Source organism: Pseudomonas sp. TNT2022 ID1044 (assembly GCF_028656895.1).
In the GTDB taxonomy this organism is placed as follows: domain Bacteria; phylum Pseudomonadota; class Gammaproteobacteria; order Pseudomonadales; family Pseudomonadaceae; genus Aquipseudomonas; species Aquipseudomonas reinekei.
This window is the reverse complement of the sequence record NZ_JAMDHB010000028.1, coordinates 1-192,377: the sequence shown is the minus strand read 5'-3', so window position 1 is coordinate 192,377 and position 192,377 is coordinate 1. Positions and strand designations below refer to the sequence as shown.

Annotated in this window: 176 protein-coding genes and 4 pseudogenes; 96 read left to right on the top strand and 84 right to left on the bottom strand. The window is 58.2% G+C overall.

Features of this window, described 5'->3' with window-relative positions; translation table 11 throughout:
- The 3 genes and pseudogenes from M5G20_RS28280 to M5G20_RS28270 form a co-directional block, all read left to right on the top strand.
- The coding region (locus tag M5G20_RS28280; RefSeq protein ID WP_273921897.1) for a hypothetical protein at positions 1-299 on the top strand (299 nt) is incomplete at its 5' end.
- On the top strand, positions 296-1,687 hold the full coding sequence (locus M5G20_RS28275) for a nucleotide-binding domain-containing protein (protein WP_273921896.1): 1,392 nt from the start codon (positions 296-298) through the stop codon (positions 1,685-1,687). The genes M5G20_RS28280 and M5G20_RS28275, both read left to right, overlap by 4 nt.
- 17 nt (positions 1,688-1,704) lie before the next feature.
- Positions 1,705-2,147: pseudogene (locus tag M5G20_RS28270) on the top strand (histidinol phosphatase); the annotation flags it as partial.
- A 69-nt stretch (positions 2,148-2,216) separates the two neighbouring features.
- Here M5G20_RS28270 and M5G20_RS28265 read toward each other — a convergent pair.
- Positions 2,217-2,876, bottom strand: a complete 660-nt coding sequence (locus tag M5G20_RS28265; RefSeq protein WP_273921895.1) for a DUF1330 domain-containing protein — start codon at positions 2,874-2,876, stop codon at positions 2,217-2,219.
- 382 nt (positions 2,877-3,258) lie between these two features.
- Between M5G20_RS28265 and M5G20_RS28260 the strand changes: the two genes are divergently transcribed.
- On the top strand, positions 3,259-4,044 hold the full coding sequence (locus M5G20_RS28260) for a CHAD domain-containing protein (protein ID WP_273921894.1): 786 nt from the start codon (positions 3,259-3,261) through the stop codon (positions 4,042-4,044).
- Positions 4,045-4,576: 532 nt separating this feature from the next.
- Here the strand turns inward: M5G20_RS28260 and M5G20_RS28255 are convergent.
- The 7 genes from M5G20_RS28255 to M5G20_RS28230 form a co-directional block, all read right to left on the bottom strand.
- Positions 4,577-5,554 (bottom strand): hypothetical protein, encoded by a 978-nt coding sequence (locus tag M5G20_RS28255; RefSeq protein WP_273921893.1) that lies wholly within the window; start codon positions 5,552-5,554, stop codon positions 4,577-4,579.
- Between the two features lie 104 nt (positions 5,555-5,658).
- Complete coding sequence (locus tag M5G20_RS28250) at positions 5,659-5,856, bottom strand: AbrB/MazE/SpoVT family DNA-binding domain-containing protein (protein WP_273921892.1); 198 nt, start codon at positions 5,854-5,856, stop codon at positions 5,659-5,661.
- Positions 5,857-5,870: 14 nt separating this feature from the next.
- The gene (locus tag M5G20_RS28245; RefSeq protein ID WP_273921891.1) at positions 5,871-6,815 is read right to left on the bottom strand and encodes a hypothetical protein; all 945 of its coding nucleotides are present in this window, start codon (positions 6,813-6,815) and stop codon (positions 5,871-5,873) included.
- 518 nt (positions 6,816-7,333) lie between these two features.
- On the bottom strand, positions 7,334-8,446 hold the full coding sequence (locus M5G20_RS30395) for a TniQ family protein (RefSeq protein ID WP_443218330.1): 1,113 nt from the start codon (positions 8,444-8,446) through the stop codon (positions 7,334-7,336).
- Between the two features lie 81 nt (positions 8,447-8,527).
- Entirely contained in the window at positions 8,528-9,289 is a 762-nt protein-coding gene (locus tag M5G20_RS28240; protein ID WP_273921890.1) for a TniB family NTP-binding protein, read from the bottom strand.
- Positions 9,289-11,208 (bottom strand): Mu transposase C-terminal domain-containing protein, encoded by a 1,920-nt coding sequence (locus M5G20_RS28235; RefSeq protein WP_273921889.1) that lies wholly within the window; start codon positions 11,206-11,208, stop codon positions 9,289-9,291. Before M5G20_RS28235 ends, M5G20_RS28240 begins: the two co-directional genes overlap by 1 nt.
- Entirely contained in the window at positions 11,205-11,795 is a 591-nt protein-coding gene (locus M5G20_RS28230; protein WP_273921888.1) for a TnsA endonuclease N-terminal domain-containing protein, read from the bottom strand. Before M5G20_RS28230 ends, M5G20_RS28235 begins: the two co-directional genes overlap by 4 nt.
- Before the next feature lie 193 nt (positions 11,796-11,988).
- Here M5G20_RS28230 and M5G20_RS28225 point away from each other — a divergent pair.
- Positions 11,989-12,639, top strand: a pseudogene (locus M5G20_RS28225) (ATP-binding protein); the annotation flags it as partial.
- A 100-nt stretch (positions 12,640-12,739) separates the two neighbouring features.
- On the opposite strand, the gene M5G20_RS28220 reads toward M5G20_RS28225, so the two are convergent.
- Positions 12,740-14,716, bottom strand: coding sequence for a methyl-accepting chemotaxis protein (locus tag M5G20_RS28220; protein ID WP_273921887.1), 1,977 nt, complete (start codon positions 14,714-14,716; stop codon positions 12,740-12,742).
- 185 nt (positions 14,717-14,901) lie between these two features.
- Positions 14,902-15,822 (bottom strand): LysR substrate-binding domain-containing protein, encoded by a 921-nt coding sequence (locus M5G20_RS28215; protein WP_273921886.1) that lies wholly within the window; start codon positions 15,820-15,822, stop codon positions 14,902-14,904.
- A gap of 158 nt (positions 15,823-15,980) precedes the next feature.
- On the opposite strand from M5G20_RS28215, the gene M5G20_RS28210 reads away from it, so the two are divergent.
- Complete coding sequence (locus M5G20_RS28210; protein ID WP_273921885.1) at positions 15,981-17,375, top strand: NorM family multidrug efflux MATE transporter; 1,395 nt, start codon at positions 15,981-15,983, stop codon at positions 17,373-17,375.
- 111 nt (positions 17,376-17,486) lie between these two features.
- On the opposite strand, the gene M5G20_RS28205 is transcribed toward M5G20_RS28210, so the two are convergent.
- Complete coding sequence (locus tag M5G20_RS28205) at positions 17,487-19,160, bottom strand: putative bifunctional diguanylate cyclase/phosphodiesterase (protein ID WP_273921884.1); 1,674 nt, start codon at positions 19,158-19,160, stop codon at positions 17,487-17,489.
- 263 nt (positions 19,161-19,423) lie between these two features.
- On the opposite strand from M5G20_RS28205, the gene rep reads away from it, so the two are divergent.
- Entirely contained in the window at positions 19,424-21,433 is a 2,010-nt protein-coding gene (gene rep / locus M5G20_RS28200) for a DNA helicase Rep (protein WP_007989511.1), read from the top strand.
- 57 nt (positions 21,434-21,490) lie between these two features.
- Complete coding sequence (locus M5G20_RS28195) at positions 21,491-22,063, top strand: xanthine phosphoribosyltransferase (RefSeq protein WP_273921883.1); 573 nt, start codon at positions 21,491-21,493, stop codon at positions 22,061-22,063.
- 130 nt (positions 22,064-22,193) lie between these two features.
- Here the strand turns inward: M5G20_RS28195 and M5G20_RS28190 are convergent, their stop codons facing one another.
- The 6 genes from M5G20_RS28190 to dadA all read right to left on the bottom strand — a co-directional run bounded on the left by M5G20_RS28190 (position 22,194) and on the right by dadA (position 28,323).
- A complete protein-coding gene (locus M5G20_RS28190) occupies positions 22,194-24,116 on the bottom strand; it encodes an acetyl-CoA hydrolase/transferase C-terminal domain-containing protein (RefSeq protein WP_273921882.1) in 1,923 nt (640 codons plus the stop codon).
- 139 nt (positions 24,117-24,255) lie between these two features.
- Positions 24,256-24,666, bottom strand: a complete 411-nt coding sequence (locus tag M5G20_RS28185; protein WP_273921899.1) for a c-type cytochrome — start codon at positions 24,664-24,666, stop codon at positions 24,256-24,258.
- Between the two features lie 182 nt (positions 24,667-24,848).
- The gene (locus tag M5G20_RS28180; RefSeq protein ID WP_007947433.1) at positions 24,849-25,397 is read right to left on the bottom strand and encodes a cupin domain-containing protein; all 549 of its coding nucleotides are present in this window, start codon (positions 25,395-25,397) and stop codon (positions 24,849-24,851) included.
- 126 nt (positions 25,398-25,523) lie between these two features.
- Positions 25,524-26,597 carry an alanine racemase gene (gene alr, locus M5G20_RS28175; protein ID WP_273921898.1) on the bottom strand — a complete coding sequence of 358 codons (1,074 nt, stop codon included), beginning with the start codon at positions 26,595-26,597 and terminating at the stop codon, positions 25,524-25,526.
- Between the two features lie 96 nt (positions 26,598-26,693).
- Positions 26,694-27,047, bottom strand: a complete 354-nt coding sequence (locus tag M5G20_RS28170; RefSeq protein WP_273921881.1) for a RidA family protein — start codon at positions 27,045-27,047, stop codon at positions 26,694-26,696.
- Complete coding sequence (gene dadA / locus M5G20_RS28165; RefSeq protein WP_273921880.1) at positions 27,019-28,323, bottom strand: D-amino acid dehydrogenase; 1,305 nt, start codon at positions 28,321-28,323, stop codon at positions 27,019-27,021. Before dadA ends, M5G20_RS28170 begins: the two co-directional genes overlap by 29 nt.
- 157 nt (positions 28,324-28,480) lie before the next feature.
- On the opposite strand from dadA, the gene M5G20_RS28160 reads away from it, so the two are divergent.
- Positions 28,481-28,969 (top strand): Lrp/AsnC ligand binding domain-containing protein, encoded by a 489-nt coding sequence (locus M5G20_RS28160; RefSeq protein WP_003206849.1) that lies wholly within the window; start codon positions 28,481-28,483, stop codon positions 28,967-28,969.
- Between the two features lie 128 nt (positions 28,970-29,097).
- Here M5G20_RS28160 and M5G20_RS28155 read toward each other — a convergent pair whose 3' ends face one another.
- Complete coding sequence (locus M5G20_RS28155; protein ID WP_273921879.1) at positions 29,098-29,451, bottom strand: YkgJ family cysteine cluster protein; 354 nt, start codon at positions 29,449-29,451, stop codon at positions 29,098-29,100.
- Between the two features lie 147 nt (positions 29,452-29,598).
- Here M5G20_RS28155 and M5G20_RS28150 point away from each other — a divergent pair, with 147 nt between their 5' ends.
- Positions 29,599-30,891 carry an NAD(P)/FAD-dependent oxidoreductase gene (locus tag M5G20_RS28150; protein WP_273921878.1) on the top strand — a complete coding sequence of 431 codons (1,293 nt, stop codon included), beginning with the start codon at positions 29,599-29,601 and terminating at the stop codon, positions 30,889-30,891.
- A gap of 19 nt (positions 30,892-30,910) precedes the next feature.
- Here M5G20_RS28150 and M5G20_RS28145 read toward each other — a convergent pair whose 3' ends face one another.
- The gene (locus tag M5G20_RS28145) at positions 30,911-31,156 is read right to left on the bottom strand and encodes a DUF1127 domain-containing protein (protein ID WP_273921877.1); all 246 of its coding nucleotides are present in this window, start codon (positions 31,154-31,156) and stop codon (positions 30,911-30,913) included.
- A gap of 179 nt (positions 31,157-31,335) precedes the next feature.
- Between M5G20_RS28145 and M5G20_RS28140 the strand changes: the two genes are divergently transcribed.
- Together M5G20_RS28140 and M5G20_RS28135 are read left to right on the top strand one after the other, a co-directional pair.
- The gene (locus tag M5G20_RS28140; RefSeq protein ID WP_273921876.1) at positions 31,336-32,769 is read left to right on the top strand and encodes an aminotransferase-like domain-containing protein; all 1,434 of its coding nucleotides are present in this window, start codon (positions 31,336-31,338) and stop codon (positions 32,767-32,769) included.
- A gap of 57 nt (positions 32,770-32,826) precedes the next feature.
- The gene (locus M5G20_RS28135) at positions 32,827-34,395 is read left to right on the top strand and encodes a phospholipase D family protein (protein WP_273921875.1); all 1,569 of its coding nucleotides are present in this window, start codon (positions 32,827-32,829) and stop codon (positions 34,393-34,395) included.
- Here the strand turns inward: M5G20_RS28135 and M5G20_RS28130 are convergent.
- Together M5G20_RS28130 and M5G20_RS28125 are read right to left on the bottom strand one after the other, a co-directional pair.
- Positions 34,392-35,537, bottom strand: a complete 1,146-nt coding sequence (locus M5G20_RS28130) for an MFS transporter (protein WP_273921874.1) — start codon at positions 35,535-35,537, stop codon at positions 34,392-34,394. The genes M5G20_RS28135 and M5G20_RS28130 overlap by 4 nt on opposite strands.
- A 192-nt stretch (positions 35,538-35,729) precedes the next feature.
- Positions 35,730-37,223, bottom strand: a complete 1,494-nt coding sequence (locus M5G20_RS28125) for an aldehyde dehydrogenase (protein WP_273921873.1) — start codon at positions 37,221-37,223, stop codon at positions 35,730-35,732.
- Between the two features lie 236 nt (positions 37,224-37,459).
- On the opposite strand from M5G20_RS28125, the gene M5G20_RS28120 reads away from it, so the two are divergent.
- Positions 37,460-37,822, top strand: coding sequence for a cupin domain-containing protein (locus M5G20_RS28120; RefSeq protein ID WP_273921872.1), 363 nt, complete (start codon positions 37,460-37,462; stop codon positions 37,820-37,822).
- Positions 37,823-37,971: 149 nt separating this feature from the next.
- Here M5G20_RS28120 and rpmG read toward each other — a convergent pair whose 3' ends face one another.
- Both rpmG and rpmB read right to left on the bottom strand, forming a co-directional pair.
- The gene (gene rpmG / locus M5G20_RS28115; RefSeq protein WP_007894709.1) at positions 37,972-38,127 is read right to left on the bottom strand and encodes a 50S ribosomal protein L33; all 156 of its coding nucleotides are present in this window, start codon (positions 38,125-38,127) and stop codon (positions 37,972-37,974) included.
- Between the two features lie 11 nt (positions 38,128-38,138).
- Entirely contained in the window at positions 38,139-38,372 is a 234-nt protein-coding gene (gene rpmB / locus M5G20_RS28110) for a 50S ribosomal protein L28 (protein WP_034147715.1), read from the bottom strand.
- A 445-nt stretch (positions 38,373-38,817) separates the two neighbouring features.
- Between rpmB and M5G20_RS28105 the strand changes: the two genes are divergently transcribed.
- On the top strand, positions 38,818-40,404 hold the full coding sequence (locus M5G20_RS28105; protein WP_273921871.1) for an ABC transporter substrate-binding protein: 1,587 nt from the start codon (positions 38,818-38,820) through the stop codon (positions 40,402-40,404).
- A 65-nt stretch (positions 40,405-40,469) separates the two neighbouring features.
- Here the strand turns inward: M5G20_RS28105 and radC are convergent, their stop codons facing one another.
- A complete protein-coding gene (gene radC / locus M5G20_RS28100; protein ID WP_273921870.1) occupies positions 40,470-41,144 on the bottom strand; it encodes a RadC family protein in 675 nt (224 codons plus the stop codon).
- A 135-nt stretch (positions 41,145-41,279) separates the two neighbouring features.
- Between radC and coaBC the strand changes: the two genes are divergently transcribed.
- The 4 genes and pseudogenes from coaBC to argB all read left to right on the top strand — a co-directional run bounded on the left by coaBC (position 41,280) and on the right by argB (position 45,577).
- Positions 41,280-42,488 carry a bifunctional phosphopantothenoylcysteine decarboxylase/phosphopantothenate--cysteine ligase CoaBC gene (gene coaBC / locus M5G20_RS28095; RefSeq protein WP_150734016.1) on the top strand — a complete coding sequence of 403 codons (1,209 nt, stop codon included), beginning with the start codon at positions 41,280-41,282 and terminating at the stop codon, positions 42,486-42,488.
- A 5-nt stretch (positions 42,489-42,493) separates the two neighbouring features.
- The gene (dut, locus tag M5G20_RS28090; RefSeq protein WP_273921869.1) at positions 42,494-42,949 is read left to right on the top strand and encodes a dUTP diphosphatase; all 456 of its coding nucleotides are present in this window, start codon (positions 42,494-42,496) and stop codon (positions 42,947-42,949) included.
- A 328-nt stretch (positions 42,950-43,277) separates the two neighbouring features.
- Positions 43,278-44,654 (top strand): annotated as a pseudogene (locus M5G20_RS28085) (phosphomannomutase/phosphoglucomutase); the annotation flags it as partial.
- A gap of 17 nt (positions 44,655-44,671) precedes the next feature.
- Entirely contained in the window at positions 44,672-45,577 is a 906-nt protein-coding gene (argB, locus tag M5G20_RS28080; RefSeq protein ID WP_046030681.1) for an acetylglutamate kinase, read from the top strand.
- A 147-nt stretch (positions 45,578-45,724) separates the two neighbouring features.
- Here the strand turns inward: argB and pyrE are convergent, their stop codons facing one another.
- Positions 45,725-46,369 (bottom strand): orotate phosphoribosyltransferase, encoded by a 645-nt coding sequence (pyrE, locus tag M5G20_RS28075; protein ID WP_034147724.1) that lies wholly within the window; start codon positions 46,367-46,369, stop codon positions 45,725-45,727.
- Positions 46,370-46,451: 82 nt separating this feature from the next.
- Between pyrE and M5G20_RS28070 the strand changes: the two genes are divergently transcribed.
- A complete protein-coding gene (locus tag M5G20_RS28070) occupies positions 46,452-47,231 on the top strand; it encodes an exodeoxyribonuclease III (RefSeq protein ID WP_053163881.1) in 780 nt (259 codons plus the stop codon).
- A gap of 102 nt (positions 47,232-47,333) precedes the next feature.
- On the opposite strand, the gene gltS is transcribed toward M5G20_RS28070, so the two are convergent.
- The 3 genes from gltS to rph all read right to left on the bottom strand — a co-directional run bounded on the left by gltS (position 47,334) and on the right by rph (position 49,987).
- The gene (gene gltS / locus M5G20_RS28065; protein WP_273921868.1) at positions 47,334-48,542 is read right to left on the bottom strand and encodes a sodium/glutamate symporter; all 1,209 of its coding nucleotides are present in this window, start codon (positions 48,540-48,542) and stop codon (positions 47,334-47,336) included.
- 325 nt (positions 48,543-48,867) lie between these two features.
- Positions 48,868-49,236: a DUF4870 domain-containing protein gene (locus M5G20_RS28060; RefSeq protein WP_075946866.1), complete on the bottom strand. Its 369-nt coding sequence runs from the start codon at positions 49,234-49,236 to the stop codon at positions 48,868-48,870.
- A 28-nt stretch (positions 49,237-49,264) separates the two neighbouring features.
- Positions 49,265-49,987 carry a ribonuclease PH gene (rph, locus tag M5G20_RS28055; protein WP_273921867.1) on the bottom strand — a complete coding sequence of 241 codons (723 nt, stop codon included), beginning with the start codon at positions 49,985-49,987 and terminating at the stop codon, positions 49,265-49,267.
- A gap of 267 nt (positions 49,988-50,254) precedes the next feature.
- Between rph and M5G20_RS28050 the strand changes: the two genes are divergently transcribed.
- The 6 genes from M5G20_RS28050 to M5G20_RS28025 all read left to right on the top strand — a co-directional run bounded on the left by M5G20_RS28050 (position 50,255) and on the right by M5G20_RS28025 (position 55,559).
- Entirely contained in the window at positions 50,255-51,118 is an 864-nt protein-coding gene (locus M5G20_RS28050) for a YicC/YloC family endoribonuclease (protein ID WP_273921866.1), read from the top strand.
- A gap of 11 nt (positions 51,119-51,129) precedes the next feature.
- Positions 51,130-51,750, top strand: a complete 621-nt coding sequence (gene gmk, locus M5G20_RS28045) for a guanylate kinase (protein ID WP_007975181.1) — start codon at positions 51,130-51,132, stop codon at positions 51,748-51,750.
- A gap of 167 nt (positions 51,751-51,917) precedes the next feature.
- Entirely contained in the window at positions 51,918-52,181 is a 264-nt protein-coding gene (gene rpoZ / locus M5G20_RS28040) for a DNA-directed RNA polymerase subunit omega (RefSeq protein WP_003177259.1), read from the top strand.
- Positions 52,182-52,238: 57 nt separating this feature from the next.
- Positions 52,239-54,344, top strand: a complete 2,106-nt coding sequence (spoT, locus tag M5G20_RS28035) for a bifunctional GTP diphosphokinase/guanosine-3',5'-bis pyrophosphate 3'-pyrophosphohydrolase (protein WP_075946868.1) — start codon at positions 52,239-52,241, stop codon at positions 54,342-54,344.
- A gap of 25 nt (positions 54,345-54,369) precedes the next feature.
- Entirely contained in the window at positions 54,370-54,750 is a 381-nt protein-coding gene (locus M5G20_RS28030) for a RidA family protein (RefSeq protein ID WP_003229509.1), read from the top strand.
- 68 nt (positions 54,751-54,818) lie between these two features.
- Positions 54,819-55,559 carry a hypothetical protein gene (locus M5G20_RS28025; protein ID WP_273921865.1) on the top strand — a complete coding sequence of 247 codons (741 nt, stop codon included), beginning with the start codon at positions 54,819-54,821 and terminating at the stop codon, positions 55,557-55,559.
- 133 nt (positions 55,560-55,692) lie between these two features.
- Here M5G20_RS28025 and M5G20_RS28020 read toward each other — a convergent pair whose 3' ends face one another.
- Positions 55,693-56,550, bottom strand: a complete 858-nt coding sequence (locus tag M5G20_RS28020) for an SDR family oxidoreductase (RefSeq protein ID WP_273921864.1) — start codon at positions 56,548-56,550, stop codon at positions 55,693-55,695.
- A gap of 189 nt (positions 56,551-56,739) precedes the next feature.
- On the opposite strand from M5G20_RS28020, the gene exbB reads away from it, so the two are divergent.
- The 10 genes from exbB (at position 56,740) to M5G20_RS27970 (ending at position 66,745) form a co-directional block, all read left to right on the top strand.
- On the top strand, positions 56,740-57,714 hold the full coding sequence (gene exbB, locus M5G20_RS28015; RefSeq protein WP_273921863.1) for a tonB-system energizer ExbB: 975 nt from the start codon (positions 56,740-56,742) through the stop codon (positions 57,712-57,714).
- Positions 57,715-57,720: 6 nt separating this feature from the next.
- Positions 57,721-58,149 carry a TonB system transport protein ExbD gene (gene exbD / locus M5G20_RS28010; protein WP_273921862.1) on the top strand — a complete coding sequence of 143 codons (429 nt, stop codon included), beginning with the start codon at positions 57,721-57,723 and terminating at the stop codon, positions 58,147-58,149.
- Positions 58,146-58,895: an energy transducer TonB family protein gene (locus tag M5G20_RS28005; protein WP_273921861.1), complete on the top strand. Its 750-nt coding sequence runs from the start codon at positions 58,146-58,148 to the stop codon at positions 58,893-58,895. The genes exbD and M5G20_RS28005 overlap by 4 nt, the downstream gene beginning before the upstream one ends.
- A gap of 195 nt (positions 58,896-59,090) precedes the next feature.
- Positions 59,091-60,020 carry a hydrogen peroxide-inducible genes activator gene (locus tag M5G20_RS28000; RefSeq protein WP_075946874.1) on the top strand — a complete coding sequence of 310 codons (930 nt, stop codon included), beginning with the start codon at positions 59,091-59,093 and terminating at the stop codon, positions 60,018-60,020.
- Between the two features lie 9 nt (positions 60,021-60,029).
- Positions 60,030-62,105 carry an ATP-dependent DNA helicase RecG gene (gene recG, locus M5G20_RS27995; protein ID WP_273921860.1) on the top strand — a complete coding sequence of 692 codons (2,076 nt, stop codon included), beginning with the start codon at positions 60,030-60,032 and terminating at the stop codon, positions 62,103-62,105.
- 78 nt (positions 62,106-62,183) lie between these two features.
- Complete coding sequence (locus M5G20_RS27990; protein WP_273921859.1) at positions 62,184-63,584, top strand: aminoacyl-tRNA deacylase and HDOD domain-containing protein; 1,401 nt, start codon at positions 62,184-62,186, stop codon at positions 63,582-63,584.
- A gap of 125 nt (positions 63,585-63,709) precedes the next feature.
- The gene (locus M5G20_RS27985; RefSeq protein ID WP_273921858.1) at positions 63,710-63,967 is read left to right on the top strand and encodes a hypothetical protein; all 258 of its coding nucleotides are present in this window, start codon (positions 63,710-63,712) and stop codon (positions 63,965-63,967) included.
- Positions 63,964-64,728 (top strand): Fic/DOC family protein, encoded by a 765-nt coding sequence (locus M5G20_RS27980; RefSeq protein ID WP_273921857.1) that lies wholly within the window; start codon positions 63,964-63,966, stop codon positions 64,726-64,728. The genes M5G20_RS27985 and M5G20_RS27980 overlap by 4 nt, the downstream gene beginning before the upstream one ends.
- 215 nt (positions 64,729-64,943) lie before the next feature.
- Entirely contained in the window at positions 64,944-65,777 is an 834-nt protein-coding gene (locus M5G20_RS27975; protein ID WP_273921856.1) for an oxidoreductase, read from the top strand.
- Between the two features lie 26 nt (positions 65,778-65,803).
- Entirely contained in the window at positions 65,804-66,745 is a 942-nt protein-coding gene (locus M5G20_RS27970; RefSeq protein ID WP_273921855.1) for an AraC family transcriptional regulator, read from the top strand.
- Positions 66,746-66,969: 224 nt separating this feature from the next.
- On the opposite strand, the gene M5G20_RS27965 is transcribed toward M5G20_RS27970, so the two are convergent.
- Both M5G20_RS27965 and M5G20_RS27960 read right to left on the bottom strand, forming a co-directional pair.
- Positions 66,970-67,785, bottom strand: coding sequence for a hypothetical protein (locus M5G20_RS27965; protein ID WP_273921854.1), 816 nt, complete (start codon positions 67,783-67,785; stop codon positions 66,970-66,972).
- Positions 67,786-68,147: 362 nt separating this feature from the next.
- Complete coding sequence (locus tag M5G20_RS27960; RefSeq protein ID WP_273921853.1) at positions 68,148-68,522, bottom strand: DUF6124 family protein; 375 nt, start codon at positions 68,520-68,522, stop codon at positions 68,148-68,150.
- A gap of 495 nt (positions 68,523-69,017) precedes the next feature.
- On the opposite strand from M5G20_RS27960, the gene M5G20_RS27955 reads away from it, so the two are divergent.
- The 4 genes and pseudogenes from M5G20_RS27955 to M5G20_RS27940 all read left to right on the top strand — a co-directional run bounded on the left by M5G20_RS27955 (position 69,018) and on the right by M5G20_RS27940 (position 70,718).
- Positions 69,018-69,413 carry a DUF6124 family protein gene (locus M5G20_RS27955; RefSeq protein WP_273921852.1) on the top strand — a complete coding sequence of 132 codons (396 nt, stop codon included), beginning with the start codon at positions 69,018-69,020 and terminating at the stop codon, positions 69,411-69,413.
- A gap of 242 nt (positions 69,414-69,655) precedes the next feature.
- Positions 69,656-69,907 carry a hypothetical protein gene (locus M5G20_RS27950; protein ID WP_337994307.1) on the top strand — a complete coding sequence of 84 codons (252 nt, stop codon included), beginning with the start codon at positions 69,656-69,658 and terminating at the stop codon, positions 69,905-69,907.
- A pseudogene (locus tag M5G20_RS27945) lies at positions 69,903-70,085 on the top strand (polymorphic toxin type 15 domain-containing protein); the annotation flags it as partial. The gene M5G20_RS27950 and the pseudogene M5G20_RS27945, both read left to right, overlap by 5 nt.
- Positions 70,086-70,100: 15 nt before the next feature.
- Positions 70,101-70,718 carry a GAD-like domain-containing protein gene (locus M5G20_RS27940; RefSeq protein WP_273921850.1) on the top strand — a complete coding sequence of 206 codons (618 nt, stop codon included), beginning with the start codon at positions 70,101-70,103 and terminating at the stop codon, positions 70,716-70,718.
- Between the two features lie 326 nt (positions 70,719-71,044).
- On the opposite strand, the gene M5G20_RS27935 is transcribed toward M5G20_RS27940, so the two are convergent.
- From M5G20_RS27935 to tssA, 17 genes are all read right to left on the bottom strand, one after another.
- A complete protein-coding gene (locus tag M5G20_RS27935; RefSeq protein WP_273921849.1) occupies positions 71,045-71,422 on the bottom strand; it encodes a helicase in 378 nt (125 codons plus the stop codon).
- Positions 71,423-71,540: 118 nt separating this feature from the next.
- Positions 71,541-72,551 carry a serine/threonine-protein kinase gene (locus M5G20_RS27930; RefSeq protein WP_273921848.1) on the bottom strand — a complete coding sequence of 337 codons (1,011 nt, stop codon included), beginning with the start codon at positions 72,549-72,551 and terminating at the stop codon, positions 71,541-71,543.
- Positions 72,548-73,276 carry a PP2C family protein-serine/threonine phosphatase gene (locus M5G20_RS27925; protein WP_273921847.1) on the bottom strand — a complete coding sequence of 243 codons (729 nt, stop codon included), beginning with the start codon at positions 73,274-73,276 and terminating at the stop codon, positions 72,548-72,550. The genes M5G20_RS27930 and M5G20_RS27925 overlap by 4 nt, the downstream gene beginning before the upstream one ends.
- On the bottom strand, positions 73,276-76,776 hold the full coding sequence (tssM, locus tag M5G20_RS27920) for a type VI secretion system membrane subunit TssM (RefSeq protein ID WP_273921846.1): 3,501 nt from the start codon (positions 76,774-76,776) through the stop codon (positions 73,276-73,278). The genes M5G20_RS27925 and tssM overlap by 1 nt, the downstream gene beginning before the upstream one ends.
- On the bottom strand, positions 76,776-77,669 hold the full coding sequence (icmH, locus tag M5G20_RS27915; RefSeq protein WP_273921845.1) for a type IVB secretion system protein IcmH/DotU: 894 nt from the start codon (positions 77,667-77,669) through the stop codon (positions 76,776-76,778). The genes tssM and icmH overlap by 1 nt, the downstream gene beginning before the upstream one ends.
- A gap of 5 nt (positions 77,670-77,674) precedes the next feature.
- Positions 77,675-79,006, bottom strand: a complete 1,332-nt coding sequence (gene tssK / locus M5G20_RS27910; RefSeq protein ID WP_273921844.1) for a type VI secretion system baseplate subunit TssK — start codon at positions 79,004-79,006, stop codon at positions 77,675-77,677.
- Between the two features lie 2 nt (positions 79,007-79,008).
- Positions 79,009-79,509, bottom strand: coding sequence for a type VI secretion system lipoprotein TssJ (gene tssJ / locus M5G20_RS27905; protein WP_273921843.1), 501 nt, complete (start codon positions 79,507-79,509; stop codon positions 79,009-79,011).
- The gene (gene tagH, locus M5G20_RS27900; protein ID WP_273921842.1) at positions 79,506-80,699 is read right to left on the bottom strand and encodes a type VI secretion system-associated FHA domain protein TagH; all 1,194 of its coding nucleotides are present in this window, start codon (positions 80,697-80,699) and stop codon (positions 79,506-79,508) included. The genes tssJ and tagH overlap by 4 nt, the downstream gene beginning before the upstream one ends.
- A 20-nt stretch (positions 80,700-80,719) precedes the next feature.
- Positions 80,720-80,860, bottom strand: a complete 141-nt coding sequence (locus tag M5G20_RS27895) for a type VI secretion protein (protein ID WP_150702357.1) — start codon at positions 80,858-80,860, stop codon at positions 80,720-80,722.
- Between the two features lie 60 nt (positions 80,861-80,920).
- A complete protein-coding gene (locus tag M5G20_RS27890; RefSeq protein ID WP_273921841.1) occupies positions 80,921-82,438 on the bottom strand; it encodes a sigma 54-interacting transcriptional regulator in 1,518 nt (505 codons plus the stop codon).
- A gap of 10 nt (positions 82,439-82,448) precedes the next feature.
- On the bottom strand, positions 82,449-85,073 hold the full coding sequence (gene tssH / locus M5G20_RS27885; RefSeq protein WP_273921840.1) for a type VI secretion system ATPase TssH: 2,625 nt from the start codon (positions 85,071-85,073) through the stop codon (positions 82,449-82,451).
- Positions 85,074-85,085: 12 nt separating this feature from the next.
- Entirely contained in the window at positions 85,086-86,093 is a 1,008-nt protein-coding gene (gene tssG / locus M5G20_RS27880; RefSeq protein WP_273921839.1) for a type VI secretion system baseplate subunit TssG, read from the bottom strand.
- A complete protein-coding gene (gene tssF, locus M5G20_RS27875) occupies positions 86,057-87,844 on the bottom strand; it encodes a type VI secretion system baseplate subunit TssF (RefSeq protein ID WP_273921838.1) in 1,788 nt (595 codons plus the stop codon). The genes tssG and tssF overlap by 37 nt, the downstream gene beginning before the upstream one ends.
- Positions 87,845-87,859: 15 nt before the next feature.
- Complete coding sequence (tssE, locus tag M5G20_RS27870; RefSeq protein WP_273921837.1) at positions 87,860-88,270, bottom strand: type VI secretion system baseplate subunit TssE; 411 nt, start codon at positions 88,268-88,270, stop codon at positions 87,860-87,862.
- Positions 88,271-88,283: 13 nt separating this feature from the next.
- Positions 88,284-89,759 (bottom strand): type VI secretion system contractile sheath large subunit, encoded by a 1,476-nt coding sequence (gene tssC, locus M5G20_RS27865; protein ID WP_273921836.1) that lies wholly within the window; start codon positions 89,757-89,759, stop codon positions 88,284-88,286.
- 26 nt (positions 89,760-89,785) lie between these two features.
- Positions 89,786-90,286, bottom strand: coding sequence for a type VI secretion system contractile sheath small subunit (tssB, locus tag M5G20_RS27860; protein ID WP_273921835.1), 501 nt, complete (start codon positions 90,284-90,286; stop codon positions 89,786-89,788).
- A 32-nt stretch (positions 90,287-90,318) separates the two neighbouring features.
- Positions 90,319-91,875: a type VI secretion system protein TssA gene (gene tssA / locus M5G20_RS27855; protein WP_273921834.1), complete on the bottom strand. Its 1,557-nt coding sequence runs from the start codon at positions 91,873-91,875 to the stop codon at positions 90,319-90,321.
- Positions 91,876-92,403: 528 nt separating this feature from the next.
- On the opposite strand from tssA, the gene M5G20_RS27850 reads away from it, so the two are divergent.
- From M5G20_RS27850 to M5G20_RS27835, 4 genes are read left to right on the top strand one after another with little or no spacing between them, the layout of a single operon-like run.
- Positions 92,404-93,750, top strand: a complete 1,347-nt coding sequence (locus M5G20_RS27850) for a DUF6861 domain-containing protein (protein WP_273921833.1) — start codon at positions 92,404-92,406, stop codon at positions 93,748-93,750.
- A gap of 15 nt (positions 93,751-93,765) precedes the next feature.
- Positions 93,766-94,383, top strand: coding sequence for a GAD-like domain-containing protein (locus M5G20_RS27845; protein ID WP_273921832.1), 618 nt, complete (start codon positions 93,766-93,768; stop codon positions 94,381-94,383).
- A gap of 36 nt (positions 94,384-94,419) precedes the next feature.
- Positions 94,420-95,037 (top strand): GAD-like domain-containing protein, encoded by a 618-nt coding sequence (locus M5G20_RS27840; protein ID WP_273921831.1) that lies wholly within the window; start codon positions 94,420-94,422, stop codon positions 95,035-95,037.
- A gap of 49 nt (positions 95,038-95,086) precedes the next feature.
- On the top strand, positions 95,087-95,704 hold the full coding sequence (locus tag M5G20_RS27835; protein WP_273921830.1) for a GAD-like domain-containing protein: 618 nt from the start codon (positions 95,087-95,089) through the stop codon (positions 95,702-95,704).
- 74 nt (positions 95,705-95,778) lie between these two features.
- Here the strand turns inward: M5G20_RS27835 and M5G20_RS27830 are convergent, their stop codons facing one another.
- From M5G20_RS27830 to M5G20_RS27820, 3 genes are read right to left on the bottom strand one after another with little or no spacing between them, the layout of a single operon-like run.
- Positions 95,779-96,552 (bottom strand): MetQ/NlpA family ABC transporter substrate-binding protein, encoded by a 774-nt coding sequence (locus M5G20_RS27830; protein WP_273921829.1) that lies wholly within the window; start codon positions 96,550-96,552, stop codon positions 95,779-95,781.
- Between the two features lie 60 nt (positions 96,553-96,612).
- Positions 96,613-97,287, bottom strand: a complete 675-nt coding sequence (locus tag M5G20_RS27825; RefSeq protein WP_273921828.1) for a methionine ABC transporter permease — start codon at positions 97,285-97,287, stop codon at positions 96,613-96,615.
- Complete coding sequence (locus M5G20_RS27820) at positions 97,287-98,294, bottom strand: methionine ABC transporter ATP-binding protein (protein ID WP_273921827.1); 1,008 nt, start codon at positions 98,292-98,294, stop codon at positions 97,287-97,289. The genes M5G20_RS27825 and M5G20_RS27820 overlap by 1 nt, the downstream gene beginning before the upstream one ends.
- Positions 98,295-98,481: 187 nt before the next feature.
- Here M5G20_RS27820 and katE point away from each other — a divergent pair, with 187 nt between their 5' ends.
- Entirely contained in the window at positions 98,482-100,641 is a 2,160-nt protein-coding gene (katE, locus tag M5G20_RS27815) for a catalase HPII (RefSeq protein WP_273921826.1), read from the top strand.
- A 40-nt stretch (positions 100,642-100,681) separates the two neighbouring features.
- On the opposite strand, the gene M5G20_RS27810 is transcribed toward katE, so the two are convergent.
- Genes M5G20_RS27810 through zur form a run of 4 tightly spaced genes read right to left on the bottom strand, consistent with a single transcriptional unit; the run spans position 100,682 to position 103,484 of the window.
- Complete coding sequence (locus M5G20_RS27810) at positions 100,682-101,398, bottom strand: PA5502 family lipoprotein (RefSeq protein ID WP_273921825.1); 717 nt, start codon at positions 101,396-101,398, stop codon at positions 100,682-100,684.
- A gap of 37 nt (positions 101,399-101,435) precedes the next feature.
- Entirely contained in the window at positions 101,436-102,224 is a 789-nt protein-coding gene (gene znuB, locus M5G20_RS27805) for a zinc ABC transporter permease subunit ZnuB (protein WP_150733989.1), read from the bottom strand.
- Positions 102,217-103,002 (bottom strand): zinc ABC transporter ATP-binding protein ZnuC, encoded by a 786-nt coding sequence (znuC, locus tag M5G20_RS27800; protein ID WP_273921824.1) that lies wholly within the window; start codon positions 103,000-103,002, stop codon positions 102,217-102,219. The genes znuB and znuC overlap by 8 nt, the downstream gene beginning before the upstream one ends.
- A complete protein-coding gene (gene zur, locus M5G20_RS27795; RefSeq protein WP_273921823.1) occupies positions 103,002-103,484 on the bottom strand; it encodes a zinc uptake transcriptional repressor Zur in 483 nt (160 codons plus the stop codon). Before zur ends, znuC begins: the two co-directional genes overlap by 1 nt.
- A gap of 66 nt (positions 103,485-103,550) precedes the next feature.
- On the opposite strand from zur, the gene M5G20_RS27790 reads away from it, so the two are divergent.
- Positions 103,551-104,471, top strand: a complete 921-nt coding sequence (locus M5G20_RS27790; RefSeq protein ID WP_273921822.1) for a zinc ABC transporter substrate-binding protein — start codon at positions 103,551-103,553, stop codon at positions 104,469-104,471.
- Positions 104,472-104,518: 47 nt separating this feature from the next.
- Here M5G20_RS27790 and M5G20_RS27785 read toward each other — a convergent pair whose 3' ends face one another.
- A complete protein-coding gene (locus M5G20_RS27785) occupies positions 104,519-105,472 on the bottom strand; it encodes a homoserine kinase (RefSeq protein WP_273921821.1) in 954 nt (317 codons plus the stop codon).
- A gap of 57 nt (positions 105,473-105,529) precedes the next feature.
- The gene (locus M5G20_RS27780) at positions 105,530-105,820 is read right to left on the bottom strand and encodes a DUF2782 domain-containing protein (protein ID WP_150733986.1); all 291 of its coding nucleotides are present in this window, start codon (positions 105,818-105,820) and stop codon (positions 105,530-105,532) included.
- 74 nt (positions 105,821-105,894) lie between these two features.
- Between M5G20_RS27780 and polA the strand changes: the two genes are divergently transcribed.
- Positions 105,895-108,699 carry a DNA polymerase I gene (polA, locus tag M5G20_RS27775; RefSeq protein WP_273921820.1) on the top strand — a complete coding sequence of 935 codons (2,805 nt, stop codon included), beginning with the start codon at positions 105,895-105,897 and terminating at the stop codon, positions 108,697-108,699.
- A 323-nt stretch (positions 108,700-109,022) separates the two neighbouring features.
- Here polA and yihA read toward each other — a convergent pair whose 3' ends face one another.
- On the bottom strand, positions 109,023-109,667 hold the full coding sequence (gene yihA / locus M5G20_RS27770; RefSeq protein ID WP_273921819.1) for a ribosome biogenesis GTP-binding protein YihA/YsxC: 645 nt from the start codon (positions 109,665-109,667) through the stop codon (positions 109,023-109,025).
- A gap of 191 nt (positions 109,668-109,858) precedes the next feature.
- On the opposite strand from yihA, the gene M5G20_RS27765 reads away from it, so the two are divergent.
- The 7 genes from M5G20_RS27765 (at position 109,859) to M5G20_RS27735 (ending at position 117,167) form a co-directional block, all read left to right on the top strand.
- Positions 109,859-110,149, top strand: coding sequence for a c-type cytochrome (locus M5G20_RS27765; RefSeq protein WP_046818664.1), 291 nt, complete (start codon positions 109,859-109,861; stop codon positions 110,147-110,149).
- A gap of 46 nt (positions 110,150-110,195) precedes the next feature.
- The gene (locus tag M5G20_RS27760) at positions 110,196-110,825 is read left to right on the top strand and encodes a c-type cytochrome (RefSeq protein WP_273921818.1); all 630 of its coding nucleotides are present in this window, start codon (positions 110,196-110,198) and stop codon (positions 110,823-110,825) included.
- Positions 110,826-111,025: 200 nt separating this feature from the next.
- Positions 111,026-111,667, top strand: a complete 642-nt coding sequence (locus M5G20_RS27755; protein ID WP_150733981.1) for a thiol:disulfide interchange protein DsbA/DsbL — start codon at positions 111,026-111,028, stop codon at positions 111,665-111,667.
- 14 nt (positions 111,668-111,681) lie between these two features.
- Positions 111,682-112,560 (top strand): endonuclease/exonuclease/phosphatase family protein, encoded by an 879-nt coding sequence (locus tag M5G20_RS27750; RefSeq protein WP_075946899.1) that lies wholly within the window; start codon positions 111,682-111,684, stop codon positions 112,558-112,560.
- The gene (locus M5G20_RS27745; RefSeq protein ID WP_273921817.1) at positions 112,557-114,593 is read left to right on the top strand and encodes a diguanylate cyclase; all 2,037 of its coding nucleotides are present in this window, start codon (positions 112,557-112,559) and stop codon (positions 114,591-114,593) included. The genes M5G20_RS27750 and M5G20_RS27745 overlap by 4 nt, the downstream gene beginning before the upstream one ends.
- Before the next feature lie 104 nt (positions 114,594-114,697).
- Entirely contained in the window at positions 114,698-115,477 is a 780-nt protein-coding gene (locus tag M5G20_RS27740; protein ID WP_273921816.1) for an N-acetylmuramoyl-L-alanine amidase, read from the top strand.
- Between the two features lie 76 nt (positions 115,478-115,553).
- The gene (locus M5G20_RS27735; protein ID WP_273921815.1) at positions 115,554-117,167 is read left to right on the top strand and encodes an EAL domain-containing protein; all 1,614 of its coding nucleotides are present in this window, start codon (positions 115,554-115,556) and stop codon (positions 117,165-117,167) included.
- 3 nt (positions 117,168-117,170) lie between these two features.
- On the opposite strand, the gene M5G20_RS27730 is transcribed toward M5G20_RS27735, so the two are convergent.
- Both M5G20_RS27730 and algB read right to left on the bottom strand, forming a co-directional pair.
- Positions 117,171-118,961 (bottom strand): ATP-binding protein, encoded by a 1,791-nt coding sequence (locus tag M5G20_RS27730; RefSeq protein ID WP_273921814.1) that lies wholly within the window; start codon positions 118,959-118,961, stop codon positions 117,171-117,173.
- Between the two features lie 10 nt (positions 118,962-118,971).
- A complete protein-coding gene (gene algB / locus M5G20_RS27725; protein WP_273921813.1) occupies positions 118,972-120,318 on the bottom strand; it encodes a sigma-54-dependent response regulator transcription factor AlgB in 1,347 nt (448 codons plus the stop codon).
- Positions 120,319-120,697: 379 nt separating this feature from the next.
- Between algB and M5G20_RS27720 the strand changes: the two genes are divergently transcribed.
- The 5 genes from M5G20_RS27720 (at position 120,698) to M5G20_RS27700 (ending at position 125,150) form a co-directional block, all read left to right on the top strand.
- Positions 120,698-120,985, top strand: coding sequence for a hypothetical protein (locus M5G20_RS27720; RefSeq protein WP_273921812.1), 288 nt, complete (start codon positions 120,698-120,700; stop codon positions 120,983-120,985).
- A 69-nt stretch (positions 120,986-121,054) separates the two neighbouring features.
- Positions 121,055-121,219, top strand: coding sequence for a DUF1328 domain-containing protein (locus M5G20_RS27715; protein WP_003170804.1), 165 nt, complete (start codon positions 121,055-121,057; stop codon positions 121,217-121,219).
- Positions 121,220-121,221: 2 nt separating this feature from the next.
- Positions 121,222-121,686 (top strand): inhibitor of vertebrate lysozyme family protein, encoded by a 465-nt coding sequence (locus M5G20_RS27710; protein ID WP_273921811.1) that lies wholly within the window; start codon positions 121,222-121,224, stop codon positions 121,684-121,686.
- 712 nt (positions 121,687-122,398) lie between these two features.
- A complete protein-coding gene (gltP, locus tag M5G20_RS27705; protein ID WP_075946908.1) occupies positions 122,399-123,730 on the top strand; it encodes a glutamate/aspartate:proton symporter GltP in 1,332 nt (443 codons plus the stop codon).
- Between the two features lie 190 nt (positions 123,731-123,920).
- Entirely contained in the window at positions 123,921-125,150 is a 1,230-nt protein-coding gene (locus M5G20_RS27700) for a nucleoside recognition domain-containing protein (RefSeq protein WP_273921810.1), read from the top strand.
- Positions 125,151-125,238: 88 nt separating this feature from the next.
- Here the strand turns inward: M5G20_RS27700 and M5G20_RS27695 are convergent, their stop codons facing one another.
- From M5G20_RS27695 to M5G20_RS27650, 10 genes are all read right to left on the bottom strand, one after another.
- Positions 125,239-125,865, bottom strand: a complete 627-nt coding sequence (locus M5G20_RS27695; RefSeq protein WP_273921809.1) for an ABC-type transport auxiliary lipoprotein family protein — start codon at positions 125,863-125,865, stop codon at positions 125,239-125,241.
- A complete protein-coding gene (locus M5G20_RS27690; RefSeq protein ID WP_273921808.1) occupies positions 125,862-126,800 on the bottom strand; it encodes an MlaD family protein in 939 nt (312 codons plus the stop codon). The genes M5G20_RS27695 and M5G20_RS27690 overlap by 4 nt, the downstream gene beginning before the upstream one ends.
- Position 126,801: 1 nt before the next feature.
- On the bottom strand, positions 126,802-127,605 hold the full coding sequence (locus tag M5G20_RS27685) for an ABC transporter ATP-binding protein (RefSeq protein ID WP_273921807.1): 804 nt from the start codon (positions 127,603-127,605) through the stop codon (positions 126,802-126,804).
- Positions 127,602-128,750 carry an ABC transporter permease gene (locus M5G20_RS27680; protein ID WP_273921806.1) on the bottom strand — a complete coding sequence of 383 codons (1,149 nt, stop codon included), beginning with the start codon at positions 128,748-128,750 and terminating at the stop codon, positions 127,602-127,604. Before M5G20_RS27680 ends, M5G20_RS27685 begins: the two co-directional genes overlap by 4 nt.
- A gap of 54 nt (positions 128,751-128,804) precedes the next feature.
- A complete protein-coding gene (locus M5G20_RS27675) occupies positions 128,805-129,833 on the bottom strand; it encodes a DUF5924 family protein (RefSeq protein ID WP_273921805.1) in 1,029 nt (342 codons plus the stop codon).
- A 116-nt stretch (positions 129,834-129,949) separates the two neighbouring features.
- Positions 129,950-131,344, bottom strand: coding sequence for a M16 family metallopeptidase (locus tag M5G20_RS27670; RefSeq protein WP_273921804.1), 1,395 nt, complete (start codon positions 131,342-131,344; stop codon positions 129,950-129,952).
- Between the two features lie 56 nt (positions 131,345-131,400).
- Positions 131,401-133,059 carry a Na/Pi cotransporter family protein gene (locus M5G20_RS27665; protein ID WP_273921803.1) on the bottom strand — a complete coding sequence of 553 codons (1,659 nt, stop codon included), beginning with the start codon at positions 133,057-133,059 and terminating at the stop codon, positions 131,401-131,403.
- A gap of 251 nt (positions 133,060-133,310) precedes the next feature.
- Complete coding sequence (locus M5G20_RS27660; protein ID WP_273921802.1) at positions 133,311-134,078, bottom strand: TerC family protein; 768 nt, start codon at positions 134,076-134,078, stop codon at positions 133,311-133,313.
- Between the two features lie 85 nt (positions 134,079-134,163).
- Entirely contained in the window at positions 134,164-135,471 is a 1,308-nt protein-coding gene (locus M5G20_RS27655; protein WP_273921801.1) for a CitMHS family transporter, read from the bottom strand.
- A 376-nt stretch (positions 135,472-135,847) separates the two neighbouring features.
- A complete protein-coding gene (locus M5G20_RS27650; protein ID WP_273921800.1) occupies positions 135,848-136,174 on the bottom strand; it encodes a DOPA 4,5-dioxygenase family protein in 327 nt (108 codons plus the stop codon).
- A gap of 85 nt (positions 136,175-136,259) precedes the next feature.
- On the opposite strand from M5G20_RS27650, the gene M5G20_RS27645 reads away from it, so the two are divergent.
- The gene (locus M5G20_RS27645) at positions 136,260-136,919 is read left to right on the top strand and encodes an NAD(P)-dependent oxidoreductase (RefSeq protein ID WP_273921799.1); all 660 of its coding nucleotides are present in this window, start codon (positions 136,260-136,262) and stop codon (positions 136,917-136,919) included.
- Between the two features lie 24 nt (positions 136,920-136,943).
- On the opposite strand, the gene M5G20_RS27640 is transcribed toward M5G20_RS27645, so the two are convergent.
- Positions 136,944-137,894, bottom strand: a complete 951-nt coding sequence (locus tag M5G20_RS27640; RefSeq protein WP_273921798.1) for a choline sulfate utilization transcriptional regulator — start codon at positions 137,892-137,894, stop codon at positions 136,944-136,946.
- Positions 137,895-138,008: 114 nt separating this feature from the next.
- Between M5G20_RS27640 and betC the strand changes: the two genes are divergently transcribed.
- From betC to M5G20_RS27625, 3 genes are all read left to right on the top strand, one after another.
- Complete coding sequence (gene betC, locus M5G20_RS27635; protein WP_273921797.1) at positions 138,009-139,523, top strand: choline-sulfatase; 1,515 nt, start codon at positions 138,009-138,011, stop codon at positions 139,521-139,523.
- A 16-nt stretch (positions 139,524-139,539) separates the two neighbouring features.
- Positions 139,540-140,457: a choline ABC transporter substrate-binding protein gene (gene choX / locus M5G20_RS27630; RefSeq protein WP_273921796.1), complete on the top strand. Its 918-nt coding sequence runs from the start codon at positions 139,540-139,542 to the stop codon at positions 140,455-140,457.
- A 215-nt stretch (positions 140,458-140,672) separates the two neighbouring features.
- Positions 140,673-142,241, top strand: coding sequence for a SulP family inorganic anion transporter (locus M5G20_RS27625; protein WP_273921795.1), 1,569 nt, complete (start codon positions 140,673-140,675; stop codon positions 142,239-142,241).
- A 62-nt stretch (positions 142,242-142,303) separates the two neighbouring features.
- On the opposite strand, the gene aroE is transcribed toward M5G20_RS27625, so the two are convergent.
- Both aroE and hemF read right to left on the bottom strand, forming a co-directional pair.
- Positions 142,304-143,125, bottom strand: a complete 822-nt coding sequence (gene aroE, locus M5G20_RS27620; RefSeq protein WP_273921794.1) for a shikimate dehydrogenase — start codon at positions 143,123-143,125, stop codon at positions 142,304-142,306.
- Between the two features lie 13 nt (positions 143,126-143,138).
- A complete protein-coding gene (gene hemF / locus M5G20_RS27615; RefSeq protein ID WP_273921793.1) occupies positions 143,139-144,053 on the bottom strand; it encodes an oxygen-dependent coproporphyrinogen oxidase in 915 nt (304 codons plus the stop codon).
- A gap of 163 nt (positions 144,054-144,216) precedes the next feature.
- On the opposite strand from hemF, the gene M5G20_RS27610 reads away from it, so the two are divergent.
- Positions 144,217-145,194 carry an NADPH:quinone reductase gene (locus tag M5G20_RS27610; protein ID WP_273921792.1) on the top strand — a complete coding sequence of 326 codons (978 nt, stop codon included), beginning with the start codon at positions 144,217-144,219 and terminating at the stop codon, positions 145,192-145,194.
- Between the two features lie 131 nt (positions 145,195-145,325).
- On the opposite strand, the gene M5G20_RS27605 is transcribed toward M5G20_RS27610, so the two are convergent.
- From M5G20_RS27605 to M5G20_RS27595, 3 genes are all read right to left on the bottom strand, one after another.
- Positions 145,326-145,883: an L-threonylcarbamoyladenylate synthase gene (locus M5G20_RS27605; protein ID WP_273921791.1), complete on the bottom strand. Its 558-nt coding sequence runs from the start codon at positions 145,881-145,883 to the stop codon at positions 145,326-145,328.
- A 54-nt stretch (positions 145,884-145,937) separates the two neighbouring features.
- A complete protein-coding gene (dprA, locus tag M5G20_RS27600; protein ID WP_273921790.1) occupies positions 145,938-147,044 on the bottom strand; it encodes a DNA-processing protein DprA in 1,107 nt (368 codons plus the stop codon).
- An 81-nt stretch (positions 147,045-147,125) separates the two neighbouring features.
- Positions 147,126-148,151: a LysM peptidoglycan-binding domain-containing protein gene (locus tag M5G20_RS27595; RefSeq protein ID WP_273921789.1), complete on the bottom strand. Its 1,026-nt coding sequence runs from the start codon at positions 148,149-148,151 to the stop codon at positions 147,126-147,128.
- 171 nt (positions 148,152-148,322) lie between these two features.
- On the opposite strand from M5G20_RS27595, the gene def reads away from it, so the two are divergent.
- The 5 genes from def (at position 148,323) to M5G20_RS27570 (ending at position 152,995) form a co-directional block, all read left to right on the top strand.
- Complete coding sequence (def, locus tag M5G20_RS27590) at positions 148,323-148,829, top strand: peptide deformylase (RefSeq protein ID WP_075946931.1); 507 nt, start codon at positions 148,323-148,325, stop codon at positions 148,827-148,829.
- Positions 148,830-148,898: 69 nt separating this feature from the next.
- A complete protein-coding gene (fmt, locus tag M5G20_RS27585; protein ID WP_273921788.1) occupies positions 148,899-149,858 on the top strand; it encodes a methionyl-tRNA formyltransferase in 960 nt (319 codons plus the stop codon).
- Positions 149,855-151,165: a 16S rRNA (cytosine(967)-C(5))-methyltransferase RsmB gene (gene rsmB / locus M5G20_RS27580; RefSeq protein ID WP_273921787.1), complete on the top strand. Its 1,311-nt coding sequence runs from the start codon at positions 149,855-149,857 to the stop codon at positions 151,163-151,165. Before fmt ends, rsmB begins: the two co-directional genes overlap by 4 nt.
- 21 nt (positions 151,166-151,186) lie before the next feature.
- A complete protein-coding gene (trkA, locus tag M5G20_RS27575) occupies positions 151,187-152,563 on the top strand; it encodes a Trk system potassium transporter TrkA (protein ID WP_075946934.1) in 1,377 nt (458 codons plus the stop codon).
- 138 nt (positions 152,564-152,701) lie between these two features.
- Positions 152,702-152,995, top strand: coding sequence for a tetratricopeptide repeat protein (locus M5G20_RS27570; protein ID WP_191635241.1), 294 nt, complete (start codon positions 152,702-152,704; stop codon positions 152,993-152,995).
- On the opposite strand, the gene M5G20_RS27565 is transcribed toward M5G20_RS27570, so the two are convergent.
- The 3 genes from M5G20_RS27565 to tag all read right to left on the bottom strand — a co-directional run bounded on the left by M5G20_RS27565 (position 152,996) and on the right by tag (position 154,793).
- Entirely contained in the window at positions 152,996-153,235 is a 240-nt protein-coding gene (locus M5G20_RS27565; protein WP_075946936.1) for a PilZ domain-containing protein, read from the bottom strand.
- 72 nt (positions 153,236-153,307) lie between these two features.
- Positions 153,308-154,195, bottom strand: a complete 888-nt coding sequence (locus M5G20_RS27560; RefSeq protein WP_273921786.1) for a lysophospholipid acyltransferase — start codon at positions 154,193-154,195, stop codon at positions 153,308-153,310.
- A gap of 40 nt (positions 154,196-154,235) precedes the next feature.
- Entirely contained in the window at positions 154,236-154,793 is a 558-nt protein-coding gene (gene tag, locus M5G20_RS27555; RefSeq protein ID WP_273921785.1) for a DNA-3-methyladenine glycosylase I, read from the bottom strand.
- 81 nt (positions 154,794-154,874) lie between these two features.
- On the opposite strand from tag, the gene glyQ reads away from it, so the two are divergent.
- The 4 genes from glyQ (at position 154,875) to M5G20_RS27535 (ending at position 159,287) form a co-directional block, all read left to right on the top strand.
- Positions 154,875-155,828, top strand: a complete 954-nt coding sequence (glyQ, locus tag M5G20_RS27550) for a glycine--tRNA ligase subunit alpha (RefSeq protein WP_003187265.1) — start codon at positions 154,875-154,877, stop codon at positions 155,826-155,828.
- Positions 155,825-157,879: a glycine--tRNA ligase subunit beta gene (glyS, locus tag M5G20_RS27545; protein ID WP_150733947.1), complete on the top strand. Its 2,055-nt coding sequence runs from the start codon at positions 155,825-155,827 to the stop codon at positions 157,877-157,879. Before glyQ ends, glyS begins: the two co-directional genes overlap by 4 nt.
- A 4-nt stretch (positions 157,880-157,883) precedes the next feature.
- Positions 157,884-158,423, top strand: a complete 540-nt coding sequence (gene gmhB, locus M5G20_RS27540; RefSeq protein WP_191635240.1) for a D-glycero-beta-D-manno-heptose 1,7-bisphosphate 7-phosphatase — start codon at positions 157,884-157,886, stop codon at positions 158,421-158,423.
- An 84-nt stretch (positions 158,424-158,507) separates the two neighbouring features.
- A complete protein-coding gene (locus tag M5G20_RS27535) occupies positions 158,508-159,287 on the top strand; it encodes a lysophospholipid acyltransferase family protein (RefSeq protein ID WP_273921784.1) in 780 nt (259 codons plus the stop codon).
- A 183-nt stretch (positions 159,288-159,470) separates the two neighbouring features.
- On the opposite strand, the gene M5G20_RS27530 is transcribed toward M5G20_RS27535, so the two are convergent.
- Positions 159,471-161,003: a sensor histidine kinase gene (locus M5G20_RS27530; RefSeq protein WP_273921783.1), complete on the bottom strand. Its 1,533-nt coding sequence runs from the start codon at positions 161,001-161,003 to the stop codon at positions 159,471-159,473.
- 130 nt (positions 161,004-161,133) lie between these two features.
- Here M5G20_RS27530 and M5G20_RS27525 point away from each other — a divergent pair, with 130 nt between their 5' ends.
- A complete protein-coding gene (locus M5G20_RS27525; RefSeq protein WP_273921782.1) occupies positions 161,134-161,850 on the top strand; it encodes a response regulator transcription factor in 717 nt (238 codons plus the stop codon).
- 60 nt (positions 161,851-161,910) lie between these two features.
- Here M5G20_RS27525 and gyrB read toward each other — a convergent pair whose 3' ends face one another.
- Genes gyrB through dnaA form a run of 4 tightly spaced genes read right to left on the bottom strand, consistent with a single transcriptional unit; the run spans position 161,911 to position 168,118 of the window.
- Entirely contained in the window at positions 161,911-164,328 is a 2,418-nt protein-coding gene (gene gyrB, locus M5G20_RS27520; protein ID WP_056854376.1) for a DNA topoisomerase (ATP-hydrolyzing) subunit B, read from the bottom strand.
- 5 nt (positions 164,329-164,333) lie between these two features.
- The gene (gene recF, locus M5G20_RS27515; RefSeq protein WP_150702283.1) at positions 164,334-165,437 is read right to left on the bottom strand and encodes a DNA replication/repair protein RecF; all 1,104 of its coding nucleotides are present in this window, start codon (positions 165,435-165,437) and stop codon (positions 164,334-164,336) included.
- Between the two features lie 20 nt (positions 165,438-165,457).
- Positions 165,458-166,561, bottom strand: a complete 1,104-nt coding sequence (gene dnaN / locus M5G20_RS27510; protein WP_075946944.1) for a DNA polymerase III subunit beta — start codon at positions 166,559-166,561, stop codon at positions 165,458-165,460.
- 39 nt (positions 166,562-166,600) lie between these two features.
- The gene (dnaA, locus tag M5G20_RS27505) at positions 166,601-168,118 is read right to left on the bottom strand and encodes a chromosomal replication initiator protein DnaA (RefSeq protein WP_273921781.1); all 1,518 of its coding nucleotides are present in this window, start codon (positions 168,116-168,118) and stop codon (positions 166,601-166,603) included.
- 566 nt (positions 168,119-168,684) lie between these two features.
- Here dnaA and rpmH point away from each other — a divergent pair.
- From rpmH to M5G20_RS27390, 23 genes are all read left to right on the top strand, one after another.
- Complete coding sequence (rpmH, locus tag M5G20_RS27500) at positions 168,685-168,819, top strand: 50S ribosomal protein L34 (protein WP_003213577.1); 135 nt, start codon at positions 168,685-168,687, stop codon at positions 168,817-168,819.
- A gap of 16 nt (positions 168,820-168,835) precedes the next feature.
- Positions 168,836-169,237: a ribonuclease P protein component gene (rnpA, locus tag M5G20_RS27495; protein WP_197677877.1), complete on the top strand. Its 402-nt coding sequence runs from the start codon at positions 168,836-168,838 to the stop codon at positions 169,235-169,237.
- Positions 169,230-169,475, top strand: coding sequence for a membrane protein insertion efficiency factor YidD (gene yidD, locus M5G20_RS27490; protein WP_010207715.1), 246 nt, complete (start codon positions 169,230-169,232; stop codon positions 169,473-169,475). Before rnpA ends, yidD begins: the two co-directional genes overlap by 8 nt.
- A gap of 2 nt (positions 169,476-169,477) precedes the next feature.
- Complete coding sequence (gene yidC, locus M5G20_RS27485; RefSeq protein ID WP_273921780.1) at positions 169,478-171,160, top strand: membrane protein insertase YidC; 1,683 nt, start codon at positions 169,478-169,480, stop codon at positions 171,158-171,160.
- A 79-nt stretch (positions 171,161-171,239) separates the two neighbouring features.
- Positions 171,240-172,610, top strand: coding sequence for a tRNA uridine-5-carboxymethylaminomethyl(34) synthesis GTPase MnmE (mnmE, locus tag M5G20_RS27480; protein ID WP_273921779.1), 1,371 nt, complete (start codon positions 171,240-171,242; stop codon positions 172,608-172,610).
- 551 nt (positions 172,611-173,161) lie between these two features.
- On the top strand, positions 173,162-175,060 hold the full coding sequence (gene mnmG, locus M5G20_RS27475) for a tRNA uridine-5-carboxymethylaminomethyl(34) synthesis enzyme MnmG (RefSeq protein ID WP_273921778.1): 1,899 nt from the start codon (positions 173,162-173,164) through the stop codon (positions 175,058-175,060).
- Positions 175,057-175,701, top strand: coding sequence for a 16S rRNA (guanine(527)-N(7))-methyltransferase RsmG (rsmG, locus tag M5G20_RS27470; protein WP_273921777.1), 645 nt, complete (start codon positions 175,057-175,059; stop codon positions 175,699-175,701). The genes mnmG and rsmG overlap by 4 nt, the downstream gene beginning before the upstream one ends.
- Positions 175,702-175,719: 18 nt before the next feature.
- Positions 175,720-176,517: a ParA family protein gene (locus M5G20_RS27465; protein WP_075946951.1), complete on the top strand. Its 798-nt coding sequence runs from the start codon at positions 175,720-175,722 to the stop codon at positions 176,515-176,517.
- A gap of 9 nt (positions 176,518-176,526) precedes the next feature.
- The gene (locus tag M5G20_RS27460; RefSeq protein WP_075946952.1) at positions 176,527-177,399 is read left to right on the top strand and encodes a ParB/RepB/Spo0J family partition protein; all 873 of its coding nucleotides are present in this window, start codon (positions 176,527-176,529) and stop codon (positions 177,397-177,399) included.
- A gap of 148 nt (positions 177,400-177,547) precedes the next feature.
- Positions 177,548-177,955, top strand: a complete 408-nt coding sequence (locus M5G20_RS27455; protein WP_008064605.1) for a F0F1 ATP synthase subunit I — start codon at positions 177,548-177,550, stop codon at positions 177,953-177,955.
- 16 nt (positions 177,956-177,971) lie between these two features.
- Positions 177,972-178,841, top strand: a complete 870-nt coding sequence (atpB, locus tag M5G20_RS27450) for a F0F1 ATP synthase subunit A (RefSeq protein WP_150735903.1) — start codon at positions 177,972-177,974, stop codon at positions 178,839-178,841.
- Between the two features lie 133 nt (positions 178,842-178,974).
- Positions 178,975-179,232 (top strand): F0F1 ATP synthase subunit C, encoded by a 258-nt coding sequence (gene atpE / locus M5G20_RS27445; protein WP_003097235.1) that lies wholly within the window; start codon positions 178,975-178,977, stop codon positions 179,230-179,232.
- 58 nt (positions 179,233-179,290) lie between these two features.
- Positions 179,291-179,761: a F0F1 ATP synthase subunit B gene (locus M5G20_RS27440; RefSeq protein WP_047535495.1), complete on the top strand. Its 471-nt coding sequence runs from the start codon at positions 179,291-179,293 to the stop codon at positions 179,759-179,761.
- 12 nt (positions 179,762-179,773) lie between these two features.
- Positions 179,774-180,310 (top strand): F0F1 ATP synthase subunit delta, encoded by a 537-nt coding sequence (locus tag M5G20_RS27435; protein WP_060540275.1) that lies wholly within the window; start codon positions 179,774-179,776, stop codon positions 180,308-180,310.
- A 21-nt stretch (positions 180,311-180,331) separates the two neighbouring features.
- Entirely contained in the window at positions 180,332-181,876 is a 1,545-nt protein-coding gene (atpA, locus tag M5G20_RS27430) for a F0F1 ATP synthase subunit alpha (protein WP_030132553.1), read from the top strand.
- Between the two features lie 50 nt (positions 181,877-181,926).
- Entirely contained in the window at positions 181,927-182,787 is an 861-nt protein-coding gene (atpG, locus tag M5G20_RS27425) for a F0F1 ATP synthase subunit gamma (protein WP_095052279.1), read from the top strand.
- A gap of 27 nt (positions 182,788-182,814) precedes the next feature.
- Positions 182,815-184,194 (top strand): F0F1 ATP synthase subunit beta, encoded by a 1,380-nt coding sequence (gene atpD, locus M5G20_RS27420; RefSeq protein ID WP_075946956.1) that lies wholly within the window; start codon positions 182,815-182,817, stop codon positions 184,192-184,194.
- Between the two features lie 45 nt (positions 184,195-184,239).
- Entirely contained in the window at positions 184,240-184,665 is a 426-nt protein-coding gene (locus tag M5G20_RS27415) for a F0F1 ATP synthase subunit epsilon (protein WP_075946957.1), read from the top strand.
- 114 nt (positions 184,666-184,779) lie between these two features.
- Positions 184,780-186,147, top strand: coding sequence for a bifunctional UDP-N-acetylglucosamine diphosphorylase/glucosamine-1-phosphate N-acetyltransferase GlmU (glmU, locus tag M5G20_RS27410; RefSeq protein ID WP_273921776.1), 1,368 nt, complete (start codon positions 184,780-184,782; stop codon positions 186,145-186,147).
- 204 nt (positions 186,148-186,351) lie between these two features.
- Complete coding sequence (locus M5G20_RS27405) at positions 186,352-187,128, top strand: DeoR/GlpR family DNA-binding transcription regulator (protein ID WP_273921775.1); 777 nt, start codon at positions 186,352-186,354, stop codon at positions 187,126-187,128.
- Position 187,129: 1 nt separating this feature from the next.
- Positions 187,130-188,962, top strand: a complete 1,833-nt coding sequence (glmS, locus tag M5G20_RS27400) for a glutamine--fructose-6-phosphate transaminase (isomerizing) (RefSeq protein ID WP_273921774.1) — start codon at positions 187,130-187,132, stop codon at positions 188,960-188,962.
- A gap of 284 nt (positions 188,963-189,246) precedes the next feature.
- Positions 189,247-190,101, top strand: coding sequence for a TnsA endonuclease N-terminal domain-containing protein (locus tag M5G20_RS27395; protein WP_019821338.1), 855 nt, complete (start codon positions 189,247-189,249; stop codon positions 190,099-190,101).
- Positions 190,098-192,278, top strand: a complete 2,181-nt coding sequence (locus M5G20_RS27390) for a Mu transposase C-terminal domain-containing protein (RefSeq protein ID WP_273921773.1) — start codon at positions 190,098-190,100, stop codon at positions 192,276-192,278. The genes M5G20_RS27395 and M5G20_RS27390 overlap by 4 nt, the downstream gene beginning before the upstream one ends.
- Positions 192,279-192,377: the final 99 nt, after the last annotated feature.

The following is a 192,377-nucleotide window of genomic DNA, read 5'->3' as shown; positions in this document are numbered from 1 at the left end:
GGGAGTTGGTGTCCGGTTTTGTAGGGGCAAGTCCAGTGGATGACTCGCTGATTTTCTATGGAGACATCTCTGCCACCAAAGGCGGAAGCGGGGGGTATCACGGAAAGATATCTGCGCTGAATGCAGAAGATTTGATCAAGGATCTTTCTCAGCAGATATTCACAGTATCCAAGATTTTGTCGGGCAAATTTCAGGCTATCAAGGCACTGATGCTGGTGTTGATCTGGTCAAATTTCGTGCCCGTCGCATTGCTTCTTTTGATGGGACTTTTAGATGCTGCCTTGGGGATCGCCAAATGATGGAAGGTATCGGTAAGGAAGCCTTTCGAAGCTTAGTGAAGGATGCGCGAGCGAAGCGCAGCGTCACGAAGGCGGCTCTAGAGTCGTATCCAGTGAATGAAAGGTTCGAGGGCTACGCCGCGGATGCGATGCTCGACAGCGTAAACGGCGCAGAGCGTTTCCCTTTAGGGGGCGTGGACACCGAATACTCAATTCAGGAGCAGATTCGGCCTGCTTTCGGCAAGCAAGCTGTAAACACGTCTCCTATCGGCGCGCACCCCGATTTCCGGCATCTGGCGGGGACATCGATGACTGATCGTCATCACGTATGCTCCCTATTTCTGGACATCAAAAACTCAACCAGACTGTCGTTTTTGTACGACCTGGATGACGTGTACTGGATCAAAAACCTCATCCTACGAGTGGCCTCGGAAACCGTGCGCGCGATGGACGGGCACGTTCACCGCTTCATGGGGGACGCGTTGCTGGCATTTTTTGGCAGCAAAAGCGTTCTACGGGACGATAGCGTAGTGAATGCCATTAACTGTACCTCGGCCCTTCAGGCGACGATGGAGCGCACTATCATCCCTGTGCTTGGCGAGGAAGGGTTTGACGCCCGGGAGATCGGCTTCCGTGTAGGTCTTGATTATGGCGGCGATCACCAAGTGTTGTGGAGCTCATACGGGTTCTCCAGTGTCTTCGAGGTCACAGCAACGTCTTTCTATGTGGACGTAGCAGCCAAGCTGCAAAGTATGGCCAGAAAAAATGCGGTCATGCTGGGCTCGAACATCCTTGAAGTCATGGATTTCCCCGAGTTCTTTGTCCAGAAAAAGCGCGTTCTGGAAAACAAGGAATGGAAGGACATTGACACCCTAAATAAGACGTATACCGATCGCCAAGGTGTTCAGCACAAATACAGGGTTCGTGAGCTGAAAGGCGAAGTCTATCGGGACTTGCTGCCGTTCCCTGCGGAATTCAAAGCGAAGTTCCCGGGGTCCAAGGTGGTGAGCTGTGACGGGATTGAGTTCAAGTGCTATACGAAGGGGGACAATGCCAGTCACTTTTATCCATCCGTGTCTCGGGTCCTAGAGAAAGAGCAGGGCCTGGACTTTCGAGTGACTATCGATAAACGCGTCTACGGCAACGCGTCCTTCCCGTTGAAGGTGGTGTTCACTAAGCGAAACCACGGTGCGGAGGCTCAGAAGGATGAGTCGGAAGGGGAATTCCCAGTGCTCGATGAGGAAGTGATCGTCGAGCAAAAGTCTTGGTATCAGGCTTTCTTCGCCGGACGCACCGTGAGTGCTAGCGAGGGAACTCGCTATAGAGGTCTCCATACCATGGAAGTCAAAGTCTATGATGCGAATCAGTCGGTAATTTTCCGGGACTTCATCGGTATATATATCCGCTAGTAGAGGCGCTCTGAGCTCGGTTATTCGATGCCGTTGCCCTGTGACACACACCTTGGCTGTCGGCCCTGAGTCCTTGGTCGGACACTGATGATGTTATCGTCCACCAGGCCTTGGCCGGCATCGACGCCACGCACCTGCTCAAGCACATTTGGCGCAGTCTGTCCTGGGGTGAACGACAATGTGCACGCATCGTCCGAGCGCTCGCCTGGCGCCCGGAAACCCTACTGCACTAAGAGCCGACCAATAACCTGGATATCCACCATCAGATGGCAATCCTGCAGATGGTGGTTCAGGCGCTGACCTGTAATCGATTGGCCATCCTCGAAGAGGGTCGGTTGATAGCACTCGGCAAACCGCTTGACGTGCTGACACGACGCCGCATGACGCATTCGGTGTGCAGGCGCACTACCTAACAGACCCCTTCGATGGCGTGCAGATTTTGCGTTTCCGCTCCACCTGATAATGCTGGTTGAATAACGAAATTCTCGACAACTAACGCAATACTAAACTTGTCGAATTTTCCGTCATTTTATTTTCCAGCAACTTTGCTCCGCACACCTTCTGCGAAACCCTTCACCGTAAAGCCTTCGGGAAGATGGTCAACGAAAATAATATCCGATATTGAATTATTTGTACGAAGTGGAAGTATTGACTGATACTTAGTGGACTTATACCAGTCTGTCGCAGCTTTGTGGTTTGGGAACTCCATCAGGACCACATAACCTGGCCAACTTCCTTCGACCACTTCCACAGGTCCTTGGGCAAGCCACTTTCCACCAAATGGAGCAACAGTTGCCTCCACTTTCTCTAAGTAGTCCAAACTTTGGGAGTTGGGAACTCCCCCAGGAATACGTAGATGATTAATTAGGTATGTTTTAGGCGCTTCGACTTGCGACGATGACTTCGGCGCCGCTTGCTCATGAGCATCTTGTGCCGAGGCCTGTATAGAAACCGTAGCCGCCACGCATGCTGATGCGATCGCTAAGGCGCGAAGCCATTTAATTTGAAGTGTTAAACTTTTCTGTCGCTCATGCTTGGACATAAAACTCTCCTGAATTGGTTTTATAAAGAGGAATATCTTTATTCTTGGGCATATCGGTTTTTGCGCGCTAAATATATTGAAATACTTGATGAAAAAAAAGCTATTGCATCCATATGCGGAATCAATGGAAAAATTACGCTTATTCACCTTTATTTCGTTTGTTGTTAATGTGGACTTAACCCTGACAGGACAACTCATCTCAAAACCAACTGAAGCTGCACATCCAAAATGCCCCTTCTGCAAAATAGCTTTAATATTAACGTAATAACAGTGTCAACTTTGGCTCATAAAGAGTGACGACGATAGCCACCTGAATCAATGGCAGGACAGGGAGTGAGATTGAAGGCGAGGATGCCAGGTCGAACGCAGTACCTAGACGCAATCGCTTTAGAGGCGATTGACTCAAATCTGAAACAGAAATGTAGGCTACAGTGAGCAAACAATGCAGCTGATGAGCCGTACGGACGTGCAATAAAACATCAGTCGCTGATAGCCCTCTCTGGATATCTAAACAAAGGGGTTCGACTGAATGACGTTTGTGGATAAGTTCGCAGCCGAAATCATTAGCCTACACGTCGCCCTTTACCATGCACGAGCACGCCTGGAGGCTCGCACGGATAGCGAAGCACTGCACGATTTGAGGATTGCCGTCCGGCGTATTAGAAGCTTATTAAGGCCGTTCCGCGCAATAGACGAAATGGCAGAACTGAACGACGCAGCAGCACAGGTTGGTAGGCACACGACACCCGCGCGCGATCTGGAAGTCATCGTTCAGGAACTGGAGGAACAAGGATTTCCAAAGCTGGCGCAGGTCAGAAGGTCTCGATTGAACTCCAGCTATGACGCTATCCTAGCCGGTATGCCACTGAAACAGCTGATGGCGGCATTGGATGCTTGGCCAGCTGGGTTTCGTGCGGTCGAGCTTGATGGCAGGTTGGAGCACATCCAGCATCAGATTCGGAAAGCATTGCGTAAACAAGTCGATCGTCTGCATACCGCTATAGAAGACGTGCAATTTGATCGACACGAACTGCGCATCTTGGTCAAACGCACCCGCTATGTGACGGAAGCTTTTCCGGGCCTGTCACCCTTGTCGAAAAGCGAAGCGAGCCTGCTCAAAGCACTTCAATCCGCCCTGGGCGACTGGCATGACCACTACCAGTGGTGCCAAAAGGCCCTAGTTGAGAAAGACCTTTCTCCTCTTCAATCGGTCTGGTCAGAGTGCGCAGCGTCTGCACTTCAAAAGGCAGAGGTTCAGTTGTCTGAAGTAGCGAAACAGTTGCCAAAATCATCGGGCAAAAAACGCCCAAAGTAGCGGCAAAAGAATGAGTGCATGGGTAGCGCGAATTTTGCTGTCGGCGATTGCAATTTGATGACCGTACATGGGTGTGACGCTTTGGAGCTGGGACAGCTAAGGCAGTTCGACTACTAGCCTATCTAGAGCCATTGGGTAGGGATGAGACGCATTTATTCGGTCCTTCAATTTTTTCACGAACGCTTCGGCTTCTGCATAGCTACGAAATTTAACGCAGCACGCATTCATCCAAACAATCCAGTCATCCGACGTGCGTCCTCGCTCGACTTTTATCAGCATCACTAGAATTCCTTCCTGTGGTGACTCAGCCCCGTTGAACCTAGATAAAATTTCTGAACCTGCCATGTGCCCCTTCGCTCTGCGAATAGAAAGCCTAGCAGTGACGTGAAAAACTGTTGGATCCACGGGCATTTTCGAGCGGATACGTTCAGCCGTTTGATATTTGCTACGACTGTCTGAACGTCGGTCAAGCGCGGACAGTGGGGCTAGGTCTGTCAGAGCTAAAAGCAAACGCTCGAATAAGTTAAGAAATTTAGGGGGCAGGTGTTTCGGTTACTTGTTCTTCACTTAGTGGCTCACTAGACATGTCAGCTAAAATGTATGGTAGATGCAGTCCAACAAAAACAAGAAATGAGAACGCTTTGAGACTATTCAACTCATTCCCATAATCCGAAACCTCGCCGTGCATGACTTGATGGCGGTTCAATGCCGAAAATTCTTGTCCCGATGCATTAGCTGCCTTAGTCCTTTGCCTCGAGGATTTGAACAGGTCTTGCGAATGAAGATTAAGTATCGGGTGCACCAAATCAAGTGATCGTGCATTATCTGATAGCTTTTCCTGTAGCCATTTCGCAGCTCTTAATTGATCTTTGTTCCTTTCTGCTTTCTGCAACGCGGATTCTGTCTCAGTAACCTCTGAAAGTACCCCATCTGCTTGAGCAATTAGAACTGGGATTGCTAGTAGGTAACCGCTTGGCGTTCCTGTTTTATGTGCCTCAATAGCGGCATTTATTGCTGGCATCCTACTAGGGTATTTACTCATCAAGGCAGACGAATAAGCATCCAAATTGTCTCTGTGGTACTGAGCCAAAAAATCATCTAACTCAATCGCCGAAAGCTCGTCGACCCCGTCAACTAACGAGATCACATCTGCAAGCGAACCATTCCAACCGAAGAACCAGCCTTGTTCAGCAGCCTTATTCATCGCGTTTTTTGAACGCGAAGGAAGACTTTCGATCTTTGCATGAACTTCATGCCAATCTATCTTGGAAAGAGCTTCCAGCACTGGCGCTGCCTGAATCATAATCCTTTCAAGCACGCTGTCGATTTGTCTCAAAAAGCGTTGAAATGCTGGAGTCTGTACAGCAGACGCAAGTTTTACAGCAGCTTCTTGGGCGACTTTATGGGCTTCTATGAGGCCAGCAAAAAGTGGACTGGTCTGTTCATCTGGCGTAGATCCGCTGGGCTTGCGATCAATAACCTCAGAGTTTTTGTCATTTTCTTCTGCCATACAACCCTCGTTTCGACACTATGTTTTCGGAAAGTGGGGATCTTAACCGGGGGGGATTAGGTTGACTGCAATTCGAAGCAAAACACTAAAACCAATAGCTAGGGCTATTCACCTCGAGATTTTGGGTTTGCATCGCGGATCGGTTTCAACACGATCACACCATCAACCAGCTCGACACTCAGTTGATCGCCGATTCCAAGCCCCATAACCGTCAGCACCTCATCAGGCAGATCGACGATGACATCCCCGCTGTTGTCTCCGGGATCCTGGCATTTAACCGTCCAGCTCTGTAATTGTTTCATGTGGGCTTTCCTCCTTATTCGAGAGGTCGATAAGCCTGAAAATCCATTGCGCCTGCATCATCCGGCACAGGAACCCAGTATTCCTTACCACCAAGCTGAACCTGAAATCCTTCTTGGTCATCCATCGATACACGGTCGTATAGAAGCGATTTCTTGTTGATGCTGGTCAGACCGTGGAAAAACATCAGCGCTACTTTGATCCAGCCGCGTTCGAACGTCTCACCAGAGCCGCCACCGCTGAGCATGGCCATGAGTTCATGTTCAAGCTTTTCCCTTTTGACACGAGCCAAGGTTCTTTTGCTAACAGTCACGTCCAAGTCCAGACCAAGAGTACGATTCAAATAACCAATGAACCCTTGTGCTGCAGCTTTTTGACCAGGGGTTTTGGAAAGGTAGTGCCGAACTGATTCCTGGGTCGGCAGCTCGTCGAGTGACGATGACGCTTCGCCAAGAACCCCCACTGCGGCTCTCAACGAAAGGCGCACCGAGCGGAGAGTCGTCGTGCCCTCAGCCACTTTCATCATCAAAAACGCATGATATTTGCCAAACGCTGACGACACGGTCCCATTGGGCACAGAACGAAGTAGCTCCTCAATCCTTCGTTTCTCGGAATGGGTTTCCCGCATCAGTGGATCAGCTTCCACCCTATAGGCTTCTTTAAGCCACAGCATCGGAGTTTTCATTCTCCGAATGCCATCCGCATGGAAGTGCTCAAGCAAGGAAAAGTAGGACGGGATCCCACTCGGCTGACTCGTTAAAAAATCAAAAAAAGGCATGTAATTGAGAAGTTTCAAAAATGCTTGATGAGCACCAAGACGGCCCTCCAGCCATTGACCAAACTCGATAAACAGCCGGCGAGTATGTTGAAGCTCGAACGTTTCCACATTCACCTTCAAACGCCGCTCGAATGCCTTTTTCCAGGAGCATGCCTCGCATTGTTTTCCGCGCCCCGCCGGCATTGGCTCCTGACAGGTTTCACAGTGAATTTCACCCTGCTCCGTACAAGCACGGCACAAGCCAACGCCATTCTCACCAGGAATGAGAACACGATGTCGTCGACAATTGGGACAGGTAGCGAAACCCTTCCTGGCACATGAAGGACAACACCTGACATTCGGATCGATCTTGAGTACCCGGGTCAATCGAGTACTCGGCACTCCGCATACTTCACAAGGCTCAGGTTCCTTGTAGTAGTGGGCGCAGCTGTTACATGCAGGGCCAAACGGAGTGATCATCCCAACCGGGCGGCCGACTCTGGAGCAACGGACACAAGGTGCGAGCAGTTCACACTTCCTACACTTGGGCTGTTTTTCATCAATGTGAAGGCGCGCAAAGTTGCCGCACCCGGAGCAAATTCTTCTCTTGAAAAGCCGTGGATAGCACGTCGCACAGTAGCGACGCCCACCGTGTACCTTCTTCGCCTTCTCCATAGGCCTCTGACACTGGTCACAGGCAAGTGGCAGTGTTTTAACGACCGTCATCGTTTGGTTTTCCTAAGCAATCTGTGCCATTGCATCAGCACGCTTTTTCCGGAGCGAGGAGCATCAGCATGATGATGAATATCGCCTTTGCTCCGGCGGCCCTGCAGTCCTACGATAATCGACATGACCCAAGCAGGTGGATTGCCCGCAGGGAGTGGCATTAACGAGGGCGCTATTGAGAATTCGGAGCAGGCCTGAGCAAGACTTTCAGGGCCTGCCTGTATCATCTTCCAAGTATCTGCTAACAGGTGAGCTCTATCCATCGGCGTAAGGTACTGAAACGGCAAGCCAGTGGACGGGCGCGTGAGTGCCTCAAAATCCACGTTCAAACGCTGGAAAAACTGTTTTGAACTCGAGCTACGCGCTCTTGCAGCCGAACGCAGAATGCCAAGCATCCACCGGCAAAGATAAAACCAGTCAGGCACTCCCAGACGCTCATCACCGTAAAACTGGGTCTCTCCAGCGAGCAAGCGATCGGCAGCGTACTGGAGACACATAGCGTCACTGGATATGGTCCTACCCATAGCCGACTTAAGCTCAAATCGGCACCGATGGCAGCGGCCAAGATCTTCCTCGGGCGGTGTCAGTAGATGAGGACACAATGGCGAGCCACAGCACTGACATCTGTCCAAGAGTGTCAGTTGATGGATTGGACATATCGAATGCCAAGCCAGTCTGCTCTGGATTTCATAATACGGCTGACGTTCTACAAAGCACTGTGGGCAGTACTGGAGCCCACCACTGCGTCGTCGATTTCGAAGCCCCAGGCAGAGAATCCAAGGCGTAATCGCATTGGGAAAATCACCTTGCTCGGATAGAGCAGAACGAATGGATGCCAGGGTTGAGGAATTTAGGACCTCAACAGGCATGCCAGCGAATACTCCCAAATCAGTTGCTTGCGATTTACTCAAACCTTTATCGGGATCTGTGCACCAGAATCTAACGCCTGGCCACAGGGAACCTGTCAACGTCAAAGGATCACATCCTTGCGCCAGTGCGCACCTCACCAGCCAGGACGAGATGATTTCATCCGGCAGCAAGGTAGGCACCAGGGGCCAAGTCGCATTTACAGGATTCGCTCCCGCGAACCATTGGTAGGCCGCATCCATTGATTTTTCTCAAGCAGGCGGCGGTCAATCAGCTCAGAGCCAGTTTGAATGGCCTCTTTCGCGCACTCCTGCAACAGGTATTCAACGTTGCCGGTTATCCCCCTCCGAGATCACATGAATCAGCGTAGCGAGATCAGGAGAGAACAGTCTGGATGGCTTCTTCAGGGGCAGCACCGATTCGAAGCTTTTCAGGAAACGTTGAAAGTCGGGATTCACTTCCCAGTTTGGCAAGGAAAGAACCTCGAATCGGCTCGAATACTGAGGATCAAGGCGTAGGAGCTGAAGGGCCACGCGAGTTCCCACCAGTACAAGTGGAATTTGCAGAATGTTCGCGAGCATTTTCAGCTCATTCATAACATCGGCTTTTTTGGTGGGTGATCCGTTGTTGACGGTGTGAATCTCATCGATGATGAGCATTCGCGTCCTTGCCTCACGAATAAGATGGATCGCCTGGTGACGCAATTTTGCTAAGGGAGCTGCAGGATTGTGAGGGGCCCAAAAATTATCGAGGATGGCGTTGTAAAGCTCACGCTCATCGGGCTTGTGGATTTCGGCGTACACCACTGGCCGGACGCTCACACCGTCATCACTGATGTAAGGCTCCCCACATAGCTTCTTGAAGCGGTGGATCACCGTAGTCTTGCCGCTGTTGGAAGCACCTACCACCAGCACATTGGGCATCCGTGGACGAGGAGGCTTGAGCAGCAGGCCATTGAGCAAGTCTAGGAGTTTGTTACCAGCCGGGTAATCGACCCAGCGGGCCTCCTCCATGAACTTGATACGCTCAAGATCAGACAAATCCATCACTGAGCGGAACTGCGGAGCGATATGCGAGTATTCCATCACCATACCTCTCCAAAAGACTCCACGTCGTCTGCAGACAACAGGCCTTGATTAGCAACTTGAGGCACTACCGGAGCAGTAGGCTCTTCACGGTGTTTAGGCGAAGCAGGAGTGACGCCCTTGGCGTTGTTGGTGCGCTTCTGCACCTTCTTCCGCGCCTGCTTGGTGCGTGCAGCTGACTCCGCTTCCTGCTCTTTGTTCTCCTGCAACAATCGCTCAATCAGCTCGTGATCAATGGCCTCCATACCCTCCTTCCTCGCTTTCTTCTTGGCGGCGACATATTCCGCCACTGTTGTCCCGGAGAAGAGTGAGCGAGTGATGGGGACCTCAAAATACTCTTTGACCGCAGGGTCATAGAACCAAATACGATTGATGTCCCGAGGGTCACGACGGAAGATGAATTTGCGGGCTTTCCCCGTTTTCGCATCCGTCGCCCCGATCCATGGCCTCAGCGCTTCTGTGAAATACATTGCATCCATCTCCACACCGTAGGGGTGGATAACTCGGCGTGTAGAAGGCAGGAAATCCAGCTGAAAGGTCCATGGGTCTGCCACCCTGGGTGGCAAAGGGATCAAGGATGGCTGCTCTTTATCCCCGAAGAACCCAATGTTCCACTTGCGGATAGGAGCCATCGAAATCTCCTCGTGGTAAGTGTTGTTGTACTTGATGATGTTCCTGACAAGTCGCTCTTCGTATTCGGCGAATGTGTAGATGGATTTTTTATCGGAGTCGTAACCTTTGCGCTCAGTCGGGTTACTGAAAGTGGTGCCTTTGTCCTTTTTGTTCATCAAGGAAAAGGTGCCCATCAGGCGTTCGATATGCCCGCCCCAATGGGGTTTCTTTTTAGGGCGAAACTCACGTTTGATATCGTGATTGATGCAAGACTGAATCAAACTATGAGCCCTGAAGTCCGGGCCATTGTCGCTATGCACGGTTACAGGCTTGCCCCATACAGGCCATTCGGCGTCAACGCCGTGCAAGCTAAGCCACCCTTCCTTCGGCAAAACTGAATGCACTAGACACATGGCAACCGATACCGCTGAAGGGGCATCCATAGAAAGAAAATAGCCAGTGACCATCCGCGAGTAGACGCAGATCGCCAAGGTGAGCCAGGGGCGCCCGATGGGCTTACGATGGATATCGTCAACGACGATCATGTCCGCTGGTGTGTGGTCGATCTGCACAATCTGCAGCGGATACTCAGAAGCCAAAATGCCTGGTCGAGCTGTGTATTTGTTGTTCGCGAGCTCTTGGTAACCACGTCTTCGCAGAACGACCTTATCGGGGACTTTTTTGATCCTCGCCCGCACGGTGGAACCATTCGGTGGCGTCAACTTACGCTTCTTGCACCGACTGACCACTTCAGCAATGGTGGCGGTTATGGTGTATCGCTGATCAGAAAGAAAAAATTCATCGATGACTTCAGAGATGACTTTTTCAACCTCATCGGAAGTGCGTTGCCGTCCCTTGGACCAGCCACGCTTGAAAGGTATGAGTGCAGTAACCTCTCCGTACTCTTTGTACCTTTTCAGCCATCGATAGACTGTGACCGTATCGACGCCAGCTTCCTTGGCCCTCTTTTCAACAACGCCCTTGTTTTGCCCTTCGTTATTCAGGAGGGGAGCAATCACAGAAAAGCGCATTTGCGCGGTTGCCCACTCCTCAGTACCGATGTCCTCTAAATCGTGGTCGATATAGAGACCTTTGACCTTCTCGGCGAGTACCGGTTTGAGCTCCGCAATTCGCAGGACTTTTGCGTGGCCGCTTTCAACGTTGATGGCAAGGATGGACTGGAAGTCCAGGACCTGGGTTATCCGAAATACTTCCTTTTGGTAAGCGACCAATTGCCCTACGACGATGCTGATAAATGACCGATCAATCTTTAGCCCCTGAGGGCTTGATTCCATTTCGTCGCTCACGCTGTCACCCATAGCTCAAGGAACTCGTCAAAGGGCTGATCGACATCGCAATCGAGTTGGCGAGTGGCGATCAGGTGGAAAAGATGGGAAGCCCCCTGGTGCTCAAAACCGGTGAAGTGTCGGGCGAGTAGATAGTGAAAGGGAGCTGTACCCATTTCCGCCACAGTTCGAATAACCGCATCGGAATCTTCTTCCGAATAATCCGCGCGCTTGAAGCGCTCGATGTACTGGATGTTTTGAAGCGGCAATCCCCTGATTCGCGACTCGTCGTAGATGTGAAACCCCCACCCCTGCTCCGAAGCATAACGCCACGCAGCCTTCCACTTGGGCAACCAGCTTCGCCAGTTATCTCGCCACTCCTCCTCCAGCTTGACCTCCACCAGCATTGGGCGAATCCCCGAACGCTCGGTGAAATAAACCAAGAAATCCGGCGTGTAGGTGTACGACCGCCCATTCGATGAGACGAAATCCAGCTTCACTGGTTGCGAGGCGACGGCTACTACTGACTGGTCGAAATCCATGCGACGGAGGAAGTCGCGCTCAAGCAGAGATTCATAGGAAACCGCTTCTCCGCGAAAAGCGAACACCCCAGAGAGGCTTCGTCGCGTTGGTTTAATACGGCGAGCAGTGGAAAACGGAGGATGGTTGCAGCTATTTCTATCCATATGACGGCCAGTTGCACCTATTGGTAGGATTTTGTTGCACCTATTAGCTCAAAATCATACGACAAAATGCGGGCTGTAGCGGGTCATAACTGCATCTATTTCCCCATGTCACAGCGGCTCGAAACCGCAACCCGGCGAAATCACGCTCGCCCATCACGGGGTGTTATTCCTTGATGAGCTTCCTGAGTTCGAGCGCAAAGTGCTGGAAGTGCTGAGGGAACCCCTGGAATCCGGCCATATCGTGATTTCCCGCGCGAAGGATCGCGTGCGTTTTCCGGCGCGCTTTCAATTGGTCGCGGCGATGAATCCTTGCCCCTGCGGTTTTCTCGGCGAACCCAGCGGTCGTTGCACCTGCACGCCAGACATGGTGCAGCGCTATCGCAACAAACTCTCCGGCCCCTTGCTGGATCGCATCGATTTGCACCTGACCGTGGCGCGCGAGGCCACGGCGTTGAATCCAGTCATCAAACCGGGAGAGGACAGTGCCAGCGCGGCGTTACGCGTGGCCGAAGCCAGGGAACGCCAGCAGAAGCGTCAGGGATGTGCCAATGCTTTTCTCGATTTGCCGGGTTTGCGCCGCTACTGCACGTTATCCACAGCCGATGAGCATTGGCTGGAAACCGCTTGTGAGCGGCTGACCCTTTCGCTGCGTTCTGCGCATCGGTTGTTGAAGGTAGCGCGGACGCTGGCTGATCTGGAGCAAGTTGAGGGGATCAGCCGCGAGCATCTGGCGGAAGCATTGCAGTATCGGCCGGCGACGCAGTGAACGCTTATACCGCGCCGCTCCCACAGAGATCCACGCCTTGCAGCCGACCGGGATCAAATGTGGGAGCGAGCCTGCTCGCGAAAGCTATTTCAAAAGCACCTCAACGAAACCGGTCGACCTCAGAACGCAAATCCGCCGCCAGTTTCTCCAGTTCTTTGGCCGTCACCGCCAGGTTGGACACCACCTCACGCTGTTCACTGTTGGCCAGGGCAATGCTCTGCAGGTTGCTGCTGAGCAAGGTCGCGGTGCTGCTCTGCTCCTGAGTCGCGGTGGTGATCGCCGCAAACTGTTGACCGGCCGAGCGACTTTGTTCGTCGATCCGCGCCAGTGCCGAAGCAACATTGGCGTTGCGCGACAAGCCTTCCTGCATCAGCAGGTTACCCTGCTCCATGGTGCTGATGGCGTTGCCGGTTTCCTGCTGGATGCTCTGGATCATGCCGGAGATTTCGTCAGTCGCCTGGCGGGTACGTGACGCCAGATTGCGCACTTCATCGGCCACCACGGCGAAGCCACGACCCTGCTCGCCGGCGCGGGCGGCTTCGATCGCGGCGTTCAGCGCCAACAGGTTGGTCTGTTCGGCAATCGAGGTAATCACGCCGACGATGCCGCCGATTTCCTGGGAGCGTTGTCCCAGGGTGTTGATCACCGTCGCGGTGCTGTTCAACGCCCCGGCGATTTGTTCCAGCGACGAGGACGCTTCGTCCATCGACGTGCGACCGATCTGGGTTTGCTGGGCGTTTTCCTGCGCCAGACGCTGGGTGCTGCCCATGTTGTCGGCGATGTTCAGGGACGTGGCACTGAACTCTTCCACCGCACCGGCCATGCTGGTGATCTCGCCCGACTGCTGCTCCATGCCTTCATAAGCGCCACCGGACAAACCGGACAAGGCCTGGGCACGGTTGTTGACCTCCATCGACGCGTTGCGGATGTGCTCAACCATGGTCGAGAGCGCTTGACTCATCTGATTGAAAGCGCGGGCCAGTTGGCCGATTTCGTCGTTGCTTGTCACGCTCAGGCGCACGCTCAGGTCACCCGCGCCCAAGGCCTCGGCCTGACGTACCAGATCACCCAGCGGCGCGAGTTTGCTGCGCAGCAACCAGACCGCCGAACCCACCGCGATCAACATCGCCAGCAGGCTGCCGATGGCCAACTGGATGCCGACGCTCCAGGTCACGGCGCTGATTTCGGTTTTTGGCATGCTCGCCACCACCGACCACGGACCGTCCTCGAATGGCACAGCAATGCTGTAGAAGTCTTGCGACGAGTCGTTCCAGAAATCGCCCTTGCCCGGGGTCTTCGCGAGCGCCACGACGGCCGGGACCGCTTGATCCAGCGCCTGCACACCCGCAATCGGCACCAGCCATTTGTTTTGCTCATCCAGCAACGCCAGAGAGCCGGTCTGGCCGATACGGAAGCGCTTGAGGTTTTCGAACTGGGCATTCTGCGCGTCGGTGTAATCGAAGCCCACGAACAGCACGGCGATCACCTTGCCGCTGCTATCGCGCACAGGGGTGTATTGCGTCATGTAGAAGCGTTCGAAGAGCAAGGCGCGCCCAACGTAGCTCTGCCCCGCCATCAGCCGCGCATAGGCCGGGTGGGCGTGATCAAGCAGCGTGCCGATCGCGCGATTGCCATCCTGCTTGGTCAGGGATGTGCTGACCCGAATGAAGTCTTCCCCGCTGCGCACAAACACCGTGGCCACACCGGCGGTCATCTGCTTGAAGTCGTCCACTTCCTTGAAATTATTGTTCAGCACTTCGCTGCCCAGATGCAGACCCGGCGTCTGCGTACCCGCGACGGCCACCGGTTCATCCGGGTGCACGCTCAGGCCGGCGCTGAAACGCTTTTCGAACAGACCCGCCAGGCGCTGGGTACTTTCACGCAGGGTGCCGTGAAAGGTGCTCAACTGATCGGCCAACAACCGGGCCTCACTGGCCAGGTGTTCTTCGCGAGTGGCCAGGTTGGCCGTGTCCAGCGAACGCAGGGCGAACAAGGTACTGCCGGTGATGACAATCGCCAGTATCACGGCAAGCGCAAGACCAAGCTGTGAAGCGATCCGGGCACGAGGTTGAGACATGACAGCTCCTGGCCGAGCGAACGGATCATCCTGATCGCGACGCATGCTCAGCAAAAATTCTAGTAATGGGGGTAGCGTCGAACCTGCACGAAGGTCCTACGAGGAGATTTTCGGCGGCAAACGGCAATACTTGAGCAATGAGTTAGGATATGGCGCAAGGCCGCTACTTCAGGGGCTTCATCGTTTCAGCTCAAGTGCACGACTTCAGGCAGCTCCATGGCCCGGACTTCGCCTTGCAGAAAGTCGCTGAGACGGCGCATGCGCTCGCCGCCGGGGCGGGTTTTCGGCCAGACCAGGTAGTATTTCTCCCCACTGGCAACGGCAGTCGGCCACGGCAGGCTCAAACGACCCTGGGCCACATCTTCCGCCACCATCAACAAGTCGCCCATGGACACACCGTAGCCTCGAGCGGCGGCGATCATGCCCAGCTCCAGCGTATCGAACACCTGCCCGCCCTTGAGCGACACCTGCTCGGCCAGGCCCATGCGCTCCAGCCAATTACGCCAGTCGCGACGATCAGGCGTCGGGTGCAGCAGTTCGGTGTTGACCAGGCGCGCCACATCCCAGGGCTGATCGTTCAACAGATTGGGCGCGCCTACCGGGATCAACTCCTCGGGGAACAGGTAACTCGCCTCCCAGTCCGGCGGGAAATGGCCATTGCTGAGCAACACTGCACAGTCGAATGGCTCGTCGTTGAAGTCCACCGAATCGACATCCATCCAGGCACTGGTTAATTGCACCTCGTTGCCCGGTTGCAAATGGCGGAAGCGGCTGAGGCGCGCCAGCAACCAGCGCATGGTCAGGGTCGACGGGGCTTTCATGCGCAGGATGTCGTCTTCGGCGCGCAAGGTGTTGCAGGCGCGTTCAAGGGCAGTAAAGCCTTCGCGGATACCCGGCAACAGCAAACGGGCGGACTCGGTCAGTTGCAGGTTGCGGCCACTGCGATGAAACAAGCGGCAGGCAAAATGCTCTTCGAGGGTACGAATATGCCGACTGACCGCACTTTGGGTAATCGACAGCTCTTCCGCTGCGCGGGTAAACGAACTATGCCGCGCCGCCGCTTCGAATGCGCGCAGGGCATACAAGGGAGGAAGACGACGTGACATTCGGAAAGCTCCTATAGCGGGGTTCCGCCACCCTAGCAGAAACTCTCCAGCATGAGTTTGAATCATGCCACCCATCCTTTTTATCCCTTTGTGCAAACTCCGCGAAGCGCCGAGAATCGACGCTTTCCTGTTCTCTCTGACATTCGAGCGTGATGACCATGCAGCATCCAGCGCGTATTGAACTCTGGGCCATCCTGCGGTTGGCGGGGCCGCTGATTGCCTCGCAGTTGGCGCACATGTTGATGGTCCTCACCGACACCCTGATGATGGCGCGCCTGAGCCCCGAGGCACTGGCCGGCGGCGGGCTCGGTGCGGCGTCCTATTCGTTCGTGTCGATTTTCTGCATAGGCGTGATCGCGGCGGTCGGCACCCTGGTGGCGATCCGTCAGGGCGCGGGCGATATTCTCGGCGCGGCCCGCCTGACCCAGGCCGGGGTGTGGCTGGCCTGGTTGATGGCGCTGGGTGCCGGGTTGCTGCTGTGGAACCTCAAACCGGTGCTGTTGCTGTTCGGCCAGACCGACAGCAACGTCCAGGCGGCCGGGCAGTTCCTGATCTTTTTGCCCTTCGCCCTGCCCGGCTACCTGAGCTTCATGGCCTTGCGCGGTTTCACCAGCGCCATTGGCCGCGCGACGCCGGTGATGGTCATCAGCCTGGGCGGCACGGTGGCCAACTTCCTGCTCAATTACGCGTTGATCACCGGCATGTTCGGCCTGCCGAAACTCGGTCTGATGGGCATCGGCCTGGTCACCGCGATTGTCGCCAATCTCATGGCTCTGGCACTGGCGTGGCACATTCGCCGGCATCCGGCTTACGACGCCTATCCGTTGCGCCAGGGGTTACTGCGACTCAACCGGCAGTACCTGAAAGAACTGTGGCGCCTGGGCCTGCCGATTGGCGGCACCTATGCCGTGGAGGTCGGGCTGTTTGCGTTCGCGGCGCTGTGCATGGGCACCATGGGCAGCACGCAACTGGCGGCGCATCAGATCGCCCTGCAAATCGTCTCGGTGGCGTTCATGGTCCCTGCGGGGATGTCCTATGCGATCACCATGCGCATCGGCCAGCATTACGGCGCCGGGCAATTACTCGATGCGCGACTGGCCGGTCGGGTCGGCATCGCCTTCGGTGCCGCGGCGATGCTGTGCTTTGCGATGGTGTTCTGGTTGCTGCCGCATCAGTTGATCGGCCTGTTCCTGGATCACAACGACCCGGCGTTTCGCGACGTCATCAACCTGGCCGTGAGTCTGTTGGCGGTGGCGGCATGGTTCGAGTTGTTCGACGGCACGCAAACCATCGCCATGGGCTGTATTCGCGGGCTCAAGGACGCCAAGACCACCTTCCTGGTCGGCCTGGGTTGCTATTGGCTGATCGGCGCACCGGCGGCGTGGTGGATGGCCTTTCATCTGAATTGGGGGGCGACGGGAGTCTGGTGGGGTCTGGCGTTGGGCCTGGCTTGTGCGGCGGTCAGTTTGACACTGGCGTTTGAGTGGAAGATGAAGCGGATGATTCGGCGGGAGCCGGTGGCAGAACGTTTCGACGCCATCCAGGCCGAATGAGAATCCTGTAGGAGCTGGCTTGCCAGCGAACGCGGTTTGTCATTCAACACATTTGTCGACTGACCCACCGCCATCGCTGGCAAGCCAGCTCCTACACGGGTGTGGTGCTGGTTAGACCACGATTTCCAGCGGCGCCTGCTGGTTGCTGCCAAATGTCAGGTATTCCACCAACTCGGCCAACGCCAGCGGCTTGCTGATCAGATAGCCCTGCACCTGATCGCAATCAAACCCGCGCAACAAATCCAGTTGCTCCGGCGTTTCCACGCCTTCGGCGACGACTTCAAGGTTGAGGTTGTGCGCCAGGTTGATCATCGCGTGGACCAGTTTGCGGTTCTCTTCGCGCTGTTCCATGCCACCGACAAAGCTCTTGTCGATCTTCAGCAAGGTGATCGGCAGGCTATTGAGGTGCACGAACGACGAGAACCCGGTGCCGAAGTCGTCGAGGGAAAAACGCACACCCAGACGCCCGAGGGCATCCATGGTTTGCTTCACCAGATCGCTGCGGCGCATGACCGCGGTTTCGGTCAATTCGAATTCCAGCCACTGCGCCTCGACGCCGCGCTCGGCAATCAACCGGCTCAGGGTCGACAGCAACTGGCTGTCCTGAAACTGGCGGAACGATAGGTTGATCGCCATGTGCAACGGCGGCAAGCCCAGCTCCAGCAGCGCCTGCATGTCACGCAGGGCACGGGAAATCACCCAGTAGCCCAGCGGCACGATCAAACCGCTTTGCTCGGCCAGCGGCACGAATTCACTCGGCGGCAGCAAACCGCGCTCAGCGTGGCGCCAGCGCACGAGGGCTTCGAGACCGACGATTTGCCCGTCCGCAAGGTTCAGGCGTGGCTGGTAATGCAGCTCCAGCTCATCGCGGCGCAACGCTCGGCGCAGCTCGGTTTCGAGATCGGCGATGCTGCGGGCATTACGATTGATGCGCTCGTTGAAGATATGAAAAGTGCAGCCTTGTGTGCTCTTGGCCTGCTGCATGGCGATGTGCGCGTGCCACATCAACGGGTCGGCACCGGCCTGGGCGCGAGCGTGGGCGATGCCCAGGCTGGAGCCGATCAACAGGCTTTCGCCATCGACCCAATAGGGCTCGGCCAGCGCTTCGGTGATGCGTTCGGCCATCCATTCGGCGCGCTGCGGGGCGCGGCGGGTATCGATCAGCAGGGCGAACTCATCGCTGCCCAGTCGCGCCAGCTGATCACCGGCTTCGAGCTGGCTTTTGAGCCGGGCGACCACTTGCAGGATCAACCGGTCACCCGCCTGATGGCCGAGGGCGTCGTTGGCATGGCGGAAGTTATCGAGGTCGAGGTGCCCAAGGGCCAGGCCGCGACCGTCGTGTTCCGCCAGTCGCGCCGCCAACAGGGTCTGAAAACCCTGTCGGTTGGCGATGCCGGTCAACGGGTCTTGCTCGGCCAGGCGTTGCAGAGTGTTTTCCAGCACACCGCGCTCACGCACATGGCGCAGGCAACGGCGCAGCATGCCGGGGTCGAGATGGTCGCGGACCAGCCAGTCGCTGACGCCGTCGGGCGGTGTGAGCGGTTCGTGTTCAAGCAGCAACACCGTTGGCAGACTGCAACGGCCCGGCGCCGGCTGAAGTGCCGGGATCGTCAATAACACCGCACTGCGGTTGTCATCGAACAGACTGCTGACCGACTCCCAACTCGGCGCGCTGATGAGCACGGTCGAGCTCCCCATCGGAGCCAGACACTCGCGCAACAACGCTGCCCACGCTGGCTCTTCGGCCAGTAGCAGCAAACGCAAGGGTTCGACAGGCGTAGACAAGCTAGCTCCCTAGACTCTGCAAAGATGTAGGCGACGGGCATTATGCCGTGCCGATAACTAATGACAATGACATCAGCTATCAAACAAGGCCTTTGTATCCGGAATTACGTACATTAGACGCAAATTCGTTGCGCATCCTGCGTGAAAGTAACAAAACCGGCAAATAGAGATCGCGTTGTGCGTCACAAGTCGGAGAGAGCAGCACAAATCGCTGAGCCTGTTAAAATGCCGGCCCATTTCGTGACTGACTCCTGAATTTACCTATGTCCCGACTCAATCCCCGGCAGCAAGAAGCCGTGAGCTACGTCGGCGGCCCTCTTTTGGTGCTCGCCGGTGCAGGCTCCGGCAAGACCAGCGTGATCACGCGCAAGATTGCGCACCTGATCCAGAACTGCGGCATCCGCGCCCAGTACATCGTCGCCATGACCTTTACCAACAAGGCCGCCCGCGAGATGAAGGAACGGGTCGGCACCCTGCTGCGCGCCGGTGAAGGTCGTGGCCTGACGGTCTGCACCTTCCACAACCTGGGCCTGAACATCATCCGCAAGGAACACGTGCGGCTGGGCTACAAACCGGGCTTCTCGATCTTCGACGAGACCGACGTCAAGGCCCTGATGACCGACATCATGCAGAAGGAATACTCGGGCGACGACGGCGTCGACGAGATCAAGAACATGATCGGCGCCTGGAAAAACGACCTGATCCTGCCGGCCCAGGCCCTGGAAAACGCCCGCAACCCCAAGGAACAGACCGCCGCCATCGTCTACACCCACTACCAGCGCACGCTCAAGGCGTTCAACGCAGTGGACTTCGACGACCTGATCCTGCTGCCGGTGAAGCTGTTCGAAGAACACGCCGACATCCTGGAAAAGTGGCAGAACAAGGTGCGCTACCTGCTGGTGGACGAATACCAGGACACCAACGCCAGCCAATACCTGCTGGTGAAAATGCTGATCGGCAAGCGCAACCAGTTCACCGTGGTGGGAGACGACGACCAGTCGATCTACGCCTGGCGCGGCGCCCGCCCGGAAAACCTGATGCTGCTCAAGGACGACTACCCGTCCTTGAAAGTGGTGATGCTGGAGCAGAACTATCGCTCCACCAGCCGCATCCTGCGCTGCGCCAACGTGCTGATTTCGAACAACCCGCACGAATTCGAAAAGCAGCTGTGGAGTGAAATGGGCCACGGCGACGAGATCCGCGTGATCCGCTGCCGCAACGAAGACGCCGAAGCCGAGCGCGTGGCCATGGAAATCCTCAGCCTGCACTTGCGCACCGACCGGCCGTACAGCGATTTCGCGATCCTCTATCGCGGCAACTACCAGGCCAAGCTGATCGAGCTGAAACTGCAGCATCACCAGGTGCCGTATCGCCTGTCCGGCGGCAACAGCTTCTTCGGGCGCCAGGAAGTGAAAGACCTGATGGCCTACTTCCGCCTGATCGTGAACCCGGACGACGACAACGCCTTCCTGCGGGTAATCAACGTGCCGCGCCGGGAAATCGGCTCCACCACCCTCGAGAAACTGGGCAACTACGCCACCGAGCGAAAAATCTCGATGTACGCCGCTACCGACGAAATCGGCCTGGGTGAACATCTGGACAGCCGCTTCACCGATCGCCTGTCGCGCTTCAAGCGCTTCATGGACCGGGTACGCGAGCAGTGCGCCGGTGAAGACCCGATCTCGGCCCTGCGCAGCATGGTCATGGACATCGACTACGAGAACTGGCTGCGCACCAACAGCTCCAGCGACAAGGCCGCCGACTACCGCATGGGTAACGTCTGGTTCCTGATCGAGGCGTTGAAAAACACCCTGGAGAAGGACGAAGAAGGCGAGATGACCGTCGAAGACGCCATCGGCAAACTCGTCCTGCGCGACATGCTGGAGCGTCAGCAGGAAGAGGAAGACGGTGCCGAAGGCGTGCAGATGATGACCTTGCACGCGTCCAAGGGCCTGGAATTCCCCTACGTGTTCATCATGGGCATGGAAGAGGAAATCCTCCCGCACCGCTCCAGCATCGAAGCCGACACCATCGAAGAAGAACGCCGGCTGGCCTACGTGGGCATTACCCGCGCGCGTCAGACCCTGGCCTTCACCTTCGCGGCCAAGCGCAAGCAGTACGGCGAGATCATCGATTGCGCGCCGAGCCGCTTCCTCGATGAGCTGCCGCCGGACGACCTGGCCTGGGAAGGCAACGACGACACGCCGACCGAAGTCAAAGCCGTGCGCGGAAACAACGCATTGGCAGATATACGCGCGATGTTAAAGCGCTAGAATTGACCACTTTTTTAAAACCTTAGGGCGTACAACGCGCCAACAGAGGACAGCTTCATGGAAGCCCTGCACCAGAAAATCCGCGAACAAGGCATCGTGCTTTCCGACCAGGTCCTGAAGGTCGACGCCTTCCTGAACCACCAGATCGACCCGGCCCTGATGAAGCTGATCGGCGACGAATTCGCCACGCTGTTCATGGACTCGGGCATCACCAAGATCGTCACCATCGAAGCCTCGGGCATCGCTCCGGCGATCATGACCGGCCTGAACCTCGGCGTGCCGGTGATTTTCGCCCGCAAGCAACAGTCCCTGACCCTGACTGAAAACCTGCTGTCGGCGACCGTTTACTCGTTCACCAAGAAGACCGAAAGCACTGTGGCCATCTCCCCGCGTCACCTGACCAGCAGCGACCGCGTGCTGATCATTGATGACTTTTTGGCCAATGGGAAAGCGTCCCAGGCGCTGATCTCGATCATCAAACAGGCTGGCGCGACAGTTGCCGGCCTGGGCATCGTGATCGAGAAGTCGTTCCAGGGTGGCCGTGCGGAGCTGGATTCGCAGGGTTATCGCGTTGAATCGCTGGCACGCGTCAAGTCGCTGGCTGGGGGCGTCGTGACCTTCATCGACTAACGCCGCCACACCGTAAACCCCTGTGGGAGCTAGCCTGCTAGCGATGGCGTCGTGTCAGTCACCACCTTCATGACCGACAGGCTGAAATCGCTAGCAGGCTAGCTCCCACAGTTGGTTTTTGGGTGGGCAGTTATTGCGCAGTGGCCTTGAGGCCGGTGAGCAGCAAACGCTGATACAGATCTTCTTTCAGCCCTTTAGGACTCGTCAGCCGCATCCGCTCCAGATGCTCAGGAAAGGCCGAAGGTTCCGGCGCATCCAGCGCAGCCTTGCCCAATTCCAGCACTTCGCTCAGCTTGAACTTGCTCTTCAACCAGTTCAGCGCCCGCAACACATCCCGCTCCACGTCGGTGAAATCACAGCCCAACGGATATTCCGGAAACAGCTGCGCGTGCCGCGCCTGAATCGCCTGCAAACGCTCGGGGCGGTTGTCGGTGAAGCGCGGATCGAGACGGAAATCCTTCGGTAGCTTGCCAACCTTTTGCGCCTGTTCGATCAGCCCTGGCTGAAAGCGTGAGTCACTGATATTGAGCAAGGCTTCGATCACCGCCGCATCGGTCTTGCCACGAAGATCGGCGATGCCGTATTCGGTGACCACGATGTCGCGCAGGTGCCGCGGGATCGTGCAGTGGCCGTACTCCCAGACGATATTGGAACTGACCTCGCCGCCCGACTCGCGCCAGCTGCGCAGCAGCAACACCGAGCGTGCGCCTTGCAGCGCATGGCCCTGCACCACAAAGTTGTACTGCCCACCGACGCCGCTGAGCACGCGGCCGTCTTCCAGTTGATCCGCCACCGCAGCGCCCAACAGGGTCACGGTGAACGCCGTGTTGATGAACCGCGCATCAAGGCGCTGCAGGCGCTTGAGCTCTTCCTGGCCATACAACTCGTTGATGTAGCTGATGCGGGTCATGTTGAATTCGAGCCGCTTGCTCTGCGGCAACGCTCGCAAGCGCTCATAGAAACTGCGCGGCCCGAGAAAGAAACCGCCATGCACCGAGATGCCGTCGGTTTGCGCCGCCTCGTCGAGGGTGCCGGCATTCGCCTGCTGCTGGGTGGGCACGTCTGGATAGACCTTGCGTCGCACGATGCCGGCGTCGGCCAGCACCAGCAGACCGTTGACGAACATTTCGCTGCAACCGTAAAGGCCTCTGGCGAACGGTTCAATACCGCCTTCGCGCTCGATCAGTTGCGCCCACTGGCTGAGGTTCACGTCCGCCAGCAAAGCTTTATAACCGTCATTGTCGGCTTGCCGCGCCAGCAACGCCGCCGTCAGCGCGTCGCCCATGGAACCGATGCCGATCTGCAACGTGCCGCCATCGCGCACCAGTGTACTGGCATGCAGGCCGATGAAATGGTCCTGGAAGCCCACCGGCATGTTCGGCGTGGAGAACAGGGTGGTGTTGTCCTTCTCGTCGATCAACAGGTCGAAGGTATCAATGCCGACTTCCGCATCACCGGGCATGTAAGGCAAATCATCGTGCGCCTGGCCAACCATCAGGATGGTCTCACCGGCCGCCCGGCGTTTGGCGATCATCGGCAACAGGTCGAGGGTGATGTCCGGGTTGCAGCTGAGACTCAAGCGGTCGGGATGATCCGCATGGCTGGCAACCATCTGCGCCACCAGGTTCAATCCGGCGGCATTGATGTCTCGGGCCGCGTGGCTGTAATTGCTGCTGACGTAGTCCTGCTGCGCCGACGCACTGTTGAGCAGGCTGCCAGGCTGCATGAAAAACTGCTGGATGTGGATGTTGGCGGGCAGATTGTCGTGCTGCAGGCCGGCGAGAAAATCCAGCTCCGGGTAATCACCAAAAACCCGTTCGACAAAGGGTTCGAGAAAGCGCTTTTGCAGCCCGTCACCCAACGCAGGACGGCCGAGGCACAGGGCGGTGTAGATCGTCAGCTGACGGTCGGGCAAATGCGCGATGCGTTGATACAACGCGTTGACGAAGTGGTTGGGTTTGCCCAGCCCCAAGGGCAGGCCCATGTGAATATGCGCCGGCAATCGTGCCAGCACATCCTCGACCGCTTGCTCGATAGAACACAGCTGCACCATCCGATCCTCCCTTCCATTCCATGACGTGGGGTTGGACCGAGCTTGCCGGGTCTTTGCTGCAATAACCAGCCTCGGGCGGCAAATAGCGGGCACAAAAAAGCCGCTCGAAAGCGGCTTTTTCGCGAAAGAGACAGGCGTGTTACAGGCCGGACATCTCTTTGATTGCGCCCTTCAGCTCTTCATCGGTGCAATCGGCGCAGGTGCCTTTCGGCGGCATTGCGTTGATACCGGTAATGGCTTTGGCCAGGATGCCGTCGAGGCCGCCCTGGTGGTCGGCACGTTCTTTCCAGGCCGCCTTGTCGCCGATTTTCGGCGCGCCCAACAGGCCGGTGCCGTGGCAAGCGTTGCAGTGCTTGGCAATCACATCTTTAGGCGCCTTCGCGCCACCACCGCTGGACGCAGCGGCGACTTCCATGCCCTTGCACTCTTTACCTTGAACACAAACCTGGCCGACTGGCTCAAGGCGTTTGGCAATTTCGTCGTTCGTCGCAGCTTGAGCGCTGACAGCCCAGAGGGCCAATACGGTTGCTGGTACGGCCAGCATTTTCATAATTAGGTTCACGCGTTCACCCTCAATGGTGGCTAGTCACGCCTACGGCCACGGTTCGCAGGCGGGCGCAAGTATAGCGGTAACCCCGCGACACTGAAACAACCCCAAAGTCGAAGGGGTCTTATTGTGCAACGGTAAAACGTCTCGGGTGCCTCGGCCGTGCTGGCAGGGCGCCTCTTTTGTTAAAAATTTGCCGGTGTTGCTGCGCTGATTAGTCGCGCCGGTGCATCGAACGGATTACGGAAACGATGCGGCTTGGTACTTTCAAAGTAGTAGCTATCGCCGGCTTCGAGCACAAAAGTTTCCAGCCCGACCACCAGTTCCAGCCGCCCTTCCACCAAAATGCCGGTCTCCTCACCCTCGTGGGTGAGCATCTCGTCACCGGTGTCGGCGCCTGGCGGGTAAATTTCATTGAGGAACGCGATAGCCCGGCTCGGGTGCGCCCGGCCGACCAGTTTCATGGTCACTGCGCCATCGGAAATATCGATCAGCTCGTTGGCTTTGTAGACGATCTGAGTCGGTTTTTCCTGCAGGATTTCTTCGGAAAAGAACTCGACCATGGACATGGGAATCCCGCCCAACACTTTCCTCAGCGAACTGATCGAGGGGCTGACGCTATTCTTCTCGATCATCGAAATCGTGCTGTTGGTGACGCCCGCGCGTTTGGCGAGTTCACGCTGGGAAAGACCTTTGAGCTTGCGGATCGATTGCAGTCGTTCACCGACGTCCAAGCTTGCGCCTCCAGGATTCAGGTTGTTGGAATAGTGAGCGTTATCATGGCGACAGCGTTCAGTATTTACAACACTTTGGCCTGAATCCTGTTCGGCGAGGCGACTTCCGGCCTCCCTCGTTCTGCGCTAGCTGCCGGAATAGAGCAGTGGCACCCGACGCAGGTTGCAGAAGATCTGGTAAGGAATCGTGCCAGCGGCCATGGCCACATCACTGGCGAGGATGTTTTTGCCCCACAATTCGACCGTTGACCCCAGGCCTGCTTGCGGGATATCGGTCAAATCAACGCACAGCATGTCCATCGACACTCGGCCAATCAACTGGCTGCGTTGTCCGGCGACCAGCACCGGCGTACCGGTCGGGGCATGGCGTGGATAGCCATCGGCGTACCCCATCGCCACCACCCCGACGCGCATCGGCTTGGGGGTGACGAACTTCGCACCATAACCAATCGGCTCGCCCGCCGGCAGTTCACGCACGCAGATCACTTTCGACTCAAGGGTCATCACCGGTTGCAGCCGCGAGGCCATGGCGTTGGACGCCTCGAAAGGCGTGGCGCCGTAGAGCATGATGCCCGGACGCACCCAGTCACTCGGGATCTGCGGCCAGCCCAGCACTGCCGGCGAGTTACGCAAACTGACTTCGGCGGACAAGCCCTGACGCGCCGCCTCGAACACCGCCACCTGCTCGGCACTGGTCTGACTGTTCAATTCATCGGCCCGGGCAAAGTGGCTCATCAGTACGATCTTCGCCACGTTGCCGCTGGCCAGCAGCCGTTGATAGCCTGCCTGATAATCCTTAGGGTGCAGCCCCACCCGGTGCATGCCCGAATCGAGCTTGAGCCAGACGGTGATCGGCTTGCTCAACGCGGCCTTTTCGATCGCCTCGAGCTGCCACAGCGAATGCACCACGCACCAGAAATTGTGCTCGACGATCAGCGGCAACTCATCGGCTTCAAAAAAGCCTTCCAGCAACAACACCGGTGCACGGATGCCCGCAGCACGCAGCTCCAGGGCCTCTTCGATACAGGCCACGGCAAAGCCGTCCGCCTCGGCTTCCAGTGCCTGGGCGCAACGCACAGCGCCATGGCCATAGGCATCGGCCTTAATCACCGCAAGGGCTTTGGCCCCGGTGATTTCACGGGCGATCTGGAAGTTGTGACGCAGGGCTTGAAGGTCGATCAGGGCACGGGCAGGGCGCATGGCGGCAGACTTCTGGTCGGTCGTATGGAAGAAAAACCGGCGCTGACTGACGGCGTAAACCGCCAGCAGCACCGGAAGAGGGATCTTTACTACGGTCTACGGCAACGCGGCGACGATCGAAATCTCGACCAGGATGCTTGGCTTGGCCATTTTCGCTTCGACGGTGGCACGGGCCGGGGCGGCGCCCTTTGGCAGCCACTGATCCCAAACCGAGTTCATCCCGGCAAAGTGCGCATCGATGTCGTTCAGGTAAATCGTTGCCGACAGCAGATGGTGCTTGTCAGTGCCGGCCAGATCGAGCAGACGCTCGATGTTGGCCAGTACATCGCGGGTCTGTTGTTCGATCCCGGCGTCGAAGTCGACGCCAACCTGACCGGCCAGATACACCGTGCCGTTGTGGGTGACGATCTGACTCATGCGCTCATTGGTGAGCTGGCGCTGGACTGACATGCTTTGCAGACTCCTGGGTTTTGCTGCCATAACGGGAAATATCGAGGCCTTCGGCGCTGATCTGTGGTTTTTTCCTGGCCATCAGATCAGCCAGCAACCGACCCGAGCCGCAGGCCATGGTCCAGCCGAGTGTGCCGTGACCGGTGTTCAGGAACAGGTTCTTGAACGGGGTGGCGCCAACGATCGGCGTGCCATCGGGGGTGGTCGGACGCAGGCCTGTCCAGAAACTGGCCTCGGCCAGGTTGCCGCCCTGAGGATAAAGGTCGTTGACGATCATCTCCAGGGTTTCACGCCGACGCGGGTTCAGCGACAGGTCAAAACCGGCGATCTCCGCCATGCCGCCGACGCGAATGCGGTTGTCGAACCGGGTGATCGCGACCTTGTAGGTCTCGTCGAGAATGGTCGACGTCGGTGCCATCGCCGGGTTGGTGATCGGCACGGTCAGCGAGTAGCCCTTGAGCGGGTACACCGGCGCCTTGATCCCCAGCGGCTTGAGCAGTTGCGGCGAGTAGCTGCCGAGCGCCAGCACGTAGCGGTCGGCGGTCTCCAGCTTGCCGTCGATCCATACGCCATTGATGCGGTCACCGGCGAAGTCGAGACGCTGGATGTCCTGGCCGAAACGGAATTGCACACCGAGGTTCGCGGCCATTTCCGCCAGCTTGGTGGTAAACATCTGGCAGTCGCCAGTCTGGTCGTTCGGCAGGCGCAGGGCACCGGCGAGGATGTCGGTGACACTGGCCAGGGCCGGCTCAACGCGGGCGATGCCTTCGCGGTCGAGCAGTTCGAACGGCACGCCGGACTCTTTCAGCACGGCGATGTCTTTCGCAGCGCCGTCCAGTTGAGCCTGGGTGCGAAACAGTTGGGTGGTACCCAAACTGCGGCCTTCATAGGCAATACCGGTTTCGGCACGCAGTTCGTCGAGGCAGTCGCGGCTGTACTCGGACAGGCGGACCATGCGCTCCTTGTTCACCGCGTAACGGCTGGCGGTGCAGTTGCGCAGCATCTGCGCCATCCACAGGTATTGATCGATATCTGCAGTGGCCTTGATCGCCAGGGGTGCATGGCGCTGCAGCAGCCATTTGATGGCTTTGAGCGGCACGCCCGGCGCGGCCCACGGCGAGGCATAACCCGGCGATACCTGGCCGGCGTTGGCGAAACTGGTCTCCATGGCAGCAGCCGGCTGCCGGTCGACCACCACCACTTCAAACCCGGCACGCGCCAGATAGTAAGCACTGGTGGTACCGATGACGCCGCTACCCAAGACCATAACGCGCATTTTCATTTCCCTCATCGCGGCGAACCGCTGACGTTTGTTGTTCAGAGCTTCAGATGTGCGCAGTGTAAAAAAGATTTGCCAGTGCTTTTCACTATATAAGCGCCTATATTTGGCGACAATTCTCGGCAAAAACCCTTTTCACGGAGGCGCATCCCCTATGCGTACCAATACTCAGACCAAACGGGAACTGGACAAGATCGACCGCAACATCTTGCGGATTCTGCAAGCGGACGGGCGTATCTCTTTTACCGAACTGGGGGAAAAGGTCGGGCTCTCGACCACGCCCTGTACCGAGCGAGTCCGGCGGCTGGAGCGCGAAGGGATCATCATGGGCTACAACGCGCGGCTCAATCCGCAGCATTTGAAGGGTAGTTTGCTGGTGTTCGTCGAGATCAGCCTCGATTACAAATCCGGCGATACGTTCGAAGAGTTCAGACGCGCCGTGCTCAAGCTGCCCCACGTGCTGGAGTGCCATTTGGTGTCAGGGGATTTCGACTACCTGGTGAAGGCGCGGATTTCCGAGATGGCCTCGTACCGCAAACTGCTGGGCGACATCTTGCTCAAGCTGCCGCATGTGCGCGAATCCAAGAGTTATATCGTGATGGAAGAGGTGAAAGAGAGCCTGAATTTGCCGATTCCGGACTGACATTTGTGGTGCTGCTATCGCCAGCAGGCTGGCTCCCACAGGTTAGGTGGTGAACAAAAATCTGTGGTTCACCTGCATGCCCTGTGGGAGCGAGCCTGCTAGCGATGCGGAAAACTCGGTTCGAGGATCTAAACCAACACCTGCCGGTGGGAAGCCATGTATTCGAATATCTGCTTCTCGACTCTTGGATGAATCAGCTCCACCGGCCCGCGCCCATTGGGGCACGGCAAGGTCTTGGTGGTGCCGAACAAGCGGCAAATCAGCGGGCGTTCGTCATACACCGTGCAACCATTCGGCCCCAGATGCACACAGTTGAGCTCATCCATGGCCGCATCCTGCTCGGCCCGGGTCTTGCGCGGCAGGCGCGACATTTCTTCCGGCGAGGTGGTCACAGGGCCACAGCAGTCATGGCAGCCGGGCACGCACTCGAACGAGGGGATCTGTTGACGCAGCGTGCGGATTTTCTGGCTGTTGCAACTCATTGAAGCCTTGACCGAAAGTGGAATAGAACCGGATTCTGACGCAAAAGCCTTGATCCAGACAGCGCCAACCGACCAATGTTGCCCGTCCGGGAAGGTCCGGCTTATGCTCCGTCAAATTTTCTAAACATAGCAATCAGGATGACGCGCATGAATGCCCGTGCCCAGCACACTGCCTCCTATTACGCTGCCAGCAGCCTGCCGCAACCGGATTATCCGGCGCTCACAGCTGAAATAGTGGCCGATGTGTGCGTGGTCGGCGGTGGGTTTTCAGGGTTGAACACGGCGCTGGAACTGGCCGGGCGCGGCCTCGGCGTGGTGCTGCTCGAAGCCCGCAAAATCGGCTGGGGTGCCAGTGGACGCAATGGCGGGCAGTTGATCCGCGGCGTCGGCCACGGCCTCGATCAGTTCACCAACGTGATCGGCGCCGACGGCGTGCGGCAGATGAAACTCATGGGCCTGGAGGCCGTGGAAATCGTCCGCCAGCGAATCGAGCAATTTCAGATTCCCTGCGACCTGACCTGGGGCTATTGCGACCTGGCCAACAAACCCCGCGACCTCGAAGGTTTCGCCGAAGATGCCGAAGAACTGCGCAGCCTCGGTTATCGCTATGAAACCCGCCTGCTGCAACCTGAAGAGATGCACACGGTGGTGGGCTCCGATCGCTATGTGGGCGGCCTGATCGACATGGGTTCCGGGCATCTGCACCCACTCAACCTGGCGCTCGGCGAAGCGGCCGCTGCGCAGCGACTCGGTGTGCAATTGTTCGAGCAGTCCGCCGTTACCCGCATCGACCACGGCCCCGAGGTCAAGGTGCATACCGCCCAAGGCTCAGTCCGCGCCAAGACACTGGTACTCGGTTGCAATGCCTATCTCAGCGACCTCAACCCGGAACTCAGCGGTAAGGTGCTGCCCGCCGGTAGCTACATCATCGCCACTGAACCCCTGAGTGAAGAATTGGCTCACGCCCTGTTGCCACAAAACATGGCGGTCTGTGATCAGCGGGTGGCACTGGATTACTACCGACTCTCGGCGGACCGCCGCTTGCTGTTTGGCGGCGCCTGCCATTACTCCGGACGGGACCCGAAAGACATCGCGGCCTACATGCGGCCGAAAATGCTGGAGGTTTTTCCACGCCTGGGTGATGTGAAGATCGATTATCAATGGGGCGGCATGATCGGCATCGGCGCCAACCGCCTGCCACAAATCGGCCGGCTCAAGGACCAGCCGAACGTGTATTACGCCCAGGCTTATTCCGGTCACGGCGTGAATGCCACGCACCTGGCGGGCAAGCTCCTGGCCGAGGCCATCAGTGGTCAGCACAGCGGTGGATTTGATCTGTTTGCCAAGGTGCCACATATCACCTTCCCGGGCGGCAAGCATTTGCGCTCGCCGTTGTTGGCGCTGGGGATGTTGTGGCATCGGCTCAAAGAGTTGGCCTGATCACACCATCCCCTTCACCTTATAGACGCCAGAAGGGCTTAAGCCCTTCCTCCCGCGCCTGCTCCGGCGTCAACCCGATGTCCTTGAGCTGTTCAGGCGTCAGGCTCAGCAACGCTTTGCGCGTGTGCAGGCGTTGCCAGAACAGATCCCAGCGACTCAGGCCGGACGGCGCGTTGCGCATCAGCGCATTGCGTGCCTGGTCCTTTTGCCCTGTCTCCAGTTCCTGACTGTGTAACGTCAGCCGCACATCGCTCAAACCATTCATTTTGAATGCTCCTGTTTACTTGGGTAGCCAGAGATTCCATGATGCGGGGAAGACAAATAACGTTACAGATTCAAAACCCCTGTATTATCTCCATACAGATTTGCTGATTTTGGCTCTGAATCCTGTATTTTTGCCTCATCTGTACTGGTTAACCGAATCACCCACATCGAGGCTGCGCCATGACCCTTTACGTCAATCTCGCCGAATTGCTCGGCACGCGTATCGAACAGGGCTTTTATCGCCCTGGTGATCGTCTGCCGTCGGTGCGGGCGTTGAGCGTTGAACATGGGGTCAGCCTGAGCACCGTGCAGCAGGCGTACAGGGTGCTGGAAGACAGCGGGCTGGCCATGCCGAGGCCCAAGTCGGGGTACTTTGTACCGGCCAGTCGCGAACTGCCGGAGTTGCCAGCGGTGGGTCGTCCGGCCCAGCGCCCAGTGGATATTTCGCAGTGGGATCAAGTGCTGGAACTGATTCGCGCGGTACCGCGCAAGGATGTGGTGCAGCTGGGACGCGGCATGCCGGACATCACTTCACCCACCATGAAGCCGCTTTTGCGCGACCTTGCGCGAATCAGCCGGCGTCAGGACATGCCCGGCCTGTATTACGACAACATCCACGGCAATCTTGAACTGCGCGAGCAAATTGCCCGCCTGATGCTCGATTCCGGCTGTCAGCTGAGCCCCGGCGAACTGGTGGTGACCACCGGTTGCCACGAAGCGCTGTCCACCAGCATCCGCGCCATCTGCGAGCCGGGAGACATCGTGGCCGTGGACTCGCCGAGCTTTCACGGCGCCATGCAAACCCTCAAGGGCCTGGGCATGAAAGCCCTGGAAATCCCCACCGATCCGCTGACGGGGATCAGTCTGGACGCACTGGAGCTGGCCTTGGAACAGTGGCCGATCAAGGCCATACAGTTGACCCCGAACTGCAACAACCCGCTGGGCTACATCATGCCGGAGTCACGCAAACGCTCGCTGCTGGTACTCGCACAGCGTTTCGACGTGGCAATCATCGAAGACGATGTGTATGGCGAACTGGCCTACACCTATCCGCGCCCACGCACGATCAAATCCTTCGACGAGGACGGTCGTGTCCTGCTGTGCAGTTCCTTTTCCAAAACCCTCGCGCCCGGCTTGCGCATCGGCTGGGTCGCGCCCGGACGATATCTGGAACGGGTACTGCACATGAAATACATCAGCACCGGCTCCACGGCACCGCAGCCGCAAATTGCCATTGCCGAATTTCTCAAGGGCGGCCACTTCGAGCCGCATTTGCGGCGGATGCGCACGCAATACCAGCGCAATCGCGACATGATGATCGACTGGGTCAGCCGCTACTTCCCCGCAGGCACCCGCGCCAGCCGTCCGCAAGGCAGTTTCATGTTGTGGGTGGAACTGCCGGACGGCTTCGACACGCTGAAACTGAATCGTGCCCTGTACGATCAGGGCGTACAGATTGCCGTCGGCAGTATCTTTTCCGCCTCTGGCAAATACCGCAATTGCCTGCGCATGAACTACGCTGCCAAACCAACGGCACAGATTGAAGAGGCCGTACGCAAAGTCGGCGCCGCCGCCATCAAGCTGCTGGCGGAGACCGACGGATTGACCGACTGACCTTTCTGCGAGAATCAACGTCCATATGCCAACTGCCGCCAACCGGAACGATCCCACGTGAGAGTCAAACAGCCCCTGCTTGCTCTTGTGTTACTCGCATTGTTCCTTGGCGGCTGCGCCAGCCTCGACGTACAGCGTGAACCGAGCCAGGCACTGCCGGCGAGCGCCTCGGCGTTTGGCCGTTCAGTCCAGGCCCAAGCCGCATCCTATGAAGGCAAATCGGGCTTTCGCTTGCTGTCCGACAGCACCGAGGCGTTTACCGCCCGTGCCGAATTGATCCGCAACGCCCAAAGCAGCCTCGATTTGCAGTACTACATCGTGCATGACGGCATCAGTACGCGAATGCTGGTGGAGGAACTGCTCAAGGCCGCCGACCGTGGCGTGCGTGTGCGGATCTTGCTCGACGACACCACCAGCGATGGCCTGGATCGCACCATCGCCACCCTCGCGGCGCATCCACACATCCAGATTCGCGTGTTCAACCCTTTGCATTTGGGGCGCAGCACCGGCGTCACGCGAACCATGGGGCGGCTGCTCAACCTTTCGCAGCAGCATCGGCGCATGCACAACAAACTGTGGCTGGCCGACAACAGCATGGCCATCGTCGGCGGACGCAACCTGGGGGATGAGTACTTCGATGCCGAGCCCAATCTGAATTTCACCGACATCGACATACTGGGCGTCGGTCCGGTTGCCGAGCAGCTCGGACACAGTTTCGACCAGTACTGGAACAGCGCATTGAGCAAACCGATTGATGCGTTCGTCTCCAGCAAGCCGACTGCCGAAGATCTGCAAAATACCCGCACGCGCCTGGAAGAATCTCTGGAGCAATCCCGCCAGCAGAATCACGCGCTCTATCAGCAGTTGATGAAGTTCGCCACCGAACCGCGCCTGGATATCTGGCGCCAAGAGCTGATCTGGGCCTGGAACCAGGCTTTATGGGATGCGCCGAGCAAGGTGCTGGCCAAGGACGAGCCCGATCCGCAATTGCTGCTGACCACGCAATTGGCGCCAGAGCTCAATGGCGTCAGCAAAGAATTGATCATGGTGTCGGCTTACTTCGTGCCCGGTAAACCGGGGCTGGTGTTCCTCACGGGCCGCGCCGATGCCGGGGTGTCGGTGCGACTGCTGACCAACGCCCTGGAAGCCACGGATGTACCCGCGGTGCATGGCGGCTACGGGCCGTATCGCAAGGCGTTGCTGGAACATGGCGTGCAGCTCTTCGAGCTGCGCCGCCAGCCTGGCGATGAAGGCGGCAGCGGGCCTCGGCTGTTTTCCAGCCGGTCCTATGGCGAGTCCGCCTCGAGCCTGCACAGCAAAGCGATCATCTTCGATCAGAAGAAATCCTTCATCGGCTCTTTCAATTTCGACCCGCGCTCGGTGCTGTGGAACACCGAAGTCGGGGTGCTCGTGGACAGCCCCGAACTCGCGGCCCGAGTTCGCGAGCTCGCACTACAGGGCATGGCGCCACCCCTCAGTTATCAGGTGAAACTGGAGAAAGACCAGGTGGTCTGGGTGACCGAAGACGACGGCAAAATGCACACCTTGACCAAGGAACCGGGCAGTTGGTGGCGACGCTTCAATGCATGGTTGAGTGACACAGTCGGCCTTGAGCGGATGCTCTAGGCCGGCTCCGCCACCGCGCCAAATGCCCCTTGGCGCGACACCACGATCAGCACACCCAACGCCCCTGCCGCCATCAACCACGGCAACGCGTGCCCGCTCACCCACTGACTCCCGGCACCGGCCAGCAACGGCCCGACCAGACACCCGATCCCCCACAACTGCGCGATGTGCGCATTGGCCCGAACGAGCGCGTCATCACGATAGCGCTCGCCGATCAGAATCAGCGACAAGGTAAACAGTCCACCGGCACTGGCACCGAACAGCACCCACAACGGCCAGATCAGCAGCGTGTCGATCAGCATCGGGATCGCCAGGCTCGACACCAGCAGCACCACCGCGCAACCAGTGAACAATGCCCGCCGCGACAGGCGATCGGCCAGCGCACCGATCGGCAATTGCAGCACCGCGTCACCGACCACCACCGTACTGACCATGGCCAGGGCGATTTCCGTGGTGAAGCCCTGGCGCAGGCAGTAGACCGGCAGCAGCGTCAGGATCATCGCTTCAAATGCGGCGAACAGCGACACCGCCCAGGCAATCGCCGGCAGGCCACGACAGAATCCAAGCAGATCCCTGAACGTCACGCTGCTGGCCTCGCTGCTTGGCGCGCCGCTGCGGCCCAGCAACAGAAACGGTGCGGCCATCAGCAAGCCGACGCCGACCCAAAAGCCGTAATCGTGATCGGTCCCAATGAAACCCAGCAACACCGGCCCGGCCAGCTGACTTAACGCATAACTGCTGCCATACAACGCCACCAACCGCCCGCGCCATTGCTCGACCACCAATTGGTTGATCCAGCTTTCACCGATGATGAAGACGAGGGTCAGGATCACCCCGATCATCAGCCGCAGCACCAGCCAGACCGGATAACTCGGCAACAGCGCCAGCAAACCGATGGAAACGGCCCCGGCCCACAGGCACAGGCGCATCAGATTGGCCGTCCCCAGACGCGCCGCCAGATGACTGGAAATCTTCGCGCCCACCAGCACGCCAATGGCCGGCATTGCCGCCATCACGCCGATGGCGAACGAGCCGTAACCCCAGCTTTCCAGGCGAAACGACACCAGCGGCATGCTGACACCGAGGGCCAGGCCAACACTCAAGACAGACGCCAACACGGCGAAATACGTCGCCCAACGCATGTTCCACGCTCCTGTGGAAAATTATTTTTAGAGGCCACATCAAGCAAATGTGGGAGCGAGCCTGCTCGCGAATACGGTTTCACATTCAGCACATCGGCTGACTGATACACCGTATTCGCGAGCAGGCTCGCTCCCACAGGGGATCTGCTTCGTCTGAAGGATCCGCTCTCGCGAACGGACCCTCCTAACGGCTTACAACTTGATCCAGGTCGCCTTCAGCTCGGTGTACTTGTCGAACGCGTGCAACGACTTGTCGCGGCCGTTGCCGGACTGCTTGAAGCCACCGAACGGTGCCGTCATGTCGCCACCGTCGTACTGGTTGACCCACACGCTACCGGCACGCAATGCGCGCGCAGTCAGATGTGCTTTGGAGATGTCCGACGTCCACACCGCAGCGGCCAGGCCATAAGGCGTGTCGTTGGCGATCGTAACGGCTTCTTCGGCGCTGTCGAAGGTGATGACCGACAACACTGGCCCGAAGATTTCTTCCTGGGCGATTTTCATCGCGTTGCTCACACCGTCGAAAATCGTCGGCTCGACGTAAGTGCCGCCGGTTTCCTGCAGGATGCGCTTGCCGCCCGCGACCAGTTTGGCGCCGTCGGTGTGACCCGACTCGATGTAAGACAACACGGTGTTCATCTGCTGGGTATCCACCAGCGCGCCGACGTTGGTCGCCGGGTCCAGCGGGTTGCCCGGCTTCCAGGTTTTCAGCGCCTCGATCACCAGCGGCAGGAATTTGTCCTTGATCGAACGCTCCACCAACAGGCGCGAACCGGCGGTGCAGACTTCGCCCTGGTTGAACGCGATGGCGCCGGCAGCGGCTTCGGCAGCCTCTTGCAGGTTCGGCGCATCGGCGAACACGATGTTCGGGCTTTTGCCGCCGGCTTCGAGCCACACGCGTTTCATGTTCGATTCGCCGGAGTAGATCAGCAGTTGCTTGGCGATCTTGGTCGAACCGGTGAACACCAGCGTGTCGACATCGTTATGCAGAGCCAGTGCCTTGCCGACGGTGTGGCCATAACCTGGCAGCACGTTCAGCACGCCTTTCGGAATGCCGGCTTCAACGGCCAGGGCCGCGATGCGGATGGCGGTCAGTGGCGATTTTTCCGACGGCTTGAGGATCACCGAGTTACCGGTGGACAGCGCCGGGCCGAGTTTCCAGCACGCCATCATCAGCGGGAAGTTCCACGGCACGATGGCGCCGACCACGCCGACTGGCTCGCGCGTGACCAGGCCCAGCTGATCGTGCGGGGTAGCTGCGACTTCGTCGTAGATCTTGTCGATGGCTTCGCCGCTCCAGCTCAGGGCTTGCGCCGCGCCGGGAACGTCAATGTACAGGGAGTCGCTGATCGGCTTGCCCATGTCCAGGGTTTCAAGCAGGGCCAGCTCTTCGGCGTGCTGCTTGAGCAGGCCGGCAAAACGAATCATGGTGGCTTTGCGCTTGGTCGGCGCCAGGCGCGACCAGACGCCGGAATTGAAAGTGGCGCGGGCGTTTTCAACAGCGCGCTGGGCGTCGGCGGCATCACAGCTGGCAATCTTGCCCAGCAGACGACCATCGACCGGGCTGATGCACTCGAAAGTCTCGGCGGAGACGGCATCGGTGTACTCGCCATTGATGTAGGCGCGACCTTCGACTTTCAGGTCTTTTGCGCGTTGTTCCCAGTCGGCACGAGTCAGGGTGGTCATGCGAGTGTCCTCCTCTTATTGAATACGACACCCGCGTTCTTCGCGGGCGCTGTCAGGAATTCTGCCCGGCCAGCCTGCTTTTCGGCTCAAGGCACCCGCCACCCTAAACCAGCCAGCCCTCATGTTTCAATATATTTGACATAAGGCCGGCAAACGGCCTTGCGATGTTCATTTTAATAAACATAGACTTTGGGACTTTCAACCACTCGCGTCGCATCCACGGGGGATTTACAACAATGAGCATCCAGAGCATCGTCGATTTCAGCCAAGCCACCACCGAGCCCGAGCGCTACCGTCCAGACCCGGCCAAAGTCCTCAAGGGCGACCCCGAACAAGTGGTGTACAACCACTTCAACAGCCCTTGCGGCCAATTGAATGCCGGCGTCTGGGAAGGTGCTGTCGGCCAATGGCTGGTGAATTTCACCGAACATGAATACTGCGAAATCATCCAGGGTGTTTCCGTACTCCGCGACAACGACGGTAATAGCAAAACCGTTCGCGCGGGTGATCGCTTCGTGATCCCGGCCGGTTTCCGCGGCACCTGGGAAGTGCTGGAGCCGTGCCGCAAGATCTATGTGGCGTTTGAACAGAAGGCCTGAAGATTTGTGTTGTCTGGGCCGACGCTTTCGCGAGCAGGCTCCCACAGTTGATCGCATTCCAATGTGGCCGAGCCCGCCGACGCAAAACCACCAACAAAAAAGGCCCGTATCTCGCGATACGGGCCTTTTTCGTAAGAGGGAAAAATCAATTACTTGATTTTGCCTTCTTTGTAGATCACGTGCTTGCGAACAACCGGATCAAATTTCTTGATCTCGATTTTGTCCGGAGTAGTACGCTTGTTCTTGTCGGTAGTGTAGAAGTGACCAGTACCGGCGCTCGAAATCAAACGAATCAATTCACGCATGATTAGCTCCCTTAGATCTTGCCGGCTTTGCGGATTTCGGCCAGCACGGCAGTGATGCCACGCTTGTCGATGATACGCATGCCTTTGGCAGATACGCGCAGACGCACGAAACGTTTCTCTTCTTCAACCCAGAAGCGGTGATGCTGCAGGTTCGGCAGGAAACGACGACGGGTTTTGTTGTTTGCGTGGGAAATGTTATTCCCGGTTACCGGACCCTTACCGGTAACTTGACATACTCTAGACATGCCTCAGCCCTCTAAAACCACATGCCCAACCCGGCATGGGTTGGCCGCTTAATCTCTCAGTCATTTGGCGCCAGGCGCCGCGTTTCTTTAGAGGTCTTACCGGCTACACCTACAGTGAAGGAACCGGGCCCCTAGAAAAGAGCGCTGCTTTATACCAGAAAGACTGGAGAGCAACAACATTCGCTGTGCCTTGAACGGATAAAAACCCCACTTTTCGCGCGCCAGGCGCTTTGAATAAAGGCTGTCGTCGATTCTGACCGCTCGTCGCAGAGAAACGTCCGACTCGCTAATCCGAGGGTTTCTCAACCGGCGCACAGCAAAATCAGTCGCCTATAGTCCCCTCAAAATGAAAAAGGGGATAGTCATTTGCAAAAGAGCCCACTAGGGTAGGCCTTTTCCAGACTGCACTTGCAGATGGGCCTTCGATCTGTAAAGGAATCCGACCATGCGCCTCGCTGCCCTACCGCTGTTGCTTGCCCCCCTGTTGCTGAGCCCACTGGCCCAGGCCGCGGCCCTGAGCGTCTGCACCGAGGCCAGCCCCGAAGGGTTCGACGTGGTGCAATACAATTCGCTGACCACCACCAACGCCTCGGCCGACGTGCTGATGAACCGCCTGGTGGATTTCGACACCGCCAGCGGCAAAGTGGTCGCCAGCCTCGCCGACAGCTGGGAAGTCAGCCCCGATGGCCTGGTCTACATCTTCAAATTGCACCCGCAGGTGAAATTTCACCGCACGGAGTATTTCAACCCGACCCGCGAACTCACCGCCGAGGACGTGAAATTCAGCTTCGACCGCATGCTCGACCCGGCCAACCCGTGGCACAAAGTCGCCCAGAGCGGCTTCCCGCATGCGCAATCGATGCAACTGCCGGCACTGATCAAGAAAATCGACGCCCTCGACCCGCTGACCGTGCGGTTCACCCTCGACCACCCGGATTCGACGTTCCTGCCGACCCTGAGCATGGGCTTCGCCTCGATCTATTCGGCCGAATACGCTGACAAACTGCTCAAGGCCGGGACCCCGGAAAAGCTCAACAATCAGCCCATCGGTACCGGCCCGTTTGTCTTCACCCGCTTCCAGAAAGACGCGTCGATCCGCTACAAGGCCAACGCTGACTATTTCCGTGGCAAGCCTTCGGTCGATCCGCTGATCTTCGCCATCACCCCGGACGCCAACGTGCGCTTGCAGAAACTACGCCGCAACGAGTGCCAGATTGCCTTGTCGCCCAAGCCGCTGGACGTACAAGCCGCGCAAAAAGAGCCGACGCTTAAAGTGGAAAAGACTGACGCCTTCATGACCGCGTTCGTCGCTCTCAACAGCCAGCACCCGCCGCTGGACAAACCTGAAGTGCGCCAGGCGATCAACCTCGCCTTCGACAAGGCCAATTATGTCAAAGCCGTGTTCGAAGACACCGCCGAGCCCGCCAGCGGCCCGTACCCGCCCAATACCTGGAGCTACGCCAAGAGCCTGCCGGGCTATCCCCATGATGTCGAGAAAGCCAAGGCATTGATGGCCAAGGCCGGGCTCAAGGACGGTTTCCAGACAACCATCTGGACGCGCCCGTCGGGTAGCCTGTTGAACCCAAATCCGAGCCTGGGCGCCCAGTTGCTGCAATCCGATCTCGCGGAAATCGGTATTCAGGCCGAAATCCGGGTGATCGAATGGGGCGAGCTGATCCGCCGCGCCAAGGCCGGTGAGCACGACATCCTGTTCATGGGTTGGGCCGGCGACAACGGCGATCCGGACAACTTCCTCACACCGCAGTTTTCCTGCGCGGCGGTCAAGTCCGGCACCAACTTCGCGCGCTACTGCAACCAGGATCTGGACAAGCTGATCAGCGCCGGCAAGACCACCGGCGAGCAAGGTGTGCGCACCAAGCTCTACGAACAGGCGCAGACGCAGATCCAACAGCAGGCACTGTGGCTGCCGCTGGCTCATCCGACCGCTTTCGCCCTGACTCGTAAAAACATCGAGGGCTACTCGGTCAGTCCGTTTGGCCGTCAGGATTACTCGAAGGTCAACCTCAAATAGCCCAACCCTACGCAAAACCTTGCAGGAGCCGGCTTGCTGGCTCCGCAAGGTTCGCGTCAGTCTGCTCACATCCAGCCATACTCGGCCATCGACAGCGGATCACCGTCACCGATGATGAAATGGTCGAGCACCCGCACATCAATCAATTCCAGCGCCTCTTGCAGACGCTTGGTCAAGACCCGATCCGCCTGACTGGGGTCCGTATTTCCCGATGGGTGGTTGTGGCAGAGGATCAACGCCGCTGCGTTATGCGCCAGAGCACGCTTGACCACTTCCCGGGGATGCACGCTGGTGTGGTCGATAGAACCGCGAAACAGCGCCTCGAAAGTCAGCACCTGATGCCTGGAATCCAGGAACAGACAGCCAAACACCTCATGAGGCTCGTGGCGTAGCATCGATTTGAGGTATTCACGAACCGCATGCGGGTTTTCCAGTGTCGGTTTTTCGCGCGCACGTTCGGCCAAATGCCGGCGACTCATTTCCTGGGCTGCCTGCAATTGTGAGAATTTCGCAGGACCAAGTCCCAAGTGTCTGCTGAACGTAGCCAGATCGGCCTCAAGCAACGAGCGCAGACTGCCAAACTGACTCAACAGATGCCGCGACAGATCCACCGCGCTTTTGCCGGACACGCCGGTTCGTAGAAAAATCGCCAGCAACTCGGCATCTGAAAGACTCGACGCACCCAGCGTCAGTAACCTCTCCCGCGGCCGCTCAGCCGCCGGCCAATCACGAATACTCATAGCACCTCCCTGTCTGTGGGCGCCGCTGTTCCGTAGCGGTCGCTGTGATATCGTAGCCCATCTTTTTTGCGGGCGAATTCACTCCTGGGGAGGGGGTTTCGCAACGCAGTCATCAACAAATTGAAAGGCAGGCCTATGCAGCGGCTGTATCGGAAACGCATTGTTCTGGGCGTCGGCGGCGGCATTGCTGCCTACAAAAGCGCCGACCTGGTTCGCCGCCTGATGGACCAAGGCGCCGAAGTACGCGTGGTCATGACCCGCGGCGGCGCCGAATTCATTACTCCGCTGACCATGCAGGCCCTGTCCGGGCACCCTGTGCACCTGGACTTGCTGGACCCGGCGGCCGAAGCCGCGATGGGCCACATCGAACTGGCGAAATGGGCCGATCTGGTACTGATCGCCCCTGCCACCGCGGACTTGATCGCGCGTCTGGCCCAAGGCATCGCCGATGACCTGTTGACCACGCTGGTATTGGCCACAGACGCCGTCGTCGCCGTTGCCCCGGCGATGAACCAGGCCATGTGGCGCGACCCTGCGACCCAGGCCAACCTGCAGACCCTCGAAAGCCGTGAGATCAAGGTCTTCGGCCCGGCCTCCGGCAGCCAGGCCTGCGGCGACGTGGGCCTTGGGCGCATGCTCGAAGCCACCGACCTCGCACTGCTCGCCGCCGATTGCTTCCAGCGTCAGGCGCTGACCGGCAAACACGTGGTGATCACCGCAGGCCCAACCCAGGAAAACATCGACCCGGTGCGCTACATCACCAACCACAGCTCCGGCAAAATGGGTTTCGCCCTGGCCGAAGCCGCGGTAGAAGCCGGCGCCCGAGTCACCCTGATCAGTGGTCCCGTGCACCTGCCGACCCCGGATCGGGTCACGCGCATCGACGTGGTCAGCGCCCGCGACATGCTCGCCGCTTGCGAAGCCGCGATTCCGTGCGACATTTTCATCGCCTCGGCTGCGGTTGCGGATTACCGCCCGGAAGTCGTTGCCCCACAAAAACTCAAGAAAGACCCTACAAGCGGCGACGGTTTTGTCCTGCAAATGGTCCGTAACCCGGACATTCTGGCCAGCATCGCCACTCGCCCCGACCGTCCGTTCAGTGTCGGTTTCGCCGCCGAAACCGAACACCTGCTCGATTACGCCGCCCGCAAGCTGAAAGACAAGAATCTCGATTTGATCGTCGCCAACGACGTCGCCAACCCGAGCATCGGCTTCAACAGCGAAGAAAACGCCTGCAGCGTGATCGACCGTGAGCTTCACGCCACACTTTTCGCCCAGACCAGCAAGAGCAAGATTGCTCGCCAGCTGATCACTTTTATCGCCGAACGTCTGAACCAGGTTTAATTTACATGCACGCTTTGCAAGCCAAGATCCTCGACCCCCGCATCGGTACCGAATTCCCGCTGCCGCAATACGCCACGCCAGGCTCCGCCGGCCTCGACCTGCGCGCCATGCTGGAACAGGACACCGTGATCAAACCGGGTGAAACCGTGCTGATCCCTACCGGCCTGTCGGTCTACATCGGCGACCCGAACCTCGCTGCGCTGATCCTGCCGCGCTCGGGGATGGGCCATAAGCACGGCATCGTGCTCGGCAACCTGGTTGGCCTGATCGACTCCGACTACCAAGGCCCTCTGATGGTGTCCTGCTGGAACCGTGGCCAGACCGAATTCACCATGCCGGTCGGCGAGCGCCTGGCGCAACTGGTGCTGGTGCCGGTGGTGCAGGCGCATTTCGAAATGGTTGAAGAGTTTGTGGAAACCGAGCGCGGCACGGGCGGTTTCGGCCATACCGGCAGTCACTGATCGGAAGATGGCGTCCTTGTGGCGAGGGGGCTTGCTCCCGCTTGAGTGTGCAGCACTCACAAAATCGGGCCGCTACGCAGCCCAGCGGGAGCAAGCTCCCTCGCCATAAATTGCGCAGACGTCATCTGAAAGATTTATCACTGAAAATCAGGACATTGGCTGGCCAAACACTTGCTTACCTGGATGGCATGGCCCTTTCACACCACGAACTCTCTGTGGAAATCGCCGTCATACCCTTCAGTTTGAGCCGGCCGCCAGATGCATCGGCGGCCTGTCCAGCCACTTTCGAGATGGAGCATTGCTACAGATGAGCACCCCCGCCCGCGTCGCCCCCACGTTTCCCGACAGTATTTTCCGCGCGTATGACATTCGCGGCACCGTCCCGGAATTCCTGAACGCAGAAACGGCTTATTGGCTCGGTCGCGCCATCGGCGCCCAGAGCCTGGCTCAGAATGAACCCAACGTTTCTGTTGGCCGCGACGGCCGCCTGTCCGGCCCGGAGCTGGTTGAACAATTGATTCAAGGCCTGGCCGACAGTGGCTGCCACGTCAGCGATGTCGGCCTGGTGCCGACGCCTGCGCTGTATTACGCCGCCAACGTACTGGCCGGAAAATCCGGCGTGATGCTGACCGGCAGTCACAACCCGTCGAACTACAACGGTTTCAAAATCGTGATCGCCGGCGACACCCTGGCCAACGAACAGATCCAGGCCTTGCACGACCGCCTCAAGACCAACAACCTGAGCAGCGGCCAGGGCAGCATCACCAAAGTCGAGATCCTTGACCGCTATAGCACCGAAATCGTCCAGGACATCAAGCTGGCCCGACGCTTGAAAGTGGTCGTGGACTGCGGCAACGGCGCGGCCGGCGTCATCGCCCCGCAACTGATCGAAGCGCTGAACTGCGAAGTCATCCCGTTGTTCTGCGAAGTCGACGGCAATTTCCCGAACCACCACCCGGATCCGGGCAAGCCTGAAAACCTCATCGACCTGATCGCCAAGGTCAAGGAAACCAACGCCGACATCGGCCTGGCCTTCGACGGCGATGGCGACCGCGTGGGCGTTGTGACCAACACCGGCAGCATCGTCTTCCCGGACCGCCTGTTGATGCTGTTCGCCCGCGACGTCGTGGCGCGCAACCCGAATGCGGAAATCATCTTCGACGTCAAATGCACCCGCCGCCTGATCCCGCTGATCAAGGAATACGGTGGTCGTCCGCTAATGTGGAAGACGGGCCATTCGTTGATCAAAAAGAAAATGAAACAATCCGGTGCCCTGTTGGCCGGCGAAATGAGCGGACACATCTTCTTCAAGGAGCGCTGGTTCGGTTTCGACGACGGTATTTACAGCGCCGCGCGGTTGCTGGAAATCCTCAGCAAGGAAAAATCCTCGGCCGAAGAGCTGTTTGCGACCTTCCCGAACGATATTTCTACGCCGGAAATCAATATCCATGTGACCGAAGAGAGCAAATTCAGCATCATTGATGCATTGCACGACGCGCAGTGGGGCGAAGGCGCTGACCTGACCACCATCGACGGCGTGCGAGTCGACTATGCCAAAGGCTGGGGCCTGGTTCGCGCCTCCAACACCACACCGGTGCTGGTCCTGCGCTTCGAGGCCGATGACGAGGCTGAATTGCAACGCATCAAGGACGTTTTCCACGCCCAGTTGAAGCGTGTTGCACCTGATCTCCAACTACCGTTCTGATTCACCCGGAGCCCTGAATGACCCTCGAACGCGAAGCCGCCGCCAACACCGCCAAGGTCCTGTCCGAAGCGCTGCCTTACATTCGCCGCTATGTCGGCAAGACGCTGGTGATCAAATACGGCGGCAACGCGATGGAAAGCGAGGAGCTGAAAACCGGCTTCGCCCGCGACATCGTGCTGATGAAAGCCGTGGGCATCAACCCGGTGGTCGTTCACGGCGGCGGCCCGCAAATCGGTGACCTGCTCAAACGCCTGTCGATCGAGAGCCATTTCGTCGACGGCATGCGCGTGACCGACGCCGCGACCATGGACGTGGTGGAAATGGTCCTTGGTGGCCAGGTCAACAAGGACATCGTCAACCTGATCAACCGTCATGGCGGCAGCGCCATCGGCCTGACCGGTAAAGACGCCGAGCTGATTCGTGCGAAAAAACTCACCGTCACCCGCCAGACCCCGGAGATGACGCAACCGGAAATCATCGACATCGGTCACGTTGGCGAAGTGGTCGGCATCAACACCGACCTGCTGAACCTGCTGGTCAAAGGCGATTTCATTCCAGTGATCGCGCCAATCGGTGTCGGCGCCAACGGCGAGTCGTACAACATCAACGCGGACCTGGTGGCCGGTAAAGTCGCCGAGGCGTTGAAAGCCGAAAAACTGATGCTGCTGACCAACATCGCCGGCCTGATGGACAAGTCGGGCACGGTCCTGACCGGCCTGACGACCCAGCAAGTCGACGATCTGATCGCCGACGGCACCATCTACGGCGGCATGCTGCCGAAGATCCGCTGCGCGCTGGAAGCGGTTCAGGGCGGCGTGGGTAGCTCGTTGATCATCGACGGACGCGTTCCGAATGCGATCCTGCTGGAAATCTTCACCGATACGGGCGTGGGCACCTTGATCAGCAATCGCAAGCGTCCGTAAGCGACAGCGCACACAAAAAAGACCCCGCGCAGCCTGGCTGAGCGGGGTCTTTTTTTGTCTGCAATCCTTGTAAACAAATGCCTTTCCTGTGGAGAGGGAGCTTGCTCCCTCTCCACAAAGGCTCGCCCTCACACAGAGGGATTTACCTCAAACGCCGAACTGGGCGCGGTAGGCTTCTACGGCTGGCAAGTGCTGCTTGAGCTGCGGGTCGTCGGCCAGGAATTCCAGCACCTGGTTCAGCGAAACGATGCTGATCACCGGAATGCCGAAATCACGCTCGACTTCCTGGATCGCCGACAACTCACCGTTGCCGCGCTCTTGACGGTTCAGGGCGATCAGCACGCCGGCAGCCTTGGCGCCGTCCTGGGAAGCGATGATCTGCATCACTTCGCGAATGGCGGTACCCGCCGTGATCACGTCGTCGATAATCAGCACTTCGCCGGTCAACGGAGCGCCTACCAGGCTGCCGCCTTCGCCGTGGGCCTTGGCTTCCTTGCGGTTGAAACACCATGGCAGGTCCCGGTTGTGATGCTCGGCCAATGCCACGGCAGTGGTTGCCGCCAAAGGAATGCCTTTGTAGGCCGGACCGAACAGAACGTCGAAGGAAATACCACTTTCGGCAATGGCAGCGGCGTAGAAACGACCCAGCTGCGCCAGGGCGGAACCCGAGTTGAACAGGCCCGCATTGAAGAAGTAAGGACTGGTACGCCCGGACTTCAGGGTGAACTCACCGAAGCGCAAAACGCCGCGATCGATGGCAAAACGAATGAAATCGCGCTGATACGCTTGCATGAAAAAAACCCCAAATACCACGGATTTAGCTAATTAGCTTGACGCCGTGTATCATACACGCACGCGATTTTTGGGGCCATTTATGCGGATCATCAGTGTGAACGTCAATGGTATTCAGGCTGCAGTCGAGCGAGGTTTGCTCAGTTGGCTGCAGGCACAGAATGCCGACGTCATCTGCCTGCAGGACACCCGTGCCTCCGCCTTTGAACTGGACGATCCAGCCTTCCAACTGGATGGATACTTCCTTTATGCCTGCGACGCCGAAGTTCCCGCCCAAGGCGGCGTGGCTTTGTACTCGCGGTTGCAACCGAAGGCTGTCATCAGCGGTCTCGGCTTCGAGACGGCCGACCGCTACGGGCGCTACCTGCAAGCAGATTTCGACAAAGTCAGTATTGCAACCCTGTTGCTGCCTTCCGGAATGAACGGCGATGAGGACTTGAACCAGAAGTTCAAGCTCATGGATGACTTCGCCAAGTACCTGGACAAGCAACGGCGCAAACGCCGCGAGTACATTTATTGTGGCTCGCTGTACGTGGCGCAACAGAAACTGGACATCAAGAACTGGCGAGACAGCCAGCAATCCCCGGGCTTTCTGGCGCCAGAACGCGCCTGGATGGACGAGATTGTCGGCAACATGGGTTATGTAGATGCCCTGCGCGAAGTCAGCCGTGAGGGCGATCAGTACAGCTGGTGGCCGGATAACGAGCAGGCCGAGATGCTCAACCTCGGTTGGCGCTTCGACTACCAGCTGCTGACCCCGGGCTTGCGCCGCTTCGTACGCAGCGCACGCCTGCCCCGTCAGCCGCGGTTCTCGCAGCATGCGCCGCTGATCGTGGACTACGATTGGACGCTGACAATCTAAAGGCTTGTCGCCAATAGATAAGCTCGACGTAGTTCGAACATGAAAAATGCCCGTATCGGAAGATACGGGCATTTTTTTGAGCCGGATCAAGCGCGCTGAATTTCAAGCCGCGCCGAAAAGCGGCAACGCCAGATACAACTTGATGACAATGACATTAACAATGTCGATGAAGAAAGCGCCCACCATTGGCACTACCAGGAACGCAATCTGCGACGGTCCGTAGCGCTGTGTCACCGCTTGCATGTTGGCGATGGCCGTTGGCGTGGCACCCAATCCGAAGCCGCAATGTCCCGCCGCCAGCACTGCAGCGTCGTAGTTACGGCCCATGATTCTAAATGTCACGAATATCGCAAACAGTGCCATGACCAACGTTTGCGCGGCCAGAATAATGAAGATCGGCAAAGCCAGTGCCGCCAGATCCCACAATTTGAGCGACATCAGCGCAATCGCCAGAAACAGCGACAAACTGACGTTCCCCAATACAGAGACTTCGCGCTCAAACACCTGATACAAGCCAAATGCAGAAAGTCCGTTGCGCAAGATCACACCCACGAACAAGACACATACGAATGTCGGCAACTCAAATGCGGTTTCGCGGAGCATGCCATTGAGGAGATTGCCCGCCAACAAACTCACGGCGATCAGTGCGAGTGTCTCGATAAACGAAAATGGCGTGATCGAACGTTCTTTGTTCGGCTGCTCAAAACCCTTTGGCACCCGCGGCTTTTCGTGTCCATTGCAGCCGGGCACGTGAGTACGCTTGATAAGCAGGCGAGCAACCGGCCCACCGATCAAACCACCCAGCACCAGTCCAAACGTCGCAGAGGCCATGGCCAGTTCGGAGGCGGACGCCACACCGTATTTCTCACTGAAGGTCGCGCCCCACGCAGCACCTGTGCCATGACCACCTGCCAACGTCACCGAGCCTGTCAGCAAGCCCATCAGCGGATCGAGGCCCAACGCCGTCGCGAGCCCGATACCCATGGCATTCTGGACCACCAGCAGCCCGGTCACCGCCAACAGGAAAATCCCCACTACGCGCCCGCCTTTTTTCAGGCTGGCGAAGTCTGCACTCAAGCCAATGGTGGCGAAAAACGTCAGCATCAATGGAGTTTGTAGCGAGGTATCAAATCGGACTTCCATATCGAGCAATCTCAATATCAAAAGAACCAAGGCGACCAACAGGCCACCCGCTACAGGCTCAGGGATATTGTAAGCGCGTAAAAATCCGACACGTGTGACTAGTCCGCGACCTAATAACATTACTAAGGAAGCGGCGACAAGTGTTCCGTAAAAATCGAGCTGAATCATTGGTCATTCTTGGCTATTCATTCAGGGGCGAACTATTTACCTGGACACGCCTCATGAACAGGTTGATTGTTCTCAACGCTGATTATGGTTACTTTCAGGGTCCGTCAATGGACTGAATATATCGAAATATTTCTGACAAATATAACTTGGAGCAACTTTAACAATCGACAAGTATTGCTGCCAAGGATATGAATAGAACTTCGGCTTTGCAGTTGTGACCAAAGGTGTAAGGAAGTAAGTACAAGTTACTGCAGAAATTATTTGATAATAAAAATACAAATGCCCCGACAAGCGGGGCATTTTGATTAACCAGAAACGTACTGACTTACTTGATCAATCGCCACGTGAACGGATATCGATACGGGAAGCCTTCGTTAGCCTTCACGCCGGCAATAATCGTCAGCACCAACGCCCCAATCGCCACCAGACCAAACAGGAAGAACCCGACAATCACCACCATCAGCAGCAAGCAAATGGTGGAAGCAATGGCCACGGTGATCTGAAAGTTCAGCGCTTCCTTGCCTTGCGCATCGACGAACGGGTCCATCTCACGCTTCATCTGCCAGAGAATCAACGGGCCGATCAGGGTACCGAACGGAATCCAGATCCCGAGCAAGGCGGACAAGTGACAAAACATGGCCCATTGGCGAACCTCACGGCTCGGCGTGGGAAGTGGCAGCTGCTCATCACTCATAACGTCCTCCTTGCGTGGAACAATCCGCTCAGTCAGCCAGCGCAGCCTTTTGCAGATCGAAGATTTCGCTCATGCCTTGCTTGGCCAATTCCAGCATGGCGTTCAGCTCTTCCGGCTGGAACGGTGCGCCTTCGGCGGTGCCCTGGACTTCGATGAAACCGCCCGTGCTGGTCATCACCACGTTCAGGTCGGTCTCGGCTGCCGAGTCTTCCAGGTAATCGAGGTCGAGCACCGGCTCGCCCTGGTACATGCCCACCGACACAGCGCCGATCATTTGCTTGAGCGGGTCGCCGCCTTTCAGGCCGCCGCGCTTCTTGATCACTTTCAAGGCGTCGACCAGCGCAACCATGGCGCCGGTGATGGACGCAGTGCGGGTGCCGCCGTCGGCCTGGATCACATCGCAGTCGACGTACAGGGTGACGTCGCCCAGCTTGGACATGTCCAGCGCAGCGCGCAGGGAGCGCCCGATCAGGCGCTGGATTTCCAGGGTGCGGCCGCCTTGCTTGCCGCGGCTCGCTTCACGCTGGTTACGCTCACCGGTAGCGCGCGGCAGCATGCCGTACTCGGCGGTCAACCAACCCTGGCCCTGGCCCTTGAGGAAACGCGGCACGCCGTTTTCAACGCTGACGGTGCAGATGACTTTGGTATCACCGAACTCGACCAGTACAGATCCCTCGGCGTGTTTGGTGTAGTTGCGGGTAATGCGGATCGAGCGGAGCTGATCGGCAGCGCGACCACTTGGACGTTTCATAAGGGATACCTGTACGGGGACGGAAAACTGCGGAGCATTATAGAGCTGCCAGCCACGACTGGGCACTTCTAAAAAAATCCTCGGACGAGCGAAGGCTCTGAACGGCCCGTGCCCGACGACCTGTAGCCGTTTGTCACTCCGTGTGTTTGGGCGCATTGGCGCCACTGCGCTACAATCCTGCGCCTTTGCTGCCAGTCGGCTTTAATTCATTGATATCGGATTGCCGGAATGCCAGTTCCGCGCCGATTTGCATTGCGAGGTACCTCCATGGTGCACAGCATGACCGCCTTCGCCCGCGTCGAAAGCGCCGGCGTCCAGGGCACCCTGAGCTGGGAATTGCGCTCGGTCAACAGTCGCTACCTGGAACCCCACCTGCGCCTGCCAGAGTCCTTTCGTGACCTCGAAGGCGCCGTCCGTGAAGCCCTGCGGCAAGGTGTGTCCCGGGGCAAACTCGAATGCACGCTGCGCTTCACCGAAGAAAACACCGGCAAATCCTTGCAGGTTGATCAGGCGCGCGCCGCGCAGCTGGTCGCCGCCGCCGAGACCATTGCCAGCCTGATCAAGAACCCGGCAGCGCTGAATCCGCTGGAAGTCCTGGCCTGGCCCGGCGTGCTGGTGGGCGATGCCATCGACCCGCAAGCCTTGAATGCCGAGGCGCTGGCGCTGTTCAACCAGGGCCTCAAAGAGCTGAAGGCCGGCCGCGAGCGCGAAGGCGCGGAGCTGGCACGCTTGATCAACGAACGCCTGACATCCATTGAAGAAGACGTGGTGACCTTGCGCGAAATGGTTCCGCAGATGCTCGCCGCCCAGCGCCAGAAAGTGCTCGATCGTTTCGCCGACGTGAAGGCCGACATGGATCCGCAGCGCCTGGAACAGGAAATGGTCATGCTCGCGCAAAAAAGCGACGTCGCCGAAGAACTGGATCGCCTGAGCACTCATATCATTGAAGTTCGCCGGGTACTCAAGTCCGGCGGCGCTGCCGGGCGGCGCCTGGACTTCCTGATGCAGGAGCTCAACCGCGAAGCCAATACACTGGGCTCCAAAGCCTTCGACCCGCGCAGCACCCAGGCTGCGGTCAACCTCAAGGTGTTGATCGAGCAGATGCGCGAACAAGTGCAGAATATTGAGTAAGGCAACCCTACATGACCCACAGCACCGGCACCCTGTACATCATTTCCGCCCCATCGGGCGCGGGCAAAAGCAGCCTGGTCAAGGCCCTGACCGACGCCGATCCGGAGATCCGCGTTTCGGTCTCCCACACCACCCGCGCCATGCGCCCCGGTGAAGTGAACGGCGTGAACTATCACTTCGTCGACCGCAGCGAGTTCGTGAAGATGATCGAGCACGGCGATTTCCTTGAGCGCGCCGAAGTGTTCGGCAACCTTTACGGCACTTCGCAGAGCCACTTGCAGCAGACCCTGGATGAAGGTCACGACCTGATTCTGGAGATCGACTGGCAGGGCGCCGAACAAGTGCGCAAGCTGATGCCGCAGGCCCGTTCGATCTTCATTCTGCCGCCGTCATTGCAGGCCCTGCACCAGCGCCTGACCAATCGCGGCCAGGACAGCGACGAAATCATTGACGGCCGGATGCGCGAAGCCGTCAGCGAGATGAGCCACTATGTTGACTACGACTACCTGATCATCAACGACGATTTCGCCCACGCGCTACACGATCTGAAGGCGATTTTCCGCGCCAATCAGCTGATTCAGAAGCGTCAGCAGCAGCGCCACGGCAAATTACTGGCTGAATTGCTCGGCTAAAGAGCACTTCCCAAAACCGCTGCAAGGGCTTTACATTGGCACTTGCAGCGCGTTGAAGGGCTTGGTCAAAAAATCAGCGCTTCCCTAAACGCTGGTGATTTTTTAAACTGTTGAGTCCGCTCGCCCAACCGGGCAGCGCGCATATTGCATTCGCTCCGAGGAATACCATGGCCCGCGTAACCGTTGAAGACTGCCTAGAACACGTGGAAAACCGCTTTGAGCTGGTCATGCTCTCTACCAAGCGTGCCCGTCAACTGGCCACCGGCGGCAAAGAGCCCCTGGTTCAGTGGGAAAACGACAAGCCTACCGTTGTAGCCCTGCGTGAAATCGCTGAAGGCCTGATGAGCTACGAGTTCATCGCCAACGCTGAAATCGTCGAAGACGAACCGCTGTTCGCAGCGTTCGAGGACGAGTCCAACGAGGCCGTCTAAGCCTATGCCTGGTCGACGTAGCACGGCGCAGGGTCACAGCCTTCGGCAGGATTTATCATGCCGAGCATAGACGCCCTCGCCGATCGCTTATCGACCTACCTCGGCAATGACCAGGTCAACCTGGTCCGCCGAGCGTATTTCTACGCCGAACAAGCCCACGACGGCCAACGCCGCCGTAGCGGTGAGGCGTATGTCACGCATCCTCTTGCCGTGGCCAATATTCTTGCCGACATGCACATGGACCATCAGAGCCTGATGGCCGCGATGCTGCATGACGTGATCGAAGACACCGGTATCGCCAAGGAAGCGCTGCAAGCGCAGTTCGGCGAAACCGTGGCCGAACTGGTCGATGGGGTCAGCAAACTGACCCAGATGAACTTCGAGACCAAGGCCGAAGCCCAGGCCGAAAACTTCCAGAAAATGGCCATGGCCATGGCGCGCGATATACGCGTAATCCTGGTCAAGCTGGCCGACCGTCTGCACAACATGCGCACGCTGGAAGTGCTGTCCGGCGAAAAACGCCGGCGCATCGCCAAGGAAACCCTGGAAATCTATGCACCCATCGCCAATCGGCTGGGCATGCACGCCATCCGCATAGAGTTCGAAGACCTTGGCTTCAAGGCCATGCACCCGATGCGTTCGGCGCGGATCTACCAGGCTGTCAAACGCGCCCGGGGCAACCGCAAGGAAATCGTCAACAAGATCGAAGAGTCCCTCAGCCACTGCCTGGCCATCGATGGCATCCAGGGCGAGGTCAGCGGTCGCCAGAAACACCTCTACGGCATCTACAAGAAAATGCGCGGCAAGCGTCGGGCCTTCAACGAGATCATGGACGTTTACGCGTTCCGGATCATCGTCGACAAGGTCGACACCTGCTACCGCGTGCTAGGCGCTGTACATAATTTGTACAAACCGTTGCCGGGGCGCTTCAAGGATTACATTGCGATCCCCAAGGCCAACGGCTATCAGTCGCTACACACCACGCTGTTCGGCATGCACGGTGTTCCGATCGAAATCCAGATCCGCACCCGTGAAATGGAAGAGATGGCCAACAACGGCATCGCCGCTCACTGGCTGTACAAATCCAGCGGCGACGAGCAGCCCAAAGGCACTCATGCCCGCGCCCGCCAGTGGGTCAAAGGCGTGCTGGAAATGCAGCAACGTGCCGGCAACTCGCTGGAGTTCATTGAAAGCGTGAAGATCGACCTGTTCCCGGACGAGGTCTACGTGTTCACGCCAAAAGGCCGGATCATGGAGCTACCCAAAGGCTCCACGGCGGTCGACTTTGCTTATGCGGTACACACTGACGTCGGCAACAGCTGCATCGCTTGCCGGATCAATCGCCGTCTCGCGCCGCTGTCCGAACCGCTGCAAAGCGGCTCCACGGTCGAGATCGTCAGCGCTCCTGGCGCCCGGCCGAACCCGGCGTGGCTCAACTTCGTGGTCACCGGCAAGGCGCGTACGCACATCCGCCACGCGCTGAAGCTGCAACGTCGCTCCGAATCCATCAGCCTGGGCGAACGCCTGCTGAACAAGGTCCTCAACGGCTTCGACAGCTCACTGGAGAAAATCCCGGCCGAGCGGGTCAAGGCGATGCTGGTCGAGTACCGTCTCGAATTGATCGAAGACTTGCTGGAGGACATCGGCCTGGGCAATCGCATGGCCTACGTCGTCGCCCGCCGCCTGCTGGGCGAAGGCGAACAGTTGCCAAGCCCGGAAGGTCCGCTGGCGATTCGTGGCACCGAAGGCCTGGTACTCAGCTACGCCAAGTGCTGCACGCCGATCCCGGGAGACCCGATCGTCGGCCACCTGTCCGCGGGCAAAGGCATGGTCGTGCACCTGGACAACTGCCGCAACATCAGCGAAATCCGCCATAACCCGGAAAAATGCATCCAGCTCTCGTGGGCCAAGGATGTCACCGGCGAATTCAACGTCGAGCTGCGCGTCGAGCTGGAACACCAGCGCGGCCTCATCGCCCTGCTGGCCAGCAGCGTCAACGCGGCCGACGGCAATATCGAGAAAATCAGCATGGACGAACGCGATGGTCGCATCAGCGTGGTCCAGTTGGTGGTCAGCGTGCACGATCGCGTGCACCTGGCCCGCGTGATCAAGAAACTGCGCGCCCTCACCGGGGTCATTCGCATTACCCGCATGCGCGCCTAAGCCCGCCCCTAACAAGGAGTCATCAATGACCAAGACTGTTATCACCAGCGACAAGGCCCCGGCCGCTATCGGTACTTATTCCCAGGCGATCAAGGCTGGCAATACCGTTTACATGTCGGGTCAGATTCCTCTGGACCCAAAAACCATGGAACTGGTTGAAGGCTTCGAAGCCCAGACCGTCCAGGTGTTCGAGAACCTCAAGGCCGTGGCTGAAGCTGCTGGCGGTTCGTTCAAGGACATCGTCAAGCTGAACATCTTCCTCACCGACCTGAGCCACTTCGCCAAGGTCAACGAGATCATGGGCAAATACTTCGACCAGCCTTACCCAGCCCGCGCCGCCATCGGCGTAGCAGCCCTGCCAAAGGGTTCGCAGGTTGAAATGGATGCCATCCTGGTCATCGAGTAATGCGTGCGGCGCAGCCCAGCGCTGCGCCAATTGCTCTGCTGTAAAGAAAGCTTGAAAGGATTTCACCCATGCGCAAAGCGCTTGCTCTCTCGCTGCTCGCCCTGTTCCTGGGCGGATGTGCCAGCGACCCTGCCGACCGTGATATCAGCGGCACCTGGATCAACCAGGTGGCGATTGACGCTGCATCCAAAGGTGTCCCCCTGCGCGAAGCGCTCCAGGCCTATGGCCCGAACCTGGAATGGGACGTCAACACCAAGGCTGGTCAGGCCCGCTACACCAATGGTTTTGAAAATGTCGACGGCAAGCTGCTGGGCGAAGAGTCCGGTGCCTGGAAAGTCGACTTTTATGGCAGCTCCGGTAGCGAGCTCAAGCGCGACGGCAAACAGTTGAGCCAGGCCGCGACTGAAAATGAATCGGCCCAGGTCTTCGACCGTGCGTTGATTCCGGTTCCGGAGGGCGCACCGATCGGCGCCAGCTTCGAGCGCGCACTGTATTCGGCCTACATGGGCGGCAGCTGGAAGGTCGTCAGCGGTCCCGGCGAAGGCAATACCGTGCAGTTCCAGGCCGACGGCCAGGTGACCGGTTTGCCAGGCAGCGACCGCTATGCCCTGTGCCTGGCAGGTGATTGCGCCTCGATGAGTGGCGGCAACGACAATATGTGGCTGCAACTGAACGGACAAGGAAACGCCTGGATCTTTGCCCGCAAAGGCAAAGAGCTGGAAATCTTCCAGACGGTGAACACCGCTCAAGCGGACGAAATGCCGCAGTTCACGCCGGGCGATCGCAAGTGGTTGCTCGAAAAACAGTAACCCGGGTCTGCTTCAAGGAAGATCCCCATGTGGGAGCGAGGCTGCTCGCGAAAGCGGCGTAACAGTCGACAGATAAGTTGATGTTGCGACCTCTTCGCGAGCAGGCTCCACAGCTGTTATGCGTTCCCCGAGGTCAGCTGTTCCCGTCGATGATCGCGGCATAACCTTCGCGGAAACTCGGATACTTCGGCGTCCAGCCCAGGGCTTTGGCCCGCGCATTGCTGCAGCGCTTGCTGCCCGTGCGCCGCACGCTGGCGTCATCGGCCCAATCGGTCACGCCCAGATACTCGCGCAACCAACCCACCACATCCGCCAACGGCGCTGGCGCGTCATCGACGCCGATGTAGACATCATCCAGTTTTACCCCGCGCCGGTCCGCCTCAAGCAAGCACGCCATCAGCCCTGCAGCATCGTCGGCATGAATCCGGTTGCCATAGAGCGGAGGATCGACCGCCACGCGATACCCGCGACGCACCTGGGTCAGCAACCATTCGCGGCCCGGCCCGTAAATACCGGTCAGCCGCACGATACTGGCGGGAATGCCGCTGTTGAGGGCGATTCGTTCGGCTTCCAGCATGACGCGTCCTGAGTAGCCGGACGCGACAGCCGGCGAAGCCTCGTCGACCCACTCGCCTCCCTGCTGGCCATAAACACTGCTGCTGGACACGAACAAAATGCGATTGGGCACCTGTCCGTAGTCGCCCAGCCACTCCAGCACATGCTGCAAGCCCTCGATATAAGCAGCGCGGTAGCCGGCTTCATCGTGATCGGTGGCGGCTGCGCAATACACCAGATAATCCACGGCACCGATGGGCCAGGTCGGCGGGCAGTCTTTCTTGAACAGGTCGCCGGCAACGCCGATCACGCCATCGGGCAAACGCGAAACGTCGCGCCGCAAGCCGTGAACCTCCCACCCGCCCGCCAACAATTGCGTGGCCAGACGGCTGCCGACATCACCGCAACCGGCGATTAATACAGAAGGCGCGGACATCAGAAAACTCCCCTTGGAAACGGACAGACTAGCCCCGGCAATGGACGAGCGGCTAGTAATGCAGGAAAAAAAGATACTCTATTACTTTTGTTAACAAGAATTACTTGCAATAATGCGGACCACTTTTGTTCTCGGCCCTTCGAGGCCTGGAAGAACATAACCCGTTTTTTTCTCTCAGGTCCGGCCAGCATGACACGCAATCAACTCCCCGCTTCGCCAACCAAACGACCTCGCGCCTGGAGCGCAGTGGCCGCCCTGCTGCTCAGCCTGATGCTGGCGCCGACCGCCGCATTCGCCGACGCACAAGCGCCAGCCACCCCGGCCGCCACAGCATCCGCCCCGGCCGATAATACCGCCCCCGCTGCGGCACCTGCCGCGACCGACCCGGCCCAGGCAGTACCGGCGCAAGACGCGCTGGGCGACGACGCTCCTCAAGTCCTCGAAGCCGACAACAGCCTGGGCATGGCCCATGACCTGTCGCCATGGGGCATGTACCAGAACGCCGACATCATCGTGAAAATCGTGATGATCGGCCTGGCGATCGCATCGATCATCACCTGGACCATCTGGATTGCCAAAGGCTTTGAGCTGATGGGCGCCAAGCGTCGTCTGCGCACCGAAATCGCCCACCTGAAAAAAGCCGCCACGCTCAAAGAAGCCAGCGCTTCCGCAGCCAAGCCAGGCACCCTCGCCAACCTGTTGGTCCATGATGCGCTGGAAGAAATGCATCTGTCGGCCAGCAGCCGCGAAAAAGAAGGCATCAAGGAACGCGTCAGCTTCCGCCTCGAGCGCCTGGTCGCCGCCTGCGGCCGCAACATGAGCAGCGGCACCGGCGTCCTCGCCACCATCGGTTCCACCGCGCCATTCGTCGGCCTGTTCGGTACCGTGTGGGGCATCATGAACAGCTTCATCGGTATCGCCAAAACCCAGACCACCAACCTCGCCGTTGTGGCCCCCGGCATTGCCGAAGCCCTGCTGGCGACTGCGCTGGGCCTGGTCGCGGCGATTCCTGCGGTAGTCATCTACAACGTGTTTGCCCGCTCCATCGCCGGTTACAAGGCGCAGGTGTCCGACGCGTCGGCAGAAGTCCTGTTGCTGGTCAGCCGTGACCTCGATCACCAGCCTGAGCGCAGCTCGCAACCGCACATGGTGAAAGTGGGGTAATCGGCCATGGGCCTGCATTTGAAAGAAGGGGCAGACGACGATCTGTCCGAAAACCACGAAATCAACGTCACGCCGTTCATCGACGTGATGCTGGTGCTGCTGATCATCTTCATGGTGGCCGCTCCATTGGCCACCGTGGACATCAAGGTCGACCTGCCCGCCTCCACCGCCAAACCGGCGCCGCGGCCAGAGAAACCGGTGTTCCTCAGCGTCAAGGCTGACCAACGCCTGTTCCTTGGCGAAGAGGAAGTGAAAGCCGAAACACTGGGCGCCACCCTCGACGCCCGGACCCAAGGCAAGAAAGACACGACGATCTTCTTCCAGGCCGATAAAGGCGTGGATTACGGTGACCTGATGAGTGTGATGGACAACCTTCGCTCGGCCGGTTACCTGAAGGTCGGCCTGGTCGGGCTCGAGACGGCAGTCAAGAAATGATCGAGACGCGCCATAAGCTGACGCGTTACAGCGGTAGCCTGGCCGTGGTGCTGGGCGTTCACGCCCTGGCTATCGCGCTGGCCGTGAACTGGACCTCCCGCCCGCCCATCGAATTGCCGCCTCAGGCAATGATGGTCGAACTGGCGCCGGTTCCGGCCCCGCCACCGCCGGCACCGCCAAAGGTGATAACGCCGCCACAGCCACCGGCACCGGTGGAAGAACTGCCAATACCGAAGCTGGCCGAAGCGCCGAAAGCCGAGATTGCGGTACCCAAACCCAAACCGCCCAAGCCAAAGCCGAAACCGCCCAAGCCGGTGGAGAAAAAGCCGGAGCTGCCGAAGGAAAAGCCGTCCGAGGAAAAACCGAGCGACGCACAACCGACCCAGGCGCCGACGGAGAAATCCGCTCAACCCGCTCCTGGTCCTTCACCCGCACAAGTGGCCGCCAAGGCCAGCTGGGAAGGCGCGCTGCTCGCACATTTGGCCAAGTACAAAAAGTACCCGGCCAGTGCGCAGTCGCGGGGCAAGGAAGGCTTGAACCGTCTGCGCTTTGTCGTGGATGCCGAAGGTAACGTATTGTCGTTCGAACTGGTGGGCCGCTCCGGCAATGCCGATCTCGACCGGGCTACCCTGGACATGATCCGCCGCGCCCAGCCGCTGCCCAAGCCACCGGCCGACATGCTGAATAACGGCTCCATCGAGATCGTTGCACCGTTCGTTTACTCGCTGGAAAAACGCCGCCGCTAAAAGGCAGCCGCTCAAAAGATCGCAGCTTGTGGCAGTTCCTGCAGAGGTTTGTTGTACACCTCGCAAGCGCTGCCGCAGGCTGCGATTTTTTTTGCTTTTCGCATTGGCCGGTGTCACTCAGCACATACTGTCTGATAACGTGCGTCTATCGATTGCAGCCGGTATGCTTGGCCCGCAACTTCATGGACGCTTGCTATGACTCTTACAGAATTACGCTACATCGTTACCCTCGCCCAAGAGCAGCACTTCGGCCACGCGGCCGAGCGTTGCCACGTCAGCCAGCCGACCCTGTCGGTGGGCGTGAAGAAGCTTGAAGACGAACTCGGTGTGCTGATTTTCGAGCGCAGCAAAAGCGCCGTGCGCCTGACTCCGGTTGGCGAAGGCATTGTTGCACAGGCGCAAAAGGTGCTTGAGCAGGCCCAAGGTATCCGCGAACTGGCACAAGCCGGCAAGAACCAGCTGACCGCGCCGCTGAAAGTCGGCGCGATCTACACCGTCGGCCCGTACCTGTTCCCGCACCTGATCCCGCAACTGCACCGGGTTGCCCCGCAGATGCCGTTGTACATCGAAGAAAACTTTACCCACGTACTGCGCGACAAACTGCGCAACGGCGAACTCGACGCGATCATCATCGCCCTGCCGTTCAGCGAAGCCGACGTGCTGACCTTGCAACTCTACGACGAGCCTTTCTACGTCCTGATGCCGGCTCAGCACCCATGGACGCAAAAAGAATCCATCGACGCCAGCCTGCTTAACGACAAGAGCCTGCTGCTGCTCGGTGAAGGTCACTGCTTCCGCGATCAAGTGCTGGAGGCCTGCCCGACGCTGACCAAAGGCAACGACGGTGCCAAGCACACCACGGTTGAGTCCAGTTCGCTGGAAACCATTCGGCACATGGTCGCGTCCGGTCTGGGCATCTCGATCCTGCCGTTGTCGGCGGTCGACAGCCACCACTACGCTCCCGGCGTGATCGAAGTCCGACCACTGTCGGCACCGGTCCCTTACCGCACCGTCGCCATTGCCTGGCGCGCGAGTTTCCCGCGTCCGAAGGCAATCGAGATCCTCGCTGACTCCATTCGCCTGTGCTCGGTGGCCAAACCCGCGGCACCGGTAACGGCCGGTTAAGCCAACGCCATGACCGAGTTGTCGCAAGTGTCGGTGACGGCACTCAAGGGTGTCGGCGAAGCCATGGCCGAGAAACTGGCCAAGGTCGGCCTGGAAAACCTCCAGGACGTGCTGTTTCACTTGCCGCTGCGTTATCAGGATCGCACCCGCGTGGTGCCGATCGGTGCCCTGCGCCCGGGGCAGGACGCGGTGATCGAAGGTACCGTCAGCGGCGCCGACGTGGTCATGGGCCGCCGTCGCAGCCTGGTGGTGCGCCTGCAGGACGGCACCGGTGGCCTTAGCCTGCGCTTCTATCATTTCAGCAATGCGCAGAAAGAAGCCCTCAAGCGCGGCACGCGGATTCGCTGCTACGGCGAAGCACGGCCCGGCGCCTCGGGACTGGAAATCTACCACCCGGAATACCGCGCCATTACTGGCGACGAGCCGCCGCCCGTGGATGAAACCCTGACCCCGGTTTACCCGCTCACTGAAGGCCTGACGCAACAACGCCTGCGCCAGCTGTGCATGCAAACCCTGACCTTGCTCGGCCCCAGCAGCCTGCCCGACTGGCTGCCCAAGGAACTGGCCCGGGACTATCAACTGGCGCCACTGGCCGACGCGATCCGCTATCTGCACAACCCGCCGGCGGATGCCGATGTCGACGAACTCGCCCTCGGCCATCACTGGGCGCAGCACCGTCTGGCCTTTGAAGAACTGCTGACCCATCAACTGTCTCAGCAACGCCTGCGCGAAAGCATGCGTTCCCTGCGCGCACCGGCGATGCCCAAAGCCACGAAGTTGCCGGCCAGATACCTGGCCAATCTCGGCTTCAATCCCACCGGTGCGCAGCAGCGAGTCGGCAACGAGATTGCCTACGACCTCAGTCAGCACGAGCCTATGTTGCGGCTGATTCAGGGCGATGTTGGCGCGGGCAAGACCGTGGTCGCCGCCCTTGCCGCACTGCAGGCATTGGAGGCGGGTTATCAGGTCGCGTTGATGGCGCCCACCGAAATTCTCGCCGAGCAGCACTTCATCACGTTCAAGCGCTGGCTCGAACCGCTGGGCATCGAAGTCGCGTGGCTGGCCGGCAAACTCAAGGGCAAAAACCGTGTGGCCGCGCTGGAACACATCGCCGGCGGCGCGCCGATGGTGGTCGGTACGCATGCGCTGTTCCAGGACGAAGTGCAGTTCAAGAACCTGGCGCTGGTGATCATCGACGAACAACACCGCTTCGGCGTGCAGCAGCGATTGGCGCTGCGGCAGAAAGGCGTCGGCGGGCGGATGTGCCCGCATCAGTTGATCATGACCGCCACGCCGATCCCGCGCACGCTGGCCATGAGCGCCTACGCCGACCTCGATACTTCGATCCTCGACGAATTGCCACCCGGTCGAACCCCGGTCAATACCGTGCTGATCACCGACACCCGGCGCGTTGAAGTCATCGAACGGGTACGCAGCGCGTGCGCCGAAGGACGTCAGGCCTACTGGGTGTGCACGCTGATTGAAGAGTCCGAAGAGCTGACCTGCCAGGCCGCGGAAACCACTTTTGAAGACCTCACCGCCGCCCTCGGCGAGCTGAAGGTCGGGCTGATCCACGGCCGTATGAAGCCAGTGGAGAAAGCCGCGGTGATGGCCGAGTTCAAGGCCGGCAACCTGCAACTGCTGGTGGCCACCACGGTGATCGAAGTCGGTGTGGACGTGCCCAACGCCAGTCTGATGATCATTGAAAACCCCGAGCGCCTTGGCCTGGCGCAACTGCATCAGTTGCGCGGTCGCGTGGGTCGAGGCAGTGCCGCCAGCCATTGTGTGCTGCTCTACCATCCGCCGCTGTCACAGATTGGTCGCCAGCGCCTGGGCATCATGCGCGAAACCAACGACGGCTTTGTCATCGCCGAAAAAGACCTCGAACTGCGCGGCCCCGGCGAAATGCTCGGCACGCGGCAAACCGGCCTGCTTCAATTCAAGGTCGCCGACCTGATGCGTGATGCCGACTTGCTGCCCGCGGTGCGTGATGCCGCCCAAGCCTTGCTGGAGCGCTGGCCCGACCACGTCAGCCCGTTGCTCGACCGCTGGCTTCGCCATGGGCAGCAATACGGCCAAGTGTGAGCATCGTCGCAGTTTCTATCAGCTCGTTCCTACAGAGCTGGTTATACTCCTGCAATTGTTTTAACACGGATACAGACCATGACCGACGCAGCCCTCGCTCCCGAACCTCCGCACGCTCCGTCGGTTATACGGATGTTGCTGGGCAGACTGGGCATTGCCTACGAAGAAGTCCTGGACCATCACGGACTGAATCCGGCGCGCAAGGTGCAGGCCGTACTGCTCGATGACGCTGTCGGCGCGCTGATGGTGCTGTTCCCGCAGAGCCAGTTGCTCGACCTCAATCGCCTCACCGAACTCACCGGTCGCCGCCTCACAGCCGTATCGACCGAGCGCCTGGAAAAGATGCTCGGCAAACACAACCTGAGCCTGCTGCCAGGCCTGCCATCGCTCACCACTTCACCATGCCTGTACGAAGAAAGCCTGCTGCGCGAACCGACTGTGCTGGTTAACTCGGGCGAGCCGGGCGTGCTGCTGGAAATCACCAGCGAAGCGTTCAAATCCATGCTCAGCAAGGCCAGCGCCGCCAACTTTGGTGAAGCGCTGACCAGCATCCGCCCGAACCTCGATCGCCCCGACGATGACCGCGAGGAAATCACCCAGGCCGTTCAAGCGTTTACCGCGCGGCGCATCCAGCAACGCCTGGAAGCGACCATCGAAATTCCGCCGCTGGCCGAAACTGCACAGAAAATCATCAAGCTGCGCGTCGACCCCAACGCGACCATTGATGACATCACCGGCGTAGTCGAAACCGACCCGGCGCTGGCCGCCCAAGTCGTGAGCTGGGCGGCATCGCCGTACTACGCCTCGCCGGGCAAGATCCGTTCGGTAGAAGACGCCATCGTCCGGGTGCTGGGTTTCGACCTGGTGATCAACCTGGCGCTGGGCCTGGCCCTGGGCAAAACCCTGAGCCTGCCCAAAGACCAGCCGCAACACAGCACACCGTACTGGCAGCAATCGATCTACACCGCTGCCGTCATCGAAGGCCTGACCCGCGCCATGCCGCGCACCCAGCGCCCGGAAGCCGGTCTGACCTACCTGGCCGGCCTGCTGCACAACTTCGGCTACCTGCTGCTGGCCCACGTGTTCCCGCCGCACTTCTCGCTGATCTGCCGCCACCTGGAGGTCAACCCGCACCTGTGCCACAGCTACATCGAGCAACACCTGCTGGGCATCAGCCGTGAACAGATCGGCTCATGGCTGATGCGCTATTGGGACATGCCCGAGGAACTGGCCACCGCGCTGCGTTTCCAGCACGACCCGGCCTACGACGGCGCCTACGCCGAGTACCCGAACCTGGTGTGCCTGTCGGTACGCCTGCTGCGCGGCCGCGGCATCGGCTCCGGCCCCGACGAAGACATCCCCGACGCCCTGCTCGAACGCCTCGGCCTGAGCCGCGAAAAAGCCAACGACGTCGTCAGCAAAGTCCTCGAAGCCGAAGTGCTACTGCGCGAACTGGCTTCGCAATTCTCCCAGGCGTAAATAAGCCCGCTCCCACCGGATCCTCTCAATCCTGTGGGAGCGAGCCTGCTCGCGAAGCCGCCACCGCGGTCTGACAAAGAACAAGCGCACTGCTATGATTTGACTGCAAACAGAGGGCTTTTTCGATGACCCAAACAGCTGCTGCCAGTGTTGCAAGCCAAGTCCGCCAACTGGCTAAAGACCACCATATCACTGCCGATCCTGATGGCATGAGTCGCATGGCCGTGACCATCACTCGAATGGCTGGCGATATCGTTGAGTTGGATGGCATTGAACAGCTGCTCGTCAATCTGAAGAAAAAAGGCGTTCTGAGCAAAACCGAGACGCTTGCACTTCAAGGACGCTATCTTCAGGAAAGGCGCGCACAGAAACGTAGCGCATGACCTTTGATCCGTTCGGCGACTTCGATACGGCTGGCTATCTACGTAACTCGCTGCAACTGAAAGACCCTACCGAAGTTAAAGAATCCGAGCATCTTTCGTTCGAATTGAGCATCGAAGATGCGCTTTCCTTTTTGGCCAATAAGAAGTCAATCGACTACAAGGCCGTGCTCAAGGTTCATGAAATCCTGTTCTCCGGTTTTTATCCCTGGGCTGGAAAAGACCGCAACGAACTTGTACCTCACCTCGCCGTCTTCAAGGGTTCACGCGACGATCCCCGGCACACCATTTTCGAGCACCCGAACGCCATCAAGATGTCTGTCGACTATGCGCTAGTGTTGGCGGCTGACAAAAAACGTTTCAGAGACCACCCCGGCGAGGTGATGGGGCAACTGGCCTTCGCACACCCCTTTCTGGACGGCAATGGACGCACAATCCTCTTGGTCTTCATGGAGCTTTGCTACCGGGCCAGGTTTGCCATTGACTGGTCAAAAACCGGCAAGGACGGCTACTTGCGGGCACTGAGCGAAGAAATCAGAGAGCCTCGCGAGAGGCATCTCGATACCTACCTCAAACCCTTCATCGTCGATATATCCAGCCGTGACGAATGGCCTGCGACCATCAGCGGCATCAGAGGCCTCGATGGCCTGGACAAGGAAAACATCACGTACGAAAGCCTGGACAACCCGCAAGTGCAGCAGATCTACAAGACTTACAGAACCAAACTTCATGACAGACGAAAGGCTTCTGATTCGGATGACTGAGGCGGTCCACTTGGCCGATGCGAAATTGCAATCCAAGCAATCTTTTGCATTCTTATGACCTTCGGTTGCATAAGATTTGACCAGCCGATCCTGGACCGAGTATCGGCACCCACCACCCCGATAGGATCAGGCAATACTCAAATCCAATCCGGCATAGTCCCCCACTGTTCTCCGCTCTAGCATGGCCTCGTCCTATATCTTCAGGAGCGCGCCCCATGAGTGTAGAAAAAACCCTTTTTATCACCGGCGTCAGCAGTGGTTTTGGCCAAGCCCTGGCTAAGGAAGCTCTCTCCCAGGGCCATCGAGTGATCGGCACTGTTCGCAGCGAATCCTCTCTGGCAACCTTCGAGGCGCTCTCGCCTGAGCGGGCCCATGGCGTAGTGCTGGACGTTACCCACTTCGACGCAATCGACGCGGTGGTCGCCGCTGTTGAGGGCCAGCACGGCCCGGTGGATGTGCTGGTAAACAACGCGGGTTATGGTCACGAGGGGATTTTCGAGGAGTCGTCGTTGGCGGAAATGCGCCGCCAGTTCGACGTAAACGTATTTGGCGCGGTGGCGATTACCAAGGCGTTTGTGCCTTATTTTCGCCAGCGGCGGGCGGGACATATCCTCAATATCACTTCCATGGGCGGCTATATCACCATGCCGGGCATTGCCTATTACTGCGGCAGCAAATTTGCGTTGGAGGGCATCTCTGACACATTGAGCAAGGAGCTTGCACCCTTCAATATTTTTGTCACGGCCGTGGCGCCGGGGTCGTTTCGCACAGACTGGGCGGGCCGTTCGATGCAACGTACACCGCGCAGTATCAGAGACTACGATGCGATTTTCGACCCGGTGCGAAAAGCCCGTGAGGAAAAAAGCGGCCATCAACTGGGCGACCCGCAGAAAGCCGCACGCGCCATGCTAACGATTATCGCCAGCCCTAACCCGCCGACTCAACTGCTGCTGGGCAGCGACGCCCTGGCTCTGGTGCGTGACAAGCTGCACCGGACGGCGGAGAGTATTGAGCAATGGGAAGCGCTTAGCTGTTCTACGGATGGCTGAGCATAAATGTGGAGAACGTGTAGTCGATGCCCAAACCCAAGGACCCGAGCACAGCGCGTATGGTGCAATTGATGGATCAGCTTGCGCCGCTGGAGGGCTACAACCTGAGCCCGCTGGATGATGTGCGTTTTCTGCGCTCCAACCGGCCGCTGACGCGCACGCCGGTTTTGTATGAACCGGGCATCGTCATCCTCTGTCAGGGGCAGAAACGCGGTTATCTGGGTGATGAAGTTTACGTTTATGACGCCCAGCATTATCTGGTGGTGTCGGTGCCAGTGCCCTTTACGATGGAGACAGACGCTAGCGAGGCGCAACCAATGCTGGCGGTGTACCTGCGTCTGGATTTCACCTTGGCCGGAGAGCTGATACAGCAGGTGGATGAGGTATGGAACTTCAGCGCGGCACAGCCTATGGGCATGTACGCCTCGCCCATGGACGAACCGCTGCGCCTGTCGACCTTGCGGTTTCTGGAAGTCATGGGCGACCGCACCGACGCGCAAATCCTAGGCCCGGCGATGCTGCGCGAACTCTACTACCGCATCCTCACCGGCGAACAAGGTGGCACCCTACGCGCGGCCATCGCCCAGCAGGGCCAATTCGGCAAGGTGACGCGCGCCATTCGCAAAATCCACAGCAGTTACCAAGAGCATCTGGATGTAGAAGCCCTGGCCCAGGAAGCGCAGATGAGCGTGCCCAACTTTCATCTCCATTTTCGCAAGGTGACCGATTCCTCGCCTATGCAGTATCTCAAGTCGACACGGTTGCATCAGGCGCGATTACTGATGCTGCGCAACGACCTGACAGCGGCCAAATCGGCATTTCTGGTGGGTTATGAAAGCGCTTCGCAATTTAGCCGCGACTTCAAGCGCCTCTTCGGCCGCACACCGTTGGCGGAGGTGGCGTGGATGAAACGGGCCTATGCGTTGCCGGCACCGACAACCCCGTCGCCCTTCGTGCCATCACACTGACCTTCAATCAGTCCTGTCTTGCCCGGGGCCAGAAGGCTTCGGTCGGCATACGCGCGGCGGGAACGCCGAGCTGTTTCAGGCTTGGGAGATAGGGACACCCATTAGCCAGTCTCGAGTCAAGGCTAAAATAAATCCGTATCAACCCGTCTGGAAGCCAACCGAAATACTTGCCCATGGTATCTGTTGTAGTTAATAGCGCTATTGAAGGTGGGCCAAGGTTGAGCTCAATTGCTGTTTCGGTCTATTGGCTCAAACATGGTTTTGAGATCAATCGGATCAAGGCAGCCCGGCGCCTTATCTTTCACTTGCTTGAAATAGCTTCGTGCTGCCGGATTCTCGATACCACTTTTGAGCGCTAGCAGATAATAACCATCGGCTCGAAACTGTTCCCGGCTCAGCAGCACAGGGGAGTAGAGATCCCTCAGTGAGGTCAATGGTTGCTCACGGTTGATCTGGGGCATCTTCAGCTCTTTGAAACAGTACGAATTTAACGCCGGCAATGGGTAATGGCCTGAGTATGGGTCCGGCTGCTCCAACGCATTTAGCAGTTGTCCCCTAAGCCGCAGAAGTTCAGGGTCATTGAACTTGAAACGCTGGTACGCTTGATCACAGTCGCGCAATTGCATTACCGCGCTGGCCAGCAGGCCTTGATCCGTGGCACGCTGATAGAGCGCACAAGCCTCTGCATGTATCGCCGAGTAGTCTCGACCAGACATTGTCTTGCTGCGTTCTTTTAGAGTTGCCAGCAGGTAAGTGGCTACGCCATGACCCTCGCTGCTAGCTTTACGCAGTTCGCGTTCAAATGTTTCAGCTTTGTTAGCCACTGCCCGGATGGTTTCAGTTAGAGCACCTTTATCGATTTTGCCTTGTTGTTCCTGCTCCACAATCAAATCTATCTGTTGCTTGCTGTCTTCCGCTATTCGCAGCGCATGCTGAAGGGTTGCTTCAGCCTCGGCTGTCGGTGCCGCATTTACAACGGTGCATAAGACAAGACTTAGTAACAGTGTTGAATGACACAACTTCAATCTCAATTCCTCCATGAATGTCTGCGCGAATATGTAGACCGAGCAGCCTTATCCTTCGGTTTGTAAAACCTGTCAAGGTGTAAGTTGGCAGTGAATCTATCTTGCGTTTTCTCTCAACGCTTGCTGCTCCGGACCTGGCGTGCTGGATCGTTGCAATGCCCCCTCCTGGCCGACTTCAGCCTCTAGCCAGCGGCAGCTTTGATCGTTCTCGTTTCCATCTTCAGACCGCCAACCTGAATCAAATGTCATAAGTTCCGCGATTTCGTTTGCTGGCAAACCAGCAGCATTTATATGCGAAGTAATAGAAAGAGATGGGCCTCTGCGGCCGAGTAGTACTTCAGAGGACTCTTGGCAGAGACCGGTATCCTGGGGCATGTTTACGAATTGTGAGTCGAGCCAAGATTATCGAGCACTCGACTCACTGCCAACTCACTTAACATGATCACCTGTTGAAGTGCCAACATCGCCTTACGGCTAACCCCTTCCAACCCCCCGGCAAACTCACTGGCCATCGCACCTGCCGACGCCAGCGATTCGCAGGCGTGGGCTAACAAAGTTTCATTGTCCACATCGGGCGCAACTACAAAGATACTCCCGGGAGCATGCATTGCAGCTGATTTTGCTGGTATCGGTTTCAGGTAAAAATCGAGAGCTCGATCAACGGCATCGTGACGTTCCTTTGTAGAACCGGCGACGTATGGAGCAGTGCTTTCCACTTGTGATCCGGCGTGTGACTCAGTGTCTTTGGGCATAGTGAATATCCATAAGATGTTTGGAGACATCACGCTAACTGTCACGCTTCCGACCGCCAACCCTAAAAAGACGTCGGAGGCCTCCTCAATTTTCGGGACGATTTCATCGCCCTAAACACCATTCCCACTCCGAGTAAACGCAACTTAACAAGGGCTGTTTAACATCCCTCATAGTTACTTCATGAAAGCTACAAAACCTTGTGCCGTTGCCTACAGGTACGCCAGAATCCGCCGGCTTGTGCGCCTTAACCTTGGCCTCTATCGTTTCCCTGCCACTGCCCATCAGTGGTCAGGTTTAGTCGCCTGAGGTTGTTAGTAAGCTGCACAGCGTTCCGTTCAGTCAGATATTCGTATCTGTATTTGATGGTGACTGTGCGCAGGGCGCTCTCGGGCGCGCCGGTTTTGCTAACTCCCCCGGTCGACTAACCTGCGTACAGCCGCCACCCTTTCGTTTAGTCGCGAAGTGGTTGAGGCAATATTTCGGAGTTTGCAGACATGTTAAAAGTTACGCCGAATCCGCCGGATACCGATCCGATATCGCCTTACGAACCCCCAGATTTCACCAAGCTCCACGAAGCCGCCGAACGCGCCCTCGACCATCACTTTCCGCCAACAGATAAGAAAACTCCCAAACACAACGGTCAACTCTTCAGTGTATGCCCGGGCATTCATTCCGAAGCCCTACTCGCCAATGCCTCGGAAGACCTGCTGTCGATCAGCGCCATCGCCGCCGACCTCGCCGATGATGTAGACGGCTCACGCCGCTCTGTGGCCCTGGCAATCAGCCGCATGGCCGACGGGGTGCATTTGTTGGTCGAGCGAGTACTTGATCATCTGGATGATCCGGAAATGGCGGCGATACTCGCCAAGCAACACAGCCTGGCCCGCTAACTCATCTAACAGTCAACAACCCCGGTCGGTGTGTTCTTCACCTTCGGGGTTTTTCTCGTTATGGCGCCCGGCACACAGTTGGGAGCACAAAACCCAACACAGTTAACTTCCCTGTTTCCGCAACGCGTGTAGGACGCGTCCGATTTGATCTTTTGGGTCATGCGGTCCCCCTGTGCCTCGGTCCTTTGCCCACGTACAACTTGATGAGTCCTGCAAGGAGCGAATTGTCAGGGAGACAATTGATGTTTTTATGGCACAGGGTGCCCACGTGGCACGAGATAGAAAACCGCATCACTCGAGAGATGGGTTACCAGGGAGGCGCCGGGTATCGCGCTCACTTCAACGAACCCGTTCCCTCCCTCTCGCTCAATATTCGTCGGGTCAATTGCGTCAGGTCTGCCTTCATCGAGGCTGAGTGGGAAGCGGCTCGCTTATTGAGACAACGCTTCGCTGACATCGATATCGCCAGCGTCCTTAACGAGCTGATCGAATAATCCTGATTTGAGGGCTGGCGGTAAGGACATCATTGCGGACTTTGGTGATCGACAAGTAAATTCAAGCATCGGTCCTCAGTGGAGGCCAAAAATCGCAAATTTGAAAGCTGCTGCTGAAAACATTCCCACCTCGATGCGAGAGTCAACTTTTCTTAATGTGAAATTACATAAGTGCTAATTAAAGGAAGGCATCGTGGACAAGGTATTTGCTAGGTTTATAGAAAAAGTTGGCGCACCTGTTGATCGACAGGAAGTTCCTGCGTCAAGTATTGAGCGTTACAGAGGCAAGCTGCCCAATCAGTTATTGGAATATTGGTCAGAACATGGTTGGTCTGGGTACGGCGACGGGATTTTCTGGATCGTCAATCCTCAGGAATATGAAGGAGTGGTGGCATCCTGGATTGAAGACACAAAACTAAAAGAAAAGGACAATTATCATCTGATTGCTCGTGGCGCTTTTGGAAATTTGTATCTATGGGGAGAAAAAACAGGTGCTTCCCTTAAGATAACTAGTGTGCTTTCCCGCTATATAACATTCAAATCCATTTTCACAGGAGAGGACATGGATAAAGGATTGCGATGTTTCCTGTTGTCGTGTGAGGTAGACGCTAACGATTATGGCGACCTGTTCAAACCAGCAAAGAAAAAGCTCGGCACCCTACGCCACGACGAGATGTACGGCTTCGTTCCAGCCCTAATGCTCGGCGGCCCGGATACCCTCGATCATCTTGAGAAAGTGAAGGCGGTGGAACATTTAACCCTGCTGTCCCAAATAGCCGAACTCCAGCCCTACAGTTTTTCGGATCTGTAGACGATGTGCTCCGAGGCTCGAATCGAAATCGTCAAAGCACTAAGGCGATACTGAATGGACAAAGTATTTACGAGTTTTTTGGAGAAGTTCGCTGGGGCAACTGATCGGCGGGAAGTGCCGCTTTCCAGCGGAGAAAGGGATTTATCTTCCCTACTCGGAACGTCTGCTCCTGGCCGACTTCAGCCTCTAGCCAGCGGCAGCCTTGATCGTTCTCAAGTCCACGGCACGTACTGATGCAAGCGCTTGTTCGGCTCGAACACCGATTGATGGACCAGGCGCTCCAACTGCTCTTACGAATATTCCTCGCCGGCGCTACCCACAAGTCCTCAAGCCTTAGCCTTCTTCGGCTTCAAATACTTGGTCAGCCCCTGGAACCAGATCACCAGCGCCGGGTTGCCCTTGATCTGAATCGACTTGTCCTGAATCCCCGTCATGAACGCCAGCTGCTTGTTCTTCGCCTGCAGGGTGGCAAAGCCATAGGCCGCGTCTTTGAAGGCAATGGCGAACGCAGGCTCGGCATACACGCCAGCCTTGCTGGTGATGCGCTGATCCTTCACGCGAAAATGCCGTGCCACCTTCCCGTCCAGGGTCTGCAGCTGAAACACCAGCTCCTTGTCACCCAACTGCTGCTGAAACGCAGGATTGGTCCGGCTGGCCTTGCCCATCAACAAACCCAGCATCCACAGCAGAAAACGAAATTTCATGCGCAAGCCTCAAGAGAAAAATGAACGGCCGGCGCAGTGTAGCGACTTCGGGCGATAACGCTACTATCGCGATTCGTTAGAAGACGATGGCGCTATTTTGGCGGTGATGACTACCAAGTCATTGACGAAACCTGTTCGAAAAAAGTCGACTCCAGCCTTGCAGTAACCTGGAATGACTAGCGCCTGCGAAGTCCTGACGCAATTGGGCCACCGTGATGTGTCGCTTCGAAGGATCGAAAGACAACGCGGTTTTCAAGGAGGTCCAACAGCGTTTGGGCAGGTGACTGGACGTCAAAGGCTCAACTTCCATACCCGCATCACGGGCCTGATTGGACGGCACTCGACGCAATGGGTGTTTGCCACATCCCAGCTCATAGAGCACGCAAGCCACCGAAAAGACATCTGCGCTGGCCACCAGCGGCGAGCCATCGAGCAATTCCGGGGCAGCATAGCCAAAGGTCCAGGCATGGAAACCCTGACGGCTCAGCGTCGGCAGGCCGGGCAAGGCATCTTCCTCGGCCAATCCCAAACCAAAATCGAATAGTCGAAGGCCTTCCTCGCCGACCATCACATTGCTCGGTTTGATATCACCGTGGAGCACGCCGCGACTGTGGGCATGGGCCAATGCATCGAACAATGGCAGTGCGATGTCGCGCAGCTCTGGCCACGGTAAACCCAAGGGCCGCTCGCACAGCAACTTATCCAGGGTCAGGCCGCGCATCAGCTCCATTGTGATGAAAGCCCTGTTGCAACGGGTATCTGCCTCAAAACCGTACAAGCGCACTACATTCGGGTGCTGTACACGCCGCGTCAGGGCGAACTCACTGAAAAGCAGGGCACTGGCGTCCACGCAATCCGCATATTCATCGCTGAGCATTTTCAGCGCGACGTAAGGCTCGGGATCACCGAACTGTTCTTGCAACAAGTCCCGTGCGCGATACACCACTCCCATCCCGCCAGCACCGAGCAGACGTTCGAGGCGATAGCGCCCGGCCAACACATCCGGCACCTGTTCTGGCCGTCCTTGCGTCGCATCCGTGCGTGTCGCTACAGGTTTTGCGAAAGCGAAGTACGTCAGGTCTTCGTCGCGGCTGGACAAGTCATCAAGTACGTCCCCGGCCCCACTCATTGGCGAATAACCAAGCCTGTCAGGTTATCCCGCGCCGGGCCGCCTAACACTTCTTCGAACAAACGCGTCAATGCCGACTCCGGTGCAGGCAGACTCAAGGCGCGCCCCAGGGACTCACGGCTCAAGTCTTGGTGCAAGCCGTCGCTGCATAACAGAAACACATCGGCGGGATGCACTACGAACTCCAGCACATCAAGGTTCAATTGCTCGCTGGCGCCCACTGCGCGGGTCAACGCAGCCGAGTGCGGTTGAGCCCAGGCCTGCCGGTCATCCATCCTGTGTTCGTCGATCAGTTGCTGCCTCAGCGAATGGTCCCTGGTCAGCTGATACAGCCGCTGCTCGCGCCACAGATAGCAACGACTGTCCCCGGCCCAGATACAGACTGCACGGCTGCCTTCGATCAGCAACGTCACCACTGTGCTGCCGATGATGTCGTCCTGACGCCCGGCAACCACGGTCAATTCCTGATTCAAGCGACGATTGAGCCACGACAGGCACCGCCGTACACCTTTGACTCGCTCATCGAAATCGCTTTGCTCCGCTAACTCGGCCAGGCCAGCGACAATCAGCTGGCTGGCAATGTCGCCCCGTTGATACCCGCCCATGCCGTCGGCGACCGCCCACATGCCTTTTTTCGGATCTTCAAGGAAAGCATCTTCATTGCGCGCCCGGATTTTTCCGCGATCCGTGCGCGCAACGCTGCGCCAAACGCCAAGTGTCGTCATCAGAGCTGCATGGGCATGCGGAAAGTACGTAGCACACCCATGTCGAACGGGTTCGGTGTGCGTTGACTCATGAGCAGGTAATTGGCACGCAGGCCACCCACATCAGCCTTGAGCACCAGCACATCACGACCGATCAAAGACTCGGTCTGCATCAGGTCCAGGAGTCGGAACAATGACCATGGACCCTTGTTTTTCTCGATTCCGATCGGGCGCCCCACCATTCTGTCGAGTACCAGACTTGTACGTCCGTCTTCGGCCTCGACGGGCCATTTAAATGAGGCTGCCATGATCGGACCATGACGGTACTCCATGGTCCTGTCGCCAAATCTGAACTCGGCACGGCTGACGGTCGGATCCAGGGAGTAAGGCTCCAGCTTGAATCGCACCTGTGGCTCGGAAGGATCTTCAGCAAAAAAACTTTGGCGGATCACATGTGCCGAAGCCATTTGATCGAGGTAAAACCTGGAGACGGGCAGGGAGCGCCCATCAACGGTTTTCAGGCGGTAGCTGCCCGGATTGCCGCTCACAAACGGGCGCATGTAATTGTCGAAAAAGCGCTCAACAAGGCCTTGGGCCTTAAAGAACTCGCGAAAATCGCTGAGCGCCACATCACTGGCGCTGTGCGCGTTAAAGGGATATCGCTTGTTGATCGACTTGCCATAGAAGCTATACAGCTCACTCTGATAACGCTGATTCACGAACCGGTAAGCGTCGTTGAGCACCAGGCGCCAACTGTCTTCGGCAAGCGTGTTGAACCAGGTCGCCGCCGGCCGAGGCAAACGACCGGACGCCGTTCGCAAAATGCTCAGCGCGTCGCGCTGGTTTCCCATGCGTGCCTTGGCCATTTCGTACGCGGCCAGGTCCGGGGTGCCGGCACGAGCCAGACTCGTCAGCTGCAGTTGTAGCTCGTTGAGCGCGTGCAATACGGCAGTCAGGTCGGCACTCGGACCGTTGTCGTCATCCAGCAAACGGTGCAAGGGTTCGAAGCGGCGTTGCATTGCCTTTCTTGCCGTATCGGGCAAATGGCCGGCCAATGTCCCGGAAGCCTTTTTTACGTTGGCGACGGCAAGTGAGCCCAACCCACCGCTCTTCTGCGTGAGCTGTTGTGCTGATGCCGCGGCGTCATCCACGCTATCGGCGATCGAGGGAATGCGCGTGTTCTCGCGAATTTGCGCCAGCAGTTGCAGCACCGGTGAGCTGGCTGAAGTCAGGCTGGCCAACTGTTCGGCGCCTTCCCCGGCCTCCTCGATCGGTTGCAACGCAATCCGTGCGATGGCATCGCCCCAGACATTGGCGTAATCACGAAAGTACAGTTGCTCCAGTTCGACCATCAAATGCCGCAGGTCCATGGCGCTGATCTGCGAACTCTCACCCAATACCCAGTTGTCACGCAGAATATCGGTGACCAGCGCGGCACCCTTTACCGAAAAATATTGCTGATAACCCTTCAGGGTGTAGAACCCGGGGATCAGGGAGCGGGTACCCACGAACACATCGCCCTGAGGTCCCAGGTGCTGGTTCAAGTGGTAGTCGGGGAGCGCGCGAGCCTGCTCGCGCAGCACCCGATAAACCACATTGGCCAGGGACTCGCTGCGCAGTATCTGCCGCGCCTGAGCGACCAGTGGATCATTGAGCGGGTAGCTGAATGATTGACTCAGCAACTGATCAAGGTGTCCGCTCAAGCGACTTTGCACGGCGTTGTTTGCGGCGTATCGGCGGGACCAATCGCTGGCGATCCAGTCTTTCAGCCATATCACGTCGCGGCGATCCTTGAGACTGAGCATCAGGTATGCACGAAGACTGTTGAGCAAACGCTCGCGGTCCACCGGCTGGGTGCGAATCTGATCTTCCAGTAGCGACGCGATCGACGGCAGCAGGTGTGTTTCAAGTTCACGCTCGTAAGCACTCATGATCGCCGGATTGGCAGCTTCACCCTGATACAAGCCACCACGCTCCCGGTACGAAACGTCACTTGCCTGCGGGAATGCCTGTGTCGCTGCATGAATGGCATCAAGGTTTTGCAGAACCGGCAACAAATTGCCTTGAGGGGGCAGCGCCGAACGCTGGAGAGTCCAGGCTTGTGCCAGCGTGCGCAGGTTTTCCAGCCGCTCATGATTGGCCGAGAAACCTCCGGCCCACCACAGACCGAACAGGCTCAGCGCCGCCAGCGAGGTCATGTACAGCGTTCGCTGCCCCCAACAAACAAGGCTGTGCTCGCGCTTGTCGAGTTGAACAGTATCGGCTTCGGGAAAAATGATCCGGCTGAACAGATGGCTTATGAACCGCGGGTGACCCATAAGCGGAGTCGTCAATACAGCATTGTTCACGCCACTGTAGGCAAGCGGTTTTCCTGGTCGAGTGGCGCTGGTCAAGTAGAAGCCGCGAAATGTACTCGCGCCTTGACTACGATGACCGCAGAAGGCCATTTCAATGAATTGGCAAAGCCCTTCGCCGAGCAATCCCAATTGATGCGGATAATCGAGAATACGACCTCGACAAAGAGGGTCACGCTCCTGATGCATGCGCATGATCACCTGGCTATCGAGACGATGCAGCAGCGCTTCAAACTCCACACGTATCGCACTCGCATCAGCCGAGCCCAGGTCTTTGCTCAAGCTCACACCCAGCACATGATCACTTTCCTCCCGGGTCAGCTGATCAAAGAATTCATTGAAGCCTGACTGCTCGTCCGCCTTGCTCAACACCAGATAGACCGGCAGTTCGATATGCAGCTTTTGCCGCACCTCTTGCAAGCGTGCGCGCACATGCCGCGCAAGCATTTGAAGGGCTTCGCCGTCATGCGAGAGGAGAGTTTGCACCGGCAGGGTAACCAGTACGCCATTGAGCGGACGGTGTCGGCGGCGCTTGCGCAACAACGCCAACAACGTGGCCCAACCGCCAGCGTCAATGTCAGCATCCGGCTGGTTGAGATAGCGTCCGGGGGTGTCGATGAACACGCCGCCTTCGGCAAAGTACCAATCGCACGAACGGGTACCTGGTGATTCATCGGTCGATTTGCGGTCAAGGTTATTAAGGGGAAATTCAAGACCCGAGACATTCAGCAGCGTGGTTTTGCCACTCCCCTGAGGGCCGATCAGCAAGTACCAAGGCAGATCGCGTCGCCCTCGCTCGCGCTGATTGCGATAGAAGCTCGACGTCTTGAGGACTTTAACGGCGGCCTTGAAGCGTGCCCTCAGGTCCGCGCGCTCTTCGTCAATCTGTTGCTCTCGGAGCAAACGATCGACACCCAGCCCGCGCCCCTCGGCTTGCTCGCGAATGCCGGTGCGCCAGCTGACAAAAACCATGGCCAGCCCCCACACCAGAAACAACACACTGATACTCAGCAATCGAGACGTCGGGCTTTCCCAGAACCTGAAATCATCTATCGCCAACAACGGCCCGACAAGCCACACGAACACTGCCGTCAACAATATCGAGAGCAGACTCCACACCCAGGTTTTACGCAAAAAGGCAGCGGTTTTTCCGAAGAGGTTTTTCATCACTCGCGCTCCTTCCATGGCTGCGCCTGCGCTTGAATCGCGTCCTGCTCAAATTGATGAAAAGGCTGCAGCACTAAAGCTCGCTGCTCCCTCAAAACCCAGGCGAAGCCTGAATACATCACCATCAGACACATCGCTGTTACCAGCGCCATCATCCACCACGGCACGATACGAACCGGACTTTGGCGCTTGCCCTCACCCTCACCGTTACCGCGTGATGGCTGTTCATGGGGAGCATCTGCGCGTATCAGGCGAATCTGCCGAAAAAGCGCATCACGAAGATTTTCGAGCTCCAGAAGACCTCGTGCCTGGATTCGGTATTTACCCTCGAACCCGAGCGACAGGCACACGTACATCAGCTCAAGCATCGGCAGGTGCTTGATCGGGTTTTTTGACAGCCGATCAAGCAACTGGAAGAACTTTTCACCACCAGACGTCTCATTGTGAAACCTGCTGAGAAGACTCATTTGTGACCACTGGCTCTCCTTTCCCCACGCGGTTGTCACCACCGCCTCATCCACCACGGTGCACAGCACATAACGTGCAGTTGAAACCTGGCTGCTTTCGATACCGACACGTAATGCGCCATCTGCAAAGTGTTCCAGTGCCGTGCTCAATCGCTGATTGAGGCTGGGTAAGTCTTCACCGGTAGCGCAGTGCTTGAGCCGCACCACTTCCGATAACAGCCATGACGCCGATGCCACCAATGCGTTGCGGCGGACGTTGAAAGTTTGCTGCGGCATCTGCCGAGCGGCGTAGATCATGCGATCTTCGAGCTGCTCGAAACGCGGCGGTGCCGCCGAGTCCGTCAGGGGTCCCTGTGCCGGCCCACGGCCGAGACGGTCAAGCAGGACAGTTTTGTCATCCTGGTCGTATTGCATGTCCTTGATCATGTCGCTCAACTCCTGATGGCCCAGAATTTCAGTTCCAGCTCCGCGAACTCACCGGAAACGTGGAACGCGAAACCACCAGAGCGCTCGAGTTGCGCCTGGTCTTCGGAGCCGAGTTCAAGAATGAAATAAGTCTTGTTGGCGTGAAAGGCGATCTGCCGTGGAGCCACCGGTAACGGTTTGATTTTGAAACCCGGCAAATGCAGATTGACCAGTTGGCGGATGCTTTCGACCGTGCCGACCTTGAGGTGTGCAGGCAATCGATGGCGCAATTCTTCGCTGTCGCAGTGGGCGCTGGCGGCCAGCACGAACGAGGCCGACCCCGTTAATTTTGGATCGTGCAAAGGCGAAACAATGATTCCGTACTGACGCGCCTGCATCGGCAACTCGATGGCATGCTGTTCCAGCACCATCGACAGCACCTGACGGATTGCCTCCATCAGCTTGCGAAAACTCGCGCCCTGGTCACTGTGTTCGTAGCGAACATCCACTCGCGGACGCTTGCTGTCACTTGAGAAAGTCGCCAGCTCACCCAGCAGGGTCAACAACGTGCAGTACAACTCTTGCGGGTGAACCTGCTGCAGATTGAGATAGTGACGCAGCAACGGCTCGGTTCGATTGATCAATTGCAGCATCATGAAGTCACCGACTTCCGCGCCGCCCACCTTGCCATTGGAACGGATCCTTTGTGCAATGGTGTCCCCCCGGTGACCGAGCATGCTGATCACCTCCTTCAGGCACGAAAGCAAATAGCTCGATGAGTGCATCTGGATGTAGGTCGGTACGAAGTCCGGATCGAGACTGATCACGCCCTCGGGCGTGGTGTCGAGGACATGACAGATTTTCAATCTGACAAAACCCTGATCGCCTTGCTGGTCGCCCAGCAGCAAGCGGAAGTCCGGACGGGCGCAACTGACCTGGCTTGCGCAACCGTCGCCGGCGTTGGAGTCCGTCACCTCTCGCTCATACGCGACATATCGTGCCAACACGTCCGCCTGCTCCAGACGACGAGCTTCGATGTGGTTGCCAGTGACCAGCGGCAACGCCAGATAGACCGATGTGTTGCCCGTGTTCACAGGTACATCCAGCACCAACGGTTGCGTGCTACTACCGACTTCGAAAAGACTGCCATCCGGCAGGACTCCCGAGGCACGGTTGACCACCAGTTTGCCCATGTTGAGAAACTGCGAATCAACGTCCAGGCTCAGGAACCCCCAGGTGAAACTACCCAGCAACTGAGTGCGAGCCTTTATCTGATGGTCGTGATACCGATCGTTGTGCTGGAAGTGCTGCGGACGCAGCAACATTCCTTCCTGCCAAATGACCTTATGGAAGTTCATGCTCAATTGTCCGCCTGTACAAACACTTCACCGTTGCCATGAATGCCGGCCTGATCCAGAACCAGGTCGATGTGAGTGATGCCCGCCGTGATGACGGGCACGGTGTAGCGCCATCGGGTTTCCGGTAAATCACGGTAAGCGGCAAGAATGCCTACGTAGCGGCTTTGCGATTGCACGCTGAGCTTGAGCTCTCGAATTTCGCCGGGACGCAGCTGCAGCTCCTCACTGGTTACCAGGTCCGGAGCCAGGGATTTCGCGGCGCGCTCATAGAGACTGAAGAAGTCGGCACTCTCGAATGCAACCGGGTGCCTGAGTTCGACAAGACGGACGACAATCGGTGACGGACGTCCATTGAGATCCGGGTTCAACTGCTCACTCGCGGACAGCTTCAGATTGATTTTGGAAAGGCTGGAATACGGCGATAACGCTGCGCACGCGGTCAATAGCAACATGGAGGCCAGCGCACTCAGCGCCTTGAAAAAAGCGGTCGTCATGCCTGTCATCCCTGAAGGTCGGTATGGAGGGTGGAGATCAGGCGAATCTGCTCTTCATAGGCCTGGGCAAAGTCACGGGCCAACAAGCGCTCACCCCATTCGCCATCCTGAAGCAGGGCCTGGTGATAGCGGCCGTAGGCTTTCCAGCGATTGCCGGACGTTCCCAGCAGTGACGGGTTTTCACGCTCGAAACGAAGCGTCAGCTGTTGCGGTGAAAAGTGCTCCACAGCACCCCGAATTGCCGCGCGACTGGCGGCCAGCAACGCCACCTGATGCGCTTGCAGGTCACGGAAAGCGCGGGAAATTGCCTGATCTGCCGGTAACTGACCTGGCTTGTTGGCCAGCAGCATGCCCAACACGTCCGCAGCATCGGCTCCATACTTGAGAGGGTTGCAATGGAGGCCTTGTACCGTCGTCTGCGCCAGTCGAAGTTCGTTTTTCAGTTCGCTGCGGGTGCGCAGGCTTTGCTGTAAACCACCAATGCTTTGCTTGAGTAACCGCACCGCACTCACTGCCAATGCTTCGCGAGCGCCAGTCTCGAGGCCGTCGAGCTCCATCCCCAACGCAGAACCAAAGCGTGCCCAAAAATCTTCAGACGGGCGCTCGGCAGCCGTGCGACTCGCTGCCGGTGCAGGCGCCTGAGGTGCGTCAATCAACTGCGGCACCACCATGTTTTCCATGTCGATGCGCGCAAAGTCAGCACATTGCATGGGTTCCTGAGTCGCGCTATCGAACGCCGTGAACGCGTCGATCTCGCAGGCAAGAGGTTGTTGCTGATCAACAGTGCTCAATGGGTCGTAGTCGAGGAAAACTTCGTCAGGAATGATGTTTCCTGTCATCCACCGTCCACTGGCCCGTGTGTCAAAGGCTGTCATTGAGTCACTCAGTCGCGCACGGATTTCGAAATCACCCAGCAGATAAACGCTGCCGGTCTCTATACGCATCGCTTCATTTTTGGGCAGCTGTGCACCGGTTGTGCAGTCCTGAATTCCGTTGCTACTGATATCGGTCAGGAAAAACCCATTGTCGCGGCTGCTGATCAATGCGTGCCGACTGGACAGGTGACGCTTGCGGTCCGGAATGACCCAGTCGCAATCCGCGCCCCGACCGATTACCCCGCCGGACTCGCTGAAGGTTTTCTGGCACAAATCCGTTGGCACGAACTGCTTGCTGCTCAGTATCTCGAGAACCAGTTCCATGTAGTTGATGCTCCTTGCAGTCACTGGCCGCGATTGACCGCATGCGGATCACCCAAGGGGCGATAGGTGTTGTCATTGAATTTGTAATTACCGCCGCAACCACCAACGCCACTTACAACGACGAGAGCCAGCAAGACGGCGGGCCAATTACGAACAGGCATGGGTGAGTCTCCGAAGAACAAAACAGAAAAGGTGAATGCCAGGAACCCGAATGACGCGCGTTAACCATCGAGGTCCCCTGGGCAGATATTCAGGCGCCCGAGGCGATACAGCAGGGTGCGGCGCGGCAACCCAAGCTCACGGGCCGTGCGTGTCTGATTGCCGCTGTTTTTTCGCAGGCAAGCGATCATCAGGTTGCGCTCGAACCGCTCCAGGCGTTCGCGCAGGTGCAGGCTTTTATCTTCAGCAAACACGTCCACGGGCAGGCAAAAATGTCCGGGCAACAGTTCGCCGCCGTCACACAGGAGCAGCGCGCGTTCCACCATGCCTTTGAGTTCACGCACGTTGCCCGGAAACGTATAAGCGGCCAGATGACCAAGGGCGGCCTCGGACCAGAGCACGGCATCCCGTTGCAGGAGTGCACACGCCTTGTCAGAGAAGTAGCGGGCCAGATCGAGGATGTCACTTTCACGCTGACGCAAAGCCGGCAACTCGATCGGAAACTGTGCGAGGCGGTAGTACAAGTCTTCGCGGAACTGGCCTTCCCTGACCAACGACGGCAAATCCCGGTGCGTCGCGGCAATAATCCGCACATCGACGCTATGGGTGTCGTTGCAACCCAACGGTCTGATCTCTCCCTCCTGCAAAACCCGTAGCAACTTGGCCTGGAGCGACAATGGCATGTCGCCGACTTCATCCAGAAACAAGGTGCCGCCGTCGGCCGCATCGAACAAGCCGGGACGATCCCGGTCGGCACCGGTGAAAGCACCTTTGCGGTAGCCGAACAGTTCGCTCTCCAACAGGTTTTCGGCGAATGCCGCACAGTTCTGCACGATGAACGCCTGAGAGCGTCGAGGCCCACCGTCGTGAATGGCCCGCGCGACCACTTCCTTGCCGGTACCGGTCTCGCCCAGCAACAGGACGGTGTAGGGGCTATGAACGACCTTGCTGATCAGGGAATACGTTCGCCGCATGGCCGGGCTCTTGCCGATCAGCCCATAGCCGCTGGCATTCGGGATACTGACAGGCACAGCTCGCGCCCTGCCGATTGGTTGCCTCAAGCGCTGCAACAGCTGTAGCTGGCCGAGTGCGAACGCGCCCAATTGGCCAAGGGAGCCGGCGAATCCCTGCAGATCGATCTGTCGATGACTGGCGCAAAGCACCAAGCCGTCAACAGCCTTTCGCTGATTCAGCAATGGCACACACAACAGCGATTGCCAGGGTCGGGGCCGGGTCGGCAAAAAATCAGTGTCGTGCAGGCTGTCTCTCAATGAATCGAGGCCCACTACACGGTTCTGGCGCAGAGCAAACTGCAACAGTTTCTGATCACTGTAATCCGCCAGCAAACTCGTGACGGCCCTGGGCTGCAGAATGCCGTCGAGATACTCGCTGATGAGCCCGAGGCCGCCATGAGTGGGGTCCAGCCGATACAACTGCGTCAACTCGCAGCCGCTGAGCTGCGCGACCCCGCGCACGAATTCCCCCAACAATGCGCCGCCATCCGCCGCCCGTGACAGCCCTGTGAACTGCTCCAGCAAGGCTTCGGCATACAGCAATGGCTGTTTCAGGTCAGCGAGCATCGCACCCATCTCAGACGAACTCGCAGATGACACATGCATCGGCACCCAGCGTCGCATGAACATGCCCAAGGCACTCTCCCGTGGCCATCGAATCGAGGACACGGTCGGCTATTCGAGGCAGTACATGCAGTTCCAACAGGTGGTCAATTAAACGAGCACCGCTGTCGCTTTGAACACAGCGCTCCGCCAGGTGATCGACCAGGTTTTGACCATAGGTGAAACCCAGATCGCGACGGCGCAGGCGTTCACCCAAACGCTCGAGTTTCATTTCAATCAACTCGCGCAGTACCGGCCCGCTAACGGGGTAGTACGGCACGACCCGCATGCGCGCTAACAACGCCGGTTTGAAATGTCGGCTGAGGATGGGCGCAATCGCCTGCTCCAGCACTTGGGCGGCTGGCCGCTCAGCGTCTTGGCAAAGCTCGCTGATCCGTTCGCTGCCCAGATTCGAGGTCAACAGGATCAACGCATTGCGAAAGTCGATTGCCCGGCCTTCGCCATCGTTGACCACGCCTTTGTCGAATATCTGGTAGAACAGGTTGAGGACGTCCGGATCGGCCTTCTCGACTTCATCCAGCAGCACGATCGAATACGGCTTTTGGCGTATGGCTTCAGTGAGCATGCCGCCCTCGCCATAGCCGACATAACCAGGGGGCGACCCGATCAGGCGCGAGACCGTGTGCTTTTCCTGAAACTCAGACATGTTGATCGTGGTGATAAAACGCTCGCCGCCATATAACAAATCCGCGAGCGCCAATGCAGTTTCGGTTTTACCGACACCACTTGGACCTACCAGAAGAAACACGCCTACCGGAGTGTCAGGCCTGTTCAACCCGGCGGCCGTTGCGCGCATTGCACGGTCCAGGGCCTCTATGGCGGGCTCCTGACCAAGGATTCGGTCGCGCAAGTCGCTGGCAAAACCGGTGACTTTGGCATTGTGCTCCCGGGCCAGTTGCGTCAGCGGCACACCGGTCCAGGCGCTCACCACTTCGGCCACCAGTCGTGGGCATACTTCAAAACTCACCAGCCGTTCGCTGCCTTGTGCATCGAGCAGAGCTCGATGAGATTCCTTAAGAGAAGCTTGCAGCTTCTCCACACATTGAATGTCATCTGCCTGCCCGTCTGAACATCCGTCACCCGTCTCGACATTGCCGACTGAAGCCCGGGCGTGAGCCAGCTGCTGGCGTAAATTCAGCACTGACTCGGCCATGCCGACCTGCGCCATCCACCGGGTTTGCAGTGCCGCTTTTTCCACTTCGGCGTCGTGCAGATGACGCTCTAAAGCGTGCAGGGATTGATGGTCGATCAACACACCGGCCTCGGCATCGCGACGTAGCGCCTGTCGTTTGCGCTCCCCTTCAGCCAGCTCGGCCTGTAACCGTTGCAGGCTTTGCGGGGCGGCAGCCAGGCTGATACGGACGCGGGCGCACGCTGTGTCGAGAACATCGATCGCTTTGTCGGGCAACTGACGCCCCGTGAGGTAACGAGCCGACAATTCAGCGGCAGCCACCACCGCGTCATCGCGCAGATAGATGCCGTGGCTCTTCTCATACACACCGGCCAGGCCACGAAGAATTGTCACGGCTTCGCTGACGGTTGGCTCAAGCAATTGCACAGGCTGGAAACGGCGGGCGAGTGCCGGATCTTTTTCGAAGTATTTTTTGTACTCGGTCCATGTGGTTGCCGCAATCGTTCGCAACTCGCCACGGGCCAGCGCCGGTTTCAGCAGGTTGGCCGCGTCGGAGCCGCCAGTAGCGCCACCTGCGCCGATCAATGTATGCGCCTCGTCGATAAACAGGATGATCGCGTTGGGTGATCCTTTGACCTCATCGATTACGCCCTTGAGGCGCCGTTCGAACTCACCTTTTACACTGGCGCCCGCCTGTAACAGCCCCATGTCCAGAGACAGCAGCTCAACACCGCGCAGCGGCGGCGGTACATCTCCGGCAACGATGCGCAAGGCCAGACCTTCGACGATGGCTGTCTTGCCTACACCCGCGTCGCCCACCACAATCGGGTTGTTTTTGCGGCGACGGGCGAGGATGTCGATCATCTGGCGGATCGCATCATCGCGACACAACACCGGGTCCAGCTTGTCGTCACGGGCTTGCCGGGTCAGGTTGTGAGTAAAACGCTCTAACAGTGATTCAGTGCTCTTGATTGAATGATCGATGGCCGGGTGCCGGGTCCCCAACAACGCAAACGCTTTCAATCGCTCAATGTTCAGCCTGGCCAGTAAAAGTTGGTATCGGCTGCCGGCGTAGCGCATTGGATTACGTAGCAGGGCGAGAATCAGTGAGCCTTGGTCAACCTGGCTACGACCCAGTTCAAGATTCGCCACCAGCAACGCATCCTGAAGCCATTGCACCAGCTCTGGAGCAAACACGGGGTTGCGTGAAGCGCTGTGTTCGCCCGGCAAGTGCAAAGCGCTGATCAATTCTCCGGCATCAACTTCAGCATCTTGCAGAGCACGGCCGAGCAAACCCAGCGGGCGCTCCAGCAAGGCCAGAAGCAAGTCCTCGATGAGCACTTTGCTGGCACCGCGGCCGACGCAACGCTCGGCAGCGCTTTCCAGGTCGCGACGGCTTTCGACGTCCAGCGCCTGAATGAGTTGTTGCAGGTCCACATTGATCATGGGGTCTCGTCCTTAATGAATACTGCTGCTCAGGGTCACTTGACCGTCGGCGTGTTCGCGCCCCAACCAACTGGTCCAACCCAGGCGGCAGGCGCTCTGTTCACCAATGCGCAATTCGTGAATCGCTTCCTGGCGCAGGAGCAGTCGAATGTCGTAATCGAGCGGATCTCGCAGGGTGAATCGAACCAGTGCGCACAGTGGTTGATAGCCGCACCCAATCGGCAGGAATTCATGGAAGCGTTCCCAGTCGAGCGCACGGATATGAATCCGGAATTTGCCGCCGCGATCACGAACGTATTCGCCTAGCACCAGATCCTCGCCAAGCTTGCTGTTGGCACGCCCCAGGCGATTGCGTTGCTCCTCCAGAATGTCGACGCGACGCTCAACGCACTGTTCGATGAATATCTCGGCGTGCTTGAAGTAGTAACGCAGCACCGCCTCGATCAACGCTGCCGAGTGGGCGCGCAAACTCAGGAGTCCGAGGTACGGCAAAAGGCGTTTCCAGTTCAGTTCGCCAGCCTTGCGGATCTGTTCTCCACCCAAGCCGATCAGGGCAAAGAGTTGCGCCGAAAAAGGGTCGATGGCGCCGCTCTTGAAGGCGGCTCGGTACCGGTATTTGCGCCATATCGGCAGCATCAATCGCTGCAGGCGATGGTGAAACAGATCGAGAAAACTGCGGGTCAGGTTGCCGTCTTCGTTGTCACCCAAGGCCTGCTCGGCGTAGAACGCGGGCAGTGGTGAACCGGAACCCACCAGGCTGATCAGGTTGAAACGAAGTCGTGCGCGCAGTTGCCCGTGTTCCTCAAAAAACTCCACGCGATCAACGTCGCTACCGGGGAAACCAAAGCTCGGATTGGCCTGGAACTCCAATTGGTCGTAAAGATCGTCGTCGCTCATGCCAGGGTGCGCCTCGCGCAGCCGATCAACGACTGCCAGCACAGCCTGGAACAGCGAGTACTCGCGTATGACTCGACTCAACCCACTCAAAGGAGGGGCTGCAGACCCATGCGGGGTAGCCATTGGTACACCTCTCCCTGTGTGCTGATTACCCGCAACTCGTGGTACGAATTGAGGCTGGCATAAAGCGCAAAAAACTCGTTGAGTACCGATGCGAAGACAAATAAATCGCCCTCGCCGATATATCCCTGCGGATCGATGGTCAGTTCCGTGCGCAACCCCCGGACGGGTAATCCTCGGTGCAGTCTGTCGACGTGCTGGTGCCTGATTGATTTCAGCCCACCGAGCAGCCGCTTGCTGACTTTCTCCGCGTGCTGGTCGTAGTAGCGGGGCAAGTCGTAGGTTTCGAGAATCACCTTCAGCGCGTTGACGTCCGCCAGCGACAGGTAGTTGAGCGACATGTTGCTGATCAGCTTCCAGAGGAAGTCCCGATTGAGCGGTGGCGCGAAACAGGCGGTGACAGGCGTGATGTTGCGAAAGCTCAAACACTCCGGCGTCCGCTCACAAGCCTGATTGATGTCACCGAGCTTCAGCTTGCGCGCAAGGTTCTGGTTGGTGCAGACCAGCTCAATCGACAGGGTTTCCTGCATGTCGACGGCTTGGGTGCCAAAGCTCAGGTAAGTGTCGAGGCCGTCGTGCAACAAGGACGAGCGCTGGCGAACGCTGTAATGCGCTCGGTGGGTCGGTACATCGAAACTCGGATCATGTTCAAACGACTCGAACGGCACATACTGCCGATACCCCAAACCACCCGGCCTCCAGCCTGTAACGGTCTCGACAGAGAACACGCCACAGTTTTCCTGGTTGTACCGGGCAGGCAACAGCAGGTACTCATCCTGCTTGCCGTCGAGTCGTATGGGCAGCGCATCGTGCTTGAACAGGTTTGCGATTGGCGTGCAGTAAAGCTTCACGTTATCGAGGGTCGGACGCAGGCGCTGCAGGGCGCTTTTGCGAATATCGAAGCGCAACGCCATCCCCCGCACCTGCTTGATGCTTTCTTCGGGCAAGGTCTTGAGCAGGTCGAGACCCTTGATATCGACGAACAAAAACTTGTCCTGAAAAGCGAAGTACTCCTGCAGGTATCGATAGCCGCGGAAGGTATTCAGCGGGTATGGCATCAAGGCTTCATCTTCAGCAAAGCCCACCGGTCGTACACATTCGTCCGGCAACTGAAATGCCAGTGGTAGATCATTCACCCCGATAAGCGGCTCACCCCTGCCATCCAGCGGGATTAGCTCGGCACCTTGCAGGTTGCGCAACAGACTCAGGTACAGCGCTTGGCTGATGTAGCGTTCACCCGCGAAGTACAGGCGCAGGTGGCGCAACTGCAACTCGCCAAGATGACCGTCAGCAGTCATTTCCAGTCGCAGGCTCAACAGCGAACCATCACCTTTGACCGAGTGGCTCAACGCGACAAGATCCAGCGCCGCCACTTCGGTGGCATAGCACGTACGGAAACGGCAACGCTCTCCCTCGATCGGCACGCTTTCCACCGGGGTGTCGCGTGCAACCGTCAACGCAGGCTCCGAACGCGTCAAAGGGGCGAACTGCAACATGCTGAAAGCCGGAACCGGCCGCATATAGTTGGGCCACAGCAGGTGCATCAACGAATGGCTCAGTTCCGGCAATTCATCATCAAGCTTTTGGCGCAAACGTCCGGTCAGAAAAGCAAAGCCTTCCAGCAAACGCTCCACGTCGGGATCTTGCCCGGTTTGCCCCAGATAGGAGGACAACGCCGGACTGCGCTCGGCCAATCGACGGCCCAACTGGCGAAGTGCAGTGAGCTCACTTTGGTAGTAATGGTTAAACGACATGGCGAGCTCCGAATGTCATAGGCTCACCATGACCTGACCACTGCCATCCAGGCGGGCGGCAAAACTGACCTGACGCTTGAACCCTTCGACTTCCAGCAGGCCTTCAATGCAGAAGGACAAACGAAGCGGATCTTCTTGCTGCAATCGAGGATGAACACGCACATTGCTCAATCGCGGCTCGTAGGCCTCGATAAAACGTTCAATGAACAAACGCGCGCGGCTCAAGGAATCGTGCAGGCTCAGACGCATGTCATTGAGGTCCGGCAATCCGTAATCTGCCAGCGTCTGCACACTGCCTGCACGGGTGCTGAGCATCTTGGCCAGATGGGCAGCCACAGACGCCATGGCAGAGTTTTCGAGGCTCCAGCCATCACGTTTGCTTGCATCGCCATTGAGGCGTTCGAAGAGGCTGCCGTATCCGGCCATGGGTCAACTCCGCTTACTCTTTGTCCAGTTTGCCAACCAGAGAAAGGGTGAAGTCGGCCCCCATGTACTTGAAGTGCGGGCGCACGTTGAGGCTGACGCGGTACCAACCTGGCTCGCCGTCAACATCGCTGACTGTGATTTGAGCCGCCCGCAATGGTCGCCGGCCACGAACCTCGGCACTCGGGTTTTCCTGGTCGGCAACGTACTGGCGAATCCACTTATTGAGCTCCAGCTCAAGGTCGGTGCGTTCTTTCCACGACCCCAGTTGCTCGCGCTGCAGAACCTTCAGATAGTGGGCCAGCCGATTGACGATCATCATGTAGGGCAGTTGAGTGCCGAGCTTGTAGTTCAGCTCGGCAACCTTGCCTTCGGCGCTGATACCGAAGTGCTTGGGCCTCTGCACGGAACTGGCGGAAAAGAAGGCTGCATTGTCACTGCCCTTGCGCATCGTCAGCGCAATGAACCCCTCCTCGGCCAGCTCGAACTCACGGCGGTCAGACACCAACACTTCGGTGGGAATCTTGGTTTCGATTTCGCCCATGCTTTCGAAATGGTGCAACGGCAGATCTTCAACCGCACCGCCGCTCTGCGGACCGACAATGTTCGGGCACCAGCGAAATTTCGCAAAGCTGTCGGTCAGCCGGGTGCCGAACGCAAAAGCCGTATTGCCCCACAGATAGTGCTCATGACTGTCAGCAACGGTTTCCTTGTAGGCGAACGATTTGACCGGGTTTTCTTCCGGGTCATACGGATTACGCAGCAGGAAGCGTGGCACGGTCAGACCAATGTAGCGGGCGTCCTCTGACTGGCGGAAGCTCTGCCATTTGGCGAACTGCGGGCCTTCAAAATGATCCTTCAGGTCTTTCAGGTCCGGCAGGCCGGTGAAGCTGTCCAGGCCGAAGAATTCCGGACCGGCCGAAGCAATGAACGGCGCATGGGACATGCACGCAACGCTGGATACGTACTGCATCAACTTCACATCCGGTGAGCTGGGGGACATGAAGTAATTGGCGATGATTGCGCCGACGGGCTGGCCACCGAACTGACCGTACTCCGCGGTGTAGATGTGTTTGTAGAGGCCGGCTTGCATCACTTCCGGTGAATCTTCGAAATCGTCCAGCAAGTCCGCTTGGGAAACGTTGAGGATTTCGATCTTGATGTTCTCGCGAAAGTTGGTGCGATCAACCAACAATTGCAAACCACGCCACGAAGACTCCAAAGACTGGAAATCCGGATGGTGAAGAATTTCATCCATTTGCTGGCCAAGCCTGGCATCGATCTCGGCAATCATCCGGTCGACCATGGCCTTTTTAACCGGCTCACCGCTGTTCTTCGGCTTGAGCAGCTCCTCGATAAACGCCGACACGCCGCGCTTGGCAATGTCATAGGCCTCGTCGTCCGGGCTCAGGCGGGTTTCGGCAATGATACTGTCGAGGATGCTGTATTCGCGATTCTCGGTGCTTTGCTGGTGTGCTGCATTCGTACTCATGTTGGCTTCCTTGGCGGCAGGTGAGCTCAGGCTCGCTCGGTGGTGGCATCCAGTCCCAGCTCGCCCAATACGCGGCTACGGGATTCGTCGTCGGCAAGAACACCTTCGATGGCTTTACGGAATGCAGGCGCGTTACCAAGCGGGCCCTTGAGGGCCACCAGTGCGTTACGCAACTCCATCAGTTTTTTCATTTCAGGTACTTGCTCGACCAGACTGGCCGGATTGAAGTCTTTCATCGAGCCGATGCGCAGACCCACGGCCAACTCTTCAGCTCCCTCCTCCAGAAGCCGGTTCGGCACGCTCAAGGTGACCTGCAGCTCCTGCTTTGCGAGCACTTCGTCGAAGGTCATCTTGTCGATACTGATCGGTTTACGATCCTCGACTTTTCGTTCGTCCTTGCGCTGGGTGTAGTCACCGATTGCCAATAATTTGAGCGGCAGTTCGATCTCTTCCTGAGCGCCACCGGTGGCGGGCTTGAACGTGACGTTGATGCGTTCCTTGGGGGCTACCGAGCCTTCTTTGGCCATGGCTATTCTCCTTGCGGTTGTGGCCCGGGGGCCTAGTCGAGTGCCACTTCAAGATCGAGGTGGCACAACCTGCGATAAATCTCTTCCTTGCATTCGCGAATCGCGTGGCTCTGCGGCAATAACTCGCAGCAGCTATGCAGCAGCTGCAACACTTGCAGCGCGAGGTCCGGCTCCCAGGTGTGCAGGCCTGCATCGCGTAATGTCTGGTCGAGGGTTTCAAGTTGGGTCTTGGCCAATTCGAACTTGCGGGCCATGAAGCACAAGCGCGCGAGGGCGAGCTGCCAGAAAAAACACGCGCGTGCGCCATGGGCGCTCTGCAGGCCTTGCTTGAGAACTTGCACGGCGGCTTTGAGGCCGTCCTCGCGCAGGACAGGCTGGACGTCTTCGAGCGCCCGTTCCCAGGCCGGGAGGGCGTTGTGGCTTTCTAGCGTCTGAGGTTCAACGGGATTTTGCAGATGCGGCATGACATGGGCATCGATCCACAACCGGGTGGCCGGGTCAGCGAAAGGAACGCCATCATGGAAGCGCAACTCGAGGATGCCGGGCAGCCGCTGAATCAACAGCGAGAATTGAACTTCCACCTCACGCATCGCCATGTCTGCGCCCAGCGCCTGAAGACATTCCCAAACCATTCGCTGACCATCAAACCAGAATGGCGCCTTCGCCAGGCTGCCCTCGAGCTCCACCAGTAAATCTGCGTATTTGGCCAGAGCGTAGCGCTCCTGGAAGAGTTGCAGCCTCTCGAGGGGCAGCCCGCGCAGCACGGTAATCTGCTCGGCGTTACGCTCGGGCAACATCTCGACCGGCAGCCAGAGCAGCGTACGATTGAGGCGTAACGCGCGCACATCGGTGGCCTTGCTTTTCAACCACCAGGCACACAGTCGCCGCGCACCCTCCTGCTGAGTGCGCAATGCTTTATGCGCATCTTTTTCGTTATCGATAGGGGTGTCGGGATTGAATAGTTGCGTGGCAGCCTGTTTCACCTGAGCCACCGCGGATTCCACGACGCTTAGTGCCGGTTGATCTTCGACCACCCGTTGCACCAGGCTTTTCAGGCGGCGGGAAACAGGAAGCAAGAGAGGTGCTTCGTCGCCCAGATGGCGGGTGCAAATGGCATCAAGACCTTCCAGGTGTTCCAGCAAACACCGGAACAAAGGCAACTGCTCTTTGATCGCAATGTTTTCGTTCAATACCTGCTCAAGTCGTGGAACCAACCAACCGATGGCCGCCGCTCGGGTCCGGGCCTTGAGCGGGTAGATGTCGAGCCAATGGCTCGCGCACAGGTAATGCAGCAATCCCAAACCGGCCAGCAATCCCGCAAAGGACTCGCGCTGATAAAGCGCCCAAGTCAGCCAGGCGCCAACCCGAAGATCCCTGGACTGGGTACGAAGGAGGCGCTCGCTGATTTCGAGGACTTTCAGCCAGTCGGTCTGTCCGCGCTCGTGCAAGGATCGGGCTTTGCCCAACTCACACTCCAAGTCCTCGTATTCACTCGAATAGCGAGCGTCCTCTCCCGCAAATTTGTGCTGGGAGACAGGCGTCTTTGCAAGATCCAGATAGTGTTCCGAAAATTTGCTGGAGTAATTCATACAAACTTACAACTTGCGACAGAGAAACATCTCGCAGCTATTAATTCGAAATCTGCATGTCTGGACAAGATGCGCTCGACTCCCTTCTAAGCAAAAAAACATCCACTCGAGGAATCGAAATCTATCTGGCGTCGGTATCAACGTATGTAGGAAGGATCTTCAAATTTGTGCGACTGATCCGGCGGCGATGTAGGGCAACAAAGAACCGCACGGAACGGCCTAAAAACACCTCGCCTCTGCGCAATAACTTGCGCAATACGTTGTAAGCGTATTCCAGCAATAGCAATGGGACGAGTCGTTCACGAACGGGAGAAATGTCAGGGCTGCGCTCGGTACCGCACTCACTTCGGCGCCCGGCACACAGTTGGGAGCACAAAACCCAACACAGTTAACTTCCCTGTTTCCGCAACGCGTGTAGGACGCGTCCGATTTGATCTTTTGAGTCATGCGGCCCCCCTGTGCCTCGGCACTTTGCACAAGTACAACTTGATGAGTCCTGCAAGGAGCGAATTGTCAGGGAGACAATTGATGTTTTTATGGCACAGGGTGCCCACGTGGCACGAGATAGAAAACCGCATCACTCGAGAGATGGGTTACCAGGGAGGCGCCCGGTATCGCACTCACTTCAACGAACCCGCGCCCTCCGTCTCGCTCAATATCCGTCGGGTCAATTGCGTCAGGTCTGCCTTCATCGAGGCTGAGTGGGAAGCGGCTCGCTTATTGAGACAACGCTTCGCTGACATCGATATCGCCAGCGTCCTTAACGAGCTGATCGAAGTCGTCGCTCAAATGGCAATGATCGTTGCCGGCAGTGTATTGATCGGCGGAGCCATCGGCGCAGGGACCGGTGCATTTCTCGGTGGAGCAGGCGCCATCCCCATGGGTGCGGCTGGCGCTGCGATGGGCTTGCAAGTCAGCACGTGGATATTGGGAATTCTGGGCCTGACGTCCATTGCCGAGTTCTTCACCGACGGCTTGCCACGCATTGGCGACTACTACTGGCGTGGCATCCACATCGCGTGGAACGGCCCACGCAGTGAGGGCGGTTTAGACCCGTTCAGGCCGGATGATTCCACTGCCCGATACAGCGCCGCCCAAGAGATTGCACGTGGCCATGTCGAGGTTGTGGTCCTGCTGCTGGGCGCCATCGTGGCTTACCTCACCCGTGGTCGAGGCAATGCAGGCGTCCTTGCCCAGGAGATGCGCGCCAGCCCCAAAGGCGCGCGGTTAGGCGAATGGATGCTCAAGCACGAAGACGCCCTGAAAAAACGCCCCGACCTGCAAACCTCAGCACCGCGCCGGGGTGCTCTCAGCCATCAGGACCCTGCACCACCGCCGAATCACCCACCGGGCAAAGACAAAAACCCGCCCCGTGACAAGCCGAACGCGATGCCGCTTCATAAAGTCGAATGCTTCAAAGCGGACAAGCTGCCAGCGTCTAAAATCGGAGAATTCGAACGTCAGTTGAAGGGGCAGGAAGACGGGCTGAATCGGCTGACGATTGATGAGTATTTGGAGAATATTGCTAATCCGGTGAAGCGGAGTCCGGCGGCTGCTAGACGATCACGAAAGGATCTAGAAAATACGTTAATCAAACGATTTCAAAACGATTATCAACACCTGGATCCGCTTGATGCAGAAGATGCTGCAATCAAAATGGCCAAGGAAACGATGTCAAACCTCGCAGGCTTACATAATCCTGATTTGAGGGCTGGTGGTAAGGACATCATTGCGGACTTTGGTGATCGACAAGTAAATTCAAGCATCGGTCCTCAGTGGAGGCCAAAAATCGCAAATTTGAAAGCTGCTGCTGAGAACGTACCCCATTCGATGCGAGTGTCAACATTTCTTAATGTGCAATTACATAAGTGTTAATTAAAGGAAGTCTTCATGGACAAAGTATTTGCTAGGTTTATAGAGAAAGTTGGCGGGCCTGTTGATCGGCAGGAAGTCCCCACGTCAAGTATTGAGCGTTACAGAGGCAAGCTGCCCAATCAGTTATTGGAATATTGGTCAGAATATGGTTGGTCTGGGTACGGCGACGGGATTTTCTGGATCGTCAATCCTCAGGAATATGAAGGAGTGGTGGCATCCTGGATTGAAGACACAAAACTAAAAGAAAAGGACAATTATCATCTGATTGCTCGTAGTGCTTTTGGTGATTTGTACCTATGGGGCGAGAAAACTGGAACTTCGCTTAAAATAACTAGCATCCTTTCTCGATTTGTTTTTGACAACTGTGAAATTTCAAATGAACAAATGGATCGAGAACTCCAAGATTTTTTGTTAACCATGGATGTGGAAACAAATGATTATGGCGACCTCTTCATACCAGCAAAGAAAAAACTCGGCCCCCTGCGACACGACGAGATGTACGGCTTCGTTCCAGCGCTGATGTTCGGCGGCCCGGATACCCTCGATCATCTTGAGAAAGTAAAGGCGGTGGAACATTTAACCCTGCTGTCCCAAATCGCTGAACTCCAGCCCTACAGTTTTTCGGATCTGTAGACGATAGGAGTCGTCCAAGGACTAAGGTGGTACTGAATGGACAAAGTTTTTTCCAGATTTTTAGAGAAATTCGGTGGGGCAATCGATCGGCGGGAAGTGCCGCTTTCCAGCATCGATCGCTACCAAGGCAAGCTGCCCACTCAATTGCTGGAGTACTGGGCCGAGCACGGGTGGTGCGGCTATGGTGAGGGAGTTTTCTGGCTCGTGAACCCGCAGGAGTATGAGGGGGTTGTAGCATCTTGGATCGAAGGAACTAAATTTGAAGCGCTGGATAATTATTATCTCATCGCACGCAGTGCCTTTGGTCACATGCATCTTTGGGGTGAAAAAACGGGTGCTTCGCTCACAATCACAAGTTGCCTTTCACGATATACAACCCATACCTCGATTTTTTCAGGGGAACAGTTTAATAAAGAGTTGCAAAACTTTCTTCTTTCCACGGAAGTTAGATACAACAATTATGGCGACTTTTTTAAACCAGCAATGAAAAAGCTCGGCCCCCTGCGTCATGATGAAATGTACGGCTTCGTTCCAGCCCTAATGTTCGGAGGCCCGGATACCCTTGATCATCTTGAAAAAGTGAAGGCGGTGGAACATCTCACCCTGCTGTCCCAAATCGCCGAGCTTCAGCCATACAGTTTTTCGGACCTGTAAAGGTTAGACACGCAATTTACTCGGCTGGGTGAAATTCAAGGGATTTTGAATGGACGAATTTTTTTCCATTTTTTTGGATACGTTTGGTGGACCCATTGATCGGCGAGAAGTACCGACGTCTAGTATTGAACACTACAAAGGCAAGCTGCCTAATCAGTTGCTTGAATACTGGGCGGAACACGGTTGGTGCGGTTATGGCGGCGGTATTTTCTGGATCGTTAATCCACAAGAATACGAGGGTGTGGTGGCATCTTGGATTGAAGGAACTCGTTTTGAAGAGGTTGACACATACCATCTGATTGCTCGGAGCGCCTTTGGCGACTTGTATCTCTGGGGCGAGAAAACCGGATTTTCGCTTAAGATCACCAGCGTACTTTCTCGTGTGGTAGTCAAAAATCTCGAAATCATTAATGACGATATGGACAGAGAACTGCAGGCTTTTCTGCTTTCCAGAAATGTGGACTCCAACGATTACGGCGACCTGTTCATACCAACAAAGAAAAAACTCGGCCCCCTACGCCACGACGAGATGTACGGCTTCGTTCCAGCGCTGATGCTCGGCGGTCCGGATACTCTGGATCATCTTGAGAAAGTAAAGGCGGTGGAACATCTCACCCTGCTGTCCCAAATCGCCGAGCTTCAGCCCTACAGCTTTTCAGACTTGTAAGGCAGGCTACGGCAGATCGGAAACGAAAAAGGGGACGCCTGTAGCGTCCCCTTTTTCGTAGCGCGTGCTTCGGATCAGAACGCCGGCACGACCGCGCCTTTGTACTTCTCAATAATGAATGCTTTCACTTCCGGGCTGTGCAGTGCAGCCACCAGTTTTTTCATCGCTTCGCTGTCTTTGTCGTCCGGGCGGGCAACGAGGATGTTCACGTATGGCGAGTCGCTGCCTTCGATGACCAGTGCGTCCTTGGCCGGATCGAGTTTGGCTTCCAGCGCGTAGTTGGTGTTGATCAAGGCCAGGTCGACCTGGGTCAGCACGCGCGGGATGGTGGCGGCTTCCAGTTCACGGAACTTGAGGTTCTTCGGGTTGGCGGTGATGTCCTTGACGGTCGACAGGATGTTGCTCGCATCCTTCAACTGGATCACGCCAGCCTTGGCCAGCAGCAACAGCGCACGACCGCCGTTGGTGGCGTCGTTCGGGATAACAACGGTGGCGGTGCTTGGCAGCTCATCGAGTTTTTTGTACTTGCTGGAGTAAACGCCCAGCGGCTCCAGGTGCACGCCGGCTACCGACACCAGGTTGGTGCCTTTGGCCTTGTTGAATTCATCGAGGTACGGCTGGTGCTGGAAGAAGTTGGCGTCCAGGCGTTTTTCCGCTACCTGCACGTTCGGCTGGATGTAGTCGGTGAAGACTTTCACTTTCAGGTCCACGCCTTCTTTGGCCAGCACTGGCTTCACGAATTCAAGGATTTCTGCGTGCGGGACCGGCGTCGCCGCGACCGTCAGGGTGTCGGCAGCGTGGGCGGAAAACGCTGCAACGGCAGCGAACGCGACGAGTAGTTTTTTCATTCAGCTAACTCCATGTGAGGCGCCCGTTTGGCGCCTGCCAGCGAATGGCCGGCTCAAGTCTTACTTACGGGAAAAGTGGACGACCAGTTTGTCGCCGACGGTTTGCAGTATTTGAACCAGTACCAGCAGCAGCACCACCGTGACGACCATCACGTCAGTCTGGAAACGCTGGTAGCCGAAACGGATCGCAAGGTCACCCAAGCCACCCGCGCCGACCACACCGGCCATGGCGGTGTAGGACACCAGTGTGATGGCTGTCACCGTAATCGCAGCGTAGATGCCCGGACGGGCTTCCGGCAGCAAGGCGTTGGTGATGATCTGCCGCGTGGTCGCGCCCATGGCCTGTGTCGCTTCGATGATGCCGCGATCGACTTCACGCAGGGCGGTTTCCACCAGTCGCGCGAAGAACGGCGTGGCGCCCACTACCAGCGGCGGGATCGCGCCGGCAACACCGAGCGAGGTGCCGGTGATCAGCACCGTGAACGGGATCATCACGATCAACAGAATAATGAACGGCAGCGAACGCAGGATGTTCACCACCAACGACAGCATCGCGTAGACGCCTTTGGCTTCGAGCAACTGACGCGGGCTGCAGAGGAACAGCAACACACCCAGCGGCAGGCCGAACAGTACGGTGAACAACAACGAACCGCCAAGCATCAGCAGGGTGTCGCCGGTGGCCAGCCAGATTTCGAACCAGTCGATATTGGCGAAGAAACTTGTCAGGGCTTCCATTAGCGCAGCACCTCCATGTGGACGTCGGCTGCGGTGAAGCGGGCAAAGGCCGCTTCCATGTCACCGCCCGTCACGGCCAGGGTCAGTTGCCCGTAAGGGATGTCTTTGATGCGATCGATGCGACCGGCGAGGATGCTGTAGTCCACACCCGTTTCGCGGGCGACGGTACCCAGCAGCGGCGCGTAGGTCGCTTCGCCCTGGAAGGTCAGACGCACAATGCGACCCGGCACGTGAGCGAAGTCGTCACGCTGTTCGCTTTCGTCGATCTGCTCGTCTTCTTGCACGAAACGCTTGGTAGTCGGGTGTTTTGGATGCAGGAACACCTCGGCCACCGAGCCTTGCTCGACGATCACGCCCGCGTCCATGACTCCGACCTGATCGCAGACCCGGCGGATCACATCCATCTCATGGGTAATCAGCACGATGGTCAGCTTCAGTTCGCGATTGATCTCGGCCAGCAATTGCAGGACCGACGCAGTGGTCTGCGGGTCCAGGGCGCTGGTGGCTTCATCGCACAGCAGGATTTTTGGTTTGGTCGCCAAGGCGCGGGCAATGCCCACACGCTGCTTCTGGCCACCGGACAACTGCGCCGGGTATTTCCTGGCGTGATCGGACAGACCGACCCGCGCCAGCAACTCAGCCACACGCTGGTCGATTTCGCTACGCGACAGCTCACCGGCCAGCGTCAGCGGCAGGGCGACGTTGTCGGCCACAGTCTTGGATGCCAGCAGGTTGAAGTGCTGGAAGATCATCCCGACCTGTTGACGGAAACGGCGCAGGCCGTTGGCGTCCAGCGCCGTGATTTCTTCGCCATCGACAAAGATCTTGCCGCCACTGGCGTTTTCCAGGCGATTGATCAGACGCAGCAGGGTACTTTTTCCCGCACCGGAATGGCCGATCAGGCCGAAGACCTGACCGTTCTCAATCGTCAGACTGGTCGGATGCAGGGCGGGGATATCCTTACCGGCGACGCGGTAGGTTTTATGGACGTTTTGAAACTCGATCACGTAGCGAACCTTGTGGGGCGCGTTGGAAAAGGGTCAGCGGTTAGCCGGGCGCGCATTTTAGCCTGTCCGTATAGAGGTTCTTAGCATTTATTTCGCATTCATCCAGCGATTTGGCAATAACGCGATCAAAGGTCAGATAAAAGGAACGGCTAAAAACAGCACTAGTCACTACTTAGGCACCCCGAAAATGCCTGAGGAGAGATGCCTGATGAGTACCAAGAAGCCTGCCGCCCCCAAGAGCGCGATGGCCGGGACCGACACCCTGGACCGCAGCAATACCAGCACCAAACTCGACAGCCTGGAAAATTTCCGCTCCGACGCCACCGGCCAGGCCTTGCGCACTAATCAAGGCGTGAAGGTGGCGGACAATCAAAACACCCTGAAAGCCGGGGCCCGCGGTCCTTCGTTGCTGGAAGATTTCATCATGCGTGAAAAAATCACGCATTTTGACCATGAACGGATTCCCGAGCGCATCGTGCATGCCCGAGGTACCGGCGCTCATGGTTTCTTCCAGGCCTACGAGAACCACTCCGTACTGACCAAAGCTGGTTTCCTACAGGATCCTGGCCAGAAAACACCGGTATTCGTGCGCTTTTCTACCGTGCAGGGTCCTCGCGGGTCAGGCGATACCGTGCGCGATGTACGAGGTTTCGCCGTGAAGTTCTTCACCGATGAAGGCAACTTCGACCTGGTGGGCAATAACATGCCGGTGTTTTTCATTCAGGACGCCGTCAAGTTTCCGGACTTCGTCCACGCGGTCAAACCAGAACCGCACAACGAAATCCCCACCGGCGGCTCGGCCCACGATACGTTTTGGGACTTTGTCAGCCTGGTTCCGGAATCGGCCCACATGGTGATCTGGGCCATGTCCGACCGGGCCATCCCGAAAAGCCTGCGCAGCATGCAGGGCTTCGGTGTGCATACCTTCCGCCTGATCAATGCCGAAGGGAAATCGCGCTTCGTCAAATTCCATTGGCGCCCCACGGCCGGGACTTGTTCGCTGGTATGGGACGAGGCGCAGAAACTCGCCGGGAAAGACACTGACTACCACCGTCGAGATCTCTGGGAAGCCATCGAGATGGGGGACTACCCGCAATGGGAACTTGGCGTACAGGTGATCGAGGAGGAAAACGAACACGCCTTCGATTTCGACATCCTCGACCCGACCAAGCTGATCCCGGAAGAACTGGTACCGATCACGCCGCTGGGCAAAATGACGCTCAACCGCAATCCGGACAACTTCTTTGCCGAAACCGAGCAGGTCGCTTTCTGCCCGGGGCATATCGTGCCGGGCATTGATTTCTCTAACGATCCATTGCTGCAAGGTCGGCTTTTTTCCTACACCGATACGCAGATCAGCCGACTCGGCGGGCCGAACTTTCATGAAATCCCGATCAACCGTCCGGTAGCACCGTTTCACAACGGCCAACGGGATGCGCTGCATCGCACCACCATCGATAAGGGCCGTGCAGCCTACGAACCGAATTCCATTGATGGCGGCTGGCCGAAAGAAACGCCGCCCGCCGCACAGGACGGCGGTTTCGAGAGCTATCCGGAGCGCATCGACGCCAACAAGATCCGTCAGCGCAGCGAATCGTTCGGCGACCATTTCTCCCAGGCACGGCTGTTTTTCCACAGCATGAGCAAGCATGAACAGGAACACATCATTTCGGCCTACAGCTTTGAGCTGGGCAAGGTCGAGCGTGAGTTCATCCGTGCCCGGCAGGTCAATGAAATCCTCGCCAATATCGATCTGGAACTGGCCAAGCGCGTGGCGCAGAACCTTGGGTTGCCTGCGCCGAAGGCGGGGACGGTCGATGTGCCGAAAATATCTCTGGAGCGCTCGCCGGCCTTGAGCCAGGCCAATTTGCTGCCTGCTGACATCAAAACCCGCAAAGTCGCGATCCTTGCAGCCGATGGTGTGGACGGCGCCGCGATTGATGCAATGAAAAAAGCGCTGGAAGCCGAAGGCGCTCACGCCAAGCTGTTGGGGCCGACCTCGGCACCCGTGAAAACCGCCGACGGCAAGGCGCTGCCAGTGGATGCCTCCATGGAAGGTATGCCTTCAGTGGCGTTCGACGCCGTTTTTGTGCCCGGTGGCGCGGCGTCGATCAAGGCGTTGAGTGGTGATGGCGTGGCGCTTCATTACGTGCTGGAGGCCTACAAGCATTTGAAGGCGATTGCCCTGCATGGTGAGGCGAAGCAGTTGCTGGATGTGTTGAAACTGGAGGCGGATGCGGGGTTGATCGTGGGTGCGGATGCCAAGTTGTTCAAGGCGTTTTTTGCGGCGATCGGGCAGCATCGGGTTTGGGATCGGGAGCCAAAGGCCAAGGCGATTCCAGCTTAAAAAGCAAAAGATCGCAGCCTGCGGCAGGCTGCGATCTTTTTCAGGGTTTGCGCGGCCTGAGAACCATCTGCGCCGGCACGCTGCGCAGAATCTGCTTTTCGATGTTCAGATCAAACTGCGAATCGAGTTTCTTCACCCGCTTGGTCAGCAAATTGGCCAGCCACGGGTAGTCATCGGTACGCGGTGCCTGAACGGTCACATCACACTGATAATTCACTACATCGGCGGCGATGGCATCCAGTTGGCGACGTAGTTTACCCAAATCGTTGATGTTCAGTGCCACCGTGGTGCTTTCAGCCGTCGGGTCGATGACTTTGGCTTTTGGCATGGCTTCCGCAGCTTTCAGCGCTGCTTCGGCTTTCTCCAGTTCAGCCTTGCGGGCTTCTGCGATAGGGCCGTTGACGCCTCCGGTCAATGCCGGTGCCTTGGGCATCAGTGCGCGGGCGCGGGCCAAGGCCGTAGCAGCAGCATTCACGTCACCTTTTTGCAGCACGATCTGGCTACGCAACAAGTAGGCTTCGGCCAGTTGCCGCTGGTATTGCTCAAGGGACTGGTCGTTGGGGGACTCGGCCTGCAACGCAGCCAATTGACCTTCGGCGGTGGCCAGCTCGCTGCTGGCCAGGCTTTGCTCAAGCTGTGCAATGGCCGTGGCCCGCGCATCCGGGACCTCGGGGGCCGCCGGTGGCGTGCTTTGGCAAGCGCCGAGCAGCAAAGAAAATGCGACAAGGAGCAGATAACGGGAGGCGAACGACTTCATTCCTGCGACTCTCTATTTGCGCAAAAAACGAGCAAGTCTACACCCCTCGACGGGGCAGAACAAAACTCAGCAGAAACAGTGCGGCGGCCGTCACAACAATAGACGGTCCGGCCGGGGTGTCCTTGAACCAGGACAGCGCCAGCCCGCCACACACGGCGAGTATGCCCAGCAGGCTCGCGCCCAGTGCCATCTGTTCCGGTGAACGGGCGTGACGTTGCGCCGCAGCCGCCGGAATGATCAGCAACGAAGTAATCAGCAATACGCCGACGATTTTCATCGCCACGGCAATCACCACGGCGATCAGCAACATCAGCGCCATGCGCAAACCCGCCACGGGCAGACCTTCGACCCTGGCCAGTTCCTCATGCACCGTAATCGCCAGCAATGGCCGCCACAAGGCCACCAGCAGGGCCAGCACGGCCGCGCTGCCGCCGAGAATCCAGGCCAGATCGGTCGGGCTGATCGCCAGCAAGTCGCCGAACAGATAGGCCATCAGGTCGATCCGCACTTCGTGCATGAAGCTTAGTACCACCAGCCCCAGAGAGAGAGTACTCGGTGCGAGAATTCCCAAAAGCGTGTCGGACGCCAGTGGCTGGCGCTGTTGCAATGTCACCAGCAACACCGCCAACAGCAAGCAACCTACAGTCACCGCGACGGCCGGGCTGACATCCAGCAGGAAACCCAGCGCCACCCCCAGCAACGCCGCGTGGGACAGGGTGTCGCCGAAATAAGCCATGCGCCGCCAGACCACGAAAGACCCCAACGGGCCCGCGACGACTGCCAGAGCCAGACCTGCAAGCAGGGCGTAGAGCAGAAAATCAGCCATGCTTGCAGCTATCTCCGTGAACATGGTTATGGCCCGACGCGGGCGCCTTGACCACCGAGCCATGCAGATCGTGGGCGTGGTCGTGGTGGTGGTGATAAATCGCCAGGCTCTGTGCGTTTTTTCCGAAAAGCTCGACAAAAGCCGGGTCGCCACTGACTTGTTCAGGGTGGCCTGAGCAGCAGACGTGGCGATTGAGGCACACCACTTGGTCGGTGGTGCTCATCACCAGATGCAGGTCGTGGGAAACCATCAACACCCCGCAGCCGTGACGGTCACGCAGGCGGGTGATCAGGCTGTAGAGCTCAGCCTGGCCGGCCACATCGACGCCTTGCACCGGCTCGTCAAGCACCAGCAATTCCGGTTCGCGCAACAAAGCGCGAGCCAGCAGTACGCGCTGCATTTCACCACCGGAAACACTTTGCACCGGGCTGTCGATCACCTGTTCGGCGCCAACTTCCTTGAGCGCGGCCAAGGCCATTGCACGGTCCACGCCCGGCACCAGGCGCAAGAAGCGCAACACCGACAGCGGCAGGGTCGGATCGACATGCAGTTTTTGCGGCATGTAGCCGACCCGCAGTTTCGGCTTGCGCCAGACGCTGCCGCTGTCGGGTTTCAACAACCCGAGCACGGCACGCACCAACGTGGTCTTGCCCGCGCCGTTAGGGCCGATCAGGGTGACGATCTGCCCCGGCTCGACGCTCAGCTCGATGCTGTCCAGCACCGGCTGCCCGGCAAACGTAACGGCAACCTGTTCGAGACGGATCAGCGCGTTGCTCATCAAGCCCCCTGGCAACCCGAGCAGAGACCGATCACTTCGACGGTCTGGCCTTCAACGACAAACCCCACATCCTGGGCGCTGGCGACAATCGCGTCGCTGATGGATTTCTGTTCGAGCTCAATGGCGGCGTGGCATTCGCGGCAAATCAGGAACTGGCCCTGGTGGGCGTGCTCCGGGTGATTGCAGCCGATGAAGGCGTTGAGGGAAGAGATACGGTGCACGAGGCCGTTTTCCAGCAGGAAATCCAGCGCGCGGTACACGGTTGGCGGCGCAGCACGGCGACCGTCCTGCTCGCTGAGCACTGCGAGAATGTCGTAGGCGCCCAATGGCTTGTGGCTTTGCCACACCAGCTCCAGCACCCGCCGGCGCAACGCGGTCAGGCGCAAACCCTGACGTGCGCACAAGGCATCGGCCTCAGACAGAGCGCTGTGCACGCAATGAGAGTGGTCGTGGGGACGGCTGGCAATCGGTGTTTTAGGCATGAGCGGCGACGAGTTTTGTGAGAGACGTTATTATGTTACCCGTTCTCGCCTCTTCGAGTGGTCATCGTGTCCCGACTTTTTTCTATCTTCGTCGCATTTATCGCAAGTTTTCTGCTGATCGGTTCAGCGCAAGCCGAGGTTAAAGTCCTCACCAGCATCAAGCCGCTGCAACTGATCGCCGCCGCCGTGCAGGACGGCGTGGCGATTCCGGAGGTGTTGCTGCCGCCAGGTGCTTCGCCACATAACTACGCCTTGCGCCCTTCCGACGTACGGAAGGTGCAGTCGGTCGACCTGCTGTACTGGATCGGTCCGGGCATGGAAGGGTTCCTGCCGCGCGTGCTCAATGGTCGTACGTTGCCCAGTGTTGCCGTTCAGGATCTGCCGGGGTTGAAACTGCGCCATTTCGCCGAAGATAACCACTCCCACGCCGAAGAAGCTGACGAGCATGACCACGATCATCGCCCGGGCAGCCTGGACGCGCATTTGTGGTTGTCACCGATCAACGCCCGGGTCATCGCCACGAAAATGGCTGCTGACCTCAGCGCTGCCGATCCTGCCAACGCAGCACGCTACCAGAGCAACCTCAAGGCGTTCGATGAGCGTCTGGATGCTCTCGACGCTCGCCTGAAAAAACGCCTGGCAGGCATTGAAGGCAAACCTTACTTCGTGTTCCACGAGGCTTTCGACTACTTCGAGGACGCCTACGGCCTCAAGCATACGGGCGTATTCAGCGTCGCGGCGGAGGTACAACCTGGCGCCCAGCACGTAGCGGCGATGCGTGCGCGGTTGCAGGAAGTCGGCAAGACTTGTGTGTTCAGCGAGCCGCCACTGCGCCCGCGTCTGGCGGAAACCCTGGTGGCGGGTCTGCCGGTGAAACTGGCGGAGCTGGATGCGCTGGGCGGGTACACCCCGGCGACTGCTCAGGGGTATGAGCAGGTGCTGGAGAAATTGGGGAATGATTTGGCAGGGTGCCTGGAGTCGCTTTAATCAATGCGATAACCCTGTGGCGAGGGAGCAAGCTCCCACGCCACAGCTTAAAGGGCGAACGGCAACGACGTGCTGACGTTCTGCCGCTGAGCCAGGCGCAATTGAAACTCCATCGGATCGTGAATCAACACGTCCTGCCCGGCGAATGACTCGGCCGCGATCAAGCGCGACAACCAGAACCGCACGCACGCCACCCGCAACAAGGTCGGCCACAACTCGGCCTCAGCGGCGGTAAACGGACGCAGCGCCGCATAAGCGCCCAACAAGGCCCGCGCTCGCGCTCCGTCGATCAAACCGTCGACATCGGAACACCAGTCGTTCAAGGCAATAGCCACGTCGTAGAGCATCGGGCCCGAACAGGCGTTATAGAAATCGATCAGTCCGGTCAGGTGCGTGCCTTCGAACATCGCGTTATCGCGGAACAAGTCCGCGTGGATGTTGGCGCGAGGCAGCGCCAGAATTTTCTCTTTCTGCTGGGTGATTTCTTCCAGCGCCCGCTGCAACAACGCCTTCTGCTCGGCATTCACGTGCGACAGGAACTGCGTGCCCTCCTCCAGCATCCAGTCCAGGCCACGATCGGTCTTGCGCTTGATCATGCTTCCCGCCTGGGTGGCCAGGTGCAGATGCGCGAGCAACTCGCCCACTTGCGCGCAATGCTGCGCGTTGGCCTGCTTGATGTGCTTGCCGGCCAGGCGCGGTTGCAACAGCGCAGGCTTGCCGGCCAGTTCGCGCAGCGCCACGCCATCGGTGGTGCGGATCGCGTAAGGCACCGGCAGGTCGGCCTCGTGCAACACGTCGAGCAACTCGATGAAGAACGGCATCTCCTGGACCGGGCCGCGCTCGATCAGGGTCAGGACGAATTCACCTTGCTCGAGGCTGATGAAGAAATTGGTGTTTTCGCTACCGGCGGCAATCCCCTGGAAATCAAGCAGGCGGCCGAGGCCATAAGGGGCGAGAAAAGCTTCCAGCTCGGGCCGAGCCAGGGGGGTGAACACAGACATGTTTAAGCTGCCAGTACGGGCGCCGCTATTGAGCCAACGCCGATTGAAATTAAGAAACTACTTCCACTCGAAGATCTTCCACGACGGAATCAGCATATCGGGCTGATCCGAGCGGATAAAATTACCGTCCGATCCATCGGCGCGCACCAGAAAGTACGGTTTTCCGCCCTTCGGCGTTACCTGAATGGCATACAGGAAGCCATTCTGGCGGTATTCCTTGATCGTGTTGTCGCCTTCCGTGCGAATGGTTACATCCGGTTCCGGCGAGGGTGCATCGTCCGCCGCCATGACGGTTATGGGTGTGATTGCAAACAAGCCAGCCAGCAACAGGCGATTTAGTGTGCGCATGATAACCTTGTCCCTTTGTCGTCAATGGTCCCGCTATTCTAGCGCCGGACCCGCCGAAAAGGTTGATCCTGCTCATGAGCCAAGCCCCCCTCGTCCTGGTGGACGGTTCTTCTTACCTGTACCGCGCCTTTCACGCACTGCCACCGCTGACCACATCCAAAGGCCTGCCGACCGGTGCGGTCAAGGGCGTGTTGAACATGCTCAAGAGTCTGCGCAAGCAGTACCCGGACAGTCCGTTCGCCGTGGTGTTCGACGCCAAGGGTGGGACTTTTCGCGATGACATGTACGCCGAATACAAGGCCAACCGTCCGAGCATGCCCGATGACATGCGCGTGCAGATCGAGCCGCTGCACCAGAGCGTGATCGCCCTGGGCTTCCCGCTGTTGTGCGTCGAAGGCGTCGAGGCCGATGACGTGATTGGCACCCTGGCCCGCAGCAGCGCCGCGGCTGACCGTCCGGTGATCATCTCCACCGGCGACAAGGACATGGCGCAACTGGTCGATGGCCACATTACCTTGGTCAATACCATGAGCGGTAGCAGCATGGACGTGGAGGGCGTGAAGGAGAAATTCGGCGTCGCTCCCGAGCAGATCATCGATTATCTGGCGCTCATGGGCGATTCGTCCGACAACATCCCGGGCGTTCCGGGTATTGGTCCGAAGACCGCTTCCGGCCTGCTGGTGGGCGTGAATGGCGGTCTGAACGAGCTCTACGCGCAGCTCGATATCGTGCCGACGCTGCCGATTCGCGGTGCCAAGACCCTGCCGGCCAAGCTCGAAGAGCACAAGGAAATGGCATTCCTGTCCTACCAGCTGGCGACTATCAAAGTCGACGTGCCGCTGGATATCGGCCTGGACGACCTGAAAATGGGCGCGGAAGACCCGGCGAAACTTTACGAGCTGTACAGCCTGCTGGAATTCAAGAGCTGGCTGAACGACCTCGATCGCGACGCCAAACGCCTTGAGCTGAGCAGTGCCGCCGAGCCTGCGCCGGCTGCGGACCTGTTCAGCGCACCCGAAGCCGAAACACCGGCCGCCGCTGTAGAAGCAGCTTACGAAACCATCCTTGATCAGGCGCGCTTCGATGTCTGGCTGGAAAAACTGAACAACGCCAAATTGTTCGCCTTCGACACCGAAACCACCGGCATCGACGCTCAACAGGCGCAACTGGTGGGCCTGTCGTTTGCAGTGCAGACCAACGAAGCGGCCTACATTCCACTGACCCATTCCTACATCGGTGTACCCGAGCAACTGGATCGCGACACTGTTTTGCGTGCGCTCAAGCCGATTCTCGAAGACCCGAACAAACTCAAGGTCGGCCAGCACGCCAAGTTCGACATGAACATCCTGGCCAACTGCGCCATCGGCGGCGATCAAGCGAACGGCATCACCGTGCGTGGCATCGCGTTCGACACCATGCTCGAATCCTACGTGCTCAACTCCACGGCGACCCGCCATGACATGGACAGCCTGGCGCTGAAGTACCTGGGCCACACCACCGTGAGTTTCCAGGACATCGCAGGCAAGGGCGCGAAACAGCTGACGTTCGACCAGATTGCCCTGGAACAGGCCGGCCCGTATGCCGCCGAAGACGCAGACATTACTTTGCGTCTGCATCAGGCACTTTTCGAAAAGCTCAACACGATCCCGAGCCTCGCCCGTGTGCTGACCGACATCGAAATGCCTCTGGTGCCGGTGTTGGCGCGCATCGAACGCCAAGGCGCGTTTGTCGATGCCGCCCTGCTGGGCGTGCAGAGCATCGAGTTGGGCGACAAGATGGTCGCGCTGGAGCGCGAAGCCTTCGAGATCGCCGGCGAAGCGTTCAACCTGGGCTCACCGAAACAACTGGGTGTGATTCTCTACGAGAAACTCGGCCTGCCGGTGCTGAAGAAGACCGCCAAGGGCCAGCCATCCACCGCTGAAGAAGTGCTCGCCAAGCTGGCCGAGGATGACTACCGGTTGCCAAAAGTGCTGATGGAATACCGTTCCATGAGCAAGCTGAAAAGCACCTACACCGACCGCCTTCCGGAGCAGATCAACCCGCGCACCGGCCGGATTCACACGTCGTATCACCAGGCTGTGGCGTCCACCGGTCGTCTGTCTTCCAGCGATCCGAACCTGCAGAACATCCCGGTGCGCACCGCCGAGGGGCGGCGCATTCGCCAAGCTTTCGTGGCCCCGACCGGCTACAAATTGCTGGCGGCGGACTATTCGCAGATCGAGTTGCGGATCATGGCCCACCTTTCCGGGGACGAAGGCCTGATGAACGCCTTCCGCCACAACCTGGACGTGCACACCGCCACGGCCGCCGAGGTTTTCAAGGTCGAATTGACAGAAGTGACCTCCGATCAGCGCCGCAGCGCCAAGGCGATCAACTTCGGCCTGATCTACGGTATGGGAGCGCAGAAACTCGGCAAGGACATTGGTGTCGATACCAAGACAGCCAAGGCGTATATCGACACTTACTTCGCCCGCTACCCGGGTGTTCGCCAATACATGGACCGCACCCGCGCGCAGGCGGCGGAGCAAGGGTTTGTAGAGACTTTCTTCGGGCGACGCTTGTACCTGCCCGAGATCAACTCCAACAAGCCGCAAGAACGCGCCGCTGCAGAGCGCACGGCGATCAACGCACCGATGCAAGGCACGGCGGCAGACATCATCAAGAAAGCCATGGTGGCGGTAGATGAATGGTTGGCTTCGTCTGGCCTCGATGCCAAGGTCATTTTGCAGGTGCACGATGAATTGGTTCTTGAGGTGCGTGAAGACCTGGTCGACCAGGTCAGCAACGAAATTCGTGTGCACATGAGCGGCGCCGCGCAGCTCAATGTTCCGCTGCTGGTGGAAGTTGGCGTAGGCAATAACTGGGATGAGGCTCACTGAGCCGATTGAAATAGAGCCCTTCTGCCGCGGCATAGTGCCGCGGCAGAAGGGTCGAAGGGCGCTTAGTCCGGAAAATGCTTGGGGTTATTCCAAAGGCATTTGAAAAAAATCTGAACTAATCTGGAGAAATGCCACTCAGAGATACTGAATGGCTGGTGAAGCCCTTCGATGCTCCTATGTTGTGTTAAGTGTTGGCAGATATCTGGACCCCGCCCTAGCGGTCTAGAACTTGAACCCCGGAACTTCCCCCTCCCCATAAGAAGTCCGGGGTTTTTTTTGCCCGCAGAAAACTGCCTGAGCGCGCGCCAGGCAGTATTCGACGCTTACTGAGCCTCGATCTCGGAACCCTTGTCCGCCAGCTCCATCCAGCCTGCCAATACCGTGTAGGCTTCTTCCAGGCCCATGCGTTTTGGCGCCGAGAAGAGCTGGATCGTCACCAGATCGCCCCAGCCCTTGCGGATTTCCGACTGCACCTTGAGCAGCGTGTTCTTGGCAGCGCCGTAGGTCAGCTTGTCGGCCTTGGTCAGCAAAATGTGCATCGGCATGCCCGCGGCCACGGCCCAATCGAGCATCAACAAGTCGAAGTCGGTCATTGGATGACGGATATCCATCATCAGAATCAGACCTTTCAAACTCTCGCGACCGCCCAGATAGGCTTCCAGGTGACGCTGCCAGTGTTGCTTGAGCGGGATCGGTACTTTTGCATAACCGTAGCCCGGCAGGTCGACCAGACGGCGTTCATCGTCTAGCTTGAAGAAGTTCAACAGCTGTGTGCGCCCCGGGGTTTTCGAGGTGCGCGCCAGGCTGGCGTGGGTCAGGGTGTTAAGTGCACTCGACTTGCCGGCGTTGGAACGCCCGGCGAAGGCGACTTCGAAGCCTTCGTCATCCGGACATTGGTCGACTTTGGCGGCGCTGAGCATGAAGGTGGACTGTTGGCACAGACCGAGGATGGGATTCTTGAGTTGCATGGGATTTCCGATGTGGGCGGCGCCAGGAATGGGTCCGGCAAGCAGTGTCGCTTCCGTTTCAGTGACGCCAGTATATAATGCCGCAGATTTTGTGTGCGCTTTGTCCCAACGCAGGATGAAGTTCACGGGAGCGATAGACCTTGATTGCGCATTAGAACGCAGAACGCTCTCAACCCTGAAAAGGTCGTTTTATGACGAAATGGCTGCTAGCTGCCGGTGTCCTGATACCGCTTTACAGCGCTCAGGCTACACAGGATCCGGAAGCTGTGTACAACCGTGTTTGTGGTGCCTGTCATTCCGGCCAACTCCCCATGGCGCCCCGCAAAGGCGATCAGGAAGCTTGGACGCCGAGGTTGGCGAAAGGTATGGAGACGCTGGTGCAACACGTGACCCAGGGTTTCAAGGCGATGCCGCCGCGTGGTTTGTGCATGGACTGCAGTGCCGAGGATTACCAAGCCATCATCCAGTGGATGAGCGAGTAAACCCGGTCCATAACTCTTTAACCCTTAGCCGTAGTTGGATTAGCTGATGAACAAATTGATCGTGAGTCTGCTGTTGACCGTGGGGATCTCCGGCGTTGCCTATGCCGCAGGTGAGCCGGTAAAACCTGGTGACGCCGCCGCAGGCCAGGCAAAGGCCGCCGTCTGCGGCGCCTGCCATGGTCCGGATGGCAACAGCATGGCGCCAAACTTTCCAAAGCTGGCCGGGCAGGGTGAACGCTACCTGACCAAGCAGTTGCACGACATCAAGTCGGGCAAGCGCACCGTTCTGGAAATGACCGGCCTGCTGACCAACCTGAGTGATCAGGACATGGCAGACATCGCCGCCTACTTCGCCAGCCAGAAAGGCAGCGTCGGCGCCGCCGACCCGAAAGTCGTGGCTCGCGGTGAAGCCCTGTTCCGCGGCGGCGACCTGGCCAAGGGCCTGCCATCCTGCACCGGCTGCCATTCGCCAAACGGCGCAGGCAACGCGGCAGCCGGCTTCCCGCACCTGGGTGGCCAGCACGCTCAATACATCGCCAAGCAACTGACCGATTTCCGCAAGGAAGAAGGTGGCCGCACCAATGATGGCGATGCGATGACCATGCGGACCATCGCCAAGCGCCTGAGCGACGAAGACATCGCCGCAGTCTCCAGCTACATTCAGGGCCTGCACTAAGACCGGCGAATCGAGCGTTGTGCAAGGCATACATCTCTTGCAACGTTAACGCTCGATTAATCCGTCGCAGCAAGTATAAAAAGGGTGGCTTTGGCCGCCCTTTTTTGTGGCCGCTGCCGTTACACTACAGAACTCAGGCCCGCCAGAATCTGTCTGAAGACAGGTCGCGCGAGGCGATAAAATTTGTCCAGGAGTAAAGCATGCGTAATCTGATCATCAGCGCCGCACTTGTCGCTGCCAGCCTGTTCGGCATGTCTGCCCAGGCCGCCGAAGCCCCAGCCGCCCCTTACGTCGAACTGAGCAATCCGGTTCCGGTAGCCGTGCCTGGCAAGATCGAAGTGGTGGAGCTGTTCTGGTACGGCTGCCCACACTGCTACGCGTTCGAGCCGGTGATTAATCCTTGGGTCGAGAAGCTGCCTTCGGACGTGAACTTCGTTCGCATCCCTGCCATGTTCGGCGGTCCTTGGGACGCACACGGCCAGATGTTCCTGACCCTCGAAGCCATGGGCGTCGAGCACAAGGTGCACGCTGCGGTGTTTGAAGCCATTCAGAAAGAACACAAGAAGCTGACCGACAAGAACGACATGGCGGACTTCCTGGCCACCCAGGGCGTCGACAAGGACAAGTTCCTGGCTACCTTTGACTCCTTCGCCATCAAGGGCCAGATCAACAAAGCCAAAGAGCTTGCAAAGAAATATGAAATCTCTGGTGTGCCAACCATGATCGTCAACGGTAAGTATCGCTTTGACGTGGGTTCTGCCGGCGGCGCCGAGCAAGCCTTGCAACTGGCCGATAAACTGGTCGACCAAGAGCGAGCGGCTAACAAGGCTGCCGCCAACTAAGGGCAGCACCTGCCATGCGCCGCTGGGGTACTGAACGCGTCGTTGGCCTGCATGATCCGCGGGTCAACGAACATCATCTGGAATCGACGGGCTTGCCCGCAGACAGCCGTCTGCGCTTGCTCAGCTTCAATATTCAGGTCGGTATCAGTACCGAGCGCTACCGGCATTACCTGACCCGTGGCTGGCAGCATTTGCTGCCCCATACCGGGCGCGCCGACAACCTGCAAAAAATCGGCAATCTGCTGGGTGATTTCGATCTGGTCGCCTTGCAGGAAGCCGATGGCGGCAGCTTGCGTTCAGGCTACGTCAATCAAGTCGAACACCTGGCCCAGCTCGGCGCCTTTCCCTACTGGTATCAACAACTCAATCGTAATCTCGGACGCCTCGGCCAGCACAGCAATGGCGTGCTCAGTCGCCTGCGTCCGTGGGCGATCGAAGATCATCCGCTGCCCGGGCCGAAAGGTCGCGGGGCGATCCTGGTGCGTTTCGGCGAGGGCCCGGAAGCGCTGGTGGTGGTGATGATGCACCTGGCGCTGGGCGCACGCGCGCGCAGCCTGCAATTGGCCTATATCCGCGAAGTCATCGGTGGCTATAAACACCAGATCCTGATGGGCGATATGAATACCCACGCCAGCGATCTGCTGCAAAACTCTCCGTTGCGCGACCTTGGCCTGCTCGCCCCGCAACTGGAAGCGACATTCCCCAGCTGGCGTCCGCAACGCTGCCTGGACCACATTCTACTGAGCCCGAGCCTGACCCTGGAAAAGGTCGAGGTGCTGGCCCAACCCATTTCCGATCACCTGCCGGTCGCGGTAGAGATTCGTCTGCCGGGTTCGCTCACGGCCGATGCATTGCCCGCGTTGAGTCCTGCCCATCGCGGAACCCCTGAATGAGCGACGAAGCACAGCGCTGGAAAGAGAAATACCTCCAAAGCATCGAACACCAGGAAAAACTCGAACGCCGTTGGGATGCCCGGCTCGACTTGTTGCGTCGCGGACTTGTGCGCAGCACCCTGGCAGCAGAGGGCACCGATCGCGCCGTTGACCAATGCATGAAGGAAATGCGCGAAGTCGTGCGCACCGACGACATGGACGCCGGCCTCGCCGCCCTCCTCCCACGCCTGGAAAAAGCCGTGCTCGACTCCGAGCAACGTCGGGAAACTCGGGTCAACCAGACCAGCGCCGCGTTGAACGCACTCGTCACTCAGCTGCAAACGCTGCCGCTACCTCGTGAAGTAAGCCGGCCCCTCAAGAACTTCGCCAAGCAACTGGACAGCCGCGCCAGCCAGGCCCGCGAGATTCCATTGCTGCTCAGCGAACTGAGTGGCCTGCAGGGTAAAGCCCTGAGTCAACTGGACAACCCCACAGAACCGGATCGGCCAGGCTTGCTGCAGCGATTATTCGGGCATCGCGACGCGGAGGAACCACGCGTCACCCCCCCGGCCGACCAAGCCGCCAACGCGCCCCCTGCTGAATTAGTGGCGACGCCGAAGGTTGCGGTGCCCCCGGCAAACACCGGTGACTTTCCGTCCGTGGCCGAACCCATGCCTGTGGAATCGCCAACGGTCATTGATCCACAGCCACTCCCGACGTCGACAGTTCCCGTGGAACCCGTCGCCGTCGCACCGTTAGTTGCACCCATCACTGAATCGCACGAGGCACCCGAGGCCGATCGTGCAGTGGACGCTCAACAGCCTGAAGAGCCTCCGCCCGTTATCGTCGAGCCCGCGAGCCAGACTGAACCGGACATCAATCCGGACGAGCTGACCCCTGCTCCGCTACCCGAGGCACCTTCGCCACTTTCTGACGTCGCGACATCCGATGATCCCGAGCACCTCGGGCACGACATGTTTTACGCGCTACCGGATTCCCCCGAACCGTCCTACAGCTCGGTAGCCAGGCACATTGAAGAAACCCTGCTCGGCCTGCTTGACGATCTCACGCTACCCGAACGCCACCGCCCTCAAGCGGAATCGATGCGAGATCGTCTGAAAAACGGCTTGAACTGGTACGAATTACTGCCGATCCTCGACGACTTTGCGACATTGATGCTGGCGATCTCGGACAGCGGCCAGCACGAATTCGAAGCCTATTTGCTACGACTCAATGAACGCCTCGAGTCGTTCCAGAGCAACCTGCAAGCTGCCAGCGCCGATCATGCCGACAGCCGCTCGGCAGCGCATGCGCTGGATTCGCAAATACGCGAACAGGTCGACGGCCTGCAAACCAGCATGCACGAAGCAGCGGACCTTGAGGATCTCAAGCACGTTCTGGAAAACCATCTGGAAGGCTTGCTCGGCACCATGGACGAGCACCGCAAGCAACGCGACGAGCGCGAGCAGGAAGTGGCCGCCCGCCTGCAAAACCTGGCCGAACGGGTGGCGCATATGGAGCGGGAAGCCTCGGGTTTGCGCGAGCACCTCGAAGAACAACGTCAGAAAGCCTTGATCGACCCGCTCACCGGCCTGCCCAACCGCGCCGCCTGGGCCGAACAGCTGGAACACGAAATCGGCCAGTGGCAGCAACACGGCAATACCTTGATGCTGGCGATGCTCGACCTCGATCATTTCAAACGCATTAACGATAACTACGGGCACCTGGCGGGTGACAAAGTGCTGAAGATCATCGCCACGGTGCTGCGCAAGCGTCTGCGCGGGACAGACTTCATCGCCCGGTTCGGCGGAGAGGAGTTTGTTCTGTTATTGCCGTCCACAGTGCCGGCGGCCGCCCTGAAACTGCTGGAACACCTGCGGGCTTCCATCGAAGCCTGCCCGTTCCACTTCAAGGGCGAGCGAGTAACGATCACGATTTCCATAGGGATTACCGCATTCAAGCCCGGCGAACACAGCGATCTGGTGCTCAAAAGAGCCGATCAGGCGCTGTATCGGGCAAAAAATGCCGGACGTAACCGGGTAGAGCTGGGTTAAGCGGCAATTTGTTCCATTTTGTTTAAATGATCGCGATTGCCCGCGGCATGCAAGGCAGTACGTTACACTGTTGCATTACTGTCTTGCGTGTATTGCCTTTCGCCATGAAATATTTTGCCCTCATCGTGTCACTCATTGTCCTGGCCGGCTGTGCCAGCGGCCCCCGCTACGACACCCGTCACCCATCGGCCAACCACGACAGCCGCATCCAGTTTGTGGTGGTTCACTACACCTCCGCCTCAATGGAGCGCTCGCTGCAACTGTTGACCCACGGCGAAGTCAGCAGCCACTACCTGATCGGCGACGACAAGAACGCGACCATTTATAAGCTGATGGATGAAAACCTGCGCGCCTGGCATGCCGGTGAGAGTCAGTGGCAAGGCCGTACCTGGTTGAACTCAAGCTCGCTGGGTATCGAAATCGTCAACCCAGGCTTCAAGGACACCCCGACAGGACGCCTGTGGTATCCCTACACCGAAGCGCAGATCCAGTCATTGATCGTCCTGCTCAAGGACATTAGCCAGCGTTACAACATCAGCCCGCGCGGCATCATCGGTCATAGCGATATCGCACCACTGCGCAAACTCGATCCAGGTCCGCTGTTCCCCTGGAAACGCCTGGCTGGCGAAGGCATTGGCATTTGGCCGAACGAGCAGGCTGTCGCCCGGCAGCAAGCGCAATTCGATACGCAGCTGCCGAGCATTTCCTGGTATCAGGCGCAGTTGGCACGCATGGGCTATGAAACACCCCAGACTGGCGAACTGGACGTCGCCACACGGCATGTCCTTGCCGCCTTCCAAATGCATTTCCGCCCTACCCGCTTCGATGGTACGCCGGACGCCCAAACGGCAGCACTGCTACAGGTGTTGAACCAGACAAAATAATGACGCCCGCCCGACGGTCAGCGCGTTTTTTCCATCAGCAGCTATAACTCATTGGTAATTCGTCGGATATTCCACAATGCCTGCTGCTCGCGAGACATTCCGTAGTTGGTTCTTTCGCCCCTGGTTTTTGGCGATGCTGGCTGCTGTCCTGAGCGCGACGATGATGATGGCCGGCAGTTATTTCGTCGCCATCCACCAGCTCGAACAACAAGAGAGCCAGCAAATGAATGCCCAGGGCGAACGGTTTCTCGCTCGCCTTGAGCAGTTGTTCGGGCAATTGCGCGAGAGCCTCGACGACCTGGAGGCTCAACCGCTGCGAAGCTGCGATGACGAAATGATCGCCACGTTGCAGCAGGTCAGCTTCAACTATCGATTCGTATATGAAGCGGCCTATATGGACGACTTGCGAATCTGTTCCAATCGCCCACGACAGGTAGGCTTGTCGCTGGCCCGGGCACCGGACATCAAAGGGCCGACCTACAGCTACTGGTTGAACACCACCACCGAACCCGATGAGAACCGTGCCGCGCTGATGCTCGGGCGCGGCAATTTCCGTGTCGCGACGTCTCGCGGACACTTGACCGACATGGTCGACCTGTCACCGGGCAGCAGCCTGTTGGTGATCCTCGACCACGGCACGCGGGCGATCCCGGTACTGGGTGTTTCACAGGCGTGGCCACCCTCTGAAGCCTGGCCACCCAAAAAGCGCGACGCCTTGCAGGTCACGCATACCCGCCTGATTTACCGCATGCCCACCGATAATCCGGAATACCAACTGGTGCTGATCAGTCCGCGCAGCGGTACGCATATTCCGCCGGTGTGGTGGTGGTTGATTCCGGCTTGCCTGCTGCTGGCAGCCTGCGTCGGTTTCCTGGTGTTCCTGTTGGTGCGCCAACGGCAGTCCCTGGACGCCGAATTGACCGGCGCCATCCGCCGGGGCGAATTGCAGGTGCTGTATCAACCGATCTTTGATCTCGACAGCCGCAACTGCGTCGGCGCCGAAGCGTTGCTACGCTGGCGACGACCCGATGGCACCCTGACCAGCCCCGACCTGTTCATTCCAATGGCGGAGAACACCGGGCAGATCCGCCAGATGACTGACTTTGTCTTGCAACGCCTGCTGGAACAGCTCGGGCAACTGCTGCGGTCCAATCCGCAGTTGTACATTTCGGTCAACCTGGCGGCGTGCGATGTGATGGTCCCGCGCATCGGCCAAGTGATGGCGCGCTTACTGACGTTGCACCGGGTCGCCGCCAAACAGATTGCCTTCGAGGTGACGGAACGGGGCTTGATTGATGTGGTGGTGGCCCGGGAAAACCTGCAAGCCTTGCGCGATGTCGGGCATCAAGTGCTGATCGATGACTTCGGCACAGGCTATTGCAGCCTTGCCTACCTGCAAACCCTGCCGGTGGACTGCCTGAAAATCGACAAGGCCTTCATCGACGCGCTGGGCCACGACGCCGCCAGCAGTGGCGTGGCCCCCCACATCATTCATATGGCGCAATCTCTGCACCTGAAGGTGATTGCCGAAGGCATCGAACATGAATCACAGGCCGCGCTCCTGAGGAGTGAAGGCGTGAAGTTCGGACAAGGCTGGTTGTTCGCCCATGCCCTGAGCGCCGTGCAGTTCATCGAGCTGATTACCCGTGGTCGCCGCTTGGCCAGTCGGCGTCTGGATGACGAAGCGTAAAGCCTAAACCGACAGCGCCATGTAGAACTGGGTGCCCTGCCCCGGCCGTGAGTAAACGCCCATCCGGCCACCGTGCAACTGCACAATTTCCTTGCACAACGCCAGACCGAGCCCGGCGCCGCCTTTCTTGCGGCCCACCTGAACAAAAGGTTCGAAGATCCGTCCCTGTTGCCCGTAGGCAATGCCTTCACCGTTGTCTTCGACGCTGATGATCACCCGGTCGCCATGGCGTCTGGCCTGCAAACGGATCAAGCCGCCGACAGCGGTATGACGCAGCGCGTTGTCGATCAGGTTATCGAGCACCCGCTCCAATTGCGGTTGGTCGGCCTGCAAGCGCGGCAGTGGCGCCTGCACCTCAATCAACAGCTCGATGTCCTTCTCGGCAGCTGCACTGGCGAAGCGTAGCTGCGCCTGCTCCAGCAGATCCTCGATGGAGCATGGCGCCAACGTCAGTTTTTGCAGGCCGTTCTGGTAACGCGAGAAGTTCAGCAGGTCGTTGATCAACTGCATCAAGCGCTGCATTTCTTCGTTCACCGTGTCCAGCAGGTCGGCTTCACGGGAGTCCTGCGGGAAGTGCGCGCGCTCGCGGAACAGCCCGAATGCCATGTGCATGCCGGTGACCGGCGTGCGCAGCTCATGGGAAGCGCGTAACACAAACTCGCTGCGCACGCGTTCGAATGCACGCTGCTCCGTAACGTCATGCAGCACCATTACCGCGCCGAGGATATGGCCCTGTGTGTGGCTCACTGGCGTCAGGCTATAGGTCAATAACCGCGTCTCGCCATCGACCTCAATGCTCAAATCTTCCGGCGCCCGCTCCAGCGTGCCACCGCGCAGCACCAGTTGCAGCTGCTCGTCCAGCTCGGGACGCTCCAGCGCCGCGCCCAGGCCTTGGCCGAGTCGATCACTGTCCCAGCCCAGTTGACGCTGTGCGACCGGATTGAGGTGTTCCAGATGACCCTGACGGTCGATCATCAGCAAGCCGTCGTCGATGCTATCGAGCACCGCTTGCAAGCGTTGCTGACCGGCGAGCAGCTCATCGATATTGGTTGCCTGATGCTCGCGCAGCGCCTCGGCCATGATGCCGAAGCGCCGGGTGAGCTGATTGAGCTCGACAGCCGAAGACACCGGCAGCATGACGTCGAAATTTCCCTGCCCGATGTTGTCCGCCGCTTTTGCCAGCGCCTCGATCGGCTCGCCGAAACGCCGGGCGATGGCGTGAGCGGTAATGAAGCCGATGATTAATACCGCCAGGCCGACCAACCCGAGCAGGCCAGCAACCAGCAGCGCCCGCTCACGCGCCTTGCGCTCGGTCGTACCGATGTTATCCAGGGCGCGCTTATGCTCGTTGATCAAGCCATTGCGCAGCGCATTGAATCGCTCAGTGAGCTCATCGTTGCCGTACAGCACATGAGTAGTATCAGGCGACACTTCATAGGCGCGGACAAAGCTCAGGTAATCCGCCTTGGCTTTTTTGAATCCGTATTCGTTGCCAAGGCCCTCTGGTTCCCGGGCGATCCCTTGGTCCAGCAACTCGAAATAACGCTGCTTGGAGGCTTCGAAGGCTTGGGAATCGGGGCGCTCGCTAAGCATGATGACTAACTGATCGCCCAGCGTCTGGCGCAGTTTGATGCCCAGATCCAGGGTGACCAAGTTGTTGCGCACCAGTGCTTCCTGGTTTCCGGCCATCTGCATTACGCTGACCAGCCCCAGCATAAGCCCGAGCAAGGCTACGGTGATCAGCGCGGAAATGCTTAAAAACAGGCGGGTCCGCAACTTCATCGCCAGTTTCATCGGAGGCCGCTCACAAGTTGTACTGCTTGCGTTTGCGATACAGGGTCGATGCGTCGATGCCTAACGTCTTCGCAGCTTGATCCAGAGTACCGGCGGTGGCGAGAACCGCACCGATGTGGGCTTTTTCCAGTTCGTCCAGACTCAGCGCTGCGCCAATGCGCGGGGCATTGTTGACTGGCGTTTCGGCCATCCCCAGGTGAGTGATCTCGACGCGCTCCTGCGGGCAGATAATGCTCGCCCGCTCCACCACGTTGCGCAGTTCGCGGATGTTGCCCGGCCAACGGTAACCGAGCATGGCCTCTCGGGCCTCATCACTGAAACCCCGGGCCGGGCGCGCGTACTCTTTAACGAAACGGGCGAGAAAGCGATCGGCCAGGTTGAGGATGTCTTCCCGGCGCTCGCGCAGCGGCGGCAGGTGCAGGGTGATGACGTTCAGCCGATAGAGCAGGTCTTCGCGAAAACGGCCATCGCGGACCATGTCTTCCAGGTTCTGGTTGGTGGCGGCGAGGATGCGTACATCGGCGCGGCGGGTGACCGGATCCCCGACACGCTCGTATTCTTTGTCTTGGATAAATCGCAGCAATTTTGGCTGCAAAACCAGGGGAAAGTCGCCGATCTCGTCGAGAAAGAGTGTGCCGCCATCGGCCTGATTGACTCGACCGAGCGTACTCTCGCTGGCGCCGGTAAAGGCTCCACGACTGTGACCGAACAGCTCGCTTTCCATCAATTCAGCCGTCAGCGACGGGCAGTTGATGGTAATGCAGGACTTCTTGGCGCGTTTGCTCCAGCCGTGAATGGCTTGGGACAACTCACCCTTACCGGTACCGGATTCGCCGAGAATCAGGATATTGGCATCGGTGCCGGCCACTTGGCGCGCGGTTTCCAGTACCACTTTCATGGCCGGGCTATGGGAATCCAGCCCGTCTTTGGGTTTGCGAATCTCGCCTTCGAGCGCTTCCAGACGTGCCGACAACTGCCGCACTTCCAGCTGCTTGGCCGTGGCCAGACGCAATTGGTCGGGGCTGCACGGTTTGACCAGATAATCGGCAGCGCCGGCCTGAATCGCATCCACCGCGGTATCCACCGCCGAGTGAGCGGTGACGATCACTACCCGCATCCAGGGCGCTTGAATGCGCATCTGCGCCAGTACATCGAGGCCGTTGTCTTCGCCCAGACGCAAATCGAGGAAGCACAGGTCGAACACCTGACGTTGCAACAGTGCATCGGCCTGGGCGGCGCTGTTGGCGGTTGCGACGCTGTAGCCTTCGTCTTCCAGGCAGTATCTAAAGGTACGCAGGATGGCGGACTCATCATCCACCAGCAGAATACGGCCTTGATGCTCAGTGGCTGATTCCATTTTCCTACGCTCCTTAATGAATGATCTTGGTTAGTCCCGGAAAAATCGGGCAAGTTGCATGGTTTATTCTGATCTATTACTGCCATCCCAGGGTAGCTATCTGCTGCCGCCATGAGCTGCGTACTTTTCTGACAGTAACGCCCTTCTCTCAATTCAAAAATATTGCGATGACTTGCGATCAATCGTGCATTTCGCACGGGCGCGCAAAGGACCATCGTGCAGGATGCCGGCGAGCGCGTCTTTTCTGATTGCATAACTAATTGATTTATAAAGATTTTTTATCAACAAAAAAGCTGGCATGACGGCTGCAATAACCTGAGTAACGCAGGGCAACAACAACCGCCCTCAACCCGATACCCCGCGTGGGAGGAGCCTCAGGATGAATCGTCAACGTGCCGCCCAATTACGTGTCTCGCCACTGCATATCCAGCAAGGCTTGTTTTGCGTTTTTGCGCTGCTGGTCACTCTGGTCGCCGGCCAGCAATTCCTGAGCTGGGAGTTAAGCCAGCAGGAATCGGCGCCACGCGTGTCGTTTCAGCCCCCTACCCAGACCCATTTCAGCGCCGCCACCCGCGGTATGACTGACAGCAGCGCCATGCGAATGATGGACGTCGACCAGGCCCAGCCTGTGAATGAGATGCCACGTCAGGAGCGCTGGGTTTTCTGATTACACAAACTTGGCGCGTCCGATGCGCCGGGACAAGCACCTTTAAATAGAAAAGTAAGGAGAATCACCATGTTGAGCTGGGCAATCACGTTCCTGATCATTGCCATTGTCGCCGCCGTATTGGGCTTCGGTGGTATCGCGGGCACCGCCACGGGTATCGCCAAGATTCTCTTTGTCGTGTTCCTGGTGATGTTCATTGCTTCCTTCTTCTTTGGCCGTCGCGGCCGAGGCTGAATATGAGTCTTTCGTTAAAGACACTGGCAGCCGCCCTGCTACTGGGCGGTAGTGCCATGGCAATTGCTGCCAATGATGGGCAGGCACGGGTCAACGAGCTGCTGAACGCCGACCCGCAGTATCGGGACACCTGGCAAGGCGTCGTCAAGAAAGAGGAACGCCTGCCGGAATGGGTAATGAACCTGTCCGGCGATGCCGAACAAATGAATGCCGTTGAAGAGGATGGTGACAAGTATCTGGTAGGACCGCTGTGTGAATCACAGGCGACCTGCGCTGACAAACGCTTGATTGTCGCTGTCAGCTTCGACAAGAACGATGCTTACGCCATGCTGGTGGAGGTGCCTTCGGGGTTGCCTGCTGACAAGTCGCCAACCCGACATGCCAATTACCGTTTCCTCGGGAAACCGGACCAGGGCATGCAGGACTTGTTGATGGAACAACTCAAGAAAGATCCGAACTGGTATTGAGTTTCAGACTGTAGAAAGAAGCCTCGCTTCTTTCCATCTGTGCCACCTGAGGAAGGTTGGCGCATGACCAAGGGGTCGGGACGTTCTGCCTGTTTCAGGGGCGGAGTGACCTACGGGTACAGGGAGTACCTGCGCAAGGGCCGGGTCAGGAAAAGCTGCGACGCAAGTTCGCCGGTCACTGATGGCTCGACGGACTTGCGAAGAGCTTATTTACCCCAGGAAATGAATCAAAACGATCTCTGCCCGTTTTTTCGCAGACTCGAAAAGCCCCTGCCTGCTTTTTGAAAAAACGGTTCCTGTTGATTTTCCCCGACCGTATATCGAGAAATATTGTCAGCGCCTCGCCGTAAATCTGTTTCCTGCCTTGTAGGATTTTCCTGAAATCCGCCTCTAGATCAGCTGATCAAAAAACACACATTCCGCTCTGTGATGGCCGGTTCACGGCACTTATGCCTGCCGAAATGTCACATTCGAACCGATTGCGACGTCGCTAACAGCTAAAAGACCTCATGCCGATTCGGCATAGGGTAGTCGTTTACGGCATTAGACGTCGCTTCCTTGCATCGGAATAGTTGCGCCTTTTTTCGCCTGCCAGAGAGCCACTAACAAGCGCTCCGGGGCTCCTTATACGGGGGCAGATGCATCGACTTTTTCGCCACAAGCGAACCGGTTCTCGCACCTGCCCGAGTCAAACTGAAGTAAGGGTAAAGATATGAAGAAGGCAAAGCTTAGCCTCGCCTGGCAGATCCTCATCGGTCTGGTATTGGGGATTGCAATTGGTGCGCTGCTCAACCATTTCAGTGCCGAGAAAGCCTGGTGGATCAGCAACGTCCTGCAACCGGCAGGCGATATCTTTATCCGTCTGATCAAGATGATTGTGATCCCGATCGTGATCTCCTCGCTGATCGTCGGCATTGCTGGCGTGGGTGATGCGAAGAAGCTCGGCAGTATCGGCCTCAAAACCATCATCTACTTCGAAGTCGTCACCACCATTGCCATCGTTGTCGGCCTGCTGCTGGCCAACCTGTTCCATCCGGGTGCCGGCATCGACATGAGCACCCTGGGTACCGTGGACATTTCCAAGTACCAGGCAACCGCGGCTGAGGTGCAGCATGAACACGCGTTCATCGAAACCATCCTCAACCTGATCCCGTCCAACATCTTCGCAGCCATGGCGCGCGGTGAGATGCTGCCGATCATCTTCTTCTCGGTGTTGTTCGGTCTCGGTCTGTCGAGCCTCAAACCCGAGCTGCGCGATCCACTGGTAACGATGTTCCAGGGCGTGTCGGAAAGCATGTTCAAGGTCACCCACATGATCATGAACTACGCCCCAATCGGCGTTTTCGCACTGATCGCGGTAACCGTGGCCAACTTCGGCTTCGCGTCCCTGCTGCCGCTGGCCAAACTGGTGATCCTGGTTTACGTCGCCATCGCCTTCTTCGCCTTCGTGGTACTGGGTCTGATCGCCCGCCTGTTCGGCTTCTCGGTGATCAAGCTGATGCGCATCTTCAAGGATGAGCTGGTGCTGGCCTACTCCACTGCTTCCTCCGAAACCGTGCTGCCGCGCGTGATCGAGAAAATGGAAGCCTACGGCGCGCCAAAAGCCATCTGCAGCTTCGTGGTGCCAACCGGTTACTCGTTCAACCTCGACGGTTCGACCCTGTACCAAAGCATTGCGGCCATCTTCATCGCTCAGCTGTACGGCATCGACCTGTCGATCAGCCAGCAACTGCTGCTGGTCCTGACCCTGATGGTTACCTCCAAAGGCATCGCCGGCGTACCGGGCGTGTCCTTCGTGGTGCTGCTGGCCACCCTGGGCAGCGTGGGTATCCCGCTGGAAGGCCTGGCCTTCATCGCCGGTGTCGACCGCATCATGGACATGGCGCGTACCGCACTGAACGTGATCGGCAACGCCCTGGCCGTGCTGGTTATCTCGCGCTGGGAAGGCATGTACGACGATGCCAAAGGCCAGCGCTACTGGAACTCCCTGCCGCACTGGCGCAGCAAAGAGAAGCTGCCGGTTGGTGAAGTTTCCAGCAACTGACACCCTTTGCAGGAGCCGGCTTGCTGGCGATGAACGATCACGCGGTGTGACAGATACACCGCGGTGCACCAATCGCCAGCAAACCGGCGCCTACAGATGTGTAGCGTTTAGACAAACCCCGGAGAAATCCGGGGTTTGTCGTTTCTGACCACCCCGCTATCATTCGCGCATCTTTTGGGGGATTTGACTGATGCTTAATGGCCTGTGGCTTGGCTTCTTCATCGTGGCCGCGATTTCGGCGCTGGCGCAGTGGCTGATCGGCGGTAACGCCGGGATTTTCGCGGCGATGGTGGAAAGCATTTTCGCCATGGCCAAGTTGTCGGTCGAAGTGATGGTATTGCTGTTCGGCACCCTCACCCTCTGGCTGGGCTTTCTGCGAATCGCCGAGAAAGCCGGCATCGTCGAGTGGCTGGCCAAGGCCCTCGGCCCACTGTTCCTGCGCTTGATGCCGGAAGTCCCGCCCGGCCACCCCGCCATCGGCCTGATCACCCTCAACTTCGCCGCCAACGGCCTGGGCCTGGACAACGCAGCCACCCCTATCGGCCTGAAAGCCATGAAGGCCCTGCAGGAGCTCAACCCCAGCGCCACCATCGCCAGCAACGCGCAGATCCTGTTCCTGGTACTCAACGCCTCCTCACTGACCCTGCTGCCGGTGACGATCTTCATGTACCGCGCCCAGCAAGGCGCGCCCGACCCGACGCTGGTGTTCCTGCCGATCCTGCTGGCCACCAGTTGCTCGTCCATCGTTGGCTTCCTCGCGGTGGCGTTCATGCAACGCTTGCGCGTCTGGGACCCGGTAGTGCTGGCCTATCTGATTCCGGGCGCCCTGCTGCTGGGTGGTTTCATGGCGTTGCTGGGGACCATGTCTGCTGCGGCGCTGGCCGGTTTGTCGTCGATCCTCGGCAATTTGACGCTATTCGGACTGATCATGCTGTTTTTGATCATCGGTGCGATGCGCAAAGTGAAGGTCTACGAGGCGTTCGTCGAAGGCGCCAAAGAAGGCTTCGACGTGGCGAAGAATCTGCTGCCGTATCTGGTGGCGATGCTCTGTGCGGTGGGCGTATTGCGGGCGTCCGGGGCGCTGGATTTTGGCCTGGACGGCATCCGGCATCTGGTGGAGTGGGCTGGATGGGATACGCGTTTCGTCGACGCGCTGCCCACGGCTATGGTCAAGCCGTTCTCTGGCAGCGCCGCCCGGGCGATGCTGATTGAAACCATGAACACGTCCGGCGTGGACAGTTTCCCGGCACTGGTCGCGGCGACGGTGCAGGGCAGTACCGAAACCACGTTCTACGTGCTGGCAGTGTACTTTGGCGCGGTCGGAATTCAGCGGGCGCGGCATGCGGTGGGGTGTGCGTTGTTGGCCGAGCTGGCCGGCGTACTGGGCGCCATCGGAGTTTGCTACTGGTTCTTCGGGTGAATCCAACATTTATCGCCGGCAAACCAGCTCCCACAAGGACCGCGCAGTTTCAGTGGGAGCTGGCTTGCCAGCGATAAGGTCCGCACCTTCAAGGTTTCGCGGGAGGCTCGAGTTTTTGCCCTTGCGCAACCGCCCAATTCACCACCTGCGTGGTCAATTGATCACTGGCCAGGCCAAACCCGGCCACCACCGCCGGTACTTTCACATCGCTGAGTGGCTGGCGCACTTCAAAGCGGCGGCTGGCGAGGATGTGCTGGTCGTAGCTGCGCACCAGCAACGCATCCACGCGTACCACCACGCTGGCACTCGTGCCCTGGTATTCGGTCTGGAATGCTTGCAGGACGCCGCCCAGCTCCAGGTCCGTCTGGAAAATGCTGTCATCGGTGCTCAGCAGCGAGACGCGACCATCGCGCTGGAAACCATCGAGCAGGCGATTGCGCAATAGCACCGGTGCCGGATCGCTCCAGCGCGAGCCTTTATAGCTGCTGATAACGTCGCCTTGAGGGATGACCGCTATGTTCGGGCTGTTCAATGCTTCGCTCGCCTGCAGCTTGGTCAGGCGCAATGACCAGCGCTGCGGCGCGCCTTGACCGCCCGCCGCATGACTCTGGGCCGAAGGCAAGCGATAGACATCGAAGGGCTCGGGCTTGGGCAGGATCGAGCAGGAACTGATCAGCATGAAACCGGCGAGGAGGGCGATGAAGTGCAGCTTCATGGAGTGAATTCCTTGTGCTTGTCACTGCCGAGCAGGTAACCACTGGGGTTGGCCTCAAGACGTTGAGAGATGGCGCGCAGCGAGGTGAGGGTTTCGCGCAGCTCGCGTACCGCCGGGGCAAGACCGTTGAGGCCCTGCATGCCGTTGTTGATCGAGTCCTGATTGGCGGTCAGCAACGCGTTGATCGTCGCGCTGCTGTGTTCCAGCGACTTCATGGCCTGTTCGGCGCTACCGAACATCTGTTTGCCCTGATCGTTGAGCAAGCCATTGGCGTTGCGCATCAGCGCCGAGGTCTGTTCCATCATGGTGCCGGCCTGTTTACCGACCGTTGCCAGTTGCTGCATGGCCTGACGAATGTCGCCACGCTGCTCGGCAATCACACCCGTGGTTTGCTCCAGATGATCGAGAGTCTTGCTGATGCGCTCGATGTTTTCCGTGGAAAACATCAGGTTGGCGTTGTGCATCAGTGTGTTCACGCCAGTCAACAGGTCGTTGCTGTCTTCGAGCAGACGGGCGATGGGCGAGGGCGATGCAACTATCGTCGGCAGATTTCCGTCCTTGCCTTTGAGCGTCGGGCTTTGTGGTGTACCCCCGCTGAGCTGGATGATCGACGTCCCGGTGACACCGGTCAGCGCCAGTTTGGCCTGTGTGTCTTCCTTGACCGGCGTATCCCCACCCAAGCGAATCCGCGCCAAGACCCGGCGCGGGTCTTTGGGGTCAAGGCGCAGCGACACCACGTCGCCCACCTTGATCCCGCTGTACTGCACCGAACTGCCGTTGGACAAACCACTGACGGCCTCATTGAAGACGACCTGGTAATCCTTGAACTCGCGGTCGACGCTGGACTTGGCCAAAAACAAACCAAAAAGCAGGGCGCCCGCCACCACAATCACGGTGAACAGGCCGATCAATACATGATGGGCTCGGGTTTCCATGTCAGACCTCGTTGAGCTGTTGTGCGGCTGTCAATGCCGCGCGGCCGCGAGGGCCATGGAAGTATTGGTGAATCCACGCGTCGTCGGTTTCCGACACCTTGTCGATGGCGTCCGCCACCAGCACTTTCTTTTGCGCCAGCACCGCCACCCGGTCGGTGATGGTGTAGAGCGTGTCGAGGTCGTGAGTCACCAGGAAAACGCTCAGGCCCAAGGCATCGCGCAAAGTCAGGATCAACTGGTCGAAAGCTGCAGCGCCAATCGGATCGAGGCCGGCGGTGGGTTCGTCGAGAAACAGGATATCCGGGTCCAGCGCCAAGGCCCGTGCCAGAGCGGCGCGCTTGATCATGCCGCCGGACAGGGAGGCCGGGTATTTATCCGCCGCCGACAGCGGCAAACCGGCCAAAGCCAGTTTCACGGCCGCCAAATGCTCGGCATCGTCACGGCTCAGGCCGGCGTGTTCGATCAGGGGCAGGGCGACGTTCTCGGTCACGGTCAATGAAGAGAACAGGGCGCCTTTCTGGAACAGCACGCCGAAGCGCCGTTCAACCAGCGAGCGCTCGTGTTCCGGCAGGGTCGGCAGGTTTTGCCCGAACACCTTGACCAAGCCTTCGCTGGGCTGGCGCAAGCCGACAATGCTGCGCAGCAACACCGACTTGCCGCTGCCGGAGCCGCCGACCACGGCGAGAATCTCGCCCTTGTACAAATCCAGGTCGAGGTTTTCGTGCACGCTCTGACTGCCGAAGCGGTTGCACAGCCCACGGACTTCGATCACCGCCTCGGCGGGCGCTCGGGGTCGACGATTCACCAGCTCATCTCCATGAAAAACAGCGCGGCCACGGCGTCGAGCACGATCACCACGAAAATCGACTGCACCACACTGGACGTGGTGTGCGCACCGACGGACTCAGCGCTGCCGCTGACCTTGAAGCCTTCCAGGCAGCCGATCGCGGCGATCAGGAATGCGAAAATTGGCGCTTTGACCATCCCCACCAGAAAGTGCTGAACACCGATGTCCGATTGCAGCAGCGAGAAAAACATCGCCGGCGAGATATCCAGCGATACCGCACAGACCACGCCGCCGCCGACAATCCCCGACACCATCGCCAGAAACGTCAGCATCGGCAACGCGACCAGCAAGGCGAGGACGCGCGGCACGACCAGTAACTCCATCGGATCGAGGCCGAGGGTGCGGATCGCATCGATTTCTTCGTTGGCCTTCATCGAGCCGATTTGCGCGGTGAAGGCACTGGCGGTGCGCCCGGCCATGAGGATCGCGGTCAGCAACACGCCGAACTCACGCAGGAAGGCAAACGCCACCAGGTCCACGGTGAATACGCTGGCGCCGAACGTGCTTAGAACGGTTGCCCCGAGAAACGCGACGACAGCGCCCACCAGAAACGTCAGCAGGGCAACGATGGGCGCGGCGTCCAGACCGGTCTGCTCAATGTGCGCAACCATCGGCGTGATGCGCCAGCGTTTGGGGCGGAACAGGCCGCGGACGATGGTTTCCAGAATCAGGCCAACGAAACCCAGCAGTTGCAGAGTGTCTTGCCAGACCCTGTCCACGGCGCGACCAATACGGGTCAGCAGCTGAATGCCCACGCTGATTTCCGGCTCTTTGATCGGCACGCAGAAATCCGTCAGCGACTGGTAGACCGTTTGCAGCAACGCGCGGTCGGCAGAAGAGAGGGTGCAATCGGGGTGTTCCGCGGATCGGCCAAGGCGCTCGGAGCCCAGCAACTCCACCAGCAACGAAGCGCCGGCGGTATCGAGGGCGCCGAGGCCATTGAGGTCGATGTGGGTGCTCTCGTCGTATTGGCCTTCGAGCTTATCGCTCAGGCGCTTGAGGTCGGCGTAATGGGCAAGCGTCCAGTCCCCCGTCACCCGTATCTGAGCGGGAGCATGCGAGGTGTCCAGTTGGGCATTGCCGGCCATTGTGCTGCTGGTCATAAGCTCCGTGCTTTTTCCGCTATTACGCTGACCTACGTAATAGCACGAACTGCCTTACTTTTCTTTGACCGGTGTGCTGTTCGCGACCTTGAAGCGCAACACGCCAATCAACTGGCCGTCTTCAGTGAGCACCCGAACCTGCCATTTGCCCGCCGGATTGCCGGGGAAGTTCTGCTTGTGGGTCCAGGCCCGATAGCCTTCCTTGCGCCCACCGTGGATGTCCAGCGGGATGCGGTCGACCTCCTTGCCGTTGAACTGCCACACATGATAAATCCGCTCGTCGAGACCACGCGGCGCGTTGATCGCGGTGTAAGCGTACAAACCTCCGCCGCGGATCTGCTCGACGCTGACCTCATCGAGACTGGCGCCCGGCGTGCGATCCTGCATCTGTGTGCTGATGGCCACATCGGTCATCCACAGCGTCGCCGGCGGCACCCATGAGCGCAGCACCCAACCCATACCGCCGATGCCGATGGTGATACTTAGAATGGCCAGCGCATTGCGCACGGTACGGATCGGAAAGATCGACGCCAGGCTCGGGAACGACAACAGCACGGCGATACCCAGCGCCCATTTGAAACTTTGCGAGGTGGTCAGATGCATGATCACCGGCAACGCGGTGAGCAGGGCGGCGAACAGGGTCAGCGTATGCAGCGCGAGGAACGCCCAACGCCGCGGCGCCAGCCATTTGTAGTAAAGCGGGTCGACGATGGAAATCAGCGCGGCCATGCCCAGCAACCCGGTGAAGAAGAACTGGCCGCTGTTCCACGTGGTAGTGATGAAAAAGAACGGCAGGACAAAAAACAGGCTTTCCTGGTGGATCATCTGCGTCGCGTAACGCAGCAACGGTTGGGGAATTTCCCGTTTGAAAATCCGGGTGAACAGCTTGGTCAGGCTGTTTTCCAGCATCAGCCAGATCCAGCTGATCAGCATGATGGTGGTGATCCAGCTCGCCAGACCCTGTTGGCGATCCACCAGAATGAAGCTGCCGACCCCGGAAACAAAACCACCGAGCGCAATGACCCCGGGATAGCGCTTCATCAGTTCGAGGATGCGCTGTACGAAGAGGGTCAGGGTCGGCATTCGGCGGTTCACATCAGTCGTAGGAAAAATCCCTGACAGGGTACCGCTGGCGCGACGGCGTGGCGAGGGTAGCCGTCATTTCCGTCTTACACGTCCCTTCAGAGAGTAGTGTTTTTTTATGGCGAGGGCGCTTGCTTCCGCCGGCGGTAAATCTGCCAACCCAATAGCGCTAAAACCAACACCCCCACCCATCCAACAATCGCCCACATCAACTGGTCATAACTGAGCAGCGGCTTCTCGACCCGCACATACCCCGGTTGCAGCAGCAGTTCGCGCATGGCCTTGTTCGCTTCCGCCAGCGACACTGCTTGCAGTTCTTTGACCGGGTTGGTGAAACGGCCATTCTCGTAGTCTCCCAGCGCACTCCAGTAGTAATCGGCCAGTGCGCTGTTGCCTTGGACGGCCCAGGCCTGGCGGCCAATGGCGGCCTGTTTGAGGCGGTTGAAGGTCTCGGCGTTCAGGCCATCCTTGAGTAGCTGAGCCTTCAAGTCGTCCAGCACCGCCAGCGCCTCGTCCACATCGTCGCGCTCAAGATCGGCATTGAGGCTCATGAAGCCGACGCCACCGAACACCTCACGCTCGGCCCATGGGCCGTAGGACAAGCTGTGCGCCAGGCGCAGCTGGCGATACAGCGCCCAATCCAGGTAGTCCTTGAGCAGGTCGAAGGTTTGGTCGTGCTGATCCTCCAGCACCGGTTCCGGCACCAGCCAGTGCAGCTTGGCCTCACCACCGAGGAACCCGCGCGTCAGGACGCGCTCGTGAGCAGCGCTGGCCTGAATTTGCGGGAGCGGCAGGTGATTACCCGGTTCGATCGGGACCAATGTGCCGTAGGTGCGCTCCAGATAGGCCGGCAGCAAACGATCGAGGTCTCCGACCACAATCAGCGTCATGTTGTTGGGCGCGTACCAATCCTTGCGGACTTTCTCCAATTGCTCGCGGGTCAGTTGCTCGACTTCTGCGCGCGCGGAGCATTTGAGGCCCAACTCCACGGCCAATTGCTTACTGGCGGTGTGACCCAGGTCCTGACGATCCAGCCAGCGTTGCAAATGCGAGTAGTGACCGCCGTCTTCGCGCTCGACTACTTGTTTGGCGGCGTTGATGGCGTTGTCGTCGAACCGGGTCTGGGTCAATAACGCCAGGAGCAGATCAAGAACTTTGCGCTGGTTTTTCGCCGGGGCCTCGATCACGAACGTGGTGTCGGCGTTGCTGGTGTAGGCGTTCCATTCGCCACCCAGCGCTTGCATGCGCTCTTCCAGTCCGCCTTCGCCACTGGCGTCGATGCCACTGAATAACAAATGTTCGAGCAGGTGCGGCAACTCTTTTTCCGCACAGTTGAAATCGTCGATGCCGACGCCGACGACCAGCCGGATCGCCACATGCCCGCGCTCGGCACCGGGCTTGAGCAGAATTTGCAGGCCGTTGCGCAGGGAGTAACCCTCGACCTGAAAGCGATCCAGGGCAAACGAAGGGAATGAGCCGAGCAACAGACAGGCGAACAGCAGGCAACGCATAACGAGCTTCCGTACGGCTAGCGTGAGTTCAACAGACTTCAAGCCACTGTGGACGTTCAGGGAGAATGCGTGATGTCAGTCAAATCGTCGACAACCAGCGCGCCGCTGTCGGACGTTTCCAATACCACATAGGCGCTGCTGCAAAACAGCGAGTTCAGACGTTTCATGTCGGCAATCAACTCTAGGTGCAGCGAACTGGTTTCGATGCTTTGCACGATCTTCCGTTGCAAACGGCTGACATGAGCGTGGGCCAGGCGCCGCTCCTGTGCGCGAAAACGACGTTTCTCACGAACCAACTGGCGAGCGCTTTGCGGGTCGGCACTGAGGAACACCGACAGGCCCAGACGCAGATTGGCAATCAACTGGCTGTGCAAACCCGCCAACTCTTCCAGGCCCACCTCGGAAAACGACCGGCGTTGCGAGGTTTTCTGCTGCTGCACCTTGCGCAGCATGCGTTCGATCAGGTCGCTGGCGAGTTTCAGGTTTATCGCCAGTTCGATGATTTCCGCCCAGCGCCGGCTGTCCTGATCACTGAGATCTTCGCGAGGCATTTGCGCCAGATAGAGCTTGATCGCGCTGTAGAGCGATTCGACGTCCTCAGCCATGCGCCGCACTTCCTGAGTCACGGCGGTTTGCTTGCCATGCAACACGTCGAGCATGGCTTCGAGCATGTTGTCGATCAGGTCGCCCATGCGCAGGGTTTCCCGGGCCGCATTGGCCAATGCCAGGCTCGGTGTGACCAACGCCGTAGGGTCCAGATGCCGCGGTTTGGCGGTGCCGTTGGCTTGCGGACGCTCCGGCAGCACCCAGGCACAAAACCTGGCCATCGGCCCGACGCTGGGCAGCAGGATCAGGCAGCGCGCCGTGTTGTAGAGCAGATGGAAGCCGATGACCATTTCCTGTGCGCTGAAGTCCAGGCTGTCGATCCAATGCACCAAGGGGTCGAGCACAGGAATGATCAGCACCAGGCCGATCAGTTTGTACAACAGGCTGCCCAGCGCCACCTGACGTCCGGCAGCGTTCTGCATGCTGGTGCTGAGGAACGCCAGAACACCGCTGCCGATATTGGCGCCGATCACCAGGCCGATGGCCACCGGCAGGCTGATCACGCTGGCGCCGGCCAGGGTAGCGGTCAGCAGCACCGCCGCGAGGCTGGAGTAGGAAATCATCGCGAACAGCGCACCGACCAGGGCGTCGAGCAGGATGTCGCCGGTCAGCGAGGCGAAGATCACCTTCACCCCTTGCGCATGCGTAATGGGCGTCGCGGCTTCGACGATCAATTGCAGGGCGAGAATGATCAAGCCCAGCCCGATCGCGACGCGGCCCATCTGGCCAAGGCGGGTCTGTTTGCGCGATAGAAAGAAAATCACCCCGAGGAAAATCAGCAGCGGCGACAGCCATGACAGGTCGAGCGTCAGCACCCGCGCCATCAACGCCGTACCGACATCCGCACCCAGCATGGTCGCCAGCGCCGGCGTCAGCGCCATCAGGCCCTGACCGACAAACGAAGTGACCAGCATCGCGGTGGCGTTGCTGCTCTGTACCATCGCGGTGACGACGATCCCGGAAACGAACGCCAGCCAGCGTTTGGACATGTTCTGGCTGATGACATGGCGCAGGTTGGAACCGTAAACCCGCAAGATGCCGGTTCGGACGATGTGCGTGCCCCAGATCAGCAAGGCCACGGCGGAGAGCAGATTGAGCAGGGTGAGCATACAGACCCCCTGTGGTGTGGCGCCCCAAAGGGGCAAGTTGACGGTGCCGCGCGACGATCTACGTTCTGTACTTAAGCTGTAGTTGGCTAACGGTCCGGGCGCCAGCATCGCATAGCTAAAGACGTGATTGAAACAAAACTGTCATGAAAACAGCTCTGTGCGGAAAATGACAAAGGGACCCGAAGGTCCCCTTGCTCACTGCGTGACTGCGGCGAGGGAGCTCTTATCCCACAGAGCTCTATCAACCTAGATTATTGCCCCGGAATATCCTTGCGCAGTTTCACCGGGTCCTGCTGTTTGCGTTTTTTCGCCATCGCGGTGCGCATCTTGATGTTGATCGCTTCCACCGCCAGCGAGAACGCCATGGCGAAGTAGACGTAGCCTTTCGGTACGTGCACGTCCAGGGATTCGGCAATCAGTACGGTACCGACCACCAACAGGAACGACAGCGCCAGCATTTTCAGCGACGGGTGCTTGTCGATGAAGTCGCTGATGGTGCCTGCGGCCAGCATCATCACCAGAACGGCCACGACAATCGCCGCCACCATGACCGGCACATGGGACACCATGCCGACGGCGGTGATGACCGAGTCCAGCGAGAACACGATGTCGATGATCGCGATCTGGATGATGGTGTACAGGAAGTTACCGCCCTTGCCCGAAGGTTCTTCGTTGCTTTCGTCTTCACCTTCCAGCGCGTGGTACATCTCTTGCGAGCTCTTCCACAACAGGAACAGACCACCGAAGAACAGAATCAGGTCACGCCCGGAAATGCCCTGGCCGAACACTTCGAACAGGTCGGCGGTGAGGCGCATGACCCAAGTAATGGACAGCAGCAACAGGATTCGCGTGATCATGGCCAGGGCCAGGCCGAAAATCCGGGTGCGCGCCTGCATGTGCTTGGGCATGCGGCTGACCAGGATCGAAATCATGATGATGTTATCGATACCCAGGACGATTTCCAGGGCGGTCAGGGTGAAGAAGGCAACCCAGATTTCAGGGTTGGTCAGCCATTCCATGTGTATTCCTTTGAGCGATTGTTAAACCACAACGGGCCCGGGCTTCAAACAGCGAAGCCTGGACCCGTTGCGGTGAGTCTTGGGCTTATAGAGTGCTGAACAGCGGAAAAATCCCCATCAGCAATGCGGCAACCAGTATGCACATGCACACCAGCACTGCCCACTTCAGGGTGAAGCGCTGGTGATCACCAAAGTCGATCCCGGCCAGGGCCACCAACAGGTAGGTGGAGGGTACCAGCGGGCTCAACAAGTGGACGGGCTGACCGACGATCGAGGCACGTGCCATTTCCACGGCGGTTATACCGTAGTGGCTGGCGGCTTCGGCCAGTACCGGCAATACGCCGTAATAAAACGCGTCGTTGGACATGAAGAAGGTGAACGGCATGCTCACCAACGCCGTGATCACAGCCAGGTACGGGCCGAGGAAATCCGGGATCACTGCCAACAGACTTTTCGACATGGCATCGACCATGCCGGTGCCCGACAGGATACCGGTGAAGATCCCCGCGGCAAAGATTAGTCCGACAACCGCCAGCACGCTCCCGGCGTGGGCCGCGACGCGATCTTTCTGCTGTTGCAGGCAAGGGTAGTTGACGATCATCGCGATGCTGAACGCCACCATGAACAGCACCGGCAGCGGCAACAGGCCGGCGATCAGGGTGCACATCAGGCCCAGGGTCAGGGCGCCGTTGAACCAGATCAGCTTCGGACGACGGGCGTCCGGGAACTGCGAAACACTGATTTCACTGTGGTCGATTTCATCACCCACCAGGTGCAGTTCACCCAGACGGGCCCGCTCACGCTTGCCGTAGAAATAAGCGATCGCGAGGATCGCCACCACACCGGCCGCCATGGCCGGAATCATCGGTACGAAGATCGCCGACGGATCCACATGCAGCGCACTGGCGGCACGGGCGGTCGGGCCACCCCATGGGGTCATGTTCATCACACCACCGGCGAGGATGATCAGACCGGCCATGATCCGCGGGCTCATGCCGATGCGGCTGTAGAGCGGCAGCATGGCGGCCACGCAGATCATGTAAGTGGTCGCGCCGTCACCATCGAGGGAGACGACGAGCGCGAGTACGGCGGTGCCGACCGAAACCTTCAACGGATCGCCCTTGACCATTTTGAGGATCTTGCGCACGGCCGGGTCGAACAGGCCGGAGTCGATCATCAAGGCAAAGTAAAGAATCGCGAACATCAACATCACGCCGGTCGGCGCGAGTTTGGTGATGCCTTCGAGCATCATCGGGCCGATTTTCGGACCGAAACCGCCGAACAGGGCGAAGACGATTGGAATGATGATCAGGGCGATCAGCGCGGAAAGGCGCTTGGTCATGATCAGGAACATGAACGTGATGACCATGGCGAAGCCAAGGAAAGTCAGCATGGGAATACTCCAGGCGTAGCGCGGCTAGGGAATGGGCGGATCGGGCGAGATCAGCGCAGAACGGGAAGCACGAAACGTACGGGCGGAGTGGCGGCGAAGCGGCGGATAGAGGAGGACATCAGAATCACCATTGTTGTTGTTAAATGGGCTGTGCGAGCGATAAAACGCCGGCAATGGCCGACCGGTCTGTTGCCGGTAGTGGGGCGATCCTAATCGGGGAAGCTTTCAGCCAGCTTTCGGCGATGAAAGCATTGACCGGTTGTGCAACCGGTCGTCGGACGGCGGCAGACGCGATACCGAGCCAAGGCCATCGCGGACAGCCTGCGGTGGCTGCACCTGGATGAGCATTTGCCGGGTAAAGCCGAAGAAACTCTGATCAGAAAATAGACAGGTCCAGTGGCCGGACCGCGCCCATCCAGATCGCGTGATCGCGGTGATCCAACAAGTCGTTGTCGGTGTCCGGATGCAGGAACACCACCAGTCCCTTGCGGTTGAGCGCCAGCCACGGGAGCACTTCGCCGATCAACTCCGGCCCGAACGCCAGTTGGCAACTCCAGTCCGGATGCGGTCCGACCGGGCGCTCGTGGACGCGACCCATTTTCAGCGGAAACAGTTGTGCGGCTTGCTCGCACAAGGCGCGCGCCTGATCGATGCTGCTGGCGTCGAAATACACGTGGGCGTGATAGCCCTTGATCCGCTGCATGTGAATCCCTCTATAACTCAGTCGAACCCTTGTCGCTCCATGCATGTCACACGCCATATACGAAGGAAAACAAGGGAGTTCAGCCATGAAAAACGCCGAAACGCCGGTGGTGAAAGTGGTGCTTTATGGTGCCATGAGTAGCCTGGGCAGTGCGCTGATGGCTGAAATGCTTCGGCGCCAACATGAAGTGATCGCCATTCTTGACGACCTGACGGCGCTGGCACCGCGGCCGGGTTTGCGCACCAAGACGGGAGACCTGTTCGAAGCGCAGCGAGTGAAGCAAAGCGTGGCAGGCAGTTCGGCCGTCATCTGTTTGTTAGACGCACCGGGTTTGCCATTCAACAGTGAGCACGTGGAAAAAACCATTGTGCCCGGCCCGGTCGAGCAAGTGCTGGCAGTCGATGCGTTGATAGAGGGCATGCAGGCCGCGGGCATCGCACGGTTGTTTGTTGTGGGAAATTTCGAGGTTCTGGACGATCCGGAGACCGAGGACGGATTGCAACGCCATGCCGCCGAAGAAATCCGCGAAGCGCTGCAAAGCAGTGCCTTGCAATGGACGATGGTGAACGCCCCACGTGGCGTGGCGGGACTCAGCATTGAGCATTTCAGTCAGATCAGCGGCAACCTTGAACCGGGACTGGCCGAACCACTGCAACGTCTGGCCCGCACGGCGACGGGTATTACCGATGAGCTGCACCTGAACCTGCATGTCGGTGAGCATGTGAGTTTTGTGGCGACTTCATAACCGTTCGGACGATCTGTTGATCGTTCAAACCGCAATCGAAGGAAACGAAAGCCCTGTCAGCGATTGCGCACTGCAGGCTTGCTCTTCCATCAACCAATCGACGAACTGCTGAATCAGCGCCCCGCGCCGTTTGCGTTGGGGCACAACCACGTAATAGCCCAGGCGTGACATCACCGTTTCGGCGATCGGCCGACATAACAAACCCTGCGTCAGCAAGTTATCCACAAGGTGTCGCCAACCAATGGCGACTCCCTGTCCGCCAATCGCGGCTTGTATCAGCAGGGTGTAGTTGTCGAAGCGTAACTGTCCGGGGGCCGGGGCCGAGGTGATGCCCAACTCTCGGAACACTCCGCTCCAGTCAAACCAGTTGCTGCTGTTCTCGCCGCGCAAGTGCAGCAACGGCAACTCCAACAACGACTGGGCGGGCAAGGGCAGGGCACGCCCATCCAGGAGCTGTGGACTGCACACCGGAAATACCTCTTCGCTGAACAACCAGCGGCCTTCACCCTGCTTGAAGCGCCCATCACCGAACAAGACTGCCACGTCAATATCCGTGCGCAGCATGTTGTGGCTGCGCTCACTGGTGACCAGGCTGACATCCACCTGCGGATTGGCCGCGTGAAAGCGGTGCAGGCGCGGCATCAGCCAGTAGGCAGCGAAGGCAAAATCGGTCGCTACTTGCAGCACCTCATGCTGATGCTGTGCGCTGATTGCACTCAATCCCGCGTCGATATTCTGCAATCCGAGCTGAACCTGCTCGAAAAGGATCATGCCAGCCTCAGTTAGTTCGATGCCGCGATAAATGCGGTCGAACAGCCGCGTGGCCAATTGTTCTTCCAGCCTTTTGATCTGTTGGCTGATGGCAGGCTGAGTGGTGCCGAGCTCATTGGCGGCGGCCGTAAAGCTGCGTTGGCGAGCCGCTGCTTCGAATGCGCGAAGCAGATCCAGGGACAGGTCACCGAGGGCGTCATACATAAGCTGTGCTTATCCTAGTCATTGCCGTGCATGGGCTTTACCACAAAGTGCATGGGCTCCATCCTCGATCCCAGCACTCTCGCATAAACATCCACTATGGAATGCCGCGAACACATGAAGCGCAAGAACATTCTTTTCATCATGGCCGATCAAATGGCCGCGCCAATGTTGCCAATCTACGGCCCATCGCCTGTCAAACTGCCGAATTTGAGCCGCCTCGCCGCACAAGGCGTGGTATTCGACGCCGCCTACTGCAACAGCCCATTGTGCGCGCCGTCGCGTTTTACCCTGGTCAGTGGCCAGTTGCCGAGCAAGATCGGCGCCTATGACAACGCGGCGGATTTTCCGGCCGATGTACCGACTTACGCTCACTACCTGCGCCGCCTCGGCTATCGCACCGCGCTGTCGGGCAAGATGCATTTCTGTGGACCGGACCAGTTGCACGGCTATGAAGAACGCCTGACCAGCGATATCTACCCGGCCGACTACGGGTGGGCGGTGAACTGGGACGAGCCGGATGTGCGGCCGACCTGGTATCACAACATGTCGTCGGTGCTGCAAGCCGGGCCCTGCGTGCGCACCAATCAGCTGGATTTCGACGAAGAGGTGGTATTCAAGGCCCAGCAATACCTGTTCGATCACATTCGCGAGGATGGCGACCAGCCGTTCTGCCTGACCGTGTCGATGACTCACCCACACGACCCGTACACCATTCCCAAGGCTTTCTGGGATTTGTACGACGACGCCGACATCCCGTTGCCTGAAACACCTGCCCAGACGGAACTCGATCCACACGCCCAGCGCCTGCTGAAGGTCTACGACCTCTGGGACAAACCGTTGCCTGTGGATAAGATTCGCGATGCACGACGCGCTTATTTCGGTGCTTGCAGCTATATCGACAGCAACGTCGGCAAACTCCTGCAAACGCTCGAAGATACTGGCTTGATCGACGACACCATTATCGTCTTCTCCGGCGACCACGGCGACATGCTCGGCGAGCGCGGCCTCTGGTACAAAATGCACTGGTATGAAATGGCAGCGCGAGTCCCCCTGTTGATAAGTGCGCCAAGGCAATTCGGCGCGGGCCGGGTCAGCGCCTCGGTTTCAACAGCCGACCTGTTGCCAACGTTCGTCGAACTGGCGGGCGGCTCGCTGGAGCCCGGCCTGCCACTCGACGGCCGTTCGCTGGTTCCGCATCTGCAAGGGCAGGGCGGTCACGACGAAGTCTTCGGCGAGTACATGGCCGAAGGCACCATCAGCCCGTTGATGATGATTCGTCGCGGTGCTTACAAATTCATCTACAGCGAAGACGACCCTTGCCTACTCTTCGATGTACATAACGACCCGCGCGAACAGGAAGAACTCAGTCAATCACCGCAACATCGCCAGCTGTTCGACGATTTTCTCGCCGAAGCGCGGGCCAAATGGGACATTCCGGCGATCCACCAACAGGTGCTCGCGAGTCAGCGGCGTCGGCGCTTTGTCGCCAAAGCGCTGACCATCGGCAAGCTGAAGAGCTGGGATCACCAGCCGCTGGTGGACGCCAGTCAGCAGTACATGCGTAACCATATAGATCTCGACGATCTGGAGCGTAAAGCACGTTATCCACAACCCTGCCAAAACCAATAATGTTAAGGGGAAGTCCATGCAAAGGTTATCCACAGTACTGACGGTCGGGCTCCTGGCTCTGAGCAGTGCATCGGCGTTCGCCGATCAATGCGAGACGGTGAAAATGGCCGACCCGGGTTGGAGCGACATCGCCGCGACCAATGCCATCACCGGGTTTCTGCTGGACGGCATGGGCTACAAGGCCAAGGTCGACACACTCGCGGTGCCGATTACCTTTGGCGGGCTCAAGGACGGCCAGGTCGATGTGTTCCTGGGTAACTGGATGCCAGCGCAGCAGGGCTTCTACGACAAGTTCGTCGCCACCGGCGATGTTACGCAACTGGCGAAAAACCTCGACGGCACCGAGTTCACTCTCGCGGTCCCGGACTACGTGTGGGACGCGGGTGTGCATAACTTTGCCGACCTGAACAAGTTTGCCGACAAGTTCGACAAAAAAATCTACGGCATCGGTTCCGGCGCACCTGCGAACATCTCCCTGCAGGAGATCATCAAGAAGAACGATTTCGACATGGGCCAGTGGAAACTGGTCGAGTCCAGCGAGCAGGCGATGTTGGCCGAAGTGTCCCGCGCGGTGAAAAAACAGAAATTCGTGACCTTCCTCGGCTGGACCCCGCACCCGATGAACGTACAGCTGAAAATGCATTATCTGAAGGGCGGCGAAAAATACTTCGGCGACACCGGCAGCGTGTACACCCTGACCCGCAAAGGTTATGCACAAGCCTGCCCGAACGTTGGCAAACTGCTGACCAACCTGAGTTTCACCCAGGAGATGGAGAACAGCATCATGGCCGAGGTAGTGAACAAGAAAGTCAGCAATGCTGACGCCGCCAAGGCGTGGATCAAGGCCAACCCGGCGGTGCTGGATAAATGGCTGGATGGCGTGAAGACCGTGGATGGCAAGGATGCGTTGCCAGCGGTCAAAGCCAAGCTGTAACGATTACCTGGCAAGGGACTGTAGTGATTACCTGTGGCGAGGGAGCTTGCTCCCGCTCGGCTGCGTAGCAGACGCAAGCCCGGACGACTCGATAAGGCTGACTATTCGCGTTGACTGGATTGGGAGCGCTGCGCGCTCCAGCGGGAGCAAGCTCCCTCGCCACAATGATTGGCTGGTGCTGATACCCTTGCGCAAAACTTAACCCGAGAGGACCCATGGCCTTTCCCAGCCGCCATTCACTCTTCCCCTTTCTCACCTGGTTGCCCCGGCAATCCCGCGCCAGCGTCGGTCGTGATCTCATCGTTGGCCTCAGCGGTGCGATTCTCGCGTTGCCGCAATCCATTGCCTACGCACTGATCGCCGGGCTCCCTCCGGAATACGGGCTCTATGCGGCGATCATTCCGGTGCTGATTGCTTGTCTGTGGGGTTCGTCGTGGCATTTGATCTGCGGTCCTACGGCGGCAATCTCCATTGTCCTGTATGCCAGCGTCAGTCCTCTGGCCGTGCCAGCGACGCAGGACTACGTCACCCTGATCCTGTTACTGACCTTCCTGGCGGGGATTTTCCAGTGGCTGCTGGGATTGCTGCGTTTTGGCGCGCTGGTGAACTTCGTCTCCCACTCGGTGGTGCTCGGTTTCACCCTCGGCGCGGCGGTGGTGATTGCCGTCGGCCAACTGCCCAACCTGCTGGGGCTGGACTTGCCGAGCCAGGCCACCGCCCTGGACAGTTTCATCACTCTGTTTCGCCATCTCGGCGAAGTGGACAAAGCCTCGCTGGCGCTGGGGCTGGCAACGGTGGGGGTGGGGGTGGTCCTCAAGCTGTGGCTGCCACGTTGGCCAACGCTGCTGATTACCCTGGTGCTGGGCGCATTGCTGGTGTGGTGCTGGCCATCGATGTTTGGCCATGTGCAACTGGTCAGCGCCTTCACCGGCAAGCTGCCGCCCTTCAGTCCGCTGCCGCTGGATCTCGATTTGATCTTGCGCCTGCTGCCCAGCGCCGTCGCCGTCGGCATGCTCGGGCTGGTGACCAGCCTGTCGATTGCCCGCTCGATATCCGCACGTTCGCAACAACTTCTCGACGCCAACCAGGAAGTTCGCGCCCAAGGCCTGTCGAATATCGTCGGCGCGTTTTTTTCCGGATCGCTGTCAGCCGGTTCCTTCACCCGTTCCGGCCTCAGTTACGAAGCAGGGGCCTGCTCACCGTTGGCAGGGATTTTTTCGGCGTTGTGGGTGGCGCTGTTTGCGGTATTCGGCGCGAGTCTGATTGCGCACATTCCGATCCCGGCCATGGCGGGCAGCATTCTGTTGATCGCCTGGGGCCTGGTCGACCATCGCGGCATTCGTGCCTTGCTTCGGGTCAGCCGCGCCGAATTCGCGGTCATGGCCCTGACCTGCGTCGCCACGCTGTTGCTGGAACTGCAGACTGCGATTTACGCCGGCGTGCTGGCCTCGCTGTTTTTCTACCTCAAACGCACCTCGCAACCGCGGGTCCAACATGTATGCGACGGCGATGAAGACATTCTGCGGGTCGGCGGCTCGATCTTCTTCGGCGCCAGCCATTACCTGCAAGTGCGCCTGCAACGCATGCACGGCGCGCGCGTGGTGATCGAGGCACAGCAGATCAATTTCATCGACTATTCAGGGGTGGAAATGCTGCATCAGGAAGCCCGACGCTTGCTGCGCCAGAATCGCAGTTTGACCTTGCGCCAGGCGCGGCCGCAGGTGGTGGAAGAGCTACGCAAGCTCGAAGGCGCGCAGAAGTGCCCGATTCGGTTTGAAGACTGAAACACTGCACGGAAACGCACTGAACCCTGTGGCGAGGGAGCACGCTCCCTCGCCACAAAGGCCTAGAGAGCCAACTGTCGGCGCAACTCCGCCAGCACCGGCGCCGTATCCGGGCGTACACCGCGCCACAGGAAGAAGGCTTCCGCCGCCTGCTCGGCCAGCATGCCCAAACCATCCATCGACACCGCTGCACCGTGTTCGCTTGCCCAGCGGCAGAATGATGTCGGCTCCTTGCCGTACATCATGTCGTAACAAACAGTTTTGCCCGATTCGATCAGGCTGCTGGCGATGGGCGGGACATCGCCCGTCAGGCTGGCAGAGGTTGCGTTGATGATCAGGTCCACCGATTCCTGCAGCCAGTCGTAGCCACTGGCCGATACTGGCCCCAGATCGCCGAACAGTTCCGCCAGCAACTCGGCCTTGTCCACCGTGCGGTTGGCGATGATCACAGAAGCCGGCTGCTCGGCCAGCAACGGCTCCAGCGCACCGCGCACGGCGCCACCGGCCCCCAACAGCAGGATGCGCTTGCCCTTGAGACTGAACCCGGCGTTCACCGTCAGGTCTCGCACCAGGCCGGCGCCATCGGTGTTGTCACCCAGCAAGCTGCCATCGGCCAGTTTGCTCAGGGTGTTCACCGCTCCGGCCCTTTGTGCCCGGGCGGTCAGGTTGTTGGCCAGACGATAAGCCTCTTCTTTGAACGGCACCGTCACATTCGCCCCACGGCCTTCGAGGAAAAACGCCCGGGCATAGCCGGAAAAATCGTCGAGGGGTGCCAGCGAGGTGCTGTAGTCGAGTTTCTGCCCGGTCTGCTCGGCAAACAGGCGATGAATCAACGGCGATTTGCTGTGGCCAATCGGGTTACCGAATACGACATAACGGTCCATCAGGATTCCTCGTTCAGGCGTTGGCCAGCCAATCACGGTCTTGCAGGAAGTATTCGGTCAGGCGCGCTTCTTCGCTGTCAGGCTCGGCTTTCCAGTCATAACCCCAGCGCACTTGTGGTGGCAGCGACATCAGGATCGATTCGGTACGCCCGCCCGATTGCAGGCCGAACAATGTGCCGCGGTCGTAGACCAGGTTGAACTCGACGTAGCGACCACGACGGTATTCCTGGAACTCCCGCTGCCGGGCCGTGAACGCGTCGTTCTTGCGCCGTTGCACGATCGGCAGGTAGGCGTCGATGTACGCATCGCCGATCGCACGCATGAACGCGAAACTGGTGTCGAAGTCCCACTCGTTCAGGTCATCGAAAAACAGACCGCCGATGCCCCGTGGTTCATGGCGATGCTTGATGTGGAAGTAACTGTCACACCAGGCTTTGTAGCGCGAGTAAACGTCCGGGCCGAACGGCGCGCAGGCCTGCTCGGCGACACGGTGCCAATGCACACAGTCTTCTTCATTGCCGTAGTAAGGCGTCAGGTCGAAACCGCCGCCGAACCACCAGACCGGCTCTTCACCTTCTTTTTCGGCGATGAAAAAACGCACGTTGGCGTGGGAAGTCGGTACATGCGGGTTGTGCGGGTGGATCACCAGCGACACGCCGAGCGCTTCGAAGCCACGGCCGGCCAGTTCCGGACGGTGGGCGCTGGCGGACGGTGGCAGACCACTGCCAAAGACGTGGGAAAAATTGACGCCGCCCTTTTCGATGACCGTGCCGTTTTCGATCACCCGCGTACGTCCACCGCCGCCGGCAGGCCGGGTCCAGGCGTCTTCAACGAAGTGCGTGCCGCCGTCTTCGGCTTCCAGGGCAGCACAAATGCGGTCTTGCAGGTCGAGCAGATAGGCTTTTACGGCCTCGGTGCGGGTAGTCATGGCATCACCTTGGATCGGGCAAAGCTACGCGGCGCTCCATCGGAGCGGGGCCTGCGCAAATGGGCGCGTAGCATACCACCGCCGATGTGCTCGCCGCAGTTGACGAAGATCAAGCTTAGGAGTCCGATAGGACGCTTGGTAAATCGACCTCAGGAGAGAGCAGATGGCAAAGCGTATCCAGTTCCGTGCCCATGGCGGTCCCGAAGTGCTTGAGTACGTGGATTACCAACCGGCCGGGCCCGGCCCCAAAGAAGTCCGTGTGACCAACAAGGCCATCGGCCTGAACTTCATCGATACCTATTACCGCAGCGGCCTCTACCCACCGCCGTCTCTGCCATCGGGGGTCGGCTCCGAAGGTGCGGGCGTGGTCGAGGCGGTCGGCAGCGAAGTGACGCGGTTCAAGGTGGGCGATCGTGTTGCTTACGGCAGCGGACCTTTGGGCGCCTACAGCGAAGTTCACGTGTTGCCCGAGGCCAATCTGGTTCACCTGCCCGACGCCATCAGTTTCGAACAGGCCGCAGGCGTGATGCTCAAAGGCCTGACCGTACAGTACCTGTTGCGCCAGACCTACGAACTCAAGGGTGGCGAGACCATTTTGTTCCACGCGGCGGCCGGTGGTGTCGGCTCGCTGGCTTGCCAATGGGCCAAGGCCCTGGGCGTCAAGCTGATCGGCACCGTGAGCTCGGCAGAGAAAGCCGCGCTGGCCAAGGCCAACGGCGCCTGGGCAACCATCGATTACAGCCATGAAAACGTTGCACAACGGGTACTGGAATTGACGGACGGGAAAAAGGTCCCGGTGGTGTACGACGGCGTGGGCAAGGACACCTGGCTGACGTCGCTCGACAGCGCCGCGCCTCGGGGTCTGGTCGTGAGCTTCGGCAATGCGTCCGGCGCCGTGGACGGGGTGAACCTCGGGATACTGGCGGGGAAGGGCTCGCTGTACGTGACCCGACCGACGCTGGGCACTTATGCAAACAACGCCGAGAACCTGCAGCGGATGGCCGATGAACTGTTCGAAATGATCATCAGCGGCAAGCTGACGGTGGACATCAGCCAGCGTTATCCACTGGCGGATGCGGCGAAGGCGCAGACCGAGTTGTCGGCGCGGCGGACAACGGGCTCGGTTGTTTTGTTGCCCTAAGATTTTCAGCGTTTGACGGGGTCTCATCGCTGGCAAGCCAGCTCCCACAGTGATTTCTGGTGTTCACAATATTTGTGTTCCCCCCGAAACCTGTGGGAGCTGGCTTGCCAGCGAATGGGGCCGACGCGGTCTCAATCCGGGCGCACAACATGCCCCGTCGCCAGATCGCGAATCACGCTCGGGTTCTTGCGCCCTCCCAACATCCCGCCCAGCACCAGATCAACCTGTCCACGGAAATACTGCTCCACGCGAACCCGCGTCCGCGCCGCCGGCCGGCCTTGCGGGTTAGCGGAGGTCGACACCAGCGGCCCGACCAGTGCGCACAAATCTCGCACTTGCGGGTGATCGCTGACCCGCAGCGCCACGGTTTCGTGCACGCCGGTAATCCATTGCGGCAACATGTTCTGATGCAGCACCAGCCAGGTGTTCGGCCCCGGCCAGGTGCTGGCCATGCGGTCCATCCACAGCTCAGGGAAGTCTTCAAACAGGAAATCGAACTGACGGATGTTGTCGGCCACCAGGATCAGGCCTTTATCCACCGCCCGGCCCTTGATCAGCAACAAACGCTCCACTGCCTCTTCGTCCCACGGGTCGCAACCCAGGCCCCAGACAGCTTCGGTTGGGTAGGCAATCACCGCCCCTGCGCGAATTGCTCGTGCGGCTTGCTGCACACGCCAACTGTTGACCATGAAAAACACTCCAGAATAAGGCTCTGCGCAGTTTACCGATCTTGTTTATAAAACCTAGCTCACCCGCGCAAACCAGCGCCCGTTTTCACACACGGCGTTGCCGTCCATCTCCAGTTCCGTCAATGCCGCCAACACTTTGGGCAACGCCCAGCCGCTGGCGACGGCCAGCGCTTCACTGGTGTGAGGCGCCGCATGCAGCAGCATCAACAGCGGATGGCGGGTCGCAGCCTCGCAGGTTTCTGTGAACAACGGTTGTTGCTGCCAACCTCGCAGGGCTTCGAGGACATGTTCGATTGTCTCTACCAGTATCGCTCCGTCGCGGATCAACTGGTGGCAACCCCGGGCGCCGGGGTGATGAATCGACCCGGGAATCGCGTAAACCTCACGCCCCTGTTCCGCCGCGAGCCTCGCCGTGATTAACGAACCACTGGCCACGCTGGCCTCCACCACCAACACGCCGAGGGACAAACCGCTGATGATGCGATTGCGCCGCGGGAAGTTGCTGGCGGTGGGGCCAGCATCCAGTGGAAACTCCGAAAGCACCGCGCTGCCCGAGGCGATCATGGCGTCCGCCAGCCGCCGATTGCGCTGTGGATAAAACTTTTCAAGACCCGTGCCAAGCACACCGACCGTTTGCCCGCCGACGTCTAACGCAGCCTGATGCGCGGCGGCATCGATACCCAGCGCCAAACCACTGGTGATGACAAAACCGGCGCTGGCCAGACTGCGGGAAAACGCCCCCGCGGTGTCCATGCCCGGCCGTGAGGCGCGACGACTGCCCACCATCGCCAGCTGTGGTTTTTCCAGGATACCGGGATCGCCCGCCACGAAAAGCAGTGGCGGCGCATCGCTGATTTGCGCCAGCAACGCCGGGTAGTCGGATTGGTCCCACATCAGTAAATGCTGGCCCGGGCGCTCCAGCCAGGCCAATGCGTGGCTCGCCCCATCGCGGATTTCAGCGCAGCGCCTGGCCTCGGAACACGCCAGTGGCAAGCCGAGCGCGCGCCAGGCACTGGCCGGTGCGCTGATGGCTTTTGATGCCGAACCGAAGGCCTCGAGCAGCTTCTTGAAACGCACCGGTCCAAGTTCCGGCAAACGGTGCAGACGTAAACGAGCTTCCAGTTCCGCAGGGGAAACCGGTGTAACAACGGACCGCGACATGGATCATCCTTGATCGTTATGAGCCCCCGTACAAACGGGAATAAGCTGTGGATAACTCTGTTGGTAACTTGTGAAGCACGCTTACGGATTTCGCACCTTGTCCATCACCGCCAGCGAGCGCGATGCGTTGAGCACCAGCCCGTAGCTGAGCTTGTCGTAGGTGCGGAAAACCATCAGCAGGCCGGCGCGTTCATCGGGAATTTTCAGCGGCTGACCGGTAATACGATCTCGCACGGTTTCCCCGGTCTTCATCACCACCAGCACGTTGCCTTCGGCCAGACCATCGCGCTGACCTTTGTTCAGCGTGACCACATCCAGCGCACCGATCTGCGTAACGCCGCGCGGCACATCAATGATCAACCCATCGACTTCACTGCTTGGCGCGCTGGGCATGAACGTCGAGTTGATCGAGCGCTCCTCGCCGCTGAACAAGCGGTCGCCGAGGCGCACTTCCTGGGTCGTGCGTTGCAGCGCCAGCGTGGCGACGTCGCCTTCGGTGGCGACGATCTCGCCGCCACCGATGTCATCAGCATTGATCCCCAGGAATTCCTGGGTTTCAGGATCGGTATAGACCTTGCCCTGGCGGAAGATGCCATACACCGGTTGCGCCGGATCGAAGTGGCCGCGGGCAAAGATGCGGTCACCGGTGCCGCTGAGCACGCGCTCGGCATCACCGGCGACGATGTACGGCGCCTTGTCGAAATCCTCGGCCTTGTCGACGATGCGGTTGCTCAGCAGAAAGCTGTTGATCGATTTCAGCGGGATGCTCGGAATCGCGTCGGCCACCGGGCTGGTGCGCACCCGCGGCGAGAGCTTGATGGTGCCCCGCGACGCCCCCCGGCTGAGAGTCAGGCGTGGCTGGCCATTGACGTAGACCAGCGACAGCGAATCGCCGGGATAGATGAGATTGGGGTTTTCGATCTGCGGATTGGCTTGCCACAACTGCGGCCACTGCCACGGCTCACGGAGGTATTTACCCGAGATGTCCCAGAGCGTGTCCCCCGATACCACCGTGTATTGCTGTGGAAAACCTTCCCGAAGTTGCACTTGCCCGTGCGCCAAACCGGCCGAGGCCAGAAGGAGCAAGGCGAGTAGTGATTTCCTCATGCGGTGAATCCCTTTATTATGTGCGTTCGCGTGAAACGCCAGAGCCGTCAGTGGCTCGCTCCCGGCTTGCTAATCAAAGGAAGGGAGCTACGTTTTACAACGGTAGCCTGCATCTTCGGACCCGCCAGGCCATCGACCCGACTTTACTTCACACGTGCAGTAATCAAGCTTATGGCCATTTTAGACATCCTCGAATTTCCCGACTCGCGCCTGCGCACTATCGCCAAACCTGTGGCCGTAGTTGACGACGAAGTGCGTCAGTTGGTCGACGACATGTTTGAAACAATGTATGAAGCGCCAGGCATCGGCCTCGCCGCGACCCAGGTCAACGTGCACAAACGTATCGTCGTGATGGACCTTTCCGAAGACCGCACCGAGCCGCGAGTGTTCATCAACCCCGAGCTCGAACCGCTGACCGACGACATGGGCCAGTATCAGGAAGGCTGCCTGTCAGTGCCGGGCTTCTACGAAAACGTCGATCGCCCGCAACGGGTCAGGGTCAAGGCGCTGGACCGCGACGGCAAGCCTTACGAACTGATCGCCGAAGATCTGCTCGCGGTGTGCATCCAGCATGAATGCGACCACCTCAACGGCAAATTGTTCGTCGATTACCTGTCCACGCTCAAACGCGACCGCATCAAGAAGAAACTGGAAAAGCTCCATCGCCAGAACGCCTGATGCCCCTCTTCAAAGGCTTGCTGCGGCAAGCCTTTTTCTTTTCAAGCTGCTTTGTAATCGAGAGCTTTCATGACTGAGCCACTGCGCATCGTCTTTGCCGGCACCCCGGAATTCGCCGCCGAACACCTCAAGGCCCTGCTGAACAGCCCCTGCGAGATCGTTGCGGTCTACACCCAACCTGACCGTCCGGCGGGCCGTGGGCAAAAGCTGATGCCCAGCCCGGTCAAGCAGTTGGCACTGGAAAACAACATCCCGGTGCTGCAACCGCCCACCCTGCGCAATGAAGACGCTCAGGCTGAACTGGCCGCGTTGAAGCCAGACTTGATGGTGGTGGTCGCCTACGGCCTGATCCTGCCGCAAGTGGTGCTGGATATTCCGCGCCTGGGCTGCATCAACAGCCATGCTTCGCTGCTGCCGCGCTGGCGCGGTGCGGCGCCGATCCAGCGTGCCGTGGAAGCAGGCGATGCCGAAAGCGGCGTGACCGTGATGCGCATGGAAGCCGGCCTGGATACCGGGCCGATGCTGCTCAAGGTCTCCACGCCGATCAGCGCCGAAGACACCGGTGGCAGCCTCCACGATCGACTGGCCGAAATGGGTCCACCGGCCGTGGTCCAGGCGATTGCCGGCCTCGCCGCCGGCACGCTGGAGGGTGAAGTGCAGGACGACAGCCTCGCCACCTATGCACACAAATTGAACAAAGACGAAGCACGCATCGACTGGGCGCGCCCGGCGGTTGAACTGGAACGTCTGGTCCGCGCGTTCAACCCTTGGCCGATCACCCACAGCACCTTGAACGGCGAAGCCCTGAAAGTGCTGGCGGCGCACCTGGCCGAAGGCAAAGGCGCCCCGGGTGAAATCCTCGGCGCCAGCAAGGACGGTCTGGTCGTCGCCTGCGGTGAACAGGCCCTGTGCCTGACGCGCCTGCAATTGCCCGGTGGCAAGGCTTTGAACTTCAGTGACCTGTTCAACAGCCGTCGCGAGAAGTTCGCCGTCGGCACGGTACTCGGTCAAACGGCGGACGCTCAATGAACCCGCGTCTGGCCGCCGCCAAGGCACTTGCCGCCGTCCTGAGCGGCAAAGCTTCGCTCAACAGCTCGCTGCCCACGCAGTTGGACAAGGTCGAGGACCGGGATCGCGGCTTCACCCAGGACCTGGCCTTCGGCACCGCTCGCTGGCAGCCGCGTTTGTCGGCGCTGGCGGCCAAGTTGCTGCAAAAACCGTTCAAGGCTGCCGACGCCGATGTCGAAGCGTTGCTGCTGGTGGGTCTCTATCAATTGCTCTACACCCGCGTTCCGGCCCATGCCGCCATTGGCGAAACCGTCGGTTGCGCCGACAAGCTGAAAAAGCCCTGGGCCAAGGCTTTGCTTAACGCTGTGCTGCGTAATGCCCAGCGTGAAAGCGAAACGATTTTCGCCGAGCTGGAACGTGATCCGGTGGTGCGCACCGCTCATCCGCGATGGCTGCAAAAATCCCTCAAGGCTTTCTGGCCTGAGCAATGGGAAGCCATTTGCGCGGCGAACAATGCGCATCCGCCCATGATTCTGCGGGTCAACCGTCGTCATCACAGTCGCGACGCCTACCTTGGCTTGCTGACCGACGCCGGTATCGCCGCAACAGCGTGTGTCTACAGCCGCGACGGTATCGTGCTCGAGGCCCCAGCCGATGTGCGCAGCCTGCCGGGGTTCGCCGATGGCTGGATCAGCGTTCAGGACGAAGCTGCGCAACTGGCCGCCGATCTGCTGGATCTCGCACCGGGCCAACGAGTGCTCGACGCCTGTTGCGCACCGGGCGGCAAAACCTGCCACATTCTTGAAGCCGAGCCAAAACTGGCCGGCGTCGTGGCGGTGGATCTGGAGGCCAAGCGATTGGTGCGCGTGCGTGAAAACCTCGAACGCCTGAAACTCAGCGCCGAGCTGATCGCCGCCGACGGTCGCGACACCCAGGCGTGGTGGGACGGCAAGCCGTTCCAGCGCATTCTGCTCGATGCGCCATGCTCGGCCACCGGGGTGATTCGTCGTCACCCGGACATCAAGCTGACCCGCCAACCCGACGACATTGCCGCGTTGGCGATGTTGCAAGGCGAGCTGCTCGACGCCATGTGGACGACCCTGGAAGTGGGCGGCATCTTGCTCTACGCCACCTGCTCGACGCTGCCGACCGAAAACACCGAAGTCATCGAAGCGTTCCTCGCCCGCACACCGGGCGCCCGTGAGCTGGACCTGGCCACGGCGGCCGGCATCAAGCAGCCCCATGGTCGCCAATTGCTGGCCCAAGAGGGCGGTCACGACGGCTTCTACTACGCAAAGTTGATCAAGATCGCCGCCGCACGCGGCTAACTGTTTTAAGGGAGTGACTGGATGAAAATCATCATCCTCGGCGCAGGACAGGTCGGCGGGTCGCTGGCGGAACACTTGGCCAGCGAGGCGAACGACATCACCGTGGTCGACACTGACGGTGAGCGTCTGCGCGACCTCGGCGACCGACTGGACATCCGCACCGTCCAGGGCCGCGGTTCGTTCCCGACCGTATTGCGTCAGGCAGGGGCCGATGATGCGGACATGCTGGTCGCGGTGACCAACAGCGATGAAACCAACATGGTCGCCTGCCAGGTCGCCCACACCCTGTTCCACACGCCGACCAAAATCGCCCGGGTGCGCGAAGCCGCGTACCTGACCCGCGAAGAGCAGCTGTTCCAGAACGAAGCGATTCCGGTGGATGTGCTGATCAGCCCGGAGCAAGTGGTCACCAACTACATCAAACGCCTGATCCAGCACCCCGGCGCCCTGCAGGTGATCGACTTCGCCGAAGGCAAGGCGCAACTGGTGGCGGTGCGGGCTTACTACGGCGGTCCGTTGGTGGGCCAGCAATTGCGCCAGCTGCGTGAACACATGCCGAACGTCGAAACCCGCGTGGCCGCGATTTTCCGTCGTGACCGACCGATCCTGCCCCAGGGCGATACGGTGATCGAGGCCGATGATGAGGTATTTTTCATCGCCGCCAAAGCGAATATCCGCGCGGTGATGAGCGAAATGCGCCGACTCGACGAGACGTACAAGCGCATCGTCATCGCGGGCGGCGGCCAGATTGGCGAGCGTCTGGCCGAGGCCATCGAAAGCCGTTATCAGGTGAAGATCATTGAGATGAATCCGGCGCGCTGCCGCCATCTCTCCGACACTCTGGACAGCACTGTGGTGTTGCAGGGCAGTGCTTCCGACCGTGACCTGCTGATGGAAGAAAACATCGCCGACGCCGACCTGTTCCTGGCCCTGACCAACGACGACGAAGCCAACATCATGTCGTCGCTGCTGGCCAAGCGTCTGGGGGCGAAGAAGGTGATGACCATCATCAACAACCCGGCCTATGTCGACCTGATCCAGGGCGGCGATATCGACATCGCCATCAGCCCGCAACTGGCGACCATCGGCACCTTGCTGGCCCACGTCCGACGCGGCGACATCGTCAGCGTGCACTCACTGCGCCGGGGCGCGGCGGAAGCCATCGAGGCCATTGCCCATGGCGATGCCAAATCGAGCAAGGTGATCGGCAAAGCCATCGAAAACATCGGTTTGCCACCGGGCACCACCATCGGCGCGATCATCCGCGACGAAGAAGTGATCATCGCCCACGACGACACCGTGATCGAAACCGGTGACCATGTGATTTTGTTCCTTGTGGATAAAAAGCATATACGCGATGTGGAGAAGCTGTTCCATGTAGGACTGAGCTTTTTCTGAATGCTTTAGACCGCCATCGCTGGCAAGCCAGCTCCTACAGATAAGCGCGCAAAACCTGTAGGAGCCGGCTTGCTGGCGATGCGATTTCGAAAACGACACTGACCTGGAAACGTTCCTGTGATCGAATCCCTGGAAAAAATGCTCGCCAAGGGTGTGGATAACTCATTGCTGCGCTTCGGGCTGGGCAAGGGTTATCTGGACCTTGGGGAAAACGCCAAGGCCGCCGAGCATTTCCAGCGTTGCGTCGAATTCGATCCGAAGTATTCGGCGGCCTGGAAGCTGCTGGGCAAGGCCCATCTGGGGCTGGAGGATTTCGCGGCTGCACGTCAGGCGTGGGAACAGGGCCTGGAAGCCGCGCGCGCCCATGGCGACAAGCAGGCAGAAAAGGAAATGACGGTGTTTCTGAAAAAGCTCGAGCGTCAGGCCCGTTAGTCAGAGGTAGCGCAAACCGATGCCTTCGGCATCCACCAAAACCACTTCCATGCGCACGCGCGGCGCACCTGTGGGTAAGTCCTGCACCTGTCCGTACACCACCGCGCCCTTTGGCAACGCTGACAAGCCTGGATGCATGACGTAGACGCCTGTCGTCGACAGGTTACGCGTCTGGCCCAGGCATTCGCCAAAGCTGTGGTGGCTGATCTTGATGCGAAACGATTTGCGGTGTTCGGACATCTTCTGCGCCCTTTCTTGAACGGTTGTGGATAACCCCGGTCCCTGGGTTATCCACAGATCATGCCAATCAACTCAGTACCAGCGTTCTTCGCCCGGCGGACGCTTCTTGAAGCGCTTCATGCTCCACATGTACTGGCTTGGATACGCCCGCACATAGCGCTCGACCACCTGGCTCATTGCGGCGCAGGAAGTCTCGGTATCGGTGCTATACATGGCCTCCGGTGCCGCTTCGAGGATCACTTTATACCCCGAACCGTCCGGCAACCGCAGGGCATGCAAGAACACGCCAACCGCTTTGCCACCCGCGAGCATGTTCGGCACAAACTTGCTGGTCAGCGCCTGCGTGGCGAAGAACGGCACGAAAATCCCGGCGGATTCGGCCGGTTCCGGGTCAGCGGGAATGCCCACTGCACCACCTCTGCGCACTTCCTTGATCACACTGAGGATGCCTTCCTTGGTGGAAGCGGCGACCTTGTTGCCCAATTGCACTCGCTGCTTTTGCAGCAACTCATCCACAGCCTTCAATTTTGGCGGGCGGTAAAAAATAATCGGTTTGCACTGGCTGCAATAGAAGTGGTTGAGCACTTCCCAGTTGCCCAGGTGGCTGGTGATGCCGACCACGCCTTTGCCCGAGGCCAGTGCGTCCTTCAACACATCAAGGCCTTCGACTTCACGCACCAGATCAATGGAGCGCTGGGCCGGCCAGATCCAGGCGCAGGCGCTTTCGGTCAGGGATTTGCCGATGTCCTTCAGGCTCTGGCCGACCAGACGCTCACGTTCGGCGGGGTCCATGTCCGGAAAGCACTTGGCGAGGTTGATCCGCACGACGTCGCGGGAGCGGTTCGGGGTTTTCCACATGACCCAGCCAATTGCCGAGCCCACGGCCTGCACGGCCCGCCACGGAAGCAGGGCAAACAACCGCAGAGCGCCTACCAGCAAGGCGCCTTTAAACTTATCCACAGGTCACTCCTGATCTTGTGCTGTGCGCGAGGCGGACATTCTAACCGCCGTTCGCCAGCATCGCGTAGCGATCGCAATCCCGTGTGTGGTCCATGACCATGCCGCTGGCCTGCATCAAGGCGTAGCAAATGGTCGGGCCGACGAACGTGAAACCGGCCTTTTTCAGGCCTTTGCTCATCTCCACTGCCTGGGGTGTGATGGCCGGCACTTCGCTGCGATCCTTGAAATGATTGATCACCGGTTTGCCACCGACGAAAGACCAGAGAAACGCCACCGGATCTTCAAGGGCCAGCCAAGCCTGGGCATTGCGCCGGGCCGCGTTAAGTTTGAGGCGGTTGCGGATGATCCCGGGATCAAGCATCAACTCATCGATTTCCGCATCGCTCATCTGCGCCACGCGCTGCACGTCAAAACCGAACATGACCTGCCGATAATGCTCGCGTTTGCGCAGCACAGTGATCCAGGAAAGGCCGGCCTGGAACCCTTCGAGCAAAAGCAACTCGAACAAACCCTGCGCATCGCGTAGCGGCGTGCCCCACTCCTGATCGTGATAAGCCATGTACAGCGGATCTTCAGAACACCAAAAGCAGCGTGGCATAAGGCTCCAGGGGGCGTGCGCAGCAATGAATCGGGTATACTCCCGCTCTTTAAATCGCAGCCCAAGAAACAGGTGAATTTCGTGAGCCAGCCTACGCCAGCCGTGCGTACCTTCCAAGACTTGATCCTCGCCCTCCAGCAATACTGGGCCGAGCAAGGTTGTGTGGTACTTCAGCCCTACGATATGGAAGTAGGCGCCGGCACTTTCCACACCGCAACATTCCTGCGCGCCATTGGCCCGGAAACCTGGAACGCCGCCTACGTGCAGCCAAGCCGTCGCCCGACTGACGGCCGCTACGGCGAAAACCCGAACCGTCTGCAGCACTACTACCAGTTCCAGGTAGTGCTGAAGCCGAACCCGGACAACTTCCAGGAACTGTACCTGGGCTCCCTCAAGCACGTCGGCCTGGACCCGCTGGTCCACGACATCCGTTTCGTCGAAGACAACTGGGAATCGCCGACCCTCGGCGCCTGGGGTCTGGGCTGGGAAGTCTGGCTCAACGGCATGGAAGTGACGCAGTTCACTTACTTCCAGCAAGCGGGCGGCATCGAGTGCTACCCGGTGACCGGCGAGATCACCTACGGTCTTGAGCGTCTGGCCATGTACCTGCAAGGCGTGGACTCGGTCTACGATCTGGTCTGGGCTGACGGACCGTTCGGCAAAGTGACCTACGGCGACGTGTTCCACCAGAACGAAGTGGAGCAGTCCACCTACAACTTCGAACACGCCAACGTCGACAAGCTGTTCGAACTGTTCGATTTCTACGAAAGCGAAGCCAAGCGCCTGATCGAACTCGATCAGCCGCTGCCGTTGCCGAGCTACGAAATGGTGTTGAAGGCATCCCACACCTTCAACCTGCTGGATGCACGCCGGGCAATTTCCGTGACCGCGCGTCAGCAATACATCCTGCGTGTACGCACCCTGGCGCGTTCCGTCGCGCAAGCCTACCTGCTGGCTCGCGCCAAGCTGGGCTTCCCGATGGCGACCCCGGACCTGCGTGACGAAGTACTGGCCAAGCTGGAGGCTGCACAATGAGTGCTCTGGATTTTCTGGTTGAACTGGGCACTGAAGAACTGCCACCCAAGGCCCTGAACACCCTGGCCGAGGCGTTCCTCGCCGGTATCGACAAGGGCCTGCAAGCTGCCGGCCTGAACTACGAGACCAAAACCGTTTATGCCGCCCCGCGCCGCCTGGCCGTGCTGATTACCGCACTGGCCACCCAGCAGCCGGATCGCAGCATCAACCTCGATGGTCCGCCACGTCAGGCCGCGTTCGATGCCGAAGGCAACCCGACTCAAGCGGCACTGGGCTTTGCCAAGAAGTGCGGCGTCGACCTGAGCGAAATCGATCAGAGCGGCCCGAAACTGCGCTACAGCCAAAGCATCGCCGGCAAGCCGACCGCCAGCCTGTTGCCGACCATCGTCGAAGATTCGCTGAACGACTTGCCGATCCCGAAACGCATGCGTTGGGGCGCGCGCAAGGAAGAATTCGTGCGTCCGACCCAATGGCTGGTGATGCTGCTCGGTGACCAGGTCATCGACTGCACCATCCTCGCCCAGAAGTCCGGCCGCGATTCCCGTGGTCACCGCTTCCATCACCCGGAAAACGTGCGCATTGGTTCCCCGTCCAGTTACCTGGCCGACCTGCGTGCCGCTTATGTATTGGCCGATGCCAACGAGCGTCGCGAGATCATCAGCAAGCGCACCGAAGAACTGGCGACCCGTCAGGAAGGCACCGCGATCGTGCCACCTGACCTGCTCGACGAAGTGACCGCGCTGGTCGAATGGCCGGTGCCGCTGGTGTGCTCGTTCGAAGAACGCTTCCTCGATGTGCCACAAGAAGCGCTGATCACCACCATGCAGGACAATCAGAAGTACTTCTGCCTGCTGGATGCCGACGGCAAGTTGCTGCCACGTTTCATTACCGTGGCCAACATCGAAAGCAAGGACCCGCAGCAGATCATCGCCGGTAACGAGAAAGTGGTTCGCCCACGCCTGACCGACGCCGAGTTTTTCTTCAAGCAAGACAAGAAGCAAAAACTCGAAGACTTCAACCTGCGCCTGCAGAACGTGGTGTTCCAGGAAAAACTCGGCAGCGTCTACGACAAGGCCGAACGTGTTTCCAAACTGGCCGCGTACATCGCGGCACGTATCGGCGGCAACGCTTCGTGGGCTGCCCGTGCAGGCCTGCTGTCCAAGTGTGACCTGGCGACCGAAATGGTCGGCGAGTTCCCGGAGATGCAAGGCGTCGCCGGTTACTACTACGCCCTCAACGATGGCGAGCCGCAAGACGTTGCACTGGCGCTGAACGAGCAGTACATGCCGCGCGGTGCCGGCGCTGAATTGCCGTCCACCCTGACCGGTGCGGCCGTGGCCATCGCCGACAAGCTCGACACGCTGGTGGGTATTTTCGGTATCGGCATGCTGCCAACCGGCAGCAAAGACCCCTACGCACTGCGCCGTGCTGCGCTGGGCGTGCTGCGTATCCTGATCGAGAAAAAACTCGATCTGGACCTGAACGACGCCGTGGCTTTCGCCGTGACCGCGTTCGGTGCCAAGGTCAAGGCTGCCGGCCTGAACGATTCGGTGCTGGAGTTCATCTTCGATCGTCTGCGTGCGCGTTACGAAGACGAAGGTGTCGATGTCGCGACCTACCTGTCGGTACGTGCCCTGAAACCGGGTTCGGCGCTGGACTTCGATCAGCGCGTGCAAGCGGTACAGGCCTTCCGCCAATTGCCGGAAGCCGCTGCCCTGGCCGCCGTGAACAAGCGTGTATCGAACCTGCTGAGCAAGGTCGAAGGTTCCGTTCCTACCGTGGTAGAAGCCAAGTACTTCGACAACGCCAACGAGTTCTCCCTGTACTCGGCGATCCAGCAGGCAGACCAGGCCGTTCAGCCGATGGCTGCCGCTCGTCAGTACAGCGAATCGCTGGCACGCCTGGCGGCGTTGCGCGAGCCGGTGGATGCGTTCTTCGAGGCGGTGATGGTCAACGCTGAAGATGCCAACGTTCGTGCCAACCGTTATGCGTTGCTGGCGCGCCTGCGTGGTCTGTTCCTCGGCGTCGCCGACATTTCGCTGCTGGGCTGAGGGGCTGCTGTTGAAACTGCTGATTCTCGATCGCGACGGAGTGATCAATTACGACTCCGACGCTTACATCAAGTCGGTGGAGGAGTGGATTCCACTTCCCGGTTCGATCGAAGCCATCGCGCAGTTGAGCAAGGCCGGCTGGACGGTAGCGGTCGCTACCAACCAGTCGGGCATCGCTCGCGGCTATTACGACATCGCCACCCTGGATGCCATGCACGAGCGCCTGCGCTCGCTGGTGGCAGAGCAGGGCGGTGAAGTCGGCCTGATCGTCTATTGCCCGCACGGGCCGGACGAAGGTTGCGATTGCCGCAAGCCAAAACCCGGGATGCTGAAAAGCATCGCCGCACATTACAACGTATCGCTGACCAATCTCTGGTTCGTCGGCGATAGTCTCGGTGACCTGGAAGCCGCCAAAGCCGTCGATTCACAGCCAGTTTTGGTAAAGACCGGGAAAGGCGAAAAGACTTTGGGTAAAACCCTTCCGGTTGGCACATTGATTTTTGACGATCTGGCGGCGATTGCCGCAGAACTTATCCACAATTAGAGTGCTTCTGATATTTCCTGATAAAGGATTGATCAGGAGTGCGCTTTATACAGGCGGGTGCTGCCCGCAACGGTAAACGTCACCATGTCGATATTGCAGGCCATCAGGACCTTTCTCTTTTACCTGCTGCTGGGCACCAGCTCACTGCTGTGGTGCAGCCTGAGTTTTTTTATCGCGCCCTTTCTCCCGTTCAAGGCGCGCTATCGTTTCATCAACGTCTATTGGTGCCGCTGCGCCTTGTGGCTGAGCAAAGTGTTCCTGGGCATTCGCTACGAAGTGAAGGGCGAGCACAACGTCCCGGATCGTCCCTGCGTGATCCAGTCGAACCATCAAAGCACCTGGGAGACGTTTTTTCTCTCCGCCTATTTCTCACCGCTGAGCCAGGTGCTCAAGCGTGAATTGCTTTATGTGCCTTTTTTCGGTTGGGCGATGGCCATGCTGCGGCCAATCGCCATCGACCGCGACAACCCGAAAGCCGCCCTCAAGCATGTCGCCAAGAAGGGCGACGAGCTGCTCAAGGACAACGTCTGGGTATTGATCTTCCCTGAAGGCACACGCGTTCCTTATGGCACTATCGGAAAGTTTTCACGGGGTGGGACTGCATTAGCGGTCAACGCCGACCTGCCGGTGCTGCCGATTGCGCACAATGCCGGCAAGTTCTGGCCGAAAACCGGTTGGGCGAAGAGGCCCGGCGTGATTACTGTGATCATTGGCGAACCGATGTACGCCGAAGGCAGCGGGCCGCGAGCCATTGCTGATTTGAACGATCGGGTTCAAGCCTGGAACGAGCAAATGCAGCGCGATATGGGCTCGCTGCCGCCGGCTCCGAAAGCGCCGGTTACCACGGACTCGGTGGCTGTCTGAGATTCTGTGGATAAGCTGTGTACCGTTTCGCTGAAAAGCGTCGTTAAATCTTAATAACCTCATGATTTAATTACATATTTCATAAAATGATAAAAACCATAAAACCGTGCATAAGTTTTTTACGGGCGCAAAAAAACCGGCTGATATAGCCGGTTTTTTTATGCTCGCGAAAACATCCGGGATTCACTCTTCAAGCAAAGGAAAATCGAGGCGGAAACAGGTACCTATGCCGACCACGCTGGTGCATTCAATTCGCCCCCCATGGCGATCCACCACCGCTTTCACCATCGACAAACCCAGACCCACGCCGTCGATCCCTTGGGCAGAAGAGAAACGTCGATACTGGCTGAATAGCTCTGGCAATTCTTCGGCGGCAATGCCTTTGCCTTGATCGGTGAGCTCACAGGTCAGCCAGTCGCCACTGTGCCTGACGCGCAAACTGACACGAGTGCCCGCAGCACTGTATTTGATCGCGTTCTCCAGCAGATTGAACAGCGCCCGGGTCAACAAAGCCTGGTCCGCCATCAGCAAGCTTTCCTGAGCCTCATCCTCCACTTCGTGCACCAGTTGGATCTGCTTGTGTTGCGCAAGGGGCAGTGCCTGATCGAACACATCCAGCACCAGCATCGCAAACAGGCTGGGTTGAAAGTGATACGCATCAGACTCAGCTTTTGCCAGTTGCACAAAGCCGTCCGTCAGGTCCAAAGCCCTGCGCACCTGAAGCTCGATTTGATTGAAGAGCTGCGCGTCACCGCCCACTTGATGGCGATGCACATCGAGCAGCGCAAGAATGGCCGAGTGCGGTGCCCGCAAATCATGGGAGAGAAAGCGCAACATGACTGCCCGCTGCTCTTGCGCGTCGCGTTCAATACTCAGGTCCGTCAGGCTCCAAAGCCAGCCGGCCGGGGTTTCGCCGTCTGCCGGTATCAACTCAGCGCGTTCCAGGCGCAGGCTGCGTTCTCTTGCGTCACGGAACTCCAGCAACGGCAGTGTGGATAGAGGCGAGCCCGGAGCAGGGTGCACACCCGGGTAACCGAGCCTCACCAATTGTTCAAGCACACCATCCCCCACCAAACTGCCACCAAACAGATCCCGGGCCTTGCGGTTACTGAGCAAAATCTGCCCGTGGGGGTCACTGATCAAGGTGGCTACAGGCAGATACTCGAGCCCGTCGGCGATGAAACGGTGGGTATCTCGCGTCCGACTCATGGCCTGCTCAAGCGCCATGACCTGCTTCTGCAAGCGATCCCCGCTCGGGAAGTGAGCACGCCGACGCTCCGGAAACACTTTCGGTTCGCTGTCCAGTCGCGCCAGCTCCCAGCCAAAATACGTCAGCACCACGCTGAGCCGCCGCCAGTTCCAGATCAAATACGCTAACAGCATGCTCAGCAGCGCAGGTGTCGGTGACCACCATTTTCTGAGCTCTGCGAGGCCGGCGCTCGTCAAAAGGGCACACAACATGCCACTTAACGTCAGCCAGAGCGCCAGGCGCGGACGCCACAACAGCAGCCCGAGAACACAGGCCACCAGGGCCACCGACAGCAACGCGCTTAAGCCAGGCGATGCGTCGTTCAGATTCATCTGAAGTCGATAGGACAGCAGTGCAGTCAGCGGCAGGAGCACTAGACTGATCCACAACCACTCGCGCACCAATTGCCGAAATAATCGCTCAACCTGGCTCGGCTCACGGCTTTCCTGACGGAGTGGGCTATTCATGGGAATAAGGGCAGGGCAGCGTGAATGGTTTCATAGATCTCCGATCTGCAGACGTAGACCCAAGAATCATAGCGGACGCCGTCCGATGGCGGCCGCTTCCTTTAACTGCCTGGTAAAGGAACCACCGCGTATGCGTGTTGCGATATTGGACGATGAGCCCGCCGAACTGCGCCGGGTCGAACAAACCCTGCAGCAGATGGCGGACGCCGGCGAGCAACCCTGGTCGCTGCACAGTTTCGAGCGCGGGGAAGACCTGCTGCGACAACTGCGCCGGGAAACATTCGACCTGCTGATCCTCGATTGGCAACTCCCTGATCTCAGCGGCCTGGAGGTGCTGCGTTGGAGCCGTGAACACATGGACGCACCACCGGCCGCGATCATGCTCACCAGCCGAGACGGCGAAAATGATATCGTCCAGGCCCTGAATACCGGCGCCGACGACTACGTCAGCAAACCGTTTCGCCCCAACGAACTGAAAGCCCGGGTGGGCGCAGTGCTGCGCCGGCACAGCCAACAACGTGCAGCCTCAGACGCCTTGAGCTTCAACGACCTGGTATTCGACGATGCCGAACTGACCGTCACTCGCGACGGCAAACCGATCGTCATGACCGAGCGCGAGTACCGCCTGGCACACTGCCTGTTCAGCAACCTCGGCCGACCGTTGTCGCGGGACTATCTGTACGAGCGATTCTGGCCCCATGAAGAAATGTCGTCATCGCGCCCACTGGACACCCACATCTACCGCCTGCGTAACAAACTTGGCCTGACGGCTGATCGTGGTTGGCAACTGCTGACGATTTATGGGTATGGGTATCGGTTGGAGAGCGTGGCGCCGGTGAGCGAGTAAATGGCAGGTAATAAAAAAGCCAACGCAGATGCGTTGGCTTTTTTTGGCGTCGACCGGGTGTCAGAAGTCCAGGTTGGAAACCGCCAGGGCGTTGCTTTCGATGAAGTCACGACGGGGTTCGACCGCATCACCCATCAGGGTGTTGAAGATCTGGTCCGCGCCAATGGCGTCTTCGATGGTCACTTTCAGCATGCGGCGCGAGCCCGGGTCCATGGTGGTTTCCCACAGCTGATCCGGGTTCATTTCACCCAGACCTTTGTATCGCTGGATGGTATGGCGCTTGGTGCTTTCCGCCATCAACCACTCAAGGGCTTCCTTGAACTCGGTGACCTGCTTCTTGCGCTCGCCACGCTGGATGTACGCGCCGTCGTCCAGCAGAGTGCTCAGTTGAGCGCCGAGGGATACGACAGTTTTGTAGTCGTTGCTGCCGAAGAAGTCGCGGTTGAAGGTGACGTAGTTCGACAGGCCATGGGAGATCAGCTCGACCTCTGGCAGCCAGACGTTACGTTCACGGTCTTCACGCAGGCTGGCCTTGTAGACCAGGCCCGACTTCTCGACGGTGCGCAGACGCACTTCGTACTGAGCCAGCCAATCCTGCATCGCTGCGTGATCGGACAACTGCTCCAGGCTCACGGCCGGCAGGTAGATGAAGTGCTCGGTCAGTTCCTGTGGGTACAGGCGCGACAGACGCTTGAGTGTCTTCATCACCAGACGGAAGTCATTCACCAGACGCTCAAGGGCTTCACCGGAGATACCCGGGGCTTCCTCGTTCAGGTGCAGGCTCGCATCTTCCAGGGCCGACTGCGTCATGTACTCTTCCATGGCGTCGTCGTCTTTGATGTATTGCTCTTGCTTGCCTTTCTTCACTTTGTACAGTGGCGGCTGAGCGATGTAGATGTAGCCACGCTCGATCAGCTCCGGCAGCTGACGGAAGAAGAAGGTCAGCAGCAGGGTACGGATGTGCGAACCGTCGACGTCAGCATCGGTCATGATGATGATGTTGTGATAACGCAGCTTGTCGATGTTGTACTCTTCGCGGCCGATGCCGCAGCCCAGCGCGGTGATCAAGGTGCCGACTTCCTGGGAAGAGATCATCTTGTCGAAGCGTGCTTTTTCGACGTTCAGGATTTTACCTTTGAGGGGCAAAATGGCCTGAGTCTTACGGTTACGCCCCTGCTTGGCGGAGCCGCCAGCAGAGTCACCTTCCACGAGGTACAGTTCGGACAGGGCAGGGTCTTTTTCCTGGCAGTCCGCCAGTTTGCCCGGCAGGCCTGCGATGTCCAACGCGCCTTTACGACGGGTCATCTCACGGGCCTTGCGCGCCGCTTCACGGGCACGGGCGGCGTCGATCATCTTGCCGACCACCAGCTTGGCTTCGTTCGGGTTTTCCAGCAGGAAGTCGGAGAAGTACTTGCCCATTTCCTGTTCGACCGCGGTCTTCACTTCGGAAGAAACCAGCTTGTCTTTGGTCTGGGAGCTGAACTTCGGATCCGGCACTTTTACCGAAATGATCGCGGTCAGGCCTTCACGGGCATCGTCACCGGTGGTGGCGACTTTGTGCTTCTTCGCCAGGCCTTCAGCTTCGATATAGGTGTTCAGGTTACGCGTCAGTGCGGAACGGAAACCCACCAGGTGAGTACCGCCATCGCGCTGTGGAATGTTGTTGGTGAAGCACAACAGGTTCTCGTTGAAGCTGTCGTTCCACTGCAAGGCGATTTCCACGCCGATGCCATCTTCACGCTGGATGTTGAAGTGGAACACCTGGTTGACCGGCGTCTTGTTGGTGTTCAGGTATTCAACGAATGCACGCAAGCCGCCCTCATACTTGAACAACTCTTCCTTGCCGCTGCGCTCATCCTTGAGGACGATGCCGACACCGGAGTTGAGGAAGGACAGTTCACGGATCCGCTTGGCCAGGATGTCCCAGCTGAAGTGGATGTTCTTGAAGGTTTCGCTGGAGGCCTTGAAGTGAATCTGGGTGCCAGTGGTTTCGCTGTCGCCAACGATTTTCATCGGCTCTTGCGGAACACCGTGAACGTAAGTCTGTTCCCAGATCTTGCCGCTACGACGGACAGTCAGAACCAGCTGTTCGGACAGGGCGTTCACTACCGAAACACCTACACCGTGCAGACCGCCGGAAACTTTGTAGGAGTTATCGTCGAACTTACCGCCGGCGTGCAGCACGGTCATGATGACCTCGGCTGCGGAAACGCCCTCTTCTTTGTGCACGTCTACCGGGATGCCACGGCCGTTGTCGCGAACGGTTATGGATTCATCCGGATGGATGATGATGCTGATGTCGTCGCAGTGGCCGGCGAGAGCTTCGTCGATCGAGTTGTCGACCACCTCGAACACCATGTGGTGCAGGCCGCTACCATCGTCGGTGTCGCCAATGTACATACCGGGACGTTTGCGTACGGCATCCAGGCCTTTCAGCACTTTAATGCTCGTTGAGTCGTACGTATTTTCTTCGCTCAATGCCTTCACTCCCGATGGTCGTGGGTCTGGGTGATACGGCCCTGTTCCACGTGGAACAGAGCGACTGGCGTTTCCGTCTGCCAGCCTTCCCTCAATAATTCGTGATCTACACAGGTGATGAACACCTGGCAGCGTAAGTCTTCCAGCAAGCGGCAAAGCGCACGGCGGTGCTGCTCGTCCAGTTCGGACGGCAAGTCATCCACCAGATAAATACACTGACCGCGTCGTGCCTGGCTCACCAAGTGCCCTTGAGCAATCCGCAAAGCACAGACCACCAACTTCTGCTGTCCACGAGACAAGATGTCCGCGGCATTATGAGCGCCCAATCTGAGGCGCAAATCAGCGCGTTGTGGTCCGGCCTGGGTATGACCCATTTGCTGGTCCCGCTGCAAGGACCCGGCAAGCACTGCGCTCAACTCACGGTCTTTGTCCCAGCCTCGGTAATAGCTGAGCGTTAAGCCCTCAAGCTCAACCAATTCGCTCAAGGTCTGTTCAAAGACTGGTTTTAAGGCTTTGATGTAGGCGCGGCGGTATTCATCGATTTCAGCGCTGGCCTGACACAGTTCCCTGTCCCAAACCGCCTGCGAAACGGCGTCAAGTGTACCATGCCGCAGCCAGGAGTTTCTCTGACGCAGAGCCTTCTGCAAGCGCTGCCATGTCGACATGAATCGGGGTTCCACGTGGAACACACCCCAGTCCAGAAACTGCCGGCGAATCTTCGGTGCCCCTTCAAGCAGACGAAAGCTGTCCGGGTTGATCAACTGCAGCGGCAGTATCTCGGCCAACTGCGCAGCGCTACGCGCGTTCTGGCCATCGATGCGGATCTGGAACTCACCCTGACGATCACGGGAGATACCTAATGCGCTCTGCCCACCCTCGGCAAGTTCGACCTGTCCGAATACTGTGCACGCCAGTTGCTCATACTGAATGACCGGTAACAGCCGGGTGCTACGAAACGAACGGGCAAGCCCCAGCAGGTGAATGGCTTCCAGAACACTGGTTTTGCCGCTGCCGTTGGCGCCGTAAAGAATATTGATTCGGGGGGAGGGGGAGAAGGTCACCGGGTGCAGATTGCGCACCGCGGTGACCGAGACGCGACTTAAGGACATCTAGCTTCTGCTGAGCATGATTACAGACGCATCGGCATGACGACGTAAGCCGAATCGTCATTGTCGGACTCTTGCACCAGCGCACTGCTGTTGGAGTCGGACAGGATCAGACGAACCTGCTCGGTGGTCATCACGCCCAGCACGTCGAGCAAATAGCTCACGTTGAAGCCGATTTCCAGGGAGCCGCCGTTGTACTCAACGCCCACTTCTTCTTCCGCTTCTTCCTGCTCCGGGTTATTCGCCTGGATTTTCAGCTGACCGTTTGCCAGTTGCAGACGGATACCGCGGTACTTCTCGTTGGACAGAATCGCAGTACGGCTGAACGCTTCGCGCAGTGCCTGACGGTCACCGAGTACCAGCTTGTCGCCGCCTTTTGGCAGAACACGCTCGTAATCCGGGAATTTACCGTCGACCAGTTTCGAGGTGAACGTGAACTCGCCGGTGGTGGCACGAATGTGATGCTGACCCAGTACGATGCTGACGATGCCGTCCGGCTCGGTCAGCAAACGTGCAAGCTCAAGAATACCTTTGCGCGGCACGATGACCTGGTGGCGGTCCGGTTGCCCGATATCGGCCTGCATCGAGCACATCGCCAGACGGTGACCGTCAGTGGCCACGGCGCGAATGATGCCGGCCGACACTTCCAGCAGCATGCCATTGAGGTAGTAACGCACGTCCTGTTGAGCCATGGCGAAACTGGTGCGCTCGATCAGGCGACGCAGCTTGCTTTGCTCCAGGCTGCAGGTCAGCGAGCCCGGGCCTTCTTCAACAGTCGGGAAATCGTTGGCTGGCAGAGTCGACAGCGTGAAGCGGCTGCGCCCGGCCTTCACCACGAGCTTCTGCTCGTCAACCTTGATGTCGATCAACGCATCGTTCGGCAGGCTTTTGCAGATATCCATCAGCTTGCGCGCAGGCACAGTGATGGAGCCGGTTTCAGCAGGCTCTTCGAGTTGAACACGACCGACCAGCTCGACTTCCAGGTCAGTACCGGTCAGCGACAGTTGCTGGCCTTCGACAACCAACAGCACGTTGGAGAGCACCGGCAAGGTCTGTCGGCGTTCGACGACGCCTGCGACCAGTTGCAGGGGTTTCAACAGGGCTTCGCGTTGAATGGTGAAATGCATGGTCTAGTCCCTTGCCTTAATAAGCTGCGCTGGTGTTCATCAAGTGGTCAGTGTACGCAGCAGGTTCTTGTAGTCCTCGCGGATGTCCGCGTCGGATTCCTTAAGTTCATTGATCTTGCGGCAGGCGTGCAAAACCGTCGTGTGGTCACGTCCGCCAAACACATCGCCGATTTCCGGCAGGCTGTGGTTAGTCAGTTCCTTGGACAACGCCATGGCAACCTGACGCGGACGGGCGACCGAACGCGAACGGCGTTTGGACAGCAAATCGGAAATCTTGATCTTGTAATACTCGGCGACGGTGCGCTGAATGTTATCCACAGAGACCAGTTTGTCCTGGAGCGCCAACAGGTCCTTCAGGGATTCGCGAATCAACTCGATGGTGATATCGCGCCCCATGAAGTGCGAGTGAGCGATCACGCGTTTCAGCGCACCTTCCAGCTCGCGGACGTTGGAGCGAATGCGCTGGGCAATGAAGAACGCGGCATCGTGAGGCAGTTCGACTTTGGCCTGGTCGGCCTTCTTCATCAAGATCGCCACACGGGTTTCCAGCTCCGGCGGCTCGACGGCAACCGTCAGGCCCCAGCCGAAGCGGGATTTCAGGCGCTCTTCAAGGCCCTCGATTTCTTTCGGGTAGCGGTCACTGGTGAGAATGACCTGCTGGCCACCTTCAAGCAGGGCGTTGAAGGTGTGGAAGAACTCTTCCTGGGAACGCTCTTTGCGGGCGAAGAATTGAATGTCATCGATCAGCAAAGCATCCACCGAACGGTAGAAACGCTTGAACTCGTTGATCGCGTTCAGCTGCAGAGCCTTGACCATGTCCGCCACGAAGCGCTCGGAATGCAGGTACACAACCTTGGCATTCGGGTTCTTCTTTAATAGATGGTTACCCACAGCATGCATCAAGTGGGTTTTACCCAGACCAACGCCGCCATAAAGGAACAACGGGTTGTAACCGTGTTTAGGATTATCCGCCACCTGCCAGGCTGCAGCCCGGGCCAATTGGTTGGACTTACCTTCAACGAAGTTTTCGAAGGTGAAGGTACGGTTCAGGTAGCTGGTGTGCTTGAGCGCGCCTTCAACCTGCACGGTGCGTTGTTCGGAGCGAACCGGTGCCTGTTGCGAACTGGCGCCGGCCATCGGGTCGAAGCTGTCACGGGAAGGTTCTTCCTCGGTGACTTCGGCGACTTTTTGCGTTGCACGCTTGGCTGGCGCTGGAGCCGGGGGCGGTGCGCTGACAGGTGCGGACGCGGCCTGAGCCTGGGACGCAGCTGCGGCTAGCGGAGCATTCGGTGCTGCACGCGGCGCCGAACTACGTTTGCTGCCTATTAATAAGGAAAGCGCGGGCGCCATGCCATTGCCGTGCTCGTCCAGCAGCTCCATCACGCGACCGAGGTATTTCTCGTTGACCCAGTCCAGGACAAACCGATTGGGCGCATAGACACGCAACTCGTCGCCTTCGGCTTCGACCTGTAGTGGACGGATCCAAGTGTTGAATTGTTGGGCAGGCAGCTCATCGCGCAGAAGCTCCACGCACTGCTGCCAAAGTTCCACTGACACGGATATCCCCTAAGTTGAAAGCCGGTGAGGCAAAAACAAGCGGCCATTGTAGCGACCAGACGCCGACTTATCCACACGTAGGTGGTCCATCGAACAAGAAGAATCAACGATTTATACGCAAAAAAGACGACCAATGGTCTGTGCATAAGCTCTGTGGATAACAGGGTCTAAGCTCGTTGCACAAGTGGGGGTGAAACTCTGTGGGTAACACGCCTGTGGATAAATAGCACTTTCACGCACAGGTTATCCGACAGCACGGCACAGGCTGAACACGGTTTTCCACTGTAGTTGTCATTCTCTGTACACCACGGATAACAAGGCCTTAACGTAGTTATCCACAGATAATCGCTGCCTAAGCTTTTATAAGCTTTACAGAAAAGCTTTAAATACTCTCCTTCTTTATTTTTATGTTTAGCGCTGGATCGGTACCGACCAAAGCTCCCGAGATCTATTTATAAGGAAACGTTGGTTGGAAATTGACCTAGAGGCTTGCTTTCTCTAGAATCCCCGGTCTCTTAAAACGGGGGCCATTCCGGCCCGTTGTGGACGAACCAGGTAACACGACAATGAAACGTACTTTCCAACCAAGCACTATCAAACGCGCTCGTACCCACGGTTTCCGTGCTCGCATGGCTACCAAGAACGGTCGTGCCGTCCTGTCGCGTCGTCGCGCCAAAGGTCGTGCGCGTCTGGCAGTTTGATAATCCGGCACTGGAGGTGAGTCAGGACTTCAGTCGGGAAAAGCGTCTGCTTACTCCCCGGCATTTCAAGGCAGTCTTTGACTCCCCTACCGGCAAGGTTCCGGGGAAAAATCTCCTGCTCCTTGCGCGCAACAACGATCTCGATCACCCCCGTCTCGGGCTGGTTATCGGGAAAAAGAGCGTAAAGCTCTCCGTCGAGCGCAATCGCCTCAAACGTCTGATGCGCGAATCGTTTCGCCTGAACCAGGATCTACTGGTCGGATGGGACATCGTTATCGTCGCGCGCAAAGGTTTAGGTGACGTAGAAAACCCCGAATTGATTCAGCATTTCGGCAAACTCTGGAAGCGTCTGGCACGCAGCACGCCGGTACCAGCAGTCAAAACCGAAACTGTAGGGGTAGACAGTCCAGATGCGTAAACTGGCACTCGTTCCGATCCAGTTTTATCGCTATGCCATTAGTCCCCTGATGGCCAGTCACTGTCGTTTCTACCCCAGTTGTTCCTGCTACGCGTTAGAAGCCATTGAAAATCATGGCCTTCTTCGCGGTGGCTGGCTGACCTTTCGTCGTTTAGGTCGCTGTCATCCGTGGAATCCCGGTGGTTATGACCCGGTTCCACCTATCCCTACCTCCCGTTCTTCTTCGATGGCCGAGTAATCATGGATATCAAACGCACGATCCTGATCGTCGCCCTGGCAATCGTGTCCTACGTTATGGTTCTTAAATGGAACCAGGACTATGGCCAGGCTGCCCTGCCGACTCAGAATGTTGCTTCCAGTACTACCGCACCGGGCCTCCCGGATACGGCAACTGGCAATAAAGCGTCCGTCAGTGACGACATTCCGCACGCCGCAAACGATACCAGCGCCCCTGCCGAAACTCCGGTAGCCGCAAGTACCGATCTCATCCAGATCAAAACGGATGTGCTCGATCTGGCTGTCGACCCACAAGGTGGTGATGTTGCGCAGCTGAAATTGCCGCTGTATCCACGTCGCCAGGACCATCCGGAAATTCCTTTCCAGCTGTTCGATAACGGCAACGAACGGACTTATCTGGCACAAAGCGGCCTGATCGGCAGCAACGGTCCGGACGCAAGTCCTGCCGGTCGTCCGGTTTACTCCGCCGAGAAGAAGATTTATCAACTGGCTGATGGTCAGGACCAATTGGTCGTAGACCTGAAGTTCAGCAAGGACGGCGTCAACTACATCAAGCGTTTCACCCTGAAACGCGGCCTGTACGACGTAACCGTTTCCTACCTGATCGACAACCAGAGTGCACAGCCTTGGTCCGGCGCAATGTTCGCGCAACTGAAGCGTGACGCCAGCTCCGATCCGTCTTCCAGCACAGCCACCGGCACTGCGACTTACCTGGGCGCCGCCCTGTGGACAAGTTCCGAGCCGTACAAGAAAGTGTCCATGAAGGACATGGACAAGGCGCAGCTGAAAGAAACCGTCACCGGCGGTTGGGTTGCATGGTTGCAACACTACTTCGTGACTGCGTGGATTCCGGCGAAGGGCGAAAACAACATCGTCCAGACCCGTAAAGACAGCAAAGGCAACTACATCATCGGCTACACCGGTCCTTCGCTGACCGTTGCACCGGGTGCCAAAGCTGAAACCAGCGCCATTCTGTACGCCGGTCCGAAAAGCCAGGCTGTGCTGAAAGAGTTGTCCCCAGGCCTGGAACTGACTGTCGACTACGGCATTCTGTGGTTCATCGCTCAACCAATCTTCTGGCTGCTGCAACATATCCACGCGCTGGTCGGTAACTGGGGCTGGTCGATCATCTTCCTGACCATGCTGATCAAAGGGATTTTCTTCCCACTGTCGGCTGCCAGCTACAAATCCATGGCGCGCATGCGTGCAGTGGCACCGAAACTGGCCGCGCTGAAAGAGCAACATGGCGACGACCGGCAGAAAATGTCGCAAGCCATGATGGAGCTGTACAAGAAAGAGAAGATCAATCCGCTGGGTGGTTGCTTGCCAATCCTCGTGCAGATGCCGGTTTTCCTGTCGTTGTACTGGGTTCTGCTGGAAAGCGTTGAAATGCGCCAGGCGCCGTTCATGCTGTGGATTACTGACCTGTCGATCAAGGATCCGTTCTTCATTCTGCCGATCATCATGGGCGCAACCATGTTCATCCAGCAGCAGTTGAACCCGACGCCTCCGGATCCGATGCAGGCGAAGGTCATGAAAATGATGCCAATCATCTTCACCTTCTTCTTCCTGTGGTTCCCGGCGGGCCTGGTTCTGTACTGGGTTGTGAACAACGTGTTGTCCATCGCCCAACAGTGGTACATCACGCGTAAGATCGAAGCGGCTACCAAAAAAGCCGAGGCGTAACTTACTCTGTGGATAACCACTCAAAACGCCCCCTAGTGGGGCGTTTTGCTATCTGTCACTTTTGTCTGGATACCGGTTTATGAACGCTTCGCGTGAAACCATCGCCGCCGTCGCCACCGCTCAAGGTCGTGGTGGGGTTGGCATCGTTCGTATTTCCGGGCCGTTGGCGGGAGCAGCTGCCAAGGCCTTCTGCGGTCGCGATCTTAAGCCGCGATTCGCTCATTACGGCCCGTTTCTAAGTGAAAACGACGAGGTACTGGACCAGGGAATCGCCCTGTATTTTCCGGGACCGAATTCGTTTACCGGTGAAGATGTCCTGGAACTGCAGGGACATGGCGGGCCGATTGTTCTGGATATGTTGCTCCAGCGTTGCCTGGAACTGGGCTGCCGACTGGCCCGACCAGGAGAATTCAGCGAGCGCGCATTCCTCAACGACAAACTCGACCTGGCGCAGGCCGAAGCCATCGCTGACTTGATTGAAGCCAGTTCTGCACAGGCTGCCCGAAATGCCCTGCGTTCTTTGCAAGGTGCATTTTCCACGCGTGTGCATAACCTCACCGAGCAACTGATTGGTCTGCGGATTTATGTCGAAGCCGCGATCGACTTCCCGGAAGAGGAAATCGACTTCCTCGCCGATGGCCATGTCTTGACCATGCTCGATAAAGCGCGCGACGAGTTATCCACCGTGATGCGAGAGGCCGGACAGGGTGCGCTGTTGCGCGATGGAATGACGGTGGTGATTGCCGGCCGTCCGAACGCCGGCAAGTCCAGCTTGCTCAATGCGCTGGCAGGTCGCGAAGCAGCAATCGTGACCGAGATCGCCGGGACCACCCGAGACGTGCTTCGCGAACATATCCACATCGATGGCATGCCGCTACACGTGGTCGACACCGCGGGTTTGCGAGATACCGACGATCATGTGGAAAAGATCGGCGTCGAACGCGCTTTGAAAGCCATTGGCGAGGCCGATCGCGTGCTGTTGGTGGTGGACGCCACTGCTCCTGAAGCGCTCGATCCCTTCGCTTTGTGGCCGGAGTTCCTCGAAACCCGTCCTGACCCGGCGAAGGTAACCCTGATCCGCAACAAGGCAGATCTGACCGGTGAAGCCATTGCACTGGAGGTCAGTGAGGATGGACATGTCACCATCAGCCTCAGTGCGAAATCCGCCGGCGAAGGCCTGGATCTGCTACGCGATCACCTCAAGGCTTGCATGGGTTATGAGCAGACGTCAGAAAGCAGTTTCAGTGCCCGTCGACGGCATCTTGAGGCGCTGGGTCATGCCAGTGCCGCGCTCGAACACGGCCGCGCGCAGCTGACATTGGCCGGTGCTGGTGAGCTGCTCGCCGAAGATTTGCGTCAGGCACAGCAGTCACTCGGGGAAATCACCGGCGCGTTCAGTTCCGATGACCTGTTGGGTCGCATCTTTTCCAGTTTCTGCATCGGTAAATAACCCCTCTCGTTGTCCACAGACAGGCCGTTCGTGCCTGTCTGTTGTTTCTTTTTCCTGAACATCACCGAGTGCTGAGCGGATTCTTTCTGCTTGAGCGGCATTTGTGTGTCCGCGATTTGCTCGTAGAGGCAGATTTCTGTGGATTAAGCCCTGTGAATAACCGCGCCTAAGGGCAGTTGATAACAGGGCCTGAAAACTGCAGATAAACCCCTCTGTGGATAACCAGCACTTTAATCCACAGGCTTACACCGTTTATCCAAGGGTCTCCGTGGCACATGATCACAGGGTTTTGAATCTCTGTACATATTGATAATAAAGGCCTGTAGCAATCTATCCACAGAAATGTCGTTCAGTAGAAATAAACATAAAAACAAAGATTTAATAAATTTCTCTCTTTTTAATTTCTATAACCTCGACTTCTCCACAGCTGGTTAAATTTTGTTCAAAGGGTTCTTTAGGAAGGGCGAAGTCCCTATACTTGTCGACCAGGTCCAAAAACCTGAGCTCAAACTATTCCTGAATTACCTACTTAAGCAGGCACGAGGTGCGTGGTGGATTTCCCTTCCCGTTTTGAAGTGATCGTCATCGGCGGCGGTCATGCCGGTACCGAGGCAGCACTGGCCTCAGCACGTATGGGGGTCAAAACCCTGTTGCTGACGCATAACGTGGAAACCCTCGGTGCCATGAGTTGCAACCCGGCCATTGGCGGGATTGGCAAAAGCCACCTGGTCAAGGAAATCGATGCCCTCGGCGGCGCGATGGCCATGGCTACCGATAAAGGCGGCATCCAGTTTCGCGTGTTGAACAGCCGTAAAGGCCCGGCCGTGCGCGCAACCCGTGCTCAGGCAGACCGGGTTCTGTACAAGGCGGCTGTCCGCGAAATCCTGGAAAACCAGCCGAACCTGTGGATATTTCAACAGGCCGCTGACGATCTGATCGTCGAGCAGGAACAAGTCCGTGGTGTTGTCACCCAAATGGGCCTGCGTTTCTTCGCCGACTCTGTGGTGTTGACCACCGGAACGTTCCTCGGTGGACTTATCCACATCGGTTTGCAGAATTTTTCCGGCGGTCGTGCCGGTGATCCACCCTCCATCGCTCTGGCTCACCGTCTGCGTGAACTGCCATTGCGTGTCGGTCGTTTGAAAACCGGTACTCCGCCGCGTATCGACGGCCGGTCTGTGGATTTCTCGGTGATGGCCGAACAACCGGGCGATACACCGATTCCGGTGATGTCGTTCATGGGCAGCAAGGAACAACATCCACAGCAGGTCAGTTGCTGGATTACCCACACGAATGCCCGCACCCACGAAATCATTGCCGCGAACCTCGACCGTTCGCCGATGTATTCCGCTGCCGGTGAGATCGAAGGCATCGGCCCGCGTTATTGCCCGTCGATCGAAGACAAGATCCATCGCTTCGCCGACAAGGAAAGCCATCAGGTGTTTATCGAACCCGAAGGTTTGACCACCCATGAGCTGTATCCGAACGGGATATCCACAAGCTTGCCGTTCGACGTGCAATTGCAGATCGTGCAATCGATCCGCGGCATGGAAAACGCACACATCGTGCGTCCGGGCTACGCCATCGAGTATGACTATTTCGACCCGCGTGACCTGAAATACAGTCTGGAAACCAAAGTCATCGGCGGTCTGTTCTTCGCCGGGCAAATCAACGGCACCACTGGTTACGAAGAAGCCGGCGCTCAGGGTTTGCTGGCCGGAACCAACGCCGCGCTGCGTGCACAGGGCAAAGACGCCTGGTGTCCGCGTCGCGATGAAGCGTATATCGGGGTGTTGGTAGACGACCTGATTACCTTGGGTACCCAAGAGCCGTACCGGATGTTCACGTCCCGTGCCGAATACCGTTTGATCCTGCGCGAAGACAACGCCGACCTGCGCTTGACCGAAAAAGGTCGCGAACTGGGTCTGGTGGATGACTTGCGCTGGGCGGCTTTCTGCAAAAAACGCGAAAGCATCGAGCTGGAAGAACAGCGTCTGAAAAGCACTTGGGTACGCCCGGGCACCGAGCAGGGCGATGCGATTGCCGAAAAATTCGGCACGCCGCTGACTCACGAATACAACTTGCTCAACCTCTTGAGCCGTCCGGAAATCGACTACGCTGGTCTGATCTCAGTCACTGGCGGTGGCGCAGAAGATCCACAGGTCGCCGAACAGGTGGAAATCAAGACCAAGTACGCCGGCTACATCGATCGTCAACAGGATGAAATTGCCCGTCTGCGCGCAAGTGAAGACACGAAACTACCTGTGGATATCGATTACACCAACATTTCCGGTCTCTCCAAGGAGATCCAGAGCAAGCTCGGTGCGACCCGTCCAGAGACATTGGGCCAGGCGTCGCGTATCCCGGGGGTTACGCCGGCAGCCATTTCGCTGTTGATGATTCATTTGAAAAAACGCGGCGCGGGCCGTCAGTTGGAGCAAAGCGCTTGAGTTCGTTGGTCACTTCGCAACACGCAGATGAGTTATCCACAGGTGCCCGCCAGCTTGGTGTCACGCTGACAGAATCCCAGCATGCGCAGCTGCTGGGTTACCTGGCCCTGTTGATCAAATGGAACAAGGCCTACAACCTGACCGCCGTGCGTGATCCCGATGAAATGGTTTCCCGGCATTTGCTCGATAGCCTGAGTGTGATGTCGTTCATCGAAAATGGACGTTGGCTGGATGTCGGCAGCGGCGGCGGCATGCCTGGCATCCCGTTGGCTATCCTGTTTCCGGAGTCGCAAGTGACCTGCCTGGACAGCAACGGCAAGAAAACCCGCTTCCTGACCCAGGTCAAACTCGAACTCAAACTGGATAACCTGCAAGTTATCCACAGTCGCGTGGAAACCTTCCAGCCTGCACAGCCTTTCAACGGGATCATCTCCCGGGCCTTCAGCAGCATGGAGAACTTCACCAACTGGACTCGCCACCTGGGCGATACCGATACACGCTGGCTGGCAATGAAGGGCGTTCATCCCGCCGATGAGCTGGTAGCATTGCCGGCAGACTTCCACCTCGATAGCGAACACGCCCTGGCCGTACCCGGTTGCCAAGGCCAACGCCATCTGCTGATACTGCGCCGCACGGCATGATTGGGAACACAAGCAAGAATGGCTAAGGTATTCGCGATAGCGAACCAGAAAGGTGGTGTGGGCAAGACCACTACCTGCATCAACCTCGCAGCATCCCTCGTCGCCACCAAGCGCCGGGTGTTGTTGATCGATCTCGATCCACAGGGCAACGCCACCATGGGTAGCGGTGTGGATAAACACGGCCTGGAAAACTCGGTCTACGACCTGTTGATCGGTGAATGCGACCTGGCCCAGGCCATGCACTACTCCGAGCATGGTGGTTACCAGTTGTTGCCGGCCAACCGTGACCTGACGGCCGCGGAAGTGGTTCTGCTGGAAATGCAGATGAAGGAAAGCCGCCTGCGCAGTGCGCTGGCGCCGATCCGTGAAAACTACGATTACATTTTGATCGACTGCCCGCCGTCGCTGTCGATGCTGACATTGAACGCACTGGTGGCCGCCGATGGCGTAATTATCCCCATGCAGTGCGAGTATTTTGCACTCGAAGGTCTGAGTGACCTTGTGGATAACATCAAGCGCATCGCTGAATTGCTCAACCCGAACCTCAAGATCGAAGGCCTGTTGCGGACTATGTACGACCCGCGCCTGAGCCTGATGAACGATGTCTCGGCGCAGCTGAAAGAACACTTCGGCGATCAACTCTACGATACGGTTATCCCACGCAACATCCGTCTGGCCGAAGCGCCAAGCTACGGCATGCCGGCGCTGGCTTACGACAAAGCATCGCGCGGCGCCGTTGCCTATCTGGCTCTGGCGGGCGAAATGGTTCGTCGTCAGCGCAAAAACTCACGCATTGCCGCTGCTCAGGCAACTTAAGGAATCCCCATGGCCGTCAAGAAACGAGGTCTCGGACGTGGACTGGATGCACTGCTGAGTGGTCCGACCGTCAGCTCGCTGGAAGAACAAGCGGCGCAAGCCGATCACCGTGAGCTGCAACACTTGCCGCTGGACCTGCTCCAGCGCGGCAAATACCAGCCGCGTCGCGATATGGATCCTCAGGCCCTCGAAGAGCTGGCGCTGTCGATCAAGGCCCAGGGCGTGATGCAACCGATCGTGGTTCGTCCGATTGGCGGTGGCCGCTTTGAAATCATTGCCGGTGAACGCCGCTGGCGCGCCAGTCAGCAAGCCGGCCAGGAAACCATTCCGGCCATGGTCCGCGATGTGCCGGATGAAACCGCCATTGCCATTGCACTGATCGAGAACATTCAGCGCGAAGACCTCAATCCGATCGAAGAAGCGGTCGCCTTGCAGCGTTTGCAGCAGGAATTCCAGCTGACCCAGCAACAAGTGGCCGAAGCTGTGGGCAAGTCGCGGGTGACCGTGGCCAACCTGTTGCGCCTGATCTCGCTACCGGAAGTCATCAAGACCATGTTGTCCCACGGCGACCTGGAAATGGGCCATGCCCGTGCATTGCTCGGTCTGCCGGATAATCAACAGGTCGAAGGGGCGCGACATGTTGTCGCACGCGGGCTGACTGTGCGCCAAACTGAAGCACTGGTTCGCCAGTGGTTGAGTGGTAAACCGGAGCCTGTGGAACCGGCTAAACCGGACCCGGATATCGCTCGCCTGGAACAGCGCCTGGCCGAGCGCCTAGGCTCTGCGGTGCAGATTCGCCACGGGAAGAAGGGAAAGGGACAGTTGGTGATCGGTTATAACTCACTGGATGAGCTTCAAGGCGTACTTGCACATATACGCTGAAACATTTCCTCATGTAGCGCGCAGTCGGAAATCACTACCTGACAGTTGAATAGGGGCAGAACCGCCCCTATACTCTGCGCGCATTTTGTCGGCACAAATTATGCCAAGTTATTGAATTTCGGCAGCCGACCATTGGAGAGCAATAGTGATGGAAACCCGCACGCCAAACCGCTTGCCTTTCCATCGCCTGGCGGTTTTTCCGGTGTTAATGGCTCAATTCGTCGTCTTGCTCATTGCCGCTCTGGCGCTCTGGCAATGGCACGGAGTCGTTGCCGGATACTCGGGACTTTGCGGAGGCCTGATAGCCTTGCTGCCCAATGTTTATTTCGCTCACAGGGCATTTCGGTTTTCCGGCGCCCGAGCAGCCCAGTCCATCGTCCGGTCGTTTTATGCCGGCGAGGCGGGGAAACTGATTTTGACGGCAGTGCTGTTTGCACTGGTGTTTGCAGGTGTGAAGCCACTGGCGCCGATTGCAGTATTCGGTGTCTTCGTGCTGACTCAGTCGGTCAGCTGGTTCGCTCCCCTGCTGATGAGAACAAGACTTTCGAGACCTTAGGGCGTTTGAGGCAACCATGGCAGAAACAACCGCTTCGGGCTATATCCAGCACCACTTGCAGAACCTGACCTTCGGTCAGCACCCTACCGGCGGCTGGGGCTTTGCCCACACCGCAGCAGAAGCCAAAGAAATGGGCTTCTGGGCTTTCCACGTCGATACTCTCGGCTGGTCGGTCGCATTGGGTCTGTTCTTCGTTCTCCTTTTCCGCATGGCGGCAAAGAAGGCGACTTCCGGTCAACCAGGTGCTTTGCAGAACTTCGTTGAAGTTTTGGTCGAATTCGTCGATGGCAGCGTGAAAGACAGCTTCCATGGCCGTAGCCCGGTGATCGCACCGCTGGCACTGACCATCTTCGTCTGGGTGTTCCTGATGAACGCCGTCGACCTGATACCGGTCGACTGGATTCCTCAGCTGGCCATCCTGATCTCTGGCGATGCACACATCCCGTTCCGCGCCGTGTCGACTACCGACCCGAACGCGACTCTGGGCATGGCGCTGTCGGTTTTCGCACTGATCATTTTCTACAGCATCAAGGTCAAGGGCATCGGCGGCTTCATCGGCGAACTGACCCTGCACCCGTTCGGCAGCAAGAACATCTTTGTTCAGGCATTGCTGATCCCGGTGAACTTCCTGCTGGAGTTCGTGACCCTGATCGCCAAGCCGATCTCCCTGGCTCTGCGTCTGTTCGGCAACATGTATGCCGGCGAGCTGGTGTTCATTCTGATTGCTGTGATGTTCGGCAGCGGTCTGCTCTGGCTTAGTGGCCTGGGCGTTGTTCTGCAGTGGGCGTGGGCTGTGTTCCACATCCTGATCATCACCCTGCAGGCGTTCATCTTCATGATGCTGACCATCGTCTACCTGTCGATGGCACACGAAGAAAACCATTAAGACCAGTCTCGACTAGTCTGATGTCCTTCCCGGTAAAACGGGAAGGGGCTCCTCACGGGGCATCTGAAACGATTTGTTTTACCGCTTTAATCTAAAAAACCTAAACCATACGACGTAAAAGTCGGGAGGAAAGATGGAAACTGTAGTTGGTCTAACCGCTATCGCTGTTGCACTGTTGATCGGCCTGGGCGCACTGGGTACCGCAATTGGTTTCGGCCTGCTGGGCGGCAAGTTCCTGGAAGGCGCAGCGCGTCAGCCAGAAATGGTTCCAATGCTGCAAGTTAAAATGTTCATCGTTGCCGGTCTGCTCGACGCCGTAACCATGATCGGTGTTGGTATCGCGCTGTTCTTCACCTTTGCGAACCCGTTCGTTGGTCAGATCGCTGGCTAATTACTCGGATCTTCCGGGTAATTTGGTGTGATGGACAACGTAACTGCGAGGTGTTGGCGTGAACATTAATGCGACCCTGATTGGCCAGTCCGTTGCGTTCCTGATTTTTGTATTGTTCTGCATGAAGTTCGTATGGCCTCCGGTCATCACGGCTCTGCATGAACGTCAAAAGAAGATCGCTGATGGTCTGGACGCTGCCAGCCGAGCAGCTCGCGACCTGGAGTTGGCCCAAGAGAAAGCGGGTCAGCAACTGCGCGAAGCGAAAGCTCAGGCAGCTGAAATCATCGAGCAAGCCAAGAAACGCGGTACCCAGATTGTCGACGAAGCCCGTGAACAGGCTCGCGTCGAAGCTGACCGTGTGAAGGCTCAGGCTCAGGCCGAGATCGAACAGGAACTGAACAGCGTCAAAGACGCGCTGCGCGCCCAAGTGGGTAGCCTGGCCGTTGGCGGTGCTGCGAAGATCCTGGGTGCCACAATCGATCAAAACGCGCACGCAGAGCTGGTTAACCAACTGGCTGCTGAAATCTAAGCGAGGGCGATCATGGCAGAACTGACCACGTTGGCCCGACCTTACGCTAAGGCGGCCTTCGAGCACGCTCAGGCCCACCAGCAACTGGCCAATTGGTCAGCCATGCTCGGCCTGGCAGCAGCGGTGTCGCAAGACGACACCATGCAGCGCGTGCTCAAGGCCCCGCGACTGACGAGCGCAGAAAAGGCCGCCACGTTCATTGACGTGTGCGGCGACAAGTTTGATGCCAAGGCACAGAACTTCATCAACGTCGTTGCCGAAAACGAACGTCTCCTGCTGTTGCCGGAGATCGCCGCTCTGTTTGACCTGTACAAGGCCGAACAAGAGAAATCGGTAGACGTAGAAGTGACCAGTGCTTTTGCATTGAACCAAGAACAGCAAGACAAACTCGCCAAGGTTCTCAGTGCACGACTCAACCGGGAAGTGCGCCTGCAAGTCGAGGAAGACAAATCCCTTATTGGGGGCGTTGTCATCCGCGCCGGCGACCTGGTTATCGATGGCTCGATTCGCGGCAAAATCGCGAAACTTGCCGAAGCATTGAAATCTTGAGTTTGAAGGGGCAGCAGAGCAATGCAGCAACTCAATCCTTCCGAAATAAGTGAAATTATCAAGGGCCGCATCGACAAGCTCGATGTGACCTCCCAAGCCCGTAACGAAGGCACTGTCGTCAGCGTATCTGACGGTATCGTGCGGATTCACGGTCTGGCCGACGTAATGTACGGCGAGATGATCGAGTTTCCGGGCGGCGTCTTCGGTATGGCACTCAACCTGGAGCAAGACTCCGTAGGTGCCGTTGTATTGGGCGCATACCAGTCTCTGGCTGAAGGCATGAGCGCCAAGTGCACTGGCCGCATCCTGGAAGTTCCGGTTGGTAAGGAACTGCTGGGTCGCGTTGTCGACGCACTGGGTAATCCTGTTGACGGTAAAGGTCCACTGGGCAACACCGAGACCGACGCGGTCGAGAAAGTTGCTCCAGGCGTGATCTGGCGTAAGTCGGTAGACCAGCCTGTACAGACTGGCTACAAGGCTGTCGATGCCATGATCCCTGTCGGCCGTGGCCAGCGTGAGCTGATCATCGGTGACCGTCAGATCGGTAAAACCGCTCTGGCGATCGACGCGATCATCAACCAGAAGAACAGCGGCATTTTCTGCGTCTACGTAGCGATCGGTCAGAAGCAATCGACCATCGCCAACGTGGTTCGCAAGCTGGAAGAAAACGGCGCCCTGGCCAACACGATCATCGTGGCTGCCAGTGCTTCGGAATCTCCTGCGCTGCAATTCCTGGCACCGTACTCCGGTTGCACCATGGGTGAATTCTTCCGCGACCGCGGTGAAGACGCGCTGATCGTTTATGACGATCTGTCCAAGCAAGCAGTGGCTTACCGCCAGATTTCCCTGCTGCTGCGCCGTCCACCAGGCCGTGAAGCCTACCCAGGCGACGTGTTCTATCTCCACTCCCGTCTGCTGGAGCGCGCATCCCGCGTTTCGGAAGAATACGTAGAGAAGTTCACCAACGGCGCAGTGACCGGCAAAACCGGTTCCCTGACCGCACTGCCGATCATCGAAACCCAGGCTGGCGACGTTTCCGCGTTCGTTCCGACCAACGTGATTTCCATCACCGACGGTCAGATCTTCCTGGAATCGGCCATGTTCAACTCGGGCATCCGTCCTGCAGTGAACGCCGGTGTTTCGGTATCCCGTGTGGGTGGTGCCGCTCAGACCAAGATCATCAAGAAGCTCTCCGGTGGTATCCGTACCGCTCTGGCTCAGTACCGTGAACTGGCGGCATTCGCCCAGTTCGCTTCTGACCTGGACGAAGCGACCCGTAAGCAACTTGAGCATGGTCAGCGCGTTACCGAGCTGATGAAGCAGAAGCAATACGCACCAATGTCGATCGCTGACATGGCGCTGTCGCTGTATGCCGCTGAGCGTGGGTTCCTGACTGACGTTGAAATCGCCAAAATCGGCAGCTTCGAGCAAGCGCTGATTGCTTTCTTCAACCGCGATCACGCCGATTTGATGGCGAAGATCAACGTGAAAGGTGACTTCAATGACGAAATCGACGCTGGCATGAAAGCCGGTATCGAGAAGTTCAAGGCCACCCAAACCTGGTAAGCCGCAGCGGGAGCCGCAAGGCTCCCGCTTGCTAACCTGATAGGTGTTACATGGCAGGCGCAAAAGAGATTCGCAGTAAGATTGCGAGCATCAAAAGCACGCAAAAGATTACCAGCGCCATGGAAAAAGTGGCGGTCAGCAAAATGCGCAAGGCACAAATGCGCATGGCTGCTAGCCGTCCTTATGCGGAGCGTATCCGCCAGGTAATTGGGCATCTGGCCAACGCCAACCCGGAATACCGCCACCCGTTCATGATCGACCGCGAAATCAAGCGTGTTGGTTATGTCGTAGTGAGCAGTGACCGTGGTCTGTGCGGCGGCTTGAACACCAACCTGTTCAAGGCCCTGGTCAAGGACATGGCGGTAAACCGCGAAAACGGCGTCGAGATCGATCTGTGTGTCGTTGGTAGCAAGGGTGCGGCCTTTTTCCGCAACTTCGGCGGTAACGTCGTTGCAGCTATCAGCCACCTGGGTGAAGAGCCGTCGATCAATGATCTGATCGGCAGCGTCAAGGTGATGCTGGATGCCTACCTGGACGGCCGTATTGACCGCCTGTCCGTGGTGTCCAACAAGTTCATCAACACCATGACGCAACAGCCTACCGTGGAGCAGTTGATTCCACTGGTGGCAACCCCGGATCAAGAACTCAAGCACCACTGGGACTATCTCTACGAACCGGATGCCAAAGAGCTGCTTGACGGCTTGATGGTCCGCTACGTTGAGTCGCAGGTCTACCAGGCGGTGGTCGAGAACAACGCGGCTGAACAAGCTGCGCGGATGATCGCGATGAAGAACGCTACCGACAACGCCGGTGATTTGATCAGCGATTTGCAGCTGGTCTACAACAAGGCGCGTCAGGCTGCGATCACCCAAGAGATCTCGGAAATCGTCGGCGGCGCTGCCGCGGTTTAACGGTTCAAATATTCAGAGGATCCAGCTATGAGTAGCGGACGTATCGTTCAAATCATCGGCGCCGTTATCGACGTGGAATTTCCACGCGACAGCGTACCGAGCATCTACAACGCGCTGAAAGTAGTGAGCGCGGCTGAAACCACCCTGGAAGTTCAGCAGCAGCTGGGCGACGGCGTGGTTCGTACCATTGCGATGGGCTCCACCGAAGGCTTGAAGCGCGGTCTGGAAGTTACCGACTCTGGCGCAGCCATCTCCGTACCGGTTGGTAAAGCAACCCTGGGCCGGATCATGGACGTTCTGGGCAACCCGATCGACGAAGCTGGCCCTATCGCCACTGAAGAGCGTTGGGGCATTCACCGTCCAGCGCCTTCGTTCGCTGAACAGGCAGGCGGCAACGACCTGCTGGAAACCGGCATCAAGGTTATCGACCTGGTTTGCCCGTTCGCCAAAGGCGGTAAAGTCGGTCTGTTCGGTGGTGCCGGTGTAGGCAAAACCGTAAACATGATGGAACTGATCCGTAACATCGCCATCGAGCACAGCGGTTATTCCGTGTTCGCCGGTGTGGGTGAGCGTACTCGTGAGGGTAACGACTTCTACCACGAGATGAAGGATTCCAACGTTCTGGACAAAGTGGCACTGGTTTACGGTCAGATGAACGAGCCGCCGGGTAACCGTCTGCGCGTAGCTCTGACCGGCCTGACCATGGCCGAGAAGTTCCGTGACGAAGGTAACGACGTTCTGCTGTTCGTCGACAACATCTATCGTTACACCCTGGCCGGTACTGAAGTATCCGCACTGCTGGGCCGTATGCCTTCCGCAGTAGGTTACCAGCCGACCCTGGCTGAAGAGATGGGCGTTCTGCAAGAACGTATCACTTCGACCAAGGAAGGTTCGATCACTTCGATCCAGGCGGTATACGTACCTGCGGACGACTTGACCGACCCGTCGCCAGCGACCACCTTCGCCCACTTGGACGCTACCGTCGTTCTGTCCCGTGACATCGCTTCCCTGGGTATCTACCCAGCGGTCGATCCACTCGACTCGACTTCGCGCCAGCTGGACCCGAACGTAATCGGCCAGGACCACTACGACACCGCTCGCGGCGTTCAGTACGTTCTGCAGCGTTACAAAGAACTGAAGGACATCATTGCGATCCTGGGTATGGACGAGCTGTCGGAAGCCGACAAGCAGTTGGTAAACCGTGCTCGTAAGATCCAGCGTTTCTTGTCGCAGCCGTTCTTCGTGGCTGAAGTCTTCACCGGTGCATCGGGTAAATACGTTTCCCTGAAAGACACCATTGCTGGCTTCAAAGGCATCCTCAACGGTGACTACGACCACCTGCCAGAACAAGCGTTCTACATGGTTGGCGGCATCGAAGAAGCGATCGAGAAAGCCAAGAAACTGTAATCCCGGCGCCCGGCAACGGGCGCTAATTTAGGTTGAGGCAATCAGATGGCTATGACAGTCCATTGCGATATCGTCAGCGCGGAAGGAGAAATCTTTTCCGGTCTGGTCGAGATGGTGATTGCGCACGGTGCACTGGGTGATCTTGGTATCGCTCTGGGTCACGCGCCGCTGATCACTAATCTGAAGCCAGGTCCGATCCGCCTGGTCAAGCAGGGCGGGGAAGAGGAGGTGTATTACATCTCCGGTGGTTTCCTCGAGGTTCAGCCGAACATGGTCAAGGTTCTTGCCGACACCGTGCAACGTGCTGCCGACCTGGATGAAGCCTCCGCTCAGGAAGCCGTTAAGGCAGCCGAGAAGGCCTTGCATGAACGTGGCGCAGAATTCGATTACGGTTCTGCTTCCGCACGTCTGGCCGAGGCTGCAGCTCAGCTGCGCACCGTCCAGCAGATCCGCAAGAAGTTCGGCCACTAAGGTTGCGCTTGTTGTGTGATTGATTAAAAAGGGTAGCCTCGGCTACCCTTTTTTCTTTTCCGATGTTCACCACGATGGTCGCAGTCGCTGACCACCCAGGATTGGTAGCCAGTCATGTCACTTGAAATCGTTATTCTCGCTGCTGGCCAGGGCACGCGCATGCGTTCGGCCTTGCCGAAAGTCTTGCACCCGATTGCCGGCAACTCGATGCTCGGCCATGTTATCCACAGCGCCCGACAACTTGATCCACAGCGCATCCACGTGGTGATCGGCCATGGAGCCGATGCAGTGCGTGAACGCTTGGCCGCTGACGATCTGAATTTCGTCCTTCAGGACAAACAACTGGGGACCGGCCACGCCGTGGCCCAGGCTGTGCCGTTCATCGAAGCGGACACCGTGCTGGTTCTTTACGGTGATGTGCCGTTGATTGAAGTCGAAACCCTGCAGCGCTTGCTCAAGCTTGTGGTGCCAGGACAAATGGGTCTGCTCACCGTCGAACTGGACGACGCGACCGGATACGGCCGAATCGTTCGTGGCACTGATGGCAAGGTCGCTGCCATTGTCGAACACAAGGACGCCACTGAAGCTCAACGCGCCATCAACGAAGGCAACACCGGCATCCTCGCGGTTCCAGCGGAACGCCTGGCCGACTGGACGGGGCGTCTGTCGAACAACAACGTACAGGGCGAGTATTACCTGACGGACGTGATCGAAATGGCGGTCAAGGACGGTCTGGTCGTGGCCACCGAGCAACCTCACGACGCGATGGAAGTGCAGGGTGCCAATGACCGCAAGCAGCTTTCAGAGCTTGAGCGTCACTACCAACTGCGTGCCGGTCGTCGTTTGATGGCCCAAGGCGTGACCTTGCGCGACCCCGCGCGCTTCGATGTTCGCGGCGAAGTGACCGTGGGTCGGGATGTGCTGATCGACATCAACGTAATCCTCGAAGGCAAAGTGGTCATCGAAGACGACGTGGAGATCGGCCCGAACTGCGTCATCAAGGACAGCACCCTGCGCAAAGGTGTGGTGATCAAGGCCAACAGCCATATCGAAGGTGCGATTCTCGGTGAAGGCAGCGACGCCGGTCCCTTCGCGCGTTTGCGCCCGGGCACCGTGCTGGAAGCACGGGCCCATGTGGGTAACTTCGTCGAACTGAAAAACGCACGCATGGGTGAAGGCGCCAAGGCCGGGCACCTGACTTATCTGGGCGATGCCGAGATCGGTGCGCGTACCAACATCGGTGCCGGCACCATCACCTGCAACTACGACGGCGCCAACAAGTGGAAAACCGTATTGGGCGAAGATGTGTTCATCGGTTCCAACAACTCGTTGGTAGCACCTGTGGATATCCTCGATGGTGCGACCACAGCGGCGGGATCAACAATTACCTCGACTGTGGATAAATCGCAGTTGGCGGTAGGGCGTGCTCGTCAGAAAAACATCGACGGCTGGAAGCGACCGGAAAAGATCAAGAAGAGCTGAGTTATCCACAGCGCTTTAAAACCAAAAGATCGCAGCTTTCGGCAGCTCCAGCACGGTGGATTAAATCTCCATGCACGAGTTGCCTTAGGCTGCGATCTTTTTTGTGGGTTATCCACAGAGCTTTTTATCGCACCACGCTTGACGAAGTTTCACCGATAGGTTTTGATTGCTTCCGTTATCTTTCGAATCGAAACTTACCAGCCCATGTCAAAGCGCAATACACCTCAGCGTCGTCATAACATTCTTGTCTTGCTCAATGAACAGGGCGAAGTCAGTGTGGACGAGTTGGCCAAGCGCTTCGAAACCTCTGAAGTTACGATTCGCAAGGATCTGGCCGCGCTCGAAAGCAATGGGCTGTTGCTGCGTCGTTATGGCGGCGCGATCACCATGCCCCAAGAACTGGTGGCCGACATCGGTCAGCCGGTTTCCAAGTACAAACAGGCGATTGCCCGCGCCGCGGTGACGCGAATCCGCGAACATGCGCGCATCATCATCGACAGCGGCAGCACGACGGCGGCGATGATTCCGGAACTCGGCCAACAACCGGGCCTTGTCGTCATGACCAACTCCCTGCATGTCGCCAGCGCCCTCAGTGAACTTGAACACGAGCCGGTGTTGTTAATGACGGGCGGCACCTGGGATCCGCATTCCGAGTCCTTTCAGGGGCAGGTTGCGGAGCAGGTACTACGCTCTTACGACTTTGATCAATTGTTCATCGGTGCCGATGGCATCGATCTGGTTCGCGGTACCACCACCTTCAACGAATTGCTTGGGCTGAGCCGGGTCATGGCTGAAGTCGCCCGCGAGGTGGTCGTGATGGTGGAGGCCGACAAAATCGGCCGCAAGATTCCCAACCTGGAACTGCCCTGGAGCAGCGTCCATACCCTTATTACCGATGATCGCCTGCCACTTGAGGCACGCAATCAGATTCAGGCCCGCGGTATCACTTTGATTTGCGCGGCTGTCAGTCAGGAGAAATAGCATGTGTGGAATTGTTGGTGCAGTCGCAGAACGTAACATCACCGCCATCCTGGTCGAGGGCCTGAAGCGTCTGGAATACCGTGGGTATGACAGCGCCGGCGTGGCGGTTTACACCAATGACGAGAAGCTCGAGCGCCTGCGTCGTCCGGGCAAGGTCAGCGAACTGGAACAGGCGTTGGCCGAGAGTCCGCTGGTTGGCCGCCTGGGGATTGCCCATACCCGTTGGGCCACACACGGTGCGCCTTGCGAGCGTAATGCCCACCCGCATTTTTCCGGTGATCTGGCGGTTGTGCACAACGGCATTATCGAAAACCACGAAGCCCTGCGCGCGCAACTTACAGGCTTGGGTTACGTGTTCACTTCGGACACCGACACCGAAGTGATCGCGCACCTGCTGAACCACAAGCTCAAGGAACTACGCGACCTGACCGTCGCCCTGAAAGCGACCGTCAAAGAATTGCATGGCGCTTATGGCCTGTCGGTCATCAGTGCTCAGCAGCCGGATCGTCTGGTTGCGGCTCGCAGCGGCAGCCCGCTGGTGATTGGCCTGGGCCTGGGGGAAAACTTCCTCGCTTCCGATCAGTTGGCCCTGCGTCAGGTCACCGACCGCTTCATGTACCTGGAAGAGGGCGATATCGCCGAGATCCGTCGTGACAGCGTGCAGATCTGGGACGTGAACGGCCAAGCGGTCGAGCGCCAGACCGTGCAATACAGTGATGGTGCTGAAGCTGCCGACAAAGGCGAGTTCCGACACTACATGCTCAAGGAAATCCACGAACAACCATCCGTGGTGCAACGCACCCTGGAAGGTCGCTTGAGCCAGAACCAAGTGCTGGTGCAGGCGTTCGGCCCGCAAGCGGCCGAGTTGTTCGCCAAAGTCCGCAACGTGCAAATCGTCGCCTGTGGCACCAGTTATCACGCCGGCATGGTTGCCCGTTACTGGCTCGAAGAGTTGGCCGGTATCCCGTGCCAGGTCGAAGTCGCCAGCGAATTCCGCTATCGCAAAGTCGTGGTGCAGCCAGATACGCTGTTCGTGACCATCTCCCAATCCGGTGAAACCGCCGACACTCTTGCAGCGCTGCGCAATGCCAAAGAGCTGGGGTTCCTTGCCAGCCTGGCGATCTGCAACGTCGGCATCAGCTCGCTGGTGCGCGAATCCGACCTGACCTTGCTGACCCAGGCCGGTCGCGAAATCGGCGTGGCATCAACCAAAGCGTTCACCACGCAATTGGTTGGCCTGTTGTTGCTGACCCTGTCGTTGGGTCAGGTTCGCGGCACGTTGGCGGCGGGCGTCGAAGCGACCCTGGTCGAAGAGCTGCGTCGCTTGCCGACTCGCCTCGGAGAGGCACTGGCGATGGACGCCACCGTGGAGAAAATCGCCGAACTGTTCGCCGAGAAGAACCACACGCTGTTCCTTGGCCGTGGTGCGCAATTCCCGGTGGCGATGGAAGGCGCGCTCAAGCTTAAGGAAATCTCCTACATCCACGCCGAAGCGTACCCGGCCGGCGAGCTAAAACACGGCCCGCTGGCGCTGGTGGATAACGATATGCCGGTGGTGACGGTCGCACCGAACAACGAACTGCTGGAAAAACTGAAGTCCAACCTTCAGGAAGTTCGCGCCCGTGGTGGCGAGCTGATCGTCTTCGCTGACGAGAAGGCCGGCATGACCAACGGTGAAGGCACCCATGTGGTGCAGATGCCGCATATCCACGACATCCTGTCGCCGATCCTCTACACCATTCCCCTGCAATTGCTGTCGTACTACGTCGCCGTGCTGAAAGGCACCGACGTTGACCAGCCACGCAATCTGGCGAAATCGGTGACTGTGGAATAAGTTATCCACAGCTGATCTAACCTTATGGTTTTGAACAATAAAGATTGACACAAAACAATAAAGTTTGACACTCATGAACATAGATTGACACAAGGCCCAAACCCCCGTATCTATGGGGGTTTTTCCTTTCCAGGCTTTCCCTTTGGTCTGGATTCATCGCTTCAACTCTCCGCGGGTGTAGTCTAGAAAACGCTTTGAAATATGGCCGCTACGGCGGTCATGTCCTTCTACGACTTTTTCTCGGCGTGAGGTGAAGCGGTCCGCATCGACTGAGGAGGCGTGGGTTGCGAGGTCGTAAGTTTGCATCACAGCAAGACATTGAACGGCATATTGCAAATGGATTTGGCGAAGGCGCCGGGGCAAGCTACGTGCCTTGGCTGCGGGTACAAGATGTCCCGTCGATAGGTCGTTCGCACAAGATCCAAGGTGTGAAGATCGAGAGGATTCATCACCTACTGTCAGATCTCGAGCGTTCGTACTTCCTTGTGTGTGAATTTTCTGAAAACGTCGTGGATATCCGTGAGCAATATCCGTTACTACCTACAGAGCGTGCGCAAGCGATAGCGTCGGCAATAGATGTACGTTATCCCAGATACCCTAGAACGACACTGCCCTATGTAATGACAACAGATTTCCTGCTAACTGTTAAGGACTTGAACGGAAACTTTAAGTCGGTAGCTAGAACTGTGAAGTATCGATCCGACCTAGTTGGCAAAGGAAGTAACCGTACGCTTGAAAAACTTGAGATTGAAAAGCGCTTTTGGCATAGCCAAGGTGTTGATTGGAAGATCGTCACAGATGAGTTTTTTACACGAGATTTGATAAAAAATCTTGGACTAATCAGAAAATACTCGAAGCTGCATCGCGATTTAATGAAAGTCCCGTTGCATTCGAATTTTATCGACTGCCTAGCAAACAGCCGGGAATATTCGTGGACCTTGGCCACCTGTCTAAGAAAAATAGCGTGCCTTCTGTCCATTTCCTATATAGATGCTCAAGCAATTTTCTTCCATCTGGTTTGGAACAAGATACTGAAAATAGATTTGGTTAACACTCCTCTCCACCTTACTGGTCTAGTTCCTGACTTCGAAGTTTTCCAGATCCCTGCCCAAGTATCGTTGATGGAGAAAATGTCATGACTGTTCTCGTTAATGACGTTTTCGAGCCTGTTACCGATCTGTCGGTCATCTCTACGATAGCCAGGCTCATTTACCAGGATGAAACGCATGACTTAGCAGTTGTGATAGATCTAGCTGACCCTCCCCGGCAGCCGTACGCTGTTGGTCTTGATGAGCTGCGTCGCTCGCTAGCGTCTGGTCACACCAAACCAGCAGCCATCACCACGCCCGAGTTTATGCTTGTGCTTGAGGAGCAGTTGGATGAGAGAGCCAAGCAAGGCCGGGACGAAAAGTGGGCCGTCATCGCCCCTCTGCTAGATCCTGAATATCCAGGACAAATATTTGTACGGGGGGAGTTAGGCCGGCTTGTTAGCAAACGGGCGTCAGAGCTCGGAATCCAGCGAAAAACTATCTATCGGCTTCTTTACCGATATTGGTTTTATGGTCAAGTTCGAAACTCATTGCTTAATAATTACTCGGCGGTAGGTGTTGCCGATAGAAAATATGATCCAAGTAGGCCTCCAGGGCGAAAGCCTAAGTTTCAAGGCGTTCTTACTGCGCCTTCCAAGATGCTCGGTGCGGTTGATAAACGATGCATCCGAGTTGGGTATTCCCTTTATGTAAAAGATAAAAAGTCTTCTATTTCGAGCGCATATGACGAAATGTTGCGAAGATTCTACTCGGTTCGAGACATCTCTAAAAACAGTGAAGAAGAGCTTCGTTTGCTGCCTAGCTTAGAGCTGCCCAGCCTGAGGCAGTTCAGATATTGGGGACAGATTTTTTTCGACGAAATTGAAACCGAGCGTGGCCGTAAAGGGTTGAGGAAGTGGTTAAAGGACTGCCGTCCGCTTTCAGGTACCGTTCGCGATTGGCTGCGTGGACCGTGTCATCAGTTCGAAATCGACGCAACTATTGCCGATATTTATTTGGTCAACAGCTACTCTAGACGGATGCTCATTGGCCGGCCCGTAGTTTATATCGTTGTGGATAGTTTCTCCGGAATGATTGTTGGCCTCTATGTAGGATTGGAAGGTCCCAGTTGGAACGGGGCGAGGCAAGCGCTGTTCAACGCGTTTACCTCCAAAGTCGAGTTCTGCGCTCAGAACGGCGTTGAAATCAATTCAGATGATTGGAATTGTCACCACCTGCCCCACCAGATTTACGCCGACAGGGGAGAGATGTTGTCACTGGCAGCAGAGGGGCTATCGTCAGGCTTGGGAATTGAGATGGGCACTGCTCCGCCTTATCGGCCTGATTGGAAGCCTATGGTAGAAAGTCGGTTTGGCATTTTGAATGATTTGACGGGTATCAGATGGCTACCTGGCGGGGTAGCTGCGCGAGACAAAGAGCGAGGCGAGCGAGATTACCGGCTCGATGCCACGCTGAACCTCAAAGAGTTCACCCAGATACTCATCAATTGCGTGCTCCACTATAACCGGCACCATCGACAGCCTGACCGACTGACTCAGGCGATGATGAATGACGGCGTTGAACCTACGCCCAACGGGATATGGAATTGGGCCTGCGAAAACGACCTGATCGAATCCAACAAACGTCCCGACGAGCTGGTTTACCTCCATCTCTTGCCGCGCGAGCGCGCGACCGTTCAAAAGGGCGGGGTGATGTTTCGCGGCATGCACTACGTGTGTGATATGGCCATAGAGAAAGATTGGTTTGCCAAGGCTCGCAAAGGGGGCGTTTGGTCAATAGAGTGTTGGTTCGATCCGAACTCTGCGGCGCACATCTGGATCCAGGGAGAGGCCAAGCAGTTTATCCGCTGTGATCTTCGACGATCGGATGCCGGTTACGCGAATTACCGCTCGGACGAGATTTTTGATCTGCTCGAAGCCTATCGCCAAAAACCGCCTACTCGCCGGCGAGCCGAGCTGGAAAGCCGTGTCCAGCTTAGCGATCAGGTCCACCAGATCATCAGTCATGCGCTCGCAGAACGAAAATTGGAACCTGCTCCGCCCACCAAGGCAGAGGCCACTGGGAACATCCGCGAGAACCGCGCAGAAGAACGTCTCCGTGAGCGTGAAAATGCGGTTGTTCCTGAAGGCGTCAGGGCGGAGCCAGCTTCACTTCAATCTGAATTGACACCGAAAGCGCATGACTCATATGCCGGCGAGCGAACTGCGCAGGTTATCGATTTGCTCAAAAGAATTCGGCCAGGACTGTTGCCGCTGACCGAAAACTGACCCAGTAAAGGCTGTTCTGCCGACTGAAAACTGACCCAGGTGTTCAACTGCTTCTGCTCACTTTTCGAGCAGGAGAACACAGGGTGATCAGCATGGAAA

Coding starts and splice junctions, on each gene's coding strand:
- M5G20_RS28275 (WP_273921896.1), top strand. CDS start 296: ATGATGGAAGGTATCGGTAAGGAAGCCTTTCGAAGCTTAGTGAAGGAT.
- M5G20_RS28260 (WP_273921894.1), top strand. CDS start 3,259: ATGACGTTTGTGGATAAGTTCGCAGCCGAAATCATTAGCCTACACGTC.
- M5G20_RS28255 (WP_273921893.1), bottom strand. CDS start 5,554: ATGGCAGAAGAAAATGACAAAAACTCTGAGGTTATTGATCGCAAGCCC.
- M5G20_RS28250 (WP_273921892.1), bottom strand. CDS start 5,856: ATGAAACAATTACAGAGCTGGACGGTTAAATGCCAGGATCCCGGAGAC.
- M5G20_RS28245 (WP_273921891.1), bottom strand. CDS start 6,815: ATGCCGGCGGGGCGCGGAAAACAATGCGAGGCATGCTCCTGGAAAAAG.
- M5G20_RS30395 (WP_443218330.1), bottom strand. CDS start 8,446: ATGGATGCGGCCTACCAATGGTTCGCGGGAGCGAATCCTGTAAATGCG.
- M5G20_RS28240 (WP_273921890.1), bottom strand. CDS start 9,289: ATGGAATACTCGCATATCGCTCCGCAGTTCCGCTCAGTGATGGATTTG.
- M5G20_RS28220 (WP_273921887.1), bottom strand. CDS start 14,716: ATGTCTCAACCTCGTGCCCGGATCGCTTCACAGCTTGGTCTTGCGCTT.
- M5G20_RS28215 (WP_273921886.1), bottom strand. CDS start 15,822: ATGTCACGTCGTCTTCCTCCCTTGTATGCCCTGCGCGCATTCGAAGCG.
- M5G20_RS28210 (WP_273921885.1), top strand. CDS start 15,981: ATGCAGCATCCAGCGCGTATTGAACTCTGGGCCATCCTGCGGTTGGCG.
- rep (WP_007989511.1), top strand. CDS start 19,424: ATGTCCCGACTCAATCCCCGGCAGCAAGAAGCCGTGAGCTACGTCGGC.
- M5G20_RS28195 (WP_273921883.1), top strand. CDS start 21,491: ATGGAAGCCCTGCACCAGAAAATCCGCGAACAAGGCATCGTGCTTTCC.
- M5G20_RS28190 (WP_273921882.1), bottom strand. CDS start 24,116: ATGGTGCAGCTGTGTTCTATCGAGCAAGCGGTCGAGGATGTGCTGGCA.
- M5G20_RS28185 (WP_273921899.1), bottom strand. CDS start 24,666: ATGAAAATGCTGGCCGTACCAGCAACCGTATTGGCCCTCTGGGCTGTC.
- alr (WP_273921898.1), bottom strand. CDS start 26,597: ATGCGCCCTGCCCGTGCCCTGATCGACCTTCAAGCCCTGCGTCACAAC.
- M5G20_RS28170 (WP_273921881.1), bottom strand. CDS start 27,047: ATGTCAGTCCAGCGCCAGCTCACCAATGAGCGCATGAGTCAGATCGTC.
- dadA (WP_273921880.1), bottom strand. CDS start 28,323: ATGCGCGTTATGGTCTTGGGTAGCGGCGTCATCGGTACCACCAGTGCT.
- M5G20_RS28160 (WP_003206849.1), top strand. CDS start 28,481: ATGCGTACCAATACTCAGACCAAACGGGAACTGGACAAGATCGACCGC.
- M5G20_RS28155 (WP_273921879.1), bottom strand. CDS start 29,451: ATGAGTTGCAACAGCCAGAAAATCCGCACGCTGCGTCAACAGATCCCC.
- M5G20_RS28150 (WP_273921878.1), top strand. CDS start 29,599: ATGAATGCCCGTGCCCAGCACACTGCCTCCTATTACGCTGCCAGCAGC.
- M5G20_RS28145 (WP_273921877.1), bottom strand. CDS start 31,156: ATGAATGGTTTGAGCGATGTGCGGCTGACGTTACACAGTCAGGAACTG.
- M5G20_RS28140 (WP_273921876.1), top strand. CDS start 31,336: ATGACCCTTTACGTCAATCTCGCCGAATTGCTCGGCACGCGTATCGAA.
- M5G20_RS28130 (WP_273921874.1), bottom strand. CDS start 35,537: ATGCGTTGGGCGACGTATTTCGCCGTGTTGGCGTCTGTCTTGAGTGTT.
- M5G20_RS28125 (WP_273921873.1), bottom strand. CDS start 37,223: ATGACCACCCTGACTCGTGCCGACTGGGAACAACGCGCAAAAGACCTG.
- M5G20_RS28120 (WP_273921872.1), top strand. CDS start 37,460: ATGAGCATCCAGAGCATCGTCGATTTCAGCCAAGCCACCACCGAGCCC.
- rpmG (WP_007894709.1), bottom strand. CDS start 38,127: ATGCGTGAATTGATTCGTTTGATTTCGAGCGCCGGTACTGGTCACTTC.
- rpmB (WP_034147715.1), bottom strand. CDS start 38,372: ATGTCTAGAGTATGTCAAGTTACCGGTAAGGGTCCGGTAACCGGGAAT.
- M5G20_RS28105 (WP_273921871.1), top strand. CDS start 38,818: ATGCGCCTCGCTGCCCTACCGCTGTTGCTTGCCCCCCTGTTGCTGAGC.
- radC (WP_273921870.1), bottom strand. CDS start 41,144: ATGAGTATTCGTGATTGGCCGGCGGCTGAGCGGCCGCGGGAGAGGTTA.
- coaBC (WP_150734016.1), top strand. CDS start 41,280: ATGCAGCGGCTGTATCGGAAACGCATTGTTCTGGGCGTCGGCGGCGGC.
- dut (WP_273921869.1), top strand. CDS start 42,494: ATGCACGCTTTGCAAGCCAAGATCCTCGACCCCCGCATCGGTACCGAA.
- argB (WP_046030681.1), top strand. CDS start 44,672: ATGACCCTCGAACGCGAAGCCGCCGCCAACACCGCCAAGGTCCTGTCC.
- pyrE (WP_034147724.1), bottom strand. CDS start 46,369: ATGCAAGCGTATCAGCGCGATTTCATTCGTTTTGCCATCGATCGCGGC.
- M5G20_RS28070 (WP_053163881.1), top strand. CDS start 46,452: ATGCGGATCATCAGTGTGAACGTCAATGGTATTCAGGCTGCAGTCGAG.
- gltS (WP_273921868.1), bottom strand. CDS start 48,542: ATGATTCAGCTCGATTTTTACGGAACACTTGTCGCCGCTTCCTTAGTA.
- M5G20_RS28060 (WP_075946866.1), bottom strand. CDS start 49,236: ATGAGTGATGAGCAGCTGCCACTTCCCACGCCGAGCCGTGAGGTTCGC.
- rph (WP_273921867.1), bottom strand. CDS start 49,987: ATGAAACGTCCAAGTGGTCGCGCTGCCGATCAGCTCCGCTCGATCCGC.
- M5G20_RS28050 (WP_273921866.1), top strand. CDS start 50,255: ATGGTGCACAGCATGACCGCCTTCGCCCGCGTCGAAAGCGCCGGCGTC.
- gmk (WP_007975181.1), top strand. CDS start 51,130: ATGACCCACAGCACCGGCACCCTGTACATCATTTCCGCCCCATCGGGC.
- rpoZ (WP_003177259.1), top strand. CDS start 51,918: ATGGCCCGCGTAACCGTTGAAGACTGCCTAGAACACGTGGAAAACCGC.
- spoT (WP_075946868.1), top strand. CDS start 52,239: ATGCCGAGCATAGACGCCCTCGCCGATCGCTTATCGACCTACCTCGGC.
- M5G20_RS28030 (WP_003229509.1), top strand. CDS start 54,370: ATGACCAAGACTGTTATCACCAGCGACAAGGCCCCGGCCGCTATCGGT.
- M5G20_RS28025 (WP_273921865.1), top strand. CDS start 54,819: ATGCGCAAAGCGCTTGCTCTCTCGCTGCTCGCCCTGTTCCTGGGCGGA.
- M5G20_RS28020 (WP_273921864.1), bottom strand. CDS start 56,550: ATGTCCGCGCCTTCTGTATTAATCGCCGGTTGCGGTGATGTCGGCAGC.
- exbB (WP_273921863.1), top strand. CDS start 56,740: ATGACACGCAATCAACTCCCCGCTTCGCCAACCAAACGACCTCGCGCC.
- exbD (WP_273921862.1), top strand. CDS start 57,721: ATGGGCCTGCATTTGAAAGAAGGGGCAGACGACGATCTGTCCGAAAAC.
- M5G20_RS28005 (WP_273921861.1), top strand. CDS start 58,146: ATGATCGAGACGCGCCATAAGCTGACGCGTTACAGCGGTAGCCTGGCC.
- M5G20_RS28000 (WP_075946874.1), top strand. CDS start 59,091: ATGACTCTTACAGAATTACGCTACATCGTTACCCTCGCCCAAGAGCAG.
- recG (WP_273921860.1), top strand. CDS start 60,030: ATGACCGAGTTGTCGCAAGTGTCGGTGACGGCACTCAAGGGTGTCGGC.
- M5G20_RS27990 (WP_273921859.1), top strand. CDS start 62,184: ATGACCGACGCAGCCCTCGCTCCCGAACCTCCGCACGCTCCGTCGGTT.
- M5G20_RS27985 (WP_273921858.1), top strand. CDS start 63,710: ATGACCCAAACAGCTGCTGCCAGTGTTGCAAGCCAAGTCCGCCAACTG.
- M5G20_RS27980 (WP_273921857.1), top strand. CDS start 63,964: ATGACCTTTGATCCGTTCGGCGACTTCGATACGGCTGGCTATCTACGT.
- M5G20_RS27975 (WP_273921856.1), top strand. CDS start 64,944: ATGAGTGTAGAAAAAACCCTTTTTATCACCGGCGTCAGCAGTGGTTTT.
- M5G20_RS27970 (WP_273921855.1), top strand. CDS start 65,804: ATGCCCAAACCCAAGGACCCGAGCACAGCGCGTATGGTGCAATTGATG.
- M5G20_RS27965 (WP_273921854.1), bottom strand. CDS start 67,785: ATGGAGGAATTGAGATTGAAGTTGTGTCATTCAACACTGTTACTAAGT.
- M5G20_RS27960 (WP_273921853.1), bottom strand. CDS start 68,522: ATGCCCAAAGACACTGAGTCACACGCCGGATCACAAGTGGAAAGCACT.
- M5G20_RS27955 (WP_273921852.1), top strand. CDS start 69,018: ATGTTAAAAGTTACGCCGAATCCGCCGGATACCGATCCGATATCGCCT.
- M5G20_RS27950 (WP_337994307.1), top strand. CDS start 69,656: ATGTTTTTATGGCACAGGGTGCCCACGTGGCACGAGATAGAAAACCGC.
- M5G20_RS27935 (WP_273921849.1), bottom strand. CDS start 71,422: ATGAAATTTCGTTTTCTGCTGTGGATGCTGGGTTTGTTGATGGGCAAG.
- M5G20_RS27930 (WP_273921848.1), bottom strand. CDS start 72,551: ATGAGTGGGGCCGGGGACGTACTTGATGACTTGTCCAGCCGCGACGAA.
- M5G20_RS27925 (WP_273921847.1), bottom strand. CDS start 73,276: ATGACGACACTTGGCGTTTGGCGCAGCGTTGCGCGCACGGATCGCGGA.
- tssM (WP_273921846.1), bottom strand. CDS start 76,776: ATGAAAAACCTCTTCGGAAAAACCGCTGCCTTTTTGCGTAAAACCTGG.
- icmH (WP_273921845.1), bottom strand. CDS start 77,669: ATGATCAAGGACATGCAATACGACCAGGATGACAAAACTGTCCTGCTT.
- tssK (WP_273921844.1), bottom strand. CDS start 79,006: ATGAACTTCCATAAGGTCATTTGGCAGGAAGGAATGTTGCTGCGTCCG.
- tssJ (WP_273921843.1), bottom strand. CDS start 79,509: ATGACAGGCATGACGACCGCTTTTTTCAAGGCGCTGAGTGCGCTGGCC.
- tagH (WP_273921842.1), bottom strand. CDS start 80,699: ATGGAACTGGTTCTCGAGATACTGAGCAGCAAGCAGTTCGTGCCAACG.
- M5G20_RS27895 (WP_150702357.1), bottom strand. CDS start 80,860: ATGCCTGTTCGTAATTGGCCCGCCGTCTTGCTGGCTCTCGTCGTTGTA.
- M5G20_RS27890 (WP_273921841.1), bottom strand. CDS start 82,438: ATGCTCGCTGACCTGAAACAGCCATTGCTGTATGCCGAAGCCTTGCTG.
- tssH (WP_273921840.1), bottom strand. CDS start 85,073: ATGATCAATGTGGACCTGCAACAACTCATTCAGGCGCTGGACGTCGAA.
- tssG (WP_273921839.1), bottom strand. CDS start 86,093: ATGGCTACCCCGCATGGGTCTGCAGCCCCTCCTTTGAGTGGGTTGAGT.
- tssF (WP_273921838.1), bottom strand. CDS start 87,844: ATGTCGTTTAACCATTACTACCAAAGTGAGCTCACTGCACTTCGCCAG.
- tssE (WP_273921837.1), bottom strand. CDS start 88,270: ATGGCCGGATACGGCAGCCTCTTCGAACGCCTCAATGGCGATGCAAGC.
- tssC (WP_273921836.1), bottom strand. CDS start 89,759: ATGAGTACGAATGCAGCACACCAGCAAAGCACCGAGAATCGCGAATAC.
- tssB (WP_273921835.1), bottom strand. CDS start 90,286: ATGGCCAAAGAAGGCTCGGTAGCCCCCAAGGAACGCATCAACGTCACG.
- tssA (WP_273921834.1), bottom strand. CDS start 91,875: ATGAATTACTCCAGCAAATTTTCGGAACACTATCTGGATCTTGCAAAG.
- M5G20_RS27850 (WP_273921833.1), top strand. CDS start 92,404: ATGTTTTTATGGCACAGGGTGCCCACGTGGCACGAGATAGAAAACCGC.
- M5G20_RS27845 (WP_273921832.1), top strand. CDS start 93,766: ATGGACAAAGTATTTGCTAGGTTTATAGAGAAAGTTGGCGGGCCTGTT.
- M5G20_RS27840 (WP_273921831.1), top strand. CDS start 94,420: ATGGACAAAGTTTTTTCCAGATTTTTAGAGAAATTCGGTGGGGCAATC.
- M5G20_RS27835 (WP_273921830.1), top strand. CDS start 95,087: ATGGACGAATTTTTTTCCATTTTTTTGGATACGTTTGGTGGACCCATT.
- M5G20_RS27830 (WP_273921829.1), bottom strand. CDS start 96,552: ATGAAAAAACTACTCGTCGCGTTCGCTGCCGTTGCAGCGTTTTCCGCC.
- M5G20_RS27825 (WP_273921828.1), bottom strand. CDS start 97,287: ATGGAAGCCCTGACAAGTTTCTTCGCCAATATCGACTGGTTCGAAATC.
- katE (WP_273921826.1), top strand. CDS start 98,482: ATGCCTGAGGAGAGATGCCTGATGAGTACCAAGAAGCCTGCCGCCCCC.
- M5G20_RS27810 (WP_273921825.1), bottom strand. CDS start 101,398: ATGAAGTCGTTCGCCTCCCGTTATCTGCTCCTTGTCGCATTTTCTTTG.
- znuB (WP_150733989.1), bottom strand. CDS start 102,224: ATGGCTGATTTTCTGCTCTACGCCCTGCTTGCAGGTCTGGCTCTGGCA.
- znuC (WP_273921824.1), bottom strand. CDS start 103,002: ATGAGCAACGCGCTGATCCGTCTCGAACAGGTTGCCGTTACGTTTGCC.
- zur (WP_273921823.1), bottom strand. CDS start 103,484: ATGCCTAAAACACCGATTGCCAGCCGTCCCCACGACCACTCTCATTGC.
- M5G20_RS27785 (WP_273921821.1), bottom strand. CDS start 105,472: ATGTCTGTGTTCACCCCCCTGGCTCGGCCCGAGCTGGAAGCTTTTCTC.
- M5G20_RS27780 (WP_150733986.1), bottom strand. CDS start 105,820: ATGCGCACACTAAATCGCCTGTTGCTGGCTGGCTTGTTTGCAATCACA.
- polA (WP_273921820.1), top strand. CDS start 105,895: ATGAGCCAAGCCCCCCTCGTCCTGGTGGACGGTTCTTCTTACCTGTAC.
- yihA (WP_273921819.1), bottom strand. CDS start 109,667: ATGCAACTCAAGAATCCCATCCTCGGTCTGTGCCAACAGTCCACCTTC.
- M5G20_RS27765 (WP_046818664.1), top strand. CDS start 109,859: ATGACGAAATGGCTGCTAGCTGCCGGTGTCCTGATACCGCTTTACAGC.
- M5G20_RS27760 (WP_273921818.1), top strand. CDS start 110,196: ATGAACAAATTGATCGTGAGTCTGCTGTTGACCGTGGGGATCTCCGGC.
- M5G20_RS27755 (WP_150733981.1), top strand. CDS start 111,026: ATGCGTAATCTGATCATCAGCGCCGCACTTGTCGCTGCCAGCCTGTTC.
- M5G20_RS27750 (WP_075946899.1), top strand. CDS start 111,682: ATGCGCCGCTGGGGTACTGAACGCGTCGTTGGCCTGCATGATCCGCGG.
- M5G20_RS27745 (WP_273921817.1), top strand. CDS start 112,557: ATGAGCGACGAAGCACAGCGCTGGAAAGAGAAATACCTCCAAAGCATC.
- M5G20_RS27740 (WP_273921816.1), top strand. CDS start 114,698: ATGAAATATTTTGCCCTCATCGTGTCACTCATTGTCCTGGCCGGCTGT.
- M5G20_RS27735 (WP_273921815.1), top strand. CDS start 115,554: ATGCCTGCTGCTCGCGAGACATTCCGTAGTTGGTTCTTTCGCCCCTGG.
- M5G20_RS27730 (WP_273921814.1), bottom strand. CDS start 118,961: ATGAAACTGGCGATGAAGTTGCGGACCCGCCTGTTTTTAAGCATTTCC.
- algB (WP_273921813.1), bottom strand. CDS start 120,318: ATGGAATCAGCCACTGAGCATCAAGGCCGTATTCTGCTGGTGGATGAT.
- M5G20_RS27720 (WP_273921812.1), top strand. CDS start 120,698: ATGAATCGTCAACGTGCCGCCCAATTACGTGTCTCGCCACTGCATATC.
- M5G20_RS27715 (WP_003170804.1), top strand. CDS start 121,055: ATGTTGAGCTGGGCAATCACGTTCCTGATCATTGCCATTGTCGCCGCC.
- M5G20_RS27710 (WP_273921811.1), top strand. CDS start 121,222: ATGAGTCTTTCGTTAAAGACACTGGCAGCCGCCCTGCTACTGGGCGGT.
- gltP (WP_075946908.1), top strand. CDS start 122,399: ATGAAGAAGGCAAAGCTTAGCCTCGCCTGGCAGATCCTCATCGGTCTG.
- M5G20_RS27700 (WP_273921810.1), top strand. CDS start 123,921: ATGCTTAATGGCCTGTGGCTTGGCTTCTTCATCGTGGCCGCGATTTCG.
- M5G20_RS27695 (WP_273921809.1), bottom strand. CDS start 125,865: ATGAAGCTGCACTTCATCGCCCTCCTCGCCGGTTTCATGCTGATCAGT.
- M5G20_RS27690 (WP_273921808.1), bottom strand. CDS start 126,800: ATGGAAACCCGAGCCCATCATGTATTGATCGGCCTGTTCACCGTGATT.
- M5G20_RS27680 (WP_273921806.1), bottom strand. CDS start 128,750: ATGACCAGCAGCACAATGGCCGGCAATGCCCAACTGGACACCTCGCAT.
- M5G20_RS27675 (WP_273921805.1), bottom strand. CDS start 129,833: ATGCCGACCCTGACCCTCTTCGTACAGCGCATCCTCGAACTGATGAAG.
- M5G20_RS27670 (WP_273921804.1), bottom strand. CDS start 131,344: ATGCGTTGCCTGCTGTTCGCCTGTCTGTTGCTCGGCTCATTCCCTTCG.
- M5G20_RS27665 (WP_273921803.1), bottom strand. CDS start 133,059: ATGCTCACCCTGCTCAATCTGCTCTCCGCCGTGGCCTTGCTGATCTGG.
- M5G20_RS27660 (WP_273921802.1), bottom strand. CDS start 134,078: ATGGAATGGCTGACCAACCCTGAAATCTGGGTTGCCTTCTTCACCCTG.
- M5G20_RS27655 (WP_273921801.1), bottom strand. CDS start 135,471: ATGCTGACTTTCCTTGGCTTCGCCATGGTCATCACGTTCATGTTCCTG.
- M5G20_RS27650 (WP_273921800.1), bottom strand. CDS start 136,174: ATGCAGCGGATCAAGGGCTATCACGCCCACGTGTATTTCGACGCCAGC.
- M5G20_RS27645 (WP_273921799.1), top strand. CDS start 136,260: ATGAAAAACGCCGAAACGCCGGTGGTGAAAGTGGTGCTTTATGGTGCC.
- M5G20_RS27640 (WP_273921798.1), bottom strand. CDS start 137,894: ATGTATGACGCCCTCGGTGACCTGTCCCTGGATCTGCTTCGCGCATTC.
- betC (WP_273921797.1), top strand. CDS start 138,009: ATGAAGCGCAAGAACATTCTTTTCATCATGGCCGATCAAATGGCCGCG.
- choX (WP_273921796.1), top strand. CDS start 139,540: ATGCAAAGGTTATCCACAGTACTGACGGTCGGGCTCCTGGCTCTGAGC.
- M5G20_RS27625 (WP_273921795.1), top strand. CDS start 140,673: ATGGCCTTTCCCAGCCGCCATTCACTCTTCCCCTTTCTCACCTGGTTG.
- aroE (WP_273921794.1), bottom strand. CDS start 143,125: ATGGACCGTTATGTCGTATTCGGTAACCCGATTGGCCACAGCAAATCG.
- hemF (WP_273921793.1), bottom strand. CDS start 144,053: ATGACTACCCGCACCGAGGCCGTAAAAGCCTATCTGCTCGACCTGCAA.
- M5G20_RS27610 (WP_273921792.1), top strand. CDS start 144,217: ATGGCAAAGCGTATCCAGTTCCGTGCCCATGGCGGTCCCGAAGTGCTT.
- M5G20_RS27605 (WP_273921791.1), bottom strand. CDS start 145,883: ATGGTCAACAGTTGGCGTGTGCAGCAAGCCGCACGAGCAATTCGCGCA.
- dprA (WP_273921790.1), bottom strand. CDS start 147,044: ATGTCGCGGTCCGTTGTTACACCGGTTTCCCCTGCGGAACTGGAAGCT.
- M5G20_RS27595 (WP_273921789.1), bottom strand. CDS start 148,151: ATGAGGAAATCACTACTCGCCTTGCTCCTTCTGGCCTCGGCCGGTTTG.
- def (WP_075946931.1), top strand. CDS start 148,323: ATGGCCATTTTAGACATCCTCGAATTTCCCGACTCGCGCCTGCGCACT.
- fmt (WP_273921788.1), top strand. CDS start 148,899: ATGACTGAGCCACTGCGCATCGTCTTTGCCGGCACCCCGGAATTCGCC.
- rsmB (WP_273921787.1), top strand. CDS start 149,855: ATGAACCCGCGTCTGGCCGCCGCCAAGGCACTTGCCGCCGTCCTGAGC.
- trkA (WP_075946934.1), top strand. CDS start 151,187: ATGAAAATCATCATCCTCGGCGCAGGACAGGTCGGCGGGTCGCTGGCG.
- M5G20_RS27570 (WP_191635241.1), top strand. CDS start 152,702: ATGCTCGCCAAGGGTGTGGATAACTCATTGCTGCGCTTCGGGCTGGGC.
- M5G20_RS27565 (WP_075946936.1), bottom strand. CDS start 153,235: ATGTCCGAACACCGCAAATCGTTTCGCATCAAGATCAGCCACCACAGC.
- tag (WP_273921785.1), bottom strand. CDS start 154,793: ATGCCACGCTGCTTTTGGTGTTCTGAAGATCCGCTGTACATGGCTTAT.
- glyS (WP_150733947.1), top strand. CDS start 155,825: ATGAGTGCTCTGGATTTTCTGGTTGAACTGGGCACTGAAGAACTGCCA.
- M5G20_RS27535 (WP_273921784.1), top strand. CDS start 158,508: ATGTCGATATTGCAGGCCATCAGGACCTTTCTCTTTTACCTGCTGCTG.
- M5G20_RS27530 (WP_273921783.1), bottom strand. CDS start 161,003: ATGAATAGCCCACTCCGTCAGGAAAGCCGTGAGCCGAGCCAGGTTGAG.
- M5G20_RS27525 (WP_273921782.1), top strand. CDS start 161,134: ATGCGTGTTGCGATATTGGACGATGAGCCCGCCGAACTGCGCCGGGTC.
- recF (WP_150702283.1), bottom strand. CDS start 165,437: ATGTCCTTAAGTCGCGTCTCGGTCACCGCGGTGCGCAATCTGCACCCG.
- dnaN (WP_075946944.1), bottom strand. CDS start 166,561: ATGCATTTCACCATTCAACGCGAAGCCCTGTTGAAACCCCTGCAACTG.
- rpmH (WP_003213577.1), top strand. CDS start 168,685: ATGAAACGTACTTTCCAACCAAGCACTATCAAACGCGCTCGTACCCAC.
- yidD (WP_010207715.1), top strand. CDS start 169,230: ATGCGTAAACTGGCACTCGTTCCGATCCAGTTTTATCGCTATGCCATT.
- yidC (WP_273921780.1), top strand. CDS start 169,478: ATGGATATCAAACGCACGATCCTGATCGTCGCCCTGGCAATCGTGTCC.
- mnmE (WP_273921779.1), top strand. CDS start 171,240: ATGAACGCTTCGCGTGAAACCATCGCCGCCGTCGCCACCGCTCAAGGT.
- M5G20_RS27465 (WP_075946951.1), top strand. CDS start 175,720: ATGGCTAAGGTATTCGCGATAGCGAACCAGAAAGGTGGTGTGGGCAAG.
- M5G20_RS27460 (WP_075946952.1), top strand. CDS start 176,527: ATGGCCGTCAAGAAACGAGGTCTCGGACGTGGACTGGATGCACTGCTG.
- M5G20_RS27455 (WP_008064605.1), top strand. CDS start 177,548: ATGGAAACCCGCACGCCAAACCGCTTGCCTTTCCATCGCCTGGCGGTT.
- atpB (WP_150735903.1), top strand. CDS start 177,972: ATGGCAGAAACAACCGCTTCGGGCTATATCCAGCACCACTTGCAGAAC.
- atpE (WP_003097235.1), top strand. CDS start 178,975: ATGGAAACTGTAGTTGGTCTAACCGCTATCGCTGTTGCACTGTTGATC.
- M5G20_RS27435 (WP_060540275.1), top strand. CDS start 179,774: ATGGCAGAACTGACCACGTTGGCCCGACCTTACGCTAAGGCGGCCTTC.
- atpA (WP_030132553.1), top strand. CDS start 180,332: ATGCAGCAACTCAATCCTTCCGAAATAAGTGAAATTATCAAGGGCCGC.
- atpG (WP_095052279.1), top strand. CDS start 181,927: ATGGCAGGCGCAAAAGAGATTCGCAGTAAGATTGCGAGCATCAAAAGC.
- atpD (WP_075946956.1), top strand. CDS start 182,815: ATGAGTAGCGGACGTATCGTTCAAATCATCGGCGCCGTTATCGACGTG.
- M5G20_RS27415 (WP_075946957.1), top strand. CDS start 184,240: ATGGCTATGACAGTCCATTGCGATATCGTCAGCGCGGAAGGAGAAATC.
- glmU (WP_273921776.1), top strand. CDS start 184,780: ATGTCACTTGAAATCGTTATTCTCGCTGCTGGCCAGGGCACGCGCATG.
- M5G20_RS27405 (WP_273921775.1), top strand. CDS start 186,352: ATGTCAAAGCGCAATACACCTCAGCGTCGTCATAACATTCTTGTCTTG.
- glmS (WP_273921774.1), top strand. CDS start 187,130: ATGTGTGGAATTGTTGGTGCAGTCGCAGAACGTAACATCACCGCCATC.
- M5G20_RS27390 (WP_273921773.1), top strand. CDS start 190,098: ATGACTGTTCTCGTTAATGACGTTTTCGAGCCTGTTACCGATCTGTCG.